The sequence below is a fragment of the Flagellimonas yonaguniensis genome (assembly GCF_029193885.1).
GTDB classification, from domain to species: domain Bacteria; phylum Bacteroidota; class Bacteroidia; order Flavobacteriales; family Flavobacteriaceae; genus Flagellimonas; species Flagellimonas yonaguniensis.
The window spans coordinates 1-230,686 of record NZ_JARFVB010000003.1 but is presented as its reverse complement, the minus strand read 5'-3'; the positions used below and the strand labels follow the sequence as shown (position 1 = coordinate 230,686).

The window sequence follows — 230,686 nt, the reverse complement described above, 5'->3', positions numbered from 1 at the left end:
ACAACAAGCTCCTTCCGTCGAGGACTGGTTTCAAGAACAGTGTGCATGCGTTCCGTTTGGTCGTTGGTAAAGATGTTCATACAGCCATCATCTGTGTAATCCATATAGTTTTCAACCATTTCCAACTCTTCACAGGTCATTTTGTTTGTTGGACAACCATAACTTGGTTCTGCAGCTAACGGGGTATCCAAACAATAATCATCATATTGGCAGTCCCCATCGCCCCAAATATGCCTAAGCCCCAGCCAATGGCCCACCTCATGGGTTGTGGTCCTGCCCAAATCAAACGGGGCAATAAGATTGGGGAAATTCCCTTTTTGGCTGGATCCAAAATATTTATATCCAATGACAATCCCATCAGTATCCGTAGAGCCATTGTCAACATTCAATCCTGATAGACCAGACATGTTCGGAAACTGGGCATAGCCCAATAAATCCCTACTGGCAAAACCTCCAAAATTTACCGTCCAAATATTAAAATACTTCTCAGGGTCCCAAATGGTAAAGGGTTTAAGTGTGGTTTCAATAGGATTGCGCAAAAAGCCCTTTGGCCATTCGGCCCGTCCACCGTCAATCCGGTCTATGCCCGGTTCGGTCAAGGTTTCCCCATTTGGACCTTCGGTGGCCAAAAAGAATTCGATCAGGGTATCAGCCCCATCAGAATTTTGATTGAACCCATTGGTCCCTGTCATTTTCCTGAAATCCTCGTTCAGCACATCGATTTGTGATTTTATTTGGGCACTACTTATATTGGCCCCGCTGCCAACCGACTCACCATTGTGCACCACATGTACAACCACAGGAATCCTATAAATGGTCTGATACTCCACCGTTTCACTTGAATCGTTGGTGCAGGACAAAAACAATAGGACCATGGCCGCCCCAGCAATAAGTTGTTTCATTTTTACTTTTTTGCTAAAAATATCCCATGATTTATAGGGACGAACAGTAAAAACAAGCCAAGCAGAACATTGCAATGGCTAGGCTGAAAAATTTAAGGTTGAGGCGAATGGTTTCGTTTTGTCTGCTGATCTTTGACAAATCTCAACACCTTATTTTTCAGGCTTACCCAGTTTCTCCCACCATACATTTTCAATTTGGCCCAACTTCGCCTTAAAAAAGAAACCATGGAAAATGAATTAAGGGCAGGACAAGGGGGAATAATTTTTTTGGCGCTATTGGTTTTGGTGATTTTGGAAATCATTTGGAGCTGGCAAAAAGACAAAAAAGTATACAACACCAAGGACACTTTGGCCAATCTTGCCATTTTTGTCGGTTTTCAGTTATCAAAGGTTGTATTCTTTGGCTTCCAATATGCCATTATGGGGTACTTGTCCAACTTTGCCCTGTTCCAAATGAAGAGTACACTTATTGTTTTCTTGGTCAGTTTTGTGGCAGTTGACTTTGTGTACTATTGGTACCATAGACTATCACATAAGATAAAGTTGCTTTGGGCCTTTCACTTGGTGCACCATTCGAGTTTATTCATGAATCTCACCGTAAGCTATCGTTTAAACTGGTTGAGTACACTCCTTACTCCTTTTGTAGTAGCACCCCTGATTCTTGTTGGATTGCCCTTTGAATTTATTGCAGCTTCCTTCGGACTTAACCTCCTTTATCAGTTCTTTCTGCACACAGAAGCTATTGGCAAGTTGGGGTTCATTGAAGGTATTTTGGCCACTCCATCTGCGCACCGAGTGCACCATGGATCCAACGAGGAATATATTGATAAGAACTTTGGTGGGGTGTTTATGATATGGGATCGATTATTTGGTTCCTATCAACCCGAAACCATTAAGCCTACTTACGGTGTAACCACGGGATTCATTAGCAATAATCCTTTTGTGTTGATATTCAAGGGATTCATGGATTATTTCAAGGGTAAAATGGACTACAAGGGATAACGACAGGTTTACCCCCGGAATTTGCAGGTTCACCTTTTTTCTATCCGTATTGCCCTTCCAACAAAACTAGTTTAGCCAAAAAAATAAACAAAAAGGAAATTAATCTTTAAACCTTAAAATTATGAAACATCTAATCTTACCAGCGAATTTAACTAAAAGAAACAATCTTATTTTACTTGGGTTGATGGCACTGGCCTTATCGGTTACTTCTTGTAGCAAAGAGGACGACTCGACTGATGGTACCGAAAGTTCCATCACTGAAGAGGAAGCCGCAGAGGCCATCGCTATGTCAGTATCCCCGGAATCTGGCGGAATGATTGAGCAAACCAATCAAGCGATATATATCCTTGAGGATGATAACTCTGCATCCAGTAAAGCTGAGGATTACGAATGTGGGGTGGAATATGGTTCCTCCTACAATATCTCAGGGCAATCGGCCAATGTTACCTACAGTGCCAGCTTGGCTTGGAATTGGATTGTGGATTGTGGTACAGGCATTATTCCATCTGCTGCGGATTTTGATCTTACAGGAACTTCCAGCTATGATGGACCAAGGATTTCTTCAGATGCTAGCACTACAGCTACCATTAATATCCAAAACTTGGAGGATGAACAGTCTAGCTATATCGTAAATGAGACGTTTTCCATTGCGGGGTCGCAAGAATCCTATATTCGGAATGAAAATGCTTTTACCAGTACCATTGATCTAAGCACTACGGATTTGACCGTTTTAAAATCCAACTACAATATCGCTTCTGGAACAATATCTGTAAGTTTTCATGGAGTTGCATCCAATGGAAACAGCTATGATTACTCTGGCATATTGGTGTTTACCGGTAATCAAACCGCAACACTGACCATGGGTAGCGGAAATACTTACGAGTTGGCTTGGTAATATACTTCTATATATACCAAGAGGTTTGGTTGGCCCCTTTTATAGGGGCTTTTTTTATGTGTGCTCTTTTTTATCAAGTAAATGCAGTAGGCAAGTCGCCTTGATAGACTTTAGAAGGCTTCTCTGTTTTTTGAAGACTTCAGAAGGTGTGCATTCTTGCATTCATTTTTCTACCATTTCCAATAATACCCTTTCATCCTATTAGGTTAACCGATGATCATATCTAGATTAAAATATTTTATACTATTGGAAAATAATGTCCTTGATTTTTTATAATGCTGCAATAGGGCTTCCATCCGACCCACCTTCATAAACTCCTTTGCCACAGAATAAATCATACAGGTGTAAAGTATAAATATATTTTGGCTTACTAATAATCCTAAGAAACGTGGAGAGATAAGTTGTTGTGTTATAGTTCAGCCTTTGCCTGAGATTGTTCAGGCATTGTTTAATTCAATTTTACATCCATAAAAAGATAGTATAAGTAATAATTCAATGGGGGATGCTGCTGGAATACGCTAAATAGTATAGGAATATGGCTACTTTATTTTTCGCTCAATCAAATCCAGTGGGTTCACTAGTGGCACAAAATTGATTTAAAAAAAATAAATAACAGATAATCAGATAGCTGAAAAATGGAGTATTAAGATAGTGCGACTCTAAGAAAATCAAAACAAAAGCCTAAGTGTTTGGTACTTAGGCTTTTTTTGGGATTAAAAATTGTGACCGCGGCAGGATTCAAACCTGCAACCTTCTGAGCCGTAATCAGATGCGCTATTCAGTTGCGCCACGCGGCCTTATTTAAGGGCTGCAAATATATTTCTTTTTAACTTTACCACAAAACCCTAGCACACAAAAAAATGGATTTTGGACCCTATATTCGTGATATTGAGAATTTCCCCAAGCCCGGTGTTGTTTTTAAGGACATTACACCGCTCTTAAAAGACCCAGAAGCCTTCCAAAAAGCAGGTGATGCCCTGTTGGCTTTTACAGGCAATATGAAAATTGACAAAGTAGTAGGAGTGGATAGCAGAGGTTTTATTTTTGCACCAATGCTGGCCGAAAAGTTGGGAGCCGGTTTTGTTACCGTGCGAAAATCAGGGAAATTGCCCTATACCACAGTCTCTGAATCCTATGATTTGGAATACGGCACAGGAACCCTCGAAATCCATGCCGATGCCATTGAAAAAGGGGAGAAGGTTTTGATCCACGACGATGTTTTGGCCACAGGAGGAACTGCCCAAGCGGTTTGTAAATTGGTTGAAAAACTGGGAGGCGAAGTGGTACAGTGCAATTTTTTGATTGAACTTACTTTTTTGAATGGAGCGGAAAAACTAAAGGGCTATCATAAGAAAGTGTTGCTCCAATATTAGTCCAAAGCTTTTTTGGTAACGTAGTAGCGCCAACCAATGATGGCCAATTGTAGTTTGGATGCTTTGGCCAGATCCAAGCCTTTTTTGGTGTATGAAGGGAGCACTGCTTTATTGATTTTTGCCAATATCTTGTAAAACATATAATTACATTGCTTTTCACAAATATAGGTAAAGCAGTTTACAAGTTATATGAGCAATAGCAATGTAGCAACTCCCACGGTTTTTAAATAAATATAACCGTTAAGAGTTGCACAAGAAGTGTGATGAAAAACTTTACAATTGCTATCATTTTCTGATTGATTTTAGGTTTGAAAAAACAAATATGTTACTGTTGTTTCTTCGAATATAGAATGATAAAAGTCATGCTTCCAAGCAATTAGATGGAAAATAATGTAATTGAATACGAGATTGTATTTAAAAAAATGAATGACTGCTATAACTGAATCCTTATCTCTTGAAAAAAGTAACGAATCGTAACTGTAAATGTTTTTAACATATTGAAATGTTAGAATTGTAGAGGGTTTTTGGGGCCTCTTTCAAAAACCAAGGGAGGTTTTGTCTTAAAATGGGCCGATTTTCATGTTTTCGTTTGAGCCTACAAAAAAAGAACCGCCATTAAGACGGTTCCTTGGACTATTCAAAAAATGATTATGCTATAATCATTTACCTTTTTTGGTGGTTATTTCGACAACCCCGTCTTTTGCCTTTTTACCATACTTCTCCACAGCCTCATCTCCTCTATATACCCTCATGCTCTCAATCTCTGAGGGGGAAAGTTCCTTAATGGCCTTTGATTTCGCTTTTTTACCATCCACATAATACAGGGGTTCATTCTTACCGTCATTATCTATGAAAAAATAGCTGGAGCCATCCCCGCTTATGACCTCGATGTCCTCATCATCATCATCAGAATCTTTGATGAGCACAACGTTCTTGCTTCTTTTCACAAAGACCTCGTCATCCTCATCGGTATCGATAACAGTGATATTTTTTCCTTTGCCCTTCTTTTCGATTTTTTTGATGATAATCTCTTTGTTGTTTTCATCATTCTTTTTAACATGAATGGATGAGCCTTCCTCAATATGAAGTTTTTCAACCTCTTCATCACTCAATTGCTCACCATCGACGATTACTATGGCTTTGCCACCTTTTTTCCTGATTCTGATTTCGTTGCTCCCATTCACGGTGCGCTTTCCATTTTTCTCTATTTTATGAATGCTCACGGTGTTTTTTTTGGAGGCGTTCCAAAATGAAACTCCATTGTTTTCGTCATCATAAATAACCGTGATGGGGCCAATGGGGCCGTCAGAATTACTGGTGTAATTGCCGCTAAAAGTTTTTCCCTCGGAGTTTTTACCACTTAAATTCAATGTAATTGATATGATTTCTTTGTCATCGTTTCTAACCGTGGTGTAGCTAAAATCAATGCCTTCTTTTTTCAAATCCTTTTTAATGTCTTCCAGCTCGGTATCCGTGGTGTTCTTGTCAATGGTCAGCTCTACCATCTTATCGTCCTTTGGAGTTTCTTCTTCCATAACGCTTTCGAGGGTATCGGAATCTTTGTAGAGGTAGGTTTCCTCAATATTAAAACTCACTAGGAGCAATCCCAAAAATGGTACTACCACCAAGGTTTTCAGAACATTGATTTTTTTCGATTGATTTTGATTTAACATGACTATTCGTTTTTTGATTAATGAATTATAAAATGAGTTGGCTAAAGTGTATTCCTGCGTATTTACCGCCTGCTTGAGCATAAGGTATTGGTAGGATTTTTTATCCTCTGCACTTTCAATGGCAAAATGGTCGGCCAAGTACTCCAGATTTTGCTTTACCGCACTTTTGTACAGCCACAATACTGGATTGAACCAGAAGAATATCTTTAAAACTTCCAGGAATAATACGTCAAGGGTGTGATATTGACGGGCATGTACTTTTTCGTGTTCTAGGACCGAGTGCAGTTCGTTGGGTTCAAAAAGTTGTGGGTTATAAAAAATATAGTTGAAAAATGAGAAAGGTGAGATTTTCTTTTCCGTCTCCAAGTGCAAAAATGGTTTTTCCTCTCTTCTGTGGGCATTTTTCGCCAATTTTTTTAAGGCAACCAACCTGATGATAAACCTCGTCAGTAAAAATGCGCAGACCAATAGATATGCGGCAATAAGAATGTTCTCTAACGTATACCAACCGTTATCCGGGGCCGCTGTGACCGTCTGGGACAATTGTTCTCCTGTTTGAACAAGTACAGGCTTGGAAACAACAACGGTTTTTTGGATTTTTATCAAAGGGAATGTAAAGGCAAGTACCAATCCCGATAACAGGAATAATCTGTTTCCGGTAAAAAGGGTGTCTCGTTTTAGGAAAAGATGGTAAACTGTCAAGAATCCCCCGGAAATAAAGGCGGATTGTATGAAGTACATAGATATTGGTTCCATTATTTTTTCTTTTCGATTAGGTCGATAATCTCTTTTAGTTCCGTGATTGATATTTTTTCCTCCTGAGCAAAGTGGGATACCAAACTTTTAAAAGAGTCATTATAATAATCAGCTATGGCAGCGTTCACAAATTTCTTTCGGTACTGTTCCTTACTTACCAGGGGAAAATATCGGTGCGTATTGCCAAAGGCCTCATGATCCACAAATCCTTTTTCCTGGAGATTCCTTACAATAGTGGATAGGGTGTTGTAATGAGGCTTTTCGCCCTGTATCTGTTCCAGTATTTCCTTTACAAAAGCTTTTTCGAGCTCCCAGAGGATTTTCATGATCTCCTCTTCCTTATTGGTCAATTTTTGCATGATATAATCGTTATGTGGCCAAACATAATACTATTGTTTTAGTTAAACAACTGTTTTTATAGTTTATTAACTATTTTTATAGTTTTTTCTTTTTGATATATCCTTCTTTAGTGAATGAATCTTCCATTATCTTTACGCGAAAATTTACTTTTTTGGGAAATCTACTTTTTATTGTTTTGGGGTTGGTCCTACTGATTGCAGGGGGAAATTGGTTGTTGAAGTCGGCGGTAGCTTTATCCTTAAGACTGTACATTCCTAAAATTGTCATTGGTATGACAGTGGTGTCCTTTGCGACATCGGCCCCAGAACTTATCGTAAGTATAAAAGCGGCTCTGGATGGTTTTCCCGATCTTTCTTTGGGGAATGTAGTGGGGTCCAATATTGCCAATTTGGGATTGGTTTTGGCCATTACCGTTATTATGGGCAGTATAGATGTGAGAAAAAGTTTCTACACTACAGATTGGCCTGTAATGATAGTGGCTTCCCTGGTCTTTTGTGGCTTTGTTTATTTTGATGGCATATTGGAGCAATACGAAGGGATTATCCTTGTATCCTTCCTTTTTGTGTTCTTGGTATACCTATTAAGATTTCAAAAGACTGCTGTTGTGGACGAAATGCCCGAAGATGATGTGCCCTTACCATTATATAAAATTGTACTGTTTTTGGGAGTAGGAGGAACCGCGCTATGGGGTGGCTCCGAATTGCTTATTGATGGTGCGGTGGGCATGGCCTCATCATTTGGGGTAAGTGACCGTGTAATCGGTATTACCATTGTCTCCGTGGGGACGAGTATCCCAGAACTGGCCGCCTCGGTAATTGCCGTGTTAAAAAAAGAGAAAGCGATTTCACTGGGTAATCTCATAGGTTCCAATATTTTCAATTTGTTGGCCGTATTGGGAATCACTTCTATAATTACCCCGATAACAGTTATGGACGAAGGACTGCTATCCAGTGATATCTTTTGGATGTTGGGGATTTCCTTTCTTATTCTGCCTTTGGTGTTCTTTCCAAAGGGATTGCGCTTGGGATGGCGAGATGGATTGATTCTTTTGGCTTTTTACGGCACCTTTATCTACTTTACCATAAAATAAAAACCGCCCCAAAAAGTGGGACGGTTTTCATCTATAATCAACAACTAATTTATATACGGGATTATACGTCTGCGGATTTAACCGTTTTTACGATTACAGCAGCAACTTTGTATGGGTCGGCGTTAGAAGCAGGTCTTCTATCCTCCAACCATCCTTTCCAACCTTTTTCAACTGTCATAATAGGAATACGGATAGAAGCACCTCTATCGGAAACACCATAGCTGAAATCAGTGATAGAAGCAGTTTCGTGCTTACCTGTCAATCGCTCGTCGTTGTACTCACCATATACGGCAATATGCTCTGCGGTAACTGGACGGAAAGCTTCACATACTTTTTCGTAAGTTTCTTTGGATCCACAAGTTCTCAACAAGGTGTTGGAGAAGTTGGCGTGCATACCAGAACCGTTCCAATCCCCTTTAATTGGTTTTGGGTGGTACTCAATGTAGTATCCGTAGCTTTCGGTCAATCTTTGTAGCATATAACGGGCTACCCAAATTTCGTCACCAGCTTTTTTGGCACCTTTGGCGAACAATTGGAATTCCCACTGTCCTGCAGCAACCTCTTGGTTGATACCTTCAAACTGTAGACCAGCATCCAAACACAAATCAGCGTGCTCTTCAACCAAATCTCTACCCCAAGTGTTTCTTCCACCAACGGAGCAGTAGTATAGACCTTGAGGTCCTGGATATCCACCAACAGGGAATCCTAATGGTAGCTGTGTTGCAGTGTCCATGATAAAGTATTCCTGCTCAAATCCAAACCAAAAGTCATCATCCTCATCATCAATGGTAGCTCTGGAATTGCTCTCGTGTGGAGTTCCATCAGCATTCAACACCTCGGTCATTACCAAATAACCATTTCTTCTTGCTGGATCAGGGTAAATGGCAACAGGCTTCAATAGGCAGTCAGAGGAACCACCTTCGGCTTGTTTGGTAGAAGAACCATCGAAGGACCACATTGGGCAGTCTTCCAATTTACCACTAAAATCCTCTTCTATTCTAGTTTTACTTCTAATGTTGGCTGTTGGCTCGTAACCATCCAACCATAGATACTCTAATTTAGATTTGCTCATAATTCTGGTAGTTAATCGTTCTCAATTTTATGATTAACAAAAATAGTTTTTTCATTTAATTATCAATGTTTTAAGGGGGTAAAATCACAAACTTGTGTTTATTATTTATATTACCCCTGTTTTTAAAAGGGATGAATGAAAAAAAAGTAATTTTTGCAGTTTAAATTATTGAATTCTTAATTGTAGATTTGAAAATTAAATATTGTTGAAAATGCCGAAAACACGATTCCAGGCCTTGGCCGAAAGCCGTAATAGGGAACACGCCAATATTGATGAAACAGGAAAACGATCCAACCTTTTTGGGAAGAACGTTTTCAATGAAGAGAAAATGCTTCAATTTCTCACAGCTGAAGCATTCGATAAAGTGAAATCAGCCATTTTTCAAGGCACAAAAATTGACCGTAAAATAGCTGACCAAGTGGCCGAAGGCATGAAAGCGTGGGCACTTTCCATGGGAGCTACGCATTATACGCATTGGTTTCAACCGTTAACGGGAGCTACGGCGGAAAAACACGATGCTTTCTTTGATATTCTTCCCAACGGAAGGGCTATGGAGAAGTTTGGAGGAGCACAATTGGTGCAACAAGAGCCCGATGCATCCAGCTTTCCCAGTGGAGGAATCCGAAATACCTTTGAGGCACGCGGATATACCGCCTGGGATCCCACTTCGCCCGCATTCGTGTACAAGACAACATTATGTATCCCGACCATTTTCGTAGCCTACACAGGTGAGGCTTTGGACAACAAGGCGCCACTCCTACGTGCTCTGCATGCGATTGATCAGGCTGCAACTGGCGTCGCCCAATATTTTGATAAAAACGTAAAAAAAGTACACGCTACCCTTGGGTGGGAGCAAGAGTACTTTTTAATAGATAGAGCATTGGTGAATTCCCGTTTGGATCTTTCGGTAACGGGACGAACCTTGGTGGGTAACTTTTCTGCCAAGGGACAGCAATTGGACGACCACTATTTTGGTGTCATTCCACCGCGTGTCCTCGGTTTTATGAGTGAACTGGAAAAGGAGTGTACGAAATTGGGCATTCCCGTTAAAACCCGTCACAATGAGGTAGCGCCCAATCAGTTTGAACTGGCCCCCGTTTTTGAAGAAGCGAATCTCTCCGTAGATCACAATTTATTGTTGATGGATGTGATGGAAGAGATAGCGGATAAATATAACTTTTCGGTGTTGTTCCACGAAAAGCCCTTTTCTGGAATCAACGGATCGGGGAAGCATAACAACTGGTCTTTGGGAACGGATACGGGTGTAAACCTGTTGAGTCCAGGCACCACACCCATGAAGAATCTTCAGTTTTTGACCTTTTTCGTGAATACCATAAAAGCGGTGGATACGTATGAAGAATTGTTGAGAGCGTCCATTGCCTCTGCAAGTAACGATCACCGATTGGGGGCAAATGAAGCACCGCCACCGATTATATCCATATTCATAGGCCAACAATTGAGCGAAGTACTTGATGAGTTGGAAGGTGTTTCCAAAGGAAAACTCTCCCCACAGGAAAAAACAGAGCTCAAACTCAATGTGGTGGGGAAGATCCCTGAAATATTGTTGGACAACACCGATAGGAACCGAACCTCACCATTTGCCTTTACGGGTAACAAATTCGAGATGCGAGGCGTCGGGGCCAAAATGAACTGTGCCAAACCCATGACAATGCTCAACACCATTGTGGCTAAACAGTTGACCGACTTTAAAAAAGAGGTCGATGCATTGATCGACAAGAAAAACCTGAAAAAGGACGAAGCCGTATTCAATGTACTTCGAGAATATATCAAAACCTCCAAGCGTATCCGTTTTGAAGGTGACGGTTATGGAATAGAATGGCAGGAAGAAGCAAGAAGAAGAAAACTGAGCTTCAATAAAAACACGCCAGAGGCACTGCAGGTCATCACTTCAAAGGAAAGCTACGAGCTCTTCAAGCAGATGGATGTAATGAACGAGGTAGAACTCAAGGCACACAAAGAAGTGGAATTGGGCGCTTATATTTTCCATATCCAAATTGAAGGCCGCGTATTGGGCGAAATGGTGTACAATCATATAATACCCGCAGCAGTGAAGTACCAAAATATGTTATTGGAAAATATCCATGGTTTAAAAGAAGTCTATGGGGCAGCGCATAAAAAAGTGGCCGAAGGTCAATTGAACATTTTGGAACAGATAGGAGAGCACATTGTGGAGATCAAAAAACTTACCGATGAGATGGCAGATGCACGTAAACGTGCCAACGGTATGTTGGTAGTGGACAAAAAGGCACAGGCCTACTGTAATAATGTGAGTCCTTATTTTAATAAGATCCGTGAGCATTCGGATACCTTGGAGAAATTGATCGCGGATGAATTCTGGCCATTTACCAAGTACCGCGAAATGCTGTTTTCCAAATAGATAGATCCACAAAAAGGAAAAGACGGGAAGCATATCAATAATTTGATGGCTTTCCGTTATTTTTGCCCAAACCTTTCATATGTCATCGGATACCAGTAAAAGATATGCACAACGAGGTGTTTCAGCCTCGAAAGAAGATGTGCACAATGCCATCAAGAACATTGACAAAGGACTTTTCCCAAAAGCGTTCTGCAAAATTGTACCCGATTATTTAACGGGTAGCGAAGACCATTGTTTGGTTATGCACGCCGATGGTGCAGGTACCAAATCCTCCTTGGCCTATATGTACTGGAAGGAAACCGGGGATGTTTCCGTTTGGAAAGGGATTGCCCAAGATGCACTCATTATGAACGTGGATGACCTGATCTGCGTTGGTGCCACCGATAATATTATGTTGTCGTCCACCATTGGGCGAAACAAAAACCTGATTCCAGGCGAGGTGATTTCGGCCATCATCAATGGGACCGAGGAATTGATTTCCGATTTGGACAAACACGGAATTACCATCCGCTCCACGGGCGGGGAAACTGCCGATGTTGGCGACTTGGTACGTACCATAATCGTGGATTCCACGGTAACGGCCAGAATGGAGCGCAAAAAGGTAATCGATAATGCCAATATTAAAGCTGGAGATGTTATCGTAGGTCTGGCTTCCTTTGGAAAAGCAAGTTACGAAACCGAATATAACGGAGGGATGGGCAGTAACGGTTTGACCTCTGCCCGACATGATGTGTTTTCCAAATACTTGGCCGAAAAATATCCAGAAAGTTTCGATGCATCTGTTCCAGGGGAATTGGTGTATTCGGGGAATACAAAATTGACGGATAAAGTAACAGATTCCCCACTTGATGCCGGTAAATTGGTGTTGTCGCCAACCAGAACATACGCACCTATCATTAAAAAAGTATTGAAGCGGTTTTCATCCGAAGAAATCCACGGGATGGTACATTGCAGTGGAGGTGCTCAGACCAAAATCCTCCACTTCGTGGAGAACCTACACATTATCAAGGACAATATGTTTTCCATTCCCCCTTTGTTCAAACTGATCCAAGAGCAGTCAGGAACCGATTGGAAAGAAATGTACCAGGTCTTCAACTGTGGGCACAGGATGGAACTGTATGTGGACAAAGAAGTTGCGGAAGAAATCATTGCCATTTCCCAAAGTTTTGATGTGGATGCACAGATTATTGGGCGAGTGGAATCATCCGAAAGTAAAAAATTGACCATCCAGAGCCAGTACGGCAAGTTTGAATACTAGCATACGATTTCATTCAAAATAGCGTTTGAATATATAAACCTTATGCTATGGAGAGAAAAGAGTTTCTTAGAAGTTTGGGTGCAGGTGCAGCCTTTGCCCTTACATTTCCCTGTTTACAAGGGTGTTCCAAGGATGATGTTGGGGGGGATAGGGATATTCCTTCTGGTGTTGACTTTACTATCGATTTAGATTCTCCTGATGCAAGTTCATTAAATGATTTAGGTGGATTCATTGAGGTTGCTTCCAATGTTAGTGAAAATGGTCTTACAGATATTGTTGTTGCGAGAAACTTGGAAGATGAACTGGTGGCAGCAAGTTTGATATGCAGTCATCAAGGTTATGCTGAGGTGGAGTTCAGTCAAAGTAATGGAGGTATCTTTTCTTGTGAAGTGCACGGTTCACGTTTTGCACAAGATGGTACACCTCTAAATCAAGTGGATAGTGTCCCAGCGAAGGCCTTAAAGGTTTTCAATACTGAGCTTGATGGTTCCACCTTACGGGTTTATGAATAGTTTTTTGAATCCCAAATCAATGAAAAAATTAATCTACATACTCCTATTTGCCAGCTGTGGTATGCTTCAGGCGCAACAATGGCAAGATAGTTTTGATGATGCCCTTACCAAGGCTGCTGGCGAAGACAAGCCTATTGTTCTGGTTTTTTCAGGTTCCGATTGGTGTGCACCTTGCATCCGTTTAAAGCGACATGTTTTTGATAGTGATGCGTTCAAGGAGTATGCTTTGGAACACTACGTAATGTATGATGCGGACTTTCCCCGTAAAAAGAAGAATCAACTTCCAGAAGAGAAACTGAATGTGAATAAGTCCTTGGCCGAAAAATATAACCCAAAGGGTTATTTTCCGTTGGTGGTGGTCATGGACAAAGATCAGAATGTTTTGGGCACCACAGGTTTTGTGGCCCGGACCAGTCCCGAAAAATACATCAAGACCCTCAATAAATTCCTGAAATGAAAACCTTCGTTGCCTTGACCTGCAGTCTTTGTTGCCTGCTGTCGTTCGGGCAGTCGAGGGAAACGGATGTTACCGTAAAAAAGACCTTGAAACTGATGGGTACGCGGTTCGAGATTACCGTGGTGGCACCGAACGAGGAAATTGGCTATATCAATATAGATGAAGCTGTATCCGAAATAAAACGGATAGAAGAAATCATTTCTTCATGGGACAAGGATTCCGAAACCTCGCTGATCAATAAAAATGCAGGAATCAAACCTGTAAAGGTAAGTCGGGAACTTTTGAATTTAATCGAGCGTTCCATCAAAATATCGGAAATAACCGATGGTGCTTTCGATATTACCTATGCCTCCATGGATGAGATTTGGAAGTTTGATGGTACCATGGATAAGGTCCCTTCGGAAGAAAAAATCAAACAGTCCGTTTCAAAGGTCGGGTATCAAAAAATACAATTGGATCAAGAAAATCAAACGGTTTACCTGCCCGAAAAAGGCATGTGCATAGGATTTGGCGCTATTGGAAAAGGGTATGCCGCCGATAAGGCAAAAGACCTTCTCGTGTCCAAGGATGTGAAAGGAGGAATCATCAATGCTTCCGGAGACCTTACCACTTGGGGAACCAAAGTTACAGGGGAAAAATGGTTGGTGGGTATTGCCAACCCATTGAGCAAGGATAAAGTGTTCAGTTGGTTGCCCATCATAGAGTCCTCCGTGGCCACATCGGGCAATTACGAAAAGTACATTATCCTTGATGGCAAAAAGTATTCGCATATCATCGACCCAAGGACGGGATATCCCACCCGAGGCATAAGCAGTGTTTCCATTTTTGCAAAACAGGCGGAATTGTGCGATGCTTTGGCAACTGCTGTTTTTATAATGGGCCGGGATGTGGGACTGCACATGATCAACCAGATTGATGGGGTGGAGGCCGTTATCGTGGATGCCGAAAATAAAATTCAAAAAAGTTCAGGTATCATGTTCGATACGAATTAGTACATTTAGTGTATGGGAAAACCATTTTTTTTATTGTTGCTTTTGATTCTTTCCAGTTCCTGTGTAGCCGTTCGAGAGTACGACAAGGTATATGTGAACGATGAAGAAATGCAATTGAGTGCAAGGCCGAGTGAACGGTTCGAGACCAATTTCCATATTTACAGGGAGGCTTCCTCAGGTGCCAATGGTGGCAAAACAGGAGGCGGATGCGGATGTAATTGACGATAAACCTATCTATCATATTGAAAACCTTATGACCCAGTTGTCCAAATCAGTAAAATCCGTTTCTGTAATCTTTTTCTTTTTGATGGTATTCGTGGGTTGGTCCCAACAAGGAGACACTTCCTACAAGCGAAGGGCTTTGGAGACAAGTGAGGTGGATTTATTGTTCAGTTATTACAATCAAGATGGGCAGAACGCTGCCGTAACTGGAGGCGAGGGTACCGAGGAATTAACGGATGCCACTTCCAGTATTGTATTGCGCATGCCCATGAACGAAGATGATATTTTAACTGTGGATGTTGGTCTGTCGGCATACACTTCGGCATCGTCAAGTAACGTGAATCCGCTGGATGGAGGTCTCAATGTTACTCCTTTTGATGCATCTTCGGGAGAATCACGAAAAGATTTACTGGCCAATATCAACCCAACCTATCAACATAGTTCGGATGACCGAAATACTATTTGGAGTGCCAATGCCTATTTTTCCTCGGAATACGATTATTTTTCGATAGGATTTGGTGGTAGCTTTACCAAACTCTTCAATGAGAAGAATACTGAAATCACTTTGAGTGGACGTGTATTTTTAGATAAATGGAATTCACAATACCCGATAGAGCTGCGGAATGGCTTTTTTGATGATCGCATTACAGGGAACGGCACCTACAATCCAATTTTTACAGAGTTCGACAATGAAAACCGAAACTCTTATTCGCTTTCATTGAGTTTCTCCCAGATTTTGAGCCAAAAATTCCAGGGAGCATTGTTTATGGATGTGGTTTCCCAAAACGGATTATTAAGCACACCCTTCCAACGTGTCTATTTTTCGGATTTTGAGGATTTTTATATTGATGAATTTCAATTAGCGGACAATGTGGAGCAATTGCCTGATAGTCGATTCAAAATACCTGTGGGCGGCCGGTTGAATTATTATTTGAACGATGTGGTGATTCTACGTTCCTATTACCGTTTTTATTGGGACGATTGGGGTATCAGTTCGCACACGGCAAGTCTGGAAGCTCCATTTAAGCTCACGGATAAGTTTACCTTGTACCCAACCTATCGCTACTATACCCAAACTGCGGTGGATTATTTTTATCCCAAAGAGCAGGCATTGTCCACCTACGAGTTTTATACTTCAGATTACGATTTGTCCGATTACAATGCCCACCAATACGGGATAGGGGTGCAATACAAGGATATTTTCACAAGTGCCCGAGTCCTCAATTTTGGGTTGAAAACCATCAATCTGCGATTTAGCCAATATGATAGGAGTGATGGCCTCAATGCGTTCATCGTTACCTTGGGGACTACATTTGTTGGGAATTGACTTCATTTAGTTGGAAAATAATCCAACTAAAAAATCGTAAATTCGCATTCCTATAGGAGGATTGATTTATGCTAGACAAACTCAACATCGTAAAACAGCGTTTTGATGAGGTATCGGACCTGATCATACAGCCTGATATTATCGCAGACCAAAAGAGATATGTAAAACTCAACAAGGAGTACAAAGATCTTAAGGTGCTCAGCGATAAACGCGACGAATACATAACCCTTACCAACAATATTGAAGAGGCAGAAGAAATCATTGCCGACGGGAGTGATGCGGAAATGGTGGAAATGGCCAAAATGCAATTGGACGAGGCCAAAAGCGCCATGCCCAAGTTGGAAGAGGAAATCAAATACTTGCTGATTCCAAAAGACCCCGAGGACGAGAAGAATGTGGTAATGGAAATCCGTGCGGGAACAGGTGGTGATGAGGCCAGTATTTTTGCAGGTGATCTGTTCCGTATGTATACCAAATATTGCGAATCCAAAGGTTGGAAGACCAACGTAATCGATTTAAGCGAGGGGACCAGCGGCGGCTACAAGGAAATCCACTTTGAGGTAAATGGCGAGGACGTTTATGGAACGCTTAAGTTCGAGGCAGGGGTACACCGTGTACAACGTGTGCCACAGACCGAGACACAAGGTAGGGTGCATACGAGTGCGGCTACCGTAATGGTCATTCCCGAAGCGGAAGAGTTTGATGTACAGATAGACCCCAAAGATGTTCGAATCGATTATTTCTGTTCCTCTGGACCAGGAGGTCAGTCGGTAAACACCACATATTCGGCAGTACGTTTAACGCACGAACCAACCGGTATCGTGGCACAATGTCAGGATGAAAAATCCCAGCACAAGAACAAGGACAAAGCCTTTAAAGTGCTTCGTGCCCGCTTGTACGATATGGAATTGGCCAAAAAACAGGCAGAAGATGCTGCCAAGCGTAACTCTCAGGTAAGTAGTGGTGACCGTTCGGCGAAAATCCGTACCTACAATTATCCGCAGGGTAGGGTAACAGACCATAGAATTGGTCTTACGCTTTACGATTTACAGAATATCATCAACGGAGATATCCAAAAAATTATAGATGAGTTGATGTTGGTGGAAAACACTGAAAAACTCAAGGAAGCTTCGGAAATATTTTAAGCTATTAAAACCAAGTTCAGTACGGTCGAGAACCCATCAAAATGAAGATTGAAGATTTAATTGCCCAGATCCATCAAAAAAAATCGTTCCTCTGTGTTGGTCTCGACACCGATTTGGATAAAATTCCAAAGCATCTTCTAAAAGAGGATGACCCCATTTTTGCTTTCAATAAGGCCATAATTGATGCGACACATCCCTATTGTGTGGCATACAAACCCAATATCGCTTTTTATGAAGCCTACGGCCTGCAAGGGTGGAAATCCTTGGAGCGAACTATGGAATATCTTAATTCGAATTACCCTGAAATATTTACCATTGCCGATGCCAAACGTGGGGATATCGGAAATACTTCCACACGCTACGCCAAGGCATTTTTTGAGACAATGGATTTTGATTCAATTACCATTGCACCTTATATGGGCAAGGATTCTGTGGAGCCCTTTTTGGAGTTCGAGGACAGGCATACCATTTTATTGGCACTGACCTCCAATCAAGGTGCTTTTGACTTTCAGACCAAAAATGTGGATGGGCAGGAATTGTACAAAGAAGTGCTGTCCGTTTCAAAAACGTACAAAGGCTCAGAACGTTTGATGTATGTGGTAGGGGCAACGAAGGCTACTTATTTGGAAGATATTCGAAAAATTGTGCCGGAAAGCTTTTTATTGGTGCCCGGAGTGGGTGCGCAAGGGGGAAGTTTGCAGGAAGTGTGCAAATATGGAATCACCAAGGATGTAGGTTTGTTGGTAAATTCCTCTCGGGGCATTTTGTATGCTTCAACCGAACTGGATTTTGCCGAAACTGCTGCAAAAAAGGCACAGGAAATCCAGCAGCAAATGCAAATTGAACTGGCTAAACAGAAATAAAGGTCAACCTACAGGTTTTCCAATACCTTTTTAATGCTCTGTGCTTTGCTTTTAAAGAATTCGCCCAACTGATTGTCCTTTCCGGCAACACTTGCGGCCTTTTCCATAAAATTTTGGTGCATTACCTCCAAAACAGAGGCTGCTTGGCTTAAACCTGTGATGGGAGTGACCGATCCAACTTTGCAATACTGATTATTCATAGCTCTCAAGATTTGTTAATAACAAAGATACGTTCAAAACAGGCTTGTGGATTATGCTCAAAGGTGGTATACATCTATAAATCAGGTAATTTATCTAAAATTTAACGTAAGGTTCCCTAGTTCACTTGATAGGTTACATTTAGGTCGGATAAAATTAACGTACCTTTAAAAGGGGTCAAATTTTTAATTAAAATTACTCCCATCATGAGAAAATCAGTGTTGATTCTGACCATTTTATTTCAGTTTGCTCTGTATGCCCAAAATGATGACAAATGTAGTTGCTGTTCGGAGAATCACAGGGCTTTTGATTTTTGGATAGGAGAGTGGGAGGTGGTCAATTCACAAAATGGAAGTCCTGCTGGATCAAGTGTAGTCAGTAGGGAGGAGAATGGTTGTGTTATTCATGAGAAATGGACAAGTGCCAACCCGGGATATACGGGGACCAGTCTTAATTTTTTTAATGCCGAGAGCAATCAATGGGAACAGTTATGGGTGGATAATGTCGGAGCTGTTCTTAAATTGAAGGGAAACAGGGACGGCAATAAAATGATCTTAACCTCTGATGAATTTGAAAAAGAGGGGAAAAAGTTTAGGAATCGAATCACTTGGACCAAGAACGATGATGGAACCGTTAGACAATTTTGGGAGGTGCTTGGAGAAGATGAAAAAACCTCTATTGCTTTTGATGGATTATACCGAAAAGCTGAGAAAACAAAAAACCGGTGAGAAACACCGGTTTTTAAACTAACTAACTCAAAAAAATGCTAACTCAGATAACTTGTACAAAATTCAAGTTTAACCTTCAGCTCAAGGTTAATTTAACTTTAGGAATTTGTTATAATTATACTTGATTATTGAGTTTATAACGGTTGATTTTTTGAGTTATTGCATTTTTAGCAAAAAATTATGATTAATCTTGAAGTGCGAATACCTTTTTTAACAAATCTGTTGTTCTGGACGAAACTTTTGTCCTAATTTCTTTTTCTTCCACGGCGATCATGGTATATACTCCTTCCAAAGCTTCATTGGTGGTATAATCCGTTAAATCTGGGTTCACGTTGTTGGTCAAGGGCAGGCTGTTGTACTTGGTTATGATATTGCTCCAGATTTGGTCAGCACCTACTTTTTGAAATGAATTTTTAATGATCGGGTTGAATTTGTCGTAAAGTTGCGTCCGGGTAGCCTGTTGTAAATACTGGGTCGCCGCATTGTCGTTCCCCAAAAGAATCTGTTTGGCATCATTAAAAGTGATGCCCTTTACCGCATCCACAAATATTGGAGTAGCTTCGCCTACGGCATCCTCGGCCGCTCGGTTAATGATTCTCAGGCCTTCGTCGGCCAAACTGGAAAGTCCAACGTCGCGCAAGGTTTTGTCCACTTTTTGAAGCTCTTCGGGGAGAAGAATTTTCACCAGTTCATTCCTATAGAATCCATTTTCGCTGGTAAGTTTGTTCACCTGTTTCTCAATGCCCATGTTCAGGGCCTCTCGCAATCCTTGGGCTATTTGGTCATTTCCTATTCCAGTGGTTCCTTGTGGCAATTGGTTCACAACTTGTTGAAGCTCGGCACATCCTACAAGTTGAAATACCAATACGCATAGCATTAATCTTTTCATGGTTAAATTTTTAAGTTGATATGAAAATACTCCGAATTACCTTAATTCAAAAACCAATCCGGTTTTAGCACCGATTTCCAAGGGTTGATTCATTTCGTATTCCTTGCCCGAAATTATGTCCAACCCTTTTTCGTATCCTTGGATACCTTCAGAAAATCGCTCGAGGTCAATTTTTTGATCTTTATCGGAGTTGTTCAAAACCACCATCACGGTTTCATCTGGATCATTTTGCAGGTATCTAAAATATACATAGACATTATTTATAGGTGAAAAGTGAAGGGTTTTCCCAAAATGAACGGCTTTTTGACCTTTTCGCCAGTTCAATAGTTTTTTGGTAAAATCGAAATACTCGTTTTGTGTATCGGTTCTTCCATTGGAAGTGAAGGCATTCTGCTCATCCCCGGCCCATCCGCCCGGGAAATCACGACGAATATCGCCGTCGCCCTTGCCTTTGTCTCCCATCATTCCTATTTCATCACCATAATAGATTTGTGGTATTCCGCGTAGGGTCATTATCAGGGTAAGTGCCAATTTGTAGTTGTCCACGTCGCCCTCAAACTCCTGATTGATGCGATTGACATCGTGGTTGCCCATTTTTATCAAAAGATTATTGATGTTTGGGTAGAGGAAATCCTTGGTCAAATGGTCGTAAACCCGATATACGCCATCGCCCCAATGCTGCTCGTCTTCCTTGAAAACCTGGGGTAGGATATCGTGCAGAGGAAAGTCCATTACCGTGGGTAAATTGGAATTGAAACCTTGTATGGCACCAATTTCACTATCTTTTTGCCAATAGGCGATATGGGCGGTTTCGTGCATGAAAATTTCTCCCATAATGTTGAAGTCGGGGTACTCTTCCATCACACGGGTTACCCACTTGGTAATTCCTTCCTTGTCATTGTAAGGATAGGTGTCAACACGAATACCGTCCAAATCCCCACTCTCTATCCACCAGATGGCATTTTGTACCAGATAGTTGATCAGCATGGGATTGTTTTCGTTCATGTCGGGCATGGTGTAGTCGAACCAACCATCCATACAGCCCTTGGCATCAATTTCCGATGCATAAGGATCGAACTGGGTAGTTTGGATATAGTTGCTTCGCTTAAAACCATTTTCCCCACCTTCCCAATAGTGTATCCAATCGCTCGAAGGTAAATCTTGAATCAGCCAATGGCTCAATCCCCAATGGTTGGGAACAAAGTCCATAATATGTTTCATGTCCCGTTGATGGAGTTCGGCGGAAAGCTTCGCAAAATCTTCGTTGGAACCATAGCGTGGGTCAATTTTGTAAAGATCGCTACTGGCATAGCCGTGGTACGAATAGACTTTTTCGTTGTCCAAAGTGAGGGGTGTGCTCCACAAGGTGGTTGCACCCAGTTCGTTGATATAGTCCAAATGATCTATGATCCCTTGAATGTCGCCACCATGTCTACCTCCTTGATCATCTCTATTGGCTTTTTCAATGGTTTCCGTAGTACTATCGTTTGATGGATTCCCGTTGGCAAATCGGTCTGGCATCAGAAGGTAAATCACATCCGATGAGTCGAAGCCTTTTCTTTGTCTGGAGTTTTCCCTTCGGGGTTTGAATTCATAATCGGAAGAATCTACCGTTTTACGTCCTTTTTTGAAGGATAGGGTATAGGTTCCTGGTGTTATCCCATCCGTGTCAATCGTTACAAATAAATAATTGGGGTTTTCCACTTTCACCACTTTTTTGATGGTGATATTCCCTGAAAATTCGGGTTGTAGGTCGTTGATGTTATTGCCATAGACCAAAAGCTCCAATTCGGTCTGTTTCATTCCAGCCCACCAATAAGATGGTTCTATGCGTTCCACTTGGCTAAAAGATAAATTGGCTATGGCTAGGCACAGCAGGATTAAGATATTTCTCATGAGTGTTTGTTTAAAGTTCTTTTATACTGATGGCGAATCCGCCACCTGGAGCTGATGTAAGCTTTAATTTGGATTTTGAACTCACTGTTTTTGATTGGATTTTATACGATTGAGGATTGGTCTTGTAATGGGCATTTGGGCCATCACTATAAATAGTGGCCTCGTATTTTTTGCCTTTTTTCAAGAAATCCAAGGGAATCGTGGTAGTTCGTCCAGAGGTTCCGTTCACATTTCCCACAAACCAATCTGTACTGTTCTTGTCTTGTCTGGCCACGGTAATGTAAGCACCGGGTTCAGCTTCAAGGTACTTGCTTTGCTGCCAATCCACAGGTACATCTTTTATGAATTGAAAGGCATCTGGGAACCGTTTGTAATTTTCAATAACATCGGCTGCCATTTGAAGTGGACTGTACATGGTCACATACAGTGCCAATTGGTTGGCAAGGGTCGAATTCACATGACTTTGATTATCTGGATTCAATTTGCTCACGTCCATTTCAAAAATCCCAGGAGTGTAATCCATCGGTCCACCTATAAGTCTGGTGAAAGGCAATACGGTAACATGATTGGGTTTAGAGCCTCCAAAGGCTTGGTATTCTGTGCCTCTGGCGGATTCGTTCCCGATTAAATTGGGCCAAGTTCTTGCCAATCCTGTTGGGCGAACTGCTTCGTGGGCATTCACCATAATTTGGTAATCCGCAGCTTTTTCAATGGCAAATTGATAGTGATTTACCGCCCATTGGTTGTAATGGTTTTGTCCTTTTGGTAAAATATCCCCAACATAGCCACTTTTTACGGCATCGTATCCGTTTTCTTGCATAAAAGCATAGGCTTCGTCCATGTGGCGCTCGTAATTTCTTACTGCCCCTGAAGTTTCATGGTGCATTACCAATTTTACGTTTTTTGATTTTGCATAATCCCTTAATGCGGTCACATCAAAATCGGGGTAGGGGGTCACAAAATCGAACACATCATCTTTGTGGTGACCGAACCAATCTTCCCAACCTACATTCCAACCTTCCACCAAAATGGCATCCATGCCATTTTCAGCAGCAAAATCGATATAATCTTTTACGTGTTGGGTATTGGCCGAATGTCTTCCGTTAGGTTTGGCTTTAGAATAATCTGTTTTTCCCAATTGTACCGATGGAAATTCATCGGTATAGGCCCAACTGCCACTCCCGGTGATCATTTCCCACCAAATCCCAATATATTTTACGGGATGAATCCAAGAGGTATCTTCAATTTTATTGGGTTCGTTCAGATTATAGGTCATTCTGGAAGCCAAAATATCCGTTGCATCATCACTCGCTATAATGGTGCGCCAAGGCGTATGTCTGGGTGCCTGCATTTGACCTTTGTCACCCACCGCATCCGGGGTCAGCCAAGAAGTGAAAATAAAGTTTTTATCATCCAAATTGAGGTGCATGCAAGCATAGTTCACCAAAGCGGCTTCATGCAGGTTGATGTAGGTGCCATTTTCGGTTTTCATCATCAGGGCAGTCTGCACCCCTGTTTTGGAGAATTGTTGCTGTGATGCATTTGGAGTTACGGCACTATCGAACAACCCTCTAATTTCCGATAATCGAGATTCGGTATAGTCATATTCTTGAGTGTCGTAATCTCCAGGAATCCAAAAAGCGGTATGGTCTCCCGACATGGCAAATTCGGTGCGTTCTTCCTTAATTACGAAGTACACCAAATTCTTTTGTTGTGGAAATTCGTATCGAAAACCGAGTCCATCATTAAACAAACGAAAACGAATAACCATAATGCGTTCGGTTTCATTCTGTTTTAGGGTAACAGCCAGTTCGTTGTAATGGTTTCTAATTTCCGATTCCTCTCCCCAGACCGGTTCCCAAGTTTCATCAAAAGTCGAACTATTGGAGTCCACAACTGTAAATCCATCCAAAAGGGATTTGGCATCATTTTTTAATTCAAAACCGAGTTTACTGGTTTTAATGATGGTCTCGTCATTGAAATCCAATTGGTATGTTGGCGTTCCATTTTCCAAAAGGTGGAAATCCATTGTAAAACTGCCATTTGGAGATTTTAATTCTTGGGCAGAAACCCACGAGGTCAAAATCAACAAAAAGCTTAAAAGACCAATGGATTTTAATAGCTGTTTCATAGCTGTTTTATGTTAGGGTTACCTTTTTGCCATCAACCAAAATTCCCAATGTATCTCCTTCGTTCATATCAAAGGTGGCCCCGTCTTGGGTAACCGTCACTTTCAAAATTCTATTCCTGAAATTGATTTTAAAGGAATACATTTCCCATTGATCAGGGATTTTTGGGGCAAAGCATAGTTTTCCATCTCTTATCCTCATACCGCCAAAACCTTCCACAATACTCATCCAAGTTCCTGCCATGGAGGTAATGTGCAATCCTTCTTCCACCTCTTTGTTATAATCGTCCAAATCCAATCTGGATGTACGGAGGTAAAAAGTGTAGGCTTGCTCCATTCGGTCCAATTTAGCAGCCTGAACGGAGTGTACGCATGGTGATAAAGATGATTCGTGTACGGTGAACGGTTCGTAAAAATCAAAGTGTTTTTCAAGTTCTTCATTGGTAAAATGATCTTCAAAGAAATAGAAACCTTGAAGTGTGTCTGCCTGTTTGATGTATGGTGATCTAAGAATGCGGTCCCAACTCCAATGTTGGTTGATGGGGCGTTCTTTTTTATCCAAATCGGCCACAGGGATCAAATCTTTGTCCAAGAAACCATCTTGTTGCAGATAAACCCCATGCTCTTCGGAGTAAGGAAAATACATCTGGGCGGCTACTTTTTTCCAAAGATCGGTATCATCATTGGTCAAATGCGTTTTTTCCATCACCCTGTTATAATCGGCAGGATAGTTCTGTTGCACGTGTTCCAATTGTTCCAGCGTATATTCCAGGCACCATTTGGCCATATAGTTGGTGTACCAATTGTTGTGCACGTTGTTTTCGTACTCATTTGGCCCTGTAACGCCCAGCATTACATATTTGTTACGGTTTTCGGACCAGTTGACGCGCTGCTGCCAAAAACGGGCTATTCCTATCAGTACTTCCAATCCCATTTCTGGAACGTAGCTGTAATCTTCGGTATATCGGGTATAGTTGTAAATGGCGTAGGCTATGGCACCATTCCTATGAATTTCCTCAAAAGTGATTTCCCACTCGTTGTGGCATTCCTCCCCGTTCATGGTTACCATTGGGTAAAGGGCGGCTCCGTTTTTAAAGCCCAACTTCTCAGCATTTTCAATGGCTTTTTCCAAGTGATTATACCTGTATTTGAGCAGTTTTCGGGCTACTTCCTGATTTTTGGTCGCCATATAAAATGGAAGACAGTAGGCCTCGGTATCCCAATAGGTACTACCTCCATATTTTTCGCCCGTGAATCCTTTGGGGCCAATGTTCAACCGTGAATCTGTTCCCGTGTAAGTCTGGTTCAGTTGAAAAATATTGAAACGAATGCCTTGTTGTGCTTTAACATCGCCTTCGATATGGATGTCGCTCATTTCCCAGATCTGTGCCCAAGCTTTTTTCTGTTCTTCCAAAAGCCCATCAAACCCTAGGGAAGATGCTTGATCTAATACGATGTTGGCAGCTTCGGTCAATTTATCGGCCTCGTGATTACGGTCTACCGTATAACCACCATATTTGATCAGACTTACTTTTTCTCCTTTTTTTACGGTCTCAGCAAATTCAAAACCGATGAAGAGATCTTCCCTGTTCTCGGAATCGGGTGTAGCTTTTAAGGTGTTGCCATATACTAAATGGGCCTGCATAAATGTGCACACATTAAAATGGGTCTTCATGGTGTGCGACTCAATAAATGCCCTGTTTTTTTGTGATGTTACCTTTGTGGTGTTCCAAAACTTATCGTCCCAGTTGCTGTCCTCATTGGTAATGCCTGCATCAATATAGGGTTTGAAAACCACCGACGCATCGGAATTAAGCGGAGTGATTTCAAATTTGATGGCTCCTACTTCATCGTGTGATAAACTCAAAAACCGTGTGGTCACCACTTTAATTTCAATGTTATTGGAGGTGGTGGCTACAAAGCTTCTTTGATACCAACCCTCTTTCATGTTCAACTCCCGCTTGAAATTTTTGATATTGGAACAGGTGGCCAAATCCAAAGGCGTACCATTTATCCCAACATCGATACCGATCCAATTGGGAGCGTTCAATACCTTGGCAAAATATTCGGGATAACCATTTTTCCACCATCCTACACGGGTTTTATCTGGATAGTACACTCCCCCGATATAGCTTCCTTGAAAGGAGGGGCCTGAATAGGATTCTTCAAAATTGGCACGTTGGCCCATAGCTCCGTTTCCAATGCTGAAAAGACTTTCGGAAGACTTTACGCGTTCCTTGTCGAAACCCTCTTCGATAAGGCTCCATGGATTGGGTTGAATATAATCTTGATTCATTTTTTACTGTTGATTGACGTGTTTCTAGTTTGTATGAAATCTAAAACCTATAGTTTTGTTTTTGTGTATGTTAGGGTAACTTGAAAAATATGAATTTCAGTTAAATTGAGAGTCCTTTGTCATCAATATCTTCCACTCTTGCCACCAATAGAGCTGCAATTAAAAATGCTACCCCACTTGTTACCAAAGCATAGATGGGGTGACCATTATAAAAGTATTCCACCATGGGGCCTCCGATAAAGGCATTCACGATTTGTGGTATTACAATGAAAAAGTTGAAAATACCCATATAAACCCCCATTTTTTGAGGAGGAATGGCGCCTGCCAGAATAGCGTAGGGCATTGCCAAAATACTGGCCCAAGCAACCCCGATTCCCACCATGGAAAGTATCAGCCAGTTTTCATCGGGCATAATGTAAATGGATAGGAAACCCAAGGCTCCTACTACCAGAGAAATGGTATGGGTCTTTTTTCGTCCTACCTTTTTTGCAATGGCAGGCAGGAAAAAGGCAAAAATGGCAGAAATCCCATTGTACACCCCAAACAGGATACCCACCCAATCACCTGCATTTTGATAGGCAGTACTCTGGCTATTGTTGGGGTCCAGACCATAAATGTGCTCTGCAATGGCAGGGGTGGCGAATACCCAAAGCCCAAAAAGCCCAAACCATGAAAAAAACTGGACCCAGCTCAATTGACGCATGGTCTTTGGCATTAGGGCAAAGTCGGTAAATATATCGAGTAGACTATTCGTGTTTTTTTCTGTTCCCTCAGATTCCCCATTTTGATTGAGCAGTGCCATTTCCTCAGGTGTGTACTCTTTTGTGGTAAACACTGTGATTGCCACACTGATGATGAGAACTAAGGCACCTATTACAAAGGAAATCAGCAAGTTCAAAGGAACTTCCCCTGCCACGGCAGTATTACTGATCCCCACCCAATTCGTCAATGCATAGGGAAGCCACGAACCTATAACGGCTCCAACTCCAATAAGGACGGTTTGGATGCTATAGCCCAAAGTTCTTTGGTCCGATGGTAGCATGTCCGCAATCAAAGCCCGAAAAGGTTCCATAGCAATATTAAAGGAAGCATCCATGACCATGAGCATACCGGCACCAACCCAAAGAGAGGGTAAAAAGGCGGTGAACATGTCAGCATTGGGCATAAGGACAAGACCCAACGAAGCTAAAAGGGCTCCCGTAAGAAAATAAGGTCGCCTACGGCCTAAACGGGTCCAGGTTTTGTCGCTGTAATGGCCCACAATGGGCTGTACAATAAGTCCAGTGAGTGGGGCTACGATCCAAAACCACGATAGTTCGTGGACATCTGCCCCGAAACTTTGGAGAATTCTACTGGCATTGGCATTTTGGAGGGCAAAACCCATTTGAATTCCAAGAAATCCAAAACTGAGGTTCCAGATTTCCCAGAAGCTTAATCTACGCTTTTGGAACATTGTGATATGTGTTAGTTTCACAATATGAGCAGTTTAGGCTGCCCATTTCTTTACTTGGGAAGTAAAATATAAGCGTTGATAAGGACAAAGATATGTCTTTTTATGATAAAGAACCTCTTTTTGGTCTTTCCAGTTACAATTCAATTGATGTATTGTTTCTGGTGGAATCCCGAATAATAAGGTTTGTTTTTACCACTTGGGTGGTATATGGAGGTATCTGGTCCTTGTCCATTTTCTCTAATCTGTAAATGAGGGTTTCTGCGGCCAGTTCCCCCATATGAAAGCCATGTTGGCTGACCGTGGTAAGGTGTGGGCGCGCATACTTGGAAAGGATGCCATCGGAAAAACCGATAACGGAAAGTTGCTCGGGCACATCGAGACCACGCAGTCTGGCGACATTTAGGGCAGTAACGGCATAAATTTCGTTGACCCCGAAAATACCATCAATATCTGGATGCATTTCAAACACCCTGTTGATGCGCTGTTCCAAGTTTCTTTGGTCTTCTTCGGAATCCCCAAGTTCTCCAATTCTTACGACTAGATCTTCATGATAGGGGATATTGTTGGCGGCTAGTGCATCTTTGTATCCCTCTGTTCTGAGACGACCTATGCTCAAATAATCCTTTGTGGTAAGCAATAGGATTTTTCTGCGTCCCTCATCAATCAATTTTTGAATGGCCATACGGCCTGCCTTGCGATCATCTATGATGATTTTGTCACATGGTATCTCATCAACGGCCCTATCGAACATCACCACGGGTATATTTTGGTTAATGGTCTCCCTGATGTGTTTATAATCCTTTTTCTGTAATGTTTCTTTGGAAAGCGAGATGATAAATCCATCAATACTGCCATCAATCAGCATTTCCATGTTGATGATTTCTTTGTTGAACGATTCATTGGTTACTCCAATGATAACGTTGTATTCTTTGGAATTGGCTACTTCTTCTATGCCCGAAATGACTTTTGCAAAATAGTGGTGGACTATTTCGGGAATTATCACGCCAATGGTCTTGGTTTTCCTGTTTTTGAGGCTGAGTGCAACACTGTTGGGGCGGTAATTGTAGTATTTAGCGAATGCCTGTACTTTTTCCCTGTTCTCCTTACTGATATCCTTATTGTTCTTAAGTGCTTTGGATACGGTTGAAATGGAAAGCCCCAACTCCGAGGCAATCTTTTTGAGCGTCATTTTAGGTTTCATTCTGCATGATCTTTCATCGGATTCAGGGGTAAAATCCAATTATTTCTCAAATATACTCGGATTAAGGGTCAGAAGGTAATTTTTTGTCAACCAGAAAACGTTGTAAGTGCCCAAAACTGACAAATGTCAAAAAAATGGGGGTCTTAATTACATATTTTCGCCTTTGGGAAGTGAAATATAGCATATTCTTAAAAATTAACTTTAACAAACTTCAATATGAGAATTAAACGAATGTACCTCTTATGGTGCATGTTCTTGGTTCCTTTTGTACAGTATGCCCAAATTACTGTGCAAGGGATGGTTACGGATACCGCAACCCAGGATCCATTGCCTGGTGTGAGTATCATCATAAAAGGTACGAGTCAAGGTACGGCAACGGACTTTGATGGGAATTACCTGATAGAAGCCAATATGGGTGACACTTTAGTGTTCTCTTACATTGGGTTTCAACCTAAAGAAGTGGTTGTTTCGGGAGGTACATTGAACGTGACCCTTGATGAAGATACCACTCTACTCGATGAGGTTGTGGTGATCGGTTATGGTACCACAACAGTGGAGGATGCCACCGGATCGGTTTCTTCGGTAACTACGGAGGACTTTAACAAAGGTGCCATTGTTTCCACGGATCAACTCCTTACGGGTAAAACTGCAGGGGTAAGGATTACCAACAATGGTGGTCAGCCCGATTCTGCTCCGAATATTCGTATTCGTGGAGGATCATCGTTGACAGCTAACAATAATCCCTTGATTGTAATTGATGGTATTCCAGTGGACAATACCAATCCAGCAGGTGTGAGCAATCCATTGACACTGATCAACCCTAACGATGTGGAGAGTTTTTCCATCCTAAAGGATGCTTCGGCCACGGCAATTTATGGTTCCAGGGCTTCCAACGGGGTAATCATCATTACAACCAAAAAAGGTTTGACGGGAGGATTCAAATTTAATTTCTCTTCCAACACCACAGTTAGTAAAGTTGGCAAAAAAATAGATATGATGGATGGGGATGCTTTTGCAAGATTCATTCAAGAATACCATCCTACAGAAACAGATTTACTCGGTGTGGATGATCCTAGCACTGATGCAGAGGATGATTTAAGTACCGAGGCAATAGAGGGAAGGATTTTATATGATACCGATTGGCAAGATGCCATATACCGTACAGCGATTTCCTTTGACCACAACTTTAGTGCCCGAGGAAGTATTTTTAAGTCGGTTCCTATTCGAATGTCATTGGGTTATACCGATAGTCAAGGTTTGGTAAAGACAAGTGATTACGAACGTGTTACAAGTTCTGTAAAGCTTACACCACGATTTTTGGATGACCATTTAAAGGTTGACATCAATGCAAAGGGAATCATGTCCAAAAAGAATGCGATTGATGAAGGTGGAGCATTGGGAGGTGCTGTGAATATGGACCCGACCAAACCTATTTACGACAATTCCGCAGGCAATCTTTTTGGCGGATATTATCAAAATCTTACTTATGATGAAGAATTTGACGTGATGCAGTTGGATGGGCAATGGAATCCGGTAGCCATTTTGATGCAAAGATATCGCCCGGAAAGAGTGAAAAAAATTCTTGCCAACATGGAGCTGGATTATAAAATGCATTTTTTGCCCGAACTAAGGGCTGTGGCGAATGTGGGTATTGAAGCTTCCAAATCCAAGATTAAAGAAGTGTATTCGGATAATTCCATTGCTACTTATAATATAAATGAAGATGAAAGAATGGGTGTTTTCAATCCAGGGGTCAATTATAGAGAAAATCAGGATATTATAAACCGAACGCTTGAGTCTTATTTGGCCTACGAAAAGGAATTGGATGGGATTGTTTCCAATTTTGATGTTCAGGCTGGGTATTCCTATCAGAATTTTAAAAACGACGGTAATAAGGAAGAGTACACTTACGATGATGCAACAGGGCTTCGAAAATTGCAGATTGATGAGCAGAATCCTACCAATCGTTATTATACAGAGCTTAACTTACAGTCGTTCTTTGGTCGTACCAACATAAACTTCTATGATAAATACCTTCTGACACTCTCTTTTAGGGCAGATGCTTCATCTCTATTTACAAAAGATAATAGATGGGGTTATTTTCCTGCAGCAGCCCTGGCTTGGAAGATTTATGAAGAGGATTTTATGGAGAATATCGATTTTGTGAACAATTTAAAGCTAAGACTTGGCTGGGGTAGAACAGGGCAGCAGGATATTACTGGGTCTGTAGGCTATTACCCTTCAGTTCCGTTATTTGAAGCTGGTGGGGCCACAAGTCAATATTTAAGTGGTTACGCCCTGTATTCTGCCATAAATTTTAATCCGGATTTAACTTGGGAAAAGGCGGAGACCTTTAATGTGGGTCTTGATTTTGGGTTTTTCCCGAATAATGTCCTCAGTGGTTCTATAGATGCCTATTACCGAACTACTGATGATTTGCTTGCCTATGTGCCAACGGCTCCGGGCCAATCTCTAGGGTCATCCTTTGCTAAAAATGTGGGGTCGACCGAGAGCAAGGGTTTTGAGGTCAATTTTAATGTTAGGGCTTTAAATCAAGATAAAATAACATTGGAGTTCTACGGCAATACGTCATACAGTCGGGCAGAAGTGACCGATTTGCAAGATGTCTCCAAAATAACTGCAATAGAGTCGGGACTGCCTACAGGTACGGGTAATTATTTGGCGTATCATGCCGTGGGTTATCAGCCTTATTCGGCTTGGGTGTACAAACAGTTATATGATGACCAGGGAAATCCAATCCATGGGGCCTTTGCTGATTTTAACGGGGATGGAGTAGTTGACAACGATGACAGATATTATAAAACTTTACGTCCTAACTGGACCTTTGGATTCGGATTTAACTTTAACTATGGTAAATTCGATTTGAGTTCTAGCTTTAGGGGACAAATAGGAGGCCAAGTATACAATGCAAAAAGGCTCACTTCAGGTTGGGTGGACAATGCCCTGCCTGATAATACGGCCAGTTTGTCCAATGTCCTTGATTTTTATACTGGAGCGGCAGACTTCAATTTTGTAGACATACAGAATGAAGTGCCGTGGTCTGATTATTTTTTGGAAGATGCTACTTTCCTAAGATGTGAAAACATTGTATTGGGATACCGATTGGATGATGCGGTCCCTAATGTATCCATGCGTTTTTATGGAGCTTTGAACAATCCGTTTATCATTACCAAATATGATGGGCAGGATCCTGAGAATTTCAATGCAATAGATAATAACTTCTATCCAAGGCCCCGATCCTTTACTATTGGGGTAAATGTGGACTTTTAAATATTTGACATGAAAAAACTAACATCGATATTATTTTTTGTAATTCCCTTGACCCTTATGGTTCAGGGATGTACCAAGGACTTGGATACGGAACCTGAAGTTGAAGTATCCTTGGATGAGCTATTAAGTGAAGACCCGGATGCCATCACAGGTATCCTTTCCAGACTCTATGCGTCATTCGCGCTTTCAGGTCCAGATGGTGCCGGTAGCTCTGATATAGATGATGATGCTGGGGAATCTCCATTCCTTAGGGGTATTGTCAACCTTCAGGATTTTACCGCAGATGCCATGAAAAACCGTTGGGGGGATGATGGGCTTGATCAGTTGACCACAACTTCCAATTGGGATGAGAACAACAAATTCTTCCGCTATCTGTATAATCGGATTTATTATACCATTCCACAGGCCAATAACCTCTTGTTGGTGTTGGGTGCTGTGGATATTGATGACAAAGATCAGATTGAAGGAGAGGTTCGGTTCATAAGGGCTTTGGCTTACTATTATTTGATTGACTGTTTTGGAAAAGGGGTGTTGGCTACAGAGGAAAATTATGGTGCCTCCGAACCTTTACCTGAAGTTGACCGTCAAGAACTTTTCACTTATGTGGAAAATGAATTGCTGGCTGTCGAGGAACTGTTGTCCGATACCAATGAGTATGGAAGGGCCAATAAAAGTGTGGGACGGATGCTCTTGGCAAAACTGTACATGAATGCAGGTGTCTATACGGGAACTGAACGATTTGATGATGCGGTAACGTATATCAACAAGGTAATAAACGAGGGAGGTTATTCTTTGGATGCAAATTTTGTCAGTCTTTTTTCCGGGGACAATTATTTGTCCAATGAGATTATTTTTCCTTTGATTGCTGATTCCGAAGTTAGTCAGAGTTATGGAAATACGACTTACATAGTAAATGGTAGTTTAAGTACGGAGACCATGACTCTGAGCCAATTTGGGGCAGAAGATGGTTGGAGTGGACATAGGGCCACAAAGGCTTGGTATGGTCTTTTTAACGATGGCGATTTGGAAAACAGTACGGACGATAGGGCCGCCCTGTTCTGGACAGAAGGCCACAATTATGAGATGTCCGATTATAAAGAGTGGACCGATGGATATCCTTCTATCAAGTTCAGGAACAATTTTTATTTTAGCGAATCCAATGCGACGTATTTTTCCAGTACGGATTTCCCATTGTTCCGATTGGCAGACGTTTATCTTCTTTATGCGGAATGTGCCGTTCGAGGAGCTTCAGGGGCAGACATGGGGACTGCTTTAGGTTATGTCAATGCCGTGCGGAACCGTTCCAATGCAAGCTCGGTGACACAATCTGATTTGACCCTTGACTTTATTTTGGACGAAAGAGCTAGAGAGCTCAACCTTGAAGGGCATAGAAGAAGTGATCTTATTCGTTTCGGCAAATTCACAGGGAACAGTTATATATGGCCATGGAAAGGGAATACCTTGAACGGTGCTTCCATACCGGATACCTATAAACTATTTCCAATCCCATTGACCGCCTTGGAGGCCAATGGAAACTTAACACAAAACCCAGGATTCTAATTAAAACGACTCTCATGAAAAATATAAAATCATATATAGTACAAATTATAGGGGCAGTAATGACCCTTGCTCTATTTACCGCGTGTGAAAACGATGATCATGTACCGGAATTCACATTGACGGGCCCCTCTGATGAAGTGGCTTTTCAAAACACTTTTTTGGATGAATACTTATTATCAACCGAAACAGCCGATAACATTGCTGAACGTTTCGTTTGGAACGAAGTGAATTTTGGAGTACAAACAGAGGTCTCCTATCAATTGGTAGGTTCCATTTCGGAAAACTTTGATGCCGAGTCAGATTATGATTCAGGGGCCCTGTTGATTACCAATGATGCAGTTGACGTGTCTTTTTTGTTGAAAATGGCTGATGAGTTGGGATTGGATGACGATCCTTCAACTGACGATATACCAAATACAGGAACCCTTTATTTTAAGGTAACGGCTTTTGCCGGAAGTGGTGAAGGTACGGATGCACAATCAACAACTTCAGAGGTAGTCGAGTTGCCCATTACTTTAGTGGAGAAATCAGTAGAAAGCGGCGATACGGTCAGGGACATAACAAGCTGGGGAGTTGTAGGATCTGGATATAATGATTGGGGTGCATTTGAAGATGCTCCTTTCTATACTACCGATACAGATGGTGTTTATGTTGCCTATGTGAATTTGTTGGATGGTGAAATCAAATTCCGTGAAAACAATGATTGGACCAATAACTACGGTGACACTGATGCTGATGGCACCTTGGATGCTGGCGGAGACAACATTGTAGTAACCGCCGGTGATTATAAAATCACCATGAACCTTAACGACAATACCTATACCATGGAAGAGTATTCTTGGGGAGTTGTAGGATCAGGATATAATGACTGGGGAGGTGCAGGACCCGATGCTAAATTCTTCTATGATTATACTACGGACACCTTTAAGGTAGGGGTGAAATTGCTTGATGGCGAAATCAAGTTCAGGTTGAACAATGATTGGGGTACCAACTATGGGGATACCGGAGCAGATGGAACTTTGGATGATGGAGGTGACAATATCGTTTCAGTAGCTGGTTATTATATGATTACCTTGGATTTCAATGCAGGAACATATACAATGGAAGAAACTGAACTTCTAGGTGTGGTTGGTTCTGGATATAACGATTGGGGCAACGCAGGAGATGACTACATCTTGACCGAAGTGAATCCAGGTGTATGGGTAGGCGAAAATGTAGAGTTAATCGATGGCGAAATCAAATTCAGGGTAAATGAAGCTTGGGATTCTGATTATGGTGATTCAGGAGCCGATGGAACTCTAGACCCAGGAGGTGATAATATCGCAGTTACTGCTGGAACCTATTTGATCAAATTGGATCTTTCCGAAGGAGGTTCGTCTGCTTATTCGCTCAATGCGAGATAGGTAAGAGCCCCTTTTTGTAAATAAAAAGATGAAGGGGAATGGCTTGGCCGTTTCCCTTTATTTATAAATAATCAGCATGAAGAAATTTTTACTTTTCGGGTTTTTGATATGGAGCATGGCCTCTTGGTCCCAAGTAACCATACAGCCCTATCCTTTTGCCGTGGATCAAGAAATTACGGTTACCGTAGATGCCAATAGCAATGAAACGGATTGTAATGGATTGTCAAATCCGGGCAAGGTCTATCTTCATTCAGGCATTGGCACCGATGTTGATCCATGGACCACGGTCATTGGAAATTGGGGTCAGGATGATGGTGTTGGTGAAATGTCCGATAATGGAGACGGGACTTGGAGCATCACCTTTGTACCCGAAACCTATTATGGGTTAACTGTAGAGCAGGCCGATAATGCTACCCAAATGGGAATGGTCTTTCGAAATGCTGCAGGTGATCAGGAACTCAAGGACAATAGTTGTGACGATTTCTTTTTTGATGTGGGAACCTTTCAATTGCAATTGAACAGTCCTGCGGAAAGTTTGACCTTGTTGAACCCTGGGGATGATCTATCCATAGTGGCATCAAGCTCCATAGCAGCAGATTTCACCTTGACTATCAATGGTAACATCGTGGATACATCCAATGGAACCGAATATGCCTACGATCATGTAAACATCACAGAAAATTCACAGTACACCTTGGAAGCCGAAAGTGGAGGGGAAACCCGTACCGAAAATTTCATGGTTGTGGTCAGTGTAGAGGAGGAGGCCGTTCCCAATGGTATGGTTGATGGTATCAATCTGGATCCTAATGATGATACATCGGCTACATTGGTGCTTTATGCGCCAGGGAAAGAAGTAGTCCATCTTATCGGGGATTTTAATAATTGGACCATTGGAGATGACTATTTGCTGAAAAAGGATAGTGGGCAGGACCGATTTTGGATTGAGTTGACAGGACTGACTCCACAAACCAACCATATGTATCAATATGTGGTGGATGGTGGAATTACGGTGGCCGACCCATATTCCACTCTTATTTTGGATGAAGACAATGACGCTTACATCAACAATGTTACCTATCCAAATCTACCGGCGTACCCCATAGGACAAACAGAACATGCCGTTACGGTACTCAGAACGGGAGACCCGGAATATAATTGGGCAAACAATGCCGTGGCACTGCCAAGTAAGACCGATTTGGTCGTTTACGAATTGTTGATCAGGGATTTTGATGAACTGCACAGTTTCGATGCCGTTCGTGCCCGATTGGATTATTTACAGGAATTAGGTGTAAATGCCATCGAGCTTATGCCTGTTTCCGAATTTGATGGAAATGAAAGCTGGGGATATAACCCATCATTCCACATGGCCTTGGATAAATATTATGGTAATGCCGAAGCCTTCAAACAATTGGTGGATGAATGTCACGGAAGGGGCATGGCCGTAATTTTGGATGTCGTTTTCAATCATGCTACGGGTCAAAACCCATATTATAGACTTTGGAACACGGACAATGGTGGTTATGGAGGTGTAGCCAGTGGAGATAGCCCGTTTTTCAATGCAGAACCTACCCATTCCTATAATGTTTTCAACGATTTCAATCATAGCCAACAAGCAACCCAAGATTATGTAAAGCGCGTTACGCAATACTGGATCGAGGAATATAATATTGATGGCTATCGATGGGATTTGACCAAAGGCTTTACCCAAAATTGCACAGCTTCGGATGAAGGCTGTACGGGCAGCTATCAGGCCGATAGGGTTGCCGTGCTCAAAGAATATGCGGACTATCAATGGGAAGTCAATGAAGACTTCTTGGTCATCTTTGAGCATTTGGGAACCAACGAGGAAGAAACCGAATGGGCGGAATATCGCTTGGATGAAGGAAAGGGAATTTTGTTGTGGGGTAATCTCAATGGTACGTACAGTAAGGCATCCATGGGTTGGAACGACAGCTCTGATTTTTCATGGGTGTCCTATCTAAATCGAAACTGGACGGTTCCTTCCAACGTTTCTTATATGGAAAGTCATGATGAGGAACGAATGATGTATCGCAACCTAAACTACGGTAATGCATCGGGAGACTACAATATACAGGAGCTTTCTACTGCCTTGGACAGATTGGAACTGGCAGGAGCCTTCTTCTTTACCATTCCAGGACCCAAAATGATTTGGCAATTCGGGGAACTGGGATACGATTATTCCATAGATTATAATGGGAGAATCGGAAACAAGCCCATCCGATGGGATTATTTTGACAATGCCGAAAGAAGGGATGTTTACGACACATGGTCCGACCTAAATCTATTGGCGGTGGAAGAACCCATTTTTGAAACTTCTGATTTTTTGTTGGATGTGGATAGTTCCACAGGCTTAAAAACCATTCATTTGACCAATGCTTCAGCTGGTGTGGATGAAATTGGTTACGTCACGATTGTGGGGAACTTTGGAGTGGAAGAACAGGAAATCGACCCCAAATTTCAAGAAACAGGCGTTTGGTACGAGTTTTTGGCCTACAACCTAAAACATGTCGTTGTCGATGTAAACGAACCCTTGGTTTTGGCACCGGGCGAGTACCGTATTTTTGGTAATAACCCGACCAGTTTGTTTCCGAATGACAATCCACCAGATGAAGATTCCGATGGGGTTGTTGATGCCAACGATCTTTGCCCGGGCTCAACCCTTGGTGTAGTTGTAAATGTGGATGGATGTGAGATTTTCTCCTTGCCAGAGGACAACTTTACCGTAATGACCAGTAGCGAAACCTGTAGGGGAAGCAACAATGGAAGCATAGTTGTGACTGCTGTGGAGTCGCTCGCATATTTAGCTACATTGTCAGGAGATACAGAGGAGTCCACCAATTTCGAGGATGAGGCTGTTTTTGAAAATTTATCAGCAGGAAGCTATGAACTTTGTATCACAGTTTCAGGACAATCAGACTACCAGCAATGCTATGCATTGACCATTACAGAACCTGAGTCCTTGGAAGTATATTCTAATGTAAACAAGAATAGTGATATACTTTCCTTGGAGCTCAAGGGTTCGGATTTTTATAATATTCAAATCAATGATGAGGTGTATCTAACATCCAAAAATTCATTCGAACTGAAACTGGATCAATCCGTAAACAAAGTAAAGGTATCTACCAATTTGGATTGTCAGGGAATGTTTGAAGAAACACTTTTGCTAACGGATAAGGCAACAGCTTATCCCAATCCTATAGTGGATGCGAATATGGTGTCGGTGGACCTTGGTTTTGATACCGATGAAAAAATGAACGTTCAAGTTTTTGATTTGAACGGAAGACTTCATTTTTCCACAAGTACCGAAGCGCAGTTTGGGAAATTGGCCATTGACCTATCTGGTTTTGCCAATGGAATGTACTTTATTAAGGTGTTGGGCAAAGAAACGTCACATGAATTTAAAATCATGAAGCAATGAAAATAGTCTATAAATATCTCGTTCTTTTTATGGTGTTGCCACTATTTTCATGTGGAGGTGGTGGAGATGATCCTACACCACCTGAACCTGAGCCAGAAGTACCAGCTCCTTCGGCAGCCACATTGATTTATCCAGATAACAACGAGGAGTGTACAGAAGGAGTGTTGGTTTCCGAAACTGAGAGCCAGGTCACTTTTGAATGGACAGCTTCCGAAAATACGGACTCATATACGCTTTTGTTGACCAATCTGGAAACTGGGGCCGAAAGTTCATCCACAACGGCAAATACCGACATCCAGTTGATGTTGGAACGAGGAACTGCCTATTCTTGGGCAGTTGTTTCCAGTGCTGATGGAACCAATGAAACTGCTTCAAGTACAACCTGGCGCTTTTACAATGCGGGAGCTGCAGTGGAAAATTATGCTCCTTTTCCAGCATACGAACCCTATCCGGAAATGGGAAAGGCCATTAATGCCGGAACTATCAACTTTGAGTGGGAGGGAGCCGATTTGGACGGAGATGCCTTGTCCTACATACTTTATCTGGATACGTTAAGTCCTCCTACCTCGATTATAGGAGAAACGGACACAAATAGTTTTGAGGCCACGATTGGTGCCGATACGGTTTATTATTGGCAAGTGGTTACTGTGGATAGTGCAGGAAATAGTTCCACATCAGAAATTTTTGAGTTTAGGACCAATCCTTAAAATGGTCTTTTAGTTTAGTTGAGATAGGGGCTTTTTGCCCCTATTTTTTTCTTGTAACTAAGAAAAAATAACGGTCTTGTTATTGTAGACCATGGTTTTACGCGCTACGTGGAGCTGCACGGCCCGGGAAAGAACAATACGTTCCAAGTCCCTTCCTTTGGCTATAAAATCGTTGACAGAATGGGTATGTGAAACCATAGTGACATCTTGCTCTATAATAGGGCCAGCATCCAAATCTTCGGTAACATAATGGCTGGTGGCACCGATGATCTTTACACCTCTTTCAAAAGCAGCGTGATAGGGTTTTGCCCCTGCAAAGGCTGGCAAGAAGGAATGGTGGATATTGATGATTTTCTGTGGGAACACATCGATCACTTTTGGTGATACAATCTGCATATACCTCGCCAAAACAATAAAATCCACCTCGTACTGCTCCAAAAGTTCCAATTGTTTGTCCTCTGCTTCAGCCTTGGTCGCTTTGGTCACGGGAATATGATAATAGGGAATATCAAACTGCTCCGCCACATATTCCAGGTCCTTGTGGTTGCTCAAAATAAAAGGGATATCCACCGATAATTCACCGGAGTTGTATCGGCTCAATAAATCATATAGGCAATGATTGTACTTGGAGACGAAAATGGCCATTTTGGGTCGGTAAACATCGGTGTAGGCGTCCCATTCCATCTTAAACCCAGTAGCCAATTCTTGTCCAAAATCTTCTTTGAATTTTGATAGGTCCAATTCCTGCTCAAATTCACTTTTCAAACGCATAAAAAAAACACCAGCCTGTTTGTCCACATGCTGGTCCAAATAAACCACGTTTCCCTTCTGTTGATGGATGAAAGTAGTCACGGATCGGATGATTCCCGATTGGTCGGGGCAGTTGATGAGAATGGTCAGTTTCATTGGACACATTTAGATGGATAAAATTATAGTATTCAAAAAGGGAAGCCCAAACTTTTATTGTTTTTTGTATAATCTTAATCAAAACCAATTTTCAGTTGCATTTTCTGTAAATTGCAGTGCAAATTCAGACCCTTTATTGCAGATGGAACAAATTAAACCCTATAAGCCTAAACATAAAATCAGAATTGTTACCGCAGCCTCCCTGTTTGATGGACATGATGCGGCCATCAATATTATGAGAAGAATCATTCAGGCCACAGGGGTAGAGGTAATTCATTTAGGGCATGATAGGAGTGTGGCCGAAGTGGTGGATTGCGCCATTGAAGAAGATGCAAATGCCATTGCAATGACTTCGTACCAAGGCGGGCATAATGAATATTTCAAATACATGTTCGATTTGTTGAAGGAAAGAAGAGCAGGTCACATCAAAATTTTTGGTGGAGGCGGTGGTGTTATTCTTCCGGAGGAGATCAAGGAACTGATGGATTATGGAATAGAACGGATTTATTCCCCGGATGATGGTCGGGAAATGGGTCTTCAGGGTATGATCAATGATTTGGTGGAGCGATGTGATACCACTGTTCCTGATTTAAATCTTATCAAAGGAAAAACTTTGGAAAGCGAGCTGGAAGCAAAGCATCCCAACACTTTGGCGCGGTTGATTTCTTTAGCGGAAAACCGTCACGAAGAGTTTGAAAAATATCAGCCTGTCATTGAAAAAGAAGAAAATAGTGTTCCCGTTTTGGGAATCACAGGGACGGGTGGGGCCGGTAAGTCCAGTTTAGTGGATGAATTGGTGCGCCGATTTTTGATGGATTTCCCAGATAAACACATCGGAATTGTTTCCGTGGATCCTTCTAAACGAAAAACGGGCGGAGCCCTTTTGGGCGATAGGATACGGATGAACGCCATCAACAGTGATAGAGTGTATATGCGCTCTTTGGCCACGCGGCAGTCCAATTTGGCCTTGTCAAAGTATGTAGCTGAGGCCGTTCAAGTGCTGAAAGCGGCACAATATGACTTAATTATTTTGGAAACCTCGGGAATCGGTCAATCTGATACCGAAATATTGGAGCATAGCGATGTATCGCTCTATGTGATGACGCCCGAGTTTGGTGCGGCCACGCAATTGGAGAAAATAGATATGCTGGACTTCGCCGATATCGTTGCCATCAATAAGTTTGATAAACGTGGCGCTTTGGATGCCATTCGTGATGTAAAAAAACAATATGTCCGTAACCACGGATTATGGCACACCAATGAAGAGGAACTTCCCATTTTTGGGACCATTGCTTCGCAGTTCAATGATCCTGGGATGAACAGTCTTTACAAAAAAGTAATGGATATCTTGGTAGAGAAAGCAGGCTCTACATTGAATTCCACTATTGAGATTACCCAAGAAATGTCGGAGAAGATTTATGTGATTCCGCCATCCCGTACCCGATATTTATCAGAAATAGCTGAAAATAATAGGAGTTATGATGCCAATGTGAAGGAACAAGGGAAAATGGCCCAAAAGCTTTATGGTGTCTTTTTGACGTTGGCATCCGTATTGGAAATGGATCAAGAAGAGGCAGAAGATTTGTTTTTGGATAAATCTGGCTTAAATGAAGTGGAAATCGAGAAGCATATCAAAAGTGAGGAATCCAAGGAATTAACCAACCTCCTCATTAAGGAATTTGATCGAGTGAAAATGCATTTGAATCCCCATAATTGGGAGGTCATTCTACAATGGAAAGAAAAAGTCGACCGCTACAAGGCGGATATCTATTCCTTTAAAGTACGGGACAGGGAAGTCAACATTAAAACCCATACAGAATCATTGTCGCACAGTCAGATTCCGAAAGTGTCCTTGCCCAAGTACAAGGCATGGGGCGATATTTTACAATGGATCCTACAAGAGAATGTACCAGGGGAATTTCCATACACTGCGGGGCTGTATCCTTTTAAAAGGGAAGGGGAGGACCCAACCCGAATGTTTGCAGGAGAAGGTGGACCAGAGCGGACCAACCGCCGATTCCATTATGTGAGTATGGATATGCCGGCAAAACGTTTGTCCACCGCTTTTGATTCGGTGACCTTGTACGGAAACGATCCTGACCATCGACCTGATATCTATGGGAAAATTGGGAATGCAGGGGTGTCTATCTGCTGTTTGGACGATGCCAAAAAACTCTATTCAGGATTCGACCTGAGTAGCCCAATGACTTCGGTAAGTATGACCATTAATGGTCCCGCGCCAATGTTGTTGGCCTTTTTTATGAATGCTGCCATTGATCAGAACTGCGAAAAGTATATCAAGGAGAATGGTCAGGAGAAAGAGGTCGTAAACAAAATCAAAGCAATTTTTGATGAGAAAGGGGTGGAGCAACCCAAATATTATGGGGAACTTCCCGAAGGGAACAATGGCCTCGGATTGATGCTCTTGGGCGTAACTGGAGACCAGGTGCTCCCCAGTAAAGTATATAATGAAATTAAGGACAAGACCCTTAACCAAGTTCGTGGTACGGTTCAGGCCGATATTTTAAAAGAGGACCAAGCACAGAACACCTGTATTTTCTCGACTGAGTTTGCTTTGCGATTGATGGGTGATGTTCAGGAATATTTTATCGAGCAACAAGTCCGGAATTTCTATTCGGTCTCCATTTCGGGATACCACATTGCCGAGGCGGGTGCCAATCCCATTACGCAATTGGCCTTTACACTTTCCAATGGGTTCACTTATGTGGAATACTACTTGAGCCGAGGAATGGACATTAATAAGTTTGGTCCCAATTTATCTTTTTTCTTTTCTAACGGAGTGGATCCAGAATATGCGGTTATCGGGCGCGTAGCTCGACGCATTTGGTCCAAGGCTTTGAAAGAAAAATATGGGGCCAACCCTAGGGCGCAAATGCTGAAATATCACATCCAAACCTCGGGAAGAAGCTTGCACGCACAGGAAATCGATTTTAACGATATCCGTACCACACTTCAGGCTTTGTATGCAATCTATGATAACTGCAACTCTTTGCATACCAATGCCTATGATGAGGCCATTACCACACCTACTGAAGAATCTGTGCGCAGGGCAATGGCCATACAGTTGATCATCAACAAAGAATTGGGTCTGGCCAAAAATGAAAACCCAATACAAGGATCCTTCATCATTGAAGAACTAACGGATTTGGTAGAAGAGGCCGTTTTAATGGAGTTTGATAGAATTACGGAAAGAGGCGGCGTGCTAGGTGCTATGGAAACCATGTACCAGCGTTCCAAAATTCAAGAGGAAAGTCTTCATTATGAAACCTTGAAGCACTCTGGGGAATATCCGATCATTGGTGTAAATACATTTTTGAGCTCCAAAGGTTCGCCGACCATTTTACCAGCGGAGGTAATCCGGGCTACGGAAACAGAAAAGGAAAATCAGATAATGACCTTGCAAAATCTTCACAAACGAGAGGCTGAGGAAGCTAAGAAACAGTTGAACGAATTACAGGAAGTGGCCATCAACAATGAAAACATTTTTGAAAAATTGATGGAGACCGCCAAATATTGCTCATTGGGACAAATAACCGAAGCGTTGTTCCAAGTGGGAGGGCAGTATCGAAGAAATATGTAAGGAGGATTAGTCGTTCTTGTTGATCAAGGACTTTCTCCACTTTTTAAAGGAAACCCGGAATATGCGAATCTCTTTTCTAAGAAGGTTCAGGTATTCCTTTTCTTTTACCCCGTCACGTTCCAGACCATTGCAGTAGGCCAAAATGTTACGGGTCATGATGTTTACGTAAGAAAGGCTCCTCATGCGAACGGATGGACAATTGCTCAATGCAGCTTGTTCGACCTCTTTGGTGATGAGATCGGCATCGGCCAAAAGGGATTTGGAAATATCATCTCGGAAAGAATCGATTTTGCGCAGGGACAAAATCTCCCTGTTTTGGGCAAAATAAGCCGCGACCGCCTCGCTCATATCGCGAAGAGCCAAAGATCTACGGTATACACCAAGGGTATTAAGAGAACTCCTCTCCATGTTTTTCTAGCAATTTTGTAGTATAAAATTAAGCACGATTCAATTTTTTTTACTTTTGTTAACAAAGCAATTATTCGATTTTACTTTCGATAACAAAAAAATAGTTGTAATTTTCTTTAGATATGAAGATAGATGACTTGAATTGGCAAATATTGAACCATTTGCAGCAAAATGCGAGGGAATCATTTGCCAATATAGGAAGGAAAGTCGGGTTGACACCACCCGCTGTGGCTGAACGCGTAAAAAAGATGGAAGACCTCGGGATAATTGAAAGCTATGGAGCCAATATTTCCTATGTTGAAGCAGGTTACCAACTTAAGGCCATTATTATGTTGCGGGCTTTTATGGGAAAGCTGAAACCATTTTTGGATAAGGTAAAGACCTTTCAGGAGGTGATAAACTGCTATCGAATAACAGGGAACGAGAACATCATTATGGAGGTGGTGCTTCGGGATCAATCCCATTTGGAAAAATTTATTGATGAGCTTATCGTGTATGGAGAATGCAGGACCCACATTGTTTTGTCCAATGTTGTTGCCAATTCTCCCATTAAAAAAAATAAGACTGGTAAATAGTTTTCCTGTTAAATTGATGATGAATCAATGGACTTTGGCTAGATTTTTGTGAAATTAGCATTATGAAAAAGATATACTCGCTAACCTTTCTAACCTTATTTTGTGCAATTTCCGCTTTCTCGCAGCAAATGGTCTTTCAAAAAGGAGAGATTATTGGGAATCTTTCTATAACTGATTCTACCGAAAATACGTACTCCATATATTTGCCCAAAGCATTTTCCATGGATAAGGAGTGGCCATTACTCATGGTATTCGATGTTGAAGGGAATGAAGAAAAAGCACTTTCCATGTTTATGTTGGCAGCAGAACAAGAGGGATATGTTTTGGCTGCGCCCAAGCTATTGGACACGGTTTCGTTGACCAAAAACATGATGGTATCGACCAGGGCCATTCAAAAAATAGCGAGTTTGTTTCCAATAAAACGCGAGAGGGTCTATGCCGCTGGAGAAGGGGAAGCAGCTCAATTCGCTAATTTGATGCCTGTTCTTGTCCAAGGTGTGAATGGTGTTATTTCAATCAATGCATCACTGACCAATAGGGAATTGATGAATACCAAGAATCCTTTTCATTTTGTGGGTATCGTTAACAAGGAAAATTACAATTACCCTTTTTTGTTGACCGATGCCAAACTTTTGGACAGATATAAGTTTTCGAATCAGGTTTTGCTATACGATGGTACTGGTATGTGGCCGAGTGCATCCTATATTCAGAAAGGGATGCAGCTTTTTACCTTGGATGCTATGGGCCGAAATTGGATTTCCAAGGATTCTGGTTATATCGAAAAGGCATATCAGGAAGATTTGGAAAAGGTAGATCAGCTAAAGGAAATCGGTGATCTATTATGGGCGGAACAGTACATGACCGAAATGATGTCCATATACGGTGCGTTGAAAAATATGGACTCCCTTAGGTCGGAACAAAAGGATTTACGTAGGGATAAGTCGTTCAAAGTAATGAAGAGAGCGGAGAACGCTGCATTTTTAAAAGAATCGATGCTTCGGGAGGATTACCAGTATTATATGGAAGATGATGTGTATACCCATAACTTCAACAATTTGGGCTGGTGGAACTATCAAATGGATGAGCTTGATAAGTTTATTTCGGGCTCCAAACCCTTTGAAAAGCAAATGGGACACAGGTTGAAGGGTTACGTAAATGCCTTGGCCGAGGACAATATCAATATTATATCTTCTGAAGAGGTAATCGATGAAGATGCCTTGGCTTTTTTGTATATGCTCAAAACCATTTTGGAGCCGGACAACCATGAATTTTACCTCAATACCATATCACTGAGTGCCAAGAACGATGATTTTGGAACTTCCTTGTTCTATTTGGAAGAGCTCTTGAAAACTGGGTTCAAGGATAAGGAAAAGCTTTACAGTTTGGAGGATACGGCACTTTTGCGGATTACCCCGGAGTTCAACGAGCTTGTTTCAAAGTATCTCGAAGATGCCCGGTACGATATCAAAATCGAAGAGAACCGGCCTTAGGCCAAGATTTCACTTCTTACGGGTTTAAGCTGTATTTTTGCATAAACATCATTCAGAATGAAATACGCGATCTTACTTTCGATGGTTTTCTTAATATCCTGTGGACAGGGTAAAAAGTATCATGATGATGAAGAAACCGTGACAGTGGAATCCGACCTGGTCACAGATATTCTGGAGTACCAAAAAGAACTGAATGAAAGTTTTAAAGATCCTGATTCATCTCCCTTGCCCGATAAATACCGTAAAGATTTTGAAGGACTCGATTTTTTTGAGCCAGATACAAACTATGTGGTTAAAGCACGATTTGAGCGTACTCCAGGAGCAGAACCTTTTTTGATGCCCACCACAACGGATAGACAAACGCAAGAGGTTGTGTATGGAATCGCGCACTTCACTTTAAATGGGAACGAGCATCAATTGGAAGTGTATCAAAGTTTAGGTCTAATGGATGATGAAGAATACGAGGATTACCTCTTTTTGCCTTTTTTGGACAATACCAACGGGGAAGAAACCTATGGGGGCGGAAGATATATTGATTTGACCATTCCCGAGGGCAATACTTTGGTAATCGACTTCAACAAAGCGTACAATCCCTACTGTGTGTATAATAAAAAGTACTCCTGCCCTCTAGTGCCAAGGCAAAACTATTTGAGAACTAGTGTGAGAGCAGGAGTGAAAAATTTTAACAAGGATTAAAAAAAGCCTTTATCCTATTGGAGAAAGGCTTTTTTTCGTGTCATATCTATACGTTCTTAGAAAGAGTATATAGCGGCGATCAAGATGGATGATTGATTGCCGGTAGCTGCACCGTCGCTATCGACATAAGGTTCTATATCATTGCCCCAAGTGTCCAAACGAACCTCTGGTTTAATGATAAGGTTGTCTTTGGTAAAGCTTCCGGTTAAGGTCAATCCCAAAACAGGAGAGTCATCTTCAACAGCATCATCGGTAAATGTCATGTACTCGCCACGAAGTCCAATCGCAAAATTGTCGGAAGTGGTCAATTGTGGGTAAATGGCCGCACCATAGAAACCAGTCCCTGTCTCGGAGTTATCATTGTAAGCTGCATTGATTCCAAAGAAGAAATCCTCAGTGACATCAAATCCACCAGTATAGTCAATTTCAAAACCAAGACCACCGCTCTTTCCACTGTCGTAGTAAAGGTTCAAGAACTGACCATAAAAGCCCAGTTGGCCACCCAAGGAGTATTCGCCAGAGCCGCTTATGTCATTGGTGTCCCATGGATTCATAACGGCAAGCATTAAGCTTACATCATCAGATAGCGCAAAATCTGCTTTTACTCCCAAATGTGAAAATGGTCCATTGGAAAATAGGTAAGAAACACTATAGTTGAAGTTTGCTTGCGGAGCGATTACTTCATATCCTAAAAATGTATTGAAACGACCCATGGTCAAGGTAGTACCTTCTGAAACGTTCCAATACACATAGGCCTGGTTGATGATACCGTTAAGAACATCATTTTCAAAAGTGGCTTCTGTACCTCTTGGCCCAAAAACCAAGTCAACCACGACACCTGTATCTCCCATATCGTAGGTACCTACCAAATTGGCCATACCCAATGCAAAACCTGTTTGGTTTGCAAATGATGTGAAGGTACCGGTCGTAGCTTCCCCTGCATCGTGGAAGGTAGTTCTGTAATAAGCATCCACAGAGCCACTAAGACTAAATTTGGATGCCTCCTCTTCCTCCTGTGCAGAAGCTGAAAATGTTATCAATGAAACTATGGCGATAGCCAAAAATTTTCCGAAATTTGTATTTATAATCGTTTTCATATCATAATCGTTTAAGTTGTCCTTTTTGCGAAGGACAGTTAGTTGTAATAATTGTGAGTTTGATTGAAAAGGTTATCTAACGGAGCGTTTGGCAGAACGCTCCGTTCCTTTTTTTACAATCTTGTTGTGTGTGAGTTTGAAAGACTTGTTTTATTTGTCTTGGGAAATGTGTTCTGGGTAAGCTTCCACGCCATGTTCGTGGATATCCAGACCTTCAACTTCTTCTTTCTCAGACACTCTTAGGCCAATAGTTTTCTTCAAAATAAAGAGCACTATAAAGGATGCAACAGCTGCCCAAACAATGTAAGCCAATGATCCGTAGGTCTGTACCCAAAGTAGTTTTCCGCTTCCTCCGTAGAATAATCCGCCATCCAATGCGAATAGGCCGATAAGTACGGTTCCAAGGAAACCACATACACCATGGACAGAAATGGCACCTACTGGGTCGTCAATCTTAAATTTCTTGTCAATAAATTCAATGGATATTACCACTACAATCCCACAAATCAAACCAATGGCAAGAGCTCCCCATGCATTTACGGAACCACATCCAGCTGTAATCCCCACCAATCCGGCCAATGCTCCGTTCAAGGTCATGGAGATATCGGCTTTGCCGTATCTGGCCCATGTAAAGAAAAGGGCTGCAATGGCACCAATGGCTGCGGCTAGGTTTGTGTTGATGATAACGCTTGTAGCTCCGATGGTATCGTCACCGCCCCAAGCCAATTGGGAACCTCCGTTGAATCCGAACCATCCCAACCAAAGGATGAACACACCAAGTGCCCCAAAGGCCATGTTGTGACCTGGAATCGCTTGTGCTTTTCCGTCTACGTATTTCCCGATTCTAGGCCCCACCAAAATAGCGGCTACCAAAGCAGCGGCACCACCAACGGCGTGTACAACGGAAGAACCTGCAAAATCAACAAACCCTGCGGTGTTCAACCAAGCATCGTCATCGAATGGCCAGTACCAACTACCGGAAATTGGGTAGATTAACGTGGTAAGGACAGCAGAGAAGATCAAATACGTTGAAAATTTGGTCCTTCCTGCAATAGCCCCGGATACAATAGTGGCGGCTGTGGCACAGAACACTGTTTGGAAGAACAGGTTGTACCAATCATCGGCACTAAAAAAGAAGTATCCTTGGTCAGATGGGCTAGATCTGAAAAATCCGCCACCCACAAGGTCGCTACCATACATGATGGCATAACCAACTGCCCAGAACATGACCGAACCAACGGCCAAGTCCATAACGTTTTTCATAATAATGTTACCGGTGTTCTTGCTTCGGGTAAAACCTATTTCCAACAAGGTAAAACCTGCCTGCATGAAAAACACCAAAATTGCTGCTAGGGTAATCCACAAGGCACCCATATCGCCAGTGATGGCTTCAACAGCTTTATCTATCGCTTCTTGTTCTTGTACAATCATAATCTAAGTTTTAAAGTTTTTTGGCTATTAATGTTAGTTGATTCCGGCGCTTCCGCTTTCCTTGGTTCTAATTCTGTAAGCCTCGATAACATCGGAGACGAAAATTTTTCCATCACCTACATTACCGGTACCTGCAGTGTCCAGTAAAACATTCACGGTTTTTTCCAGAAAGTCATCGCTAACCACGATAACCAAATACCTTCGTTGTATATCGCTAGTGCTGTACGATATGCCACGATAGACATGTCCTTGTTTTTCATTTCCAACTCCAGTTACATCCCAGTAACTAAAGAAGTTGACCTCAATTTGATGCAGGGCTTTTTTTACCTCATCAAATTTGGATTTTCTAATAATTGCCTCGACTTTTTTCATAATTAAGTAGTTAATTGATGATTCAAATATATAGGAATTAGAGTGAGGCTGTTAAAAAATAGAGGGTAGTTGTATGATTTTTACGGGTATAAGAAAAATACCCCCAAAATTTTAGGGGTATTCAATTTTAGGTTAAGTTTTGTTATCTTTTTTTTGATTTAAACTTAATATTGAACGCTTGTAAGTTTGTTTTTATCAATAATTAAGCAGTAAAACATATAAAATGTTTAGTTTTTAACAAATTTTAACTGTAAAAATGCAATTTGTAACTACTGAATGTGTTTGGCGATCCACAATCCCAAAATAACGGCCAAAACACCAACACCGATACTGGAAATCATATAGATGGCTAAATTGAATAGTTCGCCATTCTTTAAATAGGAGTGTTTTTCAAAAGCGAATGCGGAAAATGTGGTAAAGCCACCACAAAATCCAGTAGCAAGAAAAAGTGTGCTGTTATAGGAAAGTATATGCCCTCTTGCTGAAAGTCCCAAAAATAAGCCTATTAATAGGCAACCAATAATATTGACCAAGAAGGTTCCCAAGAAAAAATTGTGGAAAAGAGGATTGAGGGGTCGAGAAATCAAATAGCGTAGAACACTTCCAAATCCTCCACCCAAAAAAACAAGTAAGGCCTGTTTCATGCCCTAAAGGTACAAACTATACGGCTTTCTTATACTCGGTTTCCACAGCCTCACGGGTAAAAAGTTTGGTAGTTGAAATCTCGGAAATCCGTTGCGCCGGTTTAATAAACCTTTCTTTAGCTCCGTTGACACTGAAAATCAACAGAATGGCATTCACAGCAAGCAATACAAAAAGAATACTTAAAAATACAGTCATTACAGGTTAGGTGCTAAAGTATTGTTAAAACAAAAGTACGGCTTTTCCTATAAGAACGAAATCAAGGCACTGCTATTGTTGTGAAAACAGAGATTTTTGTGGTTACTTCAATTTCACAGTTAATTTTTGAGGAAGTATTTAATTATGAACAGGATAATTATAAAACTTATGAACGAAACAAGGATCCAAATAACACCTTTGTAATTCTTTTTGTGCAATTTTTTGTCCTTTCTATAAGAAAATGAGATGATTGCCACAAAAGCAATAAAGAACAAGGCCGCGAAAATTATCTGACCGGTACTGAACATATTTTATATTTTTATGCAAAGCTAAATCAAATAAGTGTAATGGAAAGTAAAATAAAAGCCGTGGAGCTCTTCCACAATTCTTTTGGATTGGGAGTTTCGCAAAAGCCAAAGGCTGACCTAGGAAAGGAGAAAAACAAGCTTCGTTTTAATTTGATGGATGAAGAGAACCGTGAGTATCTGGAAGCCGCGAATGATAACGATTTGGTGGAAGTGGCCGATGCCTTGGGGGATATGCTGTACATTTTATGCGGAACCATTTTGGAGCACGGTATGCAATATAAAATTGAAGAGGTTTTTGAAGAGATACAGCGCAGCAATATGAGTAAACTTGGAGAAGATGGAAAGCCCATTTACCGTGAAGATGGAAAGGTGTTGAAAGGCCCCAACTATTTTAAACCAGACATTCAGACCATAATTGATAAATAAAAAGGCGCCGAACAATCGGCGCCTTTTCTTTTTCTAGATGACCTCGTGTCGCCATCCAAACTTATCTTCAGCACGGTTGTATTGAATGTCCGTGATTCTTTTCTTTAACAAAGAAGCAAAGCTTTCTTCCAATTCGGGGAGTTCGTAATCCTTTCCGTGATACCCAAATCCTGAAATTGGGGAAATCACTGCAGCGGTACCTGCACCGAACATTTCTTTTAACGACCCATTTTCTGCAGCTTCCACCAATTCGTGAACGGATATTTTACGGACCTCGGTTTCTATGCCCTCATCTTTGGCAATGTCCAAAATACTTTTTCGGGTTATCCCATCCAAGATACGGTCACTGGTAGGAGCGGTCATCAATGTGTCATTGATACGGACAAAAACGTTCATGGCACCCGCTTCCTCGATAAACTCGTGGGTGTTGTCGTCAGTCCAGATGACTTGTTGATATCCTTTGTCCGCGGCCAACTTGGTTGGGTAGAACTGACCAGCGTAGTTACCGCCGGCCTTTGCATACCCTACACCACCGTTAGCTGCACGGGAATATGTTTCTTCAATCAATACTTTGACCTTTCCAGAGAAATAAGCTCCTGAAGGTGCGCAGGCTATGATGAATTTGTATTCATCTGCAGGTGAGGCGTGGAATCCATTTCCTGAAGCAAATACAAACGGCCTTATATATAAGGAACTCCCGGAGTTTTGTGGAATCCAGTCACTCTCCAATTGGATGAGCGCATTGAGTCCCTCCATGAAATAAGCTTCGGGTATTTCTGGAATGGCCAATCTTTTGGCCGACTTGTTCAAGCGTTTCCAGTTTTCCTCTGGCCTAAAAAGCCATGCTTTTCCATTTTCATCCTTGTAGGCCTTCATACCTTCAAAAATGGATTGCCCATAATGGAAAATCTTTGCAGACGGGTCCAACGTTATAGGTTGGTACGGAACCACTTTGGGTTCGGACCACTTGCCGTTCTTATAATCACACACCAACATATGGTCGGAATACACGCTTCCAAAGGAAAGATTGTCAAAATCCACATCATGGATTTTGGATGATTTTGTTTTCTCTATAGCAATTTTGTTAGCCATTGTTTCCATATCACTTACATTTACCGTGATAAAATTAGCTATTTATTGTTACTTTTGGACGTTTCACAAATCTAAATGTTAGACTTAACTTACAATCACTTAAATGTTATCAAAAATGAGAATTTTTAACACTTTTACTTCTGTTTTTTTACTAGGTATTTTGATGGTTTCCTGTAAACAAGAAACTATTCAAGGTGATTATTTTGGAGAGGAATTTGAAATTTCCAGAAAAGCTTCCAAAACATCTTCCCCTTTTGACGGGATTTCCGGCAAGGATTCCTTGCAGACCCAAATCATTGGTGAGATCAAGGAAGTTTGTCAAGCCAAAGGTTGCTGGATGAAGGTGCAATTGGAGTCCGACGATGAAGTTTTTGTTCGTTTTAAAGATTATGGATTTTTTGTTCCCAAAGATGCAGCGGGTAAAAAAGTAGTGATGAACGGTGCGGCATTTTTTGAGGAAATGTCCGTTGAAGACCAGAAACATTACGCAGAGGACGAAGGAGCTTCTGAAGAAGAATTGGCACAAATAACCGCTCCTAAGAAAACACTTAGGTTTGAAGCGGACGGGGTGTTGATCGCAACCCAGCCTTGAAAAGGAAAATAATCACGACCGGCGATGGTTCCAAGACCATTCAAATAGAGGATTGGGACGAACAGTACCATTCCAAGCATGGTGCGGTTCAAGAAGCTTACCATGTTTTTGTTGAACATGGTTTGCGACTGTTTCAAAATGAAGAAGTCAAACTGTTGGAAATCGGCTTTGGTACAGGGCTGAATGCCCTTATCACCTTAATGGAAGCTCCCAAACAACAATTGATTGTTGATTATGTTGGGGTTGAGGCTTTTCCGGTTTCAATGGAAGAAGTGGGTGCGTTGGACTATTGCCAGCAGTTGGAAGCCAAGGTTCATCAGGATGACTTTCAAAAAATGCACAGTTCCCCATGGGAAGAAACTGTGACGATATCTCCGGATTTTTCGCTTTTGAAGCAGCAAAAAGATTTCAATGAAATCAATGATCAAAGTTTTTTCAACCTCATTTATTTTGATGCGTTCGGAGCAAGGGTACAACCAGAACTTTGGACAGAAGGGATTTTCCTGAAAATGCACCAAGCACTCCAGCAAAATGGGGTTTTGGTAACCTACGCGGCCAAAGGTAGTGTAAGGCGGGCCATGCAAGCGGTTGGTTTTACCGTGGAACGCTTACCGGGGCCACCTGGGAAGAGGGAGATGCTGAGGGCCAAAAAGCTTTGAGAAATGCCAATACTATCTTAAGGAATAGCCTATCGGAGTCATAAATACCCCTAAAATTCAAGATAAATATGTTAAACCTAAATTAAGGTCTCATATACAGTCGATTAAACCCATAAATTTGCATAAAATGAGAGTATGAAGGTGTTGATAACAGGAGCTACGGGATTGGTGGGGCAGGCTGTAATGGAGATTTTACAGCAAAGAGACATACCCGTAAACTATTTGACCACTAGCAAGGAAAAAATTACCTCCTCGGAAGATTTTCAGGGATATTTCTGGAATCCAACCAAAGGAGAGATAGACTTGGATTGTTTTAAAGATGTACAGGCCATTATCAATTTGGCAGGAACCAGTATAGCCAAACGCTGGACCCCTCAGCATAGAAAAAAGGTGCTTTCCAGCCGTATCGATAGTTTGAGAACCCTTAAAAAAGGATTGGAAAAATCAGGAAACAAAGAAGTTGAGTGTCTTGTTTCCGCATCAGCCATTGGAATTTATCCAGACTCCAAATGCGACTACTACTCAGAAAGCGAAAAAAAGTTGGATGATGGTTTTTTGGGCGAAGTAGTGTCAAAGTGGGAGGCCGAGGCCGATACTTTTGAAAAACTTGGTGTTGATGTGGCAAAAATCAGAATCGGCTTGGTACTTTCCAAAGATGGCGGGGCGCTACCTAAAATGGCCATGCCTGTCAAAAACTTTATTGGGGCACCGATAGGGAGTGGAGATCAATGGCAATCTTGGATTCATATCGAAGACTTGGCACAAATGTTTGCCTTTGCCGTGGAAAATAACCTTCAGGGGGCATATAATGGAGTGGCCCCCAACCCTGTGACAAATACAAAGCTTACCAAAGAACTGGCCAGAGTGTTGGACAGGCCGCTTTGGATGCCCAATGTCCCCGCGTTTGTTTTGAAGGCGGTTTTGGGTAAAATGTCAACACTGTTGTTGGCAAGCCAACGAGTGAGCAATAAAAGAATCGAAGAAGAGGGATTTTCTTTTCAATATACCAATGTTTGCCAAGCATTGAAGAGCATTTACACTTCAGGGGAGGAGGGTGTGCCCGCATCAGTTGAAGCCTAGTCCATTGGTATTCATGACGTTTTTAATCAATAAAGTCCGCTTAAGCGGCTTTTTTTATGTTTTGCAGTGACATTTTGACATTTTTAGACAATTGGCAGTACTTTTGCCACTTCAAATCGGAATAAAACAATAGAACATGAGCAATAAAAGTAAGGTTGAGGAAATGGAAGATGAGCCTAAAAAAGGGCAAACCGAAGAGAGTACTGAGCTGAACGATGAACATATAGGGGCTGAAAACGCAGAAGAAAATGAAGAGGAACTTTCCGAAGAGGAAAAATTGCGTGGGGATTTGGCCAAGGAAAAGGAAAAGTTCCTGAGGCTTTTTGCGGAGTTTGAAAATTACAAGCGCAGAACTTCCAAGGAACGTATGGATTTGTTCAAAACTGCGGGACAGGAAGTTATGGTGGCTTTGTTGCCCATTTTGGATGATTTTGATCGCGCACTCAAGGAACTTTCCAAGTCAGGGGACAAAGAAATGTTCAAGGGAGTGGAACTCATCAGTAATAAATTCAAGGAAACTTTGAAAAACAAAGGCCTAGAGCAGGTGGAAGTTGGAGAAGGGGATGTGTTTGATGCCGAGGTACATGAAGCCATTACCCAAATTCCTGCACCGAATGATAAAATGAAAGGTAAAATCATTGATGTAGTGGAAAAAGGGTTCAAACTCGGAGATCGCATCATAAGACATCCGAAAGTCGTTGTTGGAAACTAAAGTTGTATGAAGGAAGATTATTACGAAATATTGGGAGTCTCCAAAGGAGCTTCAGCCGCTGAAATTAAAAAGGCCTACAGAAAAAAGGCCATCGAATTCCACCCTGATAAAAACCCAGGGGATGCCAAAGCGGAGGAAATGTTCAAGAAATCCGCCGAGGCTTATGAAGTGTTGGGCAATCCTGACAAGCGTGCAAAGTATGACCAGTTTGGCCATGCGGCCTTCGATGGTAGCGGAGGATTTGGCGGCGGTGGTATGAATATGGACGATATCTTCAGCCAATTCGGTGATATTTTCGGTGGTGCCTTTGGTGGCGGAGGATTCAGTGGATTTGGTGGATTTGGTGGCGGTCAGCGCAGAGCCAAGGGAAGCAATCTTCGAATCCGAGTTAAGTTGACACTGGAAGAAGTGGCCAATGGAGTGGAGAAAAAGGTAAAGGTAAGACGTAAACTTCAGGCGGACGGCGTTACCTATAAAACTTGTCCTACTTGTAACGGTACCGGTCAAATCACAAAAATCACCAACACCATATTGGGTAGAATGCAGACCGCAACCACTTGTACCACTTGTGGTGGGGCCGGGCAGGCCATAGATAAAAGACCTGCTGGAGCCGATGCGCAAGGACTTAAAGTGGAAGAAGAGACCGTATCCATCAAAATACCGCCAGGTGTGGAAGATGGCATGCAGTTAAAAGTAAGCGGTAAAGGAAACGATGCCCCTGGAAACGGTATCGCTGGAGACTTGTTGGTGGCCATTGAAACCTTGGAACATGATACTTTGAAGCGCGAAGGCGACAATCTACATTATGATTTGTACGTAAGCATGCCCGAAGCAGTTCTGGGAAGCTCCAAAGAAATCGATGCCATAGGCGGAAAAGTCCGAATAAAACTGGAACCAGGCCTGCAGTCTGGAAAAATTTTGAGGCTTCGAGGCAAGGGGATCAACAGTCTTAACGGATATGGAGCGGGAGATTTGTTGGTGCATGTGAATGTATGGACACCAAAGAACATCAATAAGGAGCAGAAGGAATTTTTTGAGCGCATGCAAGACGATGACAACTTTGTCCCAAGGCCCGAAAAATCGGATAAATCCTTTTTTGAGAAGGTAAAAGATATGTTCTCTTAAGAGAAAAAACCTTCTGTTTAAATAAAAAACGTATATTTGGAACTGATGTTGGGTAACCGATATCTAATTTTCTTTTTCATAGCAATTTTTTTCCCATCCTTGAATTTTTAAGGGTGGGTTTTTGTTTTTATAGGAAAACAGGTATCTAGCAAATACATATCTTTGAAAAAATAGTTTACATGGATCATATCCTTGTTGCCAAAAATGTGACCAAGACCTATGGTGACTACACAGCGCTGAGCAACATTTCACTACAAATTCCTGAGAATTGCATTTACGGACTTTTGGGTCCGAACGGAGCGGGGAAGACCTCTTTTATCAGGATCATCAATCAAATAACGCACCAAGACTCTGGTGAGATTTTACTGAATGGCGAACCATTGGCTCCTAAGCATATTGCTTCAATTGGTTACTTGCCCGAGGAAAGAGGACTGTACAAGAGCATGAAGGTGGGAGAGCAGGCATTGTATTTGGCGCAGTTGAAAGGATTGTCCAAAAGTGAGGCCAAAACCCGGCTCAAGTATTGGTTCAATCGTTTGGATATTGGGGATTGGTGGGACAAGAAAATCCAAGAGCTTTCCAAAGGAATGGCACAAAAAATCCAGTTTATTGTTACTGTGCTCCACGAGCCCAAACTATTGATTTTTGACGAACCTTTCAGTGGGTTTGACCCCATTAACGCCAATATCATCAAGGATGAAATACTTCAATTAAAGGAGAACGGGACCTCAATTATTTTCTCCACCCACCGAATGGAATCGGTGGAAGAACTATGCGAGTACATTGCCCTTATCCACAAATCAGAAAAGATTCTAGATGGAAAACTGTCCGACATCAAAAAAGCGTACAAGAACAATATTTTTGATGTCGCCGTGCAGATGGAGCAAGATGTAGAGGCTTTTATGAAATCATTGGAGCAAAAGTTCAATATACTTTCTTCGGATGTTGATATCATCGAAAAGCAATTGAACTTCAAAGTGCAACTACCGTCATCCAACACAGGCGATATTTTGAGGGAACTTTCTAAAGTGGCCAACATCAATAAGTTCGAGGAAACCATTCCATCCGCCAACGATATTTTCATTCAAACCGTAAATAGTAAGGACAATGGCAAATAAGCTTGGGTTGATCATAAAACGCGAATATTTGGCCAAGGTGCGCAACCGCTCCTTTATTGTCATGACCATTTTAAGCCCCTTGCTGATGGTGGGAATGATAGTCTTGATTGCCTATTTGGCCAAGGTCAATGACGATGAGACGAGGGTGGTGACCGTTTTGAACGAAAGCTCTTTTTTTCAGAATGATTTCAATCCCTCAAAAAACATATCCTACGTACATCTGGACGACCTTAGTTTGGAGCAGGCAAAGGATTCCACTACAGCATTGGAATATTATGGATTGCTGTACATTCCAAACGAACCAACGGTAGAACAAGTCGCCAAAGCTGCTTACCTGTATACCAAGGACAATCCAAATACATCCGTGACGCAGGAATTGGAGAATGTTTTCCATACGCAGTTGAGGCAAGACCGCCTTCAAAAACTCGGGGTTACTTCGGAACAGTTCTCCAGTGTGGAGGAACGTTTTGAAATCAATCTGTCCACTTTTGATGGCGAGCGAAGCATGAGGGGCATTAATGAGATCAAGGCAATTATCGGCGGTGGGTTTGGATATGCCATCATGATGTTCATTATAATCTATGGTGGTTTTGTAATGCGGAGCGTAATCGAGGAAAAGACCAGCAGGATCATTGAGGTGATCATATCCTCGGTAAAGCCATTTCAATTGATGCTGGGGAAGATCATTGGTAACTCCTTAGCGGGAATCACACAGTTTTCCATTTGGATAGTTTCGGCATCGGCCCTACTTTTCGTTGCGGTTATGATTCTCGGGATAGACCTGTCCGCGTTTTCGGCCGATGGTGCCGTGCAAGCTGGCCCAATGGGCGGGGTGTCCCAATTGGGTGGAATGGATAGTGAAATGATGATGTACGCCAAGGAAATCTATGATATTCCATGGGGACTCTTGATAGTTTCCTTCTTTATCTATTTTATATTGGGCTACCTTATTTACAGCTCCATATATGCTGCAATAGGTGCGGCGGTGGATAATGAGACCGATACACAGCAGTTTATTTTTCCTATTATCTTACCTTTAATGTTGGCAATATATGTAGGGTTCTTCTCGGTTTTCAGTAACCCGCATGGTCCCATTGCAGTTGGGTTTTCGTTATTTCCGTTGACGTCGCCCATTGTAATGCTGATGCGATTGCCAGGGGGAATTGGAGAAGGGGGAGTGCCTTTATGGCAATTTTTGTTGTCCGTATTCATTCTGATCTTTACCTTTTGGGGTATTGTATCATTGGCGGCCAAAATATATAGAACAGGTATCTTGATGTATGGTAAAAAGCCAACGTACAAGGAGTTGATAAAATGGTTGAGATATTAAAATAGTATGCAGGAGGGCACACAGGAAATCAAAGAGATCATAACGCAGGATGTTTGGGGGTCCATAAAGGAATTTTTGAACATCGGGTTCCATATTGGGGAAGGCGATAAAGCCATTGACCTAACCATTGGACTATTATTGCTTTTAACGGTCACATTGGTGGTCACAAAGTTCTTGTTGAAATGGATGCGACACCTTTTTACCCGAAAGATGCAGCAAGAGGACAAACAGAAGTTTGCCAGCGTGTTCAAGTTTACCAATTATGTGATTTATCTGATTGCCGTATTGGTGACCCTAAGTGCGGCGGGAGTGGACATCACTTTAGTGATTACGGCCTCGGCGGCACTGTTTGTTGGTTTAGGTCTTGCGCTTCAGGAATTGTTCAAGGATATTCTAGGTGGAATCTTTATCATTATTGACAAATCCTTGCAGGTAGGTGATGTTGTTGAAGTGGATGGCAAGGTCGGAAAGGTGTTCGAGATCAAACTACGTACCACTAGGGCCATCACAAGGGACGATAAGGTGTTGATACTGCCCAACCACAAGTTTATCAGTGATATCGTCTATAATTATACCCAAAACCACAAAACTACCCGTGAGAAGGTCAGTGTAGGAGTGGCTTATGGGAGTGATGTGGATTTGGTCACCAAGATATTGGAAGAGGTGGCCCACGATCAAAAACAAGTTCTCAAAAATCCAAAGCCGTTTGTGCTGTTTGAGGATTTTGGGGACTCTGCTTTAATGTTCTCCATCTACTTTTTCACTAATGATACGTTCCGAGACCCAAGGATAAAAAGTGAAATGAGGTATAAAATAAATACCAAGTTCAGAGAAAACAACGTTAGTATACCGTTCCCACAACGCGATATACATATTATTCAGCCAAAACAATAGAGAGCGATAAAAAATTCAATTCACCATACTGCAATTTGGAAGTGGTTTACTTTCATTGTAATACTTTGTGGTCATTATACAAATGCACAGAGCACGGATGTGTTCAGGTTGGAATATCTCAGTATCCCACAAAGTGAGAGCGGAGTGAAAACCGAACGATATAAGGCACTTTTTAACCTTCCCATAAAGCTCAATAAAAAGAAGGATTATCTTGCCGTAGGGGGAGAGTACAACCGTTTCGACATGGGGTATACGGCGGATTTGCCTTTTCGAAAGGATGAAATGATTCGTTTTCACGTAATTGATTTTAACCTTGGATTGATAAAAAAATGGAACGATAACTGGAATTTCGTGGCTATATTGACCCCGAGGTTGGCATCCAATTTATTGGAAGGGGTAAAGAGGGACGATTTTTTTATGAATGCCTCCGTGGCCTTCTGGAAAGAGAAACCAAAAGCCGATAAACCCTTTCGGATAGTACTGGGGTTGACTTACAACAGTACCACTGGGATTCCCGTTCCACTCCCTTTGATTCATTATTACAGAAGGTTTGATCCCAATTGGTCCTTTGTCATGGGTGTTCCCAAATCCAATTTAAAATATCATATCGATAAAAAACATAGTTTGGAGTTGGCACTGTTCTTGGACGGGTACTTTATGAACCTGCAGAACGATATTATATTGGACAATGGTTCAGTGGCATCACGGATTTCCTTCAACTCGTTGGTGGGAACTTTGGGATACCAGTATAATTTTTCGGACAATTTCTCCTTTTTTGCCTTGGCAGGAAGCACCTTGGTGCAACAGGGGAAGTTAAGAAATCGTGATCGTGGCGAAGTGTTTTTGTTCAATAACGATTCAAATTTTTATCTTAGAACAGGCTTCAAAATTGGAATATTTTAAATAGCAGCTTATGTCAAAAATTTTGGTAATAGAAGACGAATCAGCAATTAGAAGGGTACTGGTGAAAATACTGGCCGAAGAAAGCGATAGTTACAATGTGGTCGAGGCTGAAGATGGCCTGACAGGAATGGACATTATCAAAAAGGAGGATTTTGACCTGGTGTTGTGCGATATCAAAATGCCAAAGATGGATGGTGTTGAGGTTTTGGAAGCTGCCAAGAAAATAAAACCCGAGATACCCTTTGTCATGATTTCTGGCCACGGCGATTTGGATACTGCCGTGAACACCATGAGACTGGGAGCCTACGATTATATTTCCAAACCACCGGATTTGAACAGGTTGCTTACCACCGTTCGCAATGCTTTGGAACGGAAAGAACTGACCATTGAGAACAAAGTGCTCAAGAAAAAGGTCTCCAAGAATTACGAGATGATCGGGGAAAGCAAGGAAATAGGAGCCATAAAGGATATGATCGAAAAAGTGGCGCCCACCGATGCCCGAGTGTTGATTACGGGCTCGAACGGAACTGGAAAAGAATTGGTCGCCCATTGGGTGCATCAAAAAAGTCCACGTTCATCCTCGCCCTTTATTGAGGTAAACTGTGCCGCAATTCCCTCGGAATTGATAGAAAGTGAGTTGTTCGGTCATGTGAAAGGAGCTTTTACCTCTGCTGTAAAAGACCGAGCAGGTAAGTTCGAAGCTGCCAACAAGGGAACCATATTTTTGGATGAGATTGGCGATATGAGTTTGTCCGCACAAGCCAAAGTGCTGCGTGCATTACAAGAGAACAAGATCAGTCGTGTGGGCTCCGATAAGGATATCAAAGTGGATGTTCGGGTGCTTGCGGCAACGAACAAGGATTTGAAAAAGGAAATTGAGGAAGGAAAGTTCCGCGAAGATCTTTACCACCGTTTGGCCGTTATTCTGATCAAAGTCCCAGCACTCAATGACAGACGGGACGACATCCCATTGTTGATAGAACATTTTGCCAAAAAAATAGCATCTGAGCAAGGAACAGGTCTAAAGAACTTCTCCAAAAAGGCCATAACCTTGCTCAAAAGTTATGATTGGACAGGAAATGTTCGTGAACTTCGCAATGTGGTGGAACGATTGATCATTCTCGGAGGAAAGGAAGTATCCGAAGAGGATGTAAAGTTATTTGCCAGTAAGTAAGCCTAGTTTAGTTGCAATCACCAAGTTTTTCAAGAGCTTCCTTTGTCAAGGTCTTCACCCTTTGGTAATATTCTTTTTTGTGTTGCGATAGATTGGTGTTGAGTAAGGTCAAATGTGCTTCTTCGTAGGTGTTGGAAATAAACCTGTGAGCATCTTTGCAATCCACATCGGAAACCACTTTGTCCAAAGAGGATTCAAAGCTCAATAGGCACTGGTGTACCTGTTTTTTTACAGTGGTGCCTTGTGTCAGCATCATTCCATTCTTGAAATCAAGCACATCAGTGGTGTTCATGACCAACACATTGCTTCCGTAATCGCTCGAGGTTTCTTGTTCAAACTCCTCTAATACATTAATGCCAATGGTGGTCTTTTCCAAGGCTTTGTGCAGTGCCAACTTGGTTTTGGTAAGTTCGTTTGCCTTTGTGGCCGTTTTTAAATGGTCAAGTGTGGATTCCAGACTTTCTATGGCTCCTTCACAGCCACAATCCAGAAAATTGCTTTTTGTTTTTTCGATACTGTTCAAAGCTTTGTATGCATGATATTTGGCCATGTTCACATTTTTGGCCAGAACGGCATCCTGTATTTTACTTTTGATATACTCCAGATTGGAAGTTGCATATTGGCATGCACTTGCCGGGGTAGAGAATGAAGCCATGAGCCAAAGGCCGAGTAGGCCAATAACAAAGACCATAAATAGGATAATCTTTCTATTCTTCATAACGCTTTTTGGATTTGGGACGTTGCGCCATTGATTTCCATAAAGTTATGTTTTCATCATCTTGGTGGACAAATAGATCGATTAAATAACCAACTTTGGGTATAAGCGGTAAAACCATCGATGAACGACACTTTAAAATGATGTTTAGGTTGAAGGAATAATCAAAAAGAATTATATTCAATCCCATGAAAGAAATCAAAACTGAGGATTATAAGGTAGTTGATGCGGTAAAGCTATCAGAAAAAGATACCTATGAGGATTTTGATGCATCCAAAGAGAGGCTCAAAAAAGAGTTGAAGAACATCCGAAAAGACCTTGGGGAATTTCAAGATACACTCTACGCCCATGGAAAATATGGTGTGTTGGTCTGTTTGCAAGGAATGGATACAGCGGGCAAGGATAGTCTGATCAGGGAAGTTTTCAAGGATTTTAATGTTAGGGGCGTAGTGGTGCATAGCTTCAAAGTGCCTTCTACCAAGGAAAAAAAGCACGATTATCTCTGGAGGCATTACATTGCCTTGCCCGAGCGAGGCAAATTTTCAGTTTTTAACCGTACCCATTACGAGAATGTGTTGGTAACCAAGGTGCATCCCGAATATATTATGGCGGAAAATCTCCCAAAAGTGGATTCCGTGGATGATATTGATAGTGGGTTTTGGGAAAGACGATATCAGCAAATCAATGATTTTGAAAAACATGTCGCTGATAATGGTACCATAATCTTCAAGTTTTTTCTCCACCTCTCCAAAGAAGAGCAGCGGCAGCGATTGTTGCGAAGAATCCATTTAAAACGAAAGAATTGGAAGTTTTCCCCTGGCGACCTTGAAGAAAGGGAATTGTGGGACAACTATCAAACTTGTTACGAAGAAGCGTTGAACAAGACCTCCAAAGAACATGCACCTTGGTATGTGATACCTGCCGACAACAAAAAAGCAGCTCGGGTCATTGTGGCCTCCATCATGATTGAAGCGTTAAAAAAGTACAAAGATATAGAGGAACCGGAACTGGATGATGAAATAAAAGCTAATTTAGAAACCTTTAAACAAGAACTGGAAAAAGAAACCACATGAGAACCACGCTACTTTTGGCCTTTTTGATGGTCAGCACCCCATTTTTTTCCCAATCCGAGGATGAAAAACAAATAAAAGCCATTTATGATGAAGCCCTGACCAATGGTAAGGCCTATGATTGGCTCAATTACCTATCCAATCAAATAGGAGGGCGCCTTTCAGGTTCGGTACAGGCACAACATGCTGTGGAATATACCAAAGAACAATTGGATTCCCTTGGATTGGACAAGGTTTGGTTACAACCTGTAATGGTCCCCAAATGGGTAAGGGGGGTGCCAGAGTTCGCCTATTTTGAGACCAAACCTGGATTGACCACCAATGTGCCCATTTGTGCCCTTGGGGGTTCTGTGGCCACTCCTGCAGGAGGCCTAAAGGCAAGTATAGTGGAAGTAAAGGGCATCGAGGACTTGGAAAAATTGGGACGCGATAAAATAGCGGGCAAGATTGTTTTCTATAACCGCCCGATGGATCCAACATTGATCAATACTTTTTCGGCCTATTCAGGATGTGTGGACCAACGCTATGCCGGTGCTTCCGAAGCAGGAAAGTATGGTGCGGTAGGGGTCATTGTACGTTCCGTGAACCTTCGTTTGGACGATTATCCACATACAGGTTCCATGGGCTATGGCGATACGCCGGTAAATGAACGGATTCCAGCAGCGGCGATCAGTACCAATGGAGCCGAATTGTTGAGTACCACCCTAACATTGAATCCAGATACCAAATTTTACTTCAAGCAAAATTGCAAACAGTTGGAAGATGTGCAATCCTACAACGTAATCGGAGAAATAACAGGAAGTACCTATCCCAACGAAATCATGGTCGTTGGTGGACATTTGGATTCTTGGGATTTGGGGGATGGATCGCACGACGACGGTGCTGGATGCGTACAGAGCATGGATGTATTGCGACTTTTAAATGAAACCGGTTATAAACCAAAGCGAACCTTGCGCGTTGTGTTATTCATGAACGAAGAGAATGGAATGCGCGGAGGCAATAAATATGCAGAAGTGGCGCGTAATAAAAATGAACAGCATGTATTTGCCCTGGAAAGTGATTCAGGTGGATTTACTCCCAGAGGTTTCTCGATTGATGCATCTGACGAAAATGTAAAGCAGATTCAAGGATGGAGGGATTTGTTCGAGCCCTATTTGATACATATGTTCTACAAAGGAGGAGGGGGAGCCGATATTGGTCCCTTAAAAGATGATGGAATGGTATTGGCAGGATTGCGACCCGATACCCAGCGTTATTTTGATCACCACCACGCCGAAAACGATACTTTTGAGCACGTGAACAAGCGTGAATTGGAATTGGGAGCGGCCACAATGGCTAGTTTAGTCTATTTGATCGATAAATATGGAACCATTCCCACCAAAAAAACAAAGGGATAGTATAATTGTATGATAATTGAACCGTTCAGGCCATTGGTTTGGACGGTTTTTTTATACAGTGGGTTTGCTTTTACTTGCTTTTCTCATTCGTTTTGGGCCGTACCATAACCAAAACCCTGTTACGGTAAACATCAATAAGGAACTCCCCATAATACTGGAATATACTAGCTTTACATACCCATTCGTACCGAGAAAATCATCTATAATGGAGCCGTCGTGTATGTTTTCCAAAAAGTCGGATCTTCGTTGTCCAATGGAAAGCACATCGCCTGTGGTCCCGTCCAACTGTACTTCGTAAAAGGAATCCACGAACACGAACTTCACGGACCCTTTTTCTTTTCTCATGTCAATACGGTCTATTTCCAAAGAGAGTTCGGGCGATACCTCATTGCGCAAAGTGGTGCAAGCAATGGTGTGCAGGCTGTCCACGGGCAACCATTTTTTTAGGTCTGCCGTGGTTCCTTTTTGTGTTTTTGGGAGAATGTACCCGTTGGAGTTCTTTTTCCAGCCCAAAATGAGGCCGGATACGGATACAAAAAAGAAAAAAATGAACAATAAAGCTCCTGTGGTCCGGTGTACTCTTCTAAAAATACGTAATACTTTGGCCTGCTTTTTCCTTTTACCCATTCCTGCCAGTTAAAAACCTTAAAGATCAGCAAATTTTGTGGAAAACGAATGTTTCGATATGTCTATTTTTATAATGATCTACAAGGATTTTGATCAAAATAACCATTAATGCGCATAATGCCCGTTGTAGGCTGTTGGAAATTGGCTAATCAGTTTATCTCCTCAATTATGATATCTGTTCCTGAATAATTGTTGTTCTTTAATTCGTGCCAATGTCTAATTCTTGGAATTTTAATTCCGTTGATTGTTATGCTTTTTTCGAAATACAATCTCTCACCTTCATCTGGTTTATCAGGGGAGGCAATCTCAATTCCAACAATTTCTTTATTTGACTTTGATATGAACAGACTCCAATCTTTTGAAAACATCGGTTTTTTTAACTCAACATCCACTTTATAGCAATCTTTGTTGTCAAATGTGGTTTCTGAAGTGTTCTTTACCTCCAAGATCCAATCATTTAAAGACATGGGGAGTCCATAAAATAATTGATAGAATTCTTTGTATCCAATATTGCGTGAAGTATCCAGTCTGTATTTGTTGATCAAAGTAGTGTCTATGACTATTTGTCCATTCAATAAAACAGAGCTTTTTCCATTTTTATCTATAATGTGTTCAGAAATGTGCTCGTCCCTGTTTCTTTTTAGTTTGAAAGAATTATCAGAATTGTCCAATTCTAAAACAGAATACCGATGGGGGTTCAGAACTCTGGGTTCTTGAATGTGAATGTTCAATTTAGTGTTGCTCCATGATTTTTGCGGATCATGGTAATCCATTGACTGACTTAGGATTTGCTTACCCTCGATTGTTTTCTCTTGATGGCATCCCCAAAAAAGAATCGTTAGTGTTATGATGAATGCTCTTTTCATATTTTGGGTGGTTTGTTCAACGATTAGCTGAACATCGTTTTAATGGTTTTTAGCTTGCAATACCGAAACAAATTCGGTAAAGTTAAGTTAGCTTTTTCAGGCTGAAATCCCAATGGTAATCAGTCAATGCCTTAATTTGGGTTGATGGATTTTCAACCTACCGATATGCATCATTCAGCCCGATGCCGTCTTTGATCATGGGCAGGATTTTTCCCAACCTGCGTAGTTTGGTTTTCTCCTGTTTGGCCTCAGCAATGTATTCGCTGAACTCTTTCTGTTTGTAGGGCGTGAATTTTTCAAAAGCTGTTTTTAAACTAGGATCTTTGTCCAGTTCGGAAAGCAGTAGTTCAGGAATGGTCACCTTTTTGGTTTTCTCGGCCTTTACCTCCAATCCTTTTTTCTGGTTGTCCAAAGCCTCTTTCATGTAGCCAAGCACGGCTTTCCCGTCCACTTCGTCCAAACTCAGGAACTTCCAGTGTCGCATACCCTTGGTTTTACCTTCCTGAGCATTTTCCAATACCTTTTTCGGGTCTTTTAAAAAAACGCCGTTAAAGAACCATACACCGAAATGGTTCTTGAACTTACAAATCCCAAATACATTTTTGTTGTTCAAGGTGTAGACGGGAATACTCCATTTAAAATCCTCTACAGCTTCCGTTTTAAGTGCAAGTTCCCTCAAGTAGGCTATTCCTTCCTTGAATGGATGCTCTTTTTCGTAATACCCTTCCAGTTTTTCCGATTTATCCACGACTACTTTATTTGACTAGCGGTAAGTTCGCAAATTTTTACGATAACCATCACTGCTTTTTGCATACTTTCCAAAGGAACATATTCGTATTTGCCGTGGAAATTGTGTCCACCGGCAAAAATGTTGGGGCAGGGCAGGCCCATAAAACTCAGTTGCGAACCATCCGTTCCTCCTCGAATAGGTTTGATGATGGGTTCGATTTGAAGGGATTTCATCGCCTCTTCGGCAATCTCCACGATATGGTACATGGGCTCCACCTTTTCCCGCATGTTCTTGTACTGGTCCTCAATGGCCACACTGACAAATTCCCCATGTTTTTTATTGAGTTTTTCCTTGATGTCGTTCAATAGATCCTTCCTTGCCTGAAAATGCACTGCATCGTGGTCACGGATAATGAGTTCGATCTCTGTTTTTTCAATTTCGCCCTTGATCTTGTGCACATGGAAAAAACCTTCGCGACCCGTGGTGTGTTCAGGGACTTCGCTGGGAGGGAGGTGGGTCAGGAAATCGTTGGCGATGCCAATGGCGTTCACCATTTTGTTTTTGGCATAGCCAGGATGCACACTTTTCCCCGTTATGGTTATTATGGCCTTGGCCGCATTGAAGTTTTCATATTCCAGTTCGCCCACTTGACTGCCATCCATGGTATAGGCCCATTCGGCACCGAATTTTTCCACATCAAACTTGTGTGCTCCTCTGCCTATTTCCTCATCGGGGGTAAAAGCTATGCGTATTTTTCCATGTTTGATTTCGGGATGATTAATCAGGTATTCCATTGCAGTAATGATTTCCGCAATACCTGCCTTGTCGTCTGCACCCAACAAGGTTGTACCATCTGTAGTTATCAGGGTCTGACCTTCGTATGCCTTTAAATCTTCAAAATAATCAGGAGAAAGCACAATGTTCTTCAATTTGTTGAGTACAATATCCTTACCGTCGTAATTTTCAATGATCTGTGGTTTTACATTTCTGCCAGAAAAATCTGGGGAGGTATCAAAATGGGAAACAAAACCAATGGGGGGAACTTTTTTGTTCATATTGCTGGGTAAAGTGGCCATGATGTAGGCGTTCTCGTCAATCGAGACCTCTTGCATGCCAATCTGGTGCAGTTCCATAACCAGTTTTTTTGCCAAATCCCATTGCTTTTCCGTACTGGGTGTGGTTTTGGAATAGGGGTCACTTTGCGTATCCGTGGTCACGTATTCCAAAAATCGTGGGAGTAACTTTTCCATGGTTAGTGTTGAGTTTTTCCAAAAATAAAGCTTATTCAAACGTAATCTTGCAAATCAATGGCATTAATAAGTATCTTTCGGAAAACCATTAATTGTAATCTGAATTGAAAGCGGTTGTATTTTTTCTTTTTTTGATTTTGGGCTTTAGCGGATTTGCCCAAATGGACTGCATTTTGGGTGTGGGCGGACGCGATAACGAAACCATTACCAAGGTCTTTGAATTGACGGAAGAGCAGCAAAGGAACCTGAAGAATTGGAGTGCCGAACTCAAAATCCGGAACGATATTTTTAAGGGTAAGGCGGAATATCTCATGAAACAGAATGAAGAGAGTTCCCCTGAAGTATTGATGGATGTGTCCAAAAAGTACCAATCCTTTATCGATAGTATGGCAAAAAATGTCCGAATGATGGATAAAAGACTGTTGACAACTTTCAACAAAGCCCAATATGAACGCTATTTGAAATTATGCCGCCAAATGACTTTGCGTCCTATCCATATTAATAGGTCTGTTGACGAAAATTGACTGAAATGCGAAGAACTGTTTTGAGAGTTTTTATTTTTGTCCCAAATCCATTTTGAATGTATAAAATCCTTATCCGCCCGGTACTTTTTTTGTTTGACCCAGAAGCCGTGCACCACTTTTCCTTTGGGGCCATTAAGTTTTTTTCAAGATTGGGTTTGATGGGTCTTTTCAGGAAGATATTTGTTGTGAGCGACCCAAAACTGGAACGAGAGGTGTTTGGTGTGAAGTTCAAGAATCCCGTGGGACTTGCCGCTGGTTTTGATAAGGATGCCAAATTGTATAACGAATTCTCAGACTTTGGTTTCGGGTTTGTGGAAATAGGTACGGTGACCCCCAAGCCCCAACCGGGAAACCCCAAAAAGCGGTTGTTCCGTTTAAAAGATGATAAAGCCATCATCAACCGAATGGGGTTCAATAACAAAGGTGTTTTTGAGGCGGTGGAACAGTTGAAGAAAAAGCACCGAGTAATTGTCGGCGGAAATATTGGCAAGAACAAAGTAACGCCCAATGAGGCCGCCATCAAGGATTATCTGATTTGCTTTGAAGCACTTTTTGAGCATGTGGATTATTTTGTGGTCAATGTGAGTTCCCCCAATACCCCTGGACTACGAGAGCTTCAGGATAGGGAGCCGTTGACCAAGTTGTTGAAGAAGCTAAAAAGTCAGAATAAGAAATTGGCCAAAAGTTTCAAGCAGAAAGAGAAGCCCATTTTATTGAAAATAGCTCCCGATTTAACAGATGATCAATTGTTGGATATCATCGAGATTGTTGCAGATACCAAAATTGATGGTGTTATTGCGACCAACACGACCATAGAAAGGAAAGGGTTGAAATCGCACTTGATTTTATCCGAGGAAAAAGGAGGTCTTAGTGGAAAACCTTTGACAGAGCGGAGCACCGAAGTTATTCGGTTTTTATCTGAAAATAGTAGAAAGGCTTTCCCGATCATAGGGGTGGGAGGTATCCATTCCGCAGAAGATGCCTTGGAAAAGTTGGAGGCAGGGGCGGATTTGGTGCAGCTCTACACCGGATTTATTTATGAAGGTCCGGGACTCATCAAAAAAATCAACAAGGCCATTTTGGAGAAAATGGACTAAGATCGTATGCATAGTTTGTTTTTATTTCTGGAATCCGTCAATTATCCCATATTGATAGGGTTTCTGGTGTCCTCATTGGCTTTGGCCATTTCGCCTGGACCGGATAATATTTTTGTGCTTACCCAAAGCATCAGTAATGGTGCAAAATCAGGGTTGGCCACGGTTTATGGTTTGGTCTCGGGCTGTTTGGTGCACACGACTTTGTTGGCTTTCGGGGTTTCGGAAATCATCAAGCGTAGCGATACCTTGTTTTTTGCCATCAAATTGTTTGGAGCCATGTATCTCCTGTATTTGGCCTATCAGGTGTACCGAAGTGATGCTTCCATTCTTTTGGACAATGGAAATCAACCAACCCAAACATCTTCAAAGCTTTTTTGGAAAGGCTTTACCATGAATGTGCTCAACCCCAAGGTAACCATCTTCTTTTTGGCCTTTTTTCCCGGATTTTTGTTTAGCAAGGAACTCAATACCGTCATTCAATTCTATGTTTTAGGGCTGCTTTTCATGCTTTCTGCCCTTATTGTCTTTGGTGCAATAGCTATACTTGCCGGAAACATTTCCAAATATCTGACCAGTCATAAAAAGGCGGGCGTTTACTTGAAATGGGTACAGATTATTGTTTTTGTGGGGATTGCATTTTATCTATTTCTATCGGATAAATAAGTGCTATTTTTACGGAAGCCTATGTCAAAAGTAAAGCTCATAGAATGTCCGCGGGACGCCATGCAGGGAATCAAGACCTTTATCCCCACGGATGAAAAGGTGAGATATATCCAGTCCCTGTTGGGTTGTGGTTTTGATACCATTGACTTTGGTAGTTTTGTGTCGCCGAAAGCCATTCCGCAAATGCAGGACACCGCAGAAGTACTTGACCGATTGGATCTATCCAGAACCCAAAGCAAGCTTTTGGCCATTGTGGCCAATGTTCGGGGAGCGCAAGATGCTTGCAAGCATGAAGCGATTGATTATTTGGGCTTTCCTTTTTCCATTTCGGAAAACTTTCAGATGCGGAACACGCACAAGACCATTGCCCAATCGGTGGAAACCCTAAAAGGAATCTTGGAGTTGGCCAATGCGCATGATAAAGAAGTCGTGACTTATATTTCCATGGGATTCGGGAATCCGTATGGAGACCCTTGGAATGTGGAAATCGTAGGAGAGTGGACCGAAAAATTGGCCGAGATGGGAACCAAAATCCTGTCGTTGTCGGATACTATTGGGAGTTCCACCCCAGAGGTCATTGATTATCTGTTCTCCAACCTGATCCCAAAATATCCAGATATTGAGTTCGGTGCACATTTGCACACAACACCCACCAAATGGCACGAAAAAGTAGATGCAGCCTACAAAGCAGGATGTCGCCGTTTTGATGGAGCCGTGCAAGGATTTGGCGGTTGCCCCATGGCCAAGGATGAACTTACGGGCAATATGCCCACCGAGCGAATGCTTTCCTATTTCACTACTGAAAAAGCTGATACCGGTGTCAATTGGATGGTTTTTGAAGCGGCATTCAATAAGGCAACAGAGCTTTTTTCCCAGTATCACTAAAAGCAATTGGAAGACTTAAGAGGATAATTTGTTATTTAGATTAGGTCTAAATGGATATATTTGATGCATCAACAATTTTCCACTATGAAGTACAACGGTTTATTGCCAACACTGCCCAAAGAACTACGACTATTTATTTCCGTTTTTGTGATTGTGCTCTCCGTGGGGTATTTTACGGGATTGCTCTTTATTCAAGAAACCGAATCGACCACTCCAGCTGGAGTTGAGGAAAATTACTTGGGTAACGAAGATGATGAAGATGCCGAGGTCATGAAATTTAAAAAAGGGGAACGCGAAATGCTGACCGTAATCCACACACACGTGCTCTCCATGTCCTTGATTTTCTTCCTGCTGGGCGGATTGGTCTGGATAACAAAGGCTCCCAAAAAACTAAAACTCTTTTTGACCATTGAACCTTTCCTTTCCATTATCTTGACTTTCGGTGGTATTTATGTCATGTGGTCTGGGGTGGGTTGGTTTCGATATGTTGTAGTGCTTTCTGGGATTTTAATGACGATTACCTACACAGGTTCGGCCTGCTTGGTGCTTTGGCAGTGTATTCCCCCAAGAAACCCCAATAAGTACTCCTCAAAATCAGTTATCAATTAACTGATAGTCGATTTCTTCATGGGACAGAAGTTTTACCTTTTGTTTTTCAAAACGGAGCAAGCTCAACAGTTCGGCTACTTCTTCTTTATTGACCAAAATAATGAAGTGCTTTTTCCCGACCGAAATAGGAATTTTTCGCTGCTGGCTCCAATGTTTCAGATGGTTTTCCCAATAGGGAATGTCCAATTGCTCAATATATTCCTTCAATGCCTCAAGCTCCCATTCATACAATTCAAAACAGAGGTTGTTGTATATCAATTGAAATAATTTGGTATGGTTGCAAAAGGTCAACACTCCATTTTTAGATCGGCCCATTACATTCAAAAATCTGCACATATAAAATGTTTTGAGCTTTAAATATAACAATTATATAGAATGATTCTAAATAAACGGGTAAAATTCCGAATGGTCTCCAAAATGGAATGGCCATACAAGGTGGTATTCAAATAAATTAGTGGTATATTTGCACGCAATTAATCCGTAATTGCAATGGAAGCTCACCAAAACAAAATTGTTGGAGAAGGACTTACATACGACGACGTTCTTCTCGTGCCCGCTTACTCCGAAGTACTTCCCAGAGAAGTAAACATCCAATCAAAATTTACCAAGAACATTACCATAAATGTGCCGATAGTTTCAGCGGCCATGGATACGGTAACTGAATCCCGTATGGCCATTGCCATGGCTAGGGAAGGGGGAATCGGTGTTCTTCATAAAAATATGACCATAGAGCAGCAGGCTCTTAAGGTTAGAAAAGTAAAGCGTGCAGAAAGTGGCATGATCATGGATCCCGTGACCCTTCCTTTGGAGTCCGTGGTTCGAGATGCGAAGGCAAGTATGAAGGAGCATAGCATCGGGGGTATCCCAATTGTGGATGCAAAAAATAAATTGATAGGAATCGTTACCAACCGAGATCTTCGTTTTGAGAAAAACGATAATCGTCCCATAGCAGAGGTAATGACTTCGGAAAACTTGGTCACTGTTGGGGAAGGAACGTCTTTGCAGCAAGCGGAGGTTATCCTTCAAGAGAATAAAATTGAAAAATTACCCGTGGTCAACGATAAGGATGAGCTTATTGGTTTGATTACGTTCAGGGATATTACAAAGCTTACCCAAAAGCCCATTGCCAATAAAGACCAATACGGTCGTCTGCGTGTTGCTGCTGCCATCGGAGTAACCGCCGATGCTGTGGAAAGAGCAGAGGCATTGGTAAAGGCAGGTGTTGACGCCATCATTATTGATACGGCACACGGACACACCAAAGGTGTGGTGGGTATTTTGAAAGAGGTTAAGAAATCGTTCCCGGAATTGGAAGTAGTGGTGGGAAATATCGCCACTGCAGAAGCTGCCAAATATTTGGTGGAAGCAGGTGCAGATGCTGTTAAAGTGGGTATTGGGCCAGGTTCCATTTGTACCACACGTGTGGTCGCAGGGGTTGGTTTTCCACAGTTTTCCGCTGTTTTGGAAGTGTCTGCAGCTTTGAAAGGAACAGGGGTTCCCGTAATTGCCGATGGAGGAATCCGTTATACCGGTGATATTCCCAAAGCATTGGCAGCAGGAGCTGATACCGTAATGTTGGGCTCGTTGTTGGCAGGTACCAAAGAATCTCCAGGTGAGACCATTATCTATGAAGGGCGTAAGTTTAAATCGTACCGTGGAATGGGGTCTGTTGAGGCCATGAAAAAAGGTAGTAAGGACAGATACTTCCAAGATGTGGAGGACGATATCAAAAAACTGGTTCCCGAAGGTATCGTGGGCCGAGTGCCGTACAAAGGTGAATTGGTGGAAAGCATGCACCAATTTATCGGTGGTCTACGTGCAGGTATGGGGTATTGCGGTGCTGGGGATATCGAGGCCTTGAAAAACAATGCCCGTTTTGTGAAAATCACTTCGAGCGGTATCCACGAAAGTCATCCACATAACGTGACCATTACTAAAGAGAGTCCGAATTACAGTAGATAAATAATGTAAAGTAAACACATACTCGCTGGGGGATGAATTTATTTCCCAGCGTAGCTTTGCCAATCCTTATCCTTGTAGATGTTTTCGCCAAAGTATTTGGCAATCTGCATGAACGGTTCCACTTGTTGATAGCCTGGTACTGGAGACAACATATTCAATTGTTCGTCCAAAAATACAACAGTGGGGTAGCTCATTCTACCCTGTAGCAAAGCTGCTGCCAATTCATGATAGCCCCTTCTTCCAGATGGGACAAACTTGAAGGTCTTGCCTTGATATTCAATAGGGTCCTTACCTTCAGCATCCAGCTTTACCATATAAAAATTGTCTTGCATGTATTTGGATACATCAGGATGTTGAAACGTGTTTTTGTCCATTTTTTTGCACCATCCACACCAATCTGTGTAGACATCAATAAAAATCTTTTTGGGCTGGGTGTCCGTTTGGGAAAGTTGCACGGCCTCTTCCCATGAAATCCATTTGATATCTTGAGCTTGGGCAGTAAAGCCTGTGAATACTATAAAAAGTAAGCTGATTTGGGTGAAAATTGAGCGCATAGTCATGGTTTTTAACGAAATTGTCGTCTTGTCCGTACAAAACTAACGAAAATTGTGCCAAAAAAGTATGCGTTTTAACAGTCTGATAAGGCTATTGCTCTACTTCACAGTTTCTTTCTGGGGCGTATCATAAAGCTCCTTCACGTCCACTTGATTGTGTAGGATGTCATCAAAAGTTTCCCTTTTTCTGATCAGATGTCCTTTCCCTTGGTACCAAAGTACTTCGGCAGGTCTGTATCTGGAATTGTAGTTGCTTGCCATCGTGAAGCAATAGGCCCCAGCATTTTTAAAGCAAAGAATGTCACCTTCCGTGATTTCATTGATCCTTCGGTTGCTTCCGAAGGTGTCCGTTTCGCAGATATATCCTACCACCGAGTAATAGCGTTCCCTTCCTTTTGGGTTGGAAATATTACTGATTTCATGAGTGGAACCATATAGCATAGGTCGAATCAAATGGTTGAACCCTGAGTCGATACTGGCAAAAACGGTCGAGGTGGTCTGTTTTACCACATTTACCTTGGCCAAAAATACACCTGCTTCACTTACCAAGAATTTACCCGGTTCAAAGGCTAGGGTAAGCTCCTTGCCGTACTCCTTGCAGAATTCATTGAACCTTTTGGTCAGTTTCTTTCCCAATTCATCCACATTGGTCTGGATGTCACCTTCTTTATAAGGTACTTTAAATCCGCTACCAAAATCGATGAACTCCAGATTCTTGAAGTTTTTTGCTGCTTCAAAAAGTATTTCAGAAGCGTAAAGGAACACGTCGATATCCAAAATATCACTGCCCGTGTGCATGTGGATTCCGTTGATGTTCATGTTGGTCAACTCCACAATACGCAACAAATGTGGTATTTGATGCACACTGATTCCAAATTTTGAATCGATATGTCCCACTGAAATATTGGAGTTTCCACCAGCCATCACGTGTGGGTTAATACGGATACATACGGGAATATCGGGATGCTTGCTCCCAAATTGCTCTAAAATGGAAAGATTGTCGATATTCACTTGAATCCCGAGTGCGGCAGCTTCCTCAATTTCTTCCAAAGAAACCCCGTTGGGCGTAAAAATGATGGATTCTGGTTTAAATCCAGCCAAAAGCCCCAGTTTCACTTCTTGGATGGACACGGTATCCAAACCGCTTCCCAAACTGTTCAACAATCTAAGAATACTTACATTGGACAATGCTTTGGCGGCATAGTTTAGCTTGAGTTTAGGCACGCCTTTAAATGCATTGGTCAGTTTTTTGTATTGCGAAGTGATCTTGTCCGCATCATATACATAAAGAGGGGCGCCGAATTGTTCCGTAAGCTGAAGTAAGTCCTTAGAATTCATGTTAAACGAGTATTTTAAGCAAATCTAGCTTATGTAGCCTTTACACACAAGGATTCCAGATTATTTATCAAAATATAACAAATTGTTTTATTTTTAACAATTAAAAACCTTGAGGGTTGTGACTTTAGGTTTTGATATGTATTTTTAGAAAAATCAGAAGTATGAAATTACCTTTATTTCCATTGAAATCCGTGTTTTTCCCTGGTGAGACCGTCCCTCTTCACATTTTTGAGGATCGTTACAAACAATTGATCGCCGATTGTAGGAGGGAGGCCCTTACCTTTGGTATTCCTGTATATATCAATGATACAATATCCTATGGGACGGAGGTGCAGTTGGTGGAGGTGGTAAACACATATAAATCAGGGGAAATGGATGTGGTTTGTGTGGCACGTCAAGTGTTCAAGGTGCTGAGTTTTGAAAAGCTACTGGACGGAAAGCCCTATGCCGGTGGGGAGGTGGAATTTTTGGAAGTGCAAAATGATGCCGATGATGGATTGAGGCAAGAAGTGCTTCAAAAGGTTGAGGCTTTGTATGATATCATGGGAGTACCGTTTACAAGAACATCTCCCAAACAATTCAACAGTTACTCGTTGGCCCACAAAATGGGGCTATCCTTTGAGCAGGAATACAAATTATTGCTCATGTCCAAAGAGACAGACCGCCTGAATTTCATCAAAAGACATTTGGAGGCTACCACAAATGTGTTGAACGAGGTGAACCGTACCAAAGAAGTAATGGAAATGAACGGACATTTCAAGAATTTTGACCCGCTGGACTTCCAAGACTTTAAGTTGTAGCGGTTCCAATTAGGGAAAGAAGCATTTTCTTGGTACTTATCGCTAATTAATCATTTAACATCTTCAATTTGTCAGCGGTGTTTTCTATTTTTGTCTGCAAACAAAAGTAAATTCACAGATGAATCTTCACGAATATCAAGGAAAAGAGATTTTAGCCAGTTTTGGTGTTAGAATCCAAAGGGGAATTGTTGCCCACAATGCCAAAGAAGCGGTAGATGCCGCAAAACAACTTACACAAGAAACCGGAACCGGATGGCACGTAATCAAGGCACAAGTGCATGCAGGTGGCCGTGGTAAGGGCGGTGGCGTGAAATTGGCCAAAAACTTGAAAGAAGTGGAAGAGTTGGCAGGTAGTATCATAGGCATGAACCTTGTTACTCCTCAAACATCTGCCGAAGGTAAAAAGGTGCACCAAGTATTGGTTGCCGAAGATGTTTATTATCCGGGCGATAGCGAGACCAGCGAATTTTATATGTCTGTTCTTTTGAATAGGGGAACGGGAAAAAATATGATCATGTATTCTACCGAAGGAGGTATGGATATCGAGGAAGTGGCTGAGAAAACACCACACTTGATTTTTACTGAAGAGGTAGACCCGGGATTGGGTCTATTGTCTTTCCAAGCAAGAAGGATTGCGTTCAACTTGGGATTGTCCGGAACTGCATTCAAGGAAATGGTAAAATTCGTAATGTCTTTGTACAAGGCTTATGTTGAGAGTGATTCCAGCCTTTTTGAGATCAATCCGGTGCTAAAGACATCCGATGACAAAATCATGGCAGTCGATGCCAAGGTAACGATTGACGATAATGCACTTTACAGAAGAAAGTCTTATGCGGAAATGAGAGACCTACGCGAAGAAAACCCTATCGAGGTTGAAGCTCGCGAGGTGGGATTGAACTATGTGGATTTGGATGGTAACGTGGGTTGTATGGTAAATGGGGCCGGATTGGCGATGGCTACCATGGACTTGATTAAAATGGCCGGTGGAGAACCTGCCAACTTTTTGGATGTAGGAGGTACTGCAGATGCGAAAAGGGTGGAAGAGGCATTCCGTATTATCCTAAAGGATCCCAACGTAAAAGCAATTTTGATCAATATCTTTGGAGGTATCGTACGTTGTGATCGAGTGGCACAAGGTGTTGTTGATGCCTACAAGAACATGGGAGATGCTATCCAAGTACCTATTATCGTAAGATTGCAAGGAACCAATGCAGAGTTGGCGAAAGAAATTATAGACAATTCCGGTTTAGCTGTGCACTCAGCTGTTCAGTTTAAAGAAGCTGCGGACAAAGTTGAGGAAGTTTTGGGCTAGACTCATTCCTGATATAATACTAAAAAGGGCAATCCAGTTAAGGATTGCCCTTTTTTTATTTTCCAAACCAAGGGTTTTTATCTGTCATTTAATGCTCAGTAACCGTACTACTTTCGTTTTGAGAAACTTCCTTAATCAGGCTTTTTGGAATTGATAATATAGGAGTATTAGCCCAAGGTTAAGGACATTAAACATTTGTTAAATAACCCTAAAGTGTAACAATTATGTTTTCTAATCGTCTTATTTTTGAAGTGTCGTTAAAATAGAGCATTAATCAAGCTCTGATATTGACATATCATTAATCATCAGTTTAATCAAAAAACAAAATCATGAAAAAATTAAAAACTGTTTCAGTAGCATTGGCATTATTTGCCACAATGAGTGCATTCGCGACAAAAGGTAAGAAATCGACCGAGGAAAACAATCTTACTGGTCAAATTTACGAGTTGCTAAAAGAGCATAAATTTAAATTGGATTCAGAAGAATTGACAGCAGAAGTTCGCTTCATTATAAATGAAGAAGGTGAATTGGTAGTGTTGTCAGTTAAAACTGATCATGATATTGTGGAAGGTTATGTGAAAAACCGTCTTAACTACAAAAAGGTGCAATTGGATAAGGTTGCTCCTGGGAAGGTTTATGAGCTTCCAGTCCGTATTACCGCTTAAAAACCGGGAATTGTTTGAGTTAGTTAGAAAAAAGCCCTGAATTTCAGGGCTTTTTTATGTACTAAAACGGGGTGTTTTGGAGTTATCTACTTATGATAACGAACTAGAACCAGACGTTATGGGTACTTATAAAGAAAAATTGAGCATTCTTTCGGAGATGATCGGCTTTGCGAGAGTTGACCATTCCCTGAAACGATCCGAATACGAATTTTTGCTGAAAGTGGCCCGGAATTTAGGAGTTAGCAAAGATGTTTTTGATGGATTGTTAAAGGAGAAATCCCCAAAAGTTCGCCTGAAAACACAGGCAGAGCGCATTGTTCAATTCCATAGACTTATTTTGCTCATGAACGTGGATCATGAGCAGCACAAAAAAGAAATCAATACACTTTATAATATTGGGCTCAAAATGGGTCTGCCGCCAGCCGCTATCAGTCAGGTGTTGGAGATTATGCACCGCTATCCCAACAAGATTGTTCCGCCGGATGTGCTTATCAATATCTTCAAGGCACATTACAATTAATGTCAAAATGACATTTGTTTTCACTTGAATCATGTCAAATGGACATGATTTTTCTATTGGTACAGGTTTTGACTTATACAGGTTGATTTAAATGTTTAACTAAAAATTGAATCGCCATGAGTATAGTAAAAAGAAACAACCTGTTTTTTCCATCCTTGATGAACGATTTTGTAGGTCCTGATTGGTTCGGTGGAACAGATAAGTGGAATACTTCCATGCCCGCTGTGAATATAAAGGACAATACCGAAGGATTTGAATTGGAACTAGCCGTTCCAGGAATGAAAAAAGATGATTTTACCGTGGAAATCGATAACGATGTATTGACCATTTCCAGCGAAGTGAAATCCGAAAACGAGGAAAGCAACGATAATTACACAAGAAAAGAATTCTCCTATTCTTCGTTCAAAAGAGCTTTCACACTGCCAGAAACCGTTGATGGCTCTAAAATCGACGCCAAGTACGAAGATGGAGTGTTGAAATTGACATTGCCCAAAAAACAAGAGGCATTGCCAAAACCAAAAAGATTGATTGATATAGCATAAGACATTCGAACACCAACTATAGGTGTTTCATGATGGTTGGATTAGTTGGTTAGTTGAGGCGCGCTCCTGCACATGCGGGGGCGCGTTTTTTTTATTCCTTCTCCTGAAGCATTTTTATCTCGTCCCTTAGTTTGGCCGCTTCCATAAAATTGAGCTCCTTGGCCGCTTTTTCCATGGCCTTTCTTTTTTCCCTGATCAACTTTTCCCTTTGGTCTTCGGTAATGTAGTTCAGGTCTGGTTCTGCTGCACGCAACTCTTCTTTCTGAAAATGATAGGTAGAAACCGAGTTTTTGGCCAATGCACTGTCCAAGTTCTTCTTAAGGGCCGTTGGGGTTATGTTGTTCTCTTTGTTGTATGCCATTTGTTTGTCTCTACGATAATTGGTCTCATCGATGGTCTTTTGCATGCTTTCGGTAATGGTATCGGCATACATGATGGCTTTTCCATTCAAGTTTCTTGCGGCACGGCCAACTGTTTGGGTCAAAGAACGGTTACTCCTTAAAAAACCTTCCTTGTCCGCATCCAAAATGGCGACCAAGGATACTTCGGGTAAATCCAACCCTTCACGTAACAAATTGACCCCGATAAGCACATCAAAGAGTCCTTTCCTCAAATCTTGCATGATTTCCACACGTTCCAGCGTATCCACATCACTATGGATGTAGCGGCAGCGAACATCTATTCGAGATAGGTATTTGGTAAGTTCCTCTGCCATACGTTTGGTTAACGTGGTCACTAAGGTGCGCTCATCCAACTCTACCCGTTGTTGAATCTCCTCCACAAGGTCATCAATTTGATTTTCACTGGGGCGGACTTCAATTACCGGGTCCAACAATCCCGTGGGACGGATGATTTGTTCCACATAAACCCCTTCACTCAATTCCAATTCGTAATCAGCGGGAGTGGCGCTCACATAAAGCACTTGGTTCTGGAGTGCCTCAAATTCTTCAAACTTCAACGGACGGTTGTCCATGGCAGCAGGCAAGCGAAAACCATATTCCACCAAATTTTCTTTTCTGGAACGGTCGCCTCCGTACATGGCGTGTACTTGGGGTATGGTTACGTGGCTTTCATCGATCACCATTAAATAATCATCCGGGAAATAATCCAACAAGCAGAAAGGTCGGGTGCCTGGTTTTCTTCCATCCAAATACCTTGAGTAATTTTCAATTCCTGAACAATAGCCAAGTTCACGAATCATTTCCAAGTCGAAATTGGTGCGCTCTTCCAAACGTTTGGCCTCCAAAGGCCGACCGATTTCCTTAAAATAATCTATTTGTTTTACCAAATCATCCTGAATCTCCTTTATCGCATTTTGAAGCACATCGGGAGAGGTCACGAACATGTTCGCAGGGTAGATATTCAGGGTGTCATAAATTTCAATGACCTTATTGTTGTAGGGGTCCAATGCTTCGATTTCCTCAATTTCATCACCAAAAAAATGAATACGGAAAGCGTGATCGGCATAACCGGGGAACACATCCACCACATCACCTTTTACCCTAAAATTACCATTCCTGAAATCCGCAGTGGTACGGGCATAGAGGCTCTGCACCAATTGCTTTAAAAACTTGGTACGCGATATGACCTGATCTCTATGTATGGTAATGACGTTTTTTTGAAACTCAATAGGGTTCCCAATACCATACAGGCAGGAAACAGAGGCGACCACAAGTACATCCCGTCGACCTGAAAGGAGTGAGGAGGTGGCACTCAATCGTAATTTCTCGATATCCTCGTTTATGGACAGGTCTTTTTCAATATAAAGTCCACTTGTGGGGATATAGGCTTCGGGCTGATAGTAATCGTAATAAGATACAAAGTATTCCACGGCATTGTTTGGGAAAAACTGCTTGAACTCCGAATACAATTGAGCGGCCAGGGTCTTATTGTGCGCCAAGACCAAGGTGGGACGCTGAACCGATTCCACCACATTGGCGACCGTAAAAGTTTTCCCCGACCCAGTAACCCCTAGTAGGGTTTGGTACCTGGTATCTGTCTCAATACCATTTACCAATTGTCTTATGGCTTCGGGTTGGTCGCCCGTGGGCTTAAAGTCGGAAACTACCTGAAATTTCATTATGTAAAAATACTAAAGGTAGGTGCCAAATAGAAGCAAAGTTTTTAATATTCTCATCAAGAGAAACTACAGATCACGTTTCTTCAATAATGCGTAGGATAAATAGATGAAAATGGCAGTCCAAACGATTACGATGAGGAACTCGTACCAATACACATGATAATCAAATTTCATGTCCTCACCTATTTGCTGACCAATATTTTGTACCGCCGAAAGTCGGGTAAAAGGTTCTTTAATGAGGTTGGCCATGGACTCCAAGGGAAAGAATCGCTTTACGGCTTTAGCAGCCTCCCAACTCATGACCTTCCAGCCCAATAACCCAAATACCACTTGTTCCAATATGGTCCAAAGAATCAAGAAGCCAAGAGCGAAAGCGGAGCGTTTTACCAAAATGCCCAAGAAAAGACAGAAGGAGAAGAAGCCGACCAACTTGAAAAAGAAGGCAGGCAAAAACTCCAAATCGGAGAATATGATGGAGACTTCATTGTAATCTGAATACACCAAACCAAGAATCATGGAGACCACGAACACAAAAATGGTGGAAATCAGCGCAAAGGAAATCACGGTAAGTACTTTAGATAGGATGAATTCCTTTTTGGACAACCCATCGATAAGGTTTTGTTTGATGGTCTTGTTACTGTACTCGTTGGACATCATGGAGACGATGACAATGGCCAGAAATAGCTTGAAAAGTGCGGTAACAAAGGTATTGAAGTGCCAGATGTAAGGAAAATTGAAAATCCCTTGGTCGGCCAAGTGGAATTGTACCGGGCCAATATCGAATTTTATGGCCGCAACAAGCGCAATGGAAGTCAGGAGCACAAAATAGGAGATGATCAGCACCTTGCTGGCCCTATTGTTCCAAAGTTTTATGAATTCTATTTGTAGGAGACGTAACATTCGTTTTTTTGATTATTGGTTTTTGGTCAAGGTTAAAAATTGTTCTTCGAGGCTTTCTTTTCGCTTCACAAGGTGGGATAGCACGATTCCTTTATCAAACAGCATTTTGTTCAAGCTTTCGGCATCCATTTCCTCTTTTAGATAGGCAGTAAGGGTTCCGTTATAGTTTTCGATTTTCCCAAAGCTGGCACTCTTTTCCAATAGTTCTTGAAGCTCATCAAGATTATCGGCTCTTAATTCAAAAAATCCATGACTGGCCAACATACTGTCCACTGGACCTGCATACAAGTTTTCGCCTTTTCGAAGAATGATGACATGCGAACATACCTTTTCCACCTCGTCCAATAAGTGGGAGGCCAATAAAATGGTGGTCCCTTGACTTGCAATTTTCTTGATGATTTCCCGTATCTGATGGATTCCCTGTGGGTCCAAGCCGTTGGTGGGCTCATCCAAAATCAATATTTCAGGGTCGTTGAGCAGGGCAGAGGCGATGGCCATACGCTGCTTCATCCCCAGCGAATATGTTTTGAACTTGCTGTTGCGACGGTCCCATAATCCTACCAATTCCAGTTTTTCCTGAATCTTGGTCTCTGGAACATCCTTTATTTTACAGACCAACCGTAAATTCTGGATGGCGTCCATATAGGGATAAAAGTTGGGGCGTTCAATAATGGCGCCTACCTTTTTTAAGGCTTCGTGGGTGGATGTGTTGCCATCGAACCAGCTGAATTCTCCCGAAGTTCGGTTCACTACGTTGAGAATAATGCCCAAGGTGGTCGATTTGCCGCTTCCGTTAGGACCCAAAATACCGTAGACATTTCCTTTTTCAATGGTAAAGGAAAGATCTTTTACGGCAGTGAGATACCCAAACTTTTTGGTGAGATGGCTTACATTAAGTATTGTTTCCAAAAGATGCTATCGTTTTTTGAATGGTTTATACTAACTTGACGAAGTATATTGCAATTTGTTACAAAATAATCGAATACAATGTCGGAAGAAAAGTTGATGTCGAAAAAGAAACCTGCTTATCCCATAAGTAAGGAACTGGATGAATATTTGGAATATTACAATCGGAAAATTGAGATACCCATCCATTACGATGACCTGCTTAGGTTCTCGGGAAGCGTTGCCGTGTACGATGCCAATGATGAAGATACCCTTTGGGTACGGGTGTTTTATCCTGAGTTTGACCGAGATGAAATCGATCTGGCGCTAAAACGGGTGTACTCCAGTTTTGTGTCGGATGGTAGTGATTCCATCTTTCAATATTTGAATGTGGATTATGTGGATTACTGCACATTTGGGAACTCAAAGCCCTTCAGGATCAAGGTGCGTAACATTTTGAACGATAACTATACCTTGTTCTATGTAAAAAAAACGGACGCCTCACGTGTGTACGGTTTGGAATTGGAGCACATGTTGTCTCCATATAATTTAAATTTCGTAATCTATGAAAACACTTTGATCGAGGAGCATATAGTGGGCATACCAGGGGATGTTTTCATGAAGAAGAACCTTCCAGAGTGTACCGAATTTGACAAAGCCCAGATTGCCAAGGAGTTTGTGAAGTTCAATGAACGATGCACGATTCGCCTACTGGGTGATATGCGCTCCTATAACTATGTTATTGTCCCTACCCACGATTTTGATAGTGTGGTATATAAAATCAGGGCCATAGATTTTGATCAGCAGTGTTACGAAGGGAAAATAAAGGTATATCGCCCCCAATTCTTTAAGGAGAACAAGACCATGGTGGATTTGGTTCAGAACAAGTTGACCGTGGACTCCGTCAACCAATATATTGTTGAGGAACGATCGATTATCGCCAAAAGGATTTTGAGCTGGGGCAGAAGACTAAAACGACTGTTGGATGTGTGTCAAGTTGATACCATTGCCCCGCCCGAAAACACCGAAATGCTGAAAACCCAATTACAGGAACTGACAGGTGATATTAATTTTAGGGACAGTAAAACCATGGGCGAAGTATTGACCCACGCCCTTGATTTTGTAAAACGAAACTACGAGGATGTAAGTATGAAACAGATTATAGAAAAGAAATTCTAACTTTTCTGCTCTTTGTTGAAATAAACAAGGTAGTAATACATCTGCCGTTCCTCATCCCAACCTTTTTCCACAAATTTCTCCGCGGATTCCGGATTGATGAAATCCATCTTGATTTGAATATTGGTATCCAGGTTGATGACATTCTTGATTTTCTTTCGGGCATCGCTCACTGCTTTGTTGGCAATGTCAAAATTGGAAACGTCCTCAATGCTATATTTTGGACCTTTTTCAACCTTGTAGTGCTTAAACTCAGGGATAAGCTCTGGATTTTCCATGACTTCGTTCAAGAATGAGGTCTCTTCAAAATTGTCGTTTTTGGCAAAGTGGTTCACAGCTCGGTTCATGAACATAACCTCTTGTTGTTTGTCCTCGGCGGGCAAAACCACATCTTTGGCAAAGTTCTGGCAGAATTTAAGGTAGTTCTTCGTATAGAAGTTCTCATCGGTCAATGGGAGAACACCCAAGAAGTTTTCCAACCAATATTTGGCATCGTAGCGGTTACTGTCCACAGAAAGGACTTTGTACCCTTCTTCTTTGCCAATATTGAAAACGATACAGCCTTTATCCAGCTTGTTTATGTTAATTCCTTGGCGAATCAGGATTTCCAAGTTGTGTTCATTTTCTTCAAACTGAAGGAAATCGTGTTTCAGCTCGCTTTTAAAAATACCCACGGCATCCGTTTTTTGGTTATCGATGACCATATCCGAAAAATGGACCACATAAACTTCCCCGCTTTTAATGTGTGGGTGATTGGATTGCTCAAAAAGATAGGTAGTGATCTTTTTGGAAAGTCCATGGTTATCTGATGGATTTTCGAATATCCCAGAAACCGCTGTATAGACCTCGTTGAACTCTAAATCCACCTCGTGGCCAAACTTATAGTAGTTTTCTTCCTTTTCCCTAAAAGGTTTAAAAAAGTATTCCTTCAACAGACCGGACATTTCATCATTGAGCGAAAATGGCTCTGCGGACAAAAAAGCAGATTCGTTTTTACTTTTATTTCCTACTCGGTGGAGTGAAATACTTTCAATTTGGGCATTATATAGGTTTAGCATGTTAAGATTAAGTGTTAATGGTTAAAACTTGGTCAAGAGTTCGGTTAATTCCAGTTTTCGTCAAAATCCATATCATCATAACGATCTAGGAGGTCGTCAAAATCGCCATCATCATCACTGGGCTTTGCCTCAAACTGTTTTTCTGGCGGGGCATCCGGTAGTTCGCCAAAAGTAAACAGTAGGTTTGGGTATATCCTACCATCTTCTTTGTCAACAATATCTGCTAGTTCCACAAAAAAAGTCCACATGCTAAAAAAGTCGTACACATAGATCATTTTTGGATTGTCCTCCGTTAAAACATCGTCAAGTGGTGTTTCGTTCATCAATCGGATATCGGAACCGCTCTCGCTCATGTCAAAAAGAGCAATTTCCTCATCTTGGTTCCATTCTTCGTCACAGGTGTAAAAAGAGGCCATTTCACTTCCCTCAAAACCAAAAGCTTGGGTTATGGCATTGTGGAAATCCTCCAAATTACTTTGGTCCTCAATTTCGATATCACGAAAGATATCTTCCTCAGCATCAAGTATTATCCTGATTTTATAAATCATCCATCAAATTTTAGAGTGGGCACAAAGGTACAATAAATAGACCTTATTTTGAGAACCTGTGCAGGGTAAAAGTCATGGTCGCCAAAAGGAAAAAAGCACCTATTTGATGCGCAATTCCCAGCCAAAGCGGTACAGCGTAAATCAATGTGAGCACACCCAATACAAATTGAAGAAAAACCAAAGCCAACAAACTTTTCAATCCTTTTTCCTGAAGTACTGTTGTCTCAATTTTTCTAGTTCTGAACCAAATCAGGGCGATGAAACCAACTACGATGTATGCCAAGTACCGATGCACAAATTGTACCCCGCTTTTCCCTTCATAGAAGTTTTTGATGACGGGTTGTTGCTCAATGTAAACCGTTTCATGAATCAATTTGCCGTCGCTCATCAATGGCCAATGGTTGTGAATGAACCCGGCATCCAATCCAGCTACGAAAGCACCCCAAATAATTTGGAGCAATAGGAGCACAAGTCCAACTCGAATCAGGTTCCTGATTTTCGTATTGATTTCTTTTCGTTCTGGATAAATGAGGTCCAAGGCCACCCATAAACTGTAGGCAAATGTGATAAACGCAGTGGTCAAATGTGCCGCCAATCTAAAGTGGGACACATCTGGACGGTCCACCAAACCACTTTTTACCATGTACCAGCCCAGAAATCCTTGAAATCCACCTAAAAAGAGCAGAACCAAACATTTTTTTACGGTTGGACGGTCCAATTTCTTTTTCAAGAGAAAATAGAGGAACGGTAAAATAAACACCACTCCTATAAATCGTCCAATGACCCTATGCAGCCATTCCCAGAAATAAATGTCCTTAAACTCTTCAATTCCGAAATGATAGTTGAGTTTTTGGTACTCTGGATATTGCTTATATAATTCAAAGGCTTCTTGCCATTCTTGCTCGTTCATCGGGGGAATGGTCCCGTGAATAAGTTTATAATCCGAAATTGAGAGCCCAGAGTGGGTAAGGCGTGTAATTCCACCTACCAGAACCATCACAAAAATTAGAAAACACCCAGTGAGCAACCAATACACTACATATTTGTTCTTTTTCATTCGGAATGGACTTTTAGGTTCAATTTTTTGCCTTTTTCCAACATAAAGTTGTAGGCAGCCTCATATTCGTTGGGAATTTCGCCTTCCAAAATCGCTTCTTTGATGGCATCCTTGATGATGCCTATTTCCTTGGAAGGTTTCAGGTTGAAGGTCTTCATGATCTCTTCGCCGGAAACGGGGGGCTGGAAATTACGGATATGGTCCCGTTCTTCGACCTCCACTATTTTTTGACGAACTATTTTGAAATTGTTCTTGTACTTTTTCTGTTTGCGCGGATTCTTCGTTGTGATGTCCGCTTCGCACAAGGTCATTAAATCTTCCACAAAATCGCCAGCATCAAAAACCAATCGTCGTACTGCGGAATCGGTCACGTGGTCTTCAGATAGAATGATGGGTCGAGAACTCATCAATACCATTTTCTGAACGAATTTCATCTTCTCGTTCAATGGCATTCGTAGCCTTTTGAAAAGTTTGTATACCATTTTTGCTCCCACAAATTCGTGTGCATGAAAAGTCCAACCAATCTTTTTATGGAACTTTTTGGTTGGAGCCTTACCGATATCGTGCAGTAATGCGGCCCAGCGCAACCAAAGGTTGTCTGTGGTTTCCGCGATATTGTCCACCACTTCCAAAGTATGCCAAAAGTTGTCCTTGTGGCGTTGGCCTTCAATTTCCTCGATGCCCTGTAGTGCTGTCAATTCGGGTAGGATGAGTGGCAACAATCCTGTTTGGTGCATCAATTTGAAACCAAGGGATGGTTTGGAACTCATCAATATTTTGTTCAATTCATCCACGATACGCTCCTTGGAAACAATTTTGATGCGGTCCTTGTTCTCGGTTATCGCTTGAAGCGATTGTAGCTCAATCGTAAAATGCAATTGTGTGGCAAATCGAATGGCACGCATCATTCGTAGTGGGTCGTCGGAATAGGTAATTCCTGGTTCCAATGGGGTGCGTATGATTTGCCTGTCCAAATCGGCCAAACCATCAAATGGGTCTAAAAGTGCTCCAAAATTGGATGCATTCAATGCCAAAGCCATTGCATTTATGGTAAAATCCCGACGGTTCTGGTCGTCTTCCAAGGTACCATCCTCCACAATGGGCTTTCGGCTATCCCGGTTGTAACTTTCTTTTCGGGCTCCCACAAATTCAAGCTCCAAATCCTTGTGCTTGATCATGGCCGTACCGAAATTCTTGAATACGGAAATCTCAGGTTTGCCCTTTAGTTTGGAAGCTACTTTTTTGGCGAGTTCTATGCCACTGCCAATAGCAACAATATCAATATCCTTTGGGGTGTTTCTTTTTAAAAAGTAATCACGCACAAACCCTCCGATAACATAGGCGTCTACGCCCAACTCATCCGAAGCTTCGCCAATAAGTTTAAAAATAGGATGTTGTATTGCCTCTGTATGGAATTCCTTCGCCATTGCTATTCCCGAATAACCTTCACTTGCCCGTCCGTACTCAATTTAATGATGGAGGAGGGGGAAGGGTTTATATTTTCATCGGGCAAATTTACCACATAGTCCACTCCTTTTAAAATTTCTTCATCAATATCCTTGAATTGTTTTGGGGTGGGTTGGCCCGAGACATTGGCCGATGTGGATACTATCGGCTTCCTGAATTTATTGATGAGGTACTGGCAGAATTTATCCGAAGCCACGCGGATGGCCAAGGTGTTATCCTCCGCGACCAGATTAGGAGCTATTCCCATCGGGTCATCAAATACGATAGTGGTTGGTTTTGTGGCCAAGTCCATAATATCGTAGGCCACATCGGGCACTTCTTTTACATGGCGTTCCAACATGGCTTGATTGGCTACTAAACAGATGAGTGCTTTGGTGTCTTCCCTTTTTTTGAGCGCGTACACCTTTTTAACGGCTTCTTGGTTGGTAGCATCGCAACCAATGCCCCAAACGGTGTCGGTAGGGTAGAGGATAAGCCCGCCTTCTTGCAGTACTTTATTGCAGTTGTTGATTTCTTCGATCATTTAATTTGATTTTCTTCAAGAAAGCTGATGTAGTTGTTTTTTTGCGCTTCAAAACTCCATTTGCTTTCCAGATATTCCTTTTTTTCTCCTTTTCCTTGACTGATTTGCTCCAAAACTATGGAGAGTCCTTGTGCTCCATTATAAAGCATGGAATGCTTGTCCATGTCTGGGATATGACTCAGGCCGATTGGGGAAATCAGGGTTTTTTGATACCCAAAGGCTTGATTGTAGCACCCCATGATCTTATGCTTTGCGTAGTTATCTCCAATAGTGTCCAAAGGGATGAGGATATAGTCCGATTTTTTTAAGTAGTCATGAAAGACATCATTATCCAAGAAAGAATCAAAAATCACAAAGTTTTCTTGGAGCTTGTTTTTTTGGAGAAAATCAATGAATTCCCTGCTTTTGGGGTCATTGGAATTGGTACTTCCCAAAATCAGAATTTTCAAATTGTTTTTTGATTGTAGTTTTTGAAGGGCTTCAGCAACCAAATAATAGTCTCTTCTACCAAAATCAAGCTTGCCGGGTATACTGACCCAAATCTCTTCTTTTGGTTTTTTGATGGTTGTTTCCTTGTAGGTTGGAAAAAAAATGGGGTAAAAATTCTGTAGCTGTATTGATTTATCTTCCAGTTCGATGGAGTCCTCCAAAAAATCATTGAGTACAAAATAGTTTTTAATGGACCTGTTGATGAGCTTTTGGGAAAAGCTGTGGTTTACCTTTTTCAGATTATGCAGAATGCCAAATAAAGCAGTTCGCTTTTTCAAGAGAAAACTCAATAAAATCACTTCCAGTCTGGAACTTGCGGTATTGAATATGACTGTTTTTACGCCTTTTTGTTTTAATTGCTTTTTAAGTTTCCATAAGAAGGAAATACGACTGAAGAAATTCTTTTGATGTGAACGGTCAAATGTTATCACAGTTTCAGGGATACCCAGATATTCAGAAGCCCGGTCCTTTATTTGACTGCTCACGACCAAGGTCTGGACAAATCCGGCCGAATCGAGAAACTTCATCTGCGAATACAGGCATTCATCGTGGTAAGAGTTAAACTCTATAATTGCTACTTTCTTCATTGGGAGTTTTTGGATAGAACGGAAGGTTCTTTTTGCAAAGTTATCTTTTAAATGGTAGACTTTACTATTTTTGCCCAGATGAACCCAAAGGAGACAGAAACACCGAGAATATCAGTAATCGTAAGCACTTATAATGCCGAGGAATGGTTGAAAAAAGTGCTTTGGGGTTTCAATTGCCAAATTTTCAAGGATTTTGAGGTGGTTATTGCAGATGATGGTTCGGGTCCTAAAACCAAGGAATTGTTAGAGGAAATGTCCGAAAAGGTCTTTTACAATATCATCCATGTATGGCAAGAGGATGATGGTTTCCAAAAGTCGAGGATTTTGAACAAAGCCGTTGAGGCCTGCAATGCGGATTACATCATTATGACGGATGGTGATTGTATTCCACGGGAGGATTTTGTTGAGGTGCATTATATCAACAAGGAGCCGGGGTATTTTATTTCTGGCGGATATTACATGCTCCCGATGAACATATCCAAAATGATTACATTGGAGGATATCGAGAAGCAAAATTGTTTCAATATCCACTGGCTTAAAGAAAAAGGTATTCCCAAAACATTTAAGAACAATAAATTAACAGCTAACGGAATTGTTTCCAAGTTGCTCAATACATTTACACCGACCAATGCCAGTTGGAACGGTCATAATTCCTCAGGTTGGAAAAAAGACATTTTAAATGTGAACGGTTTTGACGAACGTATGCAATATGGTGGTCAGGATCGAGAGTTGGGTGAGCGTTTGTTCAATTTTGGTATAAAGTCGAAACAATTGCGTTATAGTGCTGTTTGTGTGCACTTAGATCATAAAAGAGGGTACAAAACACCAGAGTCCATTGCTAAAAATCAGGCTATACGCAAGGAAACTAGGTCAGGTAAGTTGGTTTGGACGCACTACGGCATTACCAAATAGTAGGCAAGCTCGTTCTTTTTTTCCAATCTTTTTAGTTCCCTGAACCTTTCCAATACCCCTAATGCGTTGAGATAGCAGATGGTCCATCCTTTTTTGCCATCCAAAATGCCTAAACGAAGGATATAGTGGTTAAAGAACTTCCAAAGGGGTTTTACTGTCATCAAAAGGTAATTGAAGTGCTTTTCTTTGTAAAAGTCCTCTTTGGCCTTTAATTGACCGTACTTGAGCATTTTACCTTTATAGTCTTCGTGGTTTTTGTAGCAGTAGTGGGTTAATTTTTCCTTTAGGATTCCAGACTTGCCATTGACCACTAAGGTTTCGTGTACAATTTTACGATCGGTAAAATGCGCTTTGCTTTTCCTGAAAAGTCTATGGTTTTTATCGGTTTGCCAGCCACTGAAGTTCAAAGGTTCATTTTTGAACATGAACTTTCTGTAAAACCAATACGCTTCATGGGAGTTGGGATCATTTATGGTTTCAATGATTTCTTTTTGAAGGTTTTCGGTAACCACTTCGTCGGCATCCAAAAACAAAACCCAATCATTACCGGCTTGCTTCAGTGTAAATGATTTTTGAGCAGTAAAATTTTCAAAAGGGTTTTGAATTACCTTTACTTTCGGGTGATTCAATAAATACTCGTAAGTGCCATCCGTACTGTAAGAATCGACTACTATGATCTCATCTGCAAAAGAAACGGAATCGATACATTTTTCAATGTATCCCATTTCATTGTAGGTAATGATAAGTGCTGATAATTTTTGCTTTGGGGTGCTCAATCCAGCCATAATTTATTGGTGTAGTGTTTTGGTATTTACAAATCTATAACAAAAAAACAGGGTTAAAATTGTTCAACTGTTTATTTTTCTTACAACAATCAATTGCGCAATTTCCCTACCGATTTTTTGTTAAAATCTTAAAGTTTTATCCTAATCGGTATGTAATAGAGGCTAAAAAAACAATAGGGTTGCTTCAATCTTAAAGAAAAAAACAACCCTATTTGTACGATTTGTACCTAAAGTTCTGCTGTAAATAGCTTTAAAGCTATCTACACGGCAACATTATGCTCGCGTAATGCATTGTTCAAGGAAGTTTTCTTATCCGTACTTTCTTTTCTTTTTCCAATAATTAAAGCACAGGGGACTTGATAATCCCCAGCTGGGAATTTTTTGGTGTAACTTCCAGGGATCACAACGGATCTTGCTGGCACTCGACCTTTCAATTCCACTGGCTCATCTCCTGTCACATCAATTATTTTGGTTGATGCGGTCAAAACCACATTTGCACCCAAAACGGCTTCTTTTTCCACACGGACACCTTCCACAACAATACATCTGGAGCCGATAAAGGCATTATCCTCAATAATTACAGGAGCGGCTTGCAAGGGTTCCAATACACCACCTATACCTACTCCTCCACTTAAGTGGACATTTTTACCGATTTGTGCACAGCTTCCTACCGTAGCCCAGGTGTCGACCATAGATCCCTCGTCCACATAAGCACCGATGTTCACATAACTCGGCATTAGAATGGTTCCTTTGGAAATATAGGCTCCGTGTCTTGCAACCGCATGGGGAACTACACGGACACCTTTTTCTTTATATCCTTTTTTTAATGGAATTTTATCGTGGTATTCAAAAATGCCAGCTTCGAGCACTTCCATCTTTTGAATAGGAAAATAAAGTACAACAGCCTTTTTTACCCACTCGTTTATTTGCCACCCATCTTCCGTAGGCTCAGCGCATCTTAATTCTCCTAGGTCGATTAGGTCTATTACTTCACGTATGGCGACTTGAGTCTTTTCATCTTCCAACAACTCTCTTTTGTCCCACGCTTGTTCAATAAGCGTTCTTAATCCATTCATTTTTCTTAAAGTTTTGACAAAGATAAGCCCCATGGTAGAATTATGGACCCCATTTTTAAGCGCATAACATTTTTAAGGTTATTTTTGCCAAAAAATTGTTTTGGCTAGAATTTTAGCTTTGGATTTTGGGAAAGTGAGGACCGGTATCGCAGTTACCGATGAACTCCAGTTGATTGCTTCTGGATTAAAGACCATAGAAACCAAAGACTTGTTGACCTTTTTAGAGGAATATACGCAAAAGGAACAGGTGGAGCGCTTTGTGGTTGGACTTCCCAAACAAATGGACAATACGGCATCCGAGTCCGAGGTGCTTATCCAAGATTTTTTGAAAAAGCTAACGGCCAAGTTTCCTTCCATTCCCATGGAACGCCAAGATGAGCGGTTCACATCCAAAATGGCATTCCAATCGATGTTGGACAGTGGAATGAAGAAAAAGAAAAGAAGGGATAAGGCCCTAGTCGATGAAATAAGTGCCACGCTCATATTGCAGGCCTACTTAAACAGATTTTGATTTATGATTTTACCCATAGTAGCCTACGGAGACCCCGTTTTGCGAAAAAAGGCAAAGGATATCACATCAGAATATCCTAAACTTGAGGAATTGATTACAAACATGTGGGAGACCATGTACAATGCCCATGGTGTTGGTTTGGCAGCTCCACAGGTGGGACTTCCCATAAGAATGTTCATGGTGGACACTACACCTTTTGCAGATGATGAAGAGTTGTCCGAAGAAGAACAGAAGCAGCTCGATGGATTCAAAAAAGTGTTCATCAACGCGAAGATTGAAGAGGAAAACGGTAAGGAGTGGGACTTTAATGAAGGTTGCTTGAGTATTCCCGATATCCGCGAAGATGTAAAACGTAAGCCTGAAATCACGATGAGTTATTTGGATGAAGATTTTAAAGAACATACCGAAACCTTCGATGGTCTATTGGCCAGAGTGATTCAGCACGAATATGACCACATTGAAGGTGTTTTGTTCACCGATAAGCTTTCAACGCTAAAGAAACGACTTTTAAAAAGTCGATTGGAAAAGATTTCCAAGGGAAAAATCAGTGTGGACTACCGAATGAGGTTTCCTAACATCAAAAAAGGACGTTAAAAAAATCACTGTTCGCGATAAAAACATATTTTTGCGCCCATAAATTACTATTTGAATGGCATTAGACAAGATTTTATCTATTGGTGGTAAACCAGGACTTTACAAATTATTGACCCAAACCAGAGGTGGTTTTGTTGGAGAATCCCTTTTGGATGGCAAACGTGTAACCGTTGGTTTAAGAAGCAATGTTAGCGTGCTGTCCGAAATAGCCATTTATACCTTGGAAGAAGAACTTCCTTTGAAGGAAGTGTTCCAAAAAATCAAGGAAAAGGAAGATGGAAAGAAAACATCCATCAGCCATAAAGCCGAAAAAATCGAGTTGGAAGAGTATTTTTTCGAGGTACTTCCCAATTATGATGAGGACCGAGTGTATGCCAGTGACATCAAAAAGATCATACAGTGGTACAACATCCTTCTCGACAACAACATCACTGATTTTGTTGAAGACGAAAAGGATGCAGAAGGACCTACTGTATCCGCCTCTGAAGAGGAAGAATAAACACTATTCCTTTTTCCAATCCACCAACTTTGTTGGGTAATAATTGATTTGCATGGCTTCCAAATAAGGAACCTGTGCAGCTAGTCGTTCTTTGTAGTCGTCCCAATCAAGATATTCACTTTGGGACCAACCCAACTCGGCATACCCAATAATTCTGGGAAAGGCCAAATATTCCAACTCTGTACTGTTGCTAATGGTTTCAGACCATAGTGGGGCTTCAATTCCGAGAATATTTTCTTTGGCAAGTCCTTCAACATAAGTTTCCGGGTCCCATTTGTACCCCACATCAACCGGAATGTAACCTGCCCAGTGCAATCCATATTCCGAAATGGAGTCGTATTTCATGTCCAAATATGCCTTTTTCGCTGGCGAAATGATGATTTTGGAGCCACTTTCACTTGCTTTGATGGCATTTTCAACATTGTTCCATAATTGAATCACCGAGTTGGGGTCAATATCCGCTTGTGCTATTTCGTCCCAGCCGATCATTCTTTTGTTGTGCTTTTGAACCAACTTACCTACTTTTTCCACAAAAAGGATATAATCGCTCTTTTTGGTCACGTGACTTTCATCTCCACCAATGTGAAAATAGGGGCCAGGTGTCATAGCGGCAATTTCGCCAATTACATCATCCAAGAAACTGTAAACCGTATCTTTTTTTGCATCAAAAGAACTATAACCCACTTTCATGTCGGTTCGAACACGTGGTGTTTCAGCCCCGGCATAATGCAAAAATGGATAGCTCAGGGATGCCGAATTGGTATGTCCAGGCATGTCAATTTCGGGTACGATGGTAATGTGTCGGTCTGCCGCATAGGCGACAAGATCTTTGTATTGCTCTTGGGTGTAAAATCCGCCTTCGCCACCACCAACTTCGCTGGCACCACCAACCTCGGTCAGTTTTGGCCAAGACTTGATTTCAATACGCCACCCTTGATCATCGGATAGGTGCAGGTGCAATGTATTGAATTTGTAGTATGCCAAGGCATCAATATATTTTTTTACCTCCTCTACAGTGAAAAAGTGTCGTGCCACGTCCAACATGGAACTTCGGTATCCGTATTTTGGAGCATCCATGATCTTGCCAGAGGGAATTACCCATAATGGGTGATCCGTCAACGTATCATTGCTTTTTCCTGGAATGAGTTGGCGAAGTGTCTGGACACCTCTAAAAGCACCTGCCGCTGTTTTGGCGTTCAATAAAATGGAATCCTTTTTAATGTATAGTTGTTAGGACTCGGGTGTTTCCAAATCCACACTATCGGATTGGTTGATGTAGATCAATCGCTCCAACGTATCTTCGGATGATGTGTTTACAGCAATATCAAGCCCTGTTTTGGATTTAATGTTCTCGGACAAGAACTTTCCCACTTTTTCAAATTCGGGATTCGTGGTCGAAGTGTAGATAACGGTTCCAGCATCCAACCCAAATGCACTCCCTGTTGGAATTGTTTTAATGGGTTTTGGAATCAGTGGGACACTGGCAAGGTCCGTTTTCGGAAAATTGATTTCCTCTTTTTCGGTTTGGCAAGCTGCCATGCAGATAACTGCAACGAACAGCAAAATTGATCTGTAAATCACGTTTGTTTAGTTTTAGTCCATGTAATTTTTAATAACATCGTACCAGATATCATACCCTTTATCGTTCATGTGCAGGCCATCTTCAATAAAAATGTCTTGTTTTACCTTTCTTTTGTCCAACATGGGGTACCAAACATCCACAAAATCGATTCCGTCGGTTTTTGATGCCAATTCGTCCAACTTACGGTTCAAACGTCGGTATCTCCCCCGGTATTTCCATCTGGATATGCTTGGTTTGGCAGAAATCAAAACAATTTCCATGTTAGGATTGCTCTGCTGAAGGGTATTCAGTATTTTCTCAGCTCTTTTTACTATTTTTCGAGGTCTCTTCTTGGCAAAGATGTCGTTGTCACCCTCATAAATGAAAACTTTTGCCGGCTTGTAGTTTAAGATGAGTTCATCCAGATAAAGCTCCAGGTCGGAAAATTGAGAGCCTCCAAATCCAGTGTTCAGCACTTGATGTTCTGGAAACCTATCCTGAATGTCTTCCCAAAGCCGAATACTTGAACTTCCCGTAAAAACAATGGTCGGTTTGGATGCATCCCAAAGGGAATCACTTTTTTGCTGAATTGCCTTTACTTCATTTTTAAAAGGATTATCAGTTTGCCCAAGCATTACCCAAGGAAGTAGGAGCAACACGATGAATAGTCGTTTCATTCTGCAGAATTTTACCTAAAAATGACGTTGAAGATAGTAATATTTTTCCGTAAGTCCTTGTTGTTGAAAATAGCCAGACACTTTTTATTAACCGTCAGTTCGAGTTTTTCTGAAGGAAAAGTATCGAGAACAAGGTTACTTCTCTTATCAATTATTTTTCAATACAATTTTTTATGGTTTCGACTTCGCTCAACCAACAAAAGCCACTCGAAATGACAAATTTTTCATAAGTAAATATTGATGATGGAATCTCAACCAATGGGACTTCGTATTTTTGGGCAAAATCCAAAGCCATGAATACAAGATCGGAACAGTTGGCCGCCTTTGACCGCCTTTTGACCATTATGGATGAATTGCGCGAGCAATGCCCATGGGACAGAAAACAGACGATGCAAACGCTTCGCCATTTGACCATTGAGGAAACCTACGAATTGGGTGATGCCATTCTGGACAATGATTTGGAAGAAGTAAAAAAGGAGTTGGGTGATATTTTATTGCACATTGTTTTCTATGCCAAAATTGGTTCCGAGACCCAGGATTTTGATATTGCTGATGTGGCCAATGGCATTTGTGAGAAACTCATCAACCGGCACCCACATATTTATGGGGATGTGAAAGTGGAGAATGAAGAAGAGGTAAAGCAGAATTGGGAAAACATCAAATTGAAAGAGGGTAAAAAGAGTGTGCTCGAAGGTGTGCCCAATGGGCTGCCATCTTTGGTGAAGGCCAATCGAATCCAAGATAAAGTGGCAGGGGTGGGCTTTGATTGGGAACATCCTGAACAGGTTTTTGAGAAGTTGAAAGAAGAGCTTGGCGAGCTACAAGAAGAGGTGGAGGCCAACAATGCAGATCAAATGGAGTCTGAATTTGGAGATGTTCTTTTTTCACTGGTCAATTATGCCCGTTTCCTGAAAATCAACCCTGAAAATGCATTGGAGCGCACCAACAAAAAATTCATCAAACGGTTTCAATATTTGGAACAAAAGGCCAAAGAAGTTGGCAAATCCATGAGCGAAATGACCTTGGCCGAAATGGATGTATTCTGGGAAGAGGCAAAGCAGTTGTAATATTTATCCATTCCCTAACATTTGTACCCATCAAAATTGTGGGCAAACTACCTATATTTGCCATCCTTTTTTAAGTATACGTTGTGTTTCAAAACTACACTAAAGAATTTGCCTATAACCTGAAGCTATCCTATCCCGTAATCTTAGGGATGTTGGGGCACACTTTTGTGGCCTTTGCCGACAATATAATGGTGGGGCAACTGGGTACGGCCGAACTGGCAGCCGTTTCTTTGGGGAACAGTTTTGTTTTTATCGCAATGTCCCTCGGAATTGGCTTTTCCACTGCTATTACGCCTTTGGTGGCCGAAGCAGATGGCGCAAAGGACCAGGCCGCAGGAAAAAGCGCCTTAAAACACGGTTTGGTACTTTGTACCATTTTAGGTTTGTCACTTTTTGGACTTATTCAGGTGGCCAAACCCTTGATTCACTATATGAAACAGCCTCCTGAAGTAGTGGAGCTTGCCTTACCTTATTTGGATTTGGTGGCTTTTTCATTGGTACCCTTGATTATTTTTCAAGCCTTTAAACAGTTTTCCGAAGGGCTCTCACAGACCAAGTACCCCATGTATGCCACAATTTTGGCAAACGTGGTGAACATTACCCTCAATTATTTGCTCATTTTTGGGTCTTTCGGATTTCCAAAACTTGGAATTGTAGGGGCAGCTGTGGGAACCTTGGCTTCACGGGTAATTATGGTGGCCTTTATTTGGTATTTGCTCAAGCGTAAAAAGAAATTCGAATCCTATGTTACAAATTTTAATTTTAAAGAAATTGAGAATAGGGTAATGAAGAAAATCATCAGTCTTGGTTTTCCATCCGCGTTGCAGATGTTTTTTGAAGTGGCCATTTTTACCGCAGCTATTTGGTTGAGTGGTGTATTGGGAAAAAATGCCCAAGCAGCGAATCAAATTGCATTGAACCTGAGCAGCATGACTTTTATGGTGGGTATGGGACTTAGTGTAGCCGCTATGGTTCGTGTAGGAAACCAAAAGGGACTTCGTAATCATAAGGAGTTGAAGCGCATTGCAGAATCCATCTTTTTCTTGACCTTGATTTTGGAGATTGTCTTTGCTGCGATATTTCTTTTGGGAAGGCATTGGTTCCCCACCATTTATTTGGATGTGGATGATATCGCCAATCAGGCCGATAATGCAGAAGTAATCATTATAGCGGCTAAATTGTTGTTGGTGGCGGCCTTTTTCCAAATTTCTGATGGATTACAAGTAGTGGTTTTGGGAGCTCTTCGTGGTTTGCAGGATGTGAAGATACCTACGTTCATCACATTTATAGCCTACTGGTTGATTGGTTTTCCCATCAGTTATTATTTGGGATTACGAACTAGTTTAGAAAGCACGGGGATTTGGATCGGATTATTGTCGGGGCTTACGGCGTCGGCGGTAATGTTGTATCTTCGATTTAACTTTTTGACGAAGAAATATATAAACCAATAATTTTATAGAATGAAATATTCAATTTTTGCTCTATCAATTTTAACCTCATTATCGGTATTTTCTCAAAATTCTGAATATAAACTTTCCTCATATCTTACAGAAGGCACAAAAGCACCAAACACCCATTATCTTGGAGAAGCTTGGCTGAATGCCATTATTCACGATGATACAGAATTAGGTTATAATATCACAAAAGCAACTTTTAAAGCTAACTCGACCCTGGATTGGCACAAACATAGTTCTGCCCAAGTTCTGATTATTGTAGATGGAGAAGCATATTATCAAGAAAGTGGTAAGGAACCGTTGATACTAAAAGAAGGCGATGTCATTAAATGTGAAAAAAATATTGAGCATTGGCATTCCTCAACAAAATTCAGTGATGTGACGTATTTGGCGTTGTACAGCGGTGAACAGCCGACAACTTGGACAGAAGTACTGTCACAAGAATATTATGATGAGGTAGCAGAAAAGCTAAAAATTACGCATAAAGACAATTGAGTTAAGAAGATTCCAAAATTTGAAATCTAACTATTTGATACATGGAACTACCTAAATTTTTATTGGCCGATAATACCGATCATCCCGAGGCCATCTTTATTGTCCATACCGAATATCCACGATTCATCATCAACCTGGAAAATGATGAGGTGGAATGGATGGAGGAATTCTCGAAGCAAGATGAAGAGGATTTAATGGATGAAACCGAAAATTTGATTGAGGCCGCCACTGCTTTTTATGATCGGGAAGTATCCAGATACGACCAATAATGCTGGAACAGCTATTACAATATGATAAAGAGCTGTTTTTGTTCCTCAACGGTTTGGGAACCGAAACTTGGGATGCCTTTTGGATGTTCATGACGACAACCAGAAATTCCGCCCCACTTTATTTGCTACTACTTTATTTATCGTATCGAAATTTTGGATGGAAGGGAACAGGCATAATTTTGATATCCATCGCTCTGTTGATTACATGCACCGACCAATTATCTAATTTTTTTAAATATGGTATTGGCCGTCTTCGACCCTGCCATGAACCCGAAGTAAGTAGCACAATGCGCTTGGTAAAAAGCTATTGCGGCGGGCAATTCGGGTATTTTTCAGCCCACGCGGCCAATTCCTTTGGACCGGCCATTTTCTTTACGGTAATGTTCCGTAACAAGGTAAAGTACATTTCTTGGGTTTTGCTGCTTTGGGCTTGTGTAGTTGCTTATAGTCGAATTTATATTGGTGTGCATTATCCGTTGGATGTTGTTACCGGAGCCTTGGTAGGTTCTCTTTTCGGTTGGTTATGGGCCAAGTTGGCTATATTTGCTTTCCAAAAAACAGGGGTATGATTTCGACCGCCAGATACTGGTTTTACATTGTATTGATCGTATTGGTGTACATTATAGGGATGTTTGCCACCCTGTTCGAAAACGATTCGGCCCAATTTGCCGTTATGGCGATGCGAATGGTTCAGGAAAACGATTTTCTGAGCTTATTCAAAGGTCCCGAAGAGTATCTGGACAAACCACATATGCATTACTGGCTGGCCGCACTTTCCTATAAAATTTTCGGTATTCACGATTGGGCCTACCGTATTCCAGGTATTTTGTCCACCTTGTTGGGTGCTTACAGTTGCTACGGTCTTGGAAAATTGCTCTACAATAAGGATGTAGGTCGTTTTGCCTCATTGATTTTTATGACGGCCCAAACGATGGTCTTGGCCAACATCGATGTTCGTACCGATGCTGTTTTGACTGGATTTACCATTTTTTCCATTTGGCAATTGGCCACATATATCGAGAAAAACACCTTAAAAAGCATCGCTTTGGGTGCTTTTGGGGCGGGAATTGCATTTTCCACCAAGGGTCAGATTGCCCTCGTTGTCATTGGAATTTCGATACTCTGCCATTTGGGCTATACCCGAAAGTGGGAACGATTGCTCAATTGGAAGTTATTGGTAGCCCTTCTTGTTTTTGGTTTGACGATAACACCGATGTTGTATGCTTACTACCATCAATTTGATTTGCACCCCGAGAAAGTAATCCGCGGGAAGGATAATCGCAGTGGCATCTTCTTTATTTTTTGGGAACAGAGTTTTGAGCGGATGAGTGGCGAAGGAGTAGGGAAGAACAGTAGCGACTTTTTCTTTTTCTTCCACACCTTTTTATGGGTATTCTTGCCTTGGACGGTTCTCGCATTGATTGGCTATTGGACGAAAGTAAAAGCCTTTTGGGAAGTCAAGTTCTCCCACAGACCCAATTTGGAATTTTTGACTGTGGGGGGAATATCCATTTTGTTTCTGCTTATCAGTTTTGCACAGTTTAAACTGCCACATTACATGAACGTCCTTATGCCCTTGTACGCGATTTTATCAGCGGGATTCTTGTATGTTTTGCATCAACAGGAAAAATTGAAAATGGCCAAGATGATTCTGGGTATCCAATATTTTATATTGGGTATTGTGGTTGTCTTTACGATTTTGATAAGCTTTTTGGTCTTCAAATTAGAGCATTGGTACAGTTATATGTTCTTGATGATGGCACTTGTATTGGTGACCTATTTCATTTTGAAAAAGGAAACTATCTATACCAAGATTGTTACTGTTGCCATTTTCAGTTCTGTTTTGTTGAATGGTTATATGAATGCCCATTTTTATCCAGAATTGCTGGAATACCAAGGTGGTTCAAATATGGCGGAGCAGGTAAAGGAGAACAATATTCCCGTGGACGAAATTTATAAGATAAACGAAAGGCACACCTGGGCCTTGGATTTCTATAATCAAAATCCTGTCAATATTGTTTCAGCTTCGGATTTGATGAACATGAAAGGTGTTTGGGTGTATGCCACCGACAACGAATTGGAACAATTGGAGAAAAAAGGAATTGCTTGGGATAATCAAATTACCGTGGACCAATTTCGTATTACCAGATTACAGATGAAGTTTCTCAATCCCAACACTCGCCAAGAAAAATTAAACAAAATGCATTTGGTGCATTTGAATTAATCCACGGATTCCAGTTTCGGTTTTTTAAAGTGATGGATTATTCCAAAAAGGGAGGTAAGTGCTGTAATCAAAAAGAAGGTAAAGCTAATACCGATGGATGTGCTTTCATCCAACCCCAGCCATTTTGCTCCGTATAAAAAAGTAACTTCTCTACTTCCAATTCCTCCAATTGTCAAAGGGATTACCGAGACAATAGAGGAAACCAAAAAGACAAATAGGTATTCAATTTGGTCCAATTCAACGGATAAAGACTTCAAAATAAAAAGTACACAGACCAATTGCGCTAATTGTACGAAGGCAGAAAAACCCACGGATTTCCAAAATACGGGAAGGGTAGTCGTGAAAAATGCCTTGTTAATAAACCAAAATGCAACAACGCTCAACGGAATAGCCATTAGAATCAACCAGTAAAAACTTTGAAAAAATTCATTTTTGGACAGCAAGGCCAGCACACAGGCATACACAAAAAGCAGCAACATTCCGCTTAAGCGGTCCAATAGCAAACTGGACACCACTTTTTTGGTACCGGGTTGATATTCTTTTTGGATAACGAAGCCTTTGTACGCATCACCTCCGATACCTCCTGGTAAAAAGAGGTTGTAGAACATCCCCAATAAGTACAGTTTCAAATTACTTAACTGGGAAATTTTTGCCCCAATTTGATGGAAATACAAGTTGGTCCGAAATGCAGATAAAACTTTGGATAACACAAAAAATAGCAACGCCAAGAATAGATAGAGTGGGTCACCCTTTTTTAGGGTCTGGAGTACATCCTTCAACTCTATTTTCGTGAAAATAAAGTAAATCAGAACCGCACTAACAATAATTTTTAGGGCAGTGATGAGCTTTTTACGCAGCTTTTCCGTCACCTATACTTATTTTTTTGATGCGATATGGCCGTTTCTGTTGGGATTCGTAGTAGGTACGGATCAAGAGTTCCATTACAATCCCGATGGTAAATAATTGAATTCCCCCAACAATGAACATCATTCCAAAGATTAGTAAAGGTCGGGTCCCGATATCCTGTCCGAATCCAAGTTTTACAATCAGCAAATACACATTGATCAAAATTCCAAGCATGACCAATAGCACCCCAAAAATCCCGAATAAGTGGATGGGACGTTGAAAGTATTTTCTAATGAAAAGTAATAGCATCATATCGGCCACTACCTTAAAAACCCGTTCCAAACCGTATTTGGAAACCCCGGCATGTCTTGCATGATGTTTGACAGGGACTTGTTTGATTTGTGCACCTTCCAAATGGGCCAAAAGCGTGATAAAACGGTGCATCTCGCCGTACAAATTCAGACTTTTTGCAATATCCTTGGTAAAGACCTTGAGCGCACAACCGTTGTCCTTGATATCCAATTTGGTAACCCTGCGTACCAGAAAGTTGGCGATTTTGGAGGGTATTTTTTTTGCCAACGAGTCTTTTCTCTTCTGACGGATACCGGTAACCACGTCGTATTCTTCGCTAATGGCATATTCCAACATATTTGGAATGTCTGAAGGATCATTTTGGAGGTCGCCATCCATTGTGATAATGTATTCGCCTTCGGCATAATCAATTCCGGCGGCGAGGGCCAAACTTTGGCCATAGTTCTTTTTCAACTCGATCAAGTGGACTCTCTTGTCGTCCATTTCCTTGACCTTGATTCGGGTTTTATCAGTGGAAAAATCATCCACATATACAATTTGATAATTGTACCCTTCAAGGCTTTCATTGATTTTTTGGGTCAAAAGAACCACATTGTCCTCCTCGTTGTACAAAGGAACCACTATGGATAAAAGGGAATCGGTGACGGTGCTCATTCAGTATAAAATCTGTGCAAATTTATTGCTTTTATTTAAAGTTCCTTGGTAATCTTGTCCAATAGGATTTTTGCTGCGTAAAAGGGTGAAATTTTGTTGTCCTCAATTTCGGTCAATAACTTGGCCTGTTCCGTTTTAAAAGTTTCCTTTTGATGGAAAAATTGTTTGATGTATTCGTCCACGGTCTGAAGGAACCAGTTCTTGTTCTGCTGTTGCCGGTTCTTTTCAAAAAAGCCGTTTTCCTTGTTGTGCTTCACAAATCGCTGCACCATTTCCCAGATTTCTTCAATTCCTGTTTTCTCCATTGCGGAACACTTCATCACTTTGGGTGTCCAGCCATTGGCTTTTGGAGGGTAAAGATGCAATGCTCTGGAAAATTCGATCACTGCTAGCTTGGCATGTTCCAAATTGCTGCCATCCGCTTTATTGATGGCAATGGCGTCTGCCATTTCCATAATCCCTCTTTTTATGCCCTGGAGCTCGTCGCCGGCACCCGATAATTTCAGCAGCAAGAAAAAATCCACCATACTGTGAACAGCGATTTCACTTTGGCCAACGCCAACGGTTTCCACTAAAATCACATTATATCCGGCAGCTTCGCAAAGGATGATGCTTTCTCGGGTTTTTTGTGCTACACCACCTAAGGAAGTTCCGGAAGGGGAGGGGCGAATAAAGGCATTCGGGTCCTTCGCCAAGGTTTCCATTCGGGTTTTGTCCCCTAAAATGCTTCCCTTGCTCAAAGAGCTAGTGGGGTCAACCGCCAAAACGGCCACTTTATTACCTTGGTCAGTTAATGTTTTTCCCAAAGTTTCAATAAACGAACTTTTGCCAACACCAGGTACTCCGGTAATTCCCAAACGAATACTGTTGGTAGAACGCGCTAAACATTTTTCAATAACCGCATTGGCTTTTTCAAAATGGGCTGGTTTGGTGCTTTCCAATAGGGTAATGGCCTTGGCTAGCATGGCTTTATTGCCATCAAAAATACCTTGTGCCAAAGCATCCGCAGAAAGTTCTTGTTTTCTGAGTGCCTTGATTTTAGAAATGGTGTCCGAGGGTGTTTTTTTTTCGTCTGCCAAGCGTATGATTCATCAGTTTATACGAATTTATGAAGATTTTGTGGGTTTATGGGAACTAGTATGGGAATACAGCTTACTTTTTGTCTTATCCATTTCACAAAAATTTAATACCTGTTTAAGTGGACTTCCGCCTACAAATTGCTACCTTTTGATTAAATAATCGGTTACCATTGAGGTACTGGTTGATACGAACCTATAAACATTTAAAAGATGAAGACTATTTTTGAGGCCAAGGCCACTAATACAGGAGGAAGGTCTGGTCATGTTGAGAGTGAGGACGGACTTTTGGATTTTCCAATTAGTATGCCCACTTTAAAAGGAAAGACCGATCCAAAATCCACCAACCCAGAAGAACTTTTTGCCGCAGCCTATTCTAGTTGCTACGGAGCAGGATTGCAAGCCGTTGCCAAGCAACATGGTATTGAGGATTTAGGGGATTTTAGCGTGACCGCTACCGTTTCACTCAATTCAGAGGATGAAGGCTTTTTCTTGGAGGCCATCTTGGATGCTTATTTGCCCACTGTGGATAAAGAAATGGGAGAAACCTTGATGAAAGATGCCCACGAAATATGCCCTTATAGCAAGGCTACAAGAGATAATATTACCGTTCATTTGAATTTGTTGTTGGACGAATAAATCATATAACTTATTGAAAAGGAATCCCGTTGGTGCGAATCAACGGGATTTTTTTGTTAAAAACGAGCAAAAAACACCCTAATTTGCAACGTTGCAATTTTTGCATCGTCCTTAAGTACAGAACAACTAAAAAACCAGACATAGAACCGAGTGTGCTCCATATCGAGCTTGTAGAAAAGTGCAAGGCGAACGACCGCCAGGCGCAAATGAAACTGTACCGTCAGTATTGTGATGGTATGTTCTGTGTGGCCATGCGATTTCTTAAAAATGCCGATGATGCAGAGGATGTGTTACAAGATTCGTTCATAAAAGCCTTTCAGCGGATTGAGCAGTTTAAAGGGGATGTTACGTTCGGGGCCTGGTTGAAACGAATTGTAGTGAATGGCAGTATCGATTTTTTAAAATCGAAACATCAACGAACGGTGGAACTTAATGAAAATTATATGCAGGTGGCGGAAGAGGATGATTGGTCCGTGGAGGAAGGAATCTCCATTGAACAGGTTAAGGAAGCCATCGAGGAACTGCCTCAAAAATATAGATATGTTGTGCAATTGTTTTTGGTGGAAGGGTACGATCATTCCGAGATATCTGGAATTTTAGGTATCACGGAAACCGCATCAAGAACCCGATTGTTGAGAGGAAAGGCACAATTAAAGGAGAAATTAAAAGATTTGGCTTATGGCACGTGATCTTAGAAAATTGTTTGAAAAAGAAAGAGAGCAGAAAAGCTTCAAAATGAAGGAAGGGCATGAAGACCGCTTTTTTGCCAAGTTGGATGAAAGGTTGCCCAACAATCCTCCCAAGAAAAAGGTCTTTTCCCTTTGGATGCAAATTGCTGCCTCGGTTGTTGTGGCAGTTGGGTTGTCTTTTTATTATTTCAATAGCAGTGAAGGTGTTGTGAAACCCGATGAAAAGATAACTGTTGTGGACAGGGACAATCCAGGTAAAGAGGTTCAGGGGATTTCATTGGGTGATCTATCCCCGGATCTTAAAAAGATTGAAACCTATTATACCACCAATATCAACCTGCAATTGTCGGAATTGGCAGATGATCCGGGAAACAAGGAACTTGTGGATAGTTATATGGACCGATTGGCCGAACTCAATAAGGAATACCAAAGGCTGAACCAAGAGTTGAATGAATTAGGCCCCAATGATCAAACCATTAGTGCATTGATCAATAACCTACAGTTACGGTTGCAGTTGTTGCAAAAGTTAAAATCTAAGTTGAATCAATTAAAATCATCAAAAAATGAACAGGAATCATCAAATATTGTTTAGCGGATTGCTTCTTGCCTTGGTCGGGTTTGCTGGCCAAGCGCAGGAGAATTCCAAAACTTACAAGGAAACCTTCAATGTCAATAAGGACACGGAATTGAACATCAATACGAGCTATGCAGATATTGAGTTCGATACTTGGAACAAAGATCAAGTGGAAATCACGGCCATAATCGAGTTGGAAGGTGTGGATGACGATGAGGCTGAATCTTATTTGGAAAGGGATTTGGTAAAAATAATGGGGAACAGCAAGGAAATTGAAGTAAGTACTGAAGGTGCCGGACCTAATTATAATTTTGATTTTCAAGGGTTCAATGTGGATGTTCCCGAAATGCCTTCGGTTGCCGAGATCATTGCCAATGTGGAGATTCCGGAAATCCCTGAAATCATTATTCCAGAAATAGCGGTAATGCCCTCCATGCCTCCATTGCCTCCTTTACCACCTATAGATTTTGATTACGATGCCTATAAAAAAGACGGCGATAAGTATATGAAGGAGTGGAAAAAAGAGTTCGAGAAAACCTTTGATGAGGAATACAAGGAGCGTTTTGAAGAATGGGGAAAAGAGATGGAAAAAATGACGGAAGAGCGTGAAGCCCGAAGAGAGGAAATGAGGGAAGAAAGAGAACAACTTCGTGAAGAGCGTGAAGAAATGCGCAAAGGGATGCAAGAACGGATGAAAGAGCAGCGAGAGGAACTCCGTGCCCAGCGGGAAGAATTAAGGGAAGAGCAGGCCGAGCTTAGAAAACAATTACGTGAAGAAGCAAGAGCCACACAGGGAAACCCCAATGTGTTCTATTTTTCTTCAGATGGAAAGCATAAAGAGTACAAGGTCAAAAAACGAATCATCATCAAAATGCCGAAGTACATCAAGTTGAACTTGAACGTACGTCACGGGGAGGTAAAATTGGCGGAGAATGCCAAAAACATCAATGCAAGCTTGTCTTATGCAAGCTTGCTTGCCTCTACCATTGATGGGGCCAATACCGATATTCGGGTATCCTACTCGCCTGTGGTGGTACAGAACTGGAATTATGGAAGCCTAAGTACGGACTATTCCGACAAGGTCAACCTAAAAGAGGTAAAGGAACTGAAATTAAACTCGGTATCATCCAATGTTGTAATTGGCAGGGTGGCCAGCAAGGCAATGGTAACCAATAATTTTGGAGCTTTGAGTATTGATGAAGTTTCCAATGGCTTCAATACCATCGATATTTCCATGGAAAATGGTGAACTGGATTGCAAACTGCCCGAAACACCATACGTTATTTCAGTAAACGAGACGACTTCAGGTTTTCAGTATCCCAAGTCATTGAAATTGAAATCAACCAAAAAGTATGGAGGGAATTTGCATACTGGGTACAACATCAGTAAGAATGATGGGAAAACCATCACAATAAACTCCAAATTCAGCGAGGTGGTTCTAAAGAACTAGCTTGTTTTACCAGTCCCAAGAAATAAACGGCCTAATGTATGGGTAGTGGCGAATTTCCACTCATGAACCTTTCGGTTTGGCACTGACCTTTATTTTAAATCTTTTGCTTCGTTTTTATTATTTTAAATCGCTATTGTTTTTACACAATGTTATGTACAGGTCTTTATTCCTTTCTTAATCCTATAAGTGATATAATGCCATCTGCCAGTGTACCTCTCCAATTCACATAATTGTGTCCTCCTTTAAATTCACGATAGTCAACATCATATCCTTTTATCATTAAAATATCCCGGAATTGCCTATTGGAGCCAAGCATGGAAGCTCCTGCATCATATAGTCCAATATCCATGTAGAACTTTATTGGCAGACGTTTACTGTTTTTATAAGCGGGTATTAGTTTCCCATCATCTTCGGGATATATCCAGTGGTTTTCGTTTTTGGTTCCTTTAATCCAATATGAACCAGATTGTGAAAGAACGTTCCCTATTACATCCGAATGATTTAATGCGATGAAACTAGCAGCAAAGCCACCTCGACTGGAGCCTGCTAAAATAACCTTATCAGATTCAGGGTGGATATTGTATTCTGAACGCATCCTGGGAATAAGTTCGGTCGCAATAAAATCTCCAAATTTTTCACTGATCAAATCTTTGCTGCGCTTTCCCATGGACCAAACCAAAACAGTTACAGTGGCCGGGATCTTTTTGTCCGCCATAAGATTGTCCATAATAGTGGGTGTTGGTACCCTTGGCCTGCGATTAGCACCATAAGCCTCTCCGTCAAAAACTATCAATAAATGGTGTGATTCGTTTGGATTATAATTGGCAGGTGTATGGATGGTCAGTTTTCTTTCCTCATTTAAGACCTGGCTCTTGATGGATGTTGACAGCAATGTTCCCTTTTCTACATTTTCCCGTTCACTGATATAAATTTGCTTTGGGGCATTGGGCATTTCAATAGTTCCGTCATAGGCGTGTAGGACATATCTGGATTCAATTTCATTATTTGGTCCCATTTTATCCAAATTGAAATAATTAAATCCATAGTTGAATCGAGCATCATTAGGAACTCTTTGGGTCACAAAATGAAGTTTTGAGTTAGGTAATCGCTGAAATCGCAATCCCAAAAAATCAGGACCGCCACTAAGCATTACATATTCTGTATTTTCATGAGGAATGCAGAAGTAGGTGACCAACATATTTTTATCATTACCTTCAATTGGTTCTATAATATGTCTTTCTGAATGGTTGGCAATGAAAGTTTCAACAGCAGTACCATCAGTCAATGAAGATTCCCATAAATTGTACAAGGTTTCTGTTGGAAGCTCCCTTTTGGTAATACGTTTCGTGTTTTCGGACAAACTGAAAATCTGTTCCACTTTTAAAGTATAGTCCCCTTTTTCATAATCTTTTTCGAGAGAATGAATCACAAACTTGTATTTCCCAGATTGGTTGGCTGTAATATCAAATGGTTCATCGCCTTCTGTTCCATTGGGACTGTCAATTTGTTTCTGAAGTTGTCCATTGGGTTTATAAACATCCACCACAAGGTCAATTCCTTTTTGGGCAACCTTCCCGATTATTGCCATACCATTTTCTAGATCAACAGTATAAATATGGTTCTCATCAGCAGAGATGGTTTTGTTGACCTCTTTACCAGAAATTAATTCATTTTCACTATCCGTTTGCGCTAAAACTGAACTACTAAGATTTGATACAAATAATATTAGGATGGGTATGGTAAGTTTAGAGGAATTGTTCATTAAGCGTTGTTTCTTTTTTGATTTGTACACAACGGTTACGTATAACCAACCGTCAGTACGGGTAAAAATAAGTTAATTTTCGCTTAAGAACTGACGTTGTCTATTCCGAGTGGATTCGGACGAAGTCGAATCCGCCGTGATTGTGGTCATACTTTGTTGGCATCGGTTTCTTCTTTATTCAGATAAACATTTGGATTATATTTCTCCATATAGATTTCTGGTTTGGGCAGTTTTGTAAATCCATATTTTTCATATAGCCATTCTGCAGTGCTTGTCAACAAAATCCAACGTCTTAAACCTTGTAATTCTTTATGATTCATTATTGTTTCCATGAGCCATTTGCTCAATCCAAGTCCTCGATATTCTGTCAGAATAAAAATATCCCCTAAATATGCTATCGTAGAAAAGTCAGAAATTACTCTTGCGTAACCAATTAATTTTTGTCCAATGTAGATTCCAAAATTCAGGGAATTATCTATTGATTTTTCGACTTTTTCAATTGGAATTCCATTGCTCCATCCCGATTCGTGGGTCAAAAAGTTATGTATTGATTCAATATCCAATTTCTTTTTGTCTGTTGAAATCAAATATTCATTTTTATGTATTTCCAAAATATCCAAATTGATTCAGTATGAGGTTGTTAAATTAATGCCAACGGGTCGGCTACGAGTAGTTGCGTAGGTCAACACAAGCTTTTACAAGTCCAGACCAAACCTGCCTTCCGGCAGGCAGGCTGAAAATGCGCGGGGATTTTCAGAAGTAAACGAGAATAAGCAATTACTTATGGCCATTGTTAGGGTTGGTTTTTATCCACTTAATTGCACTTTCAGACATTTTTTTATAGTTGTGACCTATGTTTTTTACTGTGTCTGTTGTCCAGTTGAATTCCCAATTGTTTTTATTTCCTAATTCCTTGTTCACATTAAAGAAAGTTGTTCCACGTTCCAACCTATGTGCTCCTTGTTCCATTGCTAAATCCGTTGTTCTAAAAGTCCCTAAACTTGGGTCATTGTCTAATTCTCCCAAAAGAATGATCAATCTTTTTTTGTATGATTTTTGCAAATCTGTCTCTGTATTTTTGATACCATACGGAAATTCAAGGTTCTCGTTTGGTAAACTGTAAAATCCGGAATTTGCAGCGATAGCTGTTCCAATTCTCGATTCGGGCATTAACATTACCATTCTATGTACAAATTGTCCACCAGCTGAATGACCAAAAATATCATACTGCTCGTTTGTAATATTATTAACCGATTTAATGTGGTCAAATATGTTTTCAACGACTGTATATGCCCATTCAGTTTTCGGGTTTTTAGTTCCAAAAAAGGTAAATAAATTCCCCTCTTGATAGTCGTTTGTTGTATATTTTGAAAACTTGTTCTCGAATTCAGGCGCTATTATTAGTAGGTCGTTCTTATTGGCTAATTCGATCCAAGCGTTTAGATAGTCATCTGCATTTCGTCCGCCGCCGTGCATAACGAAAACTATTTTGTCTTTGTCGTTCCAATTTTCAGGTTTGTAAGTCCATACCTTAATCGATTTTCTCTCACTGTCTTTATAGGCGTGGATAACAAAAGAGTCTATTCCTACATTAATTTTGTTGGTTGCTGTGATTTCAGGTCCTTTTGGAAGTACATAGAGGTAAATGTAACCCGTAACTGAAAGAAGTAAAAGAATGGAAAATGTATATAAAATTACCTTTTTTAATATTCTAAAAGTCTTGTTCATTTAATGGCTTTTTTTGTTTGCCCAAATCTAAACACCCTTGATTGGTTGCCTAATTTTTTATTTCCGAATTGTGCTTTTTCAAGGACGAATTGATTTTTAAATCAACCCTAACTTTAGCCAATTGGTCCATATAACTCTTCAACGACCAGCACCTATCAAGTCATTTTCAGTGGGCATCTTCTTTTAGGTAGGACTCAAAGTTCTTTTTGAAACGATTAAGTCTGGGAATCGATACATTCCTTACATAACTGTTGTTCGGATTTCTCTTTTCATAGTCCTGATGGTATTCTTCCGCCATGTGGAATTTTTCAAAAGGAGTTACCTCCGTTACAATGGATCGGTTACCATAAACATTTTCAGATTCCAGAAGGTCAATATAATCTTGGATGATTTTCTTTTCCCCATCGTTTTTATAGAAAGCGATAGATCGGTATTGGGCTCCACGATCTGGTCCCTGTCGATTGAGGGTGGTGGGGTCGTGCGAACCAAAGAACACCTGTACCAATTGTTTGAAGGATATGACATCAGGGTCGTAGTAAACTTCCACAGCTTCTGCATGATGCGTTCTACCATAAGAAACCTCCTCGTAGGTGGGGTTCTTTTCCGAACCGCCCGAGTAACCGGAATAAACTTCCTTAACACCCTTTACACTTTCAAAAATGGCTTCCACGCACCAGAAGCATCCACTGGCAAAATAGGCTGTCTCGTATTCTTGGAGTTGTTCGGCACTCAATTTAGTTGCGATATGGGTATTCGATTCTTCCTGTTGGGCAACTTCTTGTTTGTCTGATTTGTTTTTGGGCTGGCAACTTATGGATACCAATAAGAGCAGAATTAAAAATGGAGTTCTCAAGATTTTCATTTTAGTTTCTTATTTAGTAGGATTAAGATACCAACTATTACTTGGATGCCCGTTAAAAAATGTTAATCATCTATTTTGGGCACTTAAAATGTCTCTGCTGTCAAAAATTGATATTTATCAATTATAGTTGTTTTTTCCTACACATTTTTATAAAAAATAATCTTTTTCTTACAAATAAATATTTGTCGTTCAGTTAGTTACAAAGCTTTGAAATGTTAAATGATCGATGAAATGCACATGTGTTCGGTATGTTGTTTTTGGGGTCAAAAACGTTCATCGAGGATAAAAAACACTTTACCCGAAAAAAATTTGTTCACCGAAAGAAAGGCGTCATTGAGCGATGGAAATCGAGTTGAGCTTGTGTCTGAAAGTAATTTTACATCGTAAAACAATCAGAACAAATGAAGACAATTTTTACCATCATCGCAGTAACTTTTTTCGGAACCATGGCTTTTGCCCAGGATATTTCCAAAGAAACTAAAGTAGCTACCTTTACAATGGGTGTTGAGTTGAAAGTTGAAATGAACAACACAATCAGAAAGGATAGAAAAACAGCGAGATTGTACAAATTCAAGAACTCCAGAATCAAAAAGGAGCTTTCTTTCAAAACAAAAAGGAACAACGCTAAATTGGCTTAGTCGTAATAATGGATTTGTTGATACCTTTTGTGTTGTCGCTGAGTATTGCTTTTGTTCTGGCAAGTATAGCGTTCTCATTCAGAGAAAGAAAATTTTAGAAGTTTAAGTTTATATTGGAATAGGAAAAGAAGGGTCGGTGCAAGCCGGCCTTTTTTTATGGAAATCAGTGAGTGGATTATTGATCTACCGAGTTGAACTGCTCTATTACTTCCTCAAACTCAATAGTATAGTGCGTACCTTTTTTGGCATAGTCCCTTGTAATGGAACCCCTAAGTTGGCGTGCTAAGTTGTAAATAAGTTTCAGCCCCAAGGAATTGGATGTTTTTGGGTTGATTTCTTCCGAATACCCGACTCCATTATCACCAAGGTACATTTTGTAACGGGTTTCATCCATTTTTTCGACTGAGACGTGGATTTCCCCATCATGTCCTTCAGTGATGCCATATTTTAGGGCATTGGTAATGGTTTCATTGATGATCAACCCCAAAGGTATCACGGTGTCGATACTGAGTTTGTAATCGCCAATGTCCAAATTCACTTTAACATCGCGGTTGCTTCCTTTTACCGATCGTACAAGATAATCGCATAGTTCCCTTACATAGGGTTCAAGTTCTATTTTGGAAAGGTAATCATCCCGTTTATACAGCATTTCGTGAACCATGGCCATGGATACCACACGATTTTGGCTGCTCTTGATGATGTTACTGATTTTACTGTCGTCTATCGCTCTGGATTGAAGGCTCAAAAGACTGGAAACTGTCTGTAGGTTGTTTTTGACACGATGGTGTACTTCTTTGAGCAATGTTTCCTTCTCATCGATTCGTTCTTGTATCTCGTTTCGGGATTTATATAGCCTATGGTGTGCGCTGAGTAGGTTTTTTCCAAAAACACCTCCCAAAAGGTACACGGCAAATGTGGCACTTAAATAAGCGAACCAACTTCTTGCTTCCACAGGAACCGTATTCGCTGATATTTTAAAATCCCCAGTGTCATAGAGAAACAGTAGGGTAAGTACCGCTAGGTTGAGGATGAGGTATAGTTGCCCAAAAACTTTTGTAGTGACATAACCAGCAAAAACTATAATGGCCAGGACAAAGACAAACGGGCTTTCGATCCCCCCGCTATAAAGTGTAATGATGACCGCTCCCAACATGGAAAGAATGGATGTTGAATTGTAGGTGAACACCAATTTTTTGTGTTGTTTGTAGAGTAGGGTGTTTATGAGGTTGATTACGGCATATCCCCAAAAGGTATAGGGTATGATTCCTTTTATGTCTAAAAAGAAATAACAGACCAAACCAAAAATGGCAGCGAAAAAGGAAGAGTTGTAATTTACCTTAAGTATCAAATCAATCTTGTCTTGTAATCTATATGTATCCTTATTAGGATTCTTCATATGCTGCACGTGAATATACCTCTATCACAAAAAAGTTGAAAAAATGGTGTGATAGAGTAGCTTAATGGGGTGTTTTTCAACTGTAAATCTAATTATGTTTTTGGTATAAAAAAAGTGACAGCTAGAATAACTGCCACTTTGTACATTGAATTGGGAATGGTTTAGTCGTTTACCAAAACCCATTCCCCTTTATCTATCAGAGGCTCTGCTTGCTTGTATTTCACGGTTTTGCTTTCCCCTGACATTACGTTTTTAATGGTAACCCTTTCATTCCTACCAATTTTCGGTTTTTCCCGAACAATGGTTTCGGTTACTTGAGGGCGCTGCCCTTGTGTTTGACCGGCAGCTCTGTTCTGTGCGGCCAATTCGTCACTGTTCGGAATTTCCTCTTTTGTGGTCTGAAGATTTTCCTTTGGTTTGCGAACGCTTCTGGCCTCTTGGATTTGATTGGTGTTTTCCGTGGGAAGCTCTCCCTTGAAAAGGAAGGATATCACTTCTTTGTTCACCTTATCCATCATTTCTTTAAAAAGCTCAAAAGCTTCAAACTTATAGATCAACAATGGGTCTTTTTGCTCATGAACGGCCAATTGCACGGACTGTTTCAATTCGTCCATTTTGCGCAAGTGCGTTTTCCAAGAATCATCGATGATGGCCAGCGTGATGTTTTTCTCAAAATCAGTGATCAACTGCTTACCATTGGAGTTATAGGCCTTTTCCAAGTTGGTCACAACGTTCAAGGATTTGATGCCATCCGTAAAGGGAACAACGATGCGTTCAAACTTGTTGGACTCATCTTCGTATACCTTTTTAATGACTTGGAAGGCAACGGTGGCACTACGTTCCATTTTTTGTTTGTAGAACTCGTAGGCTTCGTCGTTGATTTTATTGGCGATTTGCTGAAAGCTCATTTTCTTGAACTCCTCCTCATTGATAGGCGAGGTAATGGAGAAATATTTGATGAGCTCGAACTCAAAGTTTTTGTAGTCATCCGCCATTTTGTTGGTCTCCGCAATGGCTTCACAAGTATCGTAGATCATATTGGCGATATCCACTTTTAAGCGCTCACCTTCCAATGCGTGCCTTCTTCTCTTGTAGATGACCTCACGTTGGGCGTTCATCACATCATCGTATTCCAACAAACGTTTACGGATACCAAAGTTGTTCTCCTCCACTTTTTTCTGGGCACGCTCAATGGATTTGGTCATCATGGAGTGCTGAATCACTTCTCCATCTTCCAAGCCCATACGGTCCATCATTTTGGCAACACGGTCCGATCCGAACAAACGCATCAGGTTATCTTCCAAAGAAACATAGAACTGCGAACTACCTGGATCTCCTTGACGTCCAGAACGACCTCTCAACTGTCTGTCCACCCGTCTGGAATCATGTCGCTCTGTACCGATAATGGCCAAACCACCAGCTTCTTTTACTTCTGGAGACAGTTTAATATCCGTACCCCTACCTGCCATGTTGGTTGCAATGGTCACTACGCCACCTTTACCAGCTTCAGCAACAATATCAGCTTCTTTTTTATGGAGTTTTGCGTTCAATACATTATGGGGAACCTTGCGTACGCTCAATAATTTCGACAACAATTCTGAAATTTCAACTGAGGTAGTACCAATCAATACAGGTCTTCCCGCTTGGGACATTTTGGTGACCTCATCTATAATTGCATTGTATTTTTCACGCTTGGTCTTGTAGATCAAATCTTGTCTATCGTCACGGGCAATGGGCCTGTTGGTTGGAATTTCCATGACATCCAGCTCATAGATTTCCCAGAATTCCCCTGCCTCCGTGACCGCTGTACCTGTCATACCTGACAGTTTATTGTACATTCTAAAGTAATTTTGGAGTGTAATGGTCGCAAAAGTCTGGGTCATGGCCTCGATTTTTACGTTCTCCTTGGCCTCAATGGCTTGGTGGAGTCCATCCGAGTATCTACGACCGTCCATAATACGTCCGGTCTGCTCATCCACGATCATCACTTTGTTGTTCATGACCACATATTCCACATCTTTTTCAAAGAGGGTATAGGCCTTCAACAATTGTGTCATGGTATGGATACGCTCGCTTTTTACCGCAAAATCCTTAAAGAGTTCTTCCTTGAGCTCCGCTTCTTTTTCAATTTCAAGATTTTGATTCTCGATCTTGGCAATTTCACTACCGATATCGGGCATCACAAAAAACTCTTTGTCTTGGTCTGTTGATATATACTCGACACCTCTATCAGTAAGTTCTATCTGGTTGTTTTTTTCATCGATCACGAACAATAGGTCCTCATCCACCTTGGGCATTTCCCTATTGTTGTCCTGCATGTAGAAGTTTTCCGTTTTCTGAAGCAATTGCTTAACGCCCTCTTCACTCAAAAACTTGATAAGTGCTTTGTTTTTTGGAAGACCGCGGTGTACACGGAGCAAAAGGAAACCACCTTCTTTGGTATTTCCTTCCTTGATGAGTTTCTTGGCCTCGGCCAATACACCGGTCAAATGTTGACGTTGTTTTTGGACGATGTCGGATACTTGTGGTTTGAGCTCGTTGAACTCGTGACGATCACCTTCGGGAACCGGTCCGGAAATGATCAATGGAGTTCGCGCATCATCGATCAATACGGAATCCACCTCATCCACAATGGCATAGTGGTGTGGTCGCTGTACCAAATCATCGGGGGTGTGCGCCATGTTGTCACGCAAATAGTCAAATCCGAATTCGTTATTGGTTCCGTAGGTAATATCAGCATTGTAAGCAGCACGTCTACCATTGGAATTGGGGCGGTGTTTGTCGATACAGTCCACAGAAAGTCCGTGGAACTCGAACAAAGGAGCCATCCACGCACTATCCCTTTTTGCCAAATAGTCGTTCACGGTAACCAAGTGGGCACCTTTTCCGGCCAATGCATTTAGGTAGAGTGGGAGGGTGGCCACCAAGGTTTTACCTTCACCGGTCTGCATCTCTGCAATTTTACCTTGATGAAGAGCAATACCGCCGATGAGCTGTACATCGTAGTGTACCATGTCCCAGGTTACTTCTTTACCGGCCGCATCCCATGAGTTCTGCCAAATTGCTTTGTCGCCTTCCAACGAAACATAGTCCTTATCGCCCGAAAGCATTCTGTCAAATTCGCTTGCTGTTACGGTAAGGGTTTCATTGGCGGCAAATCGCTTGGCGGTTTCTTTTACCACAGCGAAGGCTTCGGGTAGTATATCCTCCAATGTTTTCTCGGAAATCTTATATGCTTCTTCATTGAGCTTGTCAATCTCGGAGTAGATTTCCTCATTTCTATCAATATCGTTGGAATTTTCGACTTCTGCCTGTAGCTCGGCTATTTTATCGTTGACCTCTTTGCAATTCTCGGCTATTTTGGCCTTAAAAGAGGTGGTTTTTTGTCTCAGTTCGTCATGTGACAATCCTTCGAGCTCTTGTTCAAAGGATTTTATCTCTTTTACCAAAGGTTGTAGGGACTTTACATCCTTCTCCGATTTATCTCCTACAAATACCTTTAGTACGGAATTAATAAAACTCATGAAATGTTTTTTCTTTTGATTGTCAAAAGCTGTTCCATTGATGGGATTACGATGGAATTCTTTCGCTAGGCTGTCAAAATTACATAAAAAAAAGCCTCAAATGAGACTTTTTAACGTGGTTTGTGTTTTTCGGATCTAATATTCGTCCTCGTTCCAGAGGTAGTCCTCTTCGGTGGGATAATCGGGCCAGATTTCCTCAATTGACTCGTATATCTCGCCTCCTTCTTCCTCCATCGATTGTAAATTTTCTACAACTTCCAACGGCGCTCCTGTTCGAATAGCGTAATCTATCAGTTCGTCTTTGGTTGCTGGCCAAGGCGCATCACTTAAATATGAAGCTAATTCTAAAGTCCAGTACATAGTAACGGTTTGATTTATAATTTTTTGCAAAAATAATTTTTAAACCCAATTTGCCAAGTAAAAACAGTATTATTTAAAAATTATTTTATTGTTGGCAAAACAATTGGGATAAAAAAGCGATTTTTTCAGTCTAATTTCTCAGGAATCCATTTAACTTCCTGAGCTTTTAAATCTTTGGACAATTTACGTGCCAATACAAATAAATAGTCCGAAAGTCGGTTGATGTACGAAAGCACATTGTCGGGTACGTGCTCATTTTCATGTAAATAGGAAATCATGCGCTCGCCACGACGGCAAACCGTTCTGGCAATGTGACAGTATGACACGGTGGTGTGCCCACCAGGAAGTATAAAATGTGTCATTTCTGGAAGACATTCGTTCATTTTATCCATTTCCAACTCTAGAAATTCAATGTCCTCGGAACTTATTCTTGGAATTTTAAGCCTTTTATCTTTTTTGGGCTCTGTGGCCAATATGGAGCCCACCGTGAAAAGCTTTTCTTGAATCAAAGTCAAGGTTTTTTTGGAATGCTCGTCCATTTCTTGGTCGCGCAAAAGTCCTAAGTGGGAATTGAGCTCGTCAATAGTGCCATAACTTTCAATTCGAACGTGGTGCTTGGGTACACGGGTTCCTGTAAACAACGCTGTGGTTCCCTTATCTCCGGTTTTGGTATATATTTTCATGGTGTCAGTTATCAATGTTCAATAAACAATTAGCAATTATTGGTAATTGCTTTTTTAATGATTATTGTCCATTGCTCATTGTTTATTGTTCTTATCGTGTTGACGTTTCCCCTCCATAAACTTGCGGGATTTTCTGCGCTTTGTCGCCTTCTTGTTTCGGAACAAAATAATCAGATAAATCAGCCCCAAAACGGCAAGTACATACCAAATGGTGTTATCTGTTGCTACATTTTCCATAACCTAAAATTACCGTTTTAAATTCGAATCGTGAAATGTTCCTTTACCTGTTCCCTTCGTATGGAAATAAGACCGCAATGATACATATCAATGCTTACCGTGATTTCTGGCAAGGCAATCAAGCGGTTCCATTGTCCCAAAATTTCTTTGTTATCATAAATGGAGTTGATTAAAATAAGACTATCGTTGTGCAACTTTCCTTCGGAACGTGTTTTTTGAAATGAGGGAATGTCCATTTTGTCAACAAAAAGAAGGTCAATAGGATTTTCGTCAAATTGAATTTTGGTAAAGTTCTGTTTTACCAATTCCTTGGCTTTAGCATTTTTTTTAATGCAGACCTTTTCAAAACTGAAAGAATAGATGGTTTTGAGCAGCACATTGATGCTTTTCTTGTGATGAAGTTTGTTTTTGGAGTAGAGGCATTTTGTCACGTATTGAAACACAAAAGGGGAGTGCACACCATGCTCGTTGGTGGATTTGAGAAGAAATTTTATGTATGAAAATATTTTGAATGTCATTTTGATTACACCCCTAAGGTCCCCTCAAGGGGACAATTTTATCCCTCTAAAATGGAAGAAAGCTCAAACCAGCGCTCTGTTTTTTCCTCGATGGCATCGGTTACCTCTTTCAGTTCAATGGAAAGGTTGGCAATTTCATCTCCATCCAGTTCAGGGTCCGTGAACTTGTTCTGGAGTACTACTTTTTTCTCTTCCAGTTTTTGAATGTCCTTTTCCAATTGTTTGTATTCCTTTTGCTCAGAATAGGAAAGTTTGCCCCCACTGGTGTCCCGCCAGTTGTTTTCCGTTTTTTCTGAAGAGGAGGTCTTGTTTTCCCGTTCCTCGATGACTTTGCTGGTCTCGTAGCTTCGGTAATCGGAATAGTTGCCCGGGAAATCTTCTATAACTCCTTCCCCTCGGAACACAAACAAGTGATCCACGATTTTGTCCATAAAATAACGGTCGTGCGAGACCACAATCAAGCAACCTGGAAAATCGAGCAAAAAACTTTCCAGCACGTTCAGGGTAACAATGTCCAAATCGTTTGTAGGCTCATCCAGAATCAGGAAGTTGGGATTTTGAATGAGTACGGTACATAAATACAGTCGTTTGCGTTCCCCTCCGCTCAATTTTTCAACAAAATCGTACTGCTTTTTACGGTCAAAAAGGAAACGCTCCAATAGTTGCTGGGCAGAAATTTGCCTCCCCTTTTTCAAGGGAATGTAATCTCCGAACTCGCGAATGACATCAATAACCTTTTGGCCTTCTTTATCAGGGATTCCCTTTTGGGTGTAGTAGCCAAATTTTACGGTATCGCCGACCACTACCTTTCCACCTTCCACATTTTCTCGTTCAGTGATGATGTTCAAAAAAGTGGATTTTCCCGTTCCGTTTTTTCCGATAATGCCCACACGTTCACCTTTGGTAAAGTTGTAATCGAACTTGTCCAAGATGGTTTTGTCCCCATAGGATTTTGAGATATTGTGAAGCTCCAAAATCTTGCTGCCCAAGCGTTCCATGTTCAGTTCCAACTGCACCTCGTGCTCTTGCCGTCTTTGATGGGCACGCTTTTTTATCTCGGCAAAGTCATCAATGCGAGATTTGGATTTTGTGGTACGGGCCTTGGGTTGTCTGCGCATCCAATCCAACTCTTTTTTGTACAGCATTTTGGTCTTTTGCTGCTCTACGGCCTCACGTTCCAATCGGGCCTCTTTTTCGTTCAGGTAATAGGAATAATTGCCCTTGTAGGTGTATAGTTGGTTGTTGTCCAACTCCAATATCTCATTACAGACCCTATCCAAAAAATAACGGTCGTGCGTTACCATGAAAAGGGTAATGCTTTCCTTGGCAAAGTATGCTTCCAGCCACTCGATCATTTCAAGGTCCAAATGGTTGGTGGGTTCATCCAGAATCAACAAATCTGGCTTGTTGAGTAGCGCATTGGCCAAGGCCAAACGTTTCTTTTGTCCTCCCGAGAGTGTACTGACCTTCGCATCGAGCTTGGAAAGCTGTAATTGGAAAAGTATTTGTTTGTACTGTGTCTCAAAATCCCATGCGTTGAGTCGTTCCATGGCCTCGAAAGCCTTTTGGTATTGTTCCGTGTTCTCTGGATTCTCAACCGCTTTTTCGTAGTTGGCGATTACCTTCAGGATTTCATTGTCTGTGGTAAAAATGGTCTCCTCGATGGTCAAATTCGGGTTGAGGTCGGGTTCTTGTTCCAAAAATGAAATTTTGATGCCCTTGCGTGTGGTCACTTGGCCAGTTTCAGAAGTGTCCTTTCCTGACATAATGTTGAGAATGGAGGTTTTGCCGCTTCCGTTTTTGGCAATGAGGGCTATCTTTTGGTCTTTGTTGATTCCAAAGGAAATATCGGAGAAGAGCACTAGCTCCCCATACGATTTTGATATGTTTTCGACCGTTAATAAGTTCATGGGTGTTGTTTATGGGCCAACTTATAACTTGGAATACCTGATGATGTACAGGTATCGAATAGCCAGCGTCAAAAGTAACGGAATAAGCACAGGAGAAAAAATCTGGACCTTAATTATCCAAAGTAAAAGCACGATGGCCATCAGTCCCAAAGCTGCCCACAGATATTTTGGTGCCCATTGTGGCACTTTATCTTGGAACAGCAAAGCAAAGGCAACAATTGCATTTACTGGGAATGCCCATAAAACATTGAAATTATTTGGGGTGGAAGTGTGGTCGGCCGCTACCCAAAGCAAGAATAAAAAAGTGCCTGCCAATCCTGTTATAAATAATAGTGAAAAGTCCAACCAACGACTACGCGCTTTGTGTATGTAATCAAAATACGTGATGATGGCCGTAAAAGCCATCAACATCAAAAACCAAAATAAAGGAGAGAGGGGGAAAAAGCCTTTTTGGGTATGTTCACTGTAATCCAAAATGGTGCGCTCCCGTTTTACCAAAGATTTTCCGTTCAAAGTAGTGTTTCGCAGTTGCTCCATCGCATAATAGGGCAAAAACATGTGCTCCTGTACAGTAGCCTTTCTGTCCACTGGCGAACCAAAGGCTAAATCGATTCCGAACATGGACCATGTATTTACATCCATAAATTGACGCACCAGTTGTCGGAACGTATATTGTTTCTCAAGATGTGAACCATCAAAAACGATGGCATTGCCAAATTGTTCTTTTAAAATATCGCCTGTAATACTGGAGCAGTTGTTCAGTAAGGGGTCGTAGAGATAATCCCTGTTTTCAGGGAGATAGTTTTCTTCAAAAAAAGCGAGAAACTGGTTGCGTTGTTTCAGATTGAGGTCCAGAATCTGTTCTTTTACCCATCTTTTTTCCAATTCGTACTCGTACAGGAAACCCTCAAAATTTCTACGGGAAAGGGAATAGATCATCTTTCCTTTCGTGAAATTCAAATAGAAATTAGGCTGGTTGAAGTCGAAAGTGCCATAGTTGTAGACGACATCAATGCCCAGTGCGGGGTCTTGTACACGGAACGCACTATGGCCGAAGGCGGAATAAAGCTCGTCGCCCGCAGCACAGGTAAGCAAGCTTACTTTAGAGTTTTCCGTGAGATGTGGGGCTTGGGAAAAAAGAAAGTTCCCGATAATGAAGCAAAAAAATAATAGATGGGGCTTTCGTCTCATTCTGATTTTTATCAGGACAAATATCAGAATAAAAACGACTCGACCTACCATCCGTTGCACACAGTTTAATTTTTCCTTTATTTTTACGGAAATCTTAGTTGCATGAAGTCCTATATTCCAAATTTTTTAACCCTGCTCAATGTCTTAAGTGGTTGTATTGCCACGGTATTTGCGGTACTCAATCATTTGGAGTGGGCTGCGCTTTTTGTGTTCATCGGGATTTTCTTTGATTTTTTTGATGGTTTGGTGGCGCGTGCTTTAAATGTGCAAAGCGAGATTGGAATCCAATTGGATTCGTTGGCCGATGTGATTACGAGCGGTCTGGTACCGGGTGTGGTTATGTTCCAGTTGCTGAGCATGGCGGAAAGGGGTGGATGGAACTTAGGTTTTATTGGACACGATACTGAGCTTACATTGTTGCCTTTTGTTGGCTTTGCCATTACGTTGGCTTCGGCCTATAGATTGGCCAAGTTCAATGTGGACGAGGATCAAGTATCTTCTTTTGTGGGATTGCCAACACCAGCAAATGCGCTTTTGATCCTGTCGTTGCCCATGATTCTCCTGTACCACAACAATGAAGTATTGAACAACATCATCCTAAACCCTTGGTTTTTGGTCATTTTGACGGTTTTGAGTTCGTATTTATTGAATTCTCCCATTAAACTATTCGCTTTAAAGTTTAAGAATTGGAGCTTTAAGGATAATGGAATCCGTTATTTATTTATTATTGGTAGCCTGGTATTGCTTTTGACCTTGCGCTTTTTAGCAATACCTGTTATTATTTTTGCTTATATTTTGATGTCTTTAATCAATGGGAATGGAAAAGCCGAATAACTTTAAACAGGAAGGTACTACCAACAGTGTTGTTTATCCATCCAAGGTAGGATTGGAGTTGCTTATTCCCTTTATTTTGATTTTTGGGATAGGAATTGTTGTCTCTTTTGAGAAAAGCAGTTTGACGGAGGTAATTGTCCAGTTTGGAATCATGTTCGCTTTTGTAGCTCTATTTTTCTCGATTTCTTATGAAGTTACCGATGATGTTTTGACAGTAACCACCTTTTTTTTCATTAAAAAGAGTGTTCCCATTAAAGATATCACAAGGATAGTTGAGTCAAACAATCCGCTAAGTTCCCCGGCAGCCTCTCTTGATCGTTTGGAAGTTTATTATGGGAAATACAGCAGCACCGTTATTTCTCCGAAAGATAAAATGAACTTTATTGAACACCTGAAACGGTTGTCGCCATCCATTCAGGTTGAGCTAAAAAAGAAAAACAAGGGGGGCTTATAGTTCAAATTTTTTCCATCTGGTCCTTACAGTTATCGTCATATCGCTTTCAATTCATTCATTCACTCATTACCGTTGCGTTTTTTGAAATCGTTTCTTTTGGAATAAGTGATGTTGGTCTTCTTTAAAATTGGTGCCAAATACAAGAAAAAACGTACAACGGGTATATTTATGTATCTTTAGAAAAGCAGGTGTTCCCCGAAAAAACCATTAAACCATGCATGATGCTAAAACACAAATCATTACTATGCGTATTGTCGCTATTGATGACCATTAATTTACTGAAGGCCCAAAACCAAATAGAAGATAGTTGCCAAGAATATTTTCAAGCACCTAGAGAGGTAGTGTACCTACATGTGAGTAAGGATATATTTCTTCCAGAGGAAGAAATATGGTTCAAAGGTTACCTGTACGATCAAAAAAACGCTAAACCATCAAAAATTTCAAAAACAATCAATGTAGGGGTATATGATAGTACGGGTGTCTTAAAAAAGGAACAGCTTTATTATTTAAATGATGGCTATTTTAAGGGAAGTGTAAAAGTAGATTCAACTTTTGCTGACGGGCGTTATTTTTTGAAAGCAAAAACCAATTGGATGAGAAATTTCAATGACGGAAATTCATTCTTAAAAGAATTTTTGGTGGTTAAATCAGACTTTCAAGTCAAAGGGAGTTCACAACATTTGGAAAAAATTGATTTTCAGTTTCTACCTGAGGGAGGTAATCTGGTAGCTGGTATAAAAAATATCGTGGGAGTCAAAGCCCTTGACCATATGAATAGGCCTTTGCAGTTGAAGAATATTAAAATTGTTGATGAGCTAGGGAAACAAGTAGCATTGACAGAAACCAATAGCCGTGGTCTAGGTAAATTTGAAATCACACCTGATTTGGATGTTATTTATTTCACCAAAGTTAAAATGCCTTCTGGAGATGAAGTTCGTATGAGAGTACCTATGATTTATCCCAAAGGAATCAATCTAAATGTGTTGGACAATCCTTATAAGAATCAAGTTTTGGTAGAAGTTCAAGCCAATGATTTAGCATTGGAGGACGGGGAAGTTAAAACCAATTTGGTTTTGCACAAGGATGGAGAAGTCATATCCAAACCAATCTTGTTATCAAAAAACTCTAAAAGATATACAACCTATTTTGATAAGACCAAATTGATGAAGGGTGTGAATATCCTTACCTTATTTGACGAAAAAGGCAGCCCCATAGAAGAGAGACAATTCTTTGTGTGGAAAGGGATAGGGAGGAATAGAGTTGAAACCGATATAGATTACGCTATACAATCAAATGACGATTTGGAAATCACAATAAACTCTAAAGCTCAACAGGCTATGGGTCTTAGTGTGTCGGTTTTACCGGTAAACACAAAGGTTTATGGTGGGAGGAGTGATATATACGAACAATTTTACCTTAGACCGTATGTAAAGGGTGCTATCGATAATGCTGGCTATTATTTCAGAGATGTCAACAGTCAGAAAAAGTATGAGATGGATCTACTTTTGCTTACTCAAGGTTGGAGCAGGTATAATTGGCATGAGATAGTGAATGGAGAGGAGTTTAAAACGACGCATAACCCTATATATGGATTGAACCTATATGGTTTTTTAAATGAAGATTTGAAGAAAGACAATATTTTAATCCACAAATCGATTGAGCATGAGCCAACAGAAATAAAGTTATCATCCGGCCAACGTAAATTTTTGGTAACCAATTTCTACCCAATTAATGGGGAAAGTATTTTCTTCTCCAAGAAGAATAGTCGGGGAAAATTATCCAAACTGAATATGTACGCCCGTTTATCAAACGCCTATTTTCTCGAGGAGGAAATAGATGTTTCCAGCTATGAGAAGGTAAATATGTTTGACAGGGTCAATAGTATCGTATATGGAGATAATAATGATTTTGAATTACCTGAATTAAGCACAGAGGGGACGGTCATTGCTTTAGATAATATTACTGTTACTGAGCAACGTAAAATAGAGAAAGAAGCAAGAAATAATTTGCGGGTTCCTAGATATTTGGCAAATAAAATTACAGTCGTAGATAAAGAATTAGCCTCAACGTTTAATACTTTTGGAGAGCTATTAAGATCTAAAGGCTATGAGGTATTGGAAGAACTTCAGGCATACGATGGCGGCAGCAATGAATTCATTAGCAGGGTCAAAATAAGATCACGGCGCGGTGCTGGGGTTAATGTTTTTTTGGATGATGTCTTGCAACTGAATTTGGATGTACTTTACAAGATGCCCTTAACACAGGTGGAAAGCTTTTATATAGATAAATTATCCAGGTATATGGGTGCAAGATCGGCTTTCAAGGAAACGATATATATTTTTACAAGACGAGGGAAGGAATTAAATCTCTCACCGGGCCAAGATTTTATAGCTGGAAAATCTTTTGTATTTAAAGTGGACAAGGGGTTCGAGAAGCAAAAGGAATTTTATAACCCAGAGTTTACTTCATTTAGGGATTTGGCTTTTGAGAACTTCGGGTTGATTCATTGGGAGCCATTGGTATGGATAGATAAGAATAACAGCTATAAATTTAAAATCCCCAACTACGGTTATGACAAATTAAAGGTTGTGATAGAGGGAATGGGAGAGAACGGGAATGTATTCTCTGACATTAAAATATTGGACACAGCTACGTCTAACTAAAAGTCAAGTTTCTTTTTACGTAGCTCAAAGTTTTGTCCCAAGTACACTTTTCTTACCATTTCGTCCACGGCAAGTTCCTCTGGGATGCCTGCTTTTAAGATGCCACCTTCAAACATAAGGTAGGAGCGTTCAGTTATGGCCAAGGTTTCCTGCACGTTGTGGTCGGTAATCAAAATACCGATGTTTTTGTTCTTCAACTGGGCCACAATACGCTGAATGTCCTCCACCGCTACGGGGTCAACCCCTGCAAAGGGTTCGTCCAACAAAATGAACTTAGGGTCGGTGGCCAAGGCTCGGGCAATCTCGGTGCGTCGACGTTCACCTCCGGATAGCAAATCACCTCGGTTTTTGCGGATATGCCCCAAACCGAACTCATCAATCAGGGACTCCATCTTCATGTGCTGCTCCTTTTTGCTCAAATTGGTGAGCTGTAGCACGCTCAAGATGTTTTTCTCAATGCTCAATTTTCGGAAGACGGATGCTTCTTGTGCCAAATAACCGATACCGTGCTGTGCCCTTTTGTACATAGGGAAGCTGGTAATATCGGTGCCGTCCAAGTAAATATTACCGCCATTGGGCTTGATTAAACCAACGATCATATAAAAAGACGTGGTCTTTCCGGCTCCATTGGGACCTAACAGCCCAACGATTTCACCTTGATTGACCTCGAGGGAAATGCCTTTAACAACTTTTCGGCCACGGTAGGCCTTCATTATATTTTCTGCGCGTAGCTTCATAGGAATTTGCCAAAACTAAACATATTCTTGGTCTAGCGTATGGTCTTTTGGATTTTTTTAAGCTTAGCTTTCTTCCAAATCCTCCCAATACTCATAGGCGCGACGCAAGTGGGGGATTACTATGGTTCCTCCCACTAAAGTGGCTATGCCAAGGGTCTCCATTACCTCTTCTTTATTGGCGCCTGCTTTCTTGCAACTTTCCAGATGGTATTTTACACAGTCATCGCAGCGTAGCACCGCAGAGGCTACCAATCCCAACAATTCCTTGGTCTTGACATCCAGGGCGCCTTCCATGAAAGCATTGGTGTCCAGATTGAATATGCGTTTGATCAGCTTGTTGTTCTCAGCAAGCAGCTTATCGTTCATCTTGGCACGATAGGCATTGAACTCTTCTACTTTATTAGGCATTTTTTCTTGCTTTCTCTTTTCTTTCTTCTTTTCTAACCACCATTCTAGAAATAAAAATACTTACCTGATATAAAATAAGTACGGGTATACAGACAATGATTTGACTGGTTATATCCGGAGGTGTAATGATTGCGGATAGTATCAGAATGATCACCAATGCTATTTTTCTGTATTTCTTCAAGATTTCTGGAGTTACCAACCCGACTTTGGTCAAAAAGAAAATAACAATGGGCAATTCAAACATGATACCGCAGGCGATTACGGAAGCCCTTACGGTTCCGATATAGGAAGCTAGGTCGATTTCATTCAATACTTCCTTACTTACTTGGTACGATCCCAAAAAGTTGATGGATAATGGGGCAACGATGTAATATCCGAAAAGTACACCAAGGAAGAACAAGCCCGAGGCTGTAATGATGAACCCTTTGGAATGTTTTCTTTCGTTTTCATAAAGCCCTGGACTGATGAACTTCCACAATTCCCACAAAATATAGGGGAACCCAAGAATGACACCTGCCCAAATGGAGGTCCAGATATGTGCGGAAAACTGTCCTGCCATCAATCTGCTCTGAATGGTAAACGGGATTGTATCACCACAAAATTCGGAATCCACCCCGAAGAACTTCCCAATGTTGCAAAAGAACTGATAAGTAGGGAAGTCCATGTTCTTGGGACCGAACAATATCGTATCAAAAATAAAGCCCCTGAATACAAAGGCCATACAGGCAATGATCACAACTGCCAACGTGGAGCGTACCAAATGCCAACGTAATTCTTCCAAATGGTCCAAAAAGGACATTTCATCTGGATTTTTTTTCTCTTTTTTAGCCATTATAGGATTCCCTCGTTTATAAGGTTATGGATGTGGACCACGCCCGCGTAGGTATCGCCATCAAATGCCAATAACTGGGATATGCTCTTTTCCTGCAACAGCTTTAGTGCCTTTACGGCCAACGTGTCCACATCTATTGTCTTGGGGTTGGAGGTCATAATGTCCTTTGCGGTAAGTCCACTGATATTATCGTATTTGCTCAACATTCTTCGCACATCGCCGTCGGTTACAATACCCACAACTTTGTCTTTGTCCAGTACAGCGGTAACGCCCAGCATTTTCTCGGATATCTCAATGATCACGTCCTTTACCTTGGCATTGATATCCACTTGCGGCTTTTGATTGTTCACCACAATGTCGGCGACACGCAAATATAGTTTCTTTCCCAAAGCGCCACCGGGGTGGTACTTGGCAAAATCCGAACTGCTGAATCCCTTTAGTTCCAAAAGGCAAATGGCAAGTGCATCGCCCATGGACATTTGTGCCGATGTACTGGTGGTAGGTGCCAAATTATTGGGGCATGCTTCTTTTTCCACGTAGGTGTTCAGAACAAAATCGGCCTGCTTGGCCAATACGGAGTCCATGTTCCCAGTGATACCGATAAGCTTGTGGTTGCCCACTTTGATCAATGGAAGCAAAGCTTTGATCTCTGGGGTGTTCCCGCTCTGTGATAAACAGATGACCACATCGCTTTGTTGAATGGTGCCCAAGTCGCCATGAATGGCATCACCAGCATGCATAAATATGGCCGGCGTCCCCGTTGAGTTCAATGTTGCCACAATTTTGGAGGCCACTATGGCACTCTTTCCGACACCGGAAACAATGACTCTTCCGTCGGATTCTAAAATGTGTTGCACTGCATGTGCAAATTGGTTGTCCAAAAGACCGATCAAATTCGCTACGGCCTTGCTCTCGATCTCGAGGGTCCGTTTTGCTATGTTTAAAATTGACTTAATGTCGCTCAAAGTATTATAAGTAATAAACTGATTAACTGATTGTATTCCTAAAAGAATGTCTTATATTTAAGATTACAAAACTAATCAAACTATCTTTTACAGACTATTATGGAAGTGAGAATAGATTCTTCTGTAATTGATTGGTTAAAATAAAAGCTTCAACTGCCTTTTAGGCTGCTTGTTATTAATTGAAAAATGCGGAAATGAGCCTAACGAACACTGATTTGCATTCCTCGCTCAAAAAATATTTTGGTTTCTCAAAGTTCAAAGGGTTACAGGAAGGTGTGATCCAGAATATACTCAACGACAACGATACCTTTGTGATCATGCCGACGGGCGGGGGGAAATCCCTTTGCTATCAATTGCCCGCCCTTATGAAAGAAGGAACTGCGATTGTTGTTTCCCCACTGATAGCCCTAATGAAGAATCAAGTGGATGCCATTCGTGGCATTTCTGAACAGCATGGTATTGCCCATGTCTTGAACTCTTCCTTGACCAAAACAGAGGTAAAACAGGTAAAAGAGGATATTACCAATGGTGTCACCAAGTTACTTTACGTAGCTCCGGAATCCCTGACCAAGGAAGAAAACGTTGATTTTCTAAAAGGTATCAAGCTTTCCTTTGTAGCGGTGGATGAGGCACACTGTATTTCGGAATGGGGACACGATTTCAGGCCCGAGTATAGAAATCTTCGTGGCATCATCAACAGATTAGGGGAGAATATTCCGATTATAGGGCTCACGGCAACCGCTACGCCCAAGGTGCAGGAGGATATCATTAAAAATTTGGGGATGACGGATGCCAAGGTTTTCAAGGCGTCCTTTAACAGGCCCAATCTATTTTACGAGGTACGTCCCAAGACCAAGGATGTTGATGCGGACATCATCCGTTTTGTAAAACAAAATCAAGGAAAATCCGGAATCATATATTGTTTGAGCAGAAAAAGGGTCGAAGAACTGGCCCAAGTACTTCAAGTTAACGGAGTAAGTGCCGTTCCCTATCATGCTGGCTTCGATGCGAAGACCCGTTCCAAGTATCAGGATATGTTTCTGATGGAAGAGGTGGATGTGGTTGTGGCCACCATTGCCTTTGGTATGGGAATCGATAAACCCGATGTTCGTTTTGTGATCCATCACGATATTCCGAAAAGTATCGAAAGTTACTATCAGGAAACTGGACGAGCCGGTCGTGATGGGGGCGAAGGGCATTGTTTGGCCTACTACGCCTACAAAGATGTGGAAAAGCTGGAGAAGTTCATGTCTGGGAAACCCGTGGCCGAGCAAGAGATTGGGAATGCACTGTTGCAGGAAATAGTGGCCTATGCCGAGACATCCATTTCCCGTAGAAAATTCATATTGCACTATTTCGGGGAAGATTTTGATGATAAAAACGGCGAAGGGGCCGATATGGACGATAATTCCAGAAACCCTAAACCTAAGGAAGAGGCCAAGGAAGATGTGGTCAAGCTTTTGAGTGTGGTGCGGGATACCATGGAAAAATTCAAAACCAAGGAAATTGTCAGGGTTTTGGTGGGTAAGACCAATGCCATGATATCTTCCCATAAAACTGATGAAAAACCCTTTTTTGGGATAGGTAAGGACAAGGATAAGGAATTTTGGATGGCATTGACGCGACAGGTTTTGGTTGCTGGCCTCCTCAAAAAGGAAATCGAACGCTACGGAATCCTCCATCTGACCGAAGAGGGAAGAAAATACCTCGAAAACCCAGAGTCCTTTATGATGACCAAGGATCATGTCTACTCCAAAGATGATTCGGGAAATATTGTGGTCGCAGAGAAATCCAATGGAGCTGTAGCGGACGAAAACTTATTGAAATTGCTGAGTGACCTCAGAAGAAAAGAGGCTCAAAAGCGAGAGGTGCCACCTTTTGTGGTTTTCCAAGACCCATCATTGGAGGATATGTCCCTAAAATACCCTGTGACCATGCAGGAACTTCTCAATATTCAAGGTGTTGGAGAGGGCAAGGCCAAAAAATATGGAAAAGCCTTTGTGGATTTGATTTCCAAATACGTGGAAGAAAACGATATTACAAGGCCGGATGACCTTGTGGTAAAAAGTACAGGGGCCAATTCAGGCTTAAAGTTGTATGTGATTCAAAGTGTGGACAGGAAATTGGCATTGGATGATATTGCTTCCGCCAAAGGGTTGGAGTTGCCAGAGCTAATCAAGGAGATGGAGCAAATCGTGTTCAGTGGAACCAAGCTGAACATTGGCTATTGGATTGATGAAATCTTGGATGAGGATCAACAAGAGGAAATCCACGATTATTTCTTGGAGGCCGAAACCGATTCCATCTCTGCAGCCGTAGAAGAATTCGAAGGCGACTACGAGGATGAAGAACTTCGTTTGTACCGCCTTAAATTTATAAGTGAAGTGGCGAATTAAAATTCGCCACCCAATTCTCCTGTTGTGATCATGGCTACTATAAATCCAAAATAAAGGATAAAGAGCACCAAATAGACCAATGATAAGGCCAATCCAATGTAGGATAATATTTTACCTGTTTTCACATTGCTGAAATCGGTATAACTTTCTGGGCTTGTTTGGTACAATTGTGTGGTGGTCTTAGCTTTTACCAATCCGATAATACTAAAAATGGCACCAAAAGGACCGCAGCATATCAAAGTGCCGACAATGGAGAGAATCCCCATTGTCAACACGGTGCTTGCCCCAGGTAAGGGTTGTTGGCTCATAAGATTTTCTTATTGATATTGTTCAAGAATTTCTTGCATTTTCTGCGGATCTTGAAGGGTGTCCCATCCAAAGTAAGAAATGGCCCAAATCATATATGCAAGAGCTAAGATATTCAGTACAAGTCCAATGATGGCAAGTATTCTACCTGTTTTCACAGTTTGGACACCTTCGTACATTTCTGGATTTTCAGCATACAGTTTCAATGCTTTGTTGGCCAAGATTAAAGCAATGATTCCGAAAATAAGCCCGATGACACCGTAGCAGCAACACGTTACAATCGAAATGATGCCGAATACCATTATCAGGGTAGCGTTTGGAAGTTTTTGTTGTTCCATAATTTTAAGTTTTTAATTAAAAAGGTTGTTCATTTTTAGGATGTAACTTATTATGATGGTACCAGCAGTCATTACTACAAGAGCCATTTTTATTTTCTGGGAATATTTGATTGTTGTAAAGCTACTTGTTACCAAAAACGCAAGGAGCATTAATATGGGATAAATAGCTGGATACATTTGAAAAGCAGCAACAAACTCACCGTGCAACAACAAATCCACAGAGCGCTGTAAGCCACATCCTGGGCAGTCTATTCCCAGAAGTTGCTTGTTGAGGCACGGAAGCATATAATCTTCTAAATTAATTGCAGATATGGTCAGTGTTGGGTGCATCATAGTCTGTACGAGCCCGAAAATACTATTATTTTTGTATTCGGGTTTAATATTTACATCATTTTTACCTTAGAAATCGATTATGGGCAAATTTTCAGTAGGGGATAGGGCAGAAGTATTGGACGAAGCCATTTCGGGCATTGTACAAAAAGTGGACGGGGATGGGATAACCCTGATTACTGATGATGGCTTCCCGATGCATTTTTCTGCTGATGATCTTGTCAAAATAGAGGGGGATATTTCTGTTAGCAATTACGAAGTGTCCCAAATCAAAAAAGAAAAGGAAATCCCTAAAAAAAGAAAGGCACCGACCATAAAACCCAAAGAAAGAAGTGCCCCAAAAATGGAAGTGGATCTGCATATACACCAACTAGTGAAATCCAGTAAGGGCATGAGCAATTTTGATATGCTCAACATTCAATTGGATACGGCAAAGAGGCAATTGGATTTTGCTATACGAAAACGCATCCAAAAAGTGGTGTTCATCCACGGAGTGGGCGAAGGTGTCCTGAAAGAAGAACTACGCTACCTGTTCAATCGGTATGATAATGTGAAATTCTATGATGCCGATTACCAAAAGTATGGATTGGGAGCTACTGAAGTCTATATTTATCAGAATGGTTAGTTGGGGACGTCGGTGGTTACTTCACCAAACTCGCTTATGGCCAAGTTGGTAATACGCTCTCCATTTCCGGTAACAAATGAAATCCCGCTAAGGCTAATGCTGTGTGCAAAAAGGGTACTATCGCTTTCAGCGAGCATGGTCTCAATGATTACCAATCCGTCTTCCGCTACGACTTCTTGGATTACGGTTGGGTCCACCACGGGAATATCATCGCAGAAATAATCGTCGTCCACAGCATCGGAGAACACCCTGTATGTGATTTGGGATTGATTGGGAACCGTACTTTCCGTGATTATGGTATCCCCGACAACGCCATTGTTCAAGGCACCGTTTTGCAATTCTAAAATCAGGGCTTCGCTTTCATTTATTTTGAACATCAGATTTTTTGCGTTTCTCACGGGATTGGAGCAATACTGAAGGGAAACACTGTCAAAGTCGATGGTCTCTATCTGCAGGTCGCCATCACTGCAAGAAAAGATGGTGCCCAAAACAAAAACTGAAAGGATAATTTTTCTCATGTGCCAAATTTAAAGCAAATCCATTTTAATACCCTAATCCTTAGAGATAGTTTAAAAGAAATTAACTTTATTTCACGTACTTTTGCACCTGTTAAAAAGTGACCCAAAAATGCAAAAAGTCTATCTGGACAACGCTGCAACTACGCAGGTAAGACAAGAAGTGATTGAACGAATGCAACAAGCTTTGGCAGAGCATTACGGTAACCCATCTTCCACCCATAGTTTTGGAAGGTCGGCCAAGACCGCCGTGGAACAAGCAAGGAAAACCATCGCCAAAACTTTGAATGCACAACCTTCCGAAATCATCTTTACTTCTGGTGGAACTGAGGCTGATAACATGATTTTACGTTGTGCTGTGAGGGATTTGGGAATTGAGGCCATTATCACATCCAAAATTGAGCATCACGCTGTATTGCATACCGTTGAGGAGCTTGAGAAAGAGTACAATATCAATCTTTGGTATGTGAATTTGGACGAACAAGGTAATCCTGATCTTAAACATTTGGAGGAATTGCTCAAGAAGGACGATTCCAAAAAGTTGGTAAGCCTGATGCACGTGAACAACGAGATTGGGAACATTACCGATATTGCTGCGGTTGGGGAGTTTTGCAAAGCAAATGGCGCACTTTTCCATTCCGATACAGTCCAATCCATAGGACACTATCCTTGGGACGTGCAAGCCGTAAATGTTGATTTCATGACAGCGGCCGCCCATAAATTTCACGGCCCTAAAGGAATCGGGTTTGCTTTCATTCGCAAAAATTCCGGATTAAAGCCATTGATTGTCGGTGGTGCACAAGAAAGAGGCTTTAGGGCGGGTACCGAACCTTTCCATAACATTGTTGGGTTAGAGGAAGCTTTTGTAAGGGCCTATGAGCATTTGGATGAAGAGACAAAAGCTGTCAAGGAGCTTAAAGAGTATTTTGTGGATAGGGTCCTGGAGGAAATTCCAGGGGCGGAATGCAATGGGCTTTCGGGTAATTTGGAGAAGAGCACCTATACCTTGGCCAATATTCGTTTACCTTTTGACAAACAGAAAGGCTTGATGCTGTTGTTCCATTTGGACATGAAGGGAATTGCCTGTTCCAAAGGAAGTGCTTGTCAATCAGGGAGCAACCAAGGATCGCATGTGCTCAACGAGATTTTGACAGGAGAGGAATTGGAGAAGCCCAGTCTGCGCTTTTCTTTTTCCATGTACAATACCAAGGAAGAGCTGGACTATGCCGTTGAGGTCTTGAAGGAATTTGCGAACAGTTGATTAATTTCTGTTCCTTCTTTTTTCCCTATCATAAGGAAACTTTCTGGATGCGGTCTTCATCATCTTATCGATGAGTTCCGTGGTGTTTTTACCTGTTTTCTTGGAAATTTCGTTCTCGTACTTCCAAAGAAGTTTTCCGGTATCGCCATCGCTTATTTTTACACCGATTCGGCCATAGTTGGCATTGCCACTAAAATAATCCAGAATACTGAAATCAGTGGGTACCCCTTCGGAAAGTAAAATGTTGAGGTTAAGGTTGCCGCTGATAATCCCATCCACCTCCAGAATTTTGCACAATTCCTGTGTGGTGTAGGTGTCAATATTATCGTAGTTGATATTGTTTTGCGTTAAAATAGCGTTGGTGTTCATGATGTTCTGGAAATCCACGTTGAACTTTTTTCGCTTTTTCCGTCTGGAAAAATAGGTTTCCAATGCATTCTGAACTGCGTAACCTTCCTTTTTCGCCAAAACACTCAGGTCATCGTGGTCCACGGATTTTTTCAGTTCCAAATGTGCGATAAAGGGTATGATTGCCAATATTTCGTGGTGCTCGGTATACTCATCAAACCTTATGCTCTCATAAATGTTCTTTTGGGCCATTACTAGGGCAGAGGTGAGAAGAACAAAAACAAAGACGATTTTTTTCATTAATCAAATTTTAATTCAACACTTATGGTCTATGGCTAAGGTTGTTTTGGAATGATTGATTCTTAGGATTATACAAAAAACAGGCCGTATATTGGCCAGGCTGGTTTTCCGTGTGCAAAAGTAATGCTATTTCCTGAAAAAAGTGCTTGTATAGGTGGTGGAGTTGCCCACATTGTCCGTAACCGTAACTTTAAGTTCACATTCTGTTTCATCGGTCACGTTGTCATCAAAATCATAGGTTATCGTATTGGTCTTTGGTTCGTACTCCATCAAAATCCATTTTCCGTTCAAGGTGGCGGAATAGGAATCAATACCGCTCAAGTCGTCCGAAATGGAAAGACTGAGGTAGTTGTAATTGCTCAACCATTGCTTTTCCTTAAAGTTCTTTGGTCCTATCTGGGGTGCCACGCTGTCCTTTACCAAGGTGTATGTGCCCAATGTGCGGGTTCGGGTGGTAAAGGAGCCGTCCCGTTTGTAGGTTTTGGAGTAGGAAGGCCGCATTTTGCTGTCCAAGTGGGCTATGAACAATTGTTTTCTGTCTTCCGCCGAGTATTTTGAAGGGTCAAAGCTAATGGTGAAATTTCGATGGGCGGCTATGCTATTATTGTGTATCGTGATGGTGTCGTTCCCTTTTTCCAGATTGATGAAAAAATCTTCATAAAAGGTGCTGGCGGGAAAATACACTTTGGCAGCCCCCAAGTCAAAATTGTTGGGTTTAGTGGCAACGACAAAATTTTCGGTGGTCATGTCATCCTTGGCGATTTTTTCCTCTTCCCGTTTTCCTTCTATTGGAATAATCAATTTTGTGGTGTTGCCCTCCAAATCCGAAATGAGCAATTCCACGTTGTAGGACATCCCTTCTTCCACTTTTATTTTTCCATCGTTGTAAAGTGATTTGTAAATGCTCAAATGGTTGTACGGTTCTTTAAAGCACTTTTGGATACGTTGTCTGTGGTCGTAAAAATGAGCATAATCAATAAGGGTGTTGATGTATCGGGTTTCTCCAAAGGAGAAAGTCTCAAAATCAAACTCGGAATAAGTTCTGCCGTTCACAGATTGCTTGATGGCGTACACCCCATTTTTGTTGGCTGCCATATCTAAACGGTCAAAAGTGTTGATGCCGAAACCTATGGTTCCAGAAGCGATTACTTTATCTGCCAAAAAAGAACCATCTGATTGTCTGGTGTAATTCAGTTGGATTTTTTTGGCGCTTTGATTGATCAAGGCATTCTCGGATAACGGATATCCATAGAGCCCCAGCAAAGTTGGGTCGGTGGCATCCCGGACCTCGTACCCATAAAGTAGAGGATTCGTGGGTTTACTATTTACACTGTTGCGTATTTCAAAATGAAGGTGGGGTCCTGCCGAACCGCCTGTGTTGCCCGAATAGGCAATGGTATTGCCTTTGTTTACTTTGAGTTCGCCATAATCAGGGAACATTTCCACTTCGTAGGATTGCTTTTGGTACTGAACTTTTTTAACGTATTCCTCTATTTCTGGCCCAAATTTTTGCAGGTGGGCATATACTGAGGTGTATCCGTTGGGATGGGCCACATAAAGTGCCTTGCCATACCCCCAAAGAGAAACCTTGATGCGCGTTACTGTTCCATCGCCTATGGCAAATACGGGCAGTCCTTCCCGTTGTTGTGTTTTGATGTCCATTCCCGAGTGAAAATGGTTGGACCGAAGTTCGCCGAAAGTTCCAGCCAGAACCAAAGGAATATCCAAAGGGGAACGAAAAGCATCTTGGGGATATTTTTTTTGGGCGGATAGTTGGAATGCAATAAAAAATAGGGCCAATAAAAAGTTGCTGCGCATATAAAAATTCAATAATTCCTTACGAAAGTAACCAATGTTTTGTTTTGAGAAAAGGATTTAAGAGAACCGAAAGACTTCAAGCTACGCTTTAAGAATAAATCTTAAAAGTATTGCGAGGTTGTACGAGGTTGGTTAACTTTGTGTAATACGTATTGTTGTTTGCATATATGAGCGAACTTGTTGAGATTGTGGATTCTTTGGAGAACAAGGTGAGCAAACTGCTGCACAAAATGGAGCTGTTGCACCAACTCAATGCCAAGTTAAAACAGGAATTGGAAGTCCAAAAGGAAGAAAACGAAATTCAGCTGAAAGCGCTCAGCGAATGGGAGGAGAAATACGATTCCCTGAAAATGGCAAATACGATGCTGGGTAGTAATACTAGTAAAACAGAAGCTAAGCTCAAGATAAATACATTGATTCGCGAACTTGATGTTTGCATAGCCAAGTTGGCGGATTAACTGGTACCGAGATTATGGACGAGAAGCTCAAAATAAAGCTTTCCATTGCTGATAGGGTATATCCTTTGACGATTGACCCCAAGCAAGAGGAAGGGTTGCGCAAAGCAGCCAAGAACATAGAAAATCTGGCAAAAAAGTTTGAGCAAAACTATGCCGTTCGGGACAAGCAGGATGTATTGGCCATGTGTGCCTTACAATTTGCTTCCAAAATTGAGCAAGGTGGAATAGATCGTTCGGAAAATGCTGAGGCTGCCATGCAGCGACTAAGGGCATTGGACGAATTGGTTCATTCCAAAATTGGGGAATAAGTTCTTTTAAATAAAATATTGTTACTGCCCACATTGGTAATTAATTTTTGACAAACTCAACACTAATATAATTAGAAAGGGTGAGTTTAGGCTGTAAAAGCAGGCCCTACTTGTATAGGGATCCTTGATCAGTCTGTTAGCCCTAAACCTGTATTTTGGAGTTTGTACAAAACTTCTTCCGATGTGGGCTTTTTTTTTAACTAAACACGATCAAACATGGATAATATCATATTAATTGTTGTCGCAGCCGTTGTAGGGCTGGCAATAGGATTCGCAATTGCCAAGATGATGGAGAAGGGAAAGGCATCCAAGACCATTGCCAATGCAAAGAAAGATGCAGCTGATATCATTAAAGAGGCGAAGAAAGAAGGTGAGGGCATCAAAAAGGATAAGATTTTTCAGGCCAAGGAGAAGTTTTTGGAGTTGAAGGCGGAACATGAAAAGGTTATCATCAATAAGGACAAAAAAATTGCCGAGGCAGAAAAGCGCACTAGGGACAAAGAATCCCAAGTGAGCAGCGAACTGGCCAAGAACAAAAAACTGAACGATCAATATCAACAGAAAATAAAGGATGTCGAGTACAAAAGTGAGATACTCGATAAAAAACAGGCCGAGGTCGAGAAGTTGCACAAGAGCCAAGTCCAACAGTTGGAAGTGATTTCAGGACTTTCTGCAGAGGATGCAAAGGCACAATTACTGGAGTCGTTAAAAGAGACCGCCAAGAGCGATGCCATGGCCTATCTTCAAAACACCTTGGAAGAAGCAAAGCTTACCGCACAGCAAGAGGCACGAAAAATCGTGGTCAATACCATCCAACGTATCGGAACTGAGGAAGCAGTGGAAAACTGTGTGTCCGTATTCAATTTGGAGTCAGATGATGTCAAAGGACGAATCATTGGTAGAGAAGGTAGGAACATCCGTGCTTTGGAATCTGCCACGGGAGTTGAGATCATTGTCGATGATACCCCGGAAGCCATAATCCTATCCTGTTTTGATTCCGTGAGAAGGGAAGTCGCCCGATTGTCCCTGCACCGATTGGTGACCGATGGACGTATTCATCCTGCCCGTATTGAAGAGGTAGTGAAAAAGACCGAAAAGCAAATCAATGAAGAAATAGCAGAGATTGGAAAGCGTACCGTAATTGATTTGGGAATCCATGGATTGCACCCAGAGTTGATCAAAGCGGTAGGTAGAATGAAGTATCGTTCCTCTTATGGACAAAACCTGTTGCAACACTCAAGGGAAGTTGCCAAACTTTGCGGCGTAATGGCCGCTGAATTGGGCCTTAACCCTAAATTGGCGAAACGTGCCGGATTGCTTCACGATATTGGTAAGGTGCCCATGGCAGAAGTGGAAGTGGAAACACCACACGCTATTTTGGGAATGCAATGGGCGCAGAAGTATGGTGAAAAAGGCGAGGTTTGTAATGCCATAGGAGCTCACCATGATGAAATAGAGATGACCACTTTGATTTCCCCGATAGTCCAAGTTTGTGATGCCATCAGTGGGGCACGACCTGGAGCAAGAAGACAGGTTTTGGACTCCTACATCCAACGTTTGAAGGATTTGGAGGATATCGCCTTCGGTTTCAATGGCGTGCAGAAAGCCTATGCTATTCAAGCAGGTAGGGAGCTTCGTGTAATTGTGGAAAGCGAAAAGGTCAACGATGATAAGGCTGCCGAACTGTCTTTCGAAATCTCACAAAAGATACAGACCGATATGACCTACCCGGGTCAGGTAAAGGTTACAGTCATCCGTGAGACACGATCGGTAAATGTTGCCAAGTAAACTATTGAACTAGTAATCCGAAGTATTTTGCAAAATCCAATTTATTGGGATGTCCCGATATTGGCTACTGGACCTGTTCGTGGTATTGGTGGTATTTTTTGACATGACTACAAGCCACATGCCATCCCCATAAGTTATTGTGGTAATGGAATACCCCTTATCGGCCCGTTCCTTGATCCAATCAAAGGGATATGCAGTTTCCGTTTTCCACGATTGTGCCCCAAGAGTGGAACCTCTGGTCATGGTCAAGGCCCAAAGTCCATTACCGTAAGTTGCAGAGGTAATCGCATGGTTTTCATTCCAGTTGTCAATAATCCAATCTCTTGGGATGTCCTGGCTGGTCTTCCATTTTTGGTTTTGATACCCTGTGTTTTTGTTCATGGCCAAGTACCAATTTCCATTACCATTTGTCATGGAGGTAATATAGTAACCCTCTTTCCATTTTTCACTGACCCAATCATTCGGGAAGGTGTCCGATTTTTTCCAAGATTGAGGTTGTAGTGCATTTCCTTTGCTCATGAGAACAACAAACTGATTTTTACTTTCATCATAATCAAAAGCTGATATGTTGAGACCTTCGTCCCATTGCTGTTTGATCCATTCGCTAGGGAATTCATGCGATTTTTTGATTTTCTGTTCTGAATAGGGTGCCTTGCTGGTGTTGTCCATCACAGCGGCCCAAACCGACTCCCCGTCCACACCATTGGCAAGTACGGTGACCGCATTGTTTTCTGTGGGATAGGATATTTCGCCTTTGTTCAAATAGACCAGTAATTGGAAAAGTGATTCGTCTTCTTCGAAATAATCATCCAGATAGCCCTTGGTCATTGCTGTGGGATTTAATTCCACCCAGTATAGCATTGGTTTCATGGATTGTGTGAAATCCCCTCCATCAAAAGCATTGTCATCAGCTGTATATGCTTCGTATGAGGTGCCATTTTCCTTTACATGAAAATAAAAATTGTCCGCACTATAACTGGAGTTTGATGGTCCACGGACAATATATGCATCACTACCATCCAAATAATTGTCTGAGGTACCATCCGACTTTGTGAAGTTTTTATAGGTACAGGCATAACTGGCTAGTTTATCTGAGCCATTGGCATAATACTTTACACGCACCAAGGCTTCGCTTTTCTCATAAAAAATAACAAGGGCGGTATACTTTACATCCCCACTTACCCAACTGGTTTCATAATAGCTTTGTGAATATCCAGAAATGGCAGCGCATAAAATCAATAGGGAAACTAAAAAGTGTTTCATGGTGGTTGGTTGGATGGTATCTTAATTCAGTGATTAAAAGTGTCACTAAAATGAAGAAAAAGCAAAAAAATGAGGTGTATGGTCAAAAAAAGATTGTGAACACTTGTATTTGGTCAATTGTGAAATCACTTGTTCTATACTCCAAGCGTTATGAACAAATACCATAGCTGACAATTATCATATTTTTCCAATTGGAATTGGGGTAATTTCATTCTAGTAATTGTCAAACACTGAAGTGATGAAAAATAGTGTGCCCGTTTCTAAAATAATGACCAAAAAGTTGGTTACGCTTACCACTAAAGATGATTTGGTGACCGCTGAGCGGCTCTTTAAAAAACATCGTATTCGGCATATTCCCGTTGTGGAAGGCTCATCTATTGTGGGGATGTTGAGCTATACGGATTTATTGCGAATCAGTTTTGCGGATGCCGTGGACGAGCACGAGGAATATGTGGATACCATTGTTTATAATATGTTTACTATTCCGCAGGTTATGGTCAACGATGTGGTAAGTGTAGCATCCAAAACATCTATTGGGGATGTGGCACGTTTTCTTTCAAAAAGGGAGTTTCATGCATTGCCCGTGGTGGATAACGGCAAATTAGTGGGGATTGTTACCACTACGGATTTAATCAACTATTTACTGGAATGTATCGAACCTTGAAAGGAAAGATGTTAAAGGGTCGTTGGTTATAGCGGCCCTTTAATTTTTACGGTAAGTTGATTTCTATTCCTCTTCGTTGCTCTCGCTTCCTTCCTCCTCGGACTCTTTATTGAGTTTATGCTCAAGAATGTTGAGCTTCTTCATTTTCTCTTTCCAAGTTTGAAGGGCTTCTTTTTGCTTGTCCAATTTATTGATGACCTCTTTCACTAAAGGATTGTCCTCGGAATCATTCGAGAAAAACTGAAGATTGTTCTCCAACTGACGGATTTCCGATTTTACTTCATCGATTTTACGTTTTACAAAAACACGTTCGTTGCCAATGGCGTAGTTATCCTCAGTTTTGGCCAATTCCTGTACCTTGTTGCCGTATTTGAGCAGTTCCGATTGCTGTTTGGCGATTCCCAACTTCTTGAAGAGGGCGTCCACAATTTTATTGAACTTACTGTTGATGTGTTTTTTGTTGTACGGGATACGTCCGTATTTTTTCCATTCGGCCAAGAATGCTTTAAGATCCTCGATATCCTTTTTCTTGTCGCCACTTAATTGGAATTCTTTCAAGCGGTCAAGGCACTCGCTTTTTTTCTTAAAGTTCTCGAATTCTTCTTGGTGGGACTCATTCTTTTCTGCATGTAAACGGTCAAAATAATGGTTACAGGCGTCTTTGAACTCTTTCCATATTTTGTCGGAATACTTTCGGGGCACATGGCCGATTTTTTTCCAGTCCCTTTGTATGCGCTTCATTTGCGGGGTAACCTCGGCCCAGTCATCACTATCCTTTAAAGAAACGGCCAATTCCAAGAGCTCTTTTTTCTTTTCAAGGTTTTTCTGCTGCTCTTTTTTCTGATTTTTATAGAAAGCGTTCTTTGTCCTGTTGAATTTACGAACGGTGTCCTTAAAATGGCTCCAAGTCTCCTCGTTTACCTTTTGGGGCACTCTTCCCGCTTTGAAGAATGATTCCCTAAGGGCTTCCACTTCTTTTATTTGCTGTTGGATGCCTCGGTGGTTATCCGCGACATTCTCCGCTATTTGTGCTATTGAGGCAATGATTTCCTGTTTTTTCTCGAGGTTTTTCTCATAGACTTTTTCCAGTTCTTGGAAATGATCTTGCCTACGTTGGTGCATGGCCTTGGTGGCATTGCTGAATTTGCCCCAAATATCTTCACGGTGCTCCTTGGCCACGGGACCTATGTCCTCTTTCCAGATTTTGTGGAGGGTCTGTAGCTCCCTAAAGGCCTTGTTTAAATCTGGCTCATTGACCAAGGCTTCTGCGCGTTCCACCAATTTTTGTTTTTCTTCAAGATTGTGCTTAAAGTCAAGATCGCGCAATTCGCGGTTTAGGTGGAGAAAATCGTAAAAGATTTCCATGTGATGATGGTAAGTGCGCCATACATCGTTGTAATTGGCACGCGGGATTGGTCCGGCATTTTTCCATCGGTTCTGCAGGTCCTTAAAGTTGTTGTAGGTGGTGTTGATGTCCTCTTCGATATCTATAAGGCCTTTCAGTTCCTCAATTATGTTCAACCTTTTTTGAAGATTGTCTTTTAAGGACTGGTCCAATTTTTTGTAGTATTGGTCCCTTTTTTCGCGGTAATCGGAGTAGACCTCGTTAAACTGCCTTTTGGCCACTGAATTGTACCTGAAATCTATCTCGTTGCCACCCTTGGAGATAAATTCTTCTTTCTTTTCATCCAGAAAATCATGGAACTTTTGGTCGAATTCATATTTAATTGAGCTCACATGCTTGTTGATGGCCTGTACTTTTTCGTTTTTGACCAATCGCTGCAATTCCCCAACTAAGTTTTCCATGGACATGGAATGATAATCCAACATGGGGATGGTATGACGCTTTTCGTTGTCGGTATCCTCTGCATCCTCTGCGTTGGATTCATCTATCTCGTCTATATGTTCGTTGGAGTCGTCTTTCTTTTCAGGATTTTCTTCATCTTTCTTGGCTTCGGAAGCTACATCCTTTTCAAGCTCTTTTTCCTCTTCATTTTCAGATGTCACGATTTTGGACTCTTTTGGTTCGGTTGGGGTACCTTCTTCCAAATGTCCTTTTGTGTTTTCCGATATTTCCTCTGTACCACCTTCAGCTTGCTGAAGTTTACGATCATTTTCCTGCATTCGTAGCTTTTTTACCTATTGATTGATGAAAATTATAGCCAATTTAACAACTTAATTGTCTAATAGCAAAAGTATTGTTTCTTCTTTTTGGTAAAGAATATAGTTGTGTGGATTGGTGTAAACCCTATATCGATTGTCTCTTATTTCGGGTTGTTCCAAATTTCCCAAGCCTTTTCGGCTTGCTGTTCCAACATTTTCAATCCATTGCTGATGGTTGCCCCATTGGCCTCTCCCAAAGCTAAAAAGCTGGTTTTTGAAGGGTTGTATATGAGGTCGTACAATACATGTTCGGGGCCAATATGCTGGTAGGGGAGTTGAGGTTTGTCATCGATATTGGGATAGGTTCCCAAAGGGGTGCAGTTAATGATCAAGGTGTTTTCTTCTATGATATTTTGATCTAGTTCCCCGTAGGTATATTGTCCCTCTTTTTTGCTACGGGAAACGAAAGTATTGGCAATCCCCAGCTCATTCAGTACAAAGTGAACTGCTTTGGATGCACCACCTGTTCCCAAGATCAATGCATTTTTATGATGTGGTCTTAAAAAAGGTTCGAGTGATTTTTGAAACCCATAAGCATCCGTATTGAAGCCTTTTAAACCTTTTTCTGAAAACTGAATAGTGTTTACGGCTCCAATCTTTGCTGCTTTTTCATCCAATTCATCCAAAAAGGGTATAACATCCTGCTTGTAGGGAATGGTAACGTTCAGCCCTTTGAGGTTATCTTGGGCGAGCACACTTTTGAACTCATCTATTTTTTGAATGTCGAAATTCTCGTAGCTATGGTCCTTTAGGCCTAAATCCTTGAATTTTTGGGTAAAATACCCTTGTGAAAAAGAATAAGAGATGTTTTTACCGAGTAGTCCGAACCTTTTCATTTTTCTTTCTGTTGTTGCCATACCAATCCAAAATCAATAATACCAAAATCCCCATTAAAATAAAAAGTATGGCCCACCAAGTTTCTGCCTCTGCCATATATGGTAAGTGGCGTTTGTAATTGAGAATGATTTTATCCCCATTGGAATCCAATAAGGGGTTCCCGGCTCCGTCCAGCTTGAAAATGGTTCTTTTCCAAGGCCAAAGTACGCCCAAAGACCCTGTGATGAACCCTAACAATACCGCTGTTGTTGTGGCTTTGAAGTGCTTTAAAACATAACTCAACAAATGTGAAAAAGTGACCAGGCCCGTTACTGAGCCTACGGTGAACACACCCAGAATTTTAAGGATTTGCATTCGCTCTTCATTCTTCCAGAAGCTGAAATCCCCAGAGAAAATCTCCGAAAATGTATCATAGAGTGCATTGACAGAGTCTACCAGAAGCAGGACATAATTGCCCAATAATATCAAAATAAATGATCCTGATAGTCCGGGGAGCGTCATTCCGGAAACACTGATGATGCCACAAAAAAAGATGAAGAACAAGTTGTCGTTTTCCTTGGCGGGATTTAAAAAACTGATGGATATTCCTATGATCAACCCTATGATTCCCGCAGGAATGGTGCGTTGGTTCCATGGCGAGAAATCTTTTCCTATGTGGTAAATGGAACCGATGACCATCCCAAAGAAAGTTGCCCAGACCAAAAGTTCGTTGTGATCCAAAAAATAATCCAGAATCCGGGAAACACTAAAGTAGCTGACCAACATCCCGAAAGTCAAAAGAACCAAAAATCTCGCATTGATGTACTGGAAAAAACTTTTGAACCTACCATTAAAGAACAATTTTAACGCCTTGGAGTTCAATTTTTGAAGGGAATAAATGAATTCTTCATAAAAACCGGCGACAAAAGCAACTATACCGCCCGAAACACCGGGAACTTTATTGGCCGCCCCCATGCATAGGCCCTTTATGACCAAGAAGAAATTATCCAGAAATGTTCTAGGTTGCTGCGGCATGGGACCTGATGGTTTTACTTATTTTTTGGAAGCTACTCTTTCCAGGATAAAAATAAGTGAAAAACCTAGGATGGCTAATACTATGGCAAGCATTAATTTACTATCGCCCTCAAAAGCACCGGGAAGTACGTTCATATCATCAACAACCACGGTTTTTTCGCCAAAGGTCTTGGTTTCCAATACTTTTTTCCAAGGCCAGATTTTGTTCAAGGAGCCAAGGATGAACCCTGTTAAAAGGGCCAAAGTGATGTTCTTGTAGTGGTTGAACATCCATTTGAGCAGTCGAGCAAAGCTCAAAAGCCCGAAAATGGCACCTACACCCACGGTTAAAATGATTTTGATGTCCTTTTCGTGAACGGCATCCAAAATAGTCTTGTAGGAGCCCAACAGTACAAGGATGAAAGCCCCAGAAATCCCCGGAAGAATCATGGCGCAAACGGCTAACGCACCAGACAGAAACAAATAGGGTAGGCTATCTGTGTTATCACTTGCTGGCAGTTGAGTGATGAAAAATGCCAAAGCGGCACCAAAAACTAAAACCACAACGGTTCCCAAGCCCCATCTGGTAATCTCTTTTCCTACAAAAAAGATGCTGGCCAATACCAATCCAAAGAAAAAGGACCAAAGCAAAATGGGTTCGTTCTCCAATAACCAGCTTAAAAATTTTGCCAGCGAGAGCACACTGATAAAGATTCCAAGGAAAAGTGCCGTCAAAAAGTTGCCGTTTACTTTGTCCCAAACAGCTTTAATGCCATCTGTTCTCAAAATTTTGATGAGGGAAAGGTCTATATTGTTGATGGAGGTAATGAGTTCTTCATATATGCCAGAGATAAAGGCAATGGTTCCTCCAGATACTCCCGGTACCACATCGGCCGCCCCCATGGCCATACCCTTTAGAGTAATGAATACGTAGTCCAGTATACGACGTGCTTGCATGTTTTGGATAATGTGTTGGCTACTTGGCTGTCTTCCTGATTTTTGAAACCAGCGCTTTCACCCAATCTACTTCAATGAATTCAGGGAATTCTTTTTCAAACTGCTGCAATTTACCAATATCCAATTTCATGGCCTTGGATAAGATGCTTTTTGCTTCATCCAAGTCATTATTTTTTAAATGAATGCCTGCCAATTTATAGGTCAGTTCCGAATTATCGGGATAAAATTCCAATCCTTGGATCAAAACTTGAATGGCGGAGTTGTAATCGCCGATCTTGTTGAGCACTTCTGCCCAATTCTTCCAAGTGCCCAATTCGTAATTGCCCAGATCCACGGTTTGCTTATAGGCAAAGTCCGCTTCATCATGATTGTTCATAACGAAATAAATCTTAGCGGCTTTTTTCCAGTATTTTGGGTTTTCTCCATCAATATTTATGGCCTTGTTGATGTAATACAGGGCTTTTTCATAGTTTTTTTGTCCAAAATGGAAATCGGTAATGGCCAACCAACCCTTGTCCAACAAGGGATCTTCATGAACGGTATGGTAGTAATAGTATTTTGCCATATCAAAATTCCCCAGTTTTTCATGGCACTTGCCAAGTCGTAGAAACGCATAGGATGTAGGGTCTTCGATGGATATGGTGGATTCATAATTTTCGATGGCTTCGTTGTATCTGCCCAATTTCTCCAACACCTTTCCTTTTTCAAAATAGGCTCCGATAAAGGAATCATCCGATATAACGGCAAAATCAAAAGCGGTCAATGCTTCCAAATAAAGGCTTTTGGCCAGATACATTTTTCCCAATTGGTGCCATGCTACTTCGCAATAGGGATTTCGGTCCAAATAATCGTTCAAGTAATAAATGCTTCCGTCAAAATCTTCCAAAAACTCAAAGCAGTACACAACGTTGTAGAGCGATGAGTAGTCCCTGTCATCAATTTCCACGCAACGCATGAAGCTGAGTTTGGCCTGCTCGTAGTCATCCATAAAAAGATACTCCATTCCCAAAAGGGAGTGGATGTCGAAGGAGTGATCGGTAATGTCCAATGCTTCCAGCAATAGGTTTACTGCCTCTTGGTGTTTGTCCTGCTTGGATCGGATATTGGCCCGTTGGATGAATACTTCCTCATTGGCTGCGTTTATGGTCTGAATTTCATCCAGAAGCGTTTCAGCAGCTTCAAATTTGTCTTCAAACGCCAATACTTCCACCTGCAATAGTTTAAGCTCCATGGAATTGGGGTGCTGTTCCAAACCAATTTGAATGGCTTTTTTGCCCAGGGATATTTTACCGTTGTTCAGGTAGTGGTGAATGATTTCCTCAAAGTCCTCCGCATCAAAGAAATAGACGTCATCCGTCTTGAGCATGGACTCAAACTTGTTTATGGATTTGTCAGGATATTCGTTAGATTCTAACGCCATAGGAACGTTTTTGGTTGAACTATGGACTTAAAATTAACCCTTTGAGGTGCTCTTCAAGTCCATTTTAGGGGGATGTTATCAACAAATTAGTTAACAGTACCGGATTTGTAGCTGTTCAAAATACTGAGAATTTGGTCGCAACCTTTCTCGATTTCTTTCATGGAAATGGTCAATGGGGGCGATATTCTCACTGCTTTTGGCTCAAATAAAAGCCAGAAAAGTATCAATCCCTTTTTTGCTGCTTCGAGGATCAAATAATCGGTTACTTTCTTGCTCTCCATAATCGGTGCGAGCATTAATCCTTTGCCCCGTATCTCTTTTATCAATGGATGTCGTAATAATTCTCGGAACAACTTTTCCTTTTCCAAGGTTTGTGGAATAAGGTCTGTTTCGGTAATTTCCCTTAGGGTGGCCAAACTTGCTGCAGCAATTACTGGATTTCCACCAAAGGTGGTGATATGGCCAAATTTGGGATTCTCCTTTAAATCGGCCATGAGTTCGTGCGATGCCACAAATGCCCCCACGGGTAAACCTGAAGCCATGCCTTTTCCAATGACCAAGATGTCCGGGGGACAGTTAAAGTGTTCAAAAGCGAACAATTTGCCTGTACGCCCAAAGCCGGGCTGTATTTCGTCCAATATTAGCAAGGCACCTACTTCATCGCAGCGCTTTCGTACTTTTTCCAAGTAACCGTTTTCCGGTACAATGAATCCAGCACCACCTTGAATGGTTTCCAATACAACGGCTGCGGTTTTCTTGGTAATGTTTTCGATTTCTTCCTCAGCATTGAACTGGATCGAACGAACATCGGGAATCAAAGGTCGGAACGCACTTTTGCGTTCTTCCAGTCCCATAAGGCTCAAACTGCCCATGGTGTTGCCGTGATAGGCATTTTTTGCAGCGATCACTTGTGAACGACTTGTGTGCCTACGTGCCAATTTTATGGCACCTTCCATGGCTTCTGTTCCTGAATTGACCAGATAAGTGGTGTTCAAGTTGCTGGGAAGGTGCGAGGCCAGTAGTTTAGAGAATTCAACTGCTGGTTTTTGCACGTATTCACCATAGACCATGACATGCATATATTCGTCTACCTGTGTTTTGATGGCATCCACTACTTTGGGGTGGCAATGTCCTAAACTACAGGCCGATACTCCCGCCACAAAATCCAAATGGGCATTGCCATCTTGATCATAGATGTAACTCCCTTTGGCGCGGGAAACTTCCAAGGCCAATGGGTGCGGGGAAGTTTGGGCTTGGTATGTGAAAAAATCGTTTTTGGACATTATGGGGTTTGCGCTTTCTTTTTAAGAACAGGCTTTTTGGGTTTTACCGCCTTGGTATTGGGTGCGTTTATGGGATCGTTCTGGTTGTTCTGCCGCTCATTTTCCTCTGCATCAATATCAATAGGGTTGTCTATGCCCCGAATTTTTGCCAGTTCAATGTTATTGTCGTCTTCGTCAAATATTTCTTCTTTGGACATAATCCGTTCATCACCTCGCCAAACAAAGCCTTTTAATTTTCTGCTCTCCACGGGCAGGTCGGTTTCGGGAAAAATATCCCCGTCTGGCTTTACGTAAAATGTGATGTCCTCAATATCGTTATCGGCCATGAGTAGACGAATCTTACTGCAAATGGTCTTATCTATCCCGATTAGCTCTTCATCATCGTTGTACACATAGTAGATGACCTCGGTGTTCTGGACCAAATCAATGATTTTCAATTCATTTTCAATGAACTTGCCAAAGAGGTTCTTCCCCTTGGCTTGATTGTATCCTGTGCCGCTGATGGTGTCCAAGGAAATGATAAAGGCATTCTCTATCACTTTGAGGGAATCCAGCTTATCGGTTTCCATATCGGAAATCAAATGAATGCTATCGCCCGTGATCTGATTGTCCACGTTCCACAAAATGGGATCGGTAATCAATTGGGTAATACCTGTTTTTTCTTCAAAATGAATGGAATCGCATTTGCCGCTCAAATCCGTTTTGTAGAACTTGGCATTTCTGAAAGCCCTTAAAATCCGCTCTTCTTCTTTTCCAGTTACCATCAAGGTGTCTCCGTGCATATAAAGAGAATCTTTTTGCACCAGGCTGATGGAAACTGCCCTTTTGGTGGCAAAAACTGAATCTTTGGCCTTGTGCACCTCTGCATAGTGTGCTCTGATCACACCATTGTTGATGGTGTCCGTAATCTGGATATTGTTCGTTGCCGATGCAAACTCCGTGGCCTTGTCAAAATAAAGACTATCCCCTTCAATAATCTTGTTATCGTAATCGATTCGGGTATTCTTGATGCCATATCCCTGCTCGATGGTGGTATTGTAAAAACCTCGCTCACAATAGATTTTGTATTCCTCGCCCGTAATGGTGGAAGGCCCGTACATGTAGGCATTTTTTGAGGTGGTGTAGTAGTCCAACTGTTCCGAATCTATAATGTAATCAGGGTTGTCTATATGTACATTACGCTGAAACTGGTACTTTTTTGGTGTCATGAAATAGGTACCCACTTTGCTGGTAAGCACATTGGCAGAGTCTACCACTTTCCCGCCCGAATTGTAGAAGGCCTGCTGCTTTTCCCTGTCAAAATAAAGAGTATCAGTGGTCAGTGTCATCTGTCCATTGGTCAGGTCTACCTTTTCCCATGCTTTGGCCAGTCTGGTATTTCCATCATAATCCATTTTACCACTGTTCATCTCAATGGAATCCCCTTGCTGCAAACGAATGTTTCCAATGGCTTTTAAACGGTTTTCCTCGGCATAAAAAATAGCGATATCGCACCAAAGGTCAGCTCCTTGGTGTTCAAACTGTACCTGTCGCTCATCGTCCTTGCTAAAAATGGATGCACCGGGAAACTGGGCTTCATCCTTGGTAAAGTTGGCACCGTAGACAATGTTGATTTGCCTTCCGTTTACTTGCTTATCCTGCTGGGGTGCATCTTCCTGGGCAAATACGCTAAAAGCGATAAGGAATACAATGAAAAATGAAATGCTTTTCAAATTCATGAAATTTTGCCCAAAAGTAGGATTTTTAACGGAAGTGGCATACATCGTTTAGAAAGCTTTGGGATTTCTCTTTCAAGTGATTGTGCCCGTTTTTTACTTTCCGCGTTTTAGGGTAAGCGTGATTTGCCCACAATGGTAGGTGTTGTGATAAAGTATATGTCCAAATAACTTGGTTCTGGAAATGGAACCGAAAAATGGGGTGTCCAAGGTTTCCATCCATTCTTTCTCGGATAGACTTTCAACGAGGTCACTCAGTTTTTTGTATCCATCGTCCACCAATTTTTGGCTTTCTTTTAGGTCATACACTTTGCCAGTATCTTTTTTACCCATCGTGGTATTTTTAACCTCGGTGGGAACGCCAAAAAATTGGGCGAGCAGGTGCATGATTTCCCCAATATGATGATATATGAACCCTACGGATGCGGTATCATCATTTAATTTCAGGGTGCTGTTTTCTTGGGTGATCTCGTTGAAAGTGAAATCGCACGTTTTTCTGTTTTGTGCAAGTAAATCATGAAGAATTTCCTTCGTCATGTAGATTATTTATTTAAAAAAGCAGAGTACATCCAAACCAATTTTTCCTGCTCTCGGATGTAATCGCTCATCAATGCCCCAGTACCTTCGTCATTGGAATCACCGGCCAAATCCAAGAGTTCCCTTTCAAGAGGCAATAAAACTTCGTACCCATCCAGGATTGCCTGTACAGCTTCTTTTCCACTGGATACATTTTTTGCAGCTTTTATCTTTGATAAATTCGAATAATCGGCATAGTTATGTAATGGGGTAAAACCCAAGGTCAGAATTCGTTCAGCGATTTCATCGACTTTTTCCAGTGAGTCGTTGTAGAGATCTTCAAATTTAGCATGTAGTTCAAAAAACTTTTCGCCTTTAATGTTCCAGTGGAATCCACGGGCGTTCATGTAAAATATTTGATAGTTGGCCAAAAGCCCGTTCAGTTTGTCGGATAGGTCGCTAGACGCTTGTTTATCGAGTCCTATTTGATTCAATTTATTTGTCATATCAGCCTGTTTTTATTTGATTCAAAGATAAAGGAAATGTGTCATGTCTAAAGTGATATAAGTCACATACACCAGTGATGAATCAATCATTTTTCTTCATCAAACTGATGGCGAATCCACCACCTTCAGCCATTCGAATGGTCAGAGATGAGCCTTTGCTGATATCGATTTCCTCAATGTTGATGTCAGTAGGGTTGTTTTTGTAATGGGCATCCGCTGCATCTTTGTAAATAATAGTTTCATAAGCAATACCCTCATCCAGAAAATCAAAATCAATCGTGACCTCTCTTGAATTTTCATCGGTGATGCCGCCAACAAACCAATTGCCTGTTTCTCTTTCTTTCCGTGCTATGGTAACGTAGTCGCCCACCTCTCCGTTCAATACATGGGTTTCATCCCAGTCCACACCGACATCCCTGATAAATTGTAATGCAGGCTGCCCCTCGTAATTTTCGGGTAGGTCGCAAGCCATTTGAACAGGACTGTAAATAACAACGTATAATGCCAGTTGCTGAGCCAGTGTTGTGCTTACTCGGTTGTTTTCCTTGGAGGGGATTTCGATGTCAAAAACTCCTGGCGTAAAATCTATTGGTCCGGCCAACATTCTGGTAAAGGCCACAATGGGCAAATGCTCGGGAGGGTTTCCACCATCAGCCGACCAAGCATTGAATTCCTGTCCACGAAGCCCTTCGCGTGCAATGGCATTTGGATAGGTTCTTCTGATCCCCGTTGCTTTTATGGGTTCGTGGGCGTTGATGGCCACATTGTACTTGGCACCAGTCTCCAAAACTTTTCTGTAATGATTTACCATCCATTGACCATGGTGGTACTCACCTTTTGGGATGATTTTCCCCACATAACCTGTTTTGACAGAGTGGATGCCCAATTGATTCATCAGTTGGTAGGCTGTATCCAATTGTTGCTCATAGGTTCGTGGTGCCGCTGAGGTTTCGTGGTGCATTATAATTTCCACACCTTTTTCCTTGGCGTATCGATTCAATTCTTCTAAATCGTAATCGGGGTAAGGGGTCACAAAATCGAATACCCCTTCGCGGTCTTCAAAACCTATCCAATGTTCCCATCCCGTATTCCAGCCTTCCACCAAAACTCCCGTAATGTTGTTTTTCGCGGCAAAGTCAATATAGCGCTTGGTGTTTTCCGTAGTGGCGCCATGCTTGCCCGTAGGTTTTAAATCGTTGGTGAAAGTGTTCATGTCCTGGGAGCCTGCATAGTCCCATGTTGATTTGCCGACATGCATTTCCCACCAGATGCCTACATATTTTTTGGGTTCGAACCAGTTAACATCTCCCAGTTTGTTGGGCTCGTTGAGGTTTACAATCAATTTTGATTCGATAAGATCACTTGCCTGGTCGGCAATTTGGATGCTTCGCCAAGGGGTTTTAAAGGGTAGTTTCCTTTTTACCTTGTAACCCGTTATATCGGAACCCACCAATTCACTGGTCAAAAGCAAGGATTCGTTGTCGACTTTCAAGGTCATTCCAGCATAATCGGTAAGATTGGCTTCATGAAAGCTGAGGTGCAGCCCATCTTCGCCTCGCATGGTCACTGGGGTGTTCACGGCATTTTCGGGAATATAGGTCTGGGCAAGGTCGGCATTGTTTCTTTTGGAAATGGCATCGATTTCAGAAACCTTGGTGGTGTTGTACAAATGTTCATAAATATCCCAGTCACCGGGAATCCACCATGTAGTATGATCCTCGGTCAATTGAAACTCTGTATTCTCATCCATGATAATGATACTGTCTATCCCTTGCTGCGGCAAAAACTCGTAACGAAAGCCAATGCCATCGTCATAAGCCCTGAAATAGATATTGAACTTGCGGTTGGGGGCTTTGGTCTCTTCGAGTTCCACTTTGAGTTCGTTGTAGTGGTTCAAGACTTCCTTTTGTTCGCCCCAGGGCATTTCCCATGCTTCATTGACCGTATTTGTTATTGAATTGACAATGCTGAGATTTCCGTTCAAGGATTCTTGATCTTTGAAATCAAAGCTCATGGAAGAGGAATCGATAACAATTTTGTCGTTATGATTCACAAAATAGTAAGGTGAACCATCCGTCGAAAGGTGGAAATCAATGGAATTGATTCCATTGGGGGACGAGACCGTAAGTTTTGTTGTTTGTTTTGTACAGGAAATTAAGCTTGCTATTAGAAATAGCAGGGTCAGTGTTTTGTTCATTGTATTGATATTTAGTCAATTATAAATGCAGTAAAGTATTGTCCAAGATTGGACAATTGGACCTTTAAATTACAGAAAAATGAACAAAAAACCGAAGCTTATCTGTGAATAGTTTGTAACCTATCGGGGCCTACGGATACTATTTTTATGGGTACGTTCAACTGCTCTTCCAAGAACGCGATATATTCGTTCAGGGTTTCAGGTATATCCTCTGCCTTGGACAATTTTGTAAGGTCTTGGGACCATCCTTTCATCTCGGTATAGACGGGTGTCACGTATTCTTCCTCGATGTTGTAGGGTAAATGCTGAATCTCTTCGCCTTTGTACTTGTAGGCTGTACAAACTTTAATGGTGTCAAAACCGCTCAAAACATCAGCCTTCATCATCATAAGTTCGGTAACCCCATTGATTTGAACAGCATATTTTAGGGCAACTAAATCTAACCAGCCGCAACGGCGTGGTCTTCCTGTGGTGGCTCCAAATTCGTTACCTATTTTTGCCATTTTAGCACCATCCTCATCAAAAAGTTCGGTAGGGAAGGGTCCACTGCCCACACGCGTGGTGTATGCCTTGAAAATACCCAAAACACTTTCAATCTTATTTGGTGCTACTCCAAGTCCAGTACAGGCTCCAGCAGCTGTGGTATTGGACGATGTGACAAACGGATAGGTTCCAAAATCAATGTCCAAAAGTGAGCCTTGTGCACCTTCTGCCAAGATTTTCTTTCCTTCTGCCTGTGCCTTAAAAATGTATTCCTCACTATCAATGAAGGTCAACTTTTTTAGCGTTTCCACGCCTTCATAGAACTCGGCCTCCAATTCATCCAGATTATACTGGATATCCACATCGTAAAAATCGATCATGGCCTCATGTTTATCGGCCAAGGCGCGGTATTTTGTTTTCCAATCCTCAAACTCCAAATCCCCAACCCTCATACCGTTACGGCCGGTTTTGTCCATGTAAGTCGGCCCGATACCCTTTAGGGTGGAGCCGATTTTGGCCTTTCCTTTGGAAGCCTCGGATGCGGCATCCAATAAACGGTGCGTTGGTAGAATGAGGTGGGCCTTTCTTGAGATGAAAAGTTTAGATTCTATGTCAATATTGAACTTTTCAAGATTATCCAATTCTTTCTTGAAGATCACGGGATCTATCACAACCCCATTGCCCACAACATTAATGGCGTTTTCGTGGAATATTCCGGATGGGATAGTGTGCAAAACGTGTTTTATGCCATCAAACTCCAAGGTGTGCCCAGCGTTGGGACCTCCTTGAAATCTGGCGATAATATCGTATTCCTTGGTCAGTACATCAACAATTTTTCCTTTTCCTTCGTCTCCCCATTGGAGTCCAAGCAATAAATCTACCATGTAATGTTCGGGTTATTCGGTTAGGTTTTCTTCTTTGTTTCGAGTTCCGTAGAAATATAGTGAGTGATTGTTGATCTTGATGTCAAAAACCTCTTCAATTGTTTTTTTGATGGATTGGATGCGAGGGTCACAAAATTCCACTACTTCGCCAGTATCCGTTAAGATGACGTGATCGTGCTGACGGTCGAAATACGACTTCTCGTACTGGGCCTGGTTTTTGCCAAACTGATGCTTGCGTACCAACTTGCTCTCCAACAATAGTTCAATGGTATTGTAGAGCGTAGCCCGGCTTACCCTGTAGTTTTTGGTTTTCATTTTAATATAGAGGGATTCCACATCAAAATGGTCGTCACTATCATAAATTTCCTGTAAAATGGCGTAGCGTTCAGGGGTTTTGCGGTGTCCTTTCTCTTCTAAGAACGAAGTGAACACGTTTTTTACAATTTCCTGATTTTTATTGTTTCCCATGGCTTTCTACCTATGCTAATGCACAAAGGTACAGTTAAAAATTAAATTCTGGTTACTTTATCTATACCTTCCACTTGCTTTAAACTGTTCATCAAACGTTTAAGGATATTGTTGTTTTTTACCACTAGCGTAATTTTTCCTTTGAAGGTACCGCCATCCGCACTAAAGTTAAGGTTGCGCATGTTCACATGCATGTTTTCCGAGATGATCTTGGTAATGTCCTTTACCAGTCCCATATTGTCAATTCCCGTGATTTTGATATCCACGGAGAATTCTTCCTGGGAGGAATCTATCCATTTTGCACTAATGATCCGGTAGGCATAATTGGATTGCAACGAAATAGCATTCGGACAGTTTTTTTTGTGTACTTTGATACCATCGTTAACACTCACAAAACCAAAAACTTCATCCCCGGGAATTGGATTACAGCATTGTGATAGTTTATAGTTGAGCCTTTCTTCCTCCTTTCCAAAAACGAGCAGGTCGTATTTGGTGGTTATTTCGTTTTTATCAACGTCTTTTGGAGTAGGGGTCTTACGGATTCTGTTCTTAAAGAAATTGATGAACGCATTGTGATAGGACGAAGAGAAGTCTTTTAGTTTATCGTTGTCAATGACCCCAATACCCACGCGGTAAAAGAGATCCAAACTTGTCTTCAGTTTGAAGAAGGTCACCAACTTGTTCACAGTGTCCTCGTTCAGGTTGATTTTTTGTGCTTTCAGTTTACGGCGCAAAATTTCCTTCCCTTCCGCTGCAACTTCTTTTTTCTCCTCGCTCAGAGATGATTTGATTTTGGACCGTGCTCGAGCCGTTTGGGCGTAATCCAGCCAACTTTGGGTAGGTTTCGCACTCTCCGATGTTATGATTTCAACTTGGTCCCCGCTGCGAAGCTTGGTGCCAAGGGGAACCAATTTTCCATTGACTTTGGCACCTCGGGTCTTCATCCCGATTTCTGTGTGAATATTGAAAGCGAAGTCCAGTGCCGTAGCACCTTTGGGCATCGATTTCAAATCTCCTTTTGGTGTGAAAACAAATATTTCTTTGGAATAGAGGTTCAGTTTGAACTCCTCGACAAAATCAACGGCATTGCCATTGGCACTTTCCAAGGCCTCCTGTAATTTGTTCAACCACTCTTCTATTCCCTGTTCTTTCTGTGCCCCGTGCTTGTATTTAAAGTGGGCTGCATAGCCTTTTTCTGCAATTTCGTGCATTCGTTCACTTCTGATCTGTACTTCCACCCATTTTCCCTTTGGGCCCATAACGGTTATGTGGAGTGCCTCATAACCTGTGGATTTAGGGGAGGTGATCCAGTCGCGTAGACGAATGGGATTCGGGGTAAAGTGATCTGTTACAATGGAGTATATCTTCCAAGCAAGAAACTTCTCGTTTTTTCTATCGGATTTGTATATGATGCGTATGGCAAACTTGTCATACACTTCATCAAAAGTCACGTTTTGTGCCTTCATCTTCCTACGGATGGAGAAGATGGACTTCATACGGCCCTTGATATAGTAATTGAGTCCTTCCTTGTCCAAAGAAGTTCGGATGACATTTGCAAAATCCTCAATGTAGGCAGCGCTTTCTTCTTCGGTATCCTCTATTTTGGCCGAAATGTCATGGTACACCTCTGGCTCCGTATATTTTAGGGAAAGATCTTCTAGATGTGTTTTGATGTTGTACAACCCGATTCTGTGTGCGAGTGGGGCATAGATGTACAAAGTTTCCGATGCAATTTTTACCTGTTTGTGCTCTGGCATGGAATCCATGGTGAGCATATTGTGGTAACGGTCGGCTATTTTGATAATGATCACCCGAACATCATCATGAAGGGTCAATAGCATTTTACGGAAGTTCTCCGCTTGTTGGCTAATGTCCTTATCCTTCTTAAGATGGGCTATTTTGGTAAGTCCATCCACAATTCGGGCCACGGTCTCGCCAAACATGCGCTCAATATCATCTAGGGTGTAGGGCGTATCCTCAACCACATCGTGGAGTAGGGCAGAGGCAATGGAAACAGCATCCAGTCCAATTTCCGAAGCAACGATTTTGGCTACGGCAATCGGATGAAAAATATAAGCTTCCCCTGATTTTCTTCGCTGGTCCTTGTGGGCATCAACGGCCACATCAAAGGCGGAACGGATCAACTTTTTGTCCTCATCCGTCAGCGTTTGGTAGCTTATGCGAAGTAATTCTTTGTACTGCTTCGCAATCTCCTTGTTCTCTTTTTCAATAGCAGCCTCTGTCATAGTATATTAAATTTACTACAATCTTATAATCTAACCAACAAAATCTATGCCTTTAGGTTTCGGATACGTTCCACTAAGGGCGGGTGGGAGTAGTGAACAAAAACGTAGGCGGGGTGTGGGGTTAGGTTGCTCAAGCTTTTTTTGGACAATTTTTTCAGTGATGAAACCAAGGGGGGGGCAGCAAATGTGTTCTTCGCAAAATCATCGGCCTGAAACTCAAATTTTCGTGATATGTAGTTCATGATCAATCCCGTCAATTCCGAGATTGGACTGTACAATAGGGCGAATCCGACCAGGGCAGCATGAAAACTTGGTGTGGATACCCCAATGGCCAAAGATATTTCTGGATGGTTGATGAACAACGATAGTATAAAAAGCGTCAGCCCTGTGGTCAATAAGGAAACCACAAGATTCACAATAATATGTTTGCGTTTGTAATGCCCAACTTCATGGGCAAGGACCGCCACGATTTCATCCTCGCTCAAATCATTGATCAATGTGTCGAACAATGTGATGCGTTTTTCCTTTCCGAAACCCGAAAAATAGGCATTTGCCTTGGTAGATCGTTTGGAACCATCGATCACGAAAATATTTTGAAGCTCGAACCCTACTTTTTTGGCGTAGTTTTCAATAGAGCTTTTGAGGCTTCCGTCTTCAAGCGGCGTTTGCTTGTTGAACAGCGGAACAATCAATCGGCTGTAAAATAAATTGATGAACAGAATGAAAATACCAACTGCAATCCATGCATAGATCCAAAAATTAGGTCCTGTGGATTTGTAGAACAGCATAAACAACATTAAAATACCTCCTCCAAGAATGATGGTCAGGATGCCACCTTTTATTTTGTCGGACAAAAAGGTGGATTTGGTTGTTTTGTTGAACCCATATTCCTCCTCGATCACAAAGGTTCGGTAATAGGAGAAAGGAAGTCCTAGAATAGCACTTCCCAACATGATGATTCCAAAAAACATCAGCGCCATTGGGATACTGTCCTCCGTGATGGAACGTGTGAAATGGTCCACCCATTCAAAACCTCCAAATACAAGGAAGCAGATAGTCAGGACCAGTGAAAATCCATCGGAAATAACCCCAAATTTGTAATTGGTCCGTTTGTATTGTTGCGATTTTTGATACTCATCTTCATCAAAAACATCGGCAAGTTCGGGTGGTAAGGTCGATTTGAAACGCTTGGCGTTCAGGTACTCCAAATACTGATGGACCAGATATTGGACCACAAGAATGATCAGGATGATATAAAAGAGTACATTTTTTTCCATAGCTTAAAATCCGCGCTGGCGCTTCGCTTCAAATATAAGTATTGCGGCGGATACCGAAACATTCATGGAGTCTATTTCTCCCTGCATCGGTATAATTATGTTTTGGTCGGAATTTTGAAGCCATTTTTCTGTCAGTCCAGTAGCCTCGGTACCCATGACAAGGGCTGAAGCGGCTTTAAAATCACACTCCACATAATTTTTGGAAGCGGTTAAGGCAGCACAGTAAATTTTGATTTGGTTGGTTTGTAAAAAATCAATGATCTCATCTGTTGTTCCCACGCCAATCTGGTTGGTAAAAAGACAACCCACGCTGGAACGGATGATGTTTGGACTATATAGGTCGGATTTGGGATTCGCTATTAAAACGGCATCAACTGCAGCGGCATCGGCAGTGCGTAACAAGGCACCGATATTACCGGGTTTTTCGGGAGCTTCGGCAACCAACACCAAAGGTGTTTTGTTTGTAAAGGTAATATGCTCCAATGCATGGTTCTTGGATTCCATGAGTCCAAGAATACCCTCCGTGGTGCCACGATGCGCAATTTTACCGTAAATACTTTCTGAAACTTGTATGATTTCTGGGTTTGATACTTTGATGAAAGTGTCAATGGAACCGGAACCCATAATCTCGGGACAAAATAAAAGGGTTTGTAAACTGTATCCTCCCTTTTGGGCCAATTCAATTTCCCGCTGTCCCTCCACCACAAAAAGCCCGCTTTTTCTCCTTTCACGCGATTTCTCTTTTAGGAGCAGGATTTTTTTTACCAAAGGATTTTGGGCACTACTGATTAGTTTAGCTTCCATACAGTTCGTAAAAATAAAGATTCCTGTAATTATAAAAAGGGGTTTTCGACCAAGAGGTAAAATCTAAACCATGAACAAATTAACCTTCCTATTACTTTTTTTTGGCTTGATTGGCTGCAAACAAAATTCAAAACCTGCAAAAATTAAAGAACCTGTCCAACAGGAAATCTCGGAAAACAAAGCTGTTTATCCAGATGCCTTGATGAAGGTTTTTGATGCCCATGGAGGTATAAAGCAGTGGAAAAAACAGCGAACACTATCTTTTGTGCTCCCTAAACCCAAACTCGCGGAAACCCATACCATAGAGCTATGGTCCAGAATGGACAAAATTGAAACTGAGCAATTTACCATGGGATTTGATGGCAATGAAACTTGGCTTTTGGATACAGACGAAACCTATAAGGGGGATGTAAGGTTTTATCATAATTTGATGTTTTATTTCTACGCCATGCCCTTTGTTTTTGCTGATGATGGCATTATGTATTCCGAAGCTGATGATTTGGAATATGAAGGAAAAAATTACCCAGGGATAAAAGTTGCCTTTGAATCGGGTGTTGGTGCCTCATCTAAAGATGAGTATTACATTCATTTTGACCCTGAGAGCCATAAAATGGCTTGGTTGGGCTACACGGTTACCTACCGATCTGGGGAAACTTCCGATAATGTACGGTGGATAAATTACAAGGATTGGCAAGAAGTGAACGGGTTGTTGCTTCCAAAATCCATCACGTGGCACAACTATGAGGGAAGAAAGATTTTGGAGCCTGCCAGCACGATGACGTTTGAGGATGTCATTATTAGCGAGAACCCTCAACCAGAAGAATTTTATGCTAAGCCTGAAAATGGGGAATATGTTGCTATAAAGACGAATTGATAATGAGTATTTTGGTGGAAATTTGTCAATTCGAGTGATTTTTTGGAGTGTGGCGGAGAAAAATTGTATCGAGAATTGATTTTGGATGCAGTAATCCCTGTTCTCGATACTTTTTCCTTTGGAAAAAACTCGAACTGACATTGCCAAGCAAGATCAATATAAAAAAAGGCGCTCCGAGGAGCGCCTTTTGATATTTAGGATCTATTGTCCTTCTTTTTCCCTTTCGTATTTGCCCATGTACCGTTTCCATAGTTCGGTCTGGTGGGTTTCCAACGAAACGTCCCTACCATCGATATAGGCCTTGGAAAGTTGGTTGGTCCTCATGTCCAATGCATCTCCTTTTGAAATGAATAGGGTTGCACTTTTTCCTTCTTCCAAAGTTCCGTACATATCGTCAATACCCAAAATTTTTGCTGTGTTACCGGTTATCAATTGCAAAGCTGTTTCCTTGTCCAGTCCTTGGGCGACTGTTTGACCAGCATAAAAGGCGAGATTCCTAACTTGGAAATTGGCAGCGTTCTCATTCTGTAATCCCACCAAAAGACCAGCATCCACTAGAATTTTTGGCAATTTGTAAGTATGGTCGTAATCATCGTCTTCATGTTGTGGCAATGAATGGGTGCGTTCCACTAAAACTGGAACATTGTACTCTTTGAGTAAGTCAACAATTTTATTGGCGCGATATCCACCTACAACCACTACGTTTTTAACGCCTAGTTGTTTTGTTAAAGTGACCGCATCGGTAATCTCCTTTTCCCCATCTGCATGGATGTATAGGCGCTGGGAGCCATCAAAAAGCCCCTGCATAGCGGCAAATGGAAGATTTTTCTGGTTTTCATTCGTTTTTCCATAAGCTATGGAGTTCTGAAAGAACATTTTAATGTTGTCCATTTCTTTTCCATAATCCTTGTTAGGAACGTAACCTCTTTCTTCACCAGCCCACCAGCGGCCCCTTCTAAAAAAGTTGGGCCAGTTCATGTGGATGCCATCATCTGCTTTCAAAGCGGCATCTTCCCAGTTCCACGCATCAAACTGGACAATGCTGGAAGTTCCTGAGATAGTGCCTCCCTGTGGCGTTACCTGTCCAATAAGAACACCATTCGGACGCATGCTTTCCACTACTTTGGATTCTGCATTGTAAGCAATCAAACTGCGGACATGTGGAATCATTTCGCCGATTTCATCTTGATCATCGCTTGCCCTAACGGCATCGACTTCGACCAAACCAAGGGATTTGGAGGGTGCTATAAAGCCTGGATATACGTGTTTGCCCTCGGCATTGATCATGGTGCCTATGGTAGGCGCCATCAAATCTGCTCCAATGGCCGTGATTTTTCCATCCTTAAAAATGATGGTACAGTTCTCAATTACCTCTCCATTGCCAATATGTGCTGTCGCTCCTAATATGGCAATTTGTTCGGATTGGGGAGGGGCAGGGGTTTGCTGTGCGTTCAATGAAACCCCTAAAACAATTGCTATGATTAAAAATATTCTTTTCATGGTTTATTTTTTTAAAGGGTGTCACAATGAAACTCTTCTTTCTTACTCTGAACGGGGGTTCTGGATTTTTTACCCTTTTTGTTTTCGTTCAACATCATTCCAATCAATTGGTTTCTTTCCTTTTTGATGGATTCCCTTAGCTTTTTGTCTTTTTCCAGATCAAAATAAACTTTTCCTTCAATCAAGGTTTTTTCAGCTTTGGCGTAAACGGATAATGGATGATCGGTCCATAGAACCACATCTGCATCTTTTCCTTCTTCAATACTACCTACGCGATCGTCCAAATGAAGCAGTTTGGCTGGATTCAATGTGACCATTTTCCATGCTTCCAATTCTGACATACCTCCATATTTTACCGTTTTACCGGCTTCTTGGTTCAACCTTCTGGACATTTCGGCATCGTCACTGTTGATGGCAACGGTCACTCCTTGACTGGTCATGATGGCTGCATTGTAAGGAATCGCATCGTTCACTTCGTATTTGTAGGCCCACCAATCACTGAATGTGCCACCGCCAACACCATGTTCGACCATTTTATCGGCTACTTTGTATCCTTCCAAGATGTGCGTAAAGGTGTTCACGCGGAAATCAAACTTCTCGGCGACTTTCATCATCATGTTGATTTCACTCTGTACATAGGAGTGGCAAGAAATAAAACGTTCCGCGTTCAAGATTTCAGCCAAGGTTTCCATTTCCTCATCGTAGCGGAAAGGTTCCCCACTTTTTTTCTTTTCATCGTATTCCTTTGCGCGTTGGAAATAGTCGGTGTACACTTGTTCCACACCCATTCTGGTCTGCGGAAAACGGGAGTAGCTGCCCCAGTTGGACTGCTTCACGTTTTCTCCCAAGGCAAACTTTATGAATTTGGGCGAGTCGTCGAAAATCATGTTTTCTGCGCTTTCTCCCCACTTTAACCTTAATATGGCAGATTGACCCCCGATGGGGTTGGCAGAACCATGCAGTAATTGGGCGGTAGTGACACCACCGGCCAGATCACGGTAAATGGCAACGTCTTTTGGGTCAACGACATCTTCCATACGTACTTCGGCAGAGGAATTGTGTCCACCTTCGTTAATGGATAGTGCTGCAATATGTGTATGCTCATCAATGATTCCAGCAGTCAAGTGCTTTCCAGTGGCATCCACCACCGTGGCGCCACCTGCGCGGAGGTCTTTCCCCACTTTGGAGATCTTACCTTTTTTGATGAGTACATCGGTGTTTTCCAAAATGGTCTCGCCTGTCCAAACCGTAGCATTTTTGAAAAGGATGTCCTCTTGTTCTGGTTTTTCCTTGTACCCGTATCCAACATTGGGATAAGTTAGGGCCATAAGCTGAGGTTTCTCGGCAGCAACTTCGCCTTTGGATTTCTCCTCAAAAGCGGAAGTCTTGGTCATTGTGGCCGAAGTTTCATCGCCATTGGGAAGCACTACGTTTCCTTTGATGGATTCAGCGCCTGGTAAAACATGGGCGACCATGCGGTAAGAACCAATATTGTCTTCACTGAAGGAAATATTCAACCAGTCTCCTGAATAATCTATCTTGGAGTCTACGGTTTCATTGCCTTTTTTGATTTCAGCCTTTGGTTTGTCAGCATCTCCTGTTAGAGAAACTTTGTAAGTGGTTCCGTTAACGGCAAGATCATAATCGCCACGGATATCGATGACATCCATGCTTTCAATGATATTCTTGGTTCCTTGGACCCAGTTTTCATAAAGGGTGGTGCCTTTGTCAAAAATATCGCCTGAAGTAATCAAGAAGTTGGCTTGGCTTCCAGCTTGCAATGAGCCAATCTCGTTGGATTTACCCAAAATCTCCGCAGGAATGGTGGTCAATGCCTCCAATGCCTTGGTTTTTGGAAGACCATAAGTTATGGCTTTCAAGATTTTTTCCTTCAACTCTTTAGGGGATTTAAGCCCATGTAAGGTAATGGAGAAGTCCACACCATTGTCCGCCAAAACTTTTGGATTGGACGGCGCCAAGTTCCAGTGTCTCATATCCTTCAAGGCAATGTATTTGGCTTGATATGGGTTGGATACATCGAATGCATCTGGAAAATCAAGGGGTAAAATCAATTTGGCGTTGGTGGCTTTGATTTCATCAATATGCTCGTATTCGTCTCCGCCCGCCAAAATAGTGTACTGAATTCCGAAAAGGTCTCCAATTTTGTCAGCACGGAGCACATTGCCATTGTCTCCGGCAGCATAGATTTGTGTCAAACCCTTGTTGGCAATCAAAGCTTCCAATGAACGGTCTTTGGTGTCCACATTGCCTTTGCTGTACCAGTCCATATCGTAATACACCTGGCGCATCAAGGCCATGGCCCCCATCAGGGAACCCGGGTATGATTGTCTTGATGCTCTGCTCTTCCCAAAGGAAAAGTATTGTGCGGATTTATCGGAAAGGATACGTTGTGCTTCGGATGCTTCATCGTTCAAAGCGACCAATAGGCCAGTTCCCCTGGCTATTCCGTCTTCAATGTGTGCATTGATGGTCCCGAAACCAGCATTTCTAAGCTCTTTGGCCTTTTTTTCATCATATTTAAAACTATTGATGGCATCATTTTCGGGCATAATATGGTCGTTCCAGTAAAATCCTTCCCTAGATGGGCCATATTGTGCGGACCTTCCGCTGCTGCTGGCTTTTTTAGGTAGTTCTACACCAAATCCAGAAAACACATCGATAAATGATGGATAGATGGATTTTCCGCCCAAGTCCTCCACGACCGCATTTTTGGGAATGTTTACGGATTTGCCGACTTGTACCACTTTGCCGTTTTGTATCAGCAGGGTGCCATTGTTGATGATTTGTGTAGGGGTTACATAGATTTTGGCATTCGTAAATGCCGTGTAATTGTTGTTCTTCTTTGCCTTTACACCGTCATTTATTGGAAAATAATCCTGTGCAAACAAAGAAACACTGCCCATGAAGAGGAACAGGGCCAAAAGTTTTAGTTTCATAAGGTTTGAATTGAATTAGTCGCATTAAAGGTAACCTTTGTGAAAGGACTCCACAAGTTTCAAAGAATGCCCAATTGCTTGTTTCGATGATTGATGATGAGACCTACGACAGCGTTATAACTTTTGATACCTTCTTTTTGGTTGTTTACCTTTAGAAATGTGTTGAATACGGATTTGAACACCGGCTCCATGGGGTTCTCATATTTTTCCCAAAAATCCCGTAATTCATTGAAATTTTCTTTTACACCCGGATTGATGGCTGCAACAATTTTATTGTATTGTTCCTCGTCTTTATGGAAAAGGTCGTTAAGGCAGTAACCTAGGGCGTGATTGTAAGCCGAATACTTAAAATACGGGTCTTTGCTCTTTGATGTAACCAAAAAACCAATAAAATTTGTGGCACCTTCGGCGGAGTACCCCAATTGATGGCCTACTTCGTGACAACTTACTGTGGGTAACCTGAATTTTGGAGTAATTCCATTGACCTGTGCCTCATTGGTAAAAGGATTAAGGTAACCGCCATACCCCATAAAAGTCAATGGAACACTATAGATAGAGGATTTTAGGCTTCGGTGCTCGTACCCAAAATCGGGGTATTGCTTTGCAAAGTTGGCATAGGCTTCTTCCGTTTTGGCAAAGATTTGCTTTTTGGAGTAGGGGATGTGCACGGGAGAGATGGTATCTCCTGTCAGTTCCCATTGATATTGGTTCGTCTGGATGACAATGTATTGGGTCAGTTCAACCAATTCATCAAGGGTGTATTCACGTTCAATGCCCAGTTTCCAGTTAATGGGTTGGCGATGGTAGTTCATGCCCCAAAGCAGATGAAAGGCAAAAAATACAATGGACAGCACCACGACAATATCTTTTAGAAACCAAAGCGGTTTTTTCTTGATGTTTCTCCAATGTTTATAAATGTATCGAATTGCTAAAATGACGAGAGCTGTGTAAATCAAATCCCCAAAGGAAAACGGAATCCAACCGAAGAGCATCCTTAAAAAACCTGAAATATAGGGGTAAATACCATTGCTGTAATATGCTTCCACGAAATTTGGGTAGCTGCCCATCCATTTTACCAATATGATTTGTAGAGGTAGGGCAATGGCGATAATTGTTTTGGTTTTTTGTCTCATCAAAAATGAAGCAATTTGTTTTATTGCAAATTAAAAAAGCCGCACGGAAAAGTACGGCTTTTTTAAGTTATGCTTTTTGGGTTTTATTATTGGATTCCAACAATTTCTATATCAAAAACCAAGGTAGAACCACCAGGAATAGGACCGTAATCGTTGTCTCCATACCCTAAATGTGGAGGAATGAACAAGCGAACTTTGTCCCCAACCTTCATGGTCAGCAAACCTTCACGGAAACCTGCTGCCAATTGGGCATCTGGGCTGTAATCCATAGGAAACGGACTATATCCGCCCTGATCTCTCCTAGCAGGGTTCAGTTGGTTGAATTGTTCTGCAATATCTTGAATATTGCTATCGAACAAATCCCCGTTGAACAACCAACCTGCATAATTTACCAATACCTTTTGACCTATTTTCGGTTGCTCGCCATTACCTTCTTCCAATTTTAAAATACGCAGGCCACTGGATGTTTCTTCGGCTTCGTTGATTTGCTCGGTAAATTGGGCTGCCAAATCCTCCTTCATTTTCTTGAAGGCTTCTTCGGCTGCTTTGGCTTCTTCGAAATAGTCGCTCATGATTTGAACGGCATCAAACTGTCTGGCCTCCTTGCCATTGCGCACAATTTCCACATGGTCCATTACAACATCGGTCTCAGGTCTGTCGCCAGCACCCGTTTTTACATTGGCAATCGAATCAACCACATCCATGCCTGCCACTACTTCTCCGAAAACAGTATGCTTGTCATTCAACCACGGTGTAGCTTTGTGAGTGATGAAAAATTGACTGCTATTTGTCTTTGGACCTCTGTTGGCCATGGAAAGGATGCCTTTTTTGGAGTGTCTCAAGGAATCGTTGAACTCATCTTTAAACGTGTACCCAATATTGCCGCTACCGCTACCGGTTGGGTCTCCACCTTGAATCATAAAATCTTTGATCACCCTGTGGAACACGATGCCATCATAGAACTTTTTGTCTTTGTACTCATCGTTTACAAATGGGTTTTTCCCTTCGGCCAAAGAAACAAAGTTGGCTACCGTAACGGGTGTTTTTTGGTATTCCAATTGTATGATGATATCCCCTTTGGTGGTTTGGATATCGGCAAAAATACCATCGCCCAAATCGGCATACTTGCTCGACTTGCACCCTATGATCAATAGGAGAAATAACGGTATGATGTAAAATAATTTCTTCATTGCTTATGAATTTAGTTTAAACTGTCGTTGTCTATTATGATCGTATGTAATTCTACTGATGATTTAAGTGGTGTTTTGGGCCCAATGGCTTTATTGTCCCCTTGATAACCATAAGCTTGGGGAGAGGGAAACAAAAATGTGACCTTCTCGTTTATTTTTAACAGTTTTACCGCATTTTGAAGCCCAGGAAACAATTGTTGCTTATCGATTACATGCGAGGTCGGACCCATTTCTTCCGCAGTGTAGATGGTGTCGCCATTAAGGCTCATCAAATTGTAGGAAAATAGGATTTGGTCTCCCGACTTTAGTTGATAAGTTGCGGTATCGCTTTTGGTCTCATAGTAGTACCAAAACCCGTTTGGACTGGATAGATATTCGTGAATGGTATCCTTGGAAATAATTTCTTGAATGGCTGCTTCCTCCGCGGCCAATAATTTCTTGGTACGCTCAATGGACTCCTTGTAAAAACTCCCCGATTTAACCTCTACAGGTCTTCTTGGTTCTGGACCCCCGCAGCTCACAACGACTGCAACCAACAAAACAGCTAGAAAAAATCTCATGGGTTCAATTTGTCTTTATAGGTTTTTAAAATATCATTGAATCTGGATATGGTTTCCTCCATGCTGGACTCGCTTCGCCCACCAGCTGCATTGGTGTGCCCACCACCGTTAAAATGCTCTCTGGCAAATTCGTTCACGGAAAAATCCCCAACCGAACGTAACGAAATCTTAATGATGCCCTCTTCTCGGTTTTCGATAAATATGAGCGCGAAAATAATTCCTTCCAAAGTTAGGCCATAATTTACGAATCCCTCGGTGTCCCCTTTTTTAAAATCGTATTGGTCCAGCTCATCTTGGGTAAGTGTTATGTAGGCGGTTCTGTATTCGGGAAGGATAACCATATTGCTCAAAGCAATACCCAATAAATGCAAGCGGGAAGGGGAATTGGTATCAAAAACCTTTTGATGGATTTCCATGTTGTCCGCACCTTTTTCTATCAATTCCGCCACCACACGATGTGTTTTGCTGGAGGTGGAACGGTACTTAAAAGAACCGGTATCCGTCATAATGCCCGTGTACAGATTCGTGGCCATATCGGTATTGATTAGGTTGGTTTCCCCTAAAAAGGCGATAAAATTGAAGACCATCTCACAGGTGGAACTCATGGTCACATCGGAATAGGTTACCTTGGCATAGTCGTCAGGTTGTTGGTGATGGTCGATCATAATAAAATCAGCCTCAGCCTCTTTCAAAGCCGATTCCATCTGCCCAACACGGGAAAGGTCGTTAAAGTCCAAGGTAAATATAATCGAAGCCCCACCAATGACTTCTTTGGCCTTTGGGTTTTCCCTTTCAAAATTGATAACGGTATCATTTCCCGGCATCCATTTCAGGAATTTTGGATAGTCATTTGGTGCCACTACATGCACGGTATGTCCCTTTGCCTTTAAAAATCCGTAAAGTGCCAAGCAGGACCCCATGGCATCTCCGTCTGGATTTCTGTGGGGAATGATCGCTATCTTCTGAGGTTGGGAAAGAATCGACTTCACTGTCGTGATATCCGCTGAATTCATGCGGCCAAATATACAATAATATAATGTAGAGGTAACCCGGTTTATCCGTATTTTTGGTTTGGTAAAAACACATCATGAAGCAATTTTATATTTTATTGGCGGTCTTGGGTATATTTTCTGCCTGTAAAAAGGAGGCGGGAAAAACAGTTGAAACCGAAGAACAATCAGCACCTGATTTTGTGGTGGCCTTTGGCTCCTGTAATATGGCACAAGAACCGAATTCTTTTTGGGACGATATTTTGGCTGAAGACCCAGATGTTTGGATTTGGGGCGGGGACATTGTTTATGCGGATACGGATGATGTTGAACGATTAAGGTCCATTTATGCCATGCAAGATACCGTTGCGGGTTATGCCAAATTGAGAAACGAAGTGCCTATCATCGGAACATGGGACGATCATGATTTTGGTGTGAACGATGGGGGTTCCGATTTTGCCATAAAGGCGGAAAGCCAGCAGGTATTTTTAGATTTTATGGGTGTGCCCGAGGCAAGTGCCCGAAGAGATCAAGACGGGGTGTATGCCGCCCATGAGTACGAAGTTCCAGCAGGTAAGGTTAAAGTAATCGTATTGGATACCCGTTATTTTAGAAGTGAGCTCATCAAAGATGAGGATTCAAACAAGCGATATAAGCCAAGCATGGATTCTACGGCAACTGTACTGGGAAAAGCTCAATGGCAATGGTTGGAAAACGAACTTAACCGTTCCGATGCGGATTTCAACTTAATTATGTCCAGTATTCAGGTATTATCGGGAGAGCACGGTTTTGAAACATGGGGCAATTTTCCTTTAGAGATAGAGAAGCTGGAGAATATGATAGCGCAATCAAAGGCAAAAGGTGTGATGATTTTATCGGGAGACAGGCATATTTCTGAGTTCTCCAGAAATGATGTTGCAGGGCTTTCATATCCCTTGGTGGATTTTACCAGTAGTGGGCTTACCCATTCGTATTCCAGCTTCAGTGGAGAACCGAATCAGTATCGTGTCGGGGAGGTGGTTTCTGATAAAAGTTACGGTGTAATTGCCTTTGATTTTGAAAAAAAGGAAGCCGATATGAAGATGAAAGGAGATAATGGTGTGGTGCTTCAAGAACTAAAACAAACCTATTGAGCCTTGTACCTTGGTCGAAAAAGCTTAAGTTTGCGCAAAATTTAAAAAATGACTGGAAATAGAACATTTACCATGATTAAGCCTGATGCCGTTGAAAATGGGTACATCGGGGCGATTTTGGATAAAATTACGGCTGCTGGATTTAAGATTGTGGCCATGAAGTACACACAATTGAGCAAGAGGGATGCCGAAATATTCTATGCCATCCACAAAGAGCGTCCATTTTTTGGTGAATTGGTGGAGTTTATGACAAGGGGTCCAATCGTAGCTGCCATTTTGGAAAAAGACAATGCTGTGGATGATTTCCGTGCATTGATCGGTGCTACCAACCCAGAAGAAGCTGCCGAAGGCACTATCAGGAAATTGTACGCTGCCAGTATTGGCGAGAATGCGGTACACGGTTCGGATAGCGATGAAAACGCTGCTATCGAAGGTGCTTTCCACTTTTCAGGAAGGGAAATCTACTAATCCAGATACAAGATATTTTTAATCGAAGCCACCTTTTTGGGTGGCTTTTTTATTTGTTCCGCACTTGTTGCGGAATCTCAGCAATGGTTTTGCAGATTTGTCATTCTGAAGGAGCATGCGACTGAAGAATCTCTTTTTCAAAAACTAATAAAAGGGAGGGATTTAAGTTCAAGATCAAAGATTCTTCGCTTCACTTCGATTCTGTTCAGCGTACCAGCTCAGAATGACCAGGAAAGGTATTCGCAGCCATTCGTTGAATTTGTGTCAAATGGTATCCAACCAATTATTGATGAGATGCTGAAACCTGCCTTTGCCGGCAGGCAGGCAAGTTCAGCATGATGTCGAGTTATCGCAACACCAATTTCTTTACCAATTCCTTGCCCAATTCCTCATTGATCATTTTGATGATCTTGGTTTTGCCCAAACTCAATTCCTCTCGCAATACCGAAGAGGAAAGAGAAACATAGAGCGTCTCGTTTTTGAGTTCAACGGCCGATGTGTAATTGTTTACTCCATTGCCCATCAATTTAACCCAAGCCTCCCTGGCATCTACCTTATCCATGCCTTTTTGGAGCTTGTTTTCTTGGATAAATTCGCTCAGCGCTTCGCTCAACGGAATGTGGGAGCTGTGTCTTTTGGCCATTACTGTGGGATTTTTATGGGTTCAAAACGCTTGTATTTGTATGTGACGCCTTCTTGGTTGATGACTGAAAACGAGACAGAATCCAACTGCACCAGTTTTTCCTCCCATTCGCTGAACTCATTTTTATAACGAAGGGTAAAGGTTTCATTGATTTCTGATACTTCAAAATCCTCCACATCTTTGGAGGTGTCGTATGAACCATCAAACTGGGGTTTCATCTTTTTTCGGTACCCTTTGTTTCCCTTCAACTGAATGAAATCGATGCTTGTGTTCATCCCATATTCCTTGATGGAACCATCAGGGAATTCTACCTCCGATATCTCCCAATAACCGTTCAAGTAATCTAAATCTTTTTCATTTATGGATGAATCGCCACAGCTCCAGAACAGTAAAATCAATAAAAAGGGAAGGATGCGTTTCATGATGCTACAAGGTAAATATTTTATAACTCTGATGGATGTTCTTGACCACATTTTCCGTTCGGTCGGCGTGTGTGTCGCTGATAAAGATCTGGCCAAAATTATCATCCTTGACCAGCCCGACAATATGGGACACCCTGTTTTCGTCCAGCTTGTCAAAAATATCATCCAATAATAAAATGGGAGTGGTGTCGGCCAATTGTTTGATGAAATGAAACTGTGCCAGTTTCAAGGCGATCAAGAATGATTTTTGTTGCCCTTGGCTCCCGAATTTTTTAATGGGGTGGCCCGCAATCGTAAAGCTCAGATCGTCCTTGTGTACCCCTACCGAAGTATATTGCAGGGCACGGTCTTTCTCAATATTGTTTTTCAAAAGATTTAGCAAATTGTCATCACTCAATTGACTTTCATAAGAGAGGTCGATTTGCTCATCTTTTTCGGAGATGTTGTGATACTGCTCCTTGAAAATGGGAAGAAAAGAATCAATGAACTCTACTCTTTTTTGATGAATTGCTGTTCCCAGGGTGTTCATCTGATCGTTGTAAATGCTCAAGGTATCGGGGTCAAAAGTGCGATTGGCCACAAAATACTTTAAAAGTGAGTTCCGCTGCGATACCACCTTGTTGTATTTGATGAGGTTTTGCAGATACACCTTGTCCGATTGTGAGATAACCCCATCCATAAACTTTCTTCGGGTGTCACTTCCCTCTAATATTAAATCACGATCCGATGGCGAAATGATCACCAAGGGTAAAAAACCAATATGCTCGGAAAATTTTTCATAGGGCTTTCCATTGCGCTTGATCACTTTTTTGGTGCTTTTTTTAAAGGAACACAGTATTTTTTCAGTTCTTTCGTTTTTCTCAAACTCCCCTTCGACCACGAAAAAATCGGTGCCGTGTTTTATGTTTTGTGTGGACACGGGATTAAAGTAGCTTTTGCCAAAGCACAGGTGGTAAATGGAGTCCAAAACATTGGTCTTTCCCACTCCGTTATCACCTACCAAACAGTTGATCACAGGGTCGAATTCCAAGGTCTTGGAATCAAAGTTTTTGTAATTGACTAAAGATAAATGCCTTAAAAACATAAAAAATCAGAGAAACGGTTTGGAATTAAAAGGTGGCCCTTCAAAAAGGGGAATCCAAAAATAACGAATAAATTACCTTTTGGTTTTGGATAAAAACTTTATTTTTGCGCGACCAATTAAATGACGGATGGCAACATACAAGAAGAGAGGCTTTAAGCCAAAAAATAAAGAGGAAGAAGCTCAGATAGAGGAACACGACAGCACAACGGCTGAAGTTTTCAATACTTTGGACGAGGGTGCCTCCAAGACCGAAGAGTGGGTTCAGAAGAACCAAAACTACATTTTGGGCGTTATTGGGGTAATCGCCGTAGGTGTTTTGGCCTATTTGGGATACCACCAATTCATCCAAAATCCTAAAGAAGCTTCTGCAGCAAACGAACTTTTTTACCCACAACAATATTTTGATCAAGCTTTGGCAAGCGAAACCGAGAAGGATTCGTTGTTTACCTTGGCCTTGAACGGTGCTCAAGGTAAATATGGTTTCTTGGACATTATCGAGGAGTACAGTGGTACCAAAGCAGCTAACTTGGCCAAGTATTCCGCTGGCATGACGTATTTGAATCTAAAACAATATGATCAGGCAGTTTCTTACTTGGAAGATTTTTCTTCTGATGATGATATTATGGGAGCTATGGCCAAAGGTGGGATTGGGGATGCTTTTTCCCAGCTGAATCAGCCTGAGGATGCCTTGGATTACTACGAAAAAGCCATTGCACATAGCAATAACGAGTTTACGGCGCCACGATTTTTGCACAAAGCAGGTGTGGTTGCATTGAACCTCGGCGAAAAAAGCAAGGCTTTGGGTTATTTCGAAAGAATCAAGGAAGAATACCCTAACTCTCAGGAAGCCAACGGTGTTGACGCTCTTGTAGGGTTGGCGCAAAACTAAAAGATGGCCACAGAGAACAAAAACTTATCCGTTTACGATAAAAACAAAATCCCAAACGCGAAGGACCTTCGGTTTGGGATTGTTGTTTCTGAATGGAACGATGAAATAACCGAAGCGCTGTATCAAGGTGCTGAAGAAGCCCTTTTGGATTGTGGGGCACTCCCTGAAAATTTGATTCGCTGGAACGTTCCCGGAAGTTTTGAACTGACTTTCGGTTGCAAAAAGATGATTCAAACAGAAAAAGTAGATGCCATAGTTGCCATCGGTAGTGTTATCCGTGGGGAAACCAGTCATTTTGATTTTGTATGCAGTGCAACGGCCCAAGGCATCAAGGACCTGAATGTCGCTTATGATGTTCCCGTGATTTTCTGTGTGTTGACGGATGATACTATTGACCAGTCCAGAGCCAGGAGCGGGGGCAAGCACGGCAATAAGGGAACCGAAGCCGGCATCGTCGCCATCCAAATGGCGGTATTGGGCAAGTAAAGCTCAAGAGTCAAAATCAAGCTCAATCACAAGACCAAGTTCAAATTCAGTTATTCCAATAATCCAGTAAGCGAGCGATTCAATTATCCATCCATAGGTTGTTAACATTTTTTGGGACGATCGCCCAACCCTTTTTTTCTATTTTGAGTACCTTTGAGGTTACAGCGATAAGGATATCATGCGAAACCCTTTAAAACTTAGGAAAAACAAGAGCTTCGATTACTCCCCTAGATATTACAAGGGAGAGGGGAATCCTTATAAAATTGAGCACAAACTAGATCAATTTAGGACCACGGCGCATTCTACCAAGGGGCTAAAGAACAAGTTTACCTCGGCAATGGATGATCTTCAGACCGAAGGGGATAAAAATTTAAAGCTTCGTTTTTGGATTATTGTGGCCGTTTTGGTGTTGCTGTTCCTGTTTATCATCGATTTTGATCTATCAATATTCCTAAATCCATAATGGCGGATATCATTAAACTTTTACCGGACCATGTCGCTAATCAAATAGCAGCAGGGGAGGTGGTCCAACGACCCGCTTCCGTAGTAAAGGAACTGATGGAAAATGCCATTGATGCCGGTGCTACCTCCATTAAGCTCATTATAAAGGATGGGGGCAAAACCCTTATTCAAGTGGTCGATGATGGTGTGGGTATGAGCGAGACGGATGCACGTTTGTCTTTTGAGCGCCACGCCACTTCCAAAATATCATCAGCACAGGATCTGTTCAATTTGGAAACCAAAGGTTTCCGTGGGGAAGCCTTGGCATCCATCGCTGCCATTGCCCATGTGGACATGCAAACACGTACTACTGACAACGAAGTCGGGACCCATTTAAAAATCGAGGGAAGTAAAATCGTATCCCAAGAAGTTGTGGCCACTCCGAAGGGAACATCCATATCCGTAAAAAATCTATTTTTCAATATTCCAGCAAGACGCAACTTTTTAAAGTCCAACCAAGTGGAGCTTCGTCACATTACCGATGAGTTTCATCGTGTGGCAATGGTGCATCCGAATGTTGAATTTCATTTTTATAACAACGGTTCGGAGATATTCAATCTGCCCGGCACAAAACATCGTCAGCGAATCGTGCACATCTTCGGAAGTAAAATGGAGCACCGTTTGGTGCCCGTGAATGAAGAGACCGAAGTGGTAAAGGTGTCCGGTTTCATCTGTAAGCCCGAGTTTGCCAAAAAGAGCAGGGGAGAGCAGTTCTTTTTCGCCAATGACCGATATATCAAAAGTCCGTATTTGCACCATGCCGTGGTTGCTGCTTTTGAAGGTTTGATCAAATCCGATACCTATCCAGGTTATTTTTTGTTTTTGGATGTGGACCCGTCCTCCATCGATATCAATATTCATCCAACCAAAACCGAGGTGAAGTTTGATGACGAGAATACGCTTTATGCCATTTTAAGGTCAACGATAAAGCATAGTTTGGGACAGTTCAATGTGGCTCCCGTTTTGGATTTTGACCATGACCCAAATTTGGACACACCTTATTCCTACAAAGAGAAAGGGGCCGTGATTCCGAAGGTTACCGTAGATGCTACATTTAATCCATTTGAAGAATCAATGGCCAAAAAAAGCAGTTCGAGTGGTAATTTCCATAAACAAAGCACCAAAGGTTGGGAAGACTTGTATGAAGGTCTTGGGAACCAAAATGATCATCAAGAGTTCAGTAGTGTGGTCATTGAGTCCGAAAGCGAGGAACAGGGTACCTTGTATTCGGGAAAAGAGGCCGAGGAGCATTTGGCCAGTACGTTTCAGTTGCGACGCAAATATGTGGTAAGCACGGTTAAGTCGGGAATGTTGGTCATCCATCAAAATAGAGCCCACGAGCGGATTCTTTTTGAAAAGTTTTTGGGTGAGATTACCGTGAAAGAAGGGGTAAGCCAGCAGTTGCTCTTTCCTTTGGAATTGACCTTCAATAAACAGGAGTTGTCCGTGCTCAAGGAAATCCAAGAAAGCCTGACAAACATTGGGTTTGTGTTCGAGAGCTTGGAAGAAGAAACTGTAAAAGTGACAGGCGTGCCCATGATGGTTCCCGAAAGTGGGATTGGCACGGTATTGGACCGGTTGATTGCAGATTATATGGAGGGATACGCCAATGGTTCCATTTCGCAGGCTGAAATGTTGGCCAAGGCATTGAGTAGGAATCTTGCGGTGCGAACGGGGGATGTGCTGGACTCTGAGTCGCAATTGATGTTGGTAAACAACCTTTTTGCGTGCAAGGAACCCAATTTGAGCCCTTTTCAAAAAATAACATACACCATTATCTCCGAAGGGGATATTGATAAAAAATTCAACTAGATGGGTAGAATGACCGAGGCAGTAAAGCATATATTGATCATTAACGTGATCTTATTTTTTGCCACACAATTATATGGAGACCAGATGTATCAGTGGATGTCTCTCTGGTTTCCCAAAAATCCAAATTTTGAATGGTGGCAGGTGGTTTCCCATATGTTTATGCACGGCAACCTGATGCATATTCTGTTCAACATGTATGCACTTTGGGCCTTTGGAACCCCTTTGGAGCGGATTTGGGGAAAGAACAAGTTCCTGTTTTTCTACTTTTCGGCTGGTTTGGGTTCAGCTGCCCTGCACACTGGGGTCAATTATTTTCTGTTTAACGAAGGAATGAGTGCTTTGGAAGGAGCAGGCATTGCCCGTACACAGGTTTTGGATATTTTGGCCAATGGACAGTATAGTCCAGGTTGGTACGATATTGCAGGAAAAGGAATAATCGACAGCATGCTGACTGCATTTAACACCCCTGCGGTGGGAGCATCCGGAGCTATCTATGGTATTTTGGTGGCCTTTGCCTTTATGTATTCGGAGGCCAAGTTGATGCTCATATTTTTGCCCGTACCGATTAAGGCAAAGTATTTTGTGCCCATTCTAATTGGAATCGATTTGATTTTCGGAATTGGAAACGTGAATACTGGAGTGGCGCATTTTGCCCACATAGGAGGTGCGTTGATAGGATTTATAATGATGTGGTACTGGAAAAAGAACCAGTTCAATAATAATCGGTGGGATTAATTTATGATGAACGGAGGACTTCGATATCAATTTGCAAGGCTTAGCATAGCCGAAAAGCTGATTGCCATCAATGTACTTATTTTCCTGGTTAATGGACTATCTGGGGCATTGCTAGGGCAGTCGTTTTCCCATTGGTTCCATTTGCCAAAGGATTTTTTTGAGTTTTTGGCCCAGCCTTGGTCACTGGTCACGTATTCGTTTTTCCATGCAGGATTTGGTCATATTTTCTGGAATATGCTAGTGCTCTATTTTGCCAGTCGTATTTTCTTAAACCTCTTTGATTCCCAACGGTTCATCAACGTTTACTTTTTAGGTTTGATGTTGGGTGGGTTGGTGTTCCTGCTAAGTTATAACGTATTCCCTACCCTGGTCAATTCCAATACCGCATTGATTGGAGCATCTGCGGGAGTGAATGCGGTGCTTATTTTTGTTTGTACTTATATTCCCAACCAAGAGGTCCGTGTTATTTTCTTCAATATCAAACTATGGTATATTGGAGTTGCTTTGGTGGTCAAGGATTTGGTGATGATAGGAATGGGAGACAATATTGGTGGAGGTATGGCGCACTTGGGTGGTGCATTTTTAGGATATATGTATGCCCGTCAGTTGTTCAAAGGCAATGATATAGGTTCTGGCTTTACTAAATTGAGGAATGCCATTGCAGGTATTTTCAAGCCAAAAGTGAAGAAGGCGCCTTTGAAAACCGTATATAAGAAAAAAACTGCTTCAAACAGCAAAGCGGATTATGATAAACAGGTCAAGCAAAAAAGGATAGATTCCATTTTGGATAAAATCAGCAAATCGGGGTACGAAAGCTTATCCAAAGAGGAAAAGGACTTTTTGTTTAAGGCAGGTAAGGAAGACTGATACGTGAAGAACCTCTCATTTTTTGATAAGATTATCTTTTTTCTAAACACATTGGTGGCTTTGGTGTTGGCTGTTTCTTTGCTTGTACCTTTTGTGCCCACAAAATTGATATCCTCGCTTTCCGTTCTTAGTCTGGTTGTTCCTTTCACGGTAATCGTGAATTTGATTTTTGTTTTTTATTGGTTATGGAAACGAAAGAGAAACTTTTTCTTGTCTGGGTCGCTATTGGTTTTGTGGTATTTGCTTTTAGGGCCTTTCTACCAGTTTTCTTTAAGTGAAAATGTAGATGAAAAAGAAGGGGTTTTATCAATAATGTCATTCAATACAAGAGGCTTTAATGCATTTAGGCAATTGGATGAGGATGGTGTGGAAAGCAAGATCTATGGGTTCGTATCTGAGCAAGACCCCGATATTATTTGCTTTCAGGAGGCTTATTATGCAATGAAGCGTAATGAAGCGCTATCTCAATATAAATATAAGTTTGTTGATTTTACATTTGGAAGGCATAGGGAAAAAGTAATTCAGGCAATTTATTCCAAGTACCCTATTTTAAAAATAGATTCCATACCATTCCCTCAAAGCTCAAACAATGCTATTTATGCGGATATTTTGATAAACAAGGACACGGTTCGGGTCTATAATTTGCACCTGCAGTCGTTTCGGATAGTCCCGGGTTTGAACACCATCCAACATGGTGGGGGCACCAAGCTTTTCCAAAGAACAAGAAATGTTATGCTGAAACAGTACGAGCAAGCCAACCTGATAAGGGAGAATATGGAAGCAACGAGCAATAAAAAGGTTGTGGTCGGGGATTTTAACAATACACAATATTCCAATGTCTATAATATAATCAAAGGGAATATGAGCGACTCTTTTCTCGAAAAAGGGAAAGGTTTTGGTCGTTCGTATGACTTGTTGAAATTCCCTCTACGTATCGATTATATACTGGCAGACGAGAATTTTGAAGTGCTTTCCCATCAAAATTTTAACGAGCGACTGTCCGATCATTACCCTGTGATGGCCACATTGCGGTTGAACTCACATCAATAAGCAATCCAATATGTCCGCAATGATGTGGATGATCAAGGCTAATCCGATAATCCTTGTCGGTCTGAAAAAAGGTAATATGCAATAAATGGCTATCGCCCAGTAGCTGTGCAGCACATGAAATCCAATACTGCATCGATTCGGGTCGTAGAGAGGAGTGGCCCAAAGGTGATCTATGTCGATGATGATCCCAGCCAATAATATCAGTGCCACTTTGATTCTGTTATCCTTAAAAAACCAAAAGGCTATCAAAATAGGAACCAAAAAATGTATGCCGTAATGGAGTAGGTGCCTAAGCATGTTTTAAATCCAAAGATAGACTTTTCAGATAGCTGAGTGTGTTGGTTCCTTCGTTGAACAAAAGGTCCAGTACACTTAAATTTGGGATAAACCCATGTCGTTCTTCAAAAACCTGTGTGTAAGGATCAATGCCCCAATCTTTTTCTTTTTTTGCTTCCACCAAAAATCGGGCATCAAAACAACAGATGGGCTCAACTTCGTATGCTTCGGTTTTCTCCTTTGGAATTTCTATCCCAACACAACCAGCAATTGTTTCAATGGTTTTTAAATTGAAGTCATAAAGGGAATCATCATTTCCTTCATAAAGCGGTCTTATTTCATCCTCATAAAACTCAAAAAAAGGAGAGGTACGGTATGCCGTTTCCAAGGTGCGCCAATGCTCTTTTTTCCAATTGTAGCTGTTCTCTGTTGATACATCGGCATATTTTTGACGTCCTTCTTTCCCTCCGACGTGTTGTATGGGAATATTGAGCATGTGCTTGCCCTTGTCGGTTGAAATATAGCAGCGGTTTCGGTAGGTCTGTTTTTGAAAGTTATCATGTTCCTCCCACACCACCTCATGCTGAACCATGGCCGCAAAAGTGGCAATACTTGGAAAATATGTTGGGTGGAGTAGTATTTTCAAAGAACAAAGGAATTAAGTTGTACTAGGCTTTTTTCTTCTTTTTCTTACGGAAGAAATCAAAAATGAACCAGGCGACCAAAAGCGCAATGAAATACCAGAAATAGGATACGGGCTCGCCACTTCCACCAACGGTAGTGAATACACGCTCCCAACGTACCCTCCAATTGGAAATGCCCTGTCTGAAGTTGTCAAAGCTCATCCAAAGGAACACAGGTTTTCCCACAATGTGGTCGGCAGGAACATACCCCCATGTTCTACTATCTTCGGAGTGGTCACGGTTGTCTCCCATCATCCAGTAATAGTCCTGTTTAAAGGTATAGGAATCGGCTTCTTTACCATTTATGAGTACTTTGTTGCCAGTAATCTTTACATCGTTGTATTCGTAATCCCGAATGATTTTTTTGTACAACGGAATGGTCTTGGAATTGATTTCGACCGTGGTTCCCTTCTTTGGAATATAAATTGGCCCAAAGTTATCATTGTTCCATGGATACAAGTTGGGTTTTTGTGGGAAAGCCCCACCATATTCCCCTTTGGGTTCAATAGTCTGTACCACGGAATCAATAGCAGGATTGTTCCTGAGCGCCGTGACCATTTCATCGGTTAAATTGGCCATTCGGGAACGGGGTTTTTCCTCGGTAAGTGAAAGTCTTAATTGACGGATGACTTCAGTTGGGATACCATTTTCCTGTGTGTAAAGCTCAATTTTCCCATCCTCCGTTGGTCTTCCACCAGAAATAAATGGTGCCAGTGCATTATATTGGGCTTCACTTATATTGGTCGCAATATATTTGCGAACATAGTCAGATGCATCAACTTCTTCCAAAAATCTACTGGAAACCCCGTTTTTTGCATAAATATCATACACATACATCGGTTTCGCCCTGTCGGACAGTTGGAGCTCCTTACCATTGATGTACACATAGCCATTGATGACCTCCAATGAATCCCCAGGTGTGCCAACACATCGTTTTACGTAGTTGGATTTTTTATCAATCGGTTTTATTACGGCTTTTTGCGCTTTAAAAAATTGATACAAAGTGTCAGCTGGAAGGCTAAATACAACAATGTCATTTTTTTCCACTTTCTCAAACCCCGGCAAACGCATATAAGGCAGTTGCAGCTTGTTGATCCAAGAAGTTTTATAAGTATCCGGATTCACATCGGCCAAATATGACCTTGTTTTGAGGACAGGAAGCGTATCGTGTACCATGGGCGCGGCCAAAGTGGTCATGGGCACCCTAGCGCCATAGTGGAACTTACTTACAAACAAGAAATCCCCAACTCGAAGGGTACGCTCCAGAGACCCTGTCGGAATCACATAAGGTTGAATGAAATAGGTGTGGACAAAGGTTGCTGCCACAATGGCAAATACAATGGAACTGACCCATTCGCCCAATCCTGTTTTTGGTTTCAGGCTTCGATCTTCAATATATTGTACGTCTTCAGCATAATTGATATAGAAGATATAAAAACCAAGGGTAAGGATGACCAACCAAGTGTCCACAAGGGAATTTTTTCCAAAACTTCGGATGGTTTCCACCCAAACCACGGGGAACATCAATAGATTGATGATGGGAATGAACAATAAGAGTACCCACCACCACGGTCTGTTTATGATTTTCATCAAAACAATACCATTGTAAACAGGGATGGCGGCTTCCCATGCTTTTCTGCCCGCCTTAACGTAGAGTTTCCAAGTTCCCAAGAAATGGATGACCTGAATGATCAGGATGAAAATGATCCATTGTATACCGTCCATATAAAAAAGTTTCTTTGTTAGACCCTGGGTCTATGTTCCTGTTACGTTTTTTAGCTAAGGTTTAACACATCCTTCATGGAAAAGACACCGGTTTTTCCCTGTATCCATTCCGATGCAATCACTGCACCGAGTGCAAAACCTTCCCTGTTATGTGCTTCGTGTTTTATTTCGATGGTGTCCACGGAACTCTTGTAAGCAATGCTGTGGGTTCCTGGTACCATGCCCTCCCTTACTGATTTTATGGAAATTGTTTTATCGCCTGATTCATCCAACTTCCAGTCTTGGTAAGAGGTGTTTTCAATAATGCCTTCGGCCAAGGTAATGGCTGTTCCGCTGGGAGCATCCAATTTTTGGGTATGATGTATCTCCTCCATGGAAACCTTATACTGATTCAATTCTCCCATCATTTTGGCAAGATGTTTATTGAGCTCAAAAAAGATATTTACGCCCAAACTAAAGTTGGAGGCATAGATAAAAGCACTTTTATGCTCTTCACATATTTTGATGGCCTCCTCAAACCTATCCAGCCACCCAGTGGTGCCGCTTATTACGGGTACATTGCTCTTAAAGCAATTGGTGATATTGTCAAAAGCGGCTTCTGGTGTACTAAAATCAATGGCAACATCCATTGAGCTGTAATCAACTTCTTGTGAAGGGTCATCAATCTTTGCTACAATGGAATGGCCTCTATCTTGAGCGATTTGCTCGATCATCCTTCCCATTTTGCCATATCCAAACAGACCAATCTTCATACATTAAAATTTTATGACCATGGCCATACCGTAGTTTGGCTCATTGGTAAAAGGATTTATATCCAGATAAGGGTTAAAATCAACAGCCAGATCATCACTGACATTATACTGTTTCAAGTGTGAATCCACATTGGCATCTATAATGTTCAGGGCGTAAAGAGCAATGGTGATCACCAAGGCCAAATCCCTGTCTCTCTGCGTGTTTTCCTGTGCTTCTTGCAATGCTTCAGAGGTTAAATCGGGGCCAACACCATCTCCGTTCAAATCCCAAAATTCATCATCCTCAAAACCAGCAAGTCGGCGTTTGAAGGCATTTCTTGCCCTACGGTATTCCGTATTGTTGTAAGAGTACACATAAATACCTGTTCCGATGGCCCCCCAAACTATGGGGGCTTTCCAATAACGCTTGTTGTATATCTGTCCCAGCCCAGGGAGAATAGCTGAATAAAAGGCAGCTTTACTGGGCGCAAGGGGATTGATGTCTTTTTGTTTGGTAACTTCTTCAAAAGTTACGCCTTTCCCTTCCATATTTTGTGCAATGGAATCCACCTCTTTGGTTTGCTGAGGCTGTTCTTTTTTCTCATTTTCCTCTTCTTCCTGAGAAAATCCTGACTGAAACAACAAAAAGGCAAAGAGCAATAAAAGGAGGTTTTTATTCACCTGTCAATAATTTTTTGATACGCTTAAAGTCTTCCTCGGAATGGAAGGGTATCACAATTTTTCCTTTTCCGTTTTTTGATGCGGTCACGTCCACTTTGGTAGCAAGTCGTTCTTTGATGGAGTCCAGACTGTTGGAAACAAAATCGGGCATATCAAGAACACTTTTTTTCTTGTCAGAAGGACTTTTAGGGTCTTTATGGGCTTTTACCAGTTGTTCCGTAGCCCTTACTGACAATCCATCGGAAACCACTTTTTCGTAGATGGCAATCTGTTCTTTTTTCTTATCAATGTTGATGAGTGTCCTGCCATGCCCCATACTGATGAACCCATCCCGCATTCCCGTTTGGATGATGGGGTCCAATTTCAATAACCTAAGATAATTGGTAATTGTCGAGCGTTTTTTTCCCACACGGTCACTCAATTTTTCTTGTGTGATTTCAATCTCGTCAATAAGTCGTTGGTAGGAGAGTGCTATTTCAATGGGATCTAAATCCTGTCTTTGGATGTTCTCCACCAAGGCCATTTCCAAGGATTCTTGATCGTTGGCGATACGGATATAGGCTGGAATGGTTTCCAATCCCACCAATTTGGATGCACGGAACCTTCGCTCCCCGGAAACCAACTGGAATTTGTTGAAATCCAGTTTCCTTACCGTAATTGGTTGTATAATGCCCAGTTCACGAATGGAGCTGGCTAGTTCTTCAAGGGTTTCGTCGTTAAAATTGGAACGTGGCTGAAAAGGGTTGACTTCAATGGAATTGATATCAAGCTCCACTACATTACCTATGACCTTGTCCGCATTTTTATCCGAAACTGACCTGATATCATTCTCTGGATCATTCAAAAGAGCGGACAGGCCTCTTCCCAACGCCTGTTTTTTTGTTGCTTTCGCCATCTAAACTTTCTCCTTGTTTTTCTTCAAAATTTCGTTGGCTAAGTTAAGATAATTGGAGGCACCTTTACTGCTCGCATCATATTTTATGATACTCTCCCCATAACTTGGGGCCTCGCTCAGCCTAACGTTACGTTGGATAATGGTATCAAAAACCATATCCGAGAAGTGTTTTTTCACTTCTTCGACTACTTGGTTGGAAAGTCGTAACCTGGAATCGTACATGGTCAACAACATTCCCTCGATGTCCAAATCGTTGTTGTGTATTTTTTGTACACTTTTTACGGTGTTCAATAGTTTGCCAAGACCTTCCAAGGCAAAATACTCACATTGTATGGGGATCATTACGGAATCTGCTGCCGTTAGTGCGTTGAGGGTCAGTAATCCAAGTGAAGGGGCACAATCTATGAGTACAAAATCGTACTTGTCACCCAAATTTTTCAATGCACTCTTCATCATGTATTCCCTGTTGTCCTTGTCCACCAATTCAATTTCAATGGCAACGAGGTCGATGTGTGCGGGAACCAAATCCACATTGGGAGAATCCGTAGGGATGGTTACTTCTTCCACGCTCATGGTATGCTCCAAAAGCTGATAGGTCCCATTTTCCACGGAATCAACATCAATACCCAATCCAGATGTCGCATTGGCCTGGGGGTCGGCATCAATGAGTAGCACTTTTTTTTCCAATACACCTAAAGAGGCTGCAAGGTTTACCGTTGTGGTGGTTTTTCCTACACCGCCCTTTTGGTTTGCTATTGCAATAATCTTGCCCATTTCATAGTAAGTTAGGTGCTAAAAATACGATTATTTAGGATGCGATAAAATGTAATTTGTTAACAGGTGGTAAATAAACCTGCTATTCCACGTTAAATAAAGTTAAACTTTTACTTGCTAGACTGTTATGGATTCTAATCCAAAAGGATGTTCAAAATTTCCGTTGCGGCATCTGCAATTTTGGTGCCTGGTCCAAACACGGCCACGGCTCCATTGTCCAACAAATGTTTGTAATCTTGCTTTGGGATTACGCCTCCCACGATGACCATAATGTCTTCGCGACCGTATTTTTTCAGTTCTTGAACCACTTCTGGAACCAAGGTTTTATGTCCTCCTGCAAGTGAGGAAATGCCCAATACGTGCACATCGTTTTCAACAGCTTGCTTGGCAACCTCGGCAGGGGTTTGGAACAAGGGTCCTATATCCACATCGAAACCGAGGTCGGCATAGCCAGTGGCCACCACTTTGGCGCCACGGTCGTGTCCGTCCTGACCCATTTTGGCCACCATAATACGTGGTCTACGACCTTCCTGCTCAGCAAAAGTGTCGGCAAGCTTTCGGGCTTTTTCAAAGCTCTTGTCGTTTTTGATTTCTTTGGAATACACGCCGGTAAAGGATTGGATTTTAGCTCTGTAGCGTCCGAACGCACTTTCCATGGCATCACTTATTTCACCCAAGGTAACACGTTCTTTGGCCGCTTCTACCGCTAAAGCTAATAAATTTCCACGGCTGGAATCGTTTTCAGTGGCCTTTTTGGAAGCAATACGGATAGCTTCGAGTGTTTTTTCCACTTTTTTGGAATCCCTGCTATTTCGGATTTGGTCAAGACGGGCCATTTGCTGTTTGCGCACCTTGGCATTGTCCACTTCCAAAATTTGAAGGTCGTCTTCGTTCTCCAACCGGTATTTGTTTACCCCAACAATGGTATCCTGTCCGCTATCGATGCGTGCTTGCTTTTTGGCTGCGGCCTCTTCAATGCGCATTTTTGGGATGCCTTTTTCGATGGCCTTGGTCATACCACCTAATTTTTCCACCTCCTGAATCAATTCCCAGGCATTTTCAGCAATTTCTTGTGTCAATTGTTCCACTTTGCGGCTGCCTGCCCATGGGTCTACCGTTTTGGTAATATGGGTTTCCTGTTGTAGATAGATTTGTGTGTTTCGAGCAATACGTGCCGAGAAGTCGGTGGGTAAGGCGATTGCTTCGTCCAAGGCATTGGTGTGAAGACTCTGAGTTCCACCAAATGCTGCTGCCATGGCTTCAATAGTGGTTCTGGCCACGTTGTTGAACGGATCCTGCTCGGTTAAACTCCAGCCACTGGTCTGACTATGGGTACGGAGCATGGAGGATTTTGGATTCGAAGGATTGAATTGATCCACCAGTTTGGCCCAAAGCATCCGTCCTGCACGCATTTTTGCTATTTCCGCAAAATGATTCATTCCGATACCCCAGAAAAAGGATAGTCGTGGTGCAAATTCATCAATTTTTAGGCCTGCTTTTATTCCCGTTCTAATGTATTCGATACCATCGGCCAGGGTATAGGCCAATTCCATGGATGCGGGTGCTCCTGCCTCGTGCATGTGGTATCCGGAAATACTGATACTGTTGAACCTTGGCATATTTTTACTGGTGAACTCAAAAATATCTGCTACGATTTGCATAGAAGGAGTAGGTGGGTAGATATAGGTGTTCCGCACCATGAATTCTTTTAAAATATCGTTCTGGATAGTTCCCGAAAGTTGTTCCATGGAAACTCCTTGCTCCAGACCTGCTACGATATAAAAGGCCATAATGGGAATCACGGCCCCGTTCATGGTCATGGAAACGGACATTTTGTCCAAGGGGATACCGTTGAACAAAATTTTCATATCCTCAATGGAATCTATGGCCACCCCTGCTTTTCCTACATCGCCGACCACACGGTCGTTGTCCGAATCGTAACCGCGGTGGGTGGGTAGGTCAAAAGCCACGGAAAGTCCTTTTTGCCCAGCTTCCAAGTTTCTTCTGTAAAATGCATTACTTTCCTCGGCCGTGGAAAATCCGGCATATTGGCGAATGGTCCATGGCCTGCGAACGTACATGGTAGAGTAGGGTCCACGAAGGAATGGCGAGATACCCGCTGCAAAATTCTCGTGCTCGTAATTTTGGGTCTCGACTGCGCTCGACCTGACAGCCAATTCCAATTGTTGAAGGTCTTTTCTACTCATCGTTCAATCTTTTTTGTTCAGATGCTTCGGCCAATCTTTTTTCTATAATCGGCTCAATGATGGTTTTTCGTGCTTTTTGCTTCACAAAGGGATAGAGTTCCAAATCATCCTTCATCCGATCTTGCGGATTTTGGTATCTGTTGGTACCCAATGAAACTATTTTTCCTTCATCAAAAAGTTGCTGTTCTTTTTCGGCACTTTCCTTTATTTTTTGTTGGATGGTTCCTTTTTTCATGGTATCCAAGAACCCGCCGGCTTTTTCCAAATGCTTGAAGAGAACTAAGGCTTTTTCCGCCAATTGATGGGTAAGGGATTCAATATAATAGGCGCCTTCGGAAATTTGTGAAGCCTCCAAAAAATAACCTTCCTCCTTTAAAAGCAGCAGTTGGTTACGGGCAATACGTTCGCCAAAATCATTGTCTTTATGGTAAATGGCATCGTAGGCCAAATTAGAGACAGTGTCCGCTCCGCCCAACACTGCTGACATACATTCTGATGTGGTTCGGAGCATGTTTACATTATAGTCGTAAAGAGTTTTGTTCCGCTTGGAGGGAACGGCTAGGATATTGCACTCGCTTTGTATGCCATATTCAGAGATCAGGCTGTTCCAAAGCCATCTCATGGCTTTTATTTTTGCTATTTCAAAAAAATAGTTGCTTCCCACAGCCATTTTAAAGGTAATGGGAAAAGACTTCTCGACTGCGCCCGAAGTGACAAAATGGTTCAAATATTCATTGGCGTGGGCTAAGGCATAAGACAATTGCTGTACCATGTTGGCGCCAGCATTTTGATAGCGAGAAGCATTGACCCCGATAATTGAAATATCGGAAGTGCCTAGTGCAACCAAGGCAGCTAATATTTTGTGGTCCTTTTCCAGATTGTGGTACCAGTTGCCATCTTTGGTCAAATGGCCAATGATATCAATATTCAAATAGGCTTTTGCTTTTTTGTCCTTGAGGAGTGTTACCAATTTTTTGATGGGTTCCAAGACCAAAAACTCAAAATTGAAGTAGAGTTTCGTCTCTTTTAAATCAACTCCTGAGAACAAGGTTTCAAAGTCCGTAGCTTCATTCGGAATAGTGAAAATCAAAGTTTCGACACCTTTTTCAAGTATTTCGAGGGCTTTTATGTTCGATTTCTTTTCATCGCCCACATAAATACTTTGACCAACTGCCCAATCGTGATTTTTGGGCAATGCATAGCTTGGAATGTTTTTTAGGTCTTCTTGATTGTAAAAAGGCTTGACGTTGATGCCTTCCAAAGATTCCCAGACCAAGGTTTCGTTGTAATCGGCACCTTTAAGATCCATCTGAATCTTTTGCTTCCACTGTTTGGCGGAAACTTCAGGAAATTCGTGGAATAGGCTAGTGTTATTCATCTTGTTTGTTCTTTAGACTATCTTCATATTCGATCAGGAAAATCTCTTCATTGTCCTTTTTCATATAGTATTTCTCGCGGGCCAACTTTTCGAGCTCTTTTTCATCGGACATCTTTTCCAAGATTTCCTTGTCCTTGGCGATTTCGCTTTTCAGGAACTCTTTCTCCTTTTCCAACTTATCGATTTCGTTCTCCAGCTCCAAATGGATCATTAGGGAGTTAGTGTCAAAAAAAGCCATCCATATCACAAAAATGGTCAACACCAGAATATAGGTGTTGGTCATAATCTTGAACCATTTCTTTTTCCTCAACTCCTTTAGGCCCATGTTATGAAAGATTATTGTTGATGATGGTCCTAACGACATCCACAGCAACCGTGTTGTAACGATTGTTTGGGATAATGATGTCCGCAAACTCCTTCGAGGGTTCAATAAATTGAAGGTGCATTGGTTTCACAGCGGTCTGGTACCTCGTGAGCACTTTGTTTAAATCATGTCCGCGTTCCTGTGTGTCCCGTTGCAACCTTCGAATCAAACGTTCGTCCGAATCGGCGTGCACGAATATTTTTATATCGAACATATCCCTCAATTTGGGATTGCTCAGTACCAATATTCCCTCTACGATCATTACTTTTCGGGGAGTTGTTGGAACAGTCTCCTTCATTCGTGTTTCTTCCACAAATGAATAAATAGGAGTTTCCACGGTGTTTCCTTCCCTTAGCTGATCAATATGCTCGATCAATAAATCAAAATCTATCGAGTTGGGATGATCAAAATTAATTTTGGCCCTTTCCTCCCTGCTCATATGGGAAAGGTCATTGTAGTAGGAATCCTGAGATATCACACCTACCTCGTCCGTGGGCAATTGCTCCACAATTTGGTTTACCACCGTTGTTTTCCCGCACCCTGTGCCGCCAGCAATCCCTAAGATCAGCATAGTTTGAATTTTGGCATCAAAAATAAACAAATGATTACATCTCCTGTCTATGAACGATACAACATAATTAGCGATTAATAATAAAGAAATTAATGATCATTGTCATAATTAATCCTGCTTAATAGGTATAGCTTTGTATGATTTCTAAAGCATTAACCTTATATTTATCAAGCTAACCAATGGAAACTTCTTATATGAATAATTCTTATTCTGTCAAGGTTGGGGACGACTTTGACTTCACACTTTCCAAAGACACTATTTCTTCGTTGGATTTGATCAAAACTGGTAATGATGCCTATCATTTATTGAAGGATGGGGCATCATACCATATAAAAATTTTGGATTCCGATTTTAATAAAGGATCCTATACGATAAGCATTAATGGGAGCGAATACCAAACATCCATTCAAACCCCTTTGGACGAACTGATCAAAAAAATGGGCTTCGCCGTCAATACAGGGAAAAATATAGATTTCATTTCAGCACCCATGCCTGGTTTGATTCTGGATATTTTGGTGGAAGAAGGGCAGGAGGTAAACGAAGAAGACCAATTATTGATTTTGGAGGCCATGAAAATGGAGAACATCATTACCTCCCCCCGTAACGGAGTGATAAAAAGTGTCAGTGTATCTAAAGGTGATGCCGTTGACAAGAAACAATTGTTGATTGAATTTCAATAGAACACCATGAAAAAAATATTGGTTGCCAATCGTGGCGAGATCGCGGTCAGGGTCATGAAGACCGTCAAAAAGATGGGTATTAGGACCGTTGCCGTTTTTTCGGAAGCGGACAGAAATGCCCCACATGTACAATTTGCCGATGAAGCGGTATGTATCGGTGAAGCACCTTCAAATAAATCATATCTGAAAGGAGACAAGATCATTGAGGTGGCGAAACAGCTCAATGTTGACGGTATTCACCCAGGTTATGGATTTTTAAGCGAAAACGCCGACTTTGCTGAAGCTGTCGAGAAAAGTGGAATCACTTTTATAGGGCCAAAATCCAAGGCTATTCGGATTATGGGGAGCAAATTGGCAGCCAAGGAAGCCGTTAAAGCATACAACATACCCATGGTGCCGGGTATTGATGAAGCCATTACCGATGTGGCCAAGGCTCACGAAATTGCCGATGAAGTTGGTTACCCCGTATTGATCAAAGCCTCTGCAGGTGGTGGAGGTAAAGGAATGCGTATCGTGGAAAAAGAAGAAGATTTGGAATCTGGCATGAAGCGTGCCATTAGCGAGGCTACTTCCGCCTTTGGCGACGGTTCTGTTTTCGTGGAGAAATATGTGACATCGCCACGGCATATCGAGGTGCAAGTGATGGCCGATACCCATGGGAGTGTGCTGCATTTCTTTGAAAGGGAATGTAGTGTACAGCGCCGCCACCAAAAAGTGGTGGAAGAGGCACCATCTTCCATTTTAACGCCCGAATTGCGTGAAGAAATGGGTGTTGCCGCCTGCAAAGTGGCCAAATCCTGTGACTATATCGGAGCTGGTACGGTCGAATTTCTGATGGATGCCGATCATAATTTCTATTTTTTGGAAATGAACACTCGTCTCCAGGTGGAGCATCCCGTTACCGAATTGATCACAGGAGTGGATTTGGTGGAATTGCAGATTAAAGTGGCCCGAGGCGAAGAACTTCCCATGAAACAGGAAGACCTTACCATACATGGTCATGCAGTGGAGCTTCGGGTATATGCTGAAGACCCTTTGAACGATTTCTTGCCCAGTGTGGGAAATTTGGAGACTTATCAATTGCCAACTGGCGAAGGTGTTCGGGTGGATAATGGTTTTAAGGAAGGGATGGATATCCCAATTTATTACGACCCCATGCTTTCCAAACTGATTACCTATGGTAAAACCCGTGAGGAAGCCATTGAGCTGATGCTCGATGCCATTCAAAATTATAAAGTGAAAGGGGTACAGACTACCTTGCCCTTTGGAAGTTTTGTGTTTGCCCATGAAGCCTTCCGGTCTGGGAATTTTGACACCCATTTTGTGAAGAAGTATTATTCTCCCGAAAAAATCAAGGAGCAAACGGCCAGTGAAGCAGAAGTTGCGGCCATGATTGCCCTCTATCAATTTCTGGAAGACAAAAAAATAGTAAGATTACCTTCAAACTGAATCCTATGGATCCCAAGATAAAAGCATTACAGGAAAAAATAGCTGAAGCCCACTTGGGCGGAGGCGAAAAGCGTATTGAAAAACAGCATCAAAAGAAAAAGTTGACAGCTCGCGAAAGGGTACTTTACTTTTTGGATGAGGGCTCTTTCGAGGAAATGGGCATTTTAGTGACCCACCGAACCACCGATTTTGGCATGGACAAGGAAATGTACTATGGCGATGGCGTGGTAACAGGGTATGGAACCGTAAATGGTAGATTGGTGTATGTGTATGCACAAGATTTTACTGTTTTCGGAGGGGCGTTGTCCGAGACCCATGCCGAAAAAATATGTAAGGTCATGGATTTGGCCATGAAGGTGGGAGCACCTGTGATTGGACTCAACGATTCTGGCGGAGCACGTATTCAGGAGGGAGTGAAATCCTTGGGTGGCTATGCTGACATTTTTTATCGAAATGTACAAGCATCTGGCGTAATCCCTCAAATTTCAGCTATTATGGGACCATGTGCTGGGGGAGCAGTGTACTCGCCTGCCATGACGGATTTCATCATTATGGTAGAGGAAACCAGTTATATGTTCGTTACTGGGCCCAATGTGGTAAAAACAGTAACCAACGAATCGGTAACTTCTGAAGAGTTGGGAGGCGCCAGTACCCATGCCGTGAAATCAGGTGTGGCGCACAGGACTTCGGCGAATGATGCCACTTGTTTGGATGATATTAGAAAGTTGCTAGACTATTTGCCGCAGAACAATAAGGAAACCACACCTTTATTGCCTTATGATCTCGGTGATGAGACCAGAGAGGAGTTATCTGGTATAGTGCCGGATAATCCCAACAAGCCCTACGATATGCATGATGTGATCAATGGTATTATTGATGGGGATTCATTTTATGAAATTCATAAGGATTATGCCGAAAACATCATTACAGGTTTTGCTAGACTGGGTGGGAGAAGCATCGGAATCATTGCCAATCAGCCCATGTTCTTGGCAGGGGTATTGGGAGTGAAAAGTTCCCGAAAGGCAGCCCGATTTACCCGTTTTTGTGATTCCTTCAACATTCCGTTGTTGGTGTTGGTCGATGTGCCTGGATTTTTACCTGGAACAGATCAAGAGTGGAGTGGAATTATCATGCACGGGGCCAAATTACTTTATGCCTTGAGTGAAGCCACTGTTCCAAGAGTTACCGTAATTACCCGAAAAGCCTATGGTGGAGCCTACGATGTTATGAACTCCAAGCACATTGGGGCCGATTTCAACTTTGCATGGCCAAGTGCCGAGATTGCCGTAATGGGAGCCAAGGGTGCCAGTGAAATCATCTTTAGACGTGAAATTGCCGCAGCCGATGACCCAGAGGCCAAATTAAAGGAAAAGGAAGCCGAGTATGCCGATAAGTTTGCCAATCCATACCGAGCTGCCAAAAGAGGCTTTATCGATGAGGTAATCCTACCCAAAGACACCCGTAGCAAATTATTGAAGACATTTGCCATGTTGGAGAAAAAAGAAGTACAGACTCCTTGGAAAAAGCATGGGAATATTCCGTTGTAAGGTAGATGGTTGAAAGGTGAGTGGCCAAAGGGCAGCCTCAAATTGCACCAATTATCACGAAAAATTGAATATGCAATAATCAAGGTTTGTCAGGTCGAGCGCAGTCGAGACCTTAATCTTGGTTTGGATTAAACTTGTAGTGAGAAGCATTTCTGCACTCTGATAATATTTGCAATAGGTCCATGTCGCCCGCAGCAAGAGCAAACTTCTTTCTGGCGCCCCATTTCTTTATTCTCTTTTCAAAATAGATGGCTTGCAAAACATCATTGAATTCCTGTTGAAAAATAAGTTTCACTGGTCTTCTTCGGTAGGTAAAAGCCGTTTGGTTTGTTCCATTTTGGTGTTCGGAGAGCCTGCGTTCCACGTTATCTGTGATGCCAGTATAGGTTAGCCCATCGGAACATTTTAATATGTATACAAAGTATAGGTTCATGATTTGGTGGGTCTCGACTGCGCTCGACCTGATACCAAACCTAGCAAAGTTTTTTAAAACAGCACTCGACTGTCCGCTACCTGACACTTTGCCTACAACATGATGGTCTTTCCGGTTTTAACGGATTCATCAGCAGCAAGGACGATTTTGAGACTATTGACTGCATCATTCAAATGATGGGTCAGGTCCCGGTCGTTCACTATGGCATCCAGTAGGTATTCCTGCTCCAATAAGCAGAGCCCATCATGGTCGGGTTCATCCGCTGTACTGATCATTTCGTCTTTTTTGATGAAATGTCCGTTTGCACCAAGTTCACTGTAGTGCAATTTTAGACTTCCTGTTTTGGTGTGCCCTTCAATATCTTCGGATGCGCCTTTGTCCAAATCGCTGATGGAGATACAGCCTTTTGGTCCAATGACATCTTTGATAAAGAAAGCGGTTTCGCTCATCATGGGCCCCCAACCTGCTTCGTACCAGCCTACGGACCCATCTTCGAATCTTACTTGAAGCTGTCCATAATTATACATATCGGAAGCTATCTCGTCTGATAAGTGGGCGCCAATCGCAGAAACACTGATGGGCTTGGAGCGTGTCATGGAGCACATCACATCCACGTAGTGTACGCCACAGTCCACAATGGGCGACATGGATTTCATCAACTGTTTGTGGGTGTACCATTGTTCTCCAGAGCTTTGTTGGTTCAAGTTCATGCGCATTACCAAAGGTTTGCCAAGTGTTTGGGCCATCTCGGTAAATTTTACCCAAGTCGGGTGCACCCTCAAAATATAACCCACTACCATTTTTCTACCTTGTTTTATGGAAAGATCAACCAAGGTTTGCGCTTCTTCCACGGTCAGGGCCAATGGTTTTTCCACAAAGACATGCGCATTGATCTCCAAGGCCATTTTCACATAATCAAAATGAGTGTCAGGGTAGGTATTGATGGAAACCACATCGGGTTGTGTGGTTGTGAGTGCTTCTGCATAATCCGGAAAAGTTGGGGCATCATCCAATTCTTTTGATAACCGTTCCCTACTTTTTTCCCCACGGCTTACTAATCCCACGATGTCAAATCCATCCAACTGATGATAGGCACGTGCATGCGAAGTACCCATGTTTCCGCAACCGACTACCAATACTTTTAAGTTTCCCATTATTTATTTTATTTGATATTAAATATAGGATTATCTTGATTTTTTGACATGATTCATTGTTGGTTTCTTGTTGATATTTCCATGATAATCCCACATCATCTTAAACTACAACGTTGGATGTGTTGCCTTAACATTAAACCTTTCTTAAATACTTTACGGATCCAACGGGTATAACTAATTTTGCCTGATGGAAAAGTTAAATCAAAAACCCAACTTTGAATTTGTGGCCATGATGGCCGCTTTGATGTCGATTGTGGCTTTGGCCATTGATGCGATTCTACCTGCTATCTCAAATATCGGAGAAGCGATCAAAAGTACAGATTCCAGAGATCACCAGTTGTTGGTTACCATGATTTTTATGGGATTGGGGGTAGGACAACTTTTCTTTGGACCGATTTCGGATAGTTTTGGAAGGAAGCCCGTTGTTTATATGGGTTTTACCATTTTTCTGATTGCAAGTGTCATTTGTTTGTATGCTCCTAATTTGGAAATCATGGTCTTAGGTAGGATTCTGCAAGGAATCGGGCTTTCGGCTCCAAGAACCATCTCCATTTCCATTATTAGAGATACGTATGAGGGCGATTATATGGCCAAAATAATGTCCTTTGTTACCGCTTTTTTCATTTTAGTGCCCGTTGTGGCCCCTGCCGTAGGTAAATTGATATTGGATGCTGCTGGTTGGCAAGCCATATTCTATGTTCAAATGTTTTTTGTACTTGTGGTGGGTGCATGGTTTTGGGGTAGACAAAAGGAGACCCTTCATCCGGAATATAAAATTCCGTTTACCGGACATGTGTTCATTGATGGAGTGAAGGAATTTGTGAAATATAAGGAGACCGTTGCCTTTACCTTGACATCGGGGTTGGTTACTGGAGCATTTTTGGTCTATTTAAGTTCGGCCCAGCATATTTTTGAGGACCAATATGCTTTAAAGGAGGTGTTCCCGTACATATTTGCGGGACTGGCCGTTTCCATAGGTCTATCTACATTTTTAAACGGAACTTTGGTTATGCGTTTTGGAATGCGTAGACTTTCCTTGATGGCTACAATCCTGTTTTGCGCGGTAGCTTTGACATACTCCATTTTGTTCTTGAATTCCCCTAACCCGAGTATTTATGTGCTGGTGGGCTTTTTGTCCATCCAGTTTTTCTGTCTAGGGTTCATGTGGGGGAATTTCCGTTCCATAGCCATGGAGCCCATTGGGCATATTGCAGGGATTGGAGCGGCTATCAACGGTTTCGTTTCCACCTTGTTGTCCATACCGATTGCTACTTTTATCGGCGAGTTTGTAAAAGATACAGTTTGGCCACTTTTTGCAGGTTTGGCCATTTGCGGACTATGTGCACTTGCTATTTTCTTATTGGTGAACAGGCCCAAAAGAAGACGGGTGGTTACGACTTAATCTTTGATTGGAAAAAAGACCTCGCCGCTGCAGGAGTCCGAAGTGGCACCTGTAACGGAATTCAATACATTGGTTTTTCCTTCTAATCGGAGTACGCCCATCAACGCAAAGACCAAAGCCTCTTTGTAGGCAATCAACGTTTTATTGGGCACAATGACCCTGATGCTTGACCCTAGTTTGTTTTGAAGCGTATCCATAAAAAATTGATTGAGTGCGCCTCCTCCCGTAGTCAAGAGTTTGCTATTGGATTTACCATTGTCTTTGTGCTTGAGGGCGGCAATGGCTATCTGCTCACAATTATGATGGATGAAGGTATGTAATAAATCCTCGTTGGAAGCTTTGGATGCTTCAATCAACGGAACAATTTCGGCAGTGAACCATTCATACCCTGTGGATTTGGGGTAGGGCAAACTATAATAGGGTAAACTGTTCAATTTTTGCAAAAGCGATTGGTCCAGTTTTCCTGAGCGGGCCAACTTGCCATTTTCATCATAGGCCAGTCCCATTTTATGTGTGATGTAATTCAAAGGCATGTTTGCCAATCCAATATCGTAGGCAATGCGTTGCCCATCTTTGTCAAAAGATATATTGCTGATGCCTCCCAAATTCAGGCAAAAATCATATTCATGGAACAACAGCTTATCACCAATGGGCACCAAAGGTGCTCCTTGTCCCTTTAGGGACACATCTTTGGTCCTGAAATCACATACTACTTGTTTGTCAGCAGTATTGGCCAATAATTGCCCATCCCCCAATTGAAATGTGACACCGTCTTCGGGTCGATGGTGTGATGTATGACCGTGACTGGCAATGAAATCAACTTCTTCGTCCAATTCATCGATGAACAATTTGGATTGTTGCCCCAACCAAATACCATAATCTTTGTGTAGTTGCTCATGGTCTTCTTCGGAAAGATGGATGGCGTTTTTCAGATATTCCCGCATTTCATCAGAATAGTCGACTTCGGTGGTATTTTTGATTAAAAAATTCCATTTTCCATCGTCCTCCCAAATATGGCAATAGGCCATGTCCAAACCATCCAAGGAGGTACCGGACATTAATCCCAAGACTTTATAAACACTCATGGTTGAAAGGTTTTTAGTTGTATTGGGAGCTTGCCCTTTGCTTTGATTTGACCAGAGAAATGCTCAAAAGCCACCTCTTGGAATTCTGTGAAATCTTGATAGACCAGCACAACGTTGGAGTTGGGTCGTAACTTTAAAATATCAAGCACATACGGATTGCCAAAAAGATAGACCAAGGCATTTTTTTCTGATATCAGCTTGTGGATGGAAGCTAAGGTGTTGTCATCAAAACCGAATTGATTTTTGGGCTTCACGGCTGGCGGAAAGATGCTCAACAATATATCTTGCTTATTGGATGTCAATGCAGTATCTAGATCAACCACGTTGGCCACTGAGTGAGATGAAAACAGCTTTGAAAAGCTGTTTTCCTTACTCGAGTTTACCGAAACATTCAAGAAATCGGAAGATTTTATTTTTTTTACAACTGATGTGTCACCATATAATTCTGTGATGGAGTATTCCGCGATTTTTCGGTTTAGGTTGGAATAGTTGTTAGGGTCTTGTTGATTTGAATGGGATTCTTGTGAAAATACTTTTTGTTTTAGGGCCCAAATCCTGTCAAAACTCTTTTGAATTCGATTTTCAGAGGCATTTGCCATGATTTCATCAATCCCTTCGGCCACATTTTCACTAAAACAAAGGACATCCATTCCAGCCATGAAGGCAGCTTTCTCCAAGTTACCTTTTTGAGGGAATTTTTTGGACACGGCATGCATATTCAATGCATCGGAAATTACTACGCCATCAAAGCCCAATTGTTTTCTCAATAAATCCGATATGATTTTGGATGAGGTTGTGGAGGGATTATCGGTATCCAATTGGGGCAGTGACAAATGGCCCACCATTACAGAATCCACACCGGATTCAATCATTTTTTTGAATGGGTATAGTTCATTTTCCATGAGCTCCTCCAACGATTTGTCTATGATGGGCAATCCCAAGTGGGAATCCGTTGTCGTATCGCCATGCCCTGGAAAATGCTTGATGGAGTTCAGGGTGCCACTATCCGTCATTCCTTTTAAGAATGCTTCGGCTTTATCAAGGACGCTCTCTCTATCATCCCCGAACGAGCGATAACCAATCACGGGGTTCTCTGGATTGTTGTTGATGTCCACCACTGGGGCCAAGTTCCATTGAATACCTGCTTGTCTGCAGTCGTTCCCAATGGCTTTGCCCACTTTGTGGATAAGATCGTTGTTGTTTGTCAAAGCACCCAAAGTGATGGCATACGGGAATTGAGGAGTGTTTTCAATACGCATGGCAAGTCCCCATTCTGCATCAATGGCGATTAGGAGAGGCACAGATGACGCTTTTTGATAGCGTACAATAAGCTCCAACAATCGGTCGTAGCTCTGTTCATTGTACACAATTTTTTTCTTCCCTTCAAAATTGGTTGCGGCACTGGCCCTGCTATGGAAAAAACAAATAGAACCCACATGGTGGTCTTTGATGAGTTGTTCCATTTGTTGCACCTCCTCTTCGGTATCGTTGATGAAAACTGCGGGCATGAACAGTTGCCCCACTTTTTTTCTTAGGGTCAACGGTTCAGTTGGGAGTGTATATGTTTTGGAAATCTTAGTCATTGGATGTTGCTGTTTTTTTACCGTAATCTTCAGGGTATTTTAAGTATCGAAGCACCAAAAATGCGGGAAAGGCAGCAATTACCACCCATATAAAGAAGCCATCATAGCCCAACCATTCTTGAATGTAGCCGCTCAGCATACCTGGCAACATCATGCCCAAAGCCATAAAACCTGTGGCTATGGCGTAATGGGATGTTTTGGAAGCACCTTCGGCCACGTAAATGAGGTACATCATAAAGGCGGCAAAACCAAAGCCATAACCAAACTGTTCGAGCACCACGGTACCGACCACGGCATATATGCTGGTGGTTTGCGTTATCGCCAAGAGTGCATAAAGTGCGTTGGGCAGGTTTAGTGCGAGTAACATGGGCAACATCCACTTTTTAAGGCCATCGCGGGAAATTAGAATTCCTCCGAGTATGCCTCCAAGGGATAACATAATGATGCCGACCGTACCATAGATGGTACCTACAGCTTCTGTGGAATAAGCCAGTCCGCCAACTTCCAATTCATCGAGTAGGAAAGGAGAAGCCATTTTAACCAATTGTGATTCCCCTAACCGATAGGTCAAGATGAACAAAAGTGCCGCTCCGATTTGAAGCTTTTTGAAAAAAGTGGCAAAGACCTCAAAGAATCCTGCTGGCTTTTCTTTGGGTTCGGTCGTGGTTTCTTCGAATTTCGGTGCTGTAAAAAAGTTGGAAATAGTGAGGGCGATCATTAAAACCGCTGCACTGATCATGGTAATGGACCACGCTTTGGTATTGTCCCCGTACTGATTCTCCAAAAAACCTGCGAAAATTACCAAGAGACCTTGTCCGGTAACCATGGCCAATCGGTAAAATGTGCTTCGCAATCCAATGAAGAATGATTGCTTTTTCTGTGTTAGACCAATCATGTAATAACCATCGGATGCAATGTCGTTGGTTGCCGAGGCGAATGCGGCCATCCAAAAAAATGCCAACGTGATGGTAAAAAATGAATTTGATGGCAAGAAGAGTCCAATACCCAAAAATGCCAGTGAGATAATCAATTGCATGCCCAAAAACCATTTTCTCTTGGTGCCATTGAGGTCCACAATAGGACTCCACAAGGGCTTAATTACCCAAGGAAGATAGAGCCAACTGGTGTACAAGCCTATTTCCGCATTTCCAATGCCCAAGCGTTTGTACATGATCACGGAAACCGTAACAACTAGAATGTAGGGAATTCCCTGGGTAAAATATAAAAATGGAATCCACAGCCAAGCGTTTTTGTCTTTTGGAGCTACATTCATTTGGGTTGCTTTAATAGGTTTTGATAAATACTTTTCTCAGACTTTTCAATAATCTTCGCGTTCACGACTTGCTCATAATAAGCAGCAGGTCCGACCCCGCCGATAATGGCATAGGCATAACCCATTTCCTTGAGTCCCAACAACGATTTTACCAAAAGGATTTTCCCAATGCCCTTGCCTCTTTGATTAGCCAGCACTCCTGTAGGGCCAAAAAAGTTCTTTGCGGTGCTTTCAAAACAGGCAAAACCCAAAATCTGCTGGTCTCGTTGTGCGATGAAACAATTTACGGGCAAAGCGGAAAAGGCGGCTTCCGTTTCATCTGCCCAGTTTTTGCTGAAATGCTTGTTGACCCAGTCCACTACAATGCTTTTTTCTGGTGCAATCGGCCTTTTAAAGATGATGCCTTCTTTCTCAAAGAGGTTTTTTTCCTCAAAGGAGATGTCGGGTAGGTCTAAAAGTCGAACAAGCATGTCCTGCATCATCTTGGTTTAATTTGTGTTAATTGATTGCATGGCACTTTGGTTGCCATATGCATCACTTATATTCATTTGCAAATCACTTCGCGATTGCTTTTTGGTCAAATTGAATTGATAACATCCTTCCATGTCACTCTCTGAAAGGTATTGTTTTCCAATGAGTTGTGATTCCTTTCTTTTGGATAGATAAAGATTCAAAAACCGAGGAACATTATCGGTATGGCTAATGCAAATGCTCAATTTTTGATCACTGAGCTGAATGGAACTGATAGCTGGGAGTTGAATAGCTCGAACAAGCTTGTTCAATGGCCCAGGGTTTAGTGCGGGAAGTCTGTAATACTTTCCTCTAAGCTTCTGATTGACCTTCTCGTGCTGCCCAATCAAGGACTTGGCACTAAAAAAGATATTGCCGTCTATGTTTTCCAAATCACGGGCATAGTTCAATTGCTTTGGTATTTCGTTTTTCTTTTCCCAAGCCTTGTCCGCATTGTTCTTGATCTTGTAGGTGCCATTTCCAACATATAAATTGGTATTTGGGGTATTCTCGGCCCACCAATTGGCGATTATTTTGTGTGATGCCACTGGGTATTCCATACTCCAATACACTTGGGGCGCCAAATAATCCAACCAGCCTTGCTGTACCCATAAAACGGGATCTGCATAAAGGTCTTCATAGGTGGTTTGTCCAGCTTTGGTGTCGGAACCCATGGGATCGGTGCTTTTGTTTTTCCAGACACCGAACGGACTTATCCCGAATTGAACCCAAGGCTTATGTTTTTTAATGGTCTCGTGGACATCTTTTACCAAAGAGTCCACATTGCTACGTCGCCAATCTTCCAATGTTTGGTTGGGCAAACCGTATTTGGAAAAGGTTTCTGCATCGTCAAAGGTCTCTCCTTCTACTTTGTAGGGATAGAAATAATCATCAAAATGGATGGCATCTACCTCATATTGGGAAACCAATTCCTCAATGATTTGATTAAATTTTTTGCGGACTTCCGGGAGTCCAGGATTGTAATAGTTCTTTTTGCCGTATTGGATGATCCAATCGGGGTTTTGGTAGTAATCGTGGGTTTTGGATAGTAAAGTGGTATCCAAACTAACTGTGGCTCGATATGGATTTAACCAAGCGTGGAACTCCATCCCTCGCTTGTGGGTTTCATTGATCATCCATTTGAGCGGTTCATCAAATCCTGATGGAGTTTTTCCTTCAGTTCCACTCAGGTATCTGGACCATGGTGCCAAATCGGTAGGGTAGAGGGCATCGCCTGCTGTTCGAACTTGAACTATGGCCGCATTGAAATTCATTTTTTGATAGAAATCGAGAATATCGATGAAGTCCTGTTTTTTCTTGGCAACATCGTCATCTGGATGTTTGGGCCAGTCAATATTGGCCACAGTAGCAATCCATACGCCCCTAAATTCTTTTTTTGGTGCTTTGGAAACTGCACAGGAAAGCAGGAAAAGTAGCGGGATTATGTATAAAACTCGATGCATATAAGCGAAAAAAAAGGCCTACGTATGCACTAAATGTAGGCCTTTTAAAGATTAATTAAACAACTAACAACTTAAAAACATTGTCTTTTGGATGGTCGGGTCATCTGGAATGCCGGTATTGTTATTCTATTTCTGTATTTTTAGGTTTGGATAGTGGTGTTCACAAAGATTTCCAATTTTATTGTACCTGTTTTTAAAAAACCAATCCCAAGTTTTAGTAAAACTTAGGATTGGCATGAGTTTTAAGCGATATTGCTTATTCTTCTGTATTCCACCAAACAGGTGTTGTGAGCCTGACATAAGGGTTGTTGTCCGGCATATTTATATAATTTCGGTCTTCCTCATTGTATTCATACATCATTGCCTGTATCCAGTCATCCTCTCCTGGAAAAATATCCAGGTTAACATTTTCCGGTCTTTGCAGACCAGGATAAATATCAACGCTATAATCCATTCTGCGCATATCTACCCAAGTCTCAGGATTTAACATATTGGCAATATATTTCTGAACCATGATATGTGACAGGCTCAAATTGTCACTGCCTATTTGGTCGTCCAATTCACTCAAGTACGAAGTGATTTCTGTGGAAGGCACCCCTAATTTTTCCATGTCGGCCTGTATGCCCGCCTTTAATGCGGTATACGCTCCAACAGCATCCCCCTTACTGAGTAGGGCCTCAGCTTCAATGAATTTGACCTCACTATAGGTCATCATGTAGGTAGGAGAAGTTGCACTGGTATAGAAACCTCCGTTGCCAAGCGAGAAATCTTCTGAAGGTAATCCGTCCAAACCACGTCCTGTTACCACACCGTGATAACCGCCATTAACGGCCTCGGGAACAATGATGCTGAGTCTGGGATCTTCATAGGGAGTTTCTAGGTCCAAAGAATTCTTAAGGAGTTCTACGAAGAAATCTGAGAAATAGTCAAAGCGAGAAGATCCATATCCAGTTGAACTGAATGGCTGGTTGTCATTTTCCGCTTCGCCTCCACCAAAACTCACTAGTGCATTGTCGGCATTGGAAGTAAATGCTTCCTGGCACAAGGCAATGATTTCATCGGCGTCATAAGAGCTCTTTTTGGATAAGTGATTCAAGTACCTGGCTTTGAGAGCCTTTGCGAATTTTATCCATTGCTCTTTATCCCCCTGATAAAGTACATCGCCTCCTTCTTGGTTCAAATCTATTTCGCTAGGTTGTTCCAATTCCACTATGGCTTCATCCAGGAACTGGAATATAGTGGAGTAAACTTCTTCTTGGGTCACAAACTCTGGAGTAAGGTTCATGGACGACTCTCCATCATAGGTCTCATCGGTTACGATGTCGCCATATTGATCTGTGGTCATTCCAAAAATATATGCCCTTAATATTTTACCGACAGCCACATAGTTGGGAGAATTGTATCGATTCCCCAGAACAATGAGATCGGCAGTGTTGGGCAGAGCATATACATAAGCATTTTGCCACAAAAAATAGCGTCCGGTCGTTAAATAAGAACTCCAAGTCTCTGAATAATAATCCGCAACGTTTTGGGATCCGTACTGGACCACTCCCAAAACCTCTCTCATTCCCCTGTATTGGGCTGTACCCGTGGTATTCTCTATAGCTCCTTGAATCCTGTATTGAGGTTCCAAGGATGTGGTTGTGGGGGCCGTCTCTGAACTGTTCACATCGAAATAGTCATCCGAGCAGGACGCCATTCCAATGAGCAACAGTGATATATATATGTTTTTTATGATTTTCATAGTCTTTTTGTTTTAAAAAGTGAATTTTAGTCCTAAATCAAATCCTCTGGTATTGGAAGTTCCCAAGTTATCAATATACATAGATCCAGCACCTGAGATTCCCGCTCCAAAAGTGTTTACATCTGGATCTACTCCACTGTAATTCGTGATTGTCAACAAATTCCTTCCGGTGGCATAAAACTCAAGGGAGGATAAGGATAACTTGTCCAATAGCGTTTTTGGGAACTTGTAACCAAGAGTCACATATCTTAAACGTGCAAAAGAACCATCTTCAATAAAGTTCTCAGAGTTCTGGGAATAGTAATTTTGGTAATAATCCTGGTTCATTACCACTGGTGTTTGGTTCTGGACCCCGCTAGCATCCACTCCTTCAATTACAATGCTTTCTCCTCTATTAAGGGTAATGGGGCTTTGGCCATAATACACCAAGGCAGAGGATGTGGCATTATAGATATCCTGTCCTTGGGCTATATCAAACAAAAAGGAAAGGCTTAAATTCTTATACTTGAAGCTATTGGTAATTCCCAATGTCCAATCCGGTAGCCTGTTCACGTTATCGTATACCGCATCTTCCAATACTGGTAATCCATTGGACTGTACAAGTACTTCCCCATTTTCATTTCTTTGTGGGCGTTTACCTCTAAGACCGAAAAGCGAGCCGTCCAGAATGGCTGCACCTGCCGCTGAATTCATAAAGGTCCAAGAATCGGATAGGTACACTTCACTTAAAAATCCAGGAAGATCTGCTACCGTGCTCTTATTGGTTCCGAAGTTAAGGGTGGCGTCCCATGAAAATCCTTCTGGGTTGTTGAAAATATAGGCAGAAAGCAATGCTTCGAACCCTTCGTTTTCTATGGAGCCTCCGTTAAGGGTGGCATAAAAGGTCCCTGTGGTCGGGGGAACCCTGATGTCCCTTAATATCTGATTGTCCGATTTACTGTTGTAGTAGGTAACTTCCAAAGAAAGCCTGTTTTCAAAAAACCTCATATCCGCACCAAATTCAAAACTATTGGTAAATTCTGGTTCCAAATTTGGATTTCCCACATTTACCCCGTTCCAAGCATAACCCGAACTGGCAGCCCCGTTCAAGTTTTTGCCCAATGAACTCTCCAAGGCTCCTATAGGAGCATCTTTTCCTACTTGTGCCCATGTACCCCTAACTTTTAAATAATTAAAGTTATCAGTCGAAAAATCAAATAAGTCGGTCAATATGGCCGATGCTCCTACTGAGGGGTAGAAAAAGGACCTCTTGTCTTTAGGCAGGGTGGATGTCCAGTCATTTCTGCCAGTAGCGGTCAAGAACAGGGCATCTTTCCATCCCAGTTTAATATCACCGAAAACACCAACGATTCTTTTTCTGTTGATTATTTCAGAGATAGATTGATTTTCTATATCCACATTGGCAATGCTATATATTCCAGGAGCTTGGAAACCATCTCCATAGGTATAGGTAGTTCTGATATCCAACTCTTCCACTGAGTTTCCGACCATGGCTTCTAAAGAAAAGTCTTTCGCAATTTGTTTATTGTACCTTAAAAACAAGTTGGATGTAAGACGACTATGGTCTCTTTCGAATTGGCTGATATAGCCATCTTCCCTGTTTTCGATCAAGGAACCGGTACCTATTACCCTTTTGTTGAATTCGTGGTAGTCATCGGTACCTACCTTATAGGTCAGGGTAAAATCATTTAAGAAAGTATAGTTCAAGTTCAATACCCCGATAAACCTTTTAATATCATTGTTGTTCGGACTATTGTCAATACTCCAATAAGCGTTGTCGAATTGTTGATCTAAGAAGAATGGCTCTTGGACTCCGTCTTCATTAAGGTAATCTTTTGCATTAACATTGACAGGATAGGCCAAAAGGCTATTGAGGCTGCCTCCGGAAGAGTTCCCCTGACGTGTGCTGGAAGTTTTAGTGTTGATGTAATTTCCTGAAACCCCTACGGTAAGATTATTGCCCAATTTGGAGTTGGCATTGATCTTAAAAGAGGTTTTGTCATAGCTGGTGCTCGGAATGATTCCATCTTGTGACATATCGCCTATTGAAAAGTACAAGTTGCTTTTTTCTGTACCACTGGAATAACTCACATTGTGGTTCTGGGTAATGGCTGTCTTGTAAAAATCCTCCATATTGTAATAGATGGGGGTTCCAGCAGCTAGCGGTGCACCCCAAGAAAAAGAAGATTCCGGATCATATTCGGTACCCGTTTCATCCACAATTTCCCTTCCTTTTCCGTACATACTTTGCACATCAGGAGTTCCAAGTATTTTGTCCACGGACAAAGAGCCTGAATAACTTACCTTGCTTACTCCAGCTTTTCCTTTTTTAGTGGTAATGATCACGGCACCACTGGCAGCTTGAATTCCATAAAGTGCGGCGGCGGCAGGTCCTTTTAAAACAGAAATACTCTCCACATCCTCTGGATTTATATCCGAGGCCCTATTGATACTGGCCACATCCAAAGAAGAATTTGTTGAGTTGTCTATTGGGATTCCATCCACTACAAATAACGGCTGGTTGTTTCCAGTTATGGAAGAACCACCCCTTATCAAAATAATGGAAGATGTTCCCGGGGCACCCCCAGAGGAAACAATGTTGACCCCTGACACCTTTCCTTGAAGTCCATTGACCATGTTAGCTTGATTTCCTTCCAATAGTTGCTCTGCCTTTACATTTTGGATGGAATTTGTCAACGACTTTTTGTTGGCTTCCATTCCCAAGGCGGTTACCACTACCTCATCAAGGCTTGTAAGATCTTCTTCAAGGGCGATGTCCCTTGAAATGGTAAGGTTTCCACCAGCATCAATAGCAACTTTTCGGGTTTTGAAACCAATTGAGCTGAATACCAAAATGTGTGCTCCGGATTCCAAATTCGCTGTAAAACTGTAGTTCCCATCAAAATCGGTTACTGTACCGAAAGATGTGTTTTCAATAAATACCGATGCACCGGCCAAAGAAAGGCCCGTACCGGTTTCTGTAACGGTTCCCGTAAAGGTGTACCGACTCTGGGCAAACGCCGAAAGCGTTGACACCATGAGCGCGAATAGCACCAATCGGAACCTCAATCCTGAATAATCATGAAGTTTTCGCATAAAAATGAGTAGTTTAATTTAATTGAGTTTAGTTTGAACGAGTAGTTATTGTAGCGTTATTTTTAGAAATGATAGCGCACAAAGCCTTCCATGGCTTCGTACTCTGCCATTCCGAGTGCGTTATATCTGTTAGCTGTGTCTTTGTTTCTTTGTTCTGCACGTTGCCAGAACTCCCTTTCATCATTGCCAGGGAACATGGCACTGTCCTTTTGGGACTGGTGTTTGAAAATGGCATTGATTTTTCGGGCCATATCCTTTGGACCGATAGGCACTGCCATTTCCATATCGGCGATGTCCCATTCCTGCCAAGCTCCACGATAAAGCCATACGTAACAGTTTCTAATCCATTCCACACGGTCTTCCTTCAATTTTTCCAGGGCCTTGAAAATAATTTGAAGACATACCCTGTGCGTTCCGTGGGGGTCGGACAGGTCACCTGCGGCAAATATTTGATGCGGTTTTATTTTGTTGAGCAAATCGTAAGTTATTCGAACATCCTCATCGGATAAGGGTTTCTTTCTAACCGCGCCTGTTTCGTAGAAGGGTAGGTTTTGAAAGTGGGCATTCTCTTCGGATACGCCACAATATCTGCAAGCGGCCAAGGCTTCTCCTTTTCTGATGAGTCCTTTGAACTCTTGAATCTCTGGGCTGTCCAGTTCCCCGGGCTCTTTGTTGGCCAGGAACTCCCGTACTTCTTTGATTTTTTTTCTAAGCTCTATATTGTCTTTTTGTACGTCAGTGGCAAAATCCAAGAAACGGATGACTTCATCATCGAATACGGCTATATTACCTGAGGTTTGATATGCCACATGAACGTCATGCCCTTGATCTACCAACCGTAATAGTGTACCTCCCATGGAGATCACATCATCGTCGGGGTGTGGACTGAATATCAATGAGGTTTTTGGATGTGGTTGCGCTCTTTCAGGTCTTTGACTGTCATCTGCATTGGGCTTTCCTCCAGGCCAACCTGTGATTGTGTGTTGTAATTGATTGAAGACCTTTAAATTGATCTGTTCTGCAGACCCCACTTCGGCAATCAAATTGCCCATTCCATATTCGTTATAATCCTCGTTGGTCAGCTTTAGAATGGCCTTGTTCAATTTTTCCGATAACCAAATGGTAGCCGTTTTGATCAGTTTTTCATCCCAATCACATTCTGTTGCCAGCCAAGGTGTTTTTACCCTTGTCAATGATGATGCGGCAGCTTCATCCAAGACAAAATCACAATTATTGTGGTGCTGTAAGAAAGTCGCGGGAACCGATTCTTTGATTTCACCTTCGACAGCCTGCTGGATGATACTGGATTTTCCCTCGCCCCATGCCATCAAAATTATTTTCCTGGCATTCATGATGGTACCCACACCCATGGTTATGGCCCTTTTGGGAACGTTTTCTTCCCCAAAGAAGTCGCTTGCGGCATCAAGACGGGTAACGCGATCCAAACGAATCAATCTTGTTTTACTGTTCAACGTGGAACCTGGCTCGTTGAACCCAATATGCCCAGTTCTACCGATACCCAATATCTGAATATCGATTCCACCAACATTTTTGATTTTTTCTTCGTAATCCTCACAATACTTCCTTACGTCTTCCATGGAAAGAGTCCCATCTGGGATATGTACGTTGTGCGGTTCTATATCGATATGATCGAACAAATGTTCGTTCATGAACCTTACATAACTGTGGATGGAGTCGGGTTCCATTGGGAAATATTCGTCCAAGTTGAAAGTGATCACGTTTTTGAAACTTAGTCTTCCTTCTTTATGGAATTGCACCAAGTAATCATAAACCTTTACGGGAGTGGATCCCGTTGCCAAACCTAAAACAGCTTTGGTTCCCTGTTCTTGTTTCTGCTTGATCAAACTTGCGATTTCATTGGCTACCGACAATGAAGCTTCGTCTGAATCCCCATGGATAATAGTGTGGATTTTTTCAAATCTTAATTCTTCCTGATAAGGCTGGTACATAAAAAATTTATAATATTCCAGCAAAATGCTGAAAAGTTAATTCCAAATATATGCAAAAAACTGCAAATGATGCAATTAAATGCTAATTTTGATTAATATATCTCAAGCGCTGCAAGATTTTGCAGTATTTTGCCGTTATTGCTATTGTTTTCGGTATTTATTTAACTTTAAACCACCTTATGTTAAAGGAAGAGAGGCAACAGTTCATTATTAACGAGGTAGGAATCCACAACAGGATTCTATTGACGGACATAGCTGACCAGCTCAATGTTTCGGTCGATACCATACGTCGGGATATCAAAGAGTTGCATGCTGCCAAACAGTTGAAAAAAGTTCATGGTGGCGCAGTTTCCTTGGGGTTCAACAACTATAATCCCACGGGAAAGAAAATCTATTCCCTTGAAAAAAAATCGCAAATCGCGGAAAAGGCCTTGGGGCTTATCAAAGACGGACAGGTGATTTTATTGAGTGGGGGAACCACCAACTTGGAATTGGCCAGAAGGTTGCCTCCCAAGCTTAAATTGACCTGTTTTACCCCTAGTTTGCCAATTGCCGTGCAATTATTGGGCAAAAATAATATTGAGGTGATTTTTATAGGGGGACGCTTGTCCAAAGACTCTCAAATTACCGTTGGCGGGAGTGCCATAAACATGCTTTCTGAAATAAAAGTTGATATTTGTTTTTTAGGGACCAATTCAATTCATCCTATGGAGGGACTTACCGAGTTCGATTGGGAAATAGTACAAATGAAAAAGGCAATGATCCACAGTTCCAGAAAAGTGGTGTCGCCTTGTATATCCGAAAAGATAGGGTCTTTGCAACGATATAAAATATGTGGCGTTGAAGAAGTGGATGTTATGATTACAGAACTGGAACCGTGGGATGTGAAACTTGATGCATTTAAAAATTTGAACATACAAATTCTATAAAGTAAAGGTAGTGGTAGAAAAGCACGTTAAGATTACTGAGGAACCGTCCAACTATGATAGGTTGGAGGAAATGGATAGTTTGGAGATTGTGGCCAATATCAACCAAGAGGATAAAAAAGTAGCAAATGCGGTTGAATCGGTACTGCCCCAAGTGGCCAAAGTAGTGGATGAAATGGCCAAGCGCTTTGAAAAAGGAGGAAGGCTTTTTTATATAGGAGCGGGAACAAGTGGAAGGTTGGGAATTCTGGATGCTTCTGAAATACCACCTACTTTTGGAATGCCCCATGATCGGGTAATAGGACTTATTGCTGGAGGAGACCAAGCTATTCGCAAGGCGGTTGAAAATGCTGAAGATGACACGGAACAAGCGTGGAGGGATCTTCAAGAGTACTATATAAATGAAAATGATGTTTTGGTGGGAATTGCAGCCTCAGGTACCACTCCTTATGTTCTTGGCGGGGTTGCCGACGCAAAAACCCATGGAGTTTTAACGGTGGGTATCACCAACAATCCTGGCTCGCCTTTGGCGCGGGCAACGGATATCCCCATAGAAGTGAATGTAGGGCCCGAATTTTTAACCGGTAGTACCCGAATGAAAAGCGGAACCAGTCAAAAATTGGTGCTGAACATGATTTCCACTGCCCTGATGATACGTGTAGGTAGGGTAAAAGGAAATAAGATGGTGAACATGCAATTGAGCAACACCAAGTTGGTGGACAGGGGAACGCGCTACATCATGGAGGAATTGGGATTGAACTATGATGATGCGGAAAAAGCCCTCAAAAAATATGGCTCGGTAAAATTGGCCGTTGATGCCCTTAAAAAATAGTCGGTTTATTTGGGAACCAATCGGAAAATTCCTTTGCCCTCAACACTTATGTAGATAAAACCATCGGGTGCTTGGCGTACATTGCGTATGCGTCCCATACCATCCAATAATTTTTCACGGTAGACCACTTTATTGTCCTGTAGTTCCAAGCGTTCCAAATATTGAAATGCCAGTGACCCCACCAATAAATTTCCTTGCCATTTGGGGTATTTATCGGAAGTGACAAATGCCATGCCCGAAGGTGCAATGGATGGTGTCCATTGGTAAAGTGGTTGTTCCATTCCGGGTCTGGAGGTTTCATCGGTAATTTCCGTGCCACTATAATTTATGCCATACGTGATAATGGGCCAACCGTAGTTTTTTCCTTTTTGTACAATGTTGATTTCATCTCCACCTCTAGGACCATGCTCATGCTCCCATAGCTGTCCGGTATTTGGATGAAGGGCAAGCCCTTGCGGGTTTCGGTGGCCATAACTGTAAATGGCTTTTTTGGCGTCCGGCCCATTGACAAACGGATTGTCTACGGGAATACGGCCATCGTCATGTAGGCGATATATTTTGCCTCCATCCCGTGTAATGTCTTGAGGGTTCACATCCCTATTGCCTCGTTCGCCTATGGAGAAGAACAGGTATCCATCATTATCAAATTCTATCCGAGAACCGAAATGTTGTCCGCGAGTGGAGTTGGGGGATGCTTTGTATAGTTTTTCCACATCAACAAGTTGATTATTGGAAAGTCTTGAACGCATAATAGCTGTGTTACCACCTTTTCCGTCTCCTTCCGTAGAGGCATAAGAAAAATAAATCCAACCATTTTTATCATAATCAGGATGTAGCTCAATATCCATCAAACCGCCCTGTCCTCGGTTGTAAACTTTGGGTGGATTTTCTATTGTAGTGGTCTTTCCTGCTTTGTAGAGCAGTAATTTTCCTGATTTTTCAGAAATCAATATTGCGTTGTTGGGCAAGAAAACCATACCCCAAGCGTTCTGTATGTTGTCAACTACGAGTTCCGTAGTAAAATCAAGGGTTTCGGGAGTATTTACGTCCTTATCGGGTGTTTCTGCGCAAGATGTACTAAGCAGTACAACGAAAAAAATGGGAAATAAGAGACTATTTTGCATAATTTTACGTTGAAATAACAGATTTCATGGATAAACGACCATTTTTTAGTGGTCGGGTGTGATTAAGATAAAGAGAATTTTTATAAGAACAGAAAATTACTATTAAGAATATTTAGGTCCCAAATCCAACATATTCTTCTAAACAAGACTTAACCCCTATGCTCCCACAAAAAACAAGGCATTTGCTATATGTCGTGTTGTTGGTGTTCATATCAATCTTCGGTTCTACGGTATTGGCAAAAACTCAAGTTGCCCGGATATTTACCCATATTGTATCCAATAGAACAGAGTCCGATACCCAGAAAGAGATCTCAGATGCAACCTTCAAGGAAGCATCCAACGAAGAAAGTGAACCATTTGCAACAACCGCAATGTTTGCTACCATTATAAATGGAGCGGACGATGAGGTTACTTGCCCCAACGATGGTAGTACCGTTGCAAAGTTTTTCTTGTGCGGCACAAGCGACGTTAGGACAGTGACGTTGAGTCAATCCGGGAGTTCTTACCAGTGGCAACAGCTGGATCCCAATAGTTGTGCTCCAACGGTAGTGGGTGATTGTCCCACCATAAACAATGCCTGTACTTGGAATACGGTTGGTACGAACGCTACTTTTGATTTGTCAACGGCTGGGGAATTCAGGGTGCGTGTAAATTCAGGACAATATTATTATTTTAAGTCTACGCTGAACCCATTGGACCCTCAACTCATCAAAGAGGATATCATTTGTGGCAATCCTGGCAGGGTAGAGGTAACCAATGTTCCTGCTGGATACGAATATAGCTTGAACAGTGCTTCTGGACCTTATCAAGATGATCCTTTCTTTGATATTACCACTTCAGGTGACTACCGTGTTTATGTAAGATTGAAGAATGTTTCCGCAACAGCTTGTGTGTTCCCATCAAACTTGGAAACTGTTGATGATTTGGATATCAATGTGGATGTTACGGCAAATGATATTTTGTGTAGTGGGGAATTGGGAAGTATTGATGTCGCCGTGTCCGGCGTTCCTGGTTTTTATACCTATAGATTGGTAAAGAACGGTGTTACGGTGGATACATTCGGTCCCAACGGAGCGGATAATTACACCTTTGCCAATGTTAGTCCGGGAACCTATAGTATTCGTGTGGAAACAAACGCCTGTTCTGAGACCATTACCACCGATATTGATGGCGATCCTATTGTAATTGGTGGCGGAATAAGCCCCTTGGCCGTTTCGGCAACGGCATCCGATAGTTTTGGTTGTGGGGCTACATCCGTGGATGTCAATGTGGCCACAAGTGGAGGTACCGCACCTTACCGATTTAGCGTGGATGGGGGCTCGTTTGGTCCAACTTACTCCAGTACGTCCACGTTTACGGTTTCAACAGCGGGAACCTACAATATTTTGGTCGAAGATGCCAATGGATGTCAAAGAACCGCTGCCGTGGATGTGGAAAATATTCCACCGCCGCTCTTTAACTTTACCGAGGAGGATGCCAACTGTGGTGGTGCCAATGATGGTAGAATTACAGTAAACGTGACAAATGGGTATGGTTATGAAATACAGTATAGTGTGGATAATGGAGCAACTTTTCAGATAAGTAATACCTTCTCCAATTTGGCACCGGGCAACTACGATGTCGTATTGCGATACGAGCAGGACTCCTTTACCTGTACAACTACCCCACAAGCGGCAACCATAGGCACACCTTCTACCATTACGGCAACGGCCACACCGGATAGTACGCCAACCTGTGGTGATGAAAATGGTGGTCAAATCACAATATCTGGGGTTTCTGGGGGAACGGCACCCTATGAGTATAGTATAGGAGCGGGTTTTGGAAGCAACAATGTATTTGCCAACTTAGGAGTAGGAACCTACACCCCGATGGTTCGTGATGCCAATGGATGTGTGCAAACATTGCCGGATATACCTTTTAATGGCCTCAACAAGCCAACGGATATTGATTTTAGCATATCCAGCTTGGATTGTATTACCACGACTGCTTCTTTGGATTTATCCATAACAGGAGGTTCGGGGACTTACACTTATGAAATTATAGCCCCGGCAGGAAGTGTGGTAAACAATGGAAACAATAGCACGTTCACAGGTTTGGGATTGGGAACCTATACGTTCAGGGTAACCGATGATGAAGGTTGTTCCTATGATGAAAACTACGCTATTACCGATATTAGTTCTATTGGGGTACAGGGACAGCAGACTCGAGTGGTTACCTGCGTAGGCGATTCCGATGGTGAAGGACGATTTTTGGTGGACGGATTCAATTCCACCTACAGTTACAGTATTGACGGTGGACCGGTTTTCACAGGTCAAAATAATAGCATTATTCCATTGACAGGATTGCCTGCTGGAAGCTATGTGATTTCCGTGACCGATGAAGAAACCAATTGTGTCGATACAGCGACCTTGGTCATTGAAGAGCCATCCACTGCATTTGATATTTCGAGTTTGGATGTTACGGCCATGAGTTGCCAAAATGGAAATATAGGAGCCGTTCGTGTTAATACCGTTGGGGGATGGGGTGGTGACCGATATACTCTGACTCAGCCCGATGGTTCCACAAGAGGGCCAAAGAATGGAAGTACGTTCTCTAATTTGGCACAAGAAGGAATGTATATAGTAAGTGTTACCGATGCCAACGGATGTACCGTGACAGATAGCTTTACTTTGACCCGTTTGGATGCCCCGACACTGACTTTGGATAATGCAGCATCAGATTTCTGTTACGACAACTTTACCGCTGCTACGCTTGAAGTGAATGCCACAGGGGGGGTGGCCCCATATCAATACCGAATCAACGGTGGAACTTTGGGCGCCAGTACCACTTTTAGTGGTTTGACACCAGGAACCTATACCATTGAGGTAATAGATGCCAATGATTGTAGGGATACCGTAACAGCAACCATAGAGCCACAGGTAATAGCCAATGCCACAACCATACAAGAACTGGATTGTGCAGGACCTCCCGGTCAAATACAAGTGAATATTAGCAATGGCTACACATCTTCGGGTGATTACGATATCTACGAAGTAAGTGTGAATGGTGCAGCGTATACTTTGGATAACAATAACATTACAGGAAACTCCTTTGTATATAATGTTCCGAATGATGGTTCCATTATTTCGGATACAACCTTCCAGTTCATGATTACGGATGCACGAGGATGTACTACGGAAACCAACACAGTGACCATTTCCCCACCAGAGACCATTGCAGGTAGTGCAGTGGCCACAGACACACAATGCGGAGACGATACAAGTGGTATAGTAGAACTGATTCCGGACACATCGCAAGGAATACCTCCCTATGAATTCAGTAATGATGGCGGAACAACCTTTAGCAGTCAAAATATATTCTCAGGATATGGAGCAGGAACACATACCGGATTCGTAATTCGAGATAGCAGAGGATGTATCAGCCCAGTATATGATGTAACCATAGGTTCTAGTGTGCCTTTGGATGCCACTGCTACACCAACGGATGCCGTTTGTACTGCGGGTTCTGTGAATGGGTCAATTACCTCTACGATAAACAATGGGGTTGCTCCGTTTGATTATGTTTTGGTCGATGAATTTGGTGGTACAGTAGCTTCATCAACAGGAAACGCCACAACAACCTTTGACTTTACTGACGTGCCGCTCGGGAACTACACGGTGGTCGTGACCGATGCACAAGGGTGTGAGGACCGGGATCAGGTGGTTATCGATCAAAATCAATTGGATTTAATTCCCAGTGCCGATCCAGCCTCATGTTCGGATACCTCCTTTCCTTATCAAGTACAGGCAACAGGGGGGACCGCACCTTACGAGTTTAGACTCGTAGGTGACCCAACCTTTCAATTGGGAGCAGGTGCTAATAACGATGTTTTTGATGTAACTGGCATGGTAGTGCCGGGAGTTACTTATTTTGTTGAGGTACGGGACGCTTTGGGCTGTACCTATATTGAAGAAATTGACCCAATAGGCCCAAGTAATCCAGTTACTGTATCCGCAACATCATTGGCAGCTTCGTGTAATGTGGCAGGAAGCGGTTCCATTGACTATGAGGTCTCTGGAATTTCAGCCTCTGGCGATTTTACCGTGACAGTTCAAAATACGGATACAGGTGCAACCGTTTCAACAAATACATATAGTGGGGAAACCATTCCGTACAATGGAACAATCACCGGATTGGCACCTGGAAACTATCAAATCATTGTTAGGGACGACACTAATGGATGTAGTGGAAGTACTTTGGCCTTTATTGATATCAGTTCGGTTTCCATATCCATTGACAATTTTGTGGAAGCGACCTGTAATGTTGGGGCGTTGGTTACCGTAAGAGGTTTCGGAAGCACAGGACCGTACAATTACGCTTATGTGCCCGCCGGTGACCCAGCACCATCAACATTTACATCAGAGACTACTTTTGAAATACTGGGACCATATCCCGATGACTATGATTTTTATGTACAGGATGCCAATGGCTGTACCGCTTTGGCCACATTGACAGTTACCCAAGAAGCAGGAGTTCCCGACCCGGTAATTGACGTTGTGAACCAATGTACCGCGACCAGTGGATATCAAATCAATATAGTTTCTCCGCTCACAACTGGTCCCGAGCCAGAAAATACCTTTGAATATGATCTTGGAAGTGGTTTCCAATCAGGAACGTCATTTGTTGTGCCCAATCCGGGCAGCTACGTGATTATCGTGAGAGACGGCAACGGGTGTACAAATACGGTAACCGCAGAGGTGTTTGATTTCTTTGCGATTTCTGCTGATGCCACCTCATATCCGACCTGTAATGCTGGTGATGGTGTGATTACGGTAAATACTACTGGAGGTAGTGGCAATTTTAGGTATCAGTTAAGGGATGCGACTACATTGACTGATATAGGGCTTCCACAAATCAATGATAATGTTTTCACGGGTATTGACCCTGGGGATTATAATATTTTGGTAACGGATTTGGATTCCAATACAACTCCCTTATGCTCCGATGAGGCCGAGGTGATTGTTTCCACAGTGAATACACCTGTGATTACTGCTACACCAAAAAGCGACATTACTTGTTTCGGGGCCGATGATGGAACCATTGCTGTGGAACTGGACCCTGCAAGTGCCACCGATACTCCCATAAATTATGTGCTGTATCAAGGCTCAACCTCAACCATAGTTGCAGGACCACAAATAACAAACCTTTTTGATGATCTCTCCCAAGGAACGTATCAAGTGGAAGTAGTTTCTGATAGGGGTTGTACCGTTCGCTCTGGGGACATCACTATAAATGAACCCACGCAAGTGCAGATCAATGCAGTGAACACCGAGTTTAGTTGTAATCCATCGAGCAATCAATTCAGTACGGCGACCATTACCATATACACCGATACAAATGGCGATGGAACGGGAGCTGCTACCGGTTCAGGATCTTTTACCTACAGTATGAACGATGGAACACCACAATTTGATGGAACCAACTTTCAAACAAGCAACACCTTCGAGGTGATTGATAACGGAACCAACCAAACCATTGTTCTTACAGCAAGGGATCAAAATGGATGCGAACTGACCGATACTGTTAACATCAACACCCCTACTGATATTACTTTCAGCTACAATGTCAATCCGATTAGCTGTGATGCCTCAGGAAGTGGGGTCAGTGCAGGTTCCATTGATATCATAGTAAATGAGGGTCCCGGGGATTATGAAGTACAGATACTGCCTTTGGGCTCCGAACCTGCCCGTAGCTCTGGTGGAAGCGATAGGGTAACTTGGGATATTGCCACGCCAGGTAACTATATTTTTGCGGTTACCGATGTGGGAAGCGGCGGTTGTACATATTTGACCACTACCGTCAATATGCCAGAGTACAACAATATAGAAGCAGTTATAGCGGAAGTGGAACCCGTTACCTGTTTTAACGGTTCCGATGGTAAGATTAGTTTGGAGATAAACAACTACAACGGTCAATATAATTACGAAGTGTTCACTCGCGATAATACAGGAACAGAGACGACCACTGGCGTAACAGGTACTTTTGATATCAATGCGCCTATCAATACCCCTGAAATCATTGAAAATGTTCCTGCAGGTAACTTAGTGGTCCGTATAGAAGCTTTGGATTCGCCTTATTGCGATACTGCAAGCAATGTGACCACGGTACGATCACCGGATAGGGAGTTGACCGTGGATGCTATGGAAACATCACCTGTTACCTGTAATGTACCTGGATTGGGGGAGATTACAGCATCAGGAGATGGCGGATGGGGAACCTATGAGTATCAATTGGTAGCTTCGGATGGTACTATTTTGGTGGATTACCCGAATACCAATCCAGTATTTGAAAATCTATCAACAGATACCTATACCGTAAATGTGAAGGATTTAAGAGGTTGTGAATCTACAACGGACGTGGATTTGCTTCCACCAATCGATATTACAGCGGATATTCGTATTGTAAGTCCATTGGCTTGTAACAATGACAATGATGCCATAATAGAGGCCTATAATGAAGCGGGAGGACAAGGACCTGGTAACTATCTGTACCAATTGAACAGAATCACGGATGGTACCAATAGTGGATTGCAGACCACCCCGACTTTTGGTAATTTATCCGCAGGAGACTACAGGATTACCATCTTTGATGGCTGGAACTGTAGTGCCCAAACAGATGTGATAACCATTTCAGACCCAGAAATTGTGGTAGCTGAACTGGTTGAGCTACAACCGCCGGGTTGCGGGGATCTAGGTAGAATGGAACTTACCGTTACGAACCCGGAGCCAGGAGTGGATTATTTTTATAGAAGAGCAGGAACCAGTGACGCATTTATACCTTTCGGAGCAGGAATGACCAGTGTTGAAATTGCTGCGGATATTAGCGTGGATGCTGGACCGTTCCAATACGAAGTACAAAACTCCAATGGATGTCCTTATGAAAGATCCAACCAAGTTTCCTTGGATCCTGCTGCACCTTTGGTAATCAATCTTGATTTGACCAATGCTACTATCAACTGTGCGGGGGAAGCCACTGGAATCATCCGTTCCGAAGCTTTTGGAGGAATCGGAAATTACACATATACTTTGGTAAATTCCAATACATTGCCAGTAACGGGAGCATCCATAGTGCGTACGGCGCAAGACTCTGGTATTTTTAGAGAGTTGAACCCAGGTACCTACTATGTTTATGCACAGAGTGGTGGGTGTGAGGTCATGTCCGACCCTATTGAAATTGAGCCTAAAGAGCCATTGGTTTTGGATTATTTGGAAGCCGTACCCGTACTGTGCGCAGGGGATATGAACGGACAGATCATTATTGAGGCGAGTGGAGGAACAGGTCAGATAAGATATTCCATTTCTGACACCCTGAGTGAGTTTTTTGAAGGTGACGACCCTGAAAACCCCAATAGAAAGACGTTTTACGACTTGGCGCCGAGAACCTACGACATTATCATTCAAGATGATTTGGGTTGTACCATAACCAGAACAGTGGAAATCACGCAGCCCATGGAACTGTTGGCAGGAGTTGTGGAAACCACTCCAGAAACCTGTATGGGCGATGGCGATGGAACAATGACCTTGGAAGTGACTGGAGGGACCGCTCCATATTATACCAGCGTCAATTCAGCCGATGATGCCAATTTTGAGCAAAATGACAGCCTCTTCTTCGATAATCTTCAAGGAGGTGAAACCTATGTGGTGTTTGTTCGCGACGCCAATGGTTGTCAGACCAATGTGATTGCTGAAATCGGGATAGGGGTGGATATTATTGCTGAACCCATTGTGGAATATGGTTGTGAAGGTATATTCCCCAATAGTACGGTCACCATTAACATTGAGGATAGTTCCCAACTTTCCGATTTATTGTTCTCCCTGGATGTGGACGATATACAGATGGCCACGAATCAGCGGACCTTCGGAGATTTGCCAGCAGGAGAGCACACCGTTTACATTTATCACGCGAACGGGTGTGTGACCTTTGCGGAGTTTGAAGTGGAAGTATACGAACCCTTGACTTTGGAGGCTACCAAAACTGGTCCGAATGAGGTAACGGCATTAGCCACCGGTGGTTTTGGCGGATATGAATACTTCTTTCAGGGGGATTCTTACGGTGAGGTAAATACGTTCAATATCAATGTGGATTCCAATATCAATATCATGGTCCGTGACCAAAACGGTTGCGAGGCGACTTTGGTCATGCCATTTAATTTTGAGGGAATGCCGGAAATGCCGGATTTCTTTACCCCGGACGGGGACAATCTAAATGATTACTGGTATCCTGAGAACCGCGAGTATTTTCCTTTTATCGATGTGATCATTTATGACCGATACGGAAGAGTTGTGGCACGTTTGGACCAGGTAAAGAAATGGGATGGAACCTACGAAGGCAAACCATTGCCTACTGGGGATTATTGGTATGTAGTGAATGCCAATGACAACGAAAAACAGCAGTTTGTTGGGCACTTCACCCTGTATCGCTAAATCATATTTAGGGAGATTGGCTAGTTGAATATCAGGAGCACTCCCTTTACTGCACCAACCATTTTGGTTAAGTTCAATAAGATGTTGTAACTGATTTAAATCATTGTGAATCAGTTGTTAATGCTCTATATTGTCTTGCTTGTGAATAATGGAGCTCCAGAATACCTTTCGTAAGGTTATTAACGTAAAACATTAGAATCATGAAAAAGTTATTATTGGTTCTTTTTGTGATGGGGTTCGTAGTGCCAATGCAATCCCAGGTCATAAAGACAGAAGAATTATCAGAGGTAATTGTGTATGCCACAAATTACAAGTATCTGAATAGCATTGATACCCAGGAAGAAGCTTCCATACCAGTAGAAATGCTTAGGCGAAAAGTAGCAGCTTTCAATGTCAAGGATTCAGAGTATTATCAAGATGACTACGATGTTTACAACATTAATTTCTATATCCCTGAGGGTAAGATTTTAGCTGCGTATGATAAGGAAGGAAAAATAATCCGTACTGCTGAAAGATTTAAAAACATTAACCTTCCCAACACTGTTAAGACAGCTGTTTTGGACAGATTCCCTGAATGGACCATTACCAAGGATACCTATATCACATATTATTATGATAAAAAAGGTGTCACAAAAAAATACAAATTGAAGTTGGAAAATGGTGACAAGGTATTAAGGGTGAAAGTGGATGAAAACGGCAAATTCCTTTAGGGGATGAATTGTTGATGTTCAATTTATGAACCATAAAATTCATTACAATGTCAGTATTGAAAGTTATTGAAATTTTAGGCAACTCCACAGTGAGTTTTGAAGATGCTATTCAAAATATTATTGATGAGGCGTCAAAATCTGTAAGAAACATTAAATCTGTATATGTACAAGATATGCAGGTTAGTGTTAAGGAAAGCAAAATCTCCGAATATCGTGTCAATGCCAAGGTTACTTTCGGCATTGATGGAGAGTAGGACATTTTTCCAATGAATATGGTCTGCGTACAAAGTTTTGTGGCGGACCATATTTTTGCCCAGCGAATAATGGTTTTTGATCGATAAAGTTGATGTTATGGATTGAAACCTCTACGTGTTGTTTCCAATAGCTCCACGGCCGTCTCATCCGAAATTTCTTTGAAATCATTGTAAAATTGTCCCACTGCACGAAAATTGTATGGAGATTCCAAAAAGATCACTTTATCTATATATTTTGATGCCTCCATGCTTTTAATCGCTCCGATTGGGGCCACGGGAATGGCCACAACAACTTTTTTCGGTTGTTTTTTGTGTACCATTTGAGCCGTGATTTTTATTGTATTTCCAGTGGCCACACCATCATCCACAATGATCACGGTTTTATCCCTTAGATCTAAAGGCGAACTATTTTTATGGTATTGGTCGAACCTTTCCCTCAATTTTTGTCTTATATGTTCGGTTTCCCTAGCGATATAGGATGCATCGATTTGGGGCAAGTTACTCAAAATAATATCGTCCAAACTTACTGCACCAATGGCAAATTCTTTATTATGGGGATGACCTATTTTTTTGGAAAGGGCAACATCCAATGGAGCTTGGAGTGTTTTGGCAACAATGGCGCCCAACGGTAGTCCCCCTCTTGGAATGGCAAGTACTACAACGTTCTCTTTGGCAAACCTTTGCAGTTTACCTGCCAATTGTATTCCGGCATCTGTTCTGTCTTTAAACATGCTCTTTAGCTTTTTTGAACCATGTGTCAAACCAGTCGCCGGCTGATTCTGCAACGGTTTCAAGCTTTCCCGGTTCTTCGAATAAATGGCTCGCTCCGGCAACTATTTCCATTTTCTTGGGGCAGTCGAGCCTATCGTACGCTTTTTGGTTGAGCCAGATTACTTCAGTGTCCAAACCGCCCACAAGTAATAAGGTAGGAGCTTTTACCTGATCAAGTTCATCAAGTGCCAAATCGGGTCTTCCTCCACGGGAAACCACAGCATTTATGGAATTTCCAAAAAAGGCGGCCGCGCGTAGTGCAGAGGCAGCACCTGTACTGGCCCCAAAATATCCCAAGGGCAACTTTGAAATACTGACGGACTGATGGATCCATTGGGTGGTTTGAATAAGCCGTGCAGTGAGTTTATGGATATCGAAACGGTTTTGATAAAGACTATCCTCTTGCTCGGTCAATAAGTCAAAAAGCAGGGTGCCCATTCTCCTGCTTTGAAGAATGTCTGTCACAAAGTTGTTTCTTGGACTAAAACGGCTGCTGCCACTTCCATGCGAAAAAATGACCAGCCCCTTCGGATTTTTGGGAATAGCCAAATTACCCTGTAAAGTGGTTTTTTTTAACGTGATGTTTATTTCCTCAGCCGCCATCTTTCTTTTCGTCTCTTTTTGAAATGTTCCGAATGTATGAAACTAACGATATCACTTTGACCGAACAATGACGGCCATCATTTTGTATGGGTATACTTTATCGGTTGATAGCCTATAATTAGGTAAAAAATAAGTCTGGCCTAAAATAATTTCGCCGTTATTGCGGGGCAAGATTCGGAGCTGGAGCATAAAACCATAAAAGTTTTATGCACTCTATGTTCAAATGTTGTCAAAATTTATATTTTTGCAGTCCCTTTTCGGGATGTGGCGCAGTCTGGTAGCGTACACGCATGGGGTGCGTGTGGTCGCTGGTTCGAATCCAGTCATCCCGACGAACCGCTATATAGGCAGAAACAAAGCACTGTTAATTGTATGATTATCAGTGCTTTTTGTTTTTTATGCATTCATCTGATATCATTTGAAACCATATTTTCGGTGTGCAATAAGGTGTGCACACCCCTGCATGGATTGTTGTAGTTTTAGGTATGAACAATTGAGGGTCAAGGCCGGTCCGACCACTAATATTTGTTCAACTAAAATGATTACAATATGCGGACAGACAACACTTTAGGAATCAATTTTTTTGTCAGGAAAAAGCGCAATGACCCGAACATCTATGATATCTACCTGCGCGTTACGGTAAATAAAGCGCGTGCAGAGGTCAGTTTAAAAAGGTGCATAAAGGTGTGCAATTGGGACAAAAAACGGGGAAAAGCCATCCCAAGGGACCGGACAATGGAGGATATCAATGCTTACCTTGATACCGTATATGGCGAAATCCTTAATGTTCACAGGGAGTTGCACATGGAAAGGAAATTGATAACGGCCAAGTCCATCAAGGCAAGGTACGTCGGGGAGGATGAAATGAACCATACCATTCTGGAGCTTTTTGAATACCACAATAGGAACATGGTCAACGCCCTAAGACCAGGGACCATGAAGAATTACTATTCCACTGAAAAATATTTAAAGAGCTTTATAACGACCAGGCTTAAAACCAATGATGTATTGCTCGGAGAATTGAAGCACAAGTTCATTCTGGACTTTGAAAACTACATCAGGACTTTTAAGCCAAAAAAGAACAGAAAGACATGTTCCAACAATGGCACGATGAAACACTTGGAACGTTTGATGAAAGTTGCAAGGTTAGGTGTCCGTTTGGAGTGGCTGGACAAGGATCCGTTTCGAAACTTCAAGTTACGTTTCGATAAATTCGATAGAAAGTACCTTACCCAAAGAGAAATCGACCTGATTGAAGATACGACCTTTAAAAGTCTAGGAAAGGAGCGGGTAAAGGATGTGTTTCTTTTTGGTTGTTATACAGGACTTACATTTATGGACATCAAGCTATTGACCAAGGACAATATAAGCAGGGGAATTGATGGGAATTATTGGATATACACCAAAAGGATAAAAACCGATGAACCCTTAAAGATACCTATGTTGCCACGGGCAGTTGAAATCATGGAGAAATATAAGAATGCACCACAAGAGGGGATTAGCTTGTTGCCCGTGTACAGCAACCAAAAAACCAATGCTTACTTAAAGGAAATAATCAAGGCCTGTGGTATACATAAGTCCATTTCCTTTCATACCGCCAGGCATACTTTTGCTACTACAGTGACCTTATCCAATGGTGTTCCGATAGAGACGGTTTCCAAAATGCTAGGCCATACCAAATTATCAACTACGCAAATTTATGCCCGGGTATTGGAAAATAAGATAGGGGAGGATATGCAGAGTCTTATTGATCAAATGAAAGGAGTAAAGAGAAACAAAGTAATAGCAGGATAGCAGGATGAAATCTTAATAATAGAACATCTGGGTCGTTAGAAATGGATTTTAAAAACCATTAATAATTTGATTTTGTCTTGGGCTAAGGATAATATAATCTCTGGTTCGATTCCTGGAGGTACCACAAGAAAAAACCGCACACATCTAATATACAAGATGTTGCGGTTTTCTTGGTTTTACAGGGTGTTACCTAGGGTGTTTTTAAATATGGAACCTCCTAATTATTGAACATTTTCCAAAGTCATTCCTTTAAATCTTCCAAATCCTTACTCAGCCTCTTAATTTGTTCTAATGCACCTGAAATTTCCTCATTAATATCTTTGATTTTCCTTTTCAAATCTTCCAAATCGCCCTCTCTTTCAACATTTTTATTTTTGAAATTTGAAATTTCATTTAAAATCATCCTACGTTTATATTTCCGTATTTCAGTCCAGAGATATTTTTTATAACTATCTATGTGTTTTTGATAAAGTCTATCATTTAAGTAAACCCAATTTTTGCTATTGTCAATAAACAACCATTTTTTTAAGTCAGAGAGACTAAATTCAAACTTAGTATAGTTTAAAAACTCCATAAGGCTAATGGACAAAGTTGGAATGTTTGCCGCCCTAATTTTCACCTTTTTATCATCATCTATAGGATTAGAATAATACGGTTCAATAAAAAGTACTTTGTCTCCCAAATGAGCCACCACATCAACAATCATACTCCCATAAGACGTCTTTATAACTCTTTCAATCCCAACTCTATCAATTGTAACTATTTTAACTTCAGTCAAGCTATCCTTTAATCCATCAATAAATTTTCTATGTTGATTTAATGGGATATTTGTATCAAGAAGCCTACTTCGCATTTGCCAAAAACTCCTTAAATGCTCTTCAGGCAAGTCCTTTATTTGAAGCTCAGGAAGCTCAATTTTTGTTATCTGTTTAAATAGCTCTTTAACCACCTTATGTATGTAAGATTCAAAAGTCCCCGAACATTCATGGTCTCCATAATGTTTAAAATGTGGAGTTTGATGATTTATTACTGCCACAAATCTAGAATTACATTCAGGGCAAACTATAAATGCTCTATTGCAATCGGTAATAAGACTTAAATCAACTAATTCCCCACCTAGTGAATCAAATGCTATTGGGTATTTTATCACCCTGTTTTTGGAAGATTTATTAAGCATCAAAGGATAAAGGTTTGCCGTTAAATTATTTAAATTTCTCAGGTTTCAAAAATCTAAATCAATCTATCACGTTTGATAAGGGGGGGTAGGGAGTAAAGTGCATTATATAAAGGGGTGCAGCCTTGGAGGTTTATAAGAAAAGGGAGATGGATAAAATTGCTCTTTTGCAATGTAATGTAGTATGAACAAGAATAATAATCCTAGGTTTAGGCGGGGTGTTTTAAGGCATATTTCGAACCATCATAATAATAAGGAATGCCAAATAAACCATATTTTTATTGATAAAATATTAGTTTATCTAATGAAAATCATCTTTTATCGCCCATTAGTACAGTTGGTTTGTATTTAAGCCGATATTTCCTACATTTAAATACAATTATGAGTTTTCTAGCTTGAATAAACATGATTGATTTAAAGTTAAAGACGCCGAACCAAACAAAAGCTAAAATCCCAATTAGTTGTGTTTAAACATATTATTTAGAATGAACACTACAATATCATTTGATGAATCTGGAAATACTGGACAAGATATGCTTAACGAACAACAGCGAGCATTTGTCCTTGCATCTTTAAATGTTAAGCCTGGTGGAATTGAAAAATTAAACTCAATTTTCGATTCAAATGAAGAAATACACTTTGTAAAACTTAAAAATAGCGACAAAGGCCGTAAACAAATAATCAAATTTATAAACGATGACTTTATAAACGAAAATAATATTATTGTTTCAGTATGTGATAAAGAATATGCCGTTGTTGGACATATAGTAGACCAATTAATTGAAACGCTTTTCTACAATAATCAAATAGATATTTATAAGTATGGTAAAAATATTGCCTTTACCAATAGCATATATATGTTTGGAAATTTTTACTGGGATAAACAATTGTATAAGAATATGCTTGTTTCATTCGTAAGTATGATAAGAATTAAAGACCAAAGGACAATTAATGAGTTCTACAAAAACGCAAAAAAACTTTTAGGTTCAATAAATGACAAAAGCGCTGAATTAATACAATTAGTAGTTGACAGTGAAAAATATATCACTGAAATAATCGAAGGTGTTACCCAATACACTCTTGATGTAACATTATCTTCTTTTTTAGTTCTTTCTAATTATTGGTTCCAAAACTTAAATCAAAAACTAAATATCCTTTTTGATAATTCTAAACAAATAGAATACTATAATGATTATATCCAATTTATGCGAGATTTAAAAATCAGAACACAAGAAATCGGATATGGAAGTAGGAAAATGATTTTTCCAACCCAAATAAAAGACCTGAAACTTGTTGATTCTTCAAAATTTAAATCTATTCAATATGCAGATTTGATTGCAAGCACAATTGCTTTTATGTATAATAATAAAAATCAAAAACAAGAACCATTTGTCAAGGAAATCCAAAATAGTAAGCTTTTAAAGTTATCCAATTTCCATACAATATGGCCATCATCTGATTTAACGCCTGAAGAATTGGATATGACCGATGCAAGTGGGCAAAATGTGCTAGACTTTTTAGCCACTCATCAGATAAATAAAAACAACTTGTAACAATGGTTAAAAGTAATTGCTTGTTATCGCTTACTTCTAAAAATTATCTTGGATTTTTATCAGGTGTTTACTTGTAAAATCAACCTCCGAACCACAAAGCTGCTCATATTAGAGAACATTGTGCTTAATTAGAAAAAATGCTTAAACTATCTGAAATATCACCTTTACCTAACAGTGTAATTGAGTTTTTAACAAAAACTGCGTCTATTGAACAAGTTGATAGAATGATTGTATTTGGCTCTCGGGCATTTTTGGACCACGAAAACTATTCTGATTTGGATTTAGCTATTGACGCACCACTGATAACAAAAAAAGAATGGATTATCTTAAAGGAAATAGCATATTATGAAGTACGGACAGTTTTGCAACTTTCATTGGTTCATTGGAACTCAAACCCTGTAAGGTTACAGGAACATATAGTAAAAACAGGAAAAATTATTTATGTCAAGTAAAAGAAAACTAACTGATAGCTTAAAAAACCTAAGAAAAGCTACAGACAAACTCGAACGTGCTCTTAAAATCCCAGTAGACAGAGAGCTTGTTATGGAAGGAACAGTACAGAGATATGAAATAACTGTTGAATTAGTTTGGAAAACATTACAACGAGCCTTACAATATGAAGGAGTATATCCTAAAACACCACGATGGAAACGCCGGACATAGTATACCACCCTCGCCGGGTTAAAGTGACCATAGCTGGCCGGACGAAAGTGACCCACCCCCGCCGGGCCAAAGTGACCCACCTTTAGATTAGATCTATCTGTAAAAAGTC

At 41.7% G+C, this 230,686-nt stretch carries 213 protein-coding genes, 2 tRNA genes and 1 other RNA gene (1 of these 216 cut by a window edge); 98 read left to right on the top strand and 118 right to left on the bottom strand.

The window, feature by feature from the left end; genetic code table 11:
- Positions 1 to 902, bottom strand: the 5' portion of a protein-coding gene (locus PY092_RS07395) for a zinc metalloprotease (RefSeq protein WP_275615210.1). Its footprint begins 25 nt before the window's first position; the window shows 902 of its 927 coding nt (coding positions 1-902); the start codon lies at positions 900 to 902; its stop codon lies off the left edge, out of view.
- 225 nt (positions 903 to 1,127) lie between these two features.
- Here PY092_RS07395 and PY092_RS07390 point away from each other — a divergent pair, with 225 nt between their 5' ends.
- Both PY092_RS07390 and PY092_RS07385 read left to right on the top strand, forming a co-directional pair.
- A complete protein-coding gene (locus PY092_RS07390; protein WP_275615209.1) occupies positions 1,128 to 1,904 on the top strand; it encodes a sterol desaturase family protein in 777 nt (258 codons plus the stop codon).
- A gap of 121 nt (positions 1,905 to 2,025) precedes the next feature.
- Entirely contained in the window at positions 2,026 to 2,799 is a 774-nt protein-coding gene (locus PY092_RS07385; RefSeq protein ID WP_275615208.1) for a hypothetical protein, read from the top strand.
- Positions 2,800 to 3,522: 723 nt separating this feature from the next.
- On the opposite strand, the gene PY092_RS07380 is transcribed toward PY092_RS07385, so the two are convergent.
- Positions 3,523 to 3,596 (bottom strand) — tRNA-Arg (locus PY092_RS07380).
- A 63-nt stretch (positions 3,597 to 3,659) separates the two neighbouring features.
- Here PY092_RS07380 and PY092_RS07375 point away from each other — a divergent pair.
- Positions 3,660 to 4,172: an adenine phosphoribosyltransferase gene (locus PY092_RS07375; RefSeq protein WP_275615207.1), complete on the top strand. Its 513-nt coding sequence runs from the start codon at positions 3,660 to 3,662 to the stop codon at positions 4,170 to 4,172.
- Here PY092_RS07375 and PY092_RS07370 read toward each other — a convergent pair.
- The 3 genes from PY092_RS07370 to PY092_RS07360 form a co-directional block, all read right to left on the bottom strand.
- Positions 4,169 to 4,312 (bottom strand): SsrA-binding protein, encoded by a 144-nt coding sequence (locus PY092_RS07370; RefSeq protein WP_275615206.1) that lies wholly within the window; start codon positions 4,310 to 4,312, stop codon positions 4,169 to 4,171. The two genes, PY092_RS07375 and PY092_RS07370, sit on opposite strands and share 4 nt — an antisense overlap.
- Positions 4,313 to 4,831: 519 nt before the next feature.
- Positions 4,832 to 6,601 carry a M56 family metallopeptidase gene (locus PY092_RS07365; protein WP_275615205.1) on the bottom strand — a complete coding sequence of 590 codons (1,770 nt, stop codon included), beginning with the start codon at positions 6,599 to 6,601 and terminating at the stop codon, positions 4,832 to 4,834.
- A complete protein-coding gene (locus tag PY092_RS07360) occupies positions 6,601 to 6,960 on the bottom strand; it encodes a BlaI/MecI/CopY family transcriptional regulator (RefSeq protein ID WP_275615204.1) in 360 nt (119 codons plus the stop codon). Before PY092_RS07360 ends, PY092_RS07365 begins: the two co-directional genes overlap by 1 nt.
- Before the next feature lie 152 nt (positions 6,961 to 7,112).
- On the opposite strand from PY092_RS07360, the gene PY092_RS07355 reads away from it, so the two are divergent.
- A complete protein-coding gene (locus PY092_RS07355; RefSeq protein ID WP_275615203.1) occupies positions 7,113 to 8,051 on the top strand; it encodes a calcium/sodium antiporter in 939 nt (312 codons plus the stop codon).
- 61 nt (positions 8,052 to 8,112) lie between these two features.
- Here the strand turns inward: PY092_RS07355 and PY092_RS07350 are convergent, their stop codons facing one another.
- The gene (locus PY092_RS07350; RefSeq protein ID WP_275615202.1) at positions 8,113 to 9,123 is read right to left on the bottom strand and encodes a glutamine synthetase beta-grasp domain-containing protein; all 1,011 of its coding nucleotides are present in this window, start codon (positions 9,121 to 9,123) and stop codon (positions 8,113 to 8,115) included.
- Between the two features lie 211 nt (positions 9,124 to 9,334).
- On the opposite strand from PY092_RS07350, the gene PY092_RS07345 reads away from it, so the two are divergent.
- The 9 genes from PY092_RS07345 to pyrF all read left to right on the top strand — a co-directional run bounded on the left by PY092_RS07345 (position 9,335) and on the right by pyrF (position 18,297).
- Positions 9,335 to 11,521 (top strand): glutamine synthetase III family protein, encoded by a 2,187-nt coding sequence (locus PY092_RS07345; RefSeq protein ID WP_275615201.1) that lies wholly within the window; start codon positions 9,335 to 9,337, stop codon positions 11,519 to 11,521.
- Positions 11,522 to 11,600: 79 nt separating this feature from the next.
- A complete protein-coding gene (locus PY092_RS07340) occupies positions 11,601 to 12,779 on the top strand; it encodes an AIR synthase related protein (protein WP_275615200.1) in 1,179 nt (392 codons plus the stop codon).
- Positions 12,780 to 12,826: 47 nt separating this feature from the next.
- Positions 12,827 to 13,291, top strand: a complete 465-nt coding sequence (locus PY092_RS07335) for a QcrA and Rieske domain-containing protein (RefSeq protein ID WP_275615199.1) — start codon at positions 12,827 to 12,829, stop codon at positions 13,289 to 13,291.
- Positions 13,292 to 13,310: 19 nt separating this feature from the next.
- Positions 13,311 to 13,748 carry a thioredoxin family protein gene (locus PY092_RS07330; RefSeq protein WP_275615198.1) on the top strand — a complete coding sequence of 146 codons (438 nt, stop codon included), beginning with the start codon at positions 13,311 to 13,313 and terminating at the stop codon, positions 13,746 to 13,748.
- Positions 13,745 to 14,740, top strand: a complete 996-nt coding sequence (locus PY092_RS07325) for an FAD:protein FMN transferase (protein ID WP_275615197.1) — start codon at positions 13,745 to 13,747, stop codon at positions 14,738 to 14,740. The genes PY092_RS07330 and PY092_RS07325 overlap by 4 nt, the downstream gene beginning before the upstream one ends.
- A 12-nt stretch (positions 14,741 to 14,752) precedes the next feature.
- The gene (locus tag PY092_RS07320) at positions 14,753 to 14,962 is read left to right on the top strand and encodes a DUF4266 domain-containing protein (protein WP_275615196.1); all 210 of its coding nucleotides are present in this window, start codon (positions 14,753 to 14,755) and stop codon (positions 14,960 to 14,962) included.
- Positions 14,963 to 14,993: 31 nt separating this feature from the next.
- Positions 14,994 to 16,289, top strand: a complete 1,296-nt coding sequence (locus PY092_RS07315) for a DUF3570 domain-containing protein (RefSeq protein ID WP_417958152.1) — start codon at positions 14,994 to 14,996, stop codon at positions 16,287 to 16,289.
- Positions 16,290 to 16,357: 68 nt separating this feature from the next.
- On the top strand, positions 16,358 to 17,434 hold the full coding sequence (prfA, locus tag PY092_RS07310) for a peptide chain release factor 1 (protein WP_275615195.1): 1,077 nt from the start codon (positions 16,358 to 16,360) through the stop codon (positions 17,432 to 17,434).
- A 41-nt stretch (positions 17,435 to 17,475) separates the two neighbouring features.
- Positions 17,476 to 18,297 (top strand): orotidine-5'-phosphate decarboxylase, encoded by an 822-nt coding sequence (gene pyrF / locus PY092_RS07305; RefSeq protein ID WP_275615194.1) that lies wholly within the window; start codon positions 17,476 to 17,478, stop codon positions 18,295 to 18,297.
- Between the two features lie 8 nt (positions 18,298 to 18,305).
- Here the strand turns inward: pyrF and PY092_RS07300 are convergent, their stop codons facing one another.
- Complete coding sequence (locus PY092_RS07300) at positions 18,306 to 18,497, bottom strand: hypothetical protein (protein WP_275615193.1); 192 nt, start codon at positions 18,495 to 18,497, stop codon at positions 18,306 to 18,308.
- A gap of 204 nt (positions 18,498 to 18,701) precedes the next feature.
- On the opposite strand from PY092_RS07300, the gene PY092_RS07295 reads away from it, so the two are divergent.
- Positions 18,702 to 19,223: a hypothetical protein gene (locus tag PY092_RS07295; protein ID WP_275615192.1), complete on the top strand. Its 522-nt coding sequence runs from the start codon at positions 18,702 to 18,704 to the stop codon at positions 19,221 to 19,223.
- Positions 19,224 to 19,407: 184 nt separating this feature from the next.
- On the opposite strand, the gene PY092_RS07290 is transcribed toward PY092_RS07295, so the two are convergent.
- The 6 genes from PY092_RS07290 to PY092_RS07265 all read right to left on the bottom strand — a co-directional run bounded on the left by PY092_RS07290 (position 19,408) and on the right by PY092_RS07265 (position 29,086).
- Complete coding sequence (locus PY092_RS07290) at positions 19,408 to 20,112, bottom strand: DUF4197 domain-containing protein (protein ID WP_275615191.1); 705 nt, start codon at positions 20,110 to 20,112, stop codon at positions 19,408 to 19,410.
- A 36-nt stretch (positions 20,113 to 20,148) separates the two neighbouring features.
- The gene (locus tag PY092_RS07285; protein WP_275615190.1) at positions 20,149 to 22,008 is read right to left on the bottom strand and encodes a glycoside hydrolase family 13 protein; all 1,860 of its coding nucleotides are present in this window, start codon (positions 22,006 to 22,008) and stop codon (positions 20,149 to 20,151) included.
- Positions 22,009 to 22,018: 10 nt separating this feature from the next.
- Positions 22,019 to 24,139: a glycoside hydrolase family 97 protein gene (locus PY092_RS07280; protein ID WP_275615189.1), complete on the bottom strand. Its 2,121-nt coding sequence runs from the start codon at positions 24,137 to 24,139 to the stop codon at positions 22,019 to 22,021.
- Between the two features lie 7 nt (positions 24,140 to 24,146).
- A complete protein-coding gene (locus PY092_RS07275) occupies positions 24,147 to 26,432 on the bottom strand; it encodes a glycoside hydrolase family 65 protein (RefSeq protein WP_275615188.1) in 2,286 nt (761 codons plus the stop codon).
- A gap of 100 nt (positions 26,433 to 26,532) precedes the next feature.
- Positions 26,533 to 27,885, bottom strand: a complete 1,353-nt coding sequence (locus PY092_RS07270) for an MFS transporter (RefSeq protein WP_275615344.1) — start codon at positions 27,883 to 27,885, stop codon at positions 26,533 to 26,535.
- A 133-nt stretch (positions 27,886 to 28,018) separates the two neighbouring features.
- Positions 28,019 to 29,086: a LacI family DNA-binding transcriptional regulator gene (locus PY092_RS07265; protein WP_275615187.1), complete on the bottom strand. Its 1,068-nt coding sequence runs from the start codon at positions 29,084 to 29,086 to the stop codon at positions 28,019 to 28,021.
- A 216-nt stretch (positions 29,087 to 29,302) separates the two neighbouring features.
- Here PY092_RS07265 and PY092_RS07260 point away from each other — a divergent pair, with 216 nt between their 5' ends.
- From PY092_RS07260 to PY092_RS07240, 5 genes are all read left to right on the top strand, one after another.
- Positions 29,303 to 32,377 (top strand): SusC/RagA family TonB-linked outer membrane protein, encoded by a 3,075-nt coding sequence (locus tag PY092_RS07260; protein ID WP_275615186.1) that lies wholly within the window; start codon positions 29,303 to 29,305, stop codon positions 32,375 to 32,377.
- 9 nt (positions 32,378 to 32,386) lie between these two features.
- Positions 32,387 to 33,937 (top strand): RagB/SusD family nutrient uptake outer membrane protein, encoded by a 1,551-nt coding sequence (locus PY092_RS07255; RefSeq protein WP_275615185.1) that lies wholly within the window; start codon positions 32,387 to 32,389, stop codon positions 33,935 to 33,937.
- A gap of 14 nt (positions 33,938 to 33,951) precedes the next feature.
- On the top strand, positions 33,952 to 35,340 hold the full coding sequence (locus tag PY092_RS07250) for a SusF/SusE family carbohydrate-binding protein (RefSeq protein WP_275615184.1): 1,389 nt from the start codon (positions 33,952 to 33,954) through the stop codon (positions 35,338 to 35,340).
- A gap of 76 nt (positions 35,341 to 35,416) precedes the next feature.
- Positions 35,417 to 38,779 (top strand): alpha-amylase family glycosyl hydrolase, encoded by a 3,363-nt coding sequence (locus PY092_RS07245; RefSeq protein ID WP_275615183.1) that lies wholly within the window; start codon positions 35,417 to 35,419, stop codon positions 38,777 to 38,779.
- Positions 38,776 to 39,486, top strand: a complete 711-nt coding sequence (locus tag PY092_RS07240) for a hypothetical protein (protein ID WP_275615182.1) — start codon at positions 38,776 to 38,778, stop codon at positions 39,484 to 39,486. The genes PY092_RS07245 and PY092_RS07240 overlap by 4 nt, the downstream gene beginning before the upstream one ends.
- 57 nt (positions 39,487 to 39,543) lie before the next feature.
- On the opposite strand, the gene purU is transcribed toward PY092_RS07240, so the two are convergent.
- Positions 39,544 to 40,392, bottom strand: coding sequence for a formyltetrahydrofolate deformylase (gene purU, locus PY092_RS07235; protein WP_275615181.1), 849 nt, complete (start codon positions 40,390 to 40,392; stop codon positions 39,544 to 39,546).
- A 142-nt stretch (positions 40,393 to 40,534) separates the two neighbouring features.
- Between purU and PY092_RS07230 the strand changes: the two genes are divergently transcribed.
- Positions 40,535 to 43,993 (top strand): methylmalonyl-CoA mutase family protein, encoded by a 3,459-nt coding sequence (locus tag PY092_RS07230; RefSeq protein ID WP_275615180.1) that lies wholly within the window; start codon positions 40,535 to 40,537, stop codon positions 43,991 to 43,993.
- Between the two features lie 6 nt (positions 43,994 to 43,999).
- Here PY092_RS07230 and PY092_RS07225 read toward each other — a convergent pair whose 3' ends face one another.
- Positions 44,000 to 44,401, bottom strand: a complete 402-nt coding sequence (locus PY092_RS07225; RefSeq protein ID WP_275615179.1) for a hypothetical protein — start codon at positions 44,399 to 44,401, stop codon at positions 44,000 to 44,002.
- Between the two features lie 122 nt (positions 44,402 to 44,523).
- Between PY092_RS07225 and PY092_RS07220 the strand changes: the two genes are divergently transcribed.
- The 3 genes from PY092_RS07220 (at position 44,524) to PY092_RS07210 (ending at position 47,162) form a co-directional block, all read left to right on the top strand.
- A complete protein-coding gene (locus tag PY092_RS07220) occupies positions 44,524 to 44,976 on the top strand; it encodes an Lrp/AsnC family transcriptional regulator (protein ID WP_275615178.1) in 453 nt (150 codons plus the stop codon).
- Positions 44,977 to 45,038: 62 nt separating this feature from the next.
- Positions 45,039 to 46,466, top strand: a complete 1,428-nt coding sequence (locus PY092_RS07215) for an alpha/beta hydrolase (protein WP_275615177.1) — start codon at positions 45,039 to 45,041, stop codon at positions 46,464 to 46,466.
- 57 nt (positions 46,467 to 46,523) lie between these two features.
- On the top strand, positions 46,524 to 47,162 hold the full coding sequence (locus PY092_RS07210; protein WP_275615176.1) for a DUF1684 domain-containing protein: 639 nt from the start codon (positions 46,524 to 46,526) through the stop codon (positions 47,160 to 47,162).
- Positions 47,163 to 47,218: 56 nt separating this feature from the next.
- On the opposite strand, the gene PY092_RS07205 is transcribed toward PY092_RS07210, so the two are convergent.
- The 5 genes from PY092_RS07205 to PY092_RS07185 all read right to left on the bottom strand — a co-directional run bounded on the left by PY092_RS07205 (position 47,219) and on the right by PY092_RS07185 (position 50,902).
- Positions 47,219 to 48,259 (bottom strand): outer membrane beta-barrel protein, encoded by a 1,041-nt coding sequence (locus PY092_RS07205; protein WP_275615175.1) that lies wholly within the window; start codon positions 48,257 to 48,259, stop codon positions 47,219 to 47,221.
- A 150-nt stretch (positions 48,260 to 48,409) separates the two neighbouring features.
- On the bottom strand, positions 48,410 to 49,690 hold the full coding sequence (locus PY092_RS07200) for an ammonium transporter (protein WP_275615174.1): 1,281 nt from the start codon (positions 49,688 to 49,690) through the stop codon (positions 48,410 to 48,412).
- A gap of 33 nt (positions 49,691 to 49,723) precedes the next feature.
- Positions 49,724 to 50,062 carry a P-II family nitrogen regulator gene (locus PY092_RS07195; protein WP_127139216.1) on the bottom strand — a complete coding sequence of 113 codons (339 nt, stop codon included), beginning with the start codon at positions 50,060 to 50,062 and terminating at the stop codon, positions 49,724 to 49,726.
- Positions 50,063 to 50,331: 269 nt separating this feature from the next.
- On the bottom strand, positions 50,332 to 50,706 hold the full coding sequence (gene crcB / locus PY092_RS07190) for a fluoride efflux transporter CrcB (protein ID WP_275615173.1): 375 nt from the start codon (positions 50,704 to 50,706) through the stop codon (positions 50,332 to 50,334).
- A gap of 16 nt (positions 50,707 to 50,722) precedes the next feature.
- A complete protein-coding gene (locus tag PY092_RS07185; protein ID WP_275615172.1) occupies positions 50,723 to 50,902 on the bottom strand; it encodes a hypothetical protein in 180 nt (59 codons plus the stop codon).
- Positions 50,903 to 51,249: 347 nt separating this feature from the next.
- Here PY092_RS07185 and PY092_RS07175 point away from each other — a divergent pair, with 347 nt between their 5' ends.
- Positions 51,250 to 51,636, top strand: a complete 387-nt coding sequence (locus PY092_RS07175) for a nucleoside triphosphate pyrophosphohydrolase family protein (protein WP_275615170.1) — start codon at positions 51,250 to 51,252, stop codon at positions 51,634 to 51,636.
- Between the two features lie 33 nt (positions 51,637 to 51,669).
- Here PY092_RS07175 and PY092_RS07170 read toward each other — a convergent pair whose 3' ends face one another.
- Positions 51,670 to 52,737 carry a branched-chain amino acid aminotransferase gene (locus PY092_RS07170; protein ID WP_275615169.1) on the bottom strand — a complete coding sequence of 356 codons (1,068 nt, stop codon included), beginning with the start codon at positions 52,735 to 52,737 and terminating at the stop codon, positions 51,670 to 51,672.
- Positions 52,738 to 52,843: 106 nt separating this feature from the next.
- On the opposite strand from PY092_RS07170, the gene PY092_RS07165 reads away from it, so the two are divergent.
- The 10 genes from PY092_RS07165 to PY092_RS07120 all read left to right on the top strand — a co-directional run bounded on the left by PY092_RS07165 (position 52,844) and on the right by PY092_RS07120 (position 62,315).
- Entirely contained in the window at positions 52,844 to 53,320 is a 477-nt protein-coding gene (locus PY092_RS07165; RefSeq protein WP_275615168.1) for a DUF4920 domain-containing protein, read from the top strand.
- A complete protein-coding gene (mnmC2, locus tag PY092_RS07160) occupies positions 53,317 to 53,979 on the top strand; it encodes a tRNA (5-methylaminomethyl-2-thiouridine)(34)-methyltransferase MnmC2 (RefSeq protein WP_275615167.1) in 663 nt (220 codons plus the stop codon). Before PY092_RS07165 ends, mnmC2 begins: the two co-directional genes overlap by 4 nt.
- A gap of 135 nt (positions 53,980 to 54,114) precedes the next feature.
- Complete coding sequence (locus tag PY092_RS07155; RefSeq protein ID WP_275615166.1) at positions 54,115 to 55,059, top strand: TIGR01777 family oxidoreductase; 945 nt, start codon at positions 54,115 to 54,117, stop codon at positions 55,057 to 55,059.
- 136 nt (positions 55,060 to 55,195) lie between these two features.
- Entirely contained in the window at positions 55,196 to 55,771 is a 576-nt protein-coding gene (locus PY092_RS07150; protein ID WP_275615165.1) for a nucleotide exchange factor GrpE, read from the top strand.
- Positions 55,772 to 55,777: 6 nt separating this feature from the next.
- Positions 55,778 to 56,896, top strand: coding sequence for a molecular chaperone DnaJ (gene dnaJ / locus PY092_RS07145; RefSeq protein WP_275615164.1), 1,119 nt, complete (start codon positions 55,778 to 55,780; stop codon positions 56,894 to 56,896).
- A gap of 179 nt (positions 56,897 to 57,075) precedes the next feature.
- On the top strand, positions 57,076 to 58,014 hold the full coding sequence (locus PY092_RS07140; RefSeq protein ID WP_275615163.1) for an ABC transporter ATP-binding protein: 939 nt from the start codon (positions 57,076 to 57,078) through the stop codon (positions 58,012 to 58,014).
- Positions 58,004 to 59,344, top strand: coding sequence for an ABC transporter permease (locus tag PY092_RS07135; RefSeq protein ID WP_275615162.1), 1,341 nt, complete (start codon positions 58,004 to 58,006; stop codon positions 59,342 to 59,344). The genes PY092_RS07140 and PY092_RS07135 overlap by 11 nt, the downstream gene beginning before the upstream one ends.
- A gap of 6 nt (positions 59,345 to 59,350) precedes the next feature.
- Positions 59,351 to 60,238 carry a mechanosensitive ion channel family protein gene (locus PY092_RS07130; protein ID WP_275615161.1) on the top strand — a complete coding sequence of 296 codons (888 nt, stop codon included), beginning with the start codon at positions 59,351 to 59,353 and terminating at the stop codon, positions 60,236 to 60,238.
- A 99-nt stretch (positions 60,239 to 60,337) separates the two neighbouring features.
- Positions 60,338 to 61,141, top strand: a complete 804-nt coding sequence (locus tag PY092_RS07125) for a DUF6268 family outer membrane beta-barrel protein (protein ID WP_275615160.1) — start codon at positions 60,338 to 60,340, stop codon at positions 61,139 to 61,141.
- A gap of 10 nt (positions 61,142 to 61,151) precedes the next feature.
- Entirely contained in the window at positions 61,152 to 62,315 is a 1,164-nt protein-coding gene (locus PY092_RS07120) for a sigma-54-dependent transcriptional regulator (protein ID WP_275615159.1), read from the top strand.
- A 7-nt stretch (positions 62,316 to 62,322) separates the two neighbouring features.
- Here the strand turns inward: PY092_RS07120 and PY092_RS07115 are convergent, their stop codons facing one another.
- Positions 62,323 to 63,033, bottom strand: coding sequence for a hypothetical protein (locus PY092_RS07115; protein WP_275615158.1), 711 nt, complete (start codon positions 63,031 to 63,033; stop codon positions 62,323 to 62,325).
- A 185-nt stretch (positions 63,034 to 63,218) separates the two neighbouring features.
- Here PY092_RS07115 and PY092_RS07110 point away from each other — a divergent pair, with 185 nt between their 5' ends.
- Positions 63,219 to 64,103, top strand: a complete 885-nt coding sequence (locus PY092_RS07110; RefSeq protein ID WP_275615157.1) for a PPK2 family polyphosphate kinase — start codon at positions 63,219 to 63,221, stop codon at positions 64,101 to 64,103.
- Positions 64,100 to 65,497 carry a M20/M25/M40 family metallo-hydrolase gene (locus tag PY092_RS07105; protein WP_275615156.1) on the top strand — a complete coding sequence of 466 codons (1,398 nt, stop codon included), beginning with the start codon at positions 64,100 to 64,102 and terminating at the stop codon, positions 65,495 to 65,497. The genes PY092_RS07110 and PY092_RS07105 overlap by 4 nt, the downstream gene beginning before the upstream one ends.
- 51 nt (positions 65,498 to 65,548) lie before the next feature.
- Here the strand turns inward: PY092_RS07105 and PY092_RS07100 are convergent, their stop codons facing one another.
- The 4 genes from PY092_RS07100 to pepT form a co-directional block, all read right to left on the bottom strand.
- Positions 65,549 to 66,124, bottom strand: coding sequence for a PepSY domain-containing protein (locus PY092_RS07100; RefSeq protein ID WP_275615155.1), 576 nt, complete (start codon positions 66,122 to 66,124; stop codon positions 65,549 to 65,551).
- Positions 66,125 to 66,273: 149 nt separating this feature from the next.
- Complete coding sequence (locus PY092_RS07095) at positions 66,274 to 66,990, bottom strand: DUF6503 family protein (protein ID WP_275615154.1); 717 nt, start codon at positions 66,988 to 66,990, stop codon at positions 66,274 to 66,276.
- A gap of 157 nt (positions 66,991 to 67,147) precedes the next feature.
- A complete protein-coding gene (locus PY092_RS07090) occupies positions 67,148 to 67,738 on the bottom strand; it encodes a YdeI/OmpD-associated family protein (protein ID WP_275615153.1) in 591 nt (196 codons plus the stop codon).
- Between the two features lie 2 nt (positions 67,739 to 67,740).
- Positions 67,741 to 68,970 (bottom strand): peptidase T, encoded by a 1,230-nt coding sequence (gene pepT, locus PY092_RS07085; protein ID WP_275615152.1) that lies wholly within the window; start codon positions 68,968 to 68,970, stop codon positions 67,741 to 67,743.
- Positions 68,971 to 69,074: 104 nt separating this feature from the next.
- On the opposite strand from pepT, the gene PY092_RS07080 reads away from it, so the two are divergent.
- The 5 genes from PY092_RS07080 to PY092_RS07060 all read left to right on the top strand — a co-directional run bounded on the left by PY092_RS07080 (position 69,075) and on the right by PY092_RS07060 (position 72,748).
- A complete protein-coding gene (locus tag PY092_RS07080; RefSeq protein WP_275615151.1) occupies positions 69,075 to 69,494 on the top strand; it encodes a hypothetical protein in 420 nt (139 codons plus the stop codon).
- 56 nt (positions 69,495 to 69,550) lie between these two features.
- Entirely contained in the window at positions 69,551 to 70,591 is a 1,041-nt protein-coding gene (locus PY092_RS07075) for a quinone-dependent dihydroorotate dehydrogenase (RefSeq protein WP_275615150.1), read from the top strand.
- Between the two features lie 6 nt (positions 70,592 to 70,597).
- Positions 70,598 to 71,254: a LysE family translocator gene (locus PY092_RS07070; RefSeq protein WP_275615149.1), complete on the top strand. Its 657-nt coding sequence runs from the start codon at positions 70,598 to 70,600 to the stop codon at positions 71,252 to 71,254.
- Positions 71,255 to 71,275: 21 nt separating this feature from the next.
- Positions 71,276 to 72,139 (top strand): hydroxymethylglutaryl-CoA lyase, encoded by an 864-nt coding sequence (locus PY092_RS07065; protein WP_275615148.1) that lies wholly within the window; start codon positions 71,276 to 71,278, stop codon positions 72,137 to 72,139.
- Positions 72,140 to 72,223: 84 nt separating this feature from the next.
- Complete coding sequence (locus PY092_RS07060) at positions 72,224 to 72,748, top strand: hypothetical protein (RefSeq protein ID WP_275615147.1); 525 nt, start codon at positions 72,224 to 72,226, stop codon at positions 72,746 to 72,748.
- Here the strand turns inward: PY092_RS07060 and PY092_RS07055 are convergent.
- Positions 72,734 to 73,084: a DUF6686 family protein gene (locus tag PY092_RS07055; protein WP_275615146.1), complete on the bottom strand. Its 351-nt coding sequence runs from the start codon at positions 73,082 to 73,084 to the stop codon at positions 72,734 to 72,736. The genes PY092_RS07060 and PY092_RS07055 overlap by 15 nt on opposite strands.
- Before the next feature lie 153 nt (positions 73,085 to 73,237).
- Here PY092_RS07055 and guaB point away from each other — a divergent pair, with 153 nt between their 5' ends.
- Positions 73,238 to 74,710, top strand: a complete 1,473-nt coding sequence (guaB, locus tag PY092_RS07050) for an IMP dehydrogenase (RefSeq protein WP_275615145.1) — start codon at positions 73,238 to 73,240, stop codon at positions 74,708 to 74,710.
- 38 nt (positions 74,711 to 74,748) lie between these two features.
- On the opposite strand, the gene PY092_RS07045 is transcribed toward guaB, so the two are convergent.
- Positions 74,749 to 75,264 (bottom strand): thioredoxin family protein, encoded by a 516-nt coding sequence (locus PY092_RS07045; protein WP_275615144.1) that lies wholly within the window; start codon positions 75,262 to 75,264, stop codon positions 74,749 to 74,751.
- A gap of 99 nt (positions 75,265 to 75,363) precedes the next feature.
- Entirely contained in the window at positions 75,364 to 76,602 is a 1,239-nt protein-coding gene (gene lysA, locus PY092_RS07040; RefSeq protein ID WP_275615143.1) for a diaminopimelate decarboxylase, read from the bottom strand.
- Between the two features lie 161 nt (positions 76,603 to 76,763).
- On the opposite strand from lysA, the gene PY092_RS07035 reads away from it, so the two are divergent.
- The 5 genes from PY092_RS07035 to PY092_RS07015 all read left to right on the top strand — a co-directional run bounded on the left by PY092_RS07035 (position 76,764) and on the right by PY092_RS07015 (position 80,441).
- On the top strand, positions 76,764 to 77,402 hold the full coding sequence (locus tag PY092_RS07035; RefSeq protein ID WP_275615142.1) for an LON peptidase substrate-binding domain-containing protein: 639 nt from the start codon (positions 76,764 to 76,766) through the stop codon (positions 77,400 to 77,402).
- A gap of 118 nt (positions 77,403 to 77,520) precedes the next feature.
- Positions 77,521 to 78,714, top strand: a complete 1,194-nt coding sequence (sucC, locus tag PY092_RS07030; RefSeq protein ID WP_275615141.1) for an ADP-forming succinate--CoA ligase subunit beta — start codon at positions 77,521 to 77,523, stop codon at positions 78,712 to 78,714.
- 329 nt (positions 78,715 to 79,043) lie between these two features.
- Positions 79,044 to 79,379, top strand: a complete 336-nt coding sequence (locus PY092_RS07025; RefSeq protein ID WP_275615140.1) for a hypothetical protein — start codon at positions 79,044 to 79,046, stop codon at positions 79,377 to 79,379.
- 118 nt (positions 79,380 to 79,497) lie between these two features.
- Positions 79,498 to 79,899, top strand: coding sequence for a TerB family tellurite resistance protein (locus PY092_RS07020; RefSeq protein WP_275615139.1), 402 nt, complete (start codon positions 79,498 to 79,500; stop codon positions 79,897 to 79,899).
- A gap of 116 nt (positions 79,900 to 80,015) precedes the next feature.
- The gene (locus tag PY092_RS07015; RefSeq protein ID WP_275615138.1) at positions 80,016 to 80,441 is read left to right on the top strand and encodes an Hsp20/alpha crystallin family protein; all 426 of its coding nucleotides are present in this window, start codon (positions 80,016 to 80,018) and stop codon (positions 80,439 to 80,441) included.
- 91 nt (positions 80,442 to 80,532) lie between these two features.
- Here the strand turns inward: PY092_RS07015 and uvrB are convergent, their stop codons facing one another.
- The 3 genes from uvrB to PY092_RS07000 form a co-directional block, all read right to left on the bottom strand.
- Positions 80,533 to 82,521 carry an excinuclease ABC subunit UvrB gene (uvrB, locus tag PY092_RS07010; RefSeq protein WP_275615137.1) on the bottom strand — a complete coding sequence of 663 codons (1,989 nt, stop codon included), beginning with the start codon at positions 82,519 to 82,521 and terminating at the stop codon, positions 80,533 to 80,535.
- 66 nt (positions 82,522 to 82,587) lie between these two features.
- Positions 82,588 to 83,421, bottom strand: a complete 834-nt coding sequence (locus tag PY092_RS07005) for an ABC transporter permease (RefSeq protein ID WP_275615136.1) — start codon at positions 83,419 to 83,421, stop codon at positions 82,588 to 82,590.
- 12 nt (positions 83,422 to 83,433) lie between these two features.
- Positions 83,434 to 84,330 (bottom strand): ABC transporter ATP-binding protein, encoded by an 897-nt coding sequence (locus PY092_RS07000; RefSeq protein WP_275615135.1) that lies wholly within the window; start codon positions 84,328 to 84,330, stop codon positions 83,434 to 83,436.
- A 78-nt stretch (positions 84,331 to 84,408) separates the two neighbouring features.
- On the opposite strand from PY092_RS07000, the gene PY092_RS06995 reads away from it, so the two are divergent.
- A complete protein-coding gene (locus tag PY092_RS06995) occupies positions 84,409 to 85,485 on the top strand; it encodes a hypothetical protein (RefSeq protein WP_275615134.1) in 1,077 nt (358 codons plus the stop codon).
- Here the strand turns inward: PY092_RS06995 and PY092_RS06990 are convergent.
- Genes PY092_RS06990 through PY092_RS06965 form a run of 6 tightly spaced genes read right to left on the bottom strand, consistent with a single transcriptional unit; the run spans position 85,482 to position 91,211 of the window.
- Entirely contained in the window at positions 85,482 to 86,540 is a 1,059-nt protein-coding gene (locus PY092_RS06990; RefSeq protein WP_275615133.1) for a nucleoid-associated protein, read from the bottom strand. The genes PY092_RS06995 and PY092_RS06990 overlap by 4 nt on opposite strands.
- 44 nt (positions 86,541 to 86,584) lie before the next feature.
- Complete coding sequence (locus tag PY092_RS06985) at positions 86,585 to 87,088, bottom strand: IS1096 element passenger TnpR family protein (RefSeq protein WP_275615132.1); 504 nt, start codon at positions 87,086 to 87,088, stop codon at positions 86,585 to 86,587.
- Positions 87,089 to 87,131: 43 nt separating this feature from the next.
- Positions 87,132 to 88,145 (bottom strand): COX15/CtaA family protein, encoded by a 1,014-nt coding sequence (locus tag PY092_RS06980; RefSeq protein WP_275615131.1) that lies wholly within the window; start codon positions 88,143 to 88,145, stop codon positions 87,132 to 87,134.
- Positions 88,142 to 89,572 carry a CCA tRNA nucleotidyltransferase gene (locus tag PY092_RS06975; RefSeq protein ID WP_275615130.1) on the bottom strand — a complete coding sequence of 477 codons (1,431 nt, stop codon included), beginning with the start codon at positions 89,570 to 89,572 and terminating at the stop codon, positions 88,142 to 88,144. Before PY092_RS06975 ends, PY092_RS06980 begins: the two co-directional genes overlap by 4 nt.
- Before the next feature lie 2 nt (positions 89,573 to 89,574).
- Positions 89,575 to 90,135 carry an L-threonylcarbamoyladenylate synthase gene (locus PY092_RS06970; RefSeq protein ID WP_275615129.1) on the bottom strand — a complete coding sequence of 187 codons (561 nt, stop codon included), beginning with the start codon at positions 90,133 to 90,135 and terminating at the stop codon, positions 89,575 to 89,577.
- Entirely contained in the window at positions 90,132 to 91,211 is a 1,080-nt protein-coding gene (locus tag PY092_RS06965; protein WP_275615128.1) for a hypothetical protein, read from the bottom strand. Before PY092_RS06965 ends, PY092_RS06970 begins: the two co-directional genes overlap by 4 nt.
- Positions 91,212 to 91,262: 51 nt before the next feature.
- Here PY092_RS06965 and PY092_RS06960 point away from each other — a divergent pair, with 51 nt between their 5' ends.
- Positions 91,263 to 92,123, top strand: coding sequence for a glycosyltransferase family 2 protein (locus tag PY092_RS06960; RefSeq protein ID WP_275615127.1), 861 nt, complete (start codon positions 91,263 to 91,265; stop codon positions 92,121 to 92,123).
- Here the strand turns inward: PY092_RS06960 and PY092_RS06955 are convergent.
- Both PY092_RS06955 and PY092_RS06950 read right to left on the bottom strand, forming a co-directional pair.
- The gene (locus PY092_RS06955; RefSeq protein ID WP_275615126.1) at positions 92,105 to 92,908 is read right to left on the bottom strand and encodes a glycosyltransferase family 2 protein; all 804 of its coding nucleotides are present in this window, start codon (positions 92,906 to 92,908) and stop codon (positions 92,105 to 92,107) included. The genes PY092_RS06960 and PY092_RS06955 overlap by 19 nt on opposite strands.
- 260 nt (positions 92,909 to 93,168) lie before the next feature.
- A complete protein-coding gene (locus tag PY092_RS06950) occupies positions 93,169 to 93,984 on the bottom strand; it encodes a 2,3,4,5-tetrahydropyridine-2,6-dicarboxylate N-succinyltransferase (RefSeq protein ID WP_275615125.1) in 816 nt (271 codons plus the stop codon).
- A gap of 100 nt (positions 93,985 to 94,084) precedes the next feature.
- Between PY092_RS06950 and ruvX the strand changes: the two genes are divergently transcribed.
- The 3 genes from ruvX to PY092_RS06935 are packed head-to-tail and all read left to right on the top strand — an operon-like array spanning position 94,085 to position 95,588.
- Positions 94,085 to 94,495: a Holliday junction resolvase RuvX gene (gene ruvX / locus PY092_RS06945; RefSeq protein WP_275615124.1), complete on the top strand. Its 411-nt coding sequence runs from the start codon at positions 94,085 to 94,087 to the stop codon at positions 94,493 to 94,495.
- A gap of 3 nt (positions 94,496 to 94,498) precedes the next feature.
- Positions 94,499 to 95,089, top strand: coding sequence for a peptide deformylase (gene def, locus PY092_RS06940; RefSeq protein ID WP_275615123.1), 591 nt, complete (start codon positions 94,499 to 94,501; stop codon positions 95,087 to 95,089).
- 55 nt (positions 95,090 to 95,144) lie between these two features.
- Positions 95,145 to 95,588 carry a DUF5606 family protein gene (locus PY092_RS06935; RefSeq protein ID WP_275615122.1) on the top strand — a complete coding sequence of 148 codons (444 nt, stop codon included), beginning with the start codon at positions 95,145 to 95,147 and terminating at the stop codon, positions 95,586 to 95,588.
- Positions 95,589 to 95,591: 3 nt separating this feature from the next.
- On the opposite strand, the gene PY092_RS06930 is transcribed toward PY092_RS06935, so the two are convergent.
- Genes PY092_RS06930 through PY092_RS06925 form a run of 3 tightly spaced genes read right to left on the bottom strand, consistent with a single transcriptional unit; the run spans position 95,592 to position 97,826 of the window.
- Entirely contained in the window at positions 95,592 to 96,809 is a 1,218-nt protein-coding gene (locus PY092_RS06930; protein WP_313790213.1) for a family 20 glycosylhydrolase, read from the bottom strand.
- 9 nt (positions 96,810 to 96,818) lie between these two features.
- A complete protein-coding gene (locus tag PY092_RS19660; protein ID WP_313790209.1) occupies positions 96,819 to 97,169 on the bottom strand; it encodes a hypothetical protein in 351 nt (116 codons plus the stop codon).
- A gap of 12 nt (positions 97,170 to 97,181) precedes the next feature.
- Positions 97,182 to 97,826 carry a GDSL-type esterase/lipase family protein gene (locus PY092_RS06925; RefSeq protein ID WP_275615121.1) on the bottom strand — a complete coding sequence of 215 codons (645 nt, stop codon included), beginning with the start codon at positions 97,824 to 97,826 and terminating at the stop codon, positions 97,182 to 97,184.
- Positions 97,827 to 98,119: 293 nt separating this feature from the next.
- On the opposite strand from PY092_RS06925, the gene mazG reads away from it, so the two are divergent.
- From mazG to PY092_RS06895, 6 genes are all read left to right on the top strand, one after another.
- On the top strand, positions 98,120 to 98,893 hold the full coding sequence (mazG, locus tag PY092_RS06920; RefSeq protein WP_275615120.1) for a nucleoside triphosphate pyrophosphohydrolase: 774 nt from the start codon (positions 98,120 to 98,122) through the stop codon (positions 98,891 to 98,893).
- An 83-nt stretch (positions 98,894 to 98,976) separates the two neighbouring features.
- Entirely contained in the window at positions 98,977 to 100,344 is a 1,368-nt protein-coding gene (locus PY092_RS06915) for an MATE family efflux transporter (RefSeq protein ID WP_275615119.1), read from the top strand.
- A gap of 9 nt (positions 100,345 to 100,353) precedes the next feature.
- On the top strand, positions 100,354 to 100,842 hold the full coding sequence (locus PY092_RS06910; protein WP_275615118.1) for a cupin domain-containing protein: 489 nt from the start codon (positions 100,354 to 100,356) through the stop codon (positions 100,840 to 100,842).
- A 41-nt stretch (positions 100,843 to 100,883) separates the two neighbouring features.
- Positions 100,884 to 101,111 carry a hypothetical protein gene (locus PY092_RS06905; protein ID WP_275615117.1) on the top strand — a complete coding sequence of 76 codons (228 nt, stop codon included), beginning with the start codon at positions 100,884 to 100,886 and terminating at the stop codon, positions 101,109 to 101,111.
- Entirely contained in the window at positions 101,111 to 101,680 is a 570-nt protein-coding gene (locus tag PY092_RS06900) for a phosphatase PAP2 family protein (protein WP_275615116.1), read from the top strand. The genes PY092_RS06905 and PY092_RS06900 overlap by 1 nt, the downstream gene beginning before the upstream one ends.
- Positions 101,677 to 103,335, top strand: a complete 1,659-nt coding sequence (locus tag PY092_RS06895) for an ArnT family glycosyltransferase (RefSeq protein WP_275615115.1) — start codon at positions 101,677 to 101,679, stop codon at positions 103,333 to 103,335. The genes PY092_RS06900 and PY092_RS06895 overlap by 4 nt, the downstream gene beginning before the upstream one ends.
- Here the strand turns inward: PY092_RS06895 and PY092_RS06890 are convergent.
- From PY092_RS06890 to meaB, 3 genes are read right to left on the bottom strand one after another with little or no spacing between them, the layout of a single operon-like run.
- Positions 103,332 to 104,204, bottom strand: coding sequence for a lysylphosphatidylglycerol synthase transmembrane domain-containing protein (locus PY092_RS06890; RefSeq protein WP_275615114.1), 873 nt, complete (start codon positions 104,202 to 104,204; stop codon positions 103,332 to 103,334). The genes PY092_RS06895 and PY092_RS06890 overlap by 4 nt on opposite strands.
- Complete coding sequence (locus PY092_RS06885; protein ID WP_275615113.1) at positions 104,185 to 105,147, bottom strand: glycosyltransferase family 2 protein; 963 nt, start codon at positions 105,145 to 105,147, stop codon at positions 104,185 to 104,187. Before PY092_RS06885 ends, PY092_RS06890 begins: the two co-directional genes overlap by 20 nt.
- A 35-nt stretch (positions 105,148 to 105,182) precedes the next feature.
- Positions 105,183 to 106,226, bottom strand: a complete 1,044-nt coding sequence (meaB, locus tag PY092_RS06880) for a methylmalonyl Co-A mutase-associated GTPase MeaB (protein WP_275615112.1) — start codon at positions 106,224 to 106,226, stop codon at positions 105,183 to 105,185.
- 210 nt (positions 106,227 to 106,436) lie between these two features.
- On the opposite strand from meaB, the gene PY092_RS06875 reads away from it, so the two are divergent.
- The 4 genes from PY092_RS06875 to PY092_RS06860 all read left to right on the top strand — a co-directional run bounded on the left by PY092_RS06875 (position 106,437) and on the right by PY092_RS06860 (position 109,575).
- Complete coding sequence (locus PY092_RS06875; protein ID WP_275615111.1) at positions 106,437 to 106,862, top strand: organic hydroperoxide resistance protein; 426 nt, start codon at positions 106,437 to 106,439, stop codon at positions 106,860 to 106,862.
- Positions 106,863 to 107,068: 206 nt separating this feature from the next.
- On the top strand, positions 107,069 to 107,551 hold the full coding sequence (locus PY092_RS06870) for an RNA polymerase sigma factor (protein WP_289623230.1): 483 nt from the start codon (positions 107,069 to 107,071) through the stop codon (positions 107,549 to 107,551).
- Positions 107,541 to 108,143: a hypothetical protein gene (locus PY092_RS06865; protein WP_275615110.1), complete on the top strand. Its 603-nt coding sequence runs from the start codon at positions 107,541 to 107,543 to the stop codon at positions 108,141 to 108,143. The genes PY092_RS06870 and PY092_RS06865 overlap by 11 nt, the downstream gene beginning before the upstream one ends.
- Positions 108,115 to 109,575 (top strand): hypothetical protein, encoded by a 1,461-nt coding sequence (locus PY092_RS06860; protein ID WP_275615109.1) that lies wholly within the window; start codon positions 108,115 to 108,117, stop codon positions 109,573 to 109,575. Before PY092_RS06865 ends, PY092_RS06860 begins: the two co-directional genes overlap by 29 nt.
- Before the next feature lie 163 nt (positions 109,576 to 109,738).
- Here PY092_RS06860 and PY092_RS06855 read toward each other — a convergent pair whose 3' ends face one another.
- From PY092_RS06855 to msrA, 4 genes are all read right to left on the bottom strand, one after another.
- Complete coding sequence (locus PY092_RS06855; protein WP_275615108.1) at positions 109,739 to 111,337, bottom strand: alpha/beta hydrolase; 1,599 nt, start codon at positions 111,335 to 111,337, stop codon at positions 109,739 to 109,741.
- A gap of 146 nt (positions 111,338 to 111,483) precedes the next feature.
- Positions 111,484 to 111,948 (bottom strand): GNAT family N-acetyltransferase, encoded by a 465-nt coding sequence (locus PY092_RS06850; protein ID WP_313790207.1) that lies wholly within the window; start codon positions 111,946 to 111,948, stop codon positions 111,484 to 111,486.
- Between the two features lie 166 nt (positions 111,949 to 112,114).
- Positions 112,115 to 113,065: a hypothetical protein gene (locus tag PY092_RS06845; RefSeq protein WP_275615106.1), complete on the bottom strand. Its 951-nt coding sequence runs from the start codon at positions 113,063 to 113,065 to the stop codon at positions 112,115 to 112,117.
- Positions 113,066 to 113,231: 166 nt separating this feature from the next.
- Positions 113,232 to 113,927, bottom strand: a complete 696-nt coding sequence (msrA, locus tag PY092_RS06840; protein WP_275615105.1) for a peptide-methionine (S)-S-oxide reductase MsrA — start codon at positions 113,925 to 113,927, stop codon at positions 113,232 to 113,234.
- Between the two features lie 401 nt (positions 113,928 to 114,328).
- On the opposite strand from msrA, the gene PY092_RS06835 reads away from it, so the two are divergent.
- Positions 114,329 to 114,565 carry a hypothetical protein gene (locus PY092_RS06835; RefSeq protein WP_275615104.1) on the top strand — a complete coding sequence of 79 codons (237 nt, stop codon included), beginning with the start codon at positions 114,329 to 114,331 and terminating at the stop codon, positions 114,563 to 114,565.
- Positions 114,566 to 114,740: 175 nt separating this feature from the next.
- Here PY092_RS06835 and PY092_RS06830 read toward each other — a convergent pair whose 3' ends face one another.
- The 8 genes from PY092_RS06830 to PY092_RS06795 all read right to left on the bottom strand — a co-directional run bounded on the left by PY092_RS06830 (position 114,741) and on the right by PY092_RS06795 (position 124,384).
- The gene (locus PY092_RS06830) at positions 114,741 to 115,961 is read right to left on the bottom strand and encodes a sensor histidine kinase (RefSeq protein WP_275615103.1); all 1,221 of its coding nucleotides are present in this window, start codon (positions 115,959 to 115,961) and stop codon (positions 114,741 to 114,743) included.
- A 161-nt stretch (positions 115,962 to 116,122) separates the two neighbouring features.
- A complete protein-coding gene (secA, locus tag PY092_RS06825) occupies positions 116,123 to 119,485 on the bottom strand; it encodes a preprotein translocase subunit SecA (protein ID WP_275615102.1) in 3,363 nt (1,120 codons plus the stop codon).
- A gap of 135 nt (positions 119,486 to 119,620) precedes the next feature.
- Positions 119,621 to 119,845, bottom strand: a complete 225-nt coding sequence (locus PY092_RS06820; RefSeq protein WP_013551418.1) for a DUF2795 domain-containing protein — start codon at positions 119,843 to 119,845, stop codon at positions 119,621 to 119,623.
- 125 nt (positions 119,846 to 119,970) lie between these two features.
- Positions 119,971 to 120,528 (bottom strand): cob(I)yrinic acid a,c-diamide adenosyltransferase, encoded by a 558-nt coding sequence (locus PY092_RS06815; RefSeq protein ID WP_275615101.1) that lies wholly within the window; start codon positions 120,526 to 120,528, stop codon positions 119,971 to 119,973.
- A 75-nt stretch (positions 120,529 to 120,603) separates the two neighbouring features.
- The gene (locus PY092_RS06810; protein WP_275615100.1) at positions 120,604 to 120,765 is read right to left on the bottom strand and encodes a hypothetical protein; all 162 of its coding nucleotides are present in this window, start codon (positions 120,763 to 120,765) and stop codon (positions 120,604 to 120,606) included.
- 17 nt (positions 120,766 to 120,782) lie between these two features.
- Complete coding sequence (locus PY092_RS06805) at positions 120,783 to 121,283, bottom strand: hypothetical protein (protein WP_275615099.1); 501 nt, start codon at positions 121,281 to 121,283, stop codon at positions 120,783 to 120,785.
- Positions 121,284 to 121,321: 38 nt separating this feature from the next.
- A complete protein-coding gene (locus PY092_RS06800) occupies positions 121,322 to 123,193 on the bottom strand; it encodes an ABC-F family ATP-binding cassette domain-containing protein (protein ID WP_275615098.1) in 1,872 nt (623 codons plus the stop codon).
- Between the two features lie 21 nt (positions 123,194 to 123,214).
- On the bottom strand, positions 123,215 to 124,384 hold the full coding sequence (locus tag PY092_RS06795) for a lipoprotein N-acyltransferase Lnb domain-containing protein (protein WP_275615097.1): 1,170 nt from the start codon (positions 124,382 to 124,384) through the stop codon (positions 123,215 to 123,217).
- A 102-nt stretch (positions 124,385 to 124,486) separates the two neighbouring features.
- On the opposite strand from PY092_RS06795, the gene PY092_RS06790 reads away from it, so the two are divergent.
- The 3 genes from PY092_RS06790 (at position 124,487) to PY092_RS06780 (ending at position 128,335) form a co-directional block, all read left to right on the top strand.
- On the top strand, positions 124,487 to 125,218 hold the full coding sequence (locus PY092_RS06790; RefSeq protein ID WP_275615096.1) for a CDP-alcohol phosphatidyltransferase family protein: 732 nt from the start codon (positions 124,487 to 124,489) through the stop codon (positions 125,216 to 125,218).
- Positions 125,202 to 125,672, top strand: a complete 471-nt coding sequence (locus tag PY092_RS06785) for a PH domain-containing protein (RefSeq protein WP_275615095.1) — start codon at positions 125,202 to 125,204, stop codon at positions 125,670 to 125,672. Before PY092_RS06790 ends, PY092_RS06785 begins: the two co-directional genes overlap by 17 nt.
- Before the next feature lie 218 nt (positions 125,673 to 125,890).
- On the top strand, positions 125,891 to 128,335 hold the full coding sequence (locus PY092_RS06780) for a hypothetical protein (RefSeq protein WP_275615094.1): 2,445 nt from the start codon (positions 125,891 to 125,893) through the stop codon (positions 128,333 to 128,335).
- Here the strand turns inward: PY092_RS06780 and lptB are convergent.
- The 4 genes from lptB to PY092_RS06760 form a co-directional block, all read right to left on the bottom strand.
- Complete coding sequence (lptB, locus tag PY092_RS06775; protein ID WP_275615093.1) at positions 128,332 to 129,072, bottom strand: LPS export ABC transporter ATP-binding protein; 741 nt, start codon at positions 129,070 to 129,072, stop codon at positions 128,332 to 128,334. The two genes, PY092_RS06780 and lptB, sit on opposite strands and share 4 nt — an antisense overlap.
- Before the next feature lie 63 nt (positions 129,073 to 129,135).
- Complete coding sequence (locus PY092_RS06770; protein WP_275615092.1) at positions 129,136 to 129,480, bottom strand: carboxymuconolactone decarboxylase family protein; 345 nt, start codon at positions 129,478 to 129,480, stop codon at positions 129,136 to 129,138.
- Positions 129,473 to 130,312 (bottom strand): twin-arginine translocase subunit TatC, encoded by an 840-nt coding sequence (gene tatC / locus PY092_RS06765; protein WP_275615091.1) that lies wholly within the window; start codon positions 130,310 to 130,312, stop codon positions 129,473 to 129,475. The genes PY092_RS06770 and tatC overlap by 8 nt, the downstream gene beginning before the upstream one ends.
- Positions 130,312 to 131,277, bottom strand: a complete 966-nt coding sequence (locus PY092_RS06760; RefSeq protein ID WP_275615090.1) for a KpsF/GutQ family sugar-phosphate isomerase — start codon at positions 131,275 to 131,277, stop codon at positions 130,312 to 130,314. The genes tatC and PY092_RS06760 overlap by 1 nt, the downstream gene beginning before the upstream one ends.
- 194 nt (positions 131,278 to 131,471) lie before the next feature.
- Here PY092_RS06760 and recQ point away from each other — a divergent pair, with 194 nt between their 5' ends.
- A complete protein-coding gene (recQ, locus tag PY092_RS06755; protein ID WP_275615089.1) occupies positions 131,472 to 133,673 on the top strand; it encodes a DNA helicase RecQ in 2,202 nt (733 codons plus the stop codon).
- On the opposite strand, the gene PY092_RS06750 is transcribed toward recQ, so the two are convergent.
- From PY092_RS06750 to PY092_RS06740, 3 genes are read right to left on the bottom strand one after another with little or no spacing between them, the layout of a single operon-like run.
- Entirely contained in the window at positions 133,670 to 133,981 is a 312-nt protein-coding gene (locus PY092_RS06750; RefSeq protein WP_275615088.1) for a CCC motif membrane protein, read from the bottom strand. The genes recQ and PY092_RS06750 overlap by 4 nt on opposite strands.
- Positions 133,982 to 133,990: 9 nt before the next feature.
- A complete protein-coding gene (locus PY092_RS06745; RefSeq protein ID WP_275615087.1) occupies positions 133,991 to 134,317 on the bottom strand; it encodes a CCC motif membrane protein in 327 nt (108 codons plus the stop codon).
- Between the two features lie 12 nt (positions 134,318 to 134,329).
- The gene (locus PY092_RS06740) at positions 134,330 to 134,650 is read right to left on the bottom strand and encodes a DUF2752 domain-containing protein (RefSeq protein ID WP_275615086.1); all 321 of its coding nucleotides are present in this window, start codon (positions 134,648 to 134,650) and stop codon (positions 134,330 to 134,332) included.
- Positions 134,651 to 134,729: 79 nt separating this feature from the next.
- On the opposite strand from PY092_RS06740, the gene PY092_RS06735 reads away from it, so the two are divergent.
- Positions 134,730 to 135,272 carry a Smr/MutS family protein gene (locus PY092_RS06735; RefSeq protein ID WP_275615085.1) on the top strand — a complete coding sequence of 181 codons (543 nt, stop codon included), beginning with the start codon at positions 134,730 to 134,732 and terminating at the stop codon, positions 135,270 to 135,272.
- Here PY092_RS06735 and PY092_RS06730 read toward each other — a convergent pair.
- Positions 135,269 to 135,790: a hypothetical protein gene (locus PY092_RS06730; protein ID WP_275615084.1), complete on the bottom strand. Its 522-nt coding sequence runs from the start codon at positions 135,788 to 135,790 to the stop codon at positions 135,269 to 135,271. The genes PY092_RS06735 and PY092_RS06730 overlap by 4 nt on opposite strands.
- A gap of 109 nt (positions 135,791 to 135,899) precedes the next feature.
- Between PY092_RS06730 and PY092_RS06725 the strand changes: the two genes are divergently transcribed.
- Positions 135,900 to 137,048, top strand: coding sequence for a cysteine desulfurase family protein (locus PY092_RS06725; protein ID WP_275615083.1), 1,149 nt, complete (start codon positions 135,900 to 135,902; stop codon positions 137,046 to 137,048).
- On the opposite strand, the gene PY092_RS06720 is transcribed toward PY092_RS06725, so the two are convergent.
- Complete coding sequence (locus PY092_RS06720) at positions 137,049 to 137,696, bottom strand: hypothetical protein (protein WP_275615082.1); 648 nt, start codon at positions 137,694 to 137,696, stop codon at positions 137,049 to 137,051.
- A 126-nt stretch (positions 137,697 to 137,822) separates the two neighbouring features.
- Positions 137,823 to 139,514, bottom strand: a complete 1,692-nt coding sequence (locus PY092_RS06715; RefSeq protein WP_275615081.1) for a M23 family metallopeptidase — start codon at positions 139,512 to 139,514, stop codon at positions 137,823 to 137,825.
- Positions 139,515 to 139,681: 167 nt separating this feature from the next.
- Here PY092_RS06715 and PY092_RS06710 point away from each other — a divergent pair, with 167 nt between their 5' ends.
- The 4 genes from PY092_RS06710 to rny all read left to right on the top strand — a co-directional run bounded on the left by PY092_RS06710 (position 139,682) and on the right by rny (position 142,068).
- Complete coding sequence (locus PY092_RS06710) at positions 139,682 to 139,972, top strand: hypothetical protein (protein ID WP_275615080.1); 291 nt, start codon at positions 139,682 to 139,684, stop codon at positions 139,970 to 139,972.
- 14 nt (positions 139,973 to 139,986) lie between these two features.
- A complete protein-coding gene (locus PY092_RS06705; RefSeq protein WP_275615079.1) occupies positions 139,987 to 140,280 on the top strand; it encodes a cell division protein ZapA in 294 nt (97 codons plus the stop codon).
- Between the two features lie 54 nt (positions 140,281 to 140,334).
- A non-coding RNA gene (gene ssrS / locus PY092_RS06700) (6S RNA) lies at positions 140,335 to 140,444 on the top strand.
- 52 nt (positions 140,445 to 140,496) lie between these two features.
- Positions 140,497 to 142,068 (top strand): ribonuclease Y, encoded by a 1,572-nt coding sequence (gene rny, locus PY092_RS06695; RefSeq protein ID WP_275615078.1) that lies wholly within the window; start codon positions 140,497 to 140,499, stop codon positions 142,066 to 142,068.
- Between the two features lie 9 nt (positions 142,069 to 142,077).
- Here rny and PY092_RS06690 read toward each other — a convergent pair whose 3' ends face one another.
- Positions 142,078 to 143,331: a DUF7477 domain-containing protein gene (locus PY092_RS06690; RefSeq protein WP_275615077.1), complete on the bottom strand. Its 1,254-nt coding sequence runs from the start codon at positions 143,329 to 143,331 to the stop codon at positions 142,078 to 142,080.
- Between the two features lie 238 nt (positions 143,332 to 143,569).
- Here PY092_RS06690 and PY092_RS06685 point away from each other — a divergent pair, with 238 nt between their 5' ends.
- Positions 143,570 to 143,995, top strand: a complete 426-nt coding sequence (locus PY092_RS06685; RefSeq protein WP_275615076.1) for a CBS domain-containing protein — start codon at positions 143,570 to 143,572, stop codon at positions 143,993 to 143,995.
- Positions 143,996 to 144,058: 63 nt separating this feature from the next.
- Here PY092_RS06685 and PY092_RS06680 read toward each other — a convergent pair whose 3' ends face one another.
- The 15 genes from PY092_RS06680 to PY092_RS06610 form a co-directional block, all read right to left on the bottom strand.
- Positions 144,059 to 146,119, bottom strand: a complete 2,061-nt coding sequence (locus PY092_RS06680; RefSeq protein ID WP_275615075.1) for a DUF349 domain-containing protein — start codon at positions 146,117 to 146,119, stop codon at positions 144,059 to 144,061.
- Between the two features lie 140 nt (positions 146,120 to 146,259).
- Positions 146,260 to 146,994, bottom strand: coding sequence for a shikimate dehydrogenase family protein (locus PY092_RS06675; RefSeq protein WP_275615074.1), 735 nt, complete (start codon positions 146,992 to 146,994; stop codon positions 146,260 to 146,262).
- Complete coding sequence (locus PY092_RS06670) at positions 146,969 to 148,009, bottom strand: DUF368 domain-containing protein (protein ID WP_275615073.1); 1,041 nt, start codon at positions 148,007 to 148,009, stop codon at positions 146,969 to 146,971. Before PY092_RS06670 ends, PY092_RS06675 begins: the two co-directional genes overlap by 26 nt.
- A gap of 18 nt (positions 148,010 to 148,027) precedes the next feature.
- Entirely contained in the window at positions 148,028 to 148,945 is a 918-nt protein-coding gene (locus PY092_RS06665) for a polyprenyl-phosphate transporter (protein WP_275615072.1), read from the bottom strand.
- A gap of 19 nt (positions 148,946 to 148,964) precedes the next feature.
- Positions 148,965 to 150,365 carry a tetratricopeptide repeat protein gene (locus PY092_RS06660; RefSeq protein WP_275615071.1) on the bottom strand — a complete coding sequence of 467 codons (1,401 nt, stop codon included), beginning with the start codon at positions 150,363 to 150,365 and terminating at the stop codon, positions 148,965 to 148,967.
- Positions 150,366 to 150,451: 86 nt separating this feature from the next.
- Positions 150,452 to 151,648, bottom strand: a complete 1,197-nt coding sequence (locus PY092_RS06655; RefSeq protein WP_275615070.1) for an aspartate aminotransferase family protein — start codon at positions 151,646 to 151,648, stop codon at positions 150,452 to 150,454.
- Positions 151,648 to 153,366 (bottom strand): OstA-like protein, encoded by a 1,719-nt coding sequence (locus PY092_RS06650; protein ID WP_275615069.1) that lies wholly within the window; start codon positions 153,364 to 153,366, stop codon positions 151,648 to 151,650. Before PY092_RS06650 ends, PY092_RS06655 begins: the two co-directional genes overlap by 1 nt.
- 93 nt (positions 153,367 to 153,459) lie before the next feature.
- The gene (locus tag PY092_RS06645; protein ID WP_275615068.1) at positions 153,460 to 153,900 is read right to left on the bottom strand and encodes a DinB family protein; all 441 of its coding nucleotides are present in this window, start codon (positions 153,898 to 153,900) and stop codon (positions 153,460 to 153,462) included.
- Positions 153,901 to 153,905: 5 nt separating this feature from the next.
- Positions 153,906 to 154,385, bottom strand: a complete 480-nt coding sequence (locus PY092_RS06640) for a Dps family protein (protein WP_275615067.1) — start codon at positions 154,383 to 154,385, stop codon at positions 153,906 to 153,908.
- Positions 154,386 to 154,467: 82 nt separating this feature from the next.
- Positions 154,468 to 156,582, bottom strand: a complete 2,115-nt coding sequence (locus PY092_RS06635) for a glycoside hydrolase family 97 protein (RefSeq protein WP_275615066.1) — start codon at positions 156,580 to 156,582, stop codon at positions 154,468 to 154,470.
- Positions 156,583 to 156,680: 98 nt separating this feature from the next.
- A complete protein-coding gene (locus tag PY092_RS06630; protein ID WP_275615065.1) occupies positions 156,681 to 157,949 on the bottom strand; it encodes an adenylosuccinate synthase in 1,269 nt (422 codons plus the stop codon).
- Positions 157,950 to 157,961: 12 nt separating this feature from the next.
- Positions 157,962 to 158,417, bottom strand: coding sequence for a Fur family transcriptional regulator (locus tag PY092_RS06625; protein ID WP_127139321.1), 456 nt, complete (start codon positions 158,415 to 158,417; stop codon positions 157,962 to 157,964).
- A gap of 41 nt (positions 158,418 to 158,458) precedes the next feature.
- Entirely contained in the window at positions 158,459 to 160,663 is a 2,205-nt protein-coding gene (locus PY092_RS06620) for a RelA/SpoT family protein (RefSeq protein ID WP_275615064.1), read from the bottom strand.
- Positions 160,664 to 160,707: 44 nt separating this feature from the next.
- Entirely contained in the window at positions 160,708 to 161,940 is a 1,233-nt protein-coding gene (locus PY092_RS06615; protein WP_275615063.1) for a M48 family metallopeptidase, read from the bottom strand.
- Positions 161,941 to 161,943: 3 nt separating this feature from the next.
- Positions 161,944 to 162,744, bottom strand: a complete 801-nt coding sequence (locus tag PY092_RS06610) for a TrmH family RNA methyltransferase (protein ID WP_275615062.1) — start codon at positions 162,742 to 162,744, stop codon at positions 161,944 to 161,946.
- 70 nt (positions 162,745 to 162,814) lie between these two features.
- Here PY092_RS06610 and PY092_RS06605 point away from each other — a divergent pair, with 70 nt between their 5' ends.
- Positions 162,815 to 163,618 (top strand): DUF6503 family protein, encoded by an 804-nt coding sequence (locus PY092_RS06605; RefSeq protein ID WP_275615061.1) that lies wholly within the window; start codon positions 162,815 to 162,817, stop codon positions 163,616 to 163,618.
- Between the two features lie 201 nt (positions 163,619 to 163,819).
- Here the strand turns inward: PY092_RS06605 and PY092_RS06600 are convergent, their stop codons facing one another.
- The 6 genes from PY092_RS06600 to PY092_RS06575 all read right to left on the bottom strand — a co-directional run bounded on the left by PY092_RS06600 (position 163,820) and on the right by PY092_RS06575 (position 171,971).
- Positions 163,820 to 165,118 (bottom strand): amidohydrolase family protein, encoded by a 1,299-nt coding sequence (locus tag PY092_RS06600; protein WP_275615060.1) that lies wholly within the window; start codon positions 165,116 to 165,118, stop codon positions 163,820 to 163,822.
- An 11-nt stretch (positions 165,119 to 165,129) separates the two neighbouring features.
- On the bottom strand, positions 165,130 to 168,075 hold the full coding sequence (locus tag PY092_RS06595; protein ID WP_275615059.1) for an amidohydrolase family protein: 2,946 nt from the start codon (positions 168,073 to 168,075) through the stop codon (positions 165,130 to 165,132).
- 59 nt (positions 168,076 to 168,134) lie between these two features.
- Positions 168,135 to 169,208, bottom strand: coding sequence for a DUF3810 domain-containing protein (locus PY092_RS06590; protein ID WP_275615058.1), 1,074 nt, complete (start codon positions 169,206 to 169,208; stop codon positions 168,135 to 168,137).
- An 86-nt stretch (positions 169,209 to 169,294) separates the two neighbouring features.
- Positions 169,295 to 170,398, bottom strand: coding sequence for a peptidylprolyl isomerase (locus tag PY092_RS06585; RefSeq protein WP_275615057.1), 1,104 nt, complete (start codon positions 170,396 to 170,398; stop codon positions 169,295 to 169,297).
- An 11-nt stretch (positions 170,399 to 170,409) separates the two neighbouring features.
- Positions 170,410 to 170,958, bottom strand: a complete 549-nt coding sequence (gene gldI / locus PY092_RS06580; RefSeq protein ID WP_275615056.1) for a gliding motility-associated peptidyl-prolyl isomerase GldI — start codon at positions 170,956 to 170,958, stop codon at positions 170,410 to 170,412.
- Entirely contained in the window at positions 170,955 to 171,971 is a 1,017-nt protein-coding gene (locus tag PY092_RS06575; protein WP_275615055.1) for a DHH family phosphoesterase, read from the bottom strand. The genes gldI and PY092_RS06575 overlap by 4 nt, the downstream gene beginning before the upstream one ends.
- Before the next feature lie 74 nt (positions 171,972 to 172,045).
- Between PY092_RS06575 and PY092_RS06570 the strand changes: the two genes are divergently transcribed.
- Both PY092_RS06570 and PY092_RS06565 read left to right on the top strand, forming a co-directional pair.
- Positions 172,046 to 173,080, top strand: a complete 1,035-nt coding sequence (locus PY092_RS06570; RefSeq protein ID WP_275615054.1) for an alkaline phosphatase D family protein — start codon at positions 172,046 to 172,048, stop codon at positions 173,078 to 173,080.
- 48 nt (positions 173,081 to 173,128) lie between these two features.
- A complete protein-coding gene (locus PY092_RS06565) occupies positions 173,129 to 173,548 on the top strand; it encodes a nucleoside-diphosphate kinase (RefSeq protein ID WP_163625778.1) in 420 nt (139 codons plus the stop codon).
- 346 nt (positions 173,549 to 173,894) lie between these two features.
- Here PY092_RS06565 and PY092_RS06560 read toward each other — a convergent pair whose 3' ends face one another.
- Genes PY092_RS06560 through recF form a run of 3 tightly spaced genes read right to left on the bottom strand, consistent with a single transcriptional unit; the run spans position 173,895 to position 175,697 of the window.
- Positions 173,895 to 174,191 carry a DciA family protein gene (locus PY092_RS06560; protein ID WP_127139333.1) on the bottom strand — a complete coding sequence of 99 codons (297 nt, stop codon included), beginning with the start codon at positions 174,189 to 174,191 and terminating at the stop codon, positions 173,895 to 173,897.
- The gene (locus tag PY092_RS06555; protein WP_275615053.1) at positions 174,191 to 174,613 is read right to left on the bottom strand and encodes a hypothetical protein; all 423 of its coding nucleotides are present in this window, start codon (positions 174,611 to 174,613) and stop codon (positions 174,191 to 174,193) included. The genes PY092_RS06560 and PY092_RS06555 overlap by 1 nt, the downstream gene beginning before the upstream one ends.
- Positions 174,614 to 174,617: 4 nt before the next feature.
- The gene (recF, locus tag PY092_RS06550; RefSeq protein ID WP_275615052.1) at positions 174,618 to 175,697 is read right to left on the bottom strand and encodes a DNA replication/repair protein RecF; all 1,080 of its coding nucleotides are present in this window, start codon (positions 175,695 to 175,697) and stop codon (positions 174,618 to 174,620) included.
- A 127-nt stretch (positions 175,698 to 175,824) separates the two neighbouring features.
- On the opposite strand from recF, the gene PY092_RS06545 reads away from it, so the two are divergent.
- The 7 genes from PY092_RS06545 (at position 175,825) to PY092_RS06515 (ending at position 182,037) form a co-directional block, all read left to right on the top strand.
- A complete protein-coding gene (locus PY092_RS06545) occupies positions 175,825 to 176,586 on the top strand; it encodes a tetratricopeptide repeat protein (protein ID WP_275615051.1) in 762 nt (253 codons plus the stop codon).
- 3 nt (positions 176,587 to 176,589) lie between these two features.
- Complete coding sequence (gene ribH / locus PY092_RS06540; protein ID WP_275615050.1) at positions 176,590 to 177,072, top strand: 6,7-dimethyl-8-ribityllumazine synthase; 483 nt, start codon at positions 176,590 to 176,592, stop codon at positions 177,070 to 177,072.
- 178 nt (positions 177,073 to 177,250) lie between these two features.
- Positions 177,251 to 177,535: a riboflavin synthase subunit beta gene (locus PY092_RS06535; protein ID WP_275615049.1), complete on the top strand. Its 285-nt coding sequence runs from the start codon at positions 177,251 to 177,253 to the stop codon at positions 177,533 to 177,535.
- A complete protein-coding gene (gene mutL, locus PY092_RS06530; protein ID WP_275615048.1) occupies positions 177,535 to 179,385 on the top strand; it encodes a DNA mismatch repair endonuclease MutL in 1,851 nt (616 codons plus the stop codon). The genes PY092_RS06535 and mutL overlap by 1 nt, the downstream gene beginning before the upstream one ends.
- Complete coding sequence (locus PY092_RS06525; RefSeq protein WP_275615047.1) at positions 179,386 to 180,120, top strand: rhomboid family intramembrane serine protease; 735 nt, start codon at positions 179,386 to 179,388, stop codon at positions 180,118 to 180,120.
- 3 nt (positions 180,121 to 180,123) lie between these two features.
- A complete protein-coding gene (locus tag PY092_RS06520; RefSeq protein ID WP_275615046.1) occupies positions 180,124 to 180,987 on the top strand; it encodes a rhomboid family intramembrane serine protease in 864 nt (287 codons plus the stop codon).
- 312 nt (positions 180,988 to 181,299) lie between these two features.
- Positions 181,300 to 182,037 (top strand): endonuclease/exonuclease/phosphatase family protein, encoded by a 738-nt coding sequence (locus PY092_RS06515; RefSeq protein WP_275615045.1) that lies wholly within the window; start codon positions 181,300 to 181,302, stop codon positions 182,035 to 182,037.
- Here the strand turns inward: PY092_RS06515 and PY092_RS06510 are convergent.
- From PY092_RS06510 to udk, 11 genes are all read right to left on the bottom strand, one after another.
- Complete coding sequence (locus PY092_RS06510) at positions 182,026 to 182,334, bottom strand: DUF6122 family protein (RefSeq protein WP_275615044.1); 309 nt, start codon at positions 182,332 to 182,334, stop codon at positions 182,026 to 182,028. The genes PY092_RS06515 and PY092_RS06510 overlap by 12 nt on opposite strands.
- On the bottom strand, positions 182,327 to 182,959 hold the full coding sequence (locus PY092_RS06505) for a WbqC family protein (protein ID WP_275615043.1): 633 nt from the start codon (positions 182,957 to 182,959) through the stop codon (positions 182,327 to 182,329). Before PY092_RS06505 ends, PY092_RS06510 begins: the two co-directional genes overlap by 8 nt.
- A 22-nt stretch (positions 182,960 to 182,981) precedes the next feature.
- Positions 182,982 to 184,721: a signal peptidase I gene (lepB, locus tag PY092_RS06500; protein WP_275615042.1), complete on the bottom strand. Its 1,740-nt coding sequence runs from the start codon at positions 184,719 to 184,721 to the stop codon at positions 182,982 to 182,984.
- Positions 184,722 to 184,771: 50 nt separating this feature from the next.
- A complete protein-coding gene (gene dapB, locus PY092_RS06495; RefSeq protein WP_275615041.1) occupies positions 184,772 to 185,473 on the bottom strand; it encodes a 4-hydroxy-tetrahydrodipicolinate reductase in 702 nt (233 codons plus the stop codon).
- 3 nt (positions 185,474 to 185,476) lie between these two features.
- The gene (locus PY092_RS06490; RefSeq protein WP_275615040.1) at positions 185,477 to 186,133 is read right to left on the bottom strand and encodes a DUF5683 domain-containing protein; all 657 of its coding nucleotides are present in this window, start codon (positions 186,131 to 186,133) and stop codon (positions 185,477 to 185,479) included.
- Complete coding sequence (locus PY092_RS06485) at positions 186,126 to 187,028, bottom strand: ParB/RepB/Spo0J family partition protein (RefSeq protein WP_275615039.1); 903 nt, start codon at positions 187,026 to 187,028, stop codon at positions 186,126 to 186,128. The genes PY092_RS06490 and PY092_RS06485 overlap by 8 nt, the downstream gene beginning before the upstream one ends.
- Positions 187,029 to 187,802, bottom strand: a complete 774-nt coding sequence (locus tag PY092_RS06480; RefSeq protein WP_275615038.1) for a ParA family protein — start codon at positions 187,800 to 187,802, stop codon at positions 187,029 to 187,031. It lies immediately after the preceding gene.
- A gap of 134 nt (positions 187,803 to 187,936) precedes the next feature.
- Positions 187,937 to 190,009, bottom strand: coding sequence for a methylmalonyl-CoA mutase (scpA, locus tag PY092_RS06475; protein ID WP_275615037.1), 2,073 nt, complete (start codon positions 190,007 to 190,009; stop codon positions 187,937 to 187,939).
- Positions 190,002 to 191,387, bottom strand: coding sequence for a methylmalonyl-CoA mutase subunit beta (locus PY092_RS06470; RefSeq protein WP_275615036.1), 1,386 nt, complete (start codon positions 191,385 to 191,387; stop codon positions 190,002 to 190,004). The genes scpA and PY092_RS06470 overlap by 8 nt, the downstream gene beginning before the upstream one ends.
- A complete protein-coding gene (locus tag PY092_RS06465) occupies positions 191,380 to 191,712 on the bottom strand; it encodes an FtsB family cell division protein (RefSeq protein WP_275615035.1) in 333 nt (110 codons plus the stop codon). The genes PY092_RS06470 and PY092_RS06465 overlap by 8 nt, the downstream gene beginning before the upstream one ends.
- A gap of 1 nt (position 191,713) precedes the next feature.
- Positions 191,714 to 192,322, bottom strand: a complete 609-nt coding sequence (gene udk, locus PY092_RS06460) for a uridine kinase (protein WP_275615034.1) — start codon at positions 192,320 to 192,322, stop codon at positions 191,714 to 191,716.
- Positions 192,323 to 192,516: 194 nt separating this feature from the next.
- Here udk and PY092_RS06455 point away from each other — a divergent pair, with 194 nt between their 5' ends.
- From PY092_RS06455 to PY092_RS06445, 3 genes are read left to right on the top strand one after another with little or no spacing between them, the layout of a single operon-like run.
- Positions 192,517 to 193,002: an acyl-CoA carboxylase biotin carboxyl carrier protein subunit gene (locus PY092_RS06455; RefSeq protein WP_275615033.1), complete on the top strand. Its 486-nt coding sequence runs from the start codon at positions 192,517 to 192,519 to the stop codon at positions 193,000 to 193,002.
- A gap of 6 nt (positions 193,003 to 193,008) precedes the next feature.
- Positions 193,009 to 194,451 carry an acetyl-CoA carboxylase biotin carboxylase subunit gene (accC, locus tag PY092_RS06450; protein WP_275615032.1) on the top strand — a complete coding sequence of 481 codons (1,443 nt, stop codon included), beginning with the start codon at positions 193,009 to 193,011 and terminating at the stop codon, positions 194,449 to 194,451.
- 5 nt (positions 194,452 to 194,456) lie between these two features.
- Positions 194,457 to 195,998, top strand: a complete 1,542-nt coding sequence (locus tag PY092_RS06445) for an acyl-CoA carboxylase subunit beta (protein ID WP_275615031.1) — start codon at positions 194,457 to 194,459, stop codon at positions 195,996 to 195,998.
- A 112-nt stretch (positions 195,999 to 196,110) separates the two neighbouring features.
- Here the strand turns inward: PY092_RS06445 and PY092_RS06440 are convergent, their stop codons facing one another.
- Together PY092_RS06440 and PY092_RS06435 are read right to left on the bottom strand one after the other, a co-directional pair.
- The gene (locus PY092_RS06440) at positions 196,111 to 196,431 is read right to left on the bottom strand and encodes a GIY-YIG nuclease family protein (RefSeq protein WP_275615030.1); all 321 of its coding nucleotides are present in this window, start codon (positions 196,429 to 196,431) and stop codon (positions 196,111 to 196,113) included.
- 92 nt (positions 196,432 to 196,523) lie between these two features.
- The gene (locus tag PY092_RS06435; protein WP_275615029.1) at positions 196,524 to 197,585 is read right to left on the bottom strand and encodes a Gfo/Idh/MocA family protein; all 1,062 of its coding nucleotides are present in this window, start codon (positions 197,583 to 197,585) and stop codon (positions 196,524 to 196,526) included.
- 187 nt (positions 197,586 to 197,772) lie between these two features.
- On the opposite strand from PY092_RS06435, the gene PY092_RS06430 reads away from it, so the two are divergent.
- On the top strand, positions 197,773 to 198,987 hold the full coding sequence (locus PY092_RS06430; RefSeq protein ID WP_275615028.1) for a multidrug effflux MFS transporter: 1,215 nt from the start codon (positions 197,773 to 197,775) through the stop codon (positions 198,985 to 198,987).
- Here PY092_RS06430 and PY092_RS06425 read toward each other — a convergent pair.
- The 8 genes from PY092_RS06425 to nagB all read right to left on the bottom strand — a co-directional run bounded on the left by PY092_RS06425 (position 198,984) and on the right by nagB (position 211,711).
- Complete coding sequence (locus PY092_RS06425; RefSeq protein WP_275615027.1) at positions 198,984 to 200,072, bottom strand: anhydro-N-acetylmuramic acid kinase; 1,089 nt, start codon at positions 200,070 to 200,072, stop codon at positions 198,984 to 198,986. The genes PY092_RS06430 and PY092_RS06425 overlap by 4 nt on opposite strands.
- Complete coding sequence (locus tag PY092_RS06420; protein WP_275615026.1) at positions 200,069 to 201,655, bottom strand: glycoside hydrolase family 3 protein; 1,587 nt, start codon at positions 201,653 to 201,655, stop codon at positions 200,069 to 200,071. The genes PY092_RS06425 and PY092_RS06420 overlap by 4 nt, the downstream gene beginning before the upstream one ends.
- Positions 201,648 to 202,928 (bottom strand): MFS transporter, encoded by a 1,281-nt coding sequence (locus PY092_RS06415; protein ID WP_275615025.1) that lies wholly within the window; start codon positions 202,926 to 202,928, stop codon positions 201,648 to 201,650. Before PY092_RS06415 ends, PY092_RS06420 begins: the two co-directional genes overlap by 8 nt.
- The gene (locus PY092_RS06410) at positions 202,925 to 203,410 is read right to left on the bottom strand and encodes a GNAT family N-acetyltransferase (protein WP_275615024.1); all 486 of its coding nucleotides are present in this window, start codon (positions 203,408 to 203,410) and stop codon (positions 202,925 to 202,927) included. Before PY092_RS06410 ends, PY092_RS06415 begins: the two co-directional genes overlap by 4 nt.
- 6 nt (positions 203,411 to 203,416) lie before the next feature.
- Positions 203,417 to 204,901, bottom strand: coding sequence for a glycoside hydrolase family 10-like protein (locus PY092_RS06405; RefSeq protein ID WP_275615023.1), 1,485 nt, complete (start codon positions 204,899 to 204,901; stop codon positions 203,417 to 203,419).
- A 256-nt stretch (positions 204,902 to 205,157) separates the two neighbouring features.
- Positions 205,158 to 206,645: a SusD/RagB family nutrient-binding outer membrane lipoprotein gene (locus PY092_RS06400; protein WP_275615022.1), complete on the bottom strand. Its 1,488-nt coding sequence runs from the start codon at positions 206,643 to 206,645 to the stop codon at positions 205,158 to 205,160.
- 12 nt (positions 206,646 to 206,657) lie between these two features.
- Entirely contained in the window at positions 206,658 to 209,741 is a 3,084-nt protein-coding gene (locus PY092_RS06395) for a SusC/RagA family TonB-linked outer membrane protein (RefSeq protein ID WP_275615021.1), read from the bottom strand.
- Positions 209,742 to 209,803: 62 nt separating this feature from the next.
- On the bottom strand, positions 209,804 to 211,711 hold the full coding sequence (nagB, locus tag PY092_RS06390) for a glucosamine-6-phosphate deaminase (RefSeq protein WP_275615020.1): 1,908 nt from the start codon (positions 211,709 to 211,711) through the stop codon (positions 209,804 to 209,806).
- Positions 211,712 to 211,890: 179 nt separating this feature from the next.
- On the opposite strand from nagB, the gene PY092_RS06385 reads away from it, so the two are divergent.
- Positions 211,891 to 212,640, top strand: a complete 750-nt coding sequence (locus PY092_RS06385; protein WP_275615019.1) for a DeoR/GlpR family DNA-binding transcription regulator — start codon at positions 211,891 to 211,893, stop codon at positions 212,638 to 212,640.
- A 10-nt stretch (positions 212,641 to 212,650) separates the two neighbouring features.
- The gene (gene murQ, locus PY092_RS06380) at positions 212,651 to 213,469 is read left to right on the top strand and encodes an N-acetylmuramic acid 6-phosphate etherase (RefSeq protein WP_275615018.1); all 819 of its coding nucleotides are present in this window, start codon (positions 212,651 to 212,653) and stop codon (positions 213,467 to 213,469) included.
- Between the two features lie 5 nt (positions 213,470 to 213,474).
- Here murQ and PY092_RS06375 read toward each other — a convergent pair whose 3' ends face one another.
- Entirely contained in the window at positions 213,475 to 214,593 is a 1,119-nt protein-coding gene (locus tag PY092_RS06375) for a PQQ-dependent sugar dehydrogenase (RefSeq protein WP_275615017.1), read from the bottom strand.
- Positions 214,594 to 214,751: 158 nt separating this feature from the next.
- Between PY092_RS06375 and PY092_RS06370 the strand changes: the two genes are divergently transcribed.
- The 3 genes from PY092_RS06370 to PY092_RS06360 all read left to right on the top strand — a co-directional run bounded on the left by PY092_RS06370 (position 214,752) and on the right by PY092_RS06360 (position 224,019).
- A complete protein-coding gene (locus tag PY092_RS06370) occupies positions 214,752 to 223,055 on the top strand; it encodes a T9SS type B sorting domain-containing protein (RefSeq protein WP_275615016.1) in 8,304 nt (2,767 codons plus the stop codon).
- Positions 223,056 to 223,255: 200 nt separating this feature from the next.
- Entirely contained in the window at positions 223,256 to 223,765 is a 510-nt protein-coding gene (locus tag PY092_RS06365; protein ID WP_275615015.1) for a nicotinate-nucleotide adenylyltransferase, read from the top strand.
- Between the two features lie 47 nt (positions 223,766 to 223,812).
- Complete coding sequence (locus PY092_RS06360) at positions 223,813 to 224,019, top strand: dodecin family protein (protein WP_275615014.1); 207 nt, start codon at positions 223,813 to 223,815, stop codon at positions 224,017 to 224,019.
- A 95-nt stretch (positions 224,020 to 224,114) separates the two neighbouring features.
- Here the strand turns inward: PY092_RS06360 and PY092_RS06355 are convergent, their stop codons facing one another.
- Positions 224,115 to 224,750, bottom strand: a complete 636-nt coding sequence (locus PY092_RS06355) for a phosphoribosyltransferase (protein ID WP_275615013.1) — start codon at positions 224,748 to 224,750, stop codon at positions 224,115 to 224,117.
- Positions 224,743 to 225,228, bottom strand: a complete 486-nt coding sequence (locus tag PY092_RS06350; protein ID WP_275615012.1) for a dienelactone hydrolase family protein — start codon at positions 225,226 to 225,228, stop codon at positions 224,743 to 224,745. The genes PY092_RS06355 and PY092_RS06350 overlap by 8 nt, the downstream gene beginning before the upstream one ends.
- 423 nt (positions 225,229 to 225,651) lie before the next feature.
- Here PY092_RS06350 and PY092_RS06345 point away from each other — a divergent pair.
- A tRNA-Pro gene (locus tag PY092_RS06345) sits at positions 225,652 to 225,725 on the top strand.
- A 217-nt stretch (positions 225,726 to 225,942) separates the two neighbouring features.
- Positions 225,943 to 227,187, top strand: coding sequence for a site-specific integrase (locus PY092_RS06340; RefSeq protein ID WP_275615011.1), 1,245 nt, complete (start codon positions 225,943 to 225,945; stop codon positions 227,185 to 227,187).
- A gap of 241 nt (positions 227,188 to 227,428) precedes the next feature.
- On the opposite strand, the gene PY092_RS06335 is transcribed toward PY092_RS06340, so the two are convergent.
- Positions 227,429 to 228,367 carry a hypothetical protein gene (locus PY092_RS06335; protein WP_275615010.1) on the bottom strand — a complete coding sequence of 313 codons (939 nt, stop codon included), beginning with the start codon at positions 228,365 to 228,367 and terminating at the stop codon, positions 227,429 to 227,431.
- A gap of 479 nt (positions 228,368 to 228,846) precedes the next feature.
- Between PY092_RS06335 and PY092_RS06330 the strand changes: the two genes are divergently transcribed.
- The 3 genes from PY092_RS06330 (at position 228,847) to PY092_RS06320 (ending at position 230,577) form a co-directional block, all read left to right on the top strand.
- Positions 228,847 to 229,914, top strand: coding sequence for a DUF3800 domain-containing protein (locus tag PY092_RS06330; protein ID WP_275615009.1), 1,068 nt, complete (start codon positions 228,847 to 228,849; stop codon positions 229,912 to 229,914).
- 137 nt (positions 229,915 to 230,051) lie between these two features.
- Complete coding sequence (locus PY092_RS06325; protein WP_275615008.1) at positions 230,052 to 230,366, top strand: nucleotidyltransferase domain-containing protein; 315 nt, start codon at positions 230,052 to 230,054, stop codon at positions 230,364 to 230,366.
- Positions 230,356 to 230,577: a nucleotidyltransferase substrate binding protein gene (locus tag PY092_RS06320; RefSeq protein ID WP_275615007.1), complete on the top strand. Its 222-nt coding sequence runs from the start codon at positions 230,356 to 230,358 to the stop codon at positions 230,575 to 230,577. The genes PY092_RS06325 and PY092_RS06320 overlap by 11 nt, the downstream gene beginning before the upstream one ends.
- Positions 230,578 to 230,686: the final 109 nt, after the last annotated feature.

Coding starts and splice junctions, on each gene's coding strand:
- PY092_RS07390 (WP_275615209.1), top strand. CDS start 1,128: ATGGAAAATGAATTAAGGGCAGGACAAGGGGGAATAATTTTTTTGGCG.
- PY092_RS07385 (WP_275615208.1), top strand. CDS start 2,026: ATGAAACATCTAATCTTACCAGCGAATTTAACTAAAAGAAACAATCTT.
- PY092_RS07375 (WP_275615207.1), top strand. CDS start 3,660: ATGGATTTTGGACCCTATATTCGTGATATTGAGAATTTCCCCAAGCCC.
- PY092_RS07370 (WP_275615206.1), bottom strand. CDS start 4,312: ATGTTTTACAAGATATTGGCAAAAATCAATAAAGCAGTGCTCCCTTCA.
- PY092_RS07365 (WP_275615205.1), bottom strand. CDS start 6,601: ATGGAACCAATATCTATGTACTTCATACAATCCGCCTTTATTTCCGGG.
- PY092_RS07360 (WP_275615204.1), bottom strand. CDS start 6,960: ATGCAAAAATTGACCAATAAGGAAGAGGAGATCATGAAAATCCTCTGG.
- PY092_RS07350 (WP_275615202.1), bottom strand. CDS start 9,123: ATGAGCAAATCTAAATTAGAGTATCTATGGTTGGATGGTTACGAGCCA.
- PY092_RS07345 (WP_275615201.1), top strand. CDS start 9,335: ATGCCGAAAACACGATTCCAGGCCTTGGCCGAAAGCCGTAATAGGGAA.
- PY092_RS07340 (WP_275615200.1), top strand. CDS start 11,601: ATGTCATCGGATACCAGTAAAAGATATGCACAACGAGGTGTTTCAGCC.
- PY092_RS07335 (WP_275615199.1), top strand. CDS start 12,827: ATGGAGAGAAAAGAGTTTCTTAGAAGTTTGGGTGCAGGTGCAGCCTTT.
- PY092_RS07330 (WP_275615198.1), top strand. CDS start 13,311: ATGAAAAAATTAATCTACATACTCCTATTTGCCAGCTGTGGTATGCTT.
- PY092_RS07325 (WP_275615197.1), top strand. CDS start 13,745: ATGAAAACCTTCGTTGCCTTGACCTGCAGTCTTTGTTGCCTGCTGTCG.
- PY092_RS07320 (WP_275615196.1), top strand. CDS start 14,753: ATGGGAAAACCATTTTTTTTATTGTTGCTTTTGATTCTTTCCAGTTCC.
- PY092_RS07315 (WP_417958152.1), top strand. CDS start 14,994: ATGACCCAGTTGTCCAAATCAGTAAAATCCGTTTCTGTAATCTTTTTC.
- prfA (WP_275615195.1), top strand. CDS start 16,358: ATGCTAGACAAACTCAACATCGTAAAACAGCGTTTTGATGAGGTATCG.
- pyrF (WP_275615194.1), top strand. CDS start 17,476: ATGAAGATTGAAGATTTAATTGCCCAGATCCATCAAAAAAAATCGTTC.
- PY092_RS07300 (WP_275615193.1), bottom strand. CDS start 18,497: ATGAATAATCAGTATTGCAAAGTTGGATCGGTCACTCCCATCACAGGT.
- PY092_RS07295 (WP_275615192.1), top strand. CDS start 18,702: ATGAGAAAATCAGTGTTGATTCTGACCATTTTATTTCAGTTTGCTCTG.
- PY092_RS07290 (WP_275615191.1), bottom strand. CDS start 20,112: ATGAAAAGATTAATGCTATGCGTATTGGTATTTCAACTTGTAGGATGT.
- PY092_RS07285 (WP_275615190.1), bottom strand. CDS start 22,008: ATGAGAAATATCTTAATCCTGCTGTGCCTAGCCATAGCCAATTTATCT.
- PY092_RS07280 (WP_275615189.1), bottom strand. CDS start 24,139: ATGAAACAGCTATTAAAATCCATTGGTCTTTTAAGCTTTTTGTTGATT.
- PY092_RS07275 (WP_275615188.1), bottom strand. CDS start 26,432: ATGAATCAAGATTATATTCAACCCAATCCATGGAGCCTTATCGAAGAG.
- PY092_RS07270 (WP_275615344.1), bottom strand. CDS start 27,885: ATGTTCCAAAAGCGTAGATTAAGCTTCTGGGAAATCTGGAACCTCAGT.
- PY092_RS07265 (WP_275615187.1), bottom strand. CDS start 29,086: ATGAAACCTAAAATGACGCTCAAAAAGATTGCCTCGGAGTTGGGGCTT.
- PY092_RS07260 (WP_275615186.1), top strand. CDS start 29,303: ATGAGAATTAAACGAATGTACCTCTTATGGTGCATGTTCTTGGTTCCT.
- PY092_RS07255 (WP_275615185.1), top strand. CDS start 32,387: ATGAAAAAACTAACATCGATATTATTTTTTGTAATTCCCTTGACCCTT.
- PY092_RS07250 (WP_275615184.1), top strand. CDS start 33,952: ATGAAAAATATAAAATCATATATAGTACAAATTATAGGGGCAGTAATG.
- PY092_RS07245 (WP_275615183.1), top strand. CDS start 35,417: ATGAAGAAATTTTTACTTTTCGGGTTTTTGATATGGAGCATGGCCTCT.
- PY092_RS07240 (WP_275615182.1), top strand. CDS start 38,776: ATGAAAATAGTCTATAAATATCTCGTTCTTTTTATGGTGTTGCCACTA.
- purU (WP_275615181.1), bottom strand. CDS start 40,392: ATGAAACTGACCATTCTCATCAACTGCCCCGACCAATCGGGAATCATC.
- PY092_RS07230 (WP_275615180.1), top strand. CDS start 40,535: ATGGAACAAATTAAACCCTATAAGCCTAAACATAAAATCAGAATTGTT.
- PY092_RS07225 (WP_275615179.1), bottom strand. CDS start 44,401: ATGGAGAGGAGTTCTCTTAATACCCTTGGTGTATACCGTAGATCTTTG.
- PY092_RS07220 (WP_275615178.1), top strand. CDS start 44,524: ATGAAGATAGATGACTTGAATTGGCAAATATTGAACCATTTGCAGCAA.
- PY092_RS07215 (WP_275615177.1), top strand. CDS start 45,039: ATGAAAAAGATATACTCGCTAACCTTTCTAACCTTATTTTGTGCAATT.
- PY092_RS07210 (WP_275615176.1), top strand. CDS start 46,524: ATGAAATACGCGATCTTACTTTCGATGGTTTTCTTAATATCCTGTGGA.
- PY092_RS07205 (WP_275615175.1), bottom strand. CDS start 48,259: ATGAAAACGATTATAAATACAAATTTCGGAAAATTTTTGGCTATCGCC.
- PY092_RS07200 (WP_275615174.1), bottom strand. CDS start 49,690: ATGATTGTACAAGAACAAGAAGCGATAGATAAAGCTGTTGAAGCCATC.
- PY092_RS07195 (WP_127139216.1), bottom strand. CDS start 50,062: ATGAAAAAAGTCGAGGCAATTATTAGAAAATCCAAATTTGATGAGGTA.
- crcB (WP_275615173.1), bottom strand. CDS start 50,706: ATGAAACAGGCCTTACTTGTTTTTTTGGGTGGAGGATTTGGAAGTGTT.
- PY092_RS07185 (WP_275615172.1), bottom strand. CDS start 50,902: ATGACTGTATTTTTAAGTATTCTTTTTGTATTGCTTGCTGTGAATGCC.
- PY092_RS07175 (WP_275615170.1), top strand. CDS start 51,250: ATGGAAAGTAAAATAAAAGCCGTGGAGCTCTTCCACAATTCTTTTGGA.
- PY092_RS07170 (WP_275615169.1), bottom strand. CDS start 52,737: ATGGAAACAATGGCTAACAAAATTGCTATAGAGAAAACAAAATCATCC.
- PY092_RS07165 (WP_275615168.1), top strand. CDS start 52,844: ATGAGAATTTTTAACACTTTTACTTCTGTTTTTTTACTAGGTATTTTG.
- PY092_RS07155 (WP_275615166.1), top strand. CDS start 54,115: ATGAAGGTGTTGATAACAGGAGCTACGGGATTGGTGGGGCAGGCTGTA.
- PY092_RS07150 (WP_275615165.1), top strand. CDS start 55,196: ATGAGCAATAAAAGTAAGGTTGAGGAAATGGAAGATGAGCCTAAAAAA.
- dnaJ (WP_275615164.1), top strand. CDS start 55,778: ATGAAGGAAGATTATTACGAAATATTGGGAGTCTCCAAAGGAGCTTCA.
- PY092_RS07140 (WP_275615163.1), top strand. CDS start 57,076: ATGGATCATATCCTTGTTGCCAAAAATGTGACCAAGACCTATGGTGAC.
- PY092_RS07135 (WP_275615162.1), top strand. CDS start 58,004: ATGGCAAATAAGCTTGGGTTGATCATAAAACGCGAATATTTGGCCAAG.
- PY092_RS07130 (WP_275615161.1), top strand. CDS start 59,351: ATGCAGGAGGGCACACAGGAAATCAAAGAGATCATAACGCAGGATGTT.
- PY092_RS07120 (WP_275615159.1), top strand. CDS start 61,152: ATGTCAAAAATTTTGGTAATAGAAGACGAATCAGCAATTAGAAGGGTA.
- PY092_RS07115 (WP_275615158.1), bottom strand. CDS start 63,033: ATGAAGAATAGAAAGATTATCCTATTTATGGTCTTTGTTATTGGCCTA.
- PY092_RS07110 (WP_275615157.1), top strand. CDS start 63,219: ATGAAAGAAATCAAAACTGAGGATTATAAGGTAGTTGATGCGGTAAAG.
- PY092_RS07105 (WP_275615156.1), top strand. CDS start 64,100: ATGAGAACCACGCTACTTTTGGCCTTTTTGATGGTCAGCACCCCATTT.
- PY092_RS07100 (WP_275615155.1), bottom strand. CDS start 66,124: ATGGGTAAAAGGAAAAAGCAGGCCAAAGTATTACGTATTTTTAGAAGA.
- PY092_RS07095 (WP_275615154.1), bottom strand. CDS start 66,990: ATGAAAAGAGCATTCATCATAACACTAACGATTCTTTTTTGGGGATGC.
- pepT (WP_275615152.1), bottom strand. CDS start 68,970: ATGGAAAAGTTACTCCCACGATTTTTGGAATACGTGACCACGGATACG.
- PY092_RS07075 (WP_275615150.1), top strand. CDS start 69,551: ATGTATAAAATCCTTATCCGCCCGGTACTTTTTTTGTTTGACCCAGAA.
- PY092_RS07070 (WP_275615149.1), top strand. CDS start 70,598: ATGCATAGTTTGTTTTTATTTCTGGAATCCGTCAATTATCCCATATTG.
- PY092_RS07065 (WP_275615148.1), top strand. CDS start 71,276: ATGTCAAAAGTAAAGCTCATAGAATGTCCGCGGGACGCCATGCAGGGA.
- PY092_RS07060 (WP_275615147.1), top strand. CDS start 72,224: ATGAAGTACAACGGTTTATTGCCAACACTGCCCAAAGAACTACGACTA.
- PY092_RS07055 (WP_275615146.1), bottom strand. CDS start 73,084: ATGTGCAGATTTTTGAATGTAATGGGCCGATCTAAAAATGGAGTGTTG.
- guaB (WP_275615145.1), top strand. CDS start 73,238: ATGGAAGCTCACCAAAACAAAATTGTTGGAGAAGGACTTACATACGAC.
- PY092_RS07045 (WP_275615144.1), bottom strand. CDS start 75,264: ATGCGCTCAATTTTCACCCAAATCAGCTTACTTTTTATAGTATTCACA.
- lysA (WP_275615143.1), bottom strand. CDS start 76,602: ATGAATTCTAAGGACTTACTTCAGCTTACGGAACAATTCGGCGCCCCT.
- PY092_RS07035 (WP_275615142.1), top strand. CDS start 76,764: ATGAAATTACCTTTATTTCCATTGAAATCCGTGTTTTTCCCTGGTGAG.
- sucC (WP_275615141.1), top strand. CDS start 77,521: ATGAATCTTCACGAATATCAAGGAAAAGAGATTTTAGCCAGTTTTGGT.
- PY092_RS07025 (WP_275615140.1), top strand. CDS start 79,044: ATGAAAAAATTAAAAACTGTTTCAGTAGCATTGGCATTATTTGCCACA.
- PY092_RS07020 (WP_275615139.1), top strand. CDS start 79,498: ATGGGTACTTATAAAGAAAAATTGAGCATTCTTTCGGAGATGATCGGC.
- PY092_RS07015 (WP_275615138.1), top strand. CDS start 80,016: ATGAGTATAGTAAAAAGAAACAACCTGTTTTTTCCATCCTTGATGAAC.
- uvrB (WP_275615137.1), bottom strand. CDS start 82,521: ATGAAATTTCAGGTAGTTTCCGACTTTAAGCCCACGGGCGACCAACCC.
- PY092_RS07005 (WP_275615136.1), bottom strand. CDS start 83,421: ATGTTACGTCTCCTACAAATAGAATTCATAAAACTTTGGAACAATAGG.
- PY092_RS06995 (WP_275615134.1), top strand. CDS start 84,409: ATGTCGGAAGAAAAGTTGATGTCGAAAAAGAAACCTGCTTATCCCATA.
- PY092_RS06990 (WP_275615133.1), bottom strand. CDS start 86,540: ATGCTAAACCTATATAATGCCCAAATTGAAAGTATTTCACTCCACCGA.
- PY092_RS06985 (WP_275615132.1), bottom strand. CDS start 87,088: ATGATTTATAAAATCAGGATAATACTTGATGCTGAGGAAGATATCTTT.
- PY092_RS06980 (WP_275615131.1), bottom strand. CDS start 88,145: ATGAAAAAGAACAAATATGTAGTGTATTGGTTGCTCACTGGGTGTTTT.
- PY092_RS06975 (WP_275615130.1), bottom strand. CDS start 89,572: ATGGCGAAGGAATTCCATACAGAGGCAATACAACATCCTATTTTTAAA.
- PY092_RS06970 (WP_275615129.1), bottom strand. CDS start 90,135: ATGATCGAAGAAATCAACAACTGCAATAAAGTACTGCAAGAAGGCGGG.
- PY092_RS06965 (WP_275615128.1), bottom strand. CDS start 91,211: ATGAAGAAAGTAGCAATTATAGAGTTTAACTCTTACCACGATGAATGC.
- PY092_RS06960 (WP_275615127.1), top strand. CDS start 91,263: ATGGTAGACTTTACTATTTTTGCCCAGATGAACCCAAAGGAGACAGAA.
- PY092_RS06955 (WP_275615126.1), bottom strand. CDS start 92,908: ATGGCTGGATTGAGCACCCCAAAGCAAAAATTATCAGCACTTATCATT.
- PY092_RS06950 (WP_275615125.1), bottom strand. CDS start 93,984: ATGAATGGATTAAGAACGCTTATTGAACAAGCGTGGGACAAAAGAGAG.
- def (WP_275615123.1), top strand. CDS start 94,499: ATGATTTTACCCATAGTAGCCTACGGAGACCCCGTTTTGCGAAAAAAG.
- PY092_RS06935 (WP_275615122.1), top strand. CDS start 95,145: ATGGCATTAGACAAGATTTTATCTATTGGTGGTAAACCAGGACTTTAC.
- PY092_RS06925 (WP_275615121.1), bottom strand. CDS start 97,826: ATGAAACGACTATTCATCGTGTTGCTCCTACTTCCTTGGGTAATGCTT.
- mazG (WP_275615120.1), top strand. CDS start 98,120: ATGAATACAAGATCGGAACAGTTGGCCGCCTTTGACCGCCTTTTGACC.
- PY092_RS06910 (WP_275615118.1), top strand. CDS start 100,354: ATGAAATATTCAATTTTTGCTCTATCAATTTTAACCTCATTATCGGTA.
- PY092_RS06905 (WP_275615117.1), top strand. CDS start 100,884: ATGGAACTACCTAAATTTTTATTGGCCGATAATACCGATCATCCCGAG.
- PY092_RS06900 (WP_275615116.1), top strand. CDS start 101,111: ATGCTGGAACAGCTATTACAATATGATAAAGAGCTGTTTTTGTTCCTC.
- PY092_RS06895 (WP_275615115.1), top strand. CDS start 101,677: ATGATTTCGACCGCCAGATACTGGTTTTACATTGTATTGATCGTATTG.
- PY092_RS06885 (WP_275615113.1), bottom strand. CDS start 105,147: ATGAGCACCGTCACCGATTCCCTTTTATCCATAGTGGTTCCTTTGTAC.
- PY092_RS06875 (WP_275615111.1), top strand. CDS start 106,437: ATGAAGACTATTTTTGAGGCCAAGGCCACTAATACAGGAGGAAGGTCT.
- PY092_RS06870 (WP_289623230.1), top strand. CDS start 107,069: ATGAAACTGTACCGTCAGTATTGTGATGGTATGTTCTGTGTGGCCATG.
- PY092_RS06865 (WP_275615110.1), top strand. CDS start 107,541: ATGGCACGTGATCTTAGAAAATTGTTTGAAAAAGAAAGAGAGCAGAAA.
- PY092_RS06860 (WP_275615109.1), top strand. CDS start 108,115: ATGAACAGGAATCATCAAATATTGTTTAGCGGATTGCTTCTTGCCTTG.
- PY092_RS06855 (WP_275615108.1), bottom strand. CDS start 111,337: ATGAACAATTCCTCTAAACTTACCATACCCATCCTAATATTATTTGTA.
- PY092_RS06845 (WP_275615106.1), bottom strand. CDS start 113,065: ATGAACAAGACTTTTAGAATATTAAAAAAGGTAATTTTATATACATTT.
- msrA (WP_275615105.1), bottom strand. CDS start 113,927: ATGAAAATCTTGAGAACTCCATTTTTAATTCTGCTCTTATTGGTATCC.
- PY092_RS06835 (WP_275615104.1), top strand. CDS start 114,329: ATGAAGACAATTTTTACCATCATCGCAGTAACTTTTTTCGGAACCATG.
- PY092_RS06830 (WP_275615103.1), bottom strand. CDS start 115,961: ATGAAGAATCCTAATAAGGATACATATAGATTACAAGACAAGATTGAT.
- secA (WP_275615102.1), bottom strand. CDS start 119,485: ATGAGTTTTATTAATTCCGTACTAAAGGTATTTGTAGGAGATAAATCG.
- PY092_RS06820 (WP_013551418.1), bottom strand. CDS start 119,845: ATGTACTGGACTTTAGAATTAGCTTCATATTTAAGTGATGCGCCTTGG.
- PY092_RS06815 (WP_275615101.1), bottom strand. CDS start 120,528: ATGAAAATATATACCAAAACCGGAGATAAGGGAACCACAGCGTTGTTT.
- PY092_RS06810 (WP_275615100.1), bottom strand. CDS start 120,765: ATGGAAAATGTAGCAACAGATAACACCATTTGGTATGTACTTGCCGTT.
- PY092_RS06805 (WP_275615099.1), bottom strand. CDS start 121,283: ATGACATTCAAAATATTTTCATACATAAAATTTCTTCTCAAATCCACC.
- PY092_RS06800 (WP_275615098.1), bottom strand. CDS start 123,193: ATGAACTTATTAACGGTCGAAAACATATCAAAATCGTATGGGGAGCTA.
- PY092_RS06795 (WP_275615097.1), bottom strand. CDS start 124,384: ATGAGACGAAAGCCCCATCTATTATTTTTTTGCTTCATTATCGGGAAC.
- PY092_RS06790 (WP_275615096.1), top strand. CDS start 124,487: ATGAAGTCCTATATTCCAAATTTTTTAACCCTGCTCAATGTCTTAAGT.
- PY092_RS06785 (WP_275615095.1), top strand. CDS start 125,202: ATGGAAAAGCCGAATAACTTTAAACAGGAAGGTACTACCAACAGTGTT.
- PY092_RS06780 (WP_275615094.1), top strand. CDS start 125,891: ATGATGCTAAAACACAAATCATTACTATGCGTATTGTCGCTATTGATG.
- lptB (WP_275615093.1), bottom strand. CDS start 129,072: ATGAAGCTACGCGCAGAAAATATAATGAAGGCCTACCGTGGCCGAAAA.
- PY092_RS06770 (WP_275615092.1), bottom strand. CDS start 129,480: ATGCCTAATAAAGTAGAAGAGTTCAATGCCTATCGTGCCAAGATGAAC.
- tatC (WP_275615091.1), bottom strand. CDS start 130,312: ATGGCTAAAAAAGAGAAAAAAAATCCAGATGAAATGTCCTTTTTGGAC.
- recQ (WP_275615089.1), top strand. CDS start 131,472: ATGAGCCTAACGAACACTGATTTGCATTCCTCGCTCAAAAAATATTTT.
- PY092_RS06750 (WP_275615088.1), bottom strand. CDS start 133,981: ATGAGCCAACAACCCTTACCTGGGGCAAGCACCGTGTTGACAATGGGG.
- PY092_RS06745 (WP_275615087.1), bottom strand. CDS start 134,317: ATGGAACAACAAAAACTTCCAAACGCTACCCTGATAATGGTATTCGGC.
- PY092_RS06740 (WP_275615086.1), bottom strand. CDS start 134,650: ATGATGCACCCAACACTGACCATATCTGCAATTAATTTAGAAGATTAT.
- PY092_RS06735 (WP_275615085.1), top strand. CDS start 134,730: ATGGGCAAATTTTCAGTAGGGGATAGGGCAGAAGTATTGGACGAAGCC.
- PY092_RS06730 (WP_275615084.1), bottom strand. CDS start 135,790: ATGAGAAAAATTATCCTTTCAGTTTTTGTTTTGGGCACCATCTTTTCT.
- PY092_RS06725 (WP_275615083.1), top strand. CDS start 135,900: ATGCAAAAAGTCTATCTGGACAACGCTGCAACTACGCAGGTAAGACAA.
- PY092_RS06720 (WP_275615082.1), bottom strand. CDS start 137,696: ATGAAAAAAATCGTCTTTGTTTTTGTTCTTCTCACCTCTGCCCTAGTA.
- PY092_RS06715 (WP_275615081.1), bottom strand. CDS start 139,514: ATGCGCAGCAACTTTTTATTGGCCCTATTTTTTATTGCATTCCAACTA.
- PY092_RS06710 (WP_275615080.1), top strand. CDS start 139,682: ATGAGCGAACTTGTTGAGATTGTGGATTCTTTGGAGAACAAGGTGAGC.
- PY092_RS06705 (WP_275615079.1), top strand. CDS start 139,987: ATGGACGAGAAGCTCAAAATAAAGCTTTCCATTGCTGATAGGGTATAT.
- rny (WP_275615078.1), top strand. CDS start 140,497: ATGGATAATATCATATTAATTGTTGTCGCAGCCGTTGTAGGGCTGGCA.
- PY092_RS06690 (WP_275615077.1), bottom strand. CDS start 143,331: ATGAAACACTTTTTAGTTTCCCTATTGATTTTATGCGCTGCCATTTCT.
- PY092_RS06685 (WP_275615076.1), top strand. CDS start 143,570: ATGAAAAATAGTGTGCCCGTTTCTAAAATAATGACCAAAAAGTTGGTT.
- PY092_RS06680 (WP_275615075.1), bottom strand. CDS start 146,119: ATGCAGGAAAATGATCGTAAACTTCAGCAAGCTGAAGGTGGTACAGAG.
- PY092_RS06675 (WP_275615074.1), bottom strand. CDS start 146,994: ATGAAAAGGTTCGGACTACTCGGTAAAAACATCTCTTATTCTTTTTCA.
- PY092_RS06670 (WP_275615073.1), bottom strand. CDS start 148,009: ATGCCGCAGCAACCTAGAACATTTCTGGATAATTTCTTCTTGGTCATA.
- PY092_RS06665 (WP_275615072.1), bottom strand. CDS start 148,945: ATGCAAGCACGTCGTATACTGGACTACGTATTCATTACTCTAAAGGGT.
- PY092_RS06660 (WP_275615071.1), bottom strand. CDS start 150,365: ATGGCGTTAGAATCTAACGAATATCCTGACAAATCCATAAACAAGTTT.
- PY092_RS06655 (WP_275615070.1), bottom strand. CDS start 151,648: ATGTCCAAAAACGATTTTTTCACATACCAAGCCCAAACTTCCCCGCAC.
- PY092_RS06650 (WP_275615069.1), bottom strand. CDS start 153,366: ATGAATTTGAAAAGCATTTCATTTTTCATTGTATTCCTTATCGCTTTT.
- PY092_RS06645 (WP_275615068.1), bottom strand. CDS start 153,900: ATGACGAAGGAAATTCTTCATGATTTACTTGCACAAAACAGAAAAACG.
- PY092_RS06640 (WP_275615067.1), bottom strand. CDS start 154,385: ATGACAAATAAATTGAATCAAATAGGACTCGATAAACAAGCGTCTAGC.
- PY092_RS06635 (WP_275615066.1), bottom strand. CDS start 156,582: ATGAACAAAACACTGACCCTGCTATTTCTAATAGCAAGCTTAATTTCC.
- PY092_RS06630 (WP_275615065.1), bottom strand. CDS start 157,949: ATGGTAGATTTATTGCTTGGACTCCAATGGGGAGACGAAGGAAAAGGA.
- PY092_RS06625 (WP_127139321.1), bottom strand. CDS start 158,417: ATGGGAAACAATAAAAATCAGGAAATTGTAAAAAACGTGTTCACTTCG.
- PY092_RS06620 (WP_275615064.1), bottom strand. CDS start 160,663: ATGACAGAGGCTGCTATTGAAAAAGAGAACAAGGAGATTGCGAAGCAG.
- PY092_RS06615 (WP_275615063.1), bottom strand. CDS start 161,940: ATGGAAAAAAATGTACTCTTTTATATCATCCTGATCATTCTTGTGGTC.
- PY092_RS06610 (WP_275615062.1), bottom strand. CDS start 162,744: ATGGAAGCTAAACTAATCAGTAGTGCCCAAAATCCTTTGGTAAAAAAA.
- PY092_RS06605 (WP_275615061.1), top strand. CDS start 162,815: ATGAACAAATTAACCTTCCTATTACTTTTTTTTGGCTTGATTGGCTGC.
- PY092_RS06600 (WP_275615060.1), bottom strand. CDS start 165,118: ATGAAAAGAATATTTTTAATCATAGCAATTGTTTTAGGGGTTTCATTG.
- PY092_RS06595 (WP_275615059.1), bottom strand. CDS start 168,075: ATGAAACTAAAACTTTTGGCCCTGTTCCTCTTCATGGGCAGTGTTTCT.
- PY092_RS06590 (WP_275615058.1), bottom strand. CDS start 169,208: ATGAGACAAAAAACCAAAACAATTATCGCCATTGCCCTACCTCTACAA.
- PY092_RS06585 (WP_275615057.1), bottom strand. CDS start 170,398: ATGAAGAAATTATTTTACATCATACCGTTATTTCTCCTATTGATCATA.
- gldI (WP_275615056.1), bottom strand. CDS start 170,958: ATGAGATTTTTTCTAGCTGTTTTGTTGGTTGCAGTCGTTGTGAGCTGC.
- PY092_RS06575 (WP_275615055.1), bottom strand. CDS start 171,971: ATGAATTCAGCGGATATCACGACAGTGAAGTCGATTCTTTCCCAACCT.
- PY092_RS06570 (WP_275615054.1), top strand. CDS start 172,046: ATGAAGCAATTTTATATTTTATTGGCGGTCTTGGGTATATTTTCTGCC.
- PY092_RS06565 (WP_163625778.1), top strand. CDS start 173,129: ATGACTGGAAATAGAACATTTACCATGATTAAGCCTGATGCCGTTGAA.
- PY092_RS06560 (WP_127139333.1), bottom strand. CDS start 174,191: ATGGCCAAAAGACACAGCTCCCACATTCCGTTGAGCGAAGCGCTGAGC.
- PY092_RS06555 (WP_275615053.1), bottom strand. CDS start 174,613: ATGAAACGCATCCTTCCCTTTTTATTGATTTTACTGTTCTGGAGCTGT.
- recF (WP_275615052.1), bottom strand. CDS start 175,697: ATGTTTTTAAGGCATTTATCTTTAGTCAATTACAAAAACTTTGATTCC.
- PY092_RS06545 (WP_275615051.1), top strand. CDS start 175,825: ATGGCAACATACAAGAAGAGAGGCTTTAAGCCAAAAAATAAAGAGGAA.
- ribH (WP_275615050.1), top strand. CDS start 176,590: ATGGCCACAGAGAACAAAAACTTATCCGTTTACGATAAAAACAAAATC.
- PY092_RS06535 (WP_275615049.1), top strand. CDS start 177,251: ATGCGAAACCCTTTAAAACTTAGGAAAAACAAGAGCTTCGATTACTCC.
- mutL (WP_275615048.1), top strand. CDS start 177,535: ATGGCGGATATCATTAAACTTTTACCGGACCATGTCGCTAATCAAATA.
- PY092_RS06525 (WP_275615047.1), top strand. CDS start 179,386: ATGGGTAGAATGACCGAGGCAGTAAAGCATATATTGATCATTAACGTG.
- PY092_RS06520 (WP_275615046.1), top strand. CDS start 180,124: ATGATGAACGGAGGACTTCGATATCAATTTGCAAGGCTTAGCATAGCC.
- PY092_RS06515 (WP_275615045.1), top strand. CDS start 181,300: ATGTCATTCAATACAAGAGGCTTTAATGCATTTAGGCAATTGGATGAG.
- PY092_RS06510 (WP_275615044.1), bottom strand. CDS start 182,334: ATGCTTAGGCACCTACTCCATTACGGCATACATTTTTTGGTTCCTATT.
- lepB (WP_275615042.1), bottom strand. CDS start 184,721: ATGGACGGTATACAATGGATCATTTTCATCCTGATCATTCAGGTCATC.
- dapB (WP_275615041.1), bottom strand. CDS start 185,473: ATGAAGATTGGTCTGTTTGGATATGGCAAAATGGGAAGGATGATCGAG.
- PY092_RS06485 (WP_275615039.1), bottom strand. CDS start 187,028: ATGGCGAAAGCAACAAAAAAACAGGCGTTGGGAAGAGGCCTGTCCGCT.
- PY092_RS06480 (WP_275615038.1), bottom strand. CDS start 187,802: ATGGGCAAGATTATTGCAATAGCAAACCAAAAGGGCGGTGTAGGAAAA.
- scpA (WP_275615037.1), bottom strand. CDS start 190,009: ATGAGTAGAAAAGACCTTCAACAATTGGAATTGGCTGTCAGGTCGAGC.
- PY092_RS06470 (WP_275615036.1), bottom strand. CDS start 191,387: ATGAATAACACTAGCCTATTCCACGAATTTCCTGAAGTTTCCGCCAAA.
- PY092_RS06465 (WP_275615035.1), bottom strand. CDS start 191,712: ATGGGCCTAAAGGAGTTGAGGAAAAAGAAATGGTTCAAGATTATGACC.
- udk (WP_275615034.1), bottom strand. CDS start 192,322: ATGCTGATCTTAGGGATTGCTGGCGGCACAGGGTGCGGGAAAACAACG.
- PY092_RS06455 (WP_275615033.1), top strand. CDS start 192,517: ATGAATAATTCTTATTCTGTCAAGGTTGGGGACGACTTTGACTTCACA.
- accC (WP_275615032.1), top strand. CDS start 193,009: ATGAAAAAAATATTGGTTGCCAATCGTGGCGAGATCGCGGTCAGGGTC.
- PY092_RS06445 (WP_275615031.1), top strand. CDS start 194,457: ATGGATCCCAAGATAAAAGCATTACAGGAAAAAATAGCTGAAGCCCAC.
- PY092_RS06440 (WP_275615030.1), bottom strand. CDS start 196,431: ATGAACCTATACTTTGTATACATATTAAAATGTTCCGATGGGCTAACC.
- PY092_RS06435 (WP_275615029.1), bottom strand. CDS start 197,585: ATGGGAAACTTAAAAGTATTGGTAGTCGGTTGCGGAAACATGGGTACT.
- PY092_RS06430 (WP_275615028.1), top strand. CDS start 197,773: ATGGAAAAGTTAAATCAAAAACCCAACTTTGAATTTGTGGCCATGATG.
- PY092_RS06425 (WP_275615027.1), bottom strand. CDS start 200,072: ATGAGTGTTTATAAAGTCTTGGGATTAATGTCCGGTACCTCCTTGGAT.
- PY092_RS06420 (WP_275615026.1), bottom strand. CDS start 201,655: ATGACTAAGATTTCCAAAACATATACACTCCCAACTGAACCGTTGACC.
- PY092_RS06415 (WP_275615025.1), bottom strand. CDS start 202,928: ATGAATGTAGCTCCAAAAGACAAAAACGCTTGGCTGTGGATTCCATTT.
- PY092_RS06410 (WP_275615024.1), bottom strand. CDS start 203,410: ATGATGCAGGACATGCTTGTTCGACTTTTAGACCTACCCGACATCTCC.
- PY092_RS06405 (WP_275615023.1), bottom strand. CDS start 204,901: ATGCATCGAGTTTTATACATAATCCCGCTACTTTTCCTGCTTTCCTGT.
- PY092_RS06400 (WP_275615022.1), bottom strand. CDS start 206,645: ATGAAAATCATAAAAAACATATATATATCACTGTTGCTCATTGGAATG.
- PY092_RS06395 (WP_275615021.1), bottom strand. CDS start 209,741: ATGCGAAAACTTCATGATTATTCAGGATTGAGGTTCCGATTGGTGCTA.
- nagB (WP_275615020.1), bottom strand. CDS start 211,711: ATGTACCAGCCTTATCAGGAAGAATTAAGATTTGAAAAAATCCACACT.
- PY092_RS06385 (WP_275615019.1), top strand. CDS start 211,891: ATGTTAAAGGAAGAGAGGCAACAGTTCATTATTAACGAGGTAGGAATC.
- PY092_RS06375 (WP_275615017.1), bottom strand. CDS start 214,593: ATGCAAAATAGTCTCTTATTTCCCATTTTTTTCGTTGTACTGCTTAGT.
- PY092_RS06370 (WP_275615016.1), top strand. CDS start 214,752: ATGCTCCCACAAAAAACAAGGCATTTGCTATATGTCGTGTTGTTGGTG.
- PY092_RS06365 (WP_275615015.1), top strand. CDS start 223,256: ATGAAAAAGTTATTATTGGTTCTTTTTGTGATGGGGTTCGTAGTGCCA.
- PY092_RS06360 (WP_275615014.1), top strand. CDS start 223,813: ATGTCAGTATTGAAAGTTATTGAAATTTTAGGCAACTCCACAGTGAGT.
- PY092_RS06355 (WP_275615013.1), bottom strand. CDS start 224,750: ATGTTTAAAGACAGAACAGATGCCGGAATACAATTGGCAGGTAAACTG.
- PY092_RS06350 (WP_275615012.1), bottom strand. CDS start 225,228: ATGGGCACCCTGCTTTTTGACTTATTGACCGAGCAAGAGGATAGTCTT.
- PY092_RS06340 (WP_275615011.1), top strand. CDS start 225,943: ATGCGGACAGACAACACTTTAGGAATCAATTTTTTTGTCAGGAAAAAG.
- PY092_RS06330 (WP_275615009.1), top strand. CDS start 228,847: ATGAACACTACAATATCATTTGATGAATCTGGAAATACTGGACAAGAT.
- PY092_RS06325 (WP_275615008.1), top strand. CDS start 230,052: ATGCTTAAACTATCTGAAATATCACCTTTACCTAACAGTGTAATTGAG.
- PY092_RS06320 (WP_275615007.1), top strand. CDS start 230,356: ATGTCAAGTAAAAGAAAACTAACTGATAGCTTAAAAAACCTAAGAAAA.